Source organism: Sphingobium xenophagum (assembly GCF_031457465.1).
Lineage (GTDB): Bacteria > Pseudomonadota > Alphaproteobacteria > Sphingomonadales > Sphingomonadaceae > Sphingobium > Sphingobium xenophagum_A.
Genome location: NZ_JAVDWV010000010.1, coordinates 1 through 202985, shown reverse-complemented (window position 1 = coordinate 202985; position 202985 = coordinate 1). Strand labels below are relative to the sequence as shown.

The 202985-nt window shown below is 63.7% G+C and carries 182 protein-coding genes, 3 tRNA genes, 1 other RNA gene and 2 pseudogenes; 103 read left to right on the top strand and 85 right to left on the bottom strand.

The genetic code is table 11. The annotated features are described in order from the left end of the window. A pseudogene (locus tag J2W40_RS12440) lies at positions 1-134 on the bottom strand (UDP-glucose 6-dehydrogenase); the annotation flags it as partial. Positions 135-306: 172 nt separating this feature from the next. Between J2W40_RS12440 and J2W40_RS12435 the strand changes: the two are divergent. From J2W40_RS12435 to J2W40_RS12420, 4 genes are read left to right on the top strand one after another with little or no spacing between them, the layout of a single operon-like run. Next, positions 307-1410 (top strand): KpsE/RkpR family capsule polysaccharide export protein, encoded by a 1104-nt coding sequence (locus J2W40_RS12435; RefSeq protein WP_310225186.1) that lies wholly within the window; start codon positions 307-309, stop codon positions 1408-1410. An 8-nt stretch (positions 1411-1418) separates the two neighbouring features. Further along, positions 1419-2216, top strand: a complete 798-nt coding sequence (locus tag J2W40_RS12430) for an ABC transporter permease (protein ID WP_310225185.1) — start codon at positions 1419-1421, stop codon at positions 2214-2216. Next, positions 2213-2869 (top strand): ABC transporter ATP-binding protein, encoded by a 657-nt coding sequence (locus tag J2W40_RS12425; protein ID WP_310225183.1) that lies wholly within the window; start codon positions 2213-2215, stop codon positions 2867-2869. The genes J2W40_RS12430 and J2W40_RS12425 overlap by 4 nt, the downstream gene beginning before the upstream one ends. Continuing rightward, positions 2866-4092: a glycosyltransferase gene (locus J2W40_RS12420; RefSeq protein WP_310225181.1), complete on the top strand. Its 1227-nt coding sequence runs from the start codon at positions 2866-2868 to the stop codon at positions 4090-4092. Before J2W40_RS12425 ends, J2W40_RS12420 begins: the two co-directional genes overlap by 4 nt. Positions 4093-4111: 19 nt before the next feature. Here J2W40_RS12420 and rfbD read toward each other — a convergent pair whose 3' ends face one another. From rfbD to rfbA, 3 genes are read right to left on the bottom strand one after another with little or no spacing between them, the layout of a single operon-like run. Further along, positions 4112-4969 carry a dTDP-4-dehydrorhamnose reductase gene (gene rfbD, locus J2W40_RS12415; RefSeq protein WP_310225179.1) on the bottom strand — a complete coding sequence of 286 codons (858 nt, stop codon included), beginning with the start codon at positions 4967-4969 and terminating at the stop codon, positions 4112-4114. Further along, positions 4966-5511: a dTDP-4-dehydrorhamnose 3,5-epimerase gene (gene rfbC / locus J2W40_RS12410; RefSeq protein ID WP_310225177.1), complete on the bottom strand. Its 546-nt coding sequence runs from the start codon at positions 5509-5511 to the stop codon at positions 4966-4968. The genes rfbD and rfbC overlap by 4 nt, the downstream gene beginning before the upstream one ends. Further along, the gene (gene rfbA / locus J2W40_RS12405; RefSeq protein WP_310225175.1) at positions 5508-6392 is read right to left on the bottom strand and encodes a glucose-1-phosphate thymidylyltransferase RfbA; all 885 of its coding nucleotides are present in this window, start codon (positions 6390-6392) and stop codon (positions 5508-5510) included. The genes rfbC and rfbA overlap by 4 nt, the downstream gene beginning before the upstream one ends. A gap of 361 nt (positions 6393-6753) precedes the next feature. On the opposite strand from rfbA, the gene J2W40_RS12400 reads away from it, so the two are divergent. From J2W40_RS12400 to J2W40_RS12360, 9 genes are all read left to right on the top strand, one after another. Then, positions 6754-10812 (top strand): hypothetical protein, encoded by a 4059-nt coding sequence (locus tag J2W40_RS12400; protein ID WP_310225173.1) that lies wholly within the window; start codon positions 6754-6756, stop codon positions 10810-10812. Then, entirely contained in the window at positions 10805-11068 is a 264-nt protein-coding gene (locus J2W40_RS12395; protein WP_310225171.1) for a hypothetical protein, read from the top strand. Before J2W40_RS12400 ends, J2W40_RS12395 begins: the two co-directional genes overlap by 8 nt. Continuing rightward, on the top strand, positions 11061-14783 hold the full coding sequence (locus J2W40_RS12390) for a glycosyltransferase family protein (protein ID WP_310225169.1): 3723 nt from the start codon (positions 11061-11063) through the stop codon (positions 14781-14783). Before J2W40_RS12395 ends, J2W40_RS12390 begins: the two co-directional genes overlap by 8 nt. 22 nt (positions 14784-14805) lie before the next feature. Further along, positions 14806-15831 (top strand): CgeB family protein, encoded by a 1026-nt coding sequence (locus J2W40_RS20650; RefSeq protein WP_310225168.1) that lies wholly within the window; start codon positions 14806-14808, stop codon positions 15829-15831. 45 nt (positions 15832-15876) lie between these two features. Further along, positions 15877-16668, top strand: a complete 792-nt coding sequence (locus tag J2W40_RS12380) for a methyltransferase domain-containing protein (protein WP_310225166.1) — start codon at positions 15877-15879, stop codon at positions 16666-16668. Positions 16669-17014: 346 nt separating this feature from the next. Then, positions 17015-20350, top strand: coding sequence for a glycosyltransferase (locus tag J2W40_RS12375; RefSeq protein ID WP_310225164.1), 3336 nt, complete (start codon positions 17015-17017; stop codon positions 20348-20350). Between the two features lie 234 nt (positions 20351-20584). After that, entirely contained in the window at positions 20585-21406 is an 822-nt protein-coding gene (locus J2W40_RS12370; protein WP_310225163.1) for a glycosyltransferase family 2 protein, read from the top strand. Continuing rightward, entirely contained in the window at positions 21360-23699 is a 2340-nt protein-coding gene (locus J2W40_RS12365; RefSeq protein WP_310225161.1) for a hypothetical protein, read from the top strand. The genes J2W40_RS12370 and J2W40_RS12365 overlap by 47 nt, the downstream gene beginning before the upstream one ends. A 135-nt stretch (positions 23700-23834) precedes the next feature. Further along, positions 23835-24758, top strand: coding sequence for a hypothetical protein (locus tag J2W40_RS12360; protein WP_310225159.1), 924 nt, complete (start codon positions 23835-23837; stop codon positions 24756-24758). 154 nt (positions 24759-24912) lie between these two features. Here the strand turns inward: J2W40_RS12360 and rpoC are convergent, their stop codons facing one another. From rpoC to hflK, 12 genes are all read right to left on the bottom strand, one after another. Continuing rightward, a complete protein-coding gene (gene rpoC, locus J2W40_RS12355; RefSeq protein ID WP_310225157.1) occupies positions 24913-29169 on the bottom strand; it encodes a DNA-directed RNA polymerase subunit beta' in 4257 nt (1418 codons plus the stop codon). Beyond that, on the bottom strand, positions 29166-29363 hold the full coding sequence (locus J2W40_RS12350) for a hypothetical protein (protein WP_310225154.1): 198 nt from the start codon (positions 29361-29363) through the stop codon (positions 29166-29168). The genes rpoC and J2W40_RS12350 overlap by 4 nt, the downstream gene beginning before the upstream one ends. 7 nt (positions 29364-29370) lie before the next feature. Further along, the gene (gene rpoB, locus J2W40_RS12345; RefSeq protein ID WP_310225152.1) at positions 29371-33537 is read right to left on the bottom strand and encodes a DNA-directed RNA polymerase subunit beta; all 4167 of its coding nucleotides are present in this window, start codon (positions 33535-33537) and stop codon (positions 29371-29373) included. Between the two features lie 308 nt (positions 33538-33845). Next, the gene (locus J2W40_RS12340; protein WP_310225149.1) at positions 33846-35189 is read right to left on the bottom strand and encodes an aminotransferase class V-fold PLP-dependent enzyme; all 1344 of its coding nucleotides are present in this window, start codon (positions 35187-35189) and stop codon (positions 33846-33848) included. A gap of 67 nt (positions 35190-35256) precedes the next feature. Beyond that, positions 35257-36552, bottom strand: a complete 1296-nt coding sequence (locus J2W40_RS12335) for a cell wall hydrolase (protein ID WP_310225201.1) — start codon at positions 36550-36552, stop codon at positions 35257-35259. A gap of 51 nt (positions 36553-36603) precedes the next feature. Continuing rightward, entirely contained in the window at positions 36604-37533 is a 930-nt protein-coding gene (gene cysK / locus J2W40_RS12330) for a cysteine synthase A (protein WP_310225147.1), read from the bottom strand. Continuing rightward, positions 37530-38834 (bottom strand): MFS transporter, encoded by a 1305-nt coding sequence (locus J2W40_RS12325; protein WP_310225145.1) that lies wholly within the window; start codon positions 38832-38834, stop codon positions 37530-37532. Before J2W40_RS12325 ends, cysK begins: the two co-directional genes overlap by 4 nt. A gap of 99 nt (positions 38835-38933) precedes the next feature. Next, entirely contained in the window at positions 38934-39329 is a 396-nt protein-coding gene (locus J2W40_RS12320; RefSeq protein WP_310225143.1) for a hypothetical protein, read from the bottom strand. 32 nt (positions 39330-39361) lie between these two features. Continuing rightward, positions 39362-40960, bottom strand: a complete 1599-nt coding sequence (locus J2W40_RS12315; RefSeq protein WP_310225141.1) for a helicase HerA-like domain-containing protein — start codon at positions 40958-40960, stop codon at positions 39362-39364. 97 nt (positions 40961-41057) lie between these two features. Beyond that, positions 41058-42557: a Do family serine endopeptidase gene (locus tag J2W40_RS12310; RefSeq protein ID WP_310225139.1), complete on the bottom strand. Its 1500-nt coding sequence runs from the start codon at positions 42555-42557 to the stop codon at positions 41058-41060. Positions 42558-42681: 124 nt separating this feature from the next. Next, complete coding sequence (gene hflC, locus J2W40_RS12305; RefSeq protein WP_310225138.1) at positions 42682-43530, bottom strand: protease modulator HflC; 849 nt, start codon at positions 43528-43530, stop codon at positions 42682-42684. Continuing rightward, the gene (gene hflK, locus J2W40_RS12300) at positions 43530-44666 is read right to left on the bottom strand and encodes an FtsH protease activity modulator HflK (protein ID WP_310225135.1); all 1137 of its coding nucleotides are present in this window, start codon (positions 44664-44666) and stop codon (positions 43530-43532) included. The genes hflC and hflK overlap by 1 nt, the downstream gene beginning before the upstream one ends. A 74-nt stretch (positions 44667-44740) precedes the next feature. Between hflK and J2W40_RS12295 the strand changes: the two genes are divergently transcribed. The 10 genes from J2W40_RS12295 to J2W40_RS12250 all read left to right on the top strand — a co-directional run bounded on the left by J2W40_RS12295 (position 44741) and on the right by J2W40_RS12250 (position 55874). Beyond that, on the top strand, positions 44741-45706 hold the full coding sequence (locus tag J2W40_RS12295) for a P-loop NTPase (RefSeq protein ID WP_310225133.1): 966 nt from the start codon (positions 44741-44743) through the stop codon (positions 45704-45706). A 182-nt stretch (positions 45707-45888) separates the two neighbouring features. Then, complete coding sequence (locus J2W40_RS12290; RefSeq protein WP_310225131.1) at positions 45889-46323, top strand: CoA-binding protein; 435 nt, start codon at positions 45889-45891, stop codon at positions 46321-46323. Positions 46324-46361: 38 nt separating this feature from the next. Next, complete coding sequence (locus J2W40_RS12285; protein WP_310225129.1) at positions 46362-48629, top strand: molybdopterin cofactor-binding domain-containing protein; 2268 nt, start codon at positions 46362-46364, stop codon at positions 48627-48629. Beyond that, positions 48626-49636 (top strand): ferrochelatase, encoded by a 1011-nt coding sequence (gene hemH / locus J2W40_RS12280; RefSeq protein ID WP_310225127.1) that lies wholly within the window; start codon positions 48626-48628, stop codon positions 49634-49636. Before J2W40_RS12285 ends, hemH begins: the two co-directional genes overlap by 4 nt. Positions 49637-49655: 19 nt before the next feature. Next, positions 49656-50378: an acetoacetyl-CoA reductase gene (gene phbB, locus J2W40_RS12275; RefSeq protein WP_310225126.1), complete on the top strand. Its 723-nt coding sequence runs from the start codon at positions 49656-49658 to the stop codon at positions 50376-50378. Continuing rightward, positions 50378-50662, top strand: coding sequence for a ribbon-helix-helix domain-containing protein (locus J2W40_RS12270; protein ID WP_310225124.1), 285 nt, complete (start codon positions 50378-50380; stop codon positions 50660-50662). Before phbB ends, J2W40_RS12270 begins: the two co-directional genes overlap by 1 nt. Positions 50663-50733: 71 nt before the next feature. Continuing rightward, complete coding sequence (locus J2W40_RS12265; RefSeq protein ID WP_310225122.1) at positions 50734-53034, top strand: TonB-dependent receptor; 2301 nt, start codon at positions 50734-50736, stop codon at positions 53032-53034. Between the two features lie 172 nt (positions 53035-53206). Further along, complete coding sequence (locus tag J2W40_RS12260; RefSeq protein ID WP_310225120.1) at positions 53207-53968, top strand: TonB family protein; 762 nt, start codon at positions 53207-53209, stop codon at positions 53966-53968. Between the two features lie 14 nt (positions 53969-53982). Beyond that, positions 53983-54666: a Fe2+-dependent dioxygenase gene (locus tag J2W40_RS12255; RefSeq protein WP_310225119.1), complete on the top strand. Its 684-nt coding sequence runs from the start codon at positions 53983-53985 to the stop codon at positions 54664-54666. Between the two features lie 407 nt (positions 54667-55073). Then, positions 55074-55874 (top strand): hypothetical protein, encoded by an 801-nt coding sequence (locus tag J2W40_RS12250; RefSeq protein WP_310225117.1) that lies wholly within the window; start codon positions 55074-55076, stop codon positions 55872-55874. Between the two features lie 302 nt (positions 55875-56176). Here the strand turns inward: J2W40_RS12250 and J2W40_RS12245 are convergent, their stop codons facing one another. From J2W40_RS12245 to J2W40_RS12225, 5 genes are all read right to left on the bottom strand, one after another. Then, the gene (locus J2W40_RS12245) at positions 56177-56737 is read right to left on the bottom strand and encodes a CxxCxxCC domain-containing protein (RefSeq protein WP_310225115.1); all 561 of its coding nucleotides are present in this window, start codon (positions 56735-56737) and stop codon (positions 56177-56179) included. Between the two features lie 313 nt (positions 56738-57050). Next, complete coding sequence (locus tag J2W40_RS12240; protein WP_310225113.1) at positions 57051-57920, bottom strand: FAD:protein FMN transferase; 870 nt, start codon at positions 57918-57920, stop codon at positions 57051-57053. A 98-nt stretch (positions 57921-58018) separates the two neighbouring features. Then, entirely contained in the window at positions 58019-58900 is an 882-nt protein-coding gene (locus J2W40_RS12235) for a DUF4198 domain-containing protein (protein WP_310225111.1), read from the bottom strand. Between the two features lie 13 nt (positions 58901-58913). After that, the gene (locus J2W40_RS12230) at positions 58914-59447 is read right to left on the bottom strand and encodes a DUF2271 domain-containing protein (protein ID WP_310225109.1); all 534 of its coding nucleotides are present in this window, start codon (positions 59445-59447) and stop codon (positions 58914-58916) included. A gap of 12 nt (positions 59448-59459) precedes the next feature. After that, entirely contained in the window at positions 59460-60104 is a 645-nt protein-coding gene (locus J2W40_RS12225) for a PepSY-associated TM helix domain-containing protein (protein WP_310225107.1), read from the bottom strand. A 269-nt stretch (positions 60105-60373) separates the two neighbouring features. Between J2W40_RS12225 and J2W40_RS12220 the strand changes: the two genes are divergently transcribed. Next, on the top strand, positions 60374-61276 hold the full coding sequence (locus J2W40_RS12220; RefSeq protein WP_310225105.1) for an MlaA family lipoprotein: 903 nt from the start codon (positions 60374-60376) through the stop codon (positions 61274-61276). A 45-nt stretch (positions 61277-61321) separates the two neighbouring features. Here the strand turns inward: J2W40_RS12220 and J2W40_RS12215 are convergent, their stop codons facing one another. Next, positions 61322-65998 carry an NAD-glutamate dehydrogenase gene (locus J2W40_RS12215; protein WP_310225103.1) on the bottom strand — a complete coding sequence of 1559 codons (4677 nt, stop codon included), beginning with the start codon at positions 65996-65998 and terminating at the stop codon, positions 61322-61324. 322 nt (positions 65999-66320) lie between these two features. Beyond that, positions 66321-67628, bottom strand: coding sequence for a PAS domain-containing protein (locus J2W40_RS12210; protein WP_310225101.1), 1308 nt, complete (start codon positions 67626-67628; stop codon positions 66321-66323). Between the two features lie 153 nt (positions 67629-67781). Between J2W40_RS12210 and J2W40_RS12205 the strand changes: the two genes are divergently transcribed. Together J2W40_RS12205 and J2W40_RS12200 are read left to right on the top strand one after the other, a co-directional pair. Continuing rightward, positions 67782-67857: transfer RNA gene (locus tag J2W40_RS12205), tRNA-Thr, on the top strand. Between the two features lie 175 nt (positions 67858-68032). Further along, positions 68033-68356: a DUF6481 family protein gene (locus J2W40_RS12200; RefSeq protein WP_310225099.1), complete on the top strand. Its 324-nt coding sequence runs from the start codon at positions 68033-68035 to the stop codon at positions 68354-68356. A gap of 58 nt (positions 68357-68414) precedes the next feature. On the opposite strand, the gene J2W40_RS12195 is transcribed toward J2W40_RS12200, so the two are convergent. The 3 genes from J2W40_RS12195 to J2W40_RS12185 are packed head-to-tail and all read right to left on the bottom strand — an operon-like array spanning position 68415 to position 69518. Further along, positions 68415-68735 (bottom strand): HPF/RaiA family ribosome-associated protein, encoded by a 321-nt coding sequence (locus J2W40_RS12195; protein WP_310225097.1) that lies wholly within the window; start codon positions 68733-68735, stop codon positions 68415-68417. Next, a complete protein-coding gene (locus tag J2W40_RS12190; protein WP_310225095.1) occupies positions 68735-68911 on the bottom strand; it encodes a hypothetical protein in 177 nt (58 codons plus the stop codon). Before J2W40_RS12190 ends, J2W40_RS12195 begins: the two co-directional genes overlap by 1 nt. A 40-nt stretch (positions 68912-68951) precedes the next feature. Beyond that, positions 68952-69518 carry a DUF2062 domain-containing protein gene (locus tag J2W40_RS12185; protein ID WP_310225093.1) on the bottom strand — a complete coding sequence of 189 codons (567 nt, stop codon included), beginning with the start codon at positions 69516-69518 and terminating at the stop codon, positions 68952-68954. Between the two features lie 152 nt (positions 69519-69670). On the opposite strand from J2W40_RS12185, the gene ligA reads away from it, so the two are divergent. Continuing rightward, the gene (gene ligA / locus J2W40_RS12180) at positions 69671-71902 is read left to right on the top strand and encodes an NAD-dependent DNA ligase LigA (protein ID WP_310225091.1); all 2232 of its coding nucleotides are present in this window, start codon (positions 69671-69673) and stop codon (positions 71900-71902) included. Positions 71903-72213: 311 nt separating this feature from the next. Here ligA and J2W40_RS12175 read toward each other — a convergent pair whose 3' ends face one another. The 5 genes from J2W40_RS12175 to cobA all read right to left on the bottom strand — a co-directional run bounded on the left by J2W40_RS12175 (position 72214) and on the right by cobA (position 76247). Continuing rightward, positions 72214-72999 carry a phosphoadenylyl-sulfate reductase gene (locus tag J2W40_RS12175; RefSeq protein WP_310225089.1) on the bottom strand — a complete coding sequence of 262 codons (786 nt, stop codon included), beginning with the start codon at positions 72997-72999 and terminating at the stop codon, positions 72214-72216. Beyond that, positions 72992-73432 carry a DUF934 domain-containing protein gene (locus J2W40_RS12170; RefSeq protein WP_037476858.1) on the bottom strand — a complete coding sequence of 147 codons (441 nt, stop codon included), beginning with the start codon at positions 73430-73432 and terminating at the stop codon, positions 72992-72994. The genes J2W40_RS12175 and J2W40_RS12170 overlap by 8 nt, the downstream gene beginning before the upstream one ends. Positions 73433-73530: 98 nt before the next feature. Then, positions 73531-75162 (bottom strand): nitrite/sulfite reductase, encoded by a 1632-nt coding sequence (locus tag J2W40_RS12165; protein WP_310225086.1) that lies wholly within the window; start codon positions 75160-75162, stop codon positions 73531-73533. Positions 75163-75165: 3 nt separating this feature from the next. Continuing rightward, positions 75166-75462 (bottom strand): DUF2849 domain-containing protein, encoded by a 297-nt coding sequence (locus J2W40_RS12160; protein ID WP_310225084.1) that lies wholly within the window; start codon positions 75460-75462, stop codon positions 75166-75168. Continuing rightward, positions 75459-76247 carry a uroporphyrinogen-III C-methyltransferase gene (gene cobA, locus J2W40_RS12155; protein ID WP_310225082.1) on the bottom strand — a complete coding sequence of 263 codons (789 nt, stop codon included), beginning with the start codon at positions 76245-76247 and terminating at the stop codon, positions 75459-75461. Before cobA ends, J2W40_RS12160 begins: the two co-directional genes overlap by 4 nt. A gap of 140 nt (positions 76248-76387) precedes the next feature. Between cobA and J2W40_RS12150 the strand changes: the two genes are divergently transcribed. Continuing rightward, positions 76388-77149: an AAA family ATPase gene (locus J2W40_RS12150; protein ID WP_310225080.1), complete on the top strand. Its 762-nt coding sequence runs from the start codon at positions 76388-76390 to the stop codon at positions 77147-77149. Positions 77150-77162: 13 nt separating this feature from the next. Here J2W40_RS12150 and astD (J2W40_RS12145) read toward each other — a convergent pair whose 3' ends face one another. From astD (J2W40_RS12145) to map, 4 genes are all read right to left on the bottom strand, one after another. Next, positions 77163-78596, bottom strand: a complete 1434-nt coding sequence (gene astD / locus J2W40_RS12145) for a succinylglutamate-semialdehyde dehydrogenase (protein WP_310225078.1) — start codon at positions 78594-78596, stop codon at positions 77163-77165. A gap of 156 nt (positions 78597-78752) precedes the next feature. Then, entirely contained in the window at positions 78753-80165 is a 1413-nt protein-coding gene (glnA, locus tag J2W40_RS12140) for a type I glutamate--ammonia ligase (RefSeq protein WP_037476854.1), read from the bottom strand. A gap of 128 nt (positions 80166-80293) precedes the next feature. Further along, on the bottom strand, positions 80294-80632 hold the full coding sequence (locus tag J2W40_RS12135) for a P-II family nitrogen regulator (RefSeq protein WP_037476853.1): 339 nt from the start codon (positions 80630-80632) through the stop codon (positions 80294-80296). A 242-nt stretch (positions 80633-80874) separates the two neighbouring features. Next, positions 80875-81702, bottom strand: a complete 828-nt coding sequence (gene map / locus J2W40_RS12130) for a type I methionyl aminopeptidase (RefSeq protein ID WP_310225075.1) — start codon at positions 81700-81702, stop codon at positions 80875-80877. Positions 81703-81781: 79 nt separating this feature from the next. Here map and J2W40_RS12125 point away from each other — a divergent pair, with 79 nt between their 5' ends. Then, positions 81782-82543 (top strand): competence/damage-inducible protein A, encoded by a 762-nt coding sequence (locus tag J2W40_RS12125; protein WP_310225073.1) that lies wholly within the window; start codon positions 81782-81784, stop codon positions 82541-82543. 15 nt (positions 82544-82558) lie between these two features. Here J2W40_RS12125 and J2W40_RS12120 read toward each other — a convergent pair whose 3' ends face one another. From J2W40_RS12120 to rpiB, 4 genes are all read right to left on the bottom strand, one after another. Continuing rightward, on the bottom strand, positions 82559-83638 hold the full coding sequence (locus J2W40_RS12120) for a TrmH family RNA methyltransferase (protein WP_310225071.1): 1080 nt from the start codon (positions 83636-83638) through the stop codon (positions 82559-82561). Positions 83639-83718: 80 nt separating this feature from the next. Continuing rightward, positions 83719-84177, bottom strand: a complete 459-nt coding sequence (nrdR, locus tag J2W40_RS12115; protein WP_037477501.1) for a transcriptional regulator NrdR — start codon at positions 84175-84177, stop codon at positions 83719-83721. A gap of 127 nt (positions 84178-84304) precedes the next feature. Next, positions 84305-85606, bottom strand: coding sequence for a serine hydroxymethyltransferase (gene glyA, locus J2W40_RS12110; RefSeq protein ID WP_310225068.1), 1302 nt, complete (start codon positions 85604-85606; stop codon positions 84305-84307). A 12-nt stretch (positions 85607-85618) separates the two neighbouring features. After that, positions 85619-86056 (bottom strand): ribose 5-phosphate isomerase B, encoded by a 438-nt coding sequence (gene rpiB, locus J2W40_RS12105; RefSeq protein WP_310225066.1) that lies wholly within the window; start codon positions 86054-86056, stop codon positions 85619-85621. A gap of 102 nt (positions 86057-86158) precedes the next feature. On the opposite strand from rpiB, the gene J2W40_RS12100 reads away from it, so the two are divergent. Next, positions 86159-86350 carry a hypothetical protein gene (locus J2W40_RS12100; RefSeq protein WP_310225063.1) on the top strand — a complete coding sequence of 64 codons (192 nt, stop codon included), beginning with the start codon at positions 86159-86161 and terminating at the stop codon, positions 86348-86350. A 40-nt stretch (positions 86351-86390) separates the two neighbouring features. Here the strand turns inward: J2W40_RS12100 and J2W40_RS12095 are convergent, their stop codons facing one another. Beyond that, positions 86391-87047, bottom strand: a complete 657-nt coding sequence (locus J2W40_RS12095; RefSeq protein WP_017184627.1) for an alpha/beta hydrolase — start codon at positions 87045-87047, stop codon at positions 86391-86393. A gap of 149 nt (positions 87048-87196) precedes the next feature. Here J2W40_RS12095 and J2W40_RS12090 point away from each other — a divergent pair, with 149 nt between their 5' ends. The 13 genes from J2W40_RS12090 (at position 87197) to J2W40_RS12030 (ending at position 97774) form a co-directional block, all read left to right on the top strand. Then, entirely contained in the window at positions 87197-88300 is a 1104-nt protein-coding gene (locus tag J2W40_RS12090; RefSeq protein WP_310225054.1) for a cysteine desulfurase family protein, read from the top strand. Next, a complete protein-coding gene (locus J2W40_RS12085) occupies positions 88297-89385 on the top strand; it encodes a cysteine desulfurase family protein (protein WP_310225052.1) in 1089 nt (362 codons plus the stop codon). The genes J2W40_RS12090 and J2W40_RS12085 overlap by 4 nt, the downstream gene beginning before the upstream one ends. A 21-nt stretch (positions 89386-89406) precedes the next feature. Next, positions 89407-89742, top strand: coding sequence for a 2Fe-2S iron-sulfur cluster-binding protein (locus J2W40_RS12080; protein ID WP_043154143.1), 336 nt, complete (start codon positions 89407-89409; stop codon positions 89740-89742). A 5-nt stretch (positions 89743-89747) separates the two neighbouring features. Further along, on the top strand, positions 89748-90710 hold the full coding sequence (gene blaSGM, locus J2W40_RS12075; RefSeq protein WP_310225048.1) for an SGM family class A beta-lactamase: 963 nt from the start codon (positions 89748-89750) through the stop codon (positions 90708-90710). Positions 90711-90756: 46 nt separating this feature from the next. Continuing rightward, an RNA gene (gene ffs, locus J2W40_RS12070) (signal recognition particle sRNA small type) lies at positions 90757-90854 on the top strand. A gap of 51 nt (positions 90855-90905) precedes the next feature. Further along, entirely contained in the window at positions 90906-92516 is a 1611-nt protein-coding gene (locus tag J2W40_RS12065) for a DNA polymerase III subunit gamma/tau (RefSeq protein ID WP_310225047.1), read from the top strand. After that, positions 92513-92836, top strand: a complete 324-nt coding sequence (locus J2W40_RS12060; protein ID WP_037477519.1) for a YbaB/EbfC family nucleoid-associated protein — start codon at positions 92513-92515, stop codon at positions 92834-92836. Before J2W40_RS12065 ends, J2W40_RS12060 begins: the two co-directional genes overlap by 4 nt. A gap of 141 nt (positions 92837-92977) precedes the next feature. After that, complete coding sequence (gene lon / locus J2W40_RS12055; protein ID WP_310225045.1) at positions 92978-95374, top strand: endopeptidase La; 2397 nt, start codon at positions 92978-92980, stop codon at positions 95372-95374. A gap of 180 nt (positions 95375-95554) precedes the next feature. Further along, on the top strand, positions 95555-95827 hold the full coding sequence (locus tag J2W40_RS12050) for an HU family DNA-binding protein (RefSeq protein ID WP_037477523.1): 273 nt from the start codon (positions 95555-95557) through the stop codon (positions 95825-95827). 222 nt (positions 95828-96049) lie between these two features. Then, positions 96050-96613 (top strand): septal ring lytic transglycosylase RlpA family protein, encoded by a 564-nt coding sequence (locus tag J2W40_RS12045; RefSeq protein WP_310225199.1) that lies wholly within the window; start codon positions 96050-96052, stop codon positions 96611-96613. Between the two features lie 93 nt (positions 96614-96706). Continuing rightward, positions 96707-96783 (top strand) — tRNA-His (locus J2W40_RS12040). A 90-nt stretch (positions 96784-96873) separates the two neighbouring features. Beyond that, positions 96874-97236 carry a phosphoribosyl-AMP cyclohydrolase gene (hisI, locus tag J2W40_RS12035; protein ID WP_310225042.1) on the top strand — a complete coding sequence of 121 codons (363 nt, stop codon included), beginning with the start codon at positions 96874-96876 and terminating at the stop codon, positions 97234-97236. A gap of 7 nt (positions 97237-97243) precedes the next feature. Further along, complete coding sequence (locus J2W40_RS12030) at positions 97244-97774, top strand: hypothetical protein (protein WP_310225041.1); 531 nt, start codon at positions 97244-97246, stop codon at positions 97772-97774. Positions 97775-97788: 14 nt separating this feature from the next. Here the strand turns inward: J2W40_RS12030 and J2W40_RS12025 are convergent, their stop codons facing one another. From J2W40_RS12025 to J2W40_RS12000, 6 genes are all read right to left on the bottom strand, one after another. Then, entirely contained in the window at positions 97789-98409 is a 621-nt protein-coding gene (locus tag J2W40_RS12025) for a YitT family protein (protein ID WP_310225039.1), read from the bottom strand. Positions 98410-98497: 88 nt separating this feature from the next. Then, positions 98498-99637, bottom strand: a complete 1140-nt coding sequence (locus tag J2W40_RS12020; RefSeq protein ID WP_310225037.1) for an aspartyl/asparaginyl beta-hydroxylase domain-containing protein — start codon at positions 99635-99637, stop codon at positions 98498-98500. 40 nt (positions 99638-99677) lie between these two features. Continuing rightward, on the bottom strand, positions 99678-100874 hold the full coding sequence (locus J2W40_RS12015; RefSeq protein ID WP_310225035.1) for an MFS transporter: 1197 nt from the start codon (positions 100872-100874) through the stop codon (positions 99678-99680). Positions 100875-101026: 152 nt separating this feature from the next. Continuing rightward, positions 101027-101713, bottom strand: a complete 687-nt coding sequence (locus J2W40_RS12010; RefSeq protein WP_310225197.1) for a L,D-transpeptidase family protein — start codon at positions 101711-101713, stop codon at positions 101027-101029. Between the two features lie 163 nt (positions 101714-101876). Next, the gene (locus tag J2W40_RS12005) at positions 101877-104144 is read right to left on the bottom strand and encodes an NADP-dependent malic enzyme (RefSeq protein WP_310225033.1); all 2268 of its coding nucleotides are present in this window, start codon (positions 104142-104144) and stop codon (positions 101877-101879) included. A gap of 10 nt (positions 104145-104154) precedes the next feature. Continuing rightward, complete coding sequence (locus J2W40_RS12000; RefSeq protein WP_310225031.1) at positions 104155-105078, bottom strand: LysR family transcriptional regulator; 924 nt, start codon at positions 105076-105078, stop codon at positions 104155-104157. A gap of 106 nt (positions 105079-105184) precedes the next feature. Between J2W40_RS12000 and J2W40_RS11995 the strand changes: the two genes are divergently transcribed. From J2W40_RS11995 to J2W40_RS11985, 3 genes are all read left to right on the top strand, one after another. Beyond that, entirely contained in the window at positions 105185-107299 is a 2115-nt protein-coding gene (locus J2W40_RS11995) for a malate synthase G (protein ID WP_310225029.1), read from the top strand. A gap of 121 nt (positions 107300-107420) precedes the next feature. Next, positions 107421-108047, top strand: coding sequence for a glutathione S-transferase family protein (locus tag J2W40_RS11990; protein WP_310225027.1), 627 nt, complete (start codon positions 107421-107423; stop codon positions 108045-108047). After that, positions 108034-109290, top strand: coding sequence for a M24 family metallopeptidase (locus J2W40_RS11985; RefSeq protein ID WP_310225025.1), 1257 nt, complete (start codon positions 108034-108036; stop codon positions 109288-109290). Before J2W40_RS11990 ends, J2W40_RS11985 begins: the two co-directional genes overlap by 14 nt. Here J2W40_RS11985 and J2W40_RS11980 read toward each other — a convergent pair. Beyond that, a complete protein-coding gene (locus J2W40_RS11980) occupies positions 109287-110684 on the bottom strand; it encodes a protein adenylyltransferase SelO family protein (protein WP_310225023.1) in 1398 nt (465 codons plus the stop codon). The two genes, J2W40_RS11985 and J2W40_RS11980, sit on opposite strands and share 4 nt — an antisense overlap. A gap of 37 nt (positions 110685-110721) precedes the next feature. Between J2W40_RS11980 and J2W40_RS11975 the strand changes: the two genes are divergently transcribed. The 5 genes from J2W40_RS11975 (at position 110722) to J2W40_RS11955 (ending at position 115235) form a co-directional block, all read left to right on the top strand. Next, positions 110722-111591, top strand: a complete 870-nt coding sequence (locus tag J2W40_RS11975) for an alpha/beta fold hydrolase (protein WP_310225022.1) — start codon at positions 110722-110724, stop codon at positions 111589-111591. Next, positions 111584-112729, top strand: coding sequence for a glycosyltransferase (locus J2W40_RS11970; RefSeq protein WP_310225020.1), 1146 nt, complete (start codon positions 111584-111586; stop codon positions 112727-112729). Before J2W40_RS11975 ends, J2W40_RS11970 begins: the two co-directional genes overlap by 8 nt. A 93-nt stretch (positions 112730-112822) precedes the next feature. Next, the gene (locus J2W40_RS11965; protein ID WP_037477739.1) at positions 112823-114226 is read left to right on the top strand and encodes an NAD(P)H-dependent flavin oxidoreductase; all 1404 of its coding nucleotides are present in this window, start codon (positions 112823-112825) and stop codon (positions 114224-114226) included. After that, positions 114226-114438, top strand: a complete 213-nt coding sequence (locus J2W40_RS11960; RefSeq protein ID WP_310225017.1) for a DUF2093 domain-containing protein — start codon at positions 114226-114228, stop codon at positions 114436-114438. Before J2W40_RS11965 ends, J2W40_RS11960 begins: the two co-directional genes overlap by 1 nt. A 416-nt stretch (positions 114439-114854) precedes the next feature. Continuing rightward, positions 114855-115235, top strand: a complete 381-nt coding sequence (locus J2W40_RS11955) for a VOC family protein (protein WP_310225015.1) — start codon at positions 114855-114857, stop codon at positions 115233-115235. 24 nt (positions 115236-115259) lie between these two features. On the opposite strand, the gene astD (J2W40_RS11950) is transcribed toward J2W40_RS11955, so the two are convergent. Beyond that, the gene (astD, locus tag J2W40_RS11950) at positions 115260-116666 is read right to left on the bottom strand and encodes a succinylglutamate-semialdehyde dehydrogenase (protein WP_310225013.1); all 1407 of its coding nucleotides are present in this window, start codon (positions 116664-116666) and stop codon (positions 115260-115262) included. Beyond that, on the bottom strand, positions 116663-117679 hold the full coding sequence (locus tag J2W40_RS11945) for a 2-oxoadipate dioxygenase/decarboxylase family protein (RefSeq protein WP_310225011.1): 1017 nt from the start codon (positions 117677-117679) through the stop codon (positions 116663-116665). The genes astD (J2W40_RS11950) and J2W40_RS11945 overlap by 4 nt, the downstream gene beginning before the upstream one ends. A gap of 87 nt (positions 117680-117766) precedes the next feature. Here J2W40_RS11945 and gcvA point away from each other — a divergent pair, with 87 nt between their 5' ends. Continuing rightward, a complete protein-coding gene (gene gcvA / locus J2W40_RS11940; protein WP_310225009.1) occupies positions 117767-118660 on the top strand; it encodes a transcriptional regulator GcvA in 894 nt (297 codons plus the stop codon). Between the two features lie 145 nt (positions 118661-118805). Here gcvA and J2W40_RS11935 read toward each other — a convergent pair whose 3' ends face one another. Next, positions 118806-119828, bottom strand: coding sequence for an SPOR domain-containing protein (locus J2W40_RS11935; protein ID WP_310225007.1), 1023 nt, complete (start codon positions 119826-119828; stop codon positions 118806-118808). 201 nt (positions 119829-120029) lie between these two features. On the opposite strand from J2W40_RS11935, the gene J2W40_RS11930 reads away from it, so the two are divergent. The 4 genes from J2W40_RS11930 (at position 120030) to J2W40_RS11915 (ending at position 124049) form a co-directional block, all read left to right on the top strand. Then, positions 120030-120749, top strand: a complete 720-nt coding sequence (locus J2W40_RS11930) for a ParA family protein (protein ID WP_310225005.1) — start codon at positions 120030-120032, stop codon at positions 120747-120749. Positions 120750-120763: 14 nt separating this feature from the next. Further along, a complete protein-coding gene (locus J2W40_RS11925) occupies positions 120764-121291 on the top strand; it encodes a hypothetical protein (RefSeq protein ID WP_310225003.1) in 528 nt (175 codons plus the stop codon). Between the two features lie 14 nt (positions 121292-121305). Further along, entirely contained in the window at positions 121306-122649 is a 1344-nt protein-coding gene (locus tag J2W40_RS11920; protein ID WP_310225001.1) for an SPOR domain-containing protein, read from the top strand. A gap of 368 nt (positions 122650-123017) precedes the next feature. Further along, on the top strand, positions 123018-124049 hold the full coding sequence (locus J2W40_RS11915) for an NADP-dependent oxidoreductase (RefSeq protein WP_310224999.1): 1032 nt from the start codon (positions 123018-123020) through the stop codon (positions 124047-124049). A gap of 186 nt (positions 124050-124235) precedes the next feature. On the opposite strand, the gene J2W40_RS11910 is transcribed toward J2W40_RS11915, so the two are convergent. Further along, the gene (locus tag J2W40_RS11910) at positions 124236-125414 is read right to left on the bottom strand and encodes an aromatic ring-hydroxylating oxygenase subunit alpha (protein WP_310224997.1); all 1179 of its coding nucleotides are present in this window, start codon (positions 125412-125414) and stop codon (positions 124236-124238) included. Between the two features lie 193 nt (positions 125415-125607). Between J2W40_RS11910 and J2W40_RS11905 the strand changes: the two genes are divergently transcribed. After that, a complete protein-coding gene (locus tag J2W40_RS11905; RefSeq protein ID WP_409050368.1) occupies positions 125608-126375 on the top strand; it encodes an SDR family NAD(P)-dependent oxidoreductase in 768 nt (255 codons plus the stop codon). Positions 126376-126465: 90 nt separating this feature from the next. Continuing rightward, the gene (locus J2W40_RS11900; protein ID WP_310224995.1) at positions 126466-127884 is read left to right on the top strand and encodes an aromatic ring-hydroxylating oxygenase subunit alpha; all 1419 of its coding nucleotides are present in this window, start codon (positions 126466-126468) and stop codon (positions 127882-127884) included. 135 nt (positions 127885-128019) lie between these two features. Here J2W40_RS11900 and J2W40_RS11895 read toward each other — a convergent pair whose 3' ends face one another. Beyond that, positions 128020-130296 carry a TonB-dependent receptor gene (locus J2W40_RS11895; RefSeq protein WP_310224994.1) on the bottom strand — a complete coding sequence of 759 codons (2277 nt, stop codon included), beginning with the start codon at positions 130294-130296 and terminating at the stop codon, positions 128020-128022. Positions 130297-130507: 211 nt separating this feature from the next. Between J2W40_RS11895 and J2W40_RS11890 the strand changes: the two genes are divergently transcribed. The 5 genes from J2W40_RS11890 to J2W40_RS11870 are packed head-to-tail and all read left to right on the top strand — an operon-like array spanning position 130508 to position 135950. After that, positions 130508-131578 carry a phosphotransferase gene (locus tag J2W40_RS11890; protein WP_310224992.1) on the top strand — a complete coding sequence of 357 codons (1071 nt, stop codon included), beginning with the start codon at positions 130508-130510 and terminating at the stop codon, positions 131576-131578. Next, entirely contained in the window at positions 131578-132105 is a 528-nt protein-coding gene (locus J2W40_RS11885; protein WP_310225193.1) for a VOC family protein, read from the top strand. Before J2W40_RS11890 ends, J2W40_RS11885 begins: the two co-directional genes overlap by 1 nt. 18 nt (positions 132106-132123) lie before the next feature. After that, the gene (locus J2W40_RS11880; RefSeq protein ID WP_310224990.1) at positions 132124-133287 is read left to right on the top strand and encodes an acyl-CoA dehydrogenase family protein; all 1164 of its coding nucleotides are present in this window, start codon (positions 132124-132126) and stop codon (positions 133285-133287) included. Positions 133288-133311: 24 nt separating this feature from the next. Continuing rightward, on the top strand, positions 133312-134940 hold the full coding sequence (locus tag J2W40_RS11875) for a GMC family oxidoreductase (protein WP_310224988.1): 1629 nt from the start codon (positions 133312-133314) through the stop codon (positions 134938-134940). A gap of 2 nt (positions 134941-134942) precedes the next feature. After that, entirely contained in the window at positions 134943-135950 is a 1008-nt protein-coding gene (locus J2W40_RS11870) for an NADP-dependent oxidoreductase (RefSeq protein WP_310224986.1), read from the top strand. A 103-nt stretch (positions 135951-136053) separates the two neighbouring features. On the opposite strand, the gene J2W40_RS11865 is transcribed toward J2W40_RS11870, so the two are convergent. Genes J2W40_RS11865 through J2W40_RS11855 form a run of 3 tightly spaced genes read right to left on the bottom strand, consistent with a single transcriptional unit; the run spans position 136054 to position 138897 of the window. After that, positions 136054-137070, bottom strand: coding sequence for an NADP-dependent oxidoreductase (locus J2W40_RS11865; protein ID WP_310224984.1), 1017 nt, complete (start codon positions 137068-137070; stop codon positions 136054-136056). Then, the gene (locus J2W40_RS11860) at positions 137067-137591 is read right to left on the bottom strand and encodes a nuclear transport factor 2 family protein (protein ID WP_310224982.1); all 525 of its coding nucleotides are present in this window, start codon (positions 137589-137591) and stop codon (positions 137067-137069) included. Before J2W40_RS11860 ends, J2W40_RS11865 begins: the two co-directional genes overlap by 4 nt. Further along, positions 137584-138897, bottom strand: a complete 1314-nt coding sequence (locus J2W40_RS11855) for an aromatic ring-hydroxylating oxygenase subunit alpha (protein ID WP_310224980.1) — start codon at positions 138895-138897, stop codon at positions 137584-137586. The genes J2W40_RS11860 and J2W40_RS11855 overlap by 8 nt, the downstream gene beginning before the upstream one ends. Positions 138898-138986: 89 nt before the next feature. Here J2W40_RS11855 and J2W40_RS11850 point away from each other — a divergent pair, with 89 nt between their 5' ends. The 3 genes from J2W40_RS11850 to J2W40_RS11840 all read left to right on the top strand — a co-directional run bounded on the left by J2W40_RS11850 (position 138987) and on the right by J2W40_RS11840 (position 141379). After that, on the top strand, positions 138987-139712 hold the full coding sequence (locus J2W40_RS11850) for a TetR/AcrR family transcriptional regulator (RefSeq protein ID WP_310224978.1): 726 nt from the start codon (positions 138987-138989) through the stop codon (positions 139710-139712). A gap of 69 nt (positions 139713-139781) precedes the next feature. Beyond that, positions 139782-140585, top strand: a complete 804-nt coding sequence (locus tag J2W40_RS11845; RefSeq protein WP_310225190.1) for an SDR family NAD(P)-dependent oxidoreductase — start codon at positions 139782-139784, stop codon at positions 140583-140585. Further along, positions 140582-141379, top strand: coding sequence for a sugar phosphate isomerase/epimerase family protein (locus J2W40_RS11840; RefSeq protein WP_310224976.1), 798 nt, complete (start codon positions 140582-140584; stop codon positions 141377-141379). The genes J2W40_RS11845 and J2W40_RS11840 overlap by 4 nt, the downstream gene beginning before the upstream one ends. Before the next feature lie 111 nt (positions 141380-141490). Here J2W40_RS11840 and J2W40_RS11835 read toward each other — a convergent pair whose 3' ends face one another. The 7 genes from J2W40_RS11835 to J2W40_RS11805 form a co-directional block, all read right to left on the bottom strand. Continuing rightward, the gene (locus tag J2W40_RS11835; protein ID WP_310224974.1) at positions 141491-142942 is read right to left on the bottom strand and encodes a dihydrolipoamide acetyltransferase family protein; all 1452 of its coding nucleotides are present in this window, start codon (positions 142940-142942) and stop codon (positions 141491-141493) included. Positions 142943-142949: 7 nt separating this feature from the next. Further along, on the bottom strand, positions 142950-143966 hold the full coding sequence (locus J2W40_RS11830) for an alpha-ketoacid dehydrogenase subunit beta (protein ID WP_310224972.1): 1017 nt from the start codon (positions 143964-143966) through the stop codon (positions 142950-142952). An 18-nt stretch (positions 143967-143984) separates the two neighbouring features. After that, complete coding sequence (locus J2W40_RS11825; protein WP_310224970.1) at positions 143985-144947, bottom strand: thiamine pyrophosphate-dependent dehydrogenase E1 component subunit alpha; 963 nt, start codon at positions 144945-144947, stop codon at positions 143985-143987. A 34-nt stretch (positions 144948-144981) separates the two neighbouring features. Then, on the bottom strand, positions 144982-146190 hold the full coding sequence (locus tag J2W40_RS11820) for an acyl-CoA dehydrogenase family protein (RefSeq protein ID WP_310224968.1): 1209 nt from the start codon (positions 146188-146190) through the stop codon (positions 144982-144984). 1 nt (position 146191) lies between these two features. After that, on the bottom strand, positions 146192-147337 hold the full coding sequence (locus J2W40_RS11815) for a thiolase family protein (RefSeq protein ID WP_310224966.1): 1146 nt from the start codon (positions 147335-147337) through the stop codon (positions 146192-146194). Positions 147338-147340: 3 nt separating this feature from the next. Continuing rightward, a complete protein-coding gene (locus tag J2W40_RS11810; protein WP_310224964.1) occupies positions 147341-147745 on the bottom strand; it encodes a Zn-ribbon domain-containing OB-fold protein in 405 nt (134 codons plus the stop codon). A 162-nt stretch (positions 147746-147907) separates the two neighbouring features. Next, positions 147908-148801 carry a helix-turn-helix transcriptional regulator gene (locus tag J2W40_RS11805; RefSeq protein WP_310224962.1) on the bottom strand — a complete coding sequence of 298 codons (894 nt, stop codon included), beginning with the start codon at positions 148799-148801 and terminating at the stop codon, positions 147908-147910. Positions 148802-149012: 211 nt separating this feature from the next. Here J2W40_RS11805 and J2W40_RS11800 point away from each other — a divergent pair, with 211 nt between their 5' ends. Together J2W40_RS11800 and J2W40_RS11795 are read left to right on the top strand one after the other, a co-directional pair. After that, positions 149013-150125 carry an acyl-CoA dehydrogenase family protein gene (locus tag J2W40_RS11800; protein ID WP_310224960.1) on the top strand — a complete coding sequence of 371 codons (1113 nt, stop codon included), beginning with the start codon at positions 149013-149015 and terminating at the stop codon, positions 150123-150125. Then, positions 150122-150487: a Rieske (2Fe-2S) protein gene (locus J2W40_RS11795; RefSeq protein WP_310224959.1), complete on the top strand. Its 366-nt coding sequence runs from the start codon at positions 150122-150124 to the stop codon at positions 150485-150487. The genes J2W40_RS11800 and J2W40_RS11795 overlap by 4 nt, the downstream gene beginning before the upstream one ends. Positions 150488-150630: 143 nt before the next feature. Here the strand turns inward: J2W40_RS11795 and J2W40_RS11790 are convergent, their stop codons facing one another. Together J2W40_RS11790 and J2W40_RS11785 are read right to left on the bottom strand one after the other, a co-directional pair. After that, positions 150631-151380, bottom strand: a complete 750-nt coding sequence (locus tag J2W40_RS11790) for a ThuA domain-containing protein (RefSeq protein ID WP_310224957.1) — start codon at positions 151378-151380, stop codon at positions 150631-150633. A gap of 14 nt (positions 151381-151394) precedes the next feature. Then, positions 151395-152156, bottom strand: coding sequence for an SDR family NAD(P)-dependent oxidoreductase (locus J2W40_RS11785; RefSeq protein WP_310224956.1), 762 nt, complete (start codon positions 152154-152156; stop codon positions 151395-151397). A gap of 174 nt (positions 152157-152330) precedes the next feature. Between J2W40_RS11785 and J2W40_RS11780 the strand changes: the two genes are divergently transcribed. Together J2W40_RS11780 and J2W40_RS11775 are read left to right on the top strand one after the other, a co-directional pair. Then, complete coding sequence (locus J2W40_RS11780) at positions 152331-153863, top strand: long-chain-fatty-acid--CoA ligase (RefSeq protein ID WP_310224954.1); 1533 nt, start codon at positions 152331-152333, stop codon at positions 153861-153863. A 212-nt stretch (positions 153864-154075) separates the two neighbouring features. Beyond that, positions 154076-154498 carry a nuclear transport factor 2 family protein gene (locus J2W40_RS11775; protein WP_310224953.1) on the top strand — a complete coding sequence of 141 codons (423 nt, stop codon included), beginning with the start codon at positions 154076-154078 and terminating at the stop codon, positions 154496-154498. 251 nt (positions 154499-154749) lie between these two features. Here the strand turns inward: J2W40_RS11775 and J2W40_RS11770 are convergent, their stop codons facing one another. Together J2W40_RS11770 and J2W40_RS11765 are read right to left on the bottom strand one after the other, a co-directional pair. Continuing rightward, a complete protein-coding gene (locus J2W40_RS11770) occupies positions 154750-155532 on the bottom strand; it encodes an SDR family NAD(P)-dependent oxidoreductase (RefSeq protein WP_310224950.1) in 783 nt (260 codons plus the stop codon). A 16-nt stretch (positions 155533-155548) separates the two neighbouring features. Continuing rightward, positions 155549-156358, bottom strand: a complete 810-nt coding sequence (locus tag J2W40_RS11765; RefSeq protein ID WP_310224948.1) for an SDR family NAD(P)-dependent oxidoreductase — start codon at positions 156356-156358, stop codon at positions 155549-155551. Positions 156359-156558: 200 nt separating this feature from the next. Here J2W40_RS11765 and J2W40_RS11760 point away from each other — a divergent pair, with 200 nt between their 5' ends. The 3 genes from J2W40_RS11760 to J2W40_RS11750 are packed head-to-tail and all read left to right on the top strand — an operon-like array spanning position 156559 to position 160296. Beyond that, entirely contained in the window at positions 156559-159027 is a 2469-nt protein-coding gene (locus J2W40_RS11760; protein WP_310224946.1) for a TonB-dependent receptor, read from the top strand. A 53-nt stretch (positions 159028-159080) separates the two neighbouring features. After that, complete coding sequence (locus J2W40_RS11755) at positions 159081-159500, top strand: nuclear transport factor 2 family protein (RefSeq protein WP_310224944.1); 420 nt, start codon at positions 159081-159083, stop codon at positions 159498-159500. 16 nt (positions 159501-159516) lie between these two features. Beyond that, entirely contained in the window at positions 159517-160296 is a 780-nt protein-coding gene (locus J2W40_RS11750; protein WP_310224942.1) for an SDR family NAD(P)-dependent oxidoreductase, read from the top strand. A 2-nt stretch (positions 160297-160298) separates the two neighbouring features. Here the strand turns inward: J2W40_RS11750 and J2W40_RS11745 are convergent, their stop codons facing one another. Further along, complete coding sequence (locus J2W40_RS11745) at positions 160299-161207, bottom strand: LysR family transcriptional regulator (RefSeq protein ID WP_310224940.1); 909 nt, start codon at positions 161205-161207, stop codon at positions 160299-160301. 133 nt (positions 161208-161340) lie between these two features. Between J2W40_RS11745 and J2W40_RS11740 the strand changes: the two genes are divergently transcribed. From J2W40_RS11740 to J2W40_RS11730, 3 genes are all read left to right on the top strand, one after another. Beyond that, on the top strand, positions 161341-162243 hold the full coding sequence (locus tag J2W40_RS11740) for a VOC family protein (RefSeq protein ID WP_310224938.1): 903 nt from the start codon (positions 161341-161343) through the stop codon (positions 162241-162243). 3 nt (positions 162244-162246) lie between these two features. Further along, positions 162247-163407: an alpha/beta hydrolase family protein gene (locus J2W40_RS11735; RefSeq protein WP_310224936.1), complete on the top strand. Its 1161-nt coding sequence runs from the start codon at positions 162247-162249 to the stop codon at positions 163405-163407. An 82-nt stretch (positions 163408-163489) separates the two neighbouring features. Next, complete coding sequence (locus J2W40_RS11730; protein ID WP_310224935.1) at positions 163490-164440, top strand: fumarylacetoacetate hydrolase family protein; 951 nt, start codon at positions 163490-163492, stop codon at positions 164438-164440. A gap of 84 nt (positions 164441-164524) precedes the next feature. Here the strand turns inward: J2W40_RS11730 and J2W40_RS11725 are convergent. From J2W40_RS11725 to J2W40_RS11695, 7 genes and pseudogenes are all read right to left on the bottom strand, one after another. Then, a pseudogene (locus J2W40_RS11725) lies at positions 164525-165203 on the bottom strand (SDR family NAD(P)-dependent oxidoreductase); the annotation flags it as partial. Next, on the bottom strand, positions 165190-166083 hold the full coding sequence (locus J2W40_RS11720) for an NAD-dependent epimerase/dehydratase family protein (protein WP_310224933.1): 894 nt from the start codon (positions 166081-166083) through the stop codon (positions 165190-165192). The pseudogene J2W40_RS11725 and the gene J2W40_RS11720, both read right to left, overlap by 14 nt. Continuing rightward, on the bottom strand, positions 166083-166649 hold the full coding sequence (locus J2W40_RS11715; RefSeq protein WP_310224931.1) for a cupin domain-containing protein: 567 nt from the start codon (positions 166647-166649) through the stop codon (positions 166083-166085). Before J2W40_RS11715 ends, J2W40_RS11720 begins: the two co-directional genes overlap by 1 nt. Then, entirely contained in the window at positions 166646-167824 is a 1179-nt protein-coding gene (locus J2W40_RS11710; protein ID WP_310224929.1) for an MFS transporter, read from the bottom strand. The genes J2W40_RS11715 and J2W40_RS11710 overlap by 4 nt, the downstream gene beginning before the upstream one ends. A gap of 22 nt (positions 167825-167846) precedes the next feature. Next, positions 167847-168962 (bottom strand): FAD-dependent oxidoreductase, encoded by a 1116-nt coding sequence (locus J2W40_RS11705; RefSeq protein ID WP_310224927.1) that lies wholly within the window; start codon positions 168960-168962, stop codon positions 167847-167849. Positions 168963-168972: 10 nt separating this feature from the next. Further along, positions 168973-169944 carry an MBL fold metallo-hydrolase gene (locus J2W40_RS11700; protein WP_310224925.1) on the bottom strand — a complete coding sequence of 324 codons (972 nt, stop codon included), beginning with the start codon at positions 169942-169944 and terminating at the stop codon, positions 168973-168975. Beyond that, positions 169944-172256 (bottom strand): TonB-dependent receptor, encoded by a 2313-nt coding sequence (locus tag J2W40_RS11695; RefSeq protein ID WP_310224923.1) that lies wholly within the window; start codon positions 172254-172256, stop codon positions 169944-169946. The genes J2W40_RS11700 and J2W40_RS11695 overlap by 1 nt, the downstream gene beginning before the upstream one ends. A gap of 118 nt (positions 172257-172374) precedes the next feature. On the opposite strand from J2W40_RS11695, the gene J2W40_RS11690 reads away from it, so the two are divergent. Next, positions 172375-173298 (top strand): LysR family transcriptional regulator, encoded by a 924-nt coding sequence (locus tag J2W40_RS11690; protein ID WP_310224920.1) that lies wholly within the window; start codon positions 172375-172377, stop codon positions 173296-173298. 21 nt (positions 173299-173319) lie between these two features. Here the strand turns inward: J2W40_RS11690 and J2W40_RS11685 are convergent. From J2W40_RS11685 to moaA, 3 genes are all read right to left on the bottom strand, one after another. Beyond that, positions 173320-173394, bottom strand: a tRNA-Asn gene (locus tag J2W40_RS11685). Positions 173395-173484: 90 nt separating this feature from the next. After that, a complete protein-coding gene (locus J2W40_RS11680; RefSeq protein WP_037475318.1) occupies positions 173485-174261 on the bottom strand; it encodes an NAD kinase in 777 nt (258 codons plus the stop codon). Next, complete coding sequence (gene moaA, locus J2W40_RS11675; RefSeq protein WP_310225188.1) at positions 174258-175271, bottom strand: GTP 3',8-cyclase MoaA; 1014 nt, start codon at positions 175269-175271, stop codon at positions 174258-174260. Before moaA ends, J2W40_RS11680 begins: the two co-directional genes overlap by 4 nt. A gap of 119 nt (positions 175272-175390) precedes the next feature. On the opposite strand from moaA, the gene J2W40_RS11670 reads away from it, so the two are divergent. Then, positions 175391-177400, top strand: a complete 2010-nt coding sequence (locus tag J2W40_RS11670) for a putative bifunctional diguanylate cyclase/phosphodiesterase (protein WP_310224917.1) — start codon at positions 175391-175393, stop codon at positions 177398-177400. A gap of 191 nt (positions 177401-177591) precedes the next feature. Here the strand turns inward: J2W40_RS11670 and metK are convergent, their stop codons facing one another. The 3 genes from metK to J2W40_RS11655 are packed head-to-tail and all read right to left on the bottom strand — an operon-like array spanning position 177592 to position 181082. Then, on the bottom strand, positions 177592-178788 hold the full coding sequence (metK, locus tag J2W40_RS11665) for a methionine adenosyltransferase (protein ID WP_310224914.1): 1197 nt from the start codon (positions 178786-178788) through the stop codon (positions 177592-177594). A gap of 57 nt (positions 178789-178845) precedes the next feature. Then, positions 178846-180438, bottom strand: coding sequence for an apolipoprotein N-acyltransferase (lnt, locus tag J2W40_RS11660; RefSeq protein ID WP_310224912.1), 1593 nt, complete (start codon positions 180436-180438; stop codon positions 178846-178848). Between the two features lie 8 nt (positions 180439-180446). Continuing rightward, the gene (locus J2W40_RS11655; protein WP_310224910.1) at positions 180447-181082 is read right to left on the bottom strand and encodes a YqaA family protein; all 636 of its coding nucleotides are present in this window, start codon (positions 181080-181082) and stop codon (positions 180447-180449) included. A 425-nt stretch (positions 181083-181507) separates the two neighbouring features. Between J2W40_RS11655 and J2W40_RS11650 the strand changes: the two genes are divergently transcribed. Then, on the top strand, positions 181508-182269 hold the full coding sequence (locus J2W40_RS11650; protein WP_310224908.1) for a hypothetical protein: 762 nt from the start codon (positions 181508-181510) through the stop codon (positions 182267-182269). A 272-nt stretch (positions 182270-182541) separates the two neighbouring features. On the opposite strand, the gene J2W40_RS11645 is transcribed toward J2W40_RS11650, so the two are convergent. Next, positions 182542-182820 (bottom strand): hypothetical protein, encoded by a 279-nt coding sequence (locus tag J2W40_RS11645; RefSeq protein WP_310224906.1) that lies wholly within the window; start codon positions 182818-182820, stop codon positions 182542-182544. A 361-nt stretch (positions 182821-183181) separates the two neighbouring features. Here J2W40_RS11645 and J2W40_RS11640 point away from each other — a divergent pair, with 361 nt between their 5' ends. The 3 genes from J2W40_RS11640 (at position 183182) to J2W40_RS11630 (ending at position 185178) form a co-directional block, all read left to right on the top strand. Continuing rightward, positions 183182-183793, top strand: a complete 612-nt coding sequence (locus J2W40_RS11640) for a DJ-1/PfpI family protein (RefSeq protein WP_310224904.1) — start codon at positions 183182-183184, stop codon at positions 183791-183793. A gap of 66 nt (positions 183794-183859) precedes the next feature. Further along, complete coding sequence (locus J2W40_RS11635) at positions 183860-184507, top strand: glutathione S-transferase family protein (protein WP_310224902.1); 648 nt, start codon at positions 183860-183862, stop codon at positions 184505-184507. Positions 184508-184647: 140 nt separating this feature from the next. Next, positions 184648-185178, top strand: a complete 531-nt coding sequence (locus tag J2W40_RS11630; RefSeq protein ID WP_310224900.1) for a hypothetical protein — start codon at positions 184648-184650, stop codon at positions 185176-185178. Positions 185179-185200: 22 nt separating this feature from the next. On the opposite strand, the gene J2W40_RS11625 is transcribed toward J2W40_RS11630, so the two are convergent. Next, the gene (locus tag J2W40_RS11625; protein WP_310224898.1) at positions 185201-185446 is read right to left on the bottom strand and encodes an HP1242/YdcH family protein; all 246 of its coding nucleotides are present in this window, start codon (positions 185444-185446) and stop codon (positions 185201-185203) included. 261 nt (positions 185447-185707) lie between these two features. Here J2W40_RS11625 and J2W40_RS11620 point away from each other — a divergent pair, with 261 nt between their 5' ends. From J2W40_RS11620 to J2W40_RS11600, 5 genes are all read left to right on the top strand, one after another. Beyond that, positions 185708-186103 (top strand): endonuclease domain-containing protein, encoded by a 396-nt coding sequence (locus tag J2W40_RS11620; protein WP_310224896.1) that lies wholly within the window; start codon positions 185708-185710, stop codon positions 186101-186103. A 53-nt stretch (positions 186104-186156) separates the two neighbouring features. After that, positions 186157-187464 (top strand): M28 family peptidase, encoded by a 1308-nt coding sequence (locus J2W40_RS11615; protein ID WP_310224894.1) that lies wholly within the window; start codon positions 186157-186159, stop codon positions 187462-187464. Between the two features lie 33 nt (positions 187465-187497). After that, entirely contained in the window at positions 187498-188820 is a 1323-nt protein-coding gene (locus J2W40_RS11610; RefSeq protein ID WP_310224892.1) for a DNA-packaging protein, read from the top strand. Positions 188821-188889: 69 nt separating this feature from the next. Beyond that, positions 188890-189228, top strand: a complete 339-nt coding sequence (locus J2W40_RS11605) for a hypothetical protein (protein ID WP_310224890.1) — start codon at positions 188890-188892, stop codon at positions 189226-189228. A 286-nt stretch (positions 189229-189514) separates the two neighbouring features. Further along, entirely contained in the window at positions 189515-190636 is a 1122-nt protein-coding gene (locus J2W40_RS11600) for a phage portal protein (protein ID WP_310224888.1), read from the top strand. 33 nt (positions 190637-190669) lie between these two features. Here J2W40_RS11600 and J2W40_RS11595 read toward each other — a convergent pair whose 3' ends face one another. Next, positions 190670-190810, bottom strand: coding sequence for a hypothetical protein (locus J2W40_RS11595; protein WP_310224886.1), 141 nt, complete (start codon positions 190808-190810; stop codon positions 190670-190672). Between the two features lie 77 nt (positions 190811-190887). On the opposite strand from J2W40_RS11595, the gene J2W40_RS11590 reads away from it, so the two are divergent. Together J2W40_RS11590 and J2W40_RS11585 are read left to right on the top strand one after the other, a co-directional pair. Continuing rightward, entirely contained in the window at positions 190888-191208 is a 321-nt protein-coding gene (locus tag J2W40_RS11590; protein ID WP_310224885.1) for a DUF6127 family protein, read from the top strand. Between the two features lie 128 nt (positions 191209-191336). After that, positions 191337-191750: an HK97 family phage prohead protease gene (locus J2W40_RS11585; protein WP_310224883.1), complete on the top strand. Its 414-nt coding sequence runs from the start codon at positions 191337-191339 to the stop codon at positions 191748-191750. 91 nt (positions 191751-191841) lie between these two features. On the opposite strand, the gene J2W40_RS11580 is transcribed toward J2W40_RS11585, so the two are convergent. After that, positions 191842-192510 carry a phytanoyl-CoA dioxygenase family protein gene (locus J2W40_RS11580; protein WP_310224881.1) on the bottom strand — a complete coding sequence of 223 codons (669 nt, stop codon included), beginning with the start codon at positions 192508-192510 and terminating at the stop codon, positions 191842-191844. 178 nt (positions 192511-192688) lie between these two features. Here J2W40_RS11580 and J2W40_RS11575 point away from each other — a divergent pair, with 178 nt between their 5' ends. The 7 genes from J2W40_RS11575 (at position 192689) to gp17 (ending at position 197066) form a co-directional block, all read left to right on the top strand. After that, complete coding sequence (locus J2W40_RS11575) at positions 192689-193795, top strand: phage major capsid protein (RefSeq protein ID WP_310224879.1); 1107 nt, start codon at positions 192689-192691, stop codon at positions 193793-193795. 334 nt (positions 193796-194129) lie between these two features. Beyond that, positions 194130-195512 (top strand): tail fiber domain-containing protein, encoded by a 1383-nt coding sequence (locus J2W40_RS11570; protein ID WP_310224877.1) that lies wholly within the window; start codon positions 194130-194132, stop codon positions 195510-195512. Beyond that, positions 195499-195669, top strand: a complete 171-nt coding sequence (locus J2W40_RS11565) for a hypothetical protein (RefSeq protein ID WP_310224875.1) — start codon at positions 195499-195501, stop codon at positions 195667-195669. Before J2W40_RS11570 ends, J2W40_RS11565 begins: the two co-directional genes overlap by 14 nt. Then, on the top strand, positions 195666-195938 hold the full coding sequence (locus J2W40_RS11560; protein ID WP_310224873.1) for a phage fiber-tail adaptor protein: 273 nt from the start codon (positions 195666-195668) through the stop codon (positions 195936-195938). Before J2W40_RS11565 ends, J2W40_RS11560 begins: the two co-directional genes overlap by 4 nt. Continuing rightward, on the top strand, positions 195938-196474 hold the full coding sequence (locus J2W40_RS11555; RefSeq protein WP_310224871.1) for a head-tail connector protein: 537 nt from the start codon (positions 195938-195940) through the stop codon (positions 196472-196474). Before J2W40_RS11560 ends, J2W40_RS11555 begins: the two co-directional genes overlap by 1 nt. Beyond that, on the top strand, positions 196471-196662 hold the full coding sequence (locus J2W40_RS11550) for a hypothetical protein (RefSeq protein WP_310224870.1): 192 nt from the start codon (positions 196471-196473) through the stop codon (positions 196660-196662). The genes J2W40_RS11555 and J2W40_RS11550 overlap by 4 nt, the downstream gene beginning before the upstream one ends. After that, on the top strand, positions 196659-197066 hold the full coding sequence (gene gp17 / locus J2W40_RS11545) for a tail completion protein gp17 (protein WP_310224868.1): 408 nt from the start codon (positions 196659-196661) through the stop codon (positions 197064-197066). Before J2W40_RS11550 ends, gp17 begins: the two co-directional genes overlap by 4 nt. Positions 197067-197267: 201 nt before the next feature. Here the strand turns inward: gp17 and J2W40_RS11540 are convergent, their stop codons facing one another. Further along, a complete protein-coding gene (locus tag J2W40_RS11540) occupies positions 197268-197591 on the bottom strand; it encodes a hypothetical protein (protein ID WP_310224866.1) in 324 nt (107 codons plus the stop codon). A 54-nt stretch (positions 197592-197645) separates the two neighbouring features. Here J2W40_RS11540 and J2W40_RS11535 point away from each other — a divergent pair, with 54 nt between their 5' ends. The 7 genes from J2W40_RS11535 to J2W40_RS11505 all read left to right on the top strand — a co-directional run bounded on the left by J2W40_RS11535 (position 197646) and on the right by J2W40_RS11505 (position 202890). Then, positions 197646-198053: a phage tail tube protein gene (locus J2W40_RS11535; RefSeq protein ID WP_310224864.1), complete on the top strand. Its 408-nt coding sequence runs from the start codon at positions 197646-197648 to the stop codon at positions 198051-198053. Then, complete coding sequence (locus J2W40_RS11530) at positions 198050-198361, top strand: gene transfer agent family protein (protein WP_310224862.1); 312 nt, start codon at positions 198050-198052, stop codon at positions 198359-198361. The genes J2W40_RS11535 and J2W40_RS11530 overlap by 4 nt, the downstream gene beginning before the upstream one ends. After that, on the top strand, positions 198358-198555 hold the full coding sequence (locus tag J2W40_RS11525) for a phage tail assembly chaperone (RefSeq protein WP_310224859.1): 198 nt from the start codon (positions 198358-198360) through the stop codon (positions 198553-198555). The genes J2W40_RS11530 and J2W40_RS11525 overlap by 4 nt, the downstream gene beginning before the upstream one ends. A gap of 234 nt (positions 198556-198789) precedes the next feature. Further along, positions 198790-199344, top strand: a complete 555-nt coding sequence (locus tag J2W40_RS11520; RefSeq protein ID WP_310224857.1) for a tail tape measure protein — start codon at positions 198790-198792, stop codon at positions 199342-199344. Beyond that, positions 199344-201674 carry a phage distal tail protein, Rcc01695 family gene (locus tag J2W40_RS11515; protein ID WP_310224855.1) on the top strand — a complete coding sequence of 777 codons (2331 nt, stop codon included), beginning with the start codon at positions 199344-199346 and terminating at the stop codon, positions 201672-201674. The genes J2W40_RS11520 and J2W40_RS11515 overlap by 1 nt, the downstream gene beginning before the upstream one ends. After that, positions 201671-202486 (top strand): DUF2163 domain-containing protein, encoded by an 816-nt coding sequence (locus tag J2W40_RS11510; protein ID WP_310224852.1) that lies wholly within the window; start codon positions 201671-201673, stop codon positions 202484-202486. Before J2W40_RS11515 ends, J2W40_RS11510 begins: the two co-directional genes overlap by 4 nt. Further along, the gene (locus J2W40_RS11505; protein WP_310224849.1) at positions 202483-202890 is read left to right on the top strand and encodes an NlpC/P60 family protein; all 408 of its coding nucleotides are present in this window, start codon (positions 202483-202485) and stop codon (positions 202888-202890) included. The genes J2W40_RS11510 and J2W40_RS11505 overlap by 4 nt, the downstream gene beginning before the upstream one ends. Positions 202891-202985 lie beyond the last annotated feature (95 nt).

Genomic DNA, 202985 nt, shown 5'->3' with positions numbered 1-202985 from the left:
GGCATCCGCCCCGCTTCGATCGCCGCAATCTTGCCCGCATCCTTGTCAACGCAGACCACATCATGGCCGAAATCCGCAAAACAGGCCCCTGACACCAGGCCCACATAACCCGTGCCGATCATCGTGATTTTCATAGCCTTAGACGACCCCCGCAGTAAGATATTCGCTCGCCCTAGCATGGCGTTTTAAGATTATAAAGACACAGCTTTCCCGCACTACAGGTCGTCGCATGCGGATTTCAATCCACTGGACTTTGCCAAACGCACCCCCTAACACGAGCGCGAACAAAAGGCATGCCGGGTACCGATGATCAAAATTCCTGAACGTATCGGCAAATTGCCGATCCTCTTTGTCGTGACAGTAATTGTCCCGACCATGATTTCTGCTGTCTATTTTTCGCTGAGTTCCGATGTATACATCTCGGAATCACGCTTTGTTGTACGAAGCCCCGAAAAAAGCAGCGCCGGTGGTCTAGGGGCTTTGTTCAGAGCGGGCGGAATGTCCAATGATGCTAACGAAGGCTATGCGACGAAGGAATATATAACTTCTCGCGATGCGCTATCGACGCTGAACCGGGATGGCCTTGTTGCTAACGCTTATGGCAACGAAAATGTATCAATCCTCAACCGCTTTAATCCTTTCAACCGGGGTGGCGTGCGAGAAAAGCTATACAAATATTACACAGGCAAGGTGGAGGTTGCTCATGACGTGACCTCGTCGATTACAGCCCTGCGTGTGCGTGCATTCACGCCACAGGATGCGTTTGAGATTAACCGCCGCTTGCTGGTTCAGGCCGAGGCTCTGGTCAATGAACTAAACGGCCGCGCCCGTTCGGACCTCATCGACTATGCTAATAATGAGTTGAATGAAGCGAAGGCGGCGGCGCGCACGGCGGCTCTGGCCTTGTCCGATTACCGCAATCGCGAAGGCGTCGTGGATCCTGAAAAGCAGGCGACCGTCCAGTTGCAGATGATCTCGAAACTGCAGGACGAGATGATCGCGACGCAGACCCAGTTGATCCAGTTGCGGGCCTTCACACCGCAAAACCCGCAGATACCCGTGTTGCAGAACCGCGTGCAATCCCTCAATCGTGAGATTGACAAGCAGACGGGTCTGGTCGCGGGTAATCAGAAATCCCTGGCAGCGACGGCTGCGCAATTCCAGCGTCTGCAACTCGAAAGTCAGTTGGCGGATCGCCAGCTTGGCGCGGCGATCAGTTCGCTACAGGACGCGCGGAACGAAGCGCGCCGCAAGCGGGCCTATGTCGAACGAATCGTCGAACCCAACAACCCTGACTATCCCGCAGAGCCTAGGCGTCTGCGCGGTATATTGAGTACATTTGTGGTTGGACTGGTGATCTGGGCCGTGCTTTCGATGCTTGTGAGTGGTGTCAAGGAACATCGCGACTAATGACACAGATGCAGGAGCCACCTCCAATCAGCTTCCTGCGGTCCTGGGCGATCCAGCGGCGGGTGATTGGCGCATTGCTGATGCGGGAGGTCATTACCCGCTACGGCCGGCACAATATCGGTTTTCTCTGGTTGTTCGTGGAGCCGATGATTTTCACCATCGGCGTTACGCTGCTGTGGACCGCAACCAAAACGGTTCACGGGTCCGATCTGCCGATTTCCGCCTTTGCTCTGACGGGCTATTCAAGCGTGCTGGTATGGCGCAACATGCCATCGCGCCTCGTCGGTTCGATCGAGCCTAATTTGTCGTTAATGTATCATCGCAACGTCAAGGTCATCGACATATTCGCCGCCCGCCTGTTGCTCGAAGCTGTTGGCGTGGGCATTTCCTTTCTTATTTTGACGATGTTTTTTTCGGCCGTCGGCTGGATGAAGCTACCAGAGGATCCGCTCAAGGTCGTACTCGGATGGGTCATGCTGGTATGGTTTGGTTCGTCTCTGGGCATGTTCCTGGGGGCCTTGTCGAACCGATTTGAACTGATCGACAAATTCTGGCACCCGATGGCCTATCTATTGTTCCCGCTCTCAGGCGCGGCATTTCTCGTGGAATCGCTACCGGCCGAATTCCGGCAGTGGATTTTGTATTTGCCGATGGTGCATGGCGTTGAATGCGTTCGGGACGGCTTCTTCGGGTCCTATTTCACGCCCTATTATGATCTGAGCTATATGGCCCTATGCAATCTTGGCCTGTCACTCTTCGCTCTGTCGGAGATACGGCGCGCAAGCCGTAACCTGGTACCCGCATGATTCAGCTACAGAATGTGGGAAAGGCTTACGAGACTCGTCGTGGCCACCGCTGGGTGTTTCGCAATGTCGATCTCAGTATAAAACGCGGCGAGAAAATTGGCATCCTGGGCCGGAACGGAGCGGGTAAATCCACGCTGATTCGAATGATCAGCGGTATCGAACTTCCGACGCAAGGACGTATCGTCACTGATATGTCGATTAGTTGGCCGCTCGCCTTTTCTGGCGCATTTCAGCAATCGTTGACTGGCGCGGATAATGTGCGTTTCATCTCGCGCGTATACGGTAAAGACCCTGTCGAGATGATCGGTCTGGTTGATGAGTTTGCTGAATTGGGCCGCTATATGGACGAGCCCATAAAAAGCTATTCATCGGGCATGCGTGCGCGACTGGGTTTTGGCATTTCCTTGGCTGTAGATTTCGATTGTTTCCTGATCGACGAGATTGTGGCGGTTGGTGACGCTCGGTTCCAACAAAAATGTCGCGATGAGATGTTCATCAAGCGAAAAGATCGAGCGATGGTTATAGTATCGCATAATGATAACTATATCAGAGAACATTGCGATTCCGCCGGTGTATTGGCACAGGGGACTTTGACTGGTTTCGCGGACATGGATGAAGCCTACGCCTTTTATAAGGCGCATGAACGGGAATGAACTGGATTGCAGGACTGCTCGAACGGATAATTCCTTCGGCAGTCCGGCGGACGGACCCGCTTCCAGCCGCCCCTCGCCGCCTGCTGGTCGATCTGTCGACCATCGCCCAGCATGATGCCGGAACCGGCATTCAGCGGGTGGTGCGGGCCATTTGGCTCCACCTCGCCCGCGTGCAACTGGACGGCATCCTTGTTCTGCCGGTCGCTGCTACGGCAAAACGGGGATATGCTCTAGCCACGGTGGATGCGGCCAATGGCGGCCTGTCGCTGCCCTCCGCCGATGCGCCGCTCATCCACGCCGGGCCGGGGGACATCTTTCTGGGCCTTGATCTCGCCGCCCATCGTCTGTCGCGGCACCAGCGGCAGTTGGCGCGCTGGCGTCGCGCTGGTGCTTCCATCAACATTGTCATCTATGATTTGCTGCCACTCCAGCATCCGCACTGGTTTCCGCACAGTACCGGGCGCAATTTCAGGAAATGGATCGGCGTTGTCGGCCGCCTGAGCGATCGCACCATCTGCATTTCGCAACAGGTTGCCGCCGATTTTCACGCTTGGCTGGCGGCCAGCAAGGTCGCGCGCCGCGATGCCATCGCCGTGACGGTCATGCCGCTCAGCGGCGCGGTGGATGCGACCAACCCCAGCTGCGGCATCGGGGAGAAGGGGCGGGCAGCAATAGCCCGCGCCGAACGGGCGCGCACGATATTGATGGTCGGCACGATCGAGCCGCGCAAAGGCCATGATTGCGTGCTCGATGCCATGGAATATCTTTGGCAGACGCAGCCTGCCGAAGCGCCGCATGTCCTGATCGTCGGGCGGCCAGGCTGGCGTACCGAGGCGATGCAGGCCCGCCTCGCGGCGCTGGAAGCGCGGGCCGACCATCGACTGACTTGGCTTAGCCGGGCATCGGATGAACTGCTCGCCGCGCTCTATGCCCGCGCCGCCCTCGTCGTCATGCCCTCACGCGGTGAAGGCTTCGGCCTGCCGATCGTCGAAGCGCTGCGCCAGGGGCGCAAGGTTTTGGCACGCGACCTGCCGGTCTTCCGCGAACTGGCGCGACCGGGGCTTTTCTACTTCGATGACGACAGGCCAGCGGCGCTTGCCGACAGCATCCTCGCCACGTTGCTGGAAGCCGATCCACCGATTCCGGTCGGCGAGGACTGGGATGACAGCGTTGATAGCCTGTTGCGCGCGCTTGGTCTGGAGCAGAAAAAAGCCCCGGCCTGACCGACCGGGGCTTTTGCCTTCAACCTTGTTCCTTGATCTGCGCCATCATGACGCGCAGATTGTCGCGCCAATGCGGCGTCGGGCCACCCAGCGCTTCGAAAGTCGATGCCTTGTCCAGCACCGAATAATGCGGCCGCGTGGCGGGCGTCGGATAAGCGCTGGTCGGGATCGGAATGACCGTCGCCTTCTGCGTCAGCAGGCCGCTCGCCAGTGCTTCCTCCTGGATTGCGACGGCAAAGTCGTACCAGCTTGCCGCACCGGCATCCGTATAATGGTGCAGGCCGGTGACGCCAGCCGCGGCCATCGTCCACAACGCCGCGGCAAGGCCCGGCGCATAGGTCGGCGTTCCGATCTGGTCGGCGACCACACGCACTTCCGGGCGCTCGGCCATCAGTCGCAACATGGTACGAACGAAATTGCCGCCCGTCGGCGCATAAACCCACGCCGTCCGCACGATCAGCGCATCGGGGCCAGCCAATTGCTCGCCAACCAGCTTGGTGCGGCCATAGGCGCTCAGGGGCGCAGTCGGCGCGTCGGGCGCATAGGGCACGCCCGCCAGTCCATCGAACACGAAATCGGTCGAGACATGGACGAACCGCGCGCCAACGGCGCGTGCGGCATCGGCCAGCGTGCCGACGGCGGTGCCGTTGATCGCCAGCGCCAGATCCTCTTCCTGCTCCGCCTTGTCGACCGCCGTATAGGCCGCCGCGTTCAGCAGCAGGTCCGGCCTTTCCTGCGCCAGATAGGCCTGCACCGCATCAGCCTGGGTGATGTCGAGTTCATCAACATCGACGCAGCTTAGCACGGCCCCCGCCGGTGCAGTCGCCTGCAAACCGCGTCCCAACTGGCCCTTGGCCCCGACGATCACCGCCTTCATGCGAAAGCCTCGATCTCGGCCAGCGCCTGACCCTGCGCATCCTTGCCCGACAGGATCGGTTCGATCCCTTCGAGCGGCCATTCGATGCCCACCGCCGGATCGTTCCACATCAGCGAATGTTCGGCCGACGGGTCATAATTGGCGGTGCATTTGTAGAGAAATTCGGTGCCGTCCTCCAGGCTGATGAAGCCATGGGCAAAGCCCGGCGGCACCCAGAACATTTTCTTGTTCGCGGCGGACAGTTCAAGGCCGACCCATTTGCCGAAATGCGGGCTGGACTTGCGGATATCCACCGCCACGTCCCACACCCGCCCAGCGACCACGCGGACGAGCTTGCCCTGCGGATTGGGGTTCTGGAAATGCAGCCCGCGCAGCACGCCGCGCGCCGACTTGCTGTGATTATCCTGCACGAAATCCAGGTCCAGCCCCGCCGCCTTGAAGGCGTCCGCATTCCAGCTTTCGTAAAAGAAGCCGCGATCGTCGCCGAACACGCGCGGTTCGATGATCAACGGGCCGGGAATGGCGGTTTCGACGATGTTCATGCGATCGCACCCTTGCCTTTGAGAAGGTCCATCAGATAATTGCCATAGCCGCTTTTGCGCAGCGGCGATGCCACCGCTTCCAACTGGGCGTCATCAATGAAGCCCTGCCGCCAGGCGATTTCCTCCGGGCAGCAAATCTTCAATCCCTGCCGGTCTTCGGTCACCCGCACATAGAGCGCCGCGTCGAGCAGCGACCCATGCGTCCCGGTGTCCAGCCAGGCATAGCCGCGGCCCATAATCTCGACCGACAGCGAACCTTCTTCAAGATACAGGCGATTGAGATCGGTGATTTCCAGTTCGCCGCGTGGCGAGGGCGCCAGGTCGCGCGCCATGTCGACCGCCCGGCCATCATAGAAATACAGGCCAGTGACGGCGTAGTTTGACTTTGGATCTTCGGGCTTTTCCTCGATCGTCTCGGCCCGGCCGTCCGCATCGAAAGAGACGACGCCATAGGCCTTGGGATCACGGACATAATAGCCAAAGACCGTGGCCCCGCTCTCACGCTCGCTTGCGCGATTCAGCAGGTCGATTAGGCCGTGACCATAGAATATATTATCGCCCAGAACGAGTGTGGAAGGATCGCTGCCAACAAAATCGGCACCGATATGATAGGCCTGCGCCAACCCCTTGGGCTCTGGCTGCACGGCATAGGTCAGGTTGATGCCCAATTCCTTGCCATCGCCAAGCAAGGCCTGGAAAGACGGTGCATCATGGGGTGTCGTGATGATCATGATGTCGCGAATCCCCGACAACATCAGCGTCGAGAGCGGATAATAGATCATCGGCTTGTCATAAACCGGCATCAATTGCTTGGAGACGCCCTTGGTTAATGGATATAGTCTTGTGCCGGAACCACCCGCCAATATTATTCCCTTACGCACGTCTCACTCCCCATGAAAGGCGTTCGCGGGTCTAAATTGCGCTTGAGACGATTGCAAGATGATGTTGCGATGCCGCATGGGGCAAGAGATGCTGGATATTGATTGGAGGCATTTTGCCGCGCATCGGCCTGTTGGTGCCGTCAGCAAATCGTCACGCCCTTTGCGTAGGGCATCATGATCTAGCGAAGGGCGGGGGTTTGTCATTGACAGGAAGGGTCTGCCGGTCAGAGATGTGGCGACCAAGGCAAATAGGGGTAGGCTTTAGGTGAACGATACAGTTTCGACTAAGGATGCTAACGCGACGAACAAGCAACCGTCACGAGGACGCTCTGTCGCTGCGCCGCAACAGCAGGCCCAACCTATGAGCATGGATACGAAGCGGACCGCCGTGCTGGTGGTGGCCATGCATCGTTCCGGCACTAGCGCCCTCTCCCGCGCCCTGAACCTGCTTGGGTGTGATATGCCGCCCAAATTAATAGGGGCCGACCAATGGAATTCGCCCGGCTATTGGGAATCGAAGCCGATAAAAGACTTGAATGAAGAAATGCTCGTTTCGGGAGGCTCGGAATGGTGCGAATGGCAGGAATTTAATCCGGATTGGTTCCGCTCCTCTGCCATGCAGCGATTCCGCGATCGCGCCATTGATCTGATGCAAAGTGAATTCGGCGAGTCGCCACTTTTTGTGTTCAAGGACCCGCGTCTATGCGTCTTGATGCCTTTTTGGCGTACGATTTTTGAGCAATTGGATATTGAGCCGGTCGCGATTCATACATTGCGCAACCCCGTGGAGGTTGCTCGCTCGCTGGAACGGCGTAACAAATTTCTAATGTCGCGCGGCGTCTTCATGTGGCTGCGTTACATGCTCGACGGAGAACGCGCCACGCGCGGCATGCGCCGCTTTTTCACCAGCTATGACGAATTGCTGGAGGATACCAGCGGCTTTATCAATCGTTCGGAAGAAGCGCTTGGACTATATTGGCCGCGTAATTCTGATAAAGCACGACGTGAATTGGCGAATTTCTTGAATGATAATATGCGCCATCATAAAGATAGCGCAAAATCGCTTCGAGCGCTTAGCTATGGTGGGAAGTGGGCTGAAACTTGCTTCACTGTTTTTAGCGATTTTGCTGCTAATGGAGAAAATGAAGCGGGTCGGGCAATATTGGACTCGGTTCGGAGTGAATTTAATGTTGCCGGACATGCTTTTGCTTCCATAGCGAAAGACAATGACGAGCGTTTTGCGCGGGTCGCTGAGATTCAACAGGAACGCGATGAAATCAAATCGCGTCAGATCGAAATTGAGAAGCAGGCCGAGTCTTCGAAGGCCGAACTGGATGCCTTGCAGCGGGCGAAGGCCGAACTGGAACAGCGCGAACGGGCAACTCAGGGCGAACGCGATGCGCTGCTGGCCGAAAAACAGGCGTTGGCAGCCACGCTGGCCCAAACCAGTCAGGATTTTGACACGCTAAAGGCCAGCCATGCCGAGATTGAGGCGAAGGCGAAGGCTGCCGAGCAAAAAGCCCATGCTATTCAGCAAGCCAAAATCGCCTTGGAGGAGCGCCATCTCGCTACGCAAAAGGAGCGCAATGGCCTAAGGGAAGATCGCGCCAGACTGGAGGCTGAGCAGGCGGAGGCGGTCGCTCAGCAGAATGCACTGGCGGCTGAAAAGCAGGTGTTGGAAGCCACGTTGGCTGAAATCAGTGCGGACCGCGATGCGCTTAAGGCGCAGGGCGCAGACATCGAAGCCAAGGCGGCAGCCGCACTGGAACGGGCGGATTCGATCCAGCGGGCCAAAACCGCTTTGGAGGAACGCCACCTCGCCACGCAGAAGGAGCGCGATGCCTTAAGGGAGGTGCGCGTTCGGCTTGAATCCGAGCAGGCGGAGGCCGCCAAGCAACAGGCTGCGCTTGCCGCAGAGAAGCAAGCGCTGGCGGCTATGCTGGCCGAAACCAGCGAGGACCGCGATGCGCTGAAAGCGCTCCATGCCGAAGTTGAAGCCCAAGCAGCCGCCGCACTGGAACGGGCTGGAGCGATCCAGCGCGCAAAGACAGCTTTGGAAGAGCGCCATCTCGCCACGCAGAAAGAGCGGGACACCCTAAGAGAAGTCCGCGCCCGACTGGAATCAGAGCAAGCAGCGGCCGCCGAGCAGAATGAAGCGCTTGCCGCCGAAAAGCTGGCGCTGGAGCAAGCCGTTGCGGAGGTGCAAGACAAGCAGAATGCGTTGGTCACCAGCCAGAGCGAACTGGAAACCCAACTCGCCGCAGCCCGGCAACAGGCCGAATCGGTCCAGCGAGCCAAAACCGCTTTGGAGGAGCGCCATCTTGCCACGCAGAAAGAGCGGGACGCTTTAAGAGAAACGCGCGCGCGACTGGAAGCGGAGCAAGCCGCCGCCGTCGAGCAGAATGCCGCGCTTACCGCCGAAAAGCAGGCGCTGGAGCAGGCTGTCGCACAGGCGCATGAGAAGCAAAATGAACTGGCCGCCAGTCAGAGCGAACTCGAAGCTCAACTCGCTGCCGCGCGGCAACAGGCGGATTCGGTCCAGCGGGCTAAAACCGCTTTGGAGGAACGTCATCTTGCCACGCAGAAGGAGCGGGATGCCTTAAGAGAAGCGCGCGCGCGACTGGAAGCGGATCAGGCAGCGGCGGCTGAGCAGAATGCAGCGCTCGCGGCTGAAAAGCTCGCGCTCGAAGCCGCCGTTGCCGCGGCGCAAGATAAGCAGGCGGAACTGTTTTCCGCCCAGGCCGAACTCGAAACCCAACTCGCTGCTGCGCAACAGCAGGCTGAACAAGGTCGGGAAGAAGCGCGTGTCTTGGAAGAGCAGTATCTCGCCGCTCAGCAGGAGCGCGATTCGCTTCGCGAAGAGCGCGGCATGCTCGCGACCGAGAAGGCCGAGGCATTGCAGCATGTCGCTGCGCTGGAGGCGCAGGCGCTCGCCCTCGAACAGGCCATGGCCGATGCCCGGCAGCAGCGCGACGCGCTCAGCGCGGCGAACAGCGCGCTTGAAGCGGATGTGGGGACGCAGTCCCAGCGCGCTCAGGCTCTGGAACAGGCGCAGGCCGCACTGGAGCGAGATTTTCACGCCGCCCGGCAGGAACGGGATGCGGCACGGGCGGCGCTTGCCGAGCGCAACCAAATGGTTGACTCGCTGCATCGGGCGATGGCGGCAAAGGACGAGGCGATCGCAAGCCGCGATCAGGACTTGGCCAGTTTGACCCAAGCGCTGTCGGAGACGGAACAGGCCGTCGCCGACAGCCAGATGAAGGTGAACCAGACCGAGCAGGTCGCCCGTGAATGGGAAGATCGTTCGCACCAGTTGGACGAACAGCTCAAAACGCTGCGCGCCGCCAATGAAGCGGAAATCGCCGATTTGCAAAACCGCCTGGCGCAGACCGAGAGCGCTTTGCGTCAGCGTCAGCTTGAAACGGAGCAGGCGGCCGAAGCTCTGTTGGCTGCAAGCAAACAGGCGCATGAGGACAGATACGCGCATGCCGAAGCGTGCGCCCTTCTTGAACGGGAACTGACGGAGGTACGTCAGAAACTGAAAGGCCTGGAAAGGACGCACGCCGCATTGGAAGCGGATCTGGGGCAGCGTTTCGATGAGCTATCCATTTTGACGTCCGAGCTTGCTCAGCGCGAAATGGAATTGGAAGATGCCGTTAATTCAGGCGTTAAAACGCAGTCGGACCTCAATACGATAAAACGGATCGCCGGTGAACGGGAGGCCCGCATACGGCAACTTCAGAGCACGTTGGATGAACGCCAGAGAGAGGTGAACGAGCGCCAGGTCCGTGTGGTGCAATTGCAAAAGAGCATGGATGAACAGGCGCGACTTCTGGCCGATGGGCAAGCCCGTCATAGCGAAGCGCAGGACGTCATTGAGCAGCAGAAACGACTGATTGATGATACGCAGGCGGATGCTGCGCGCACGGCGGCTGAAGTCGACCGTCTGAGGAAAGCGCTGGACGAGGGCGCGGAGCGATTGGCGCATGCCACCAGCGACAGCGGCCAGGCACGCAGTGCGCTTCAAAAGGCTATGGAGGATATGCAACGGCAAAAAGAAATGTTGCGTGCTACCGTTATGGCCAACAAATCCGAACTTGCAGCGCGCGATGAGCGAGCCAACGCTCTTGGTCGGCGTCTTTATCAGCAGTTTATGGCAACATTGGAGGCGGCGGTTTCACAGGCGGTCTTGCCATTCCCGTCTCTCACCCGAAAAATGACCCTTGAACGCCAGCGGCGTATCATCATGGATCGTGCCGCCTTTGATGCGGAATGGTATCTGGCTGCCAACCCCGATGTCCAGCAGGCAAATATAGATCCGGTAGACCATTTCCTGACTTATGGCCTGTCGGAAGGACGGGCGCCCAATGCTGCCATTGAAGAACTGCGTCTTGCGGCGTCTGCTTCACCGAATGATTGATCCTGCCTATCTGAGCAACGGATCGCAGACAGGGATCAGGGATTTTTCGCGTTTGATCTGTTTATTCACTGGCTGGAGCAGCCCTGTGATCAAACGAGAGGTGCTGAAGACGCCGGTCGGGCATGTCGGGGTCGGCGGCGTGGTGCATGAGCTTCGCATGAAGCAGGCATATTCCCCTGCCTTGAAGGGCGAGGGGATGTATAGTCAAATAAGATATTTAGGAACGTTCGTCGAAAATGGAATTAATCATGAATGATAAAAATGTCATTGGAAGCATTGATTCCATAGAAGGCGGAATAATATCAGGCTGGGTAAAGCGTGAAAATCGGGATATTCCGTTTCTCATTGATGCTTTTATAAATGGCGAAGTGATTGCCACAGGGGTAGTCGCTGATAATTTCCGGGAAGATGTTAAGGCTGCTGGATTTGGTGATGGGGCTTATGGATTTGCCATACCCTTCGAATCGGACTCCGCTTCTGGGCCGGTGATGGTCGCCATTCGGGAATCGGGTTTTACAGAGGCTTTGATCAGCCGGACATTCTACATCCCCTATGCAGAAGCCGACGAGATCTTCCATAATGCTGTGCGATTTCGTCAAATATTGGAAAAAACAGGTCTGTGGCAGTCCGCGCCGCTAACGGATGCGGAACAGCAGGACGCTATCAGCGATCCTGCGCGCCTTTGTTTCGACCCCGTATTTTTTTCGTCCATCTGGCCAGGCTATCGCAGTTCGGATTCTGTTGAACAGGGTCTTGAAATCTTCCGGCAACTATCGACCACTGGCACGTTGCAGCCAAACCTGCTTTTTGCAGAGGCTTGGTACAGGCGGCAGAATAAAGCCGCTGCTCAAGCTTTAATCTGTGGGCATGACCGCAGCGGACTCGACCATTTCCTTCGGTCTGGCTTGCGATCCGGCTTCTCACCGACCGACCGGATATCATCTCCGATCGTGCCGACGCCGTCCATAAATGGCGACTTGCCCAATCTGGTCATGGACTGGCTGGATGGGCCAAGCGATGTGGTGCCGGCTCATCTGGAATTTCACCTTCCAGGCGCAGATCAGGTTTCCGACCGATCCCAACTGGCACAAGCGTTCAAGAATGCGGCCAGTATCACTCCACCAGTGAAGCCCGGCACTATCCTGTCGACGGCGCTTCAACGATGGTTGGATGGCAAAGACCTGGTGATCATCAATAGCAATACCCATACCAGGAATATCCATATAACGCGGGCCATTTTAAATGATGCCATAGATTTGATTGGGAAGGAGCATGTCCATCTCGCTTCTTATCATAATGTGGTAAAAATTTGCGCTAAACTCCAAAATCCCGTTCTAATTTGTATAGATGGCCAGAGGTTAAATTCTGACATTATAAAATTTGCTATAAGCTATTGTTCAAGTGCAATGCTATGGACATTTGACGATCCATATAATCTAAACCTGCATTTGAAGACGGCTGATCTGTTTGATCTCATCTGTACCAATGATCTCTTTTCGCTGCCTTCCTATGGCGAAAAGGGTTTTTATCTCCCGCTCGGCGCATCGACGGAACTGCTCAAAGCGCCCATGCCGGAAGATGAACAATTTGATATTTTCTTCTGTGGAACCGCATGGCCGAACCGGATTGTTCTGATCAACCGGCTGATGCGTGATCGGCCTAATCTCCGCTTCAAAATTGCACTCACATATAATCCTGCAGTGCCCCTGTTGCCATTGACGGGGTCGACCAGTTCCTATGTTCAATCTCTTTCCTTCGCGGATTTCATCGAATATGCGCGCCGCAGTCGCATAACGCTGTCCTTGCACCGCAACTTCTCCGGTACGGACGCATTTGGCGTATCGACAAATCCAGGTCCGCGGGTTTTTGAGATCGGGGCGGCGGGTGCCTATCAGATTTCGGAAAATGGCGGCGATGGCTTCCATGCCCTGTTCCCATCCGATCTCCTCTCCTATTATGACGATTATGATGAGCTTTTGCGCCTGATAGACGCGGCATTGGCCGACACGGCAGGGCGGCGTGAGGCGGCATTGCGACTGCGCAATCGCGTCGCCGAGTTGCATAGCTATCAGCATCGGCTCGTAACGATCTTGGAACAGTTGATGCGGATCGACGCGCAGCGCCCAGCACCAGTCGCGGTTCCACAGCCTGCCCGCCCCAAGCTACTCTATGTGGTGCATAATATTATCAGGAAGCCCGGCTTCGGTGGCTTGGAGGTGCATCAGGACATTCTCGCGCAGAATCTTCGGAATCATTACGATATCTATTTCTTTTATTGCGAATCCCTTGAAGGTGGGAGCCGCAGGGGCATTCTTACCGACAGCGAATATGAACCTATCGAAGTAAGTCGCGCTACTTTTGGGATAAGTCATAATAATCTGGAAAATCCAGAACTGGAAAAATTCTTCGGGTCCTGCTTGGCGCAATATGAGTTCAGCATGATCCACTTTTTCCATTTTATAAATCAAACGCCGTCATTGGCCTATATCGCGCAAAGCTATGGTGTCCCATACGGTATTTCATTCCATGATTTTTATACGATGTGCCGCCAACATATCCTGATAGATCATAAGGGAAATTATTGTAAAAATGATCGGATGAAGCTTTCTGATTGTGACATATGTTTGTTGAATTCCTATGAATTTCCTATTCTTAGTCAGCTAGCCCGGCGGGACTATTATGGCGATGTCATCGCCAACGCTGGTACTTTGATGTTCGTATCCGGTGCCGCCAAGGGCATTCACGAAGGGGTTTATCCGCAGACGGCGCTTGCCGGGAGCGCTAGGGTTCATGGCGCGCCGATCCCCAATTCCAAATGGACGTTGATGCGTCAGTCAAATCGGAACGTGCAGGACGCTGGCGATCGGCCGACGCGATTCATGATTTTGGGGAATTTCGATGATCATAAAGGCGCGAAATATCTGCTGGACGCTATCAACGCCTGTAAACCGATTGATGCTGAATTTCACTTCCACGGTGGCATAAACGAGAAGGTGCAGGAGCGTTTCGCTACCAAGCTGGGCGCGCGCGCTCATTTTCACGGACGCTATAGTCCCGGCGAGGTCGATATCGCGCAATATGACTTTTCGCTGCACCTTTCGGTCTGGCCCGAAACCTATTGCCAGACCTTGTCAGAGGCTTGGGCAGCGCGCGTGGTGCCGATCGTCACGGATATCGGGGCGCTTGGTCAACGGGTCGAACATGGGGTCAATGGGTATAAGGTCGACCCTGAACGACCCGCGACGCTGGGTGCGCTTCTGGTTTCGATCGCTGACGATCGGGCCTCCTATCTGGCCTTGCGCGATACAATTACAGACGCGCTTTTTCTCGATCAGGAACAGCATGCCACGCTCTATCATGAGGCATATCAGCAGGTTTTAAGCCGTTCCATCGCGCCGCGTCAAAACAAGCCGATGGATGTGCCAGCGGTTGGCGTAACCATGGACGTGCTCCAGCGGAGGCGGCGGACGCCCTTCTGGAACAAGGGCAAAGGCCCTCATTCAGCCAATCGTGAAGTCGTACCTAATGCAGCGTTGATATCGCAACTAGGCCGTTTGCGGCCTTTTCACGGAACGATTGAGGCGGCCGAAGGTGCGTTGGATCAGGTCGGCAAGACGCAGGTGGTCGACCTTCCCGAAGGTCCGATTGAAATCAAAAATGCGCAACCGTTGGAATTACATGGCTGGGTACGACGCCAATCCATGCCCAAGCAGCAACCTGTTGCCATATTGAAGACTCAACAGGGGATATTTCTCCATTCCCTTGCGGTCGAGGAGCGCGGCGATGTCGGTACGGCTTTTGCCGACTCCTATGCTCAATATTGGGGAATGGCCGGTGAGATCCGCCTTCTCACGCCTGACGCTATGATTACCGGCGTCGTGGACGTCAGCCTGGGCTGGCTCGATGCGGAAGCGGCTATTGTCAGGACAGGCGGCAACTCCGTTCAGGTCGTTGCCAAATTTGGCGGCTGAACAAAAATCTGTGGGAATATCAATGACAAAGCTACGGATAATTTTCAGCACATCGCTCTTTGAGAGTAAGCTGAACGAGCATATCTACAAGGAAATCGCGGCTGTTCTGCGTGAGACTTGCATCGTCGATGTCTTTCATCCTGATCGTCTGATCCAGCGGCCTGATTTCTCCGGTTATGACCTGCTTCTTTATCTTGGTTCATCCATCTCGGAGCATGTCCCCCTCAACACCATGGCTGCGATGGCGAAGATTGCGGGGATTCCGTCGGTTTTCTGGGCAACGGATGATCCTTATGAATTTGACGCGCGCTATCGCGCCAACGATTTCGACGTATATTTTTCGAATGATCGCAACGCGGCTGCTCATTTCCTTGAACGGAGCCATGTCTATCATTTGCCACTGGCGGCAGCAAAAAGCGATTTCCGGCCGGTCACGCCGCTTGATACGCGCCAGTTAGGAATGTTTTTCTGCGGCTATCCCTATAATAATCGCAAGAGGATCATATCCGATCTATTGTCCTATCCGCGTTTCAGTCGCAACGACTTGGTAGTGATGGGGCCAAGCTGGGATATTGTTGGCCTGCAAAATCTTGCTGGCGACAGCAGTCATGATCAGGTCATAGATTATTATTCGGCTGTGCAACTTGTACTTAATATTGGCCGGACCTATGATATTTCGAACGATTACCGCAAACTGGTTGCCACCACACCTGGACCACGCACTTTCGAATGCGCACTGGCCGGAACGCCGCAGATTTATTTCATCAATTCTTTGGAGATAGAGGATTACTACGTTCGTGACCGTGAAATGATTCTGGTGGAGAGCGTCGAGGAAGCCGTGGAGCGCTTTCGATGGATTCGCGATCATCCAGAGGCATGGTTGGATATGGCCCAGGCAGCGCAGGCGCGGACCCAACGGGACCATCTCTATGCGAACCGGATTCGCAGCATTTTCGACCGATTGTCCGACATCGGCATTCTCACGAAAGAAGAATCCGGCATCGGCGCGCAGCTCAGGCGGCGTCTCCATAATCTGACCGGCGCATGACGACGGCCGCACTCCCCTGCATCGCGCTCTTAAAAGGAGATCATTGTGCCATATAAGGACGAGGATGTTGCCTATTGGATGACGAAGGAGCCGACCGATCTGGCCCATCGTGTTGCAACGCTGCACAAGATGCGTCGCGCGCAAAGCGAAGAATTGCCGCGAATTAAGGTTGCAACCGTCCGCAAGGCTGTAGCCGACCTCTACGTCAAGGGATATGGTGTGGAAGTTGGGGCCGGCCCCAGACCCTTCCCGATCCCCGCACATGCACGTTGCGTCTATGGCGACATTCGCGATGGCGAGTCGTTAAAGGATTATTTCGCGCGAGATGCAGTACCTCTGCCTGAACATATTAATGCACAAGATTTTGCAGGTGTACCCGACAATAGATTCGACTTTGTAATTTCAGCCCACGTCATCGAACATCTGGAAGATCCGATCGGATCAATCTATCATGCGATGAGAGTATTGGTGCCGGGCGGTATCCATATCCTGTCAGTACCTGATCTACGCCATACATTCGATAGGAAGCGCTCCCCTACAACATTGGATCATTTAGTCGCCGATTGGCGTGATGGCGGAAAGTCCACGCGACTGGAGGGGTATGCCGAGTTCATAAGGGATGTCGCTGTTCCAGTATTTGGTCATAAATTCAAGGAAGAAGAGATATTACCAGAAGCGATCCGCTTATCTGAAAAGAATTTTGATATACATTTTCACGCTTGGACGGATGTTTCCTTTTTAGAAATGCTTTCACATGTGAAATATGATATCGGATTTGAAGTTTTGGGTTATACATCTATTGGTAATGAGAATATTTTCGTGCTTAGAAAGAGATAGTATTTTTGGTGCCATATGAGGGGGATATTTTCTGACTTATTTGCGCGCCTAGCCAAATTTATTTCCTTTTGAGCTGAGCAATCATTCCCGCTCATACACGCTGTCTGCCGCCGGGCATGGCCGATCCATAGGTGCTGCAATGCAGTTTAAAATTATTTTATTCTAATTGTAACACTGCGAGCGGCGAACCAATCTTGCGATTTTTGCACTTGCTTTGTTGCGCTTGCGTAGTCAGGCTCAAACTGCTGTGAAGCCGCTTCCTGCGAAAAGCGGGGTGGTCGGGCGCGTGACGGGAGAGGGGCCGAAGCGGCGGTTTCAAGTCTTACGGGGATGTGAGGGGACTTCGGTGCAGAATGTGAAACTGGCAAAAGCGGTGTCCGCTGAGGATGTCGCTCGGATCAAGCAGTCGGGTCTGTTCGATGAGGAATGGTATCTGCGTACCTATCCGGATGTCAGCATTTTGCAGATGGACCCGGTCGAACATTATCTTTGGCTTGGTGCGCGGCTGAAGCGCGATCCGTCGCCCCATTTCAGCACGACCGCCTATCTGGAGGTCAACCCCGACGTTCGTGATGCGGGCGCGAATCCGCTTACCCATTATGCCAAGAATGGACAGCGCGAAGGGCGCAAGATCGCCCCGCGTCGCCGTGCGGCTGATCCGGCCGCCTGGCGAGAGGGCGCGATCGAGGTCATCGACAGCGCGCCTTCGGTGCTGCTGTGCGCGCATGAGGTTAATCCGCAGATGTTCGGTGGCGAACGCAGCTTCATCGACATGCTCGACGCGCTCGCGCAGATGAAGCTCAACGTCTATGTGGCTGTCCCGCGCGAAGGCAATCCCGACTATATCGAGCTGTTGCGGCAGAAAAGCTGCGGCCTCTATTCCTTCCCTTATTTCCAGTGGACGAAGAATCGCGGGCCCGACGAAACCTCGATCGAGGATTTCATCCACATCATCGAACAGCGCAATATCAGCCTCGTCTATTGCAACACCATCGTCCTGGTCGACCCGCTGATCGCCGCGCGCCGCGCCGGTCGCTTGACCGCGATCCATGCGCGCGAACTGATCGACCATGACGAGCATCTGTGCGACCGCATGGGGATGGACGCGGCCGGGATCATCAAGCGCATCCTGCAACAGACCGACTATGTCATCGCCAATTCCGCCGCGACGCAAAAACTGTTCGCGCACAGCCGTCGCAGCTTCCACGTCCCCAATGTCGCCAAGGTCGACTCGCTCGACATGCCCAATGTCGTGGGCGAACATGTGGTGTTCGGCATCGTCAGCTCCAACATCCCCAAAAAGGGCATCGCCGATTTCGTGGAGGTCGCGCGTCGGGCGGAGGAATTGGTGCCCAACGCCCGCTTCCGCGTCATCGGCCCGGAAAATGCCTATGTCGAGGAACTGAAAGACGCCGGGCTGCCCGGCAATCTGGAATTTGCGGGCTATGCCGACAGCCCGGCCGAGGCGATGGCGCAGCTCAATGTCGTGATGGCGCTTTCCCACTTCGCCGAATCCTTCGGCCGTACCGTGGCCGAGGCGCAGGCCGCGCGCCGTCCGGTGATCGGCTATCGCTGGGGCGCGGTCCCCGAACTGATCGACGACGGCCAGACCGGCTTCCTGGTCGGTTACAAGGATGTCGAGGCGGTGGTCGCGCGCGTCAATACGTTGTGCAAGGACCCTGGCCTGATCGCGACCATGGGCGACGCCGGGCGTGAAAAGATCATCCGCCAATTCTCGCCAGTGGTGCTGCGCAACAATCTGCGCCACGCGCTGTCCGCGATCCTGGCGGAGGAAATCCCGCTGCGCGACGATGAGACGCGCCGCCTCACCATCATCGTGCCGGTCTATAATGCGCCCGAAGCGGTCGAGCGCTGCCTGACCTCGGTGTTGGCCAAGACCGATCTCACCCGCGACCGCGTGTTGATGATCAATGATGGCAGCAGCAACGAACTGGTGCAGCCCCTGCTGGATCGCTTCGCCCGTCATCCCGGCTTCCATCTGCTCGTGAACCCGCAGAATATGGGCTATACCCGCACCATCAATCGCGGCATCCGCTGGGCGGAGGGTGACGATATCCTGCTGCTCAACAGCGATACGATCGTCCATGACGGCTGGATCGAAGGCATGCGCAAGATTGCCTTCGGCACGCCGAAGGCGGGCACGGTCACGGCCATGGGCGACAATTCGGGCAGCTTTTCCTTCCCGGTCGCCAATATCGTCAACGCCAAGCCCGATGATATGAGCCATGACGACTGGGCCAAGCGGATCATTGCCTTCACCCAGGTCTCCGAGCCGATCGACGTGCCCACCGGCAATGGCTTCTGCCTCTATATCCGCCGCGACCTGATGGACCATATCGGCCTGTTCGACGAAGAGACGTTCCCGCGCGGCTATGGCGAGGAAAATGATTTCTGCATGCGGACGATGAAGGCCGGGTGGAAGAATTTCATCACCCCCCACGCCTATGTCTTCCATCAGCGTACCGCCAGCTTCGGCGGCGAAAAGGACGGCCTCATCAAGAGCGCCATGGAGATCGTCCATAAACGCTATCCCGACTATGCCCGCCGGGTCAATTCCGCCTTCGGGTCTGGCCGGATGAAGGCATTGCGGGCGCTGTCGGCCAAGGCGTTCGAAGGCGGCTCCGTGCCGACGCTGCCTGCCTGGCGTACCGCGCCGGTCGGCGAACCGATCGCGCATAAAGGCTATCGCGCTGGCCCGGAAAAGCGCTTCCTGTCGCTCAACCAGATGGTGATCGACTGGCACAGCGTTCGCGGTCAGGCGCCGCAGCGCGATCCCGACCTCGTCTCGATCATCGTGTGCGTTTTCAATCAATATTCGCTGACCAACAAATGCCTCAACGCGCTGGTCCGCCATTGCGGCCGGGTGAAGGTCGAGATCATCATGGTCAATAATGGCAGTGACGAGGAAACGTCGGGCCTGCTCGACAGTTGGGCGGAGCGGGACGGGCGGGTCACCGTCATCCATAATTTTGACAATCTCAACTTCTCGCTCGGCAACAATGTCGGCTTTGCCGCGTCGCAGGGCGCGCGGGTCGTCTTCCTCAATAATGATACCGAAGTGCAGGCCGGCTGGATGGAGCCGCTGCTCGCTCCGCTCGCCGACCCCGAAGTCAAGGGGACGCAGCCCAAATTGCTCTACCCTGACGGTCGCCTCCAGTGCATGGGCGTGGTCTTTTCCGGCAAGACGGCGCTTGGCTATCCCATCTATGTCGATGAAGCCGCCGATTCCCCGCTGGTAAAGGACAATCGCCGCTTCCGTGCCATCACCGGCGCCTGTTTCGCGATGCGCGCTACCGATTTCGCGGCGGTGGGCGGCTTCGATCCGGTCTTCATCAACGGGCAGGAAGATATCGACCTCTGCTATCGCGTCGGCCATGGGGCCAATGTGTTCGAATATGTGGCGGGTTCCACCGTCATCCATCATGAAGGCCGCACCAAGGGCCGCGGTCGCTTCATCACCCACAACCGCCACAGCTACGCCGCCCGCTGGGGCAACGCCTTTCCCGGCGACGATGTCGATCATTACACCAAGGACGGCTTCACCGTCGCCGAATATCAGATCGACCGCCCGGAACTAGATGAGACGGGCATTGCCTGCTGGCGGGCGAGGATTGAAGTTGCCGCGCCTGCTGACCAGGAAAACACCGTGCAGGCGGGCTAGCCGGGATTGCTCACATCGTGGGTTATGATCGGCTTGAAATGAAAAATGCCGCAGGGTATCGCGGTCGCAGATGAAACGAAATTCATGCGGCATGAGGCAACTTTCTTCTGGTCCATGATTTCAAGGATGGCACGGGATATCGCGGAGACATATCAGGCGGCAAATGCTGGCTGTTCAGCGACCATCCGAAGAATGAATATTTGAAAGGATTTGGCGGTGAAAGTTGCATGCCTGATGATGCAGAAGAATGAAGAAGATCTTCTTGGTCCATGGATACAATATCATAGCGAACTGTTTGGCGCTGAAAATTTATATGTCTACGATAATGGATCGACATCCCCGATCATATCGGAAATCCTGGCCGACGCCCAAGCCAAAGGGGTGAACGTCTATCTTGAATATTCCCAAAAATCGGATTTCGAAGGCAAGGGTGATATTCTGGCGGATAAAATCCAGCAGCTAGACAAGCTGAAATCATACGATTTTTTCTTTCCGCTCGATTGTGATGAATTTGTAGGTGTGATGGGGGATGATCGGAAGCCTTCGTTCCGCAAGCAGGATATTTTCGAGGAGTTGGAGGAATTGAAAGGGTCCAAGCGCGTCCTGTTCATCAGCATGGGCTTCGACAATCATCCCGAAAAGCACGGATTTTTTCGTCTATCGACTGATGTCAAGAAGACCTTCTTCGCCGCAAATAGCTGCAAGTCGCTGGATATCGGCTATCACGACGGGAAATCGGTGCATAGCAACGATCGTCGGCACACGCGGTTTGTTTATGCACATTATCACTCGAAACCTTTTGAGATCGTGCAGCGGCATACGAAGGAGAAGCTTGCGGGTCGGATCGAGAATTTTAGCGAGGATAGCCTGAAAAAATACAAGGAGGCGCGGGGTAAGGGGCACCACCTGGTACGCTTCCTTCTCTATCCCGATGCTCAGGCGTATCACGACTCGTTCAAGACCGAACTTTATACGGAGCTAAAGTCCTTCACAAAGGCGATGAAGGCTTATGGCATTCCGCTTCCATTTCAGGAGAAAAATTCTGTCGAAGTATGAGGACGCTGCTCCGGTGATTGATCTTTGGTTTGGCGATTATCCCCAGGGCTTCGGTCATCCAAACATCCGGGCTTCCACGAGATATGGCCCTGGAAAGGTGGCTGGCTGGGAGGGCAGTGGCAAGCGAAATAACCGCTTCCGGGACTATGGCGGCGTCCGGTATCCCGGCTTCGTTCTGTCGTTTACCCCCGCAACGCTCGTTGTAGACGTGCCTGCGGGCCAGTATAAATGCACCTTGGTCTGTGGTGATACGGATTTTGAAGATCATCGCACAGTCGTGCACGTCGAGGGTACAGACACTCCAATACCTTTGATCAAAGGCCGACGCTTTGAATTTACGGTAACGGAATTCGGGGCGGTTGCGGGTCAAAATGGTCTGCGATTGTCTTTTGATTCGCCAAATAATAACTGGATTATCAACCACTTGCGCGTCGAACCGGCGGTGGAAGAAGTTGCTGTCACTCAGTATATTTCCTATCCAGACGCTTGGCCGTCTTTCGATGAATCCACCCTCGAATTTTCCCGCCTTCACAAAATGGCGTTGGCCTGTGCGGAAAAGGATGCGCCTCTCAACCCCACCGGTCGATCGCGTGCCGATTATCTCGATGGTGTTCGCGGCATCGTTGGCTTTTTTGGGGCGTTGCAGGCCCCCGGTGGAGCCATAATAGATCCGAACAAGAAAGAAGAATTTCAATACTCTACCCCGGCCTATGCCTATTGCTCCAGCCTTTTGCTGGCGGAAGGGAATGATCCTGATATTAAGGGTTCGGCAATTCGGGCTATTGATTGGTCAATTTCCACCTTCTGTCAGGGGAAAGCTGCCACCAAACATGAAGATTTCTTTCCTTTCTTTCTCGGCCAGGCGTTGCGGCTCATTGAGCCATTTGTCGATGCCAGCCAGATGGAGGGGTGGAAGCAGCAATTGCGCGATACCAATCCTTTCCGCCTTTATCGCCACAAAATTGGTGGTCGCGATGGGCCGGGATCGAATTGGAACTGCAAGGCCTCGGCGGGAGAATATCTTTTCTACGCTGCAGGTATTCGCGACAATCTTGATTTCGTCGAGACCTCGCTATCCATGCAAGGCCGCTTCTTCAACAACCCCTTCGGCCTCTATACCGAAGGGCCGTCGGTCTACGACATCTTCCCGCGTTGCTGGTTGGGTGAGATGTTGTACCGGGGGTATGACGGTCCCTTCGCTAAAAAGCTGGAAACTGCGCTACGCCTGGGGCAACTGACCAGCCTCTTCCTCCAAATGCCAAATGGCGCACTTTATTCAGGTGGGCGCAGCTCGCATCATCTGTGGGGTGATGCGTTGCAAGCCTTATGCTTCGAAGCCGCATGTCGCCATATGGTGGATGATCCCGCACAACATGCACTGGCCGGTGTATTCAAACGTGCGGCCCGTCGCGCTTATGGGGCCGTCGATGCCTGTCGCTTGCCCAGCGGAGAGTTTTCCGTCGTGCGCAATCGCGCACCCTATTCCCAGCAGCATGGCTATGAACGCTACTCATCCCATTCCCAATATAATCTGCTTTTGGGGGCCATATTGGGATTGGCTTATGAGGCTGCGGCGACATCGGAAGGCTTACAGGAAAGAGCCACTCCAGCAGAGGCTGGCCGCTACGTGTTGGAACTCCCCCATCCTTTCAATAGGGTGATCGCCAATTGCGATGGCGCAGCCGTGAATATCGCCTTGGCGCGCGGACCGGGCCAATTCCCGGTCGGGCTTCAGGTTGCCGAAATGGCAGAGGTACCATTTGAGACCTGCTTGCTGGATGGCGCCTTGGCGGACGCAGCCTTTTTGGTGCCCGAAAAGCCTGCTGTTTCGCTTGGGACTGGCTTGAGTTGGCGTGAAGGGGAGAATTGGCTGTCCTTGGCCTCCGCGTCCCAACATATCTCCCACGGTGTTTTTCTGCAGCAGGTCGAAGAGGCAGATGCGATCGCCTTCGGTATCGCCTATCGTGATGTTGAAGACCAGACGGTCATCATTGAAAATTATGAAATTCGAGCTGGCGAAATTCGCATCGACTATTCTGACTCCCCGGTGATCAAAAGCCATGATGTGCGGCTCCAATGGAATCTGCTGGAGTCCGATGGTGCCAATCCTGTTACCGTGAAAATTGATCAGGGCATGGTTTGTTCGCTGAAAGGGGACAAGGGGCTTACCTTTCACTTGCCCCAGGCGGCAGAGATCAAATTGTCGGAGGAGCGCTTCGGTACTCGAAATGGATTTGCGCGAACAGTGATCGTAGAAACACCGTCTCCTTGGTTGCTCATCCAAGGGTACTGACCGTCGCTTCGTCCCTTAACCGCTTTTCTGGAAGCCAAGCGCTTTTGCTATCATCGCCACGGGATCATTTGCGCGTTCATGCGTTGATCAGGCGGCATGGAGCATCTCCTGCATTAAATTGTATAAGGAGGGCACATGGCCACACATATGCGGCGTTGTCTGATGGTAGCGGGCGTGGCGTGTTCTGTTCCCGCCATTGGATCTTCTGGACCCACGACCCGCCTCAAGGTTGATTTCGACCAAGGGCAGGCCATGCGGGCCAAGGGGTCGACCGTGATCGACGATGCGCGAAACGGCGTCGATTTTCGCGCGACCATGGATCAAGATACGCGCGCCGACACGCGCGGAACGAACCTGCCGCAAATCGTAGCGACCGGCTGCAAAAGTCCACCTTCCTGCCTAAGGGTGTCGCTCGATCCCAGCCGTAAGGGCGCGCAGAAGAATAAGATAATGTATAGTTTCTGGTCGCATTATCGTCCGCTCCCAGGCGGCGAGAATGGTCGCATGCGTGTCGGTGATGGTAAAACCACGAAAATCAGCTTCAACATGAAGCTCGGCCCAGAATATGACACGCCGCTATCGCAGATGCTTCACTTCCAAGTCTATCAATCCAACAAAATGGATGGAGGTGCCAAGCCTGGTGTGACCGAACCCGGTGGGCCGATCGTGTCGTTGAGGATTGTTCCTGCATCGCGCCGCCGCAATAAGTCGCCCGATGTTGAGGAGTTCATCGTTGCAGTCCGTAGCCCGGAGGCAGGGCGGCTCATTCATTTTGATGAGCGCGATAAAGGCGTCCTCTATCGCGGGGAGGTGCGCAAAGGGACTTGGAATAACTTTGCCTTGGTGCTTGAATCTGGGCGCTCCAACAAGCGCATAGGCGGCCGGGTGGGTTTTTGGCTTAATGGTCGAAAATGTTTCGATAAATCGGTGGCTTGGGGTTTCAACCCCGCCATTTACCCTTCCAATCCCAATCTCGGCGTCGAACTCGGCAGCTACCGCTCCGCCGATGCCAAGGGGCACCAGACCGTCTATTTCGACGATGTGACCATCGACCGCTGATCGGTCAGGGCAGGGGACTCCCATCCCTGCCACACCCCACGAAAAAGCCCGCCGAAGCGTCAAACGCTGCGGCGGGCTTTTTCGTAGGCGCTCAAGGCACCGTCAGCGCCGGAGCCACAGCCTGAACGGCATGTGGCCCCAACACCCTATCGGATCACTCCGCGTCCTGCGTGGTAAAGTCTTCACCCTGCACGGCACCCAGCGGATCGTCGCCGATCGCCGCTTCCGGTCCCTGGCGCAGTTCGGCGGCATGTTCGGCCGCCGCCGTCTTGGGCGCGATCAGGTCGATCTGGCTGGCGGCCCGCAGCGAGGCGCGCATCGCCGCGTCACGCGACGAAGCGGCAACCCGCATCCGGTTCATGCCAGCGCCCGTACCCGCCGGGATCAGGCGGCCGACGATGACATTTTCCTTCAGACCAATGAGCGTGTCCTTCTTCCCCTGAACCGCTGCCTCGGTGAGGACGCGGGTGGTTTCCTGGAACGACGCAGCCGAGATGAACGAACGGGTCTGCAGCGACGCCTTGGTGATGCCGAGCAGCACGGGCTTGCCGGCGGCAGGCAGGAAGCCCGGTGCCAGCTTGCTGTTGATCTCGTCCATTTCCTCGCGGTCGACCTGTTCGCCCACCAGCAAGGTGGTGTCGCCGGACTCGATGATCTCGACCTTCTGCAGCATCTGACGAACGATCGTCTCGATATGCTTGTCGTTGATCTTCACGCCCTGCAGACGATAGACTTCCTGGATTTCGGCGACCAGATATTCTGCCAGCGGCTCGATGCCGAGCACTTCGAGAATATCATGCGGATCGGGCGAACCGCCGATCAGATTGTCGCCGCGCTTGACGAAATCGCCTTCCTGGACGTCGATCACCTTGCTCTTGGGGATCAGATATTCGACCGGCTCGCCGCCATCCTCAGGATTGATGGCGATCTTGCGCTTCGCCTTGTAATCCTTGAGGAACTGGACGCGGCCCGACACCTTGGCGATGATGGCGTTGTCCTTGGGCTTGCGCGCTTCGAACAGCTCCGCCACGCGCGGCAGACCGCCCGTGATGTCGCGGGTCTTGGCGGCTTCGCGGCTGACACGCGCCAGCACGTCACCAGCCGACACGGTGGCACCATCCTCGACCGACAAGGTCGCACCGACCGCCAGCATATAGCGGGCCGCTTCCCCCGAACCATCGTCCAGCAGGGTCAGGCGCGGACGCAGATCCTCCTTGGTGCGCGCGGCACCACGATGCTCGGTGACGACGCGCTGGGCGATGCCCGTCGCTTCGTCGGTCTGTTCGGCCAGCGTCTTGCCGTCGATCAGGTCGACATACTTCACGATACCCGGACGCTCGGTGATCACCGGCATGGTGAACGGGTCCCACTCGGCAAAGCGATCGCCCTTCTTGATCGTGTCGCCATCTGCAAACAGGATGGTGGCACCATAAGGCAGGCGATGGGTTTCGCGTTCGCGCCCTTCGCTGTCGATGATCGCGATCTCGCCGTTGCGGGCGAGGCTCAGGCGACGGCCCTGCTTGTCGGTGATGGTCGGCATGTCACGCAGTTCGATCGTGCCGTCCGCCATCGATTCCAGGTTCGACGTTTCGTTAAAGTTCGCCGCGCCGCCGATGTGGAAGGTCCGCATGGTCAGCTGCGTACCCGGTTCGCCGATGGACTGCGCCGCAATGACGCCGACCGCTTCGCCGATATTGACCGGGGTGCCGCGGGCAAGGTCACGACCATAGCATTTGCCACAGACGCCCATCTTGCTCTCGCAGATCAGCGGGCTGCGGATCTTCACCGCCTGCGTGCCGATCGCTTCGATCTGCACGATCAGCGCTTCGTCGAGCAGCGTGCCGATCGGCACGATGACCGAACCATCCTTGGTGTCGATGATATCCTCGGCCGTGGTGCGGCCCAGGATACGCTCGCCAAGCGATGCGATGACCGAACCGCCCTGGACGATCGCCTTCATCTCCAGCGCCTTTTCGGTGCCGCAATCTTCCTCGACGATCGTGCAATCCTGGCTGACATCGACCAGACGGCGGGTCAGGTAACCTGAGTTCGCCGTCTTGAGCGCGGTGTCGGCCAGACCCTTGCGGGCGCCGTGGGTGGAGTTGAAATATTCAAGGACGGTCAGGCCTTCCTTGAAGTTCGAGATGATCGGCGTTTCGATGATCTCGCCCGACGGCTTGGCCATCAGGCCGCGCATACCGGCCAGCTGCTTCATCTGCGCCTGGCTACCACGCGCACCGGAGTGCGCCATCATGTAGATCGAGTTGATCTGTGCCAGACGGCCCGTCTTGGGGTCCTTGGGCTGGGCGCGGATCTCGTCCATCATGGCGTTCGCCACCTTGTCGCCGCACTGCGACCAGGCATCGATCACCTTGTTATACTTTTCCTGCTGGGTGATCAGGCCGTCCTGATATTGCTGCTCATAGTCGGCAACCAGCGCCTTGGTTTCGGCGACGGTGCCTTCCTTCGAGTCCGGAATGACCATGTCGTCCTTGCCGAACGAAATGCCCGCCTGGAACGCATGCTTGAAGCCCAGCGCCATGATGGCGTCGGCGAACAGCACCGTGTCCTTTTGGCCGGTGTGACGATAGACCTCGTCGATCACGTCGCCCACATCCTTCTTGGTGAGCAGGCGGTTGACGACGTCGAACGGCACCTTGTGCGCCTTGGGCAGACATTCGCCCAGCAACATGCGGCCCGGCGTCGTCTCATAGCGCTTGAGGTAGCTGTTGCCGGCCTCGTCGGTCTGCGGCACGCGGCTGATGATCTTGCTGTGCAGGGTCACGGCCTTGGCAAACAGCGCCTGATGCACTTCCTGCATGTCGGCGAGCAGCATGCCTTCGCCCGGCTCGCCTTCGCGTTCCATCGACAGATAATAGATGCCCAGCACCATGTCCTGCGACGGCACGATGATCGGCTTGCCGTTCGCTGGCGACAGGATGTTGTTGGTCGACATCATCAGCACGCGCGCTTCCAGCTGCGCTTCGAGCGACAGCGGAACGTGGACGGCCATCTGATCGCCATCAAAGTCGGCGTTGAAGGCCGAGCAGACCAGCGGGTGAAGCTGGATCGCCTTACCCTCGATCAGCACGGGTTCGAACGCCTGGATGCCCAGACGGTGAAGCGTCGGCGCGCGGTTCAGCATCACGGGATGCTCGCGGATCACCTCGTCCAGGATGTCCCAGACTTCCTTGCGCTCCTTTTCGACCCACTTCTTGGCCTGCTTCAGGGTCATGGAAAGACCCTTGGCATCCAGACGCGCGTAGATGAACGGCTTGAACAGTTCGAGCGCCATCTTCTTAGGGAGACCGCACTGATGCAGCTTCAGCTCAGGACCGGTCACGATGACCGAACGACCCGAATAGTCGACGCGCTTGCCGAGCAGGTTCTGACGGAAGCGGCCCTGCTTGCCCTTGAGCATGTCGGACAGCGACTTGAGCGGACGCTTGTTGGCGCCGGTGATGACGCGGCCGCGACGGCCATTGTCGAACAGGGCGTCGACCGCTTCCTGCAACATGCGCTTTTCGTTGCGGACGATGATGTCCGGCGCACGCAGCTCCATCAGGCGCTTCAAGCGGTTGTTGCGGTTGATCACGCGGCGATAGAGATCGTTGAGATCCGACGTCGCGAACCGGCCACCGTCCAGCGGCACCAGCGGGCGCAGCTCTGGCGGGATCACAGGAACGACGTCCAGAATCATCCATTCGGGACGGTTGCCCGATTCCAGGAAGCTCTCGACGACCTTCAGGCGCTTGATGATCTTCTTGGGCTTCAGCTCCGACTTGGTCGTCGCCAGCTCTTCGAGCAGGATCTTCTTCTCGCCCTCAAGGTCGAGATCCATCAGCATGATCTTGACCGCTTCCGCGCCGATCCCGGCGGTGAAGGCGTCCTCGCCATATTGGTCCTGGGCGTCGAGCAGTTCGTCTTCGTTCAGAAGCTGATATTTTTCCAGCGGGGTCAGGCCCGGCTCAGTGACGATATAGCTTTCGAAATAGAGGACGCGCTCCAGCTGCTTCAACTGCATGTCGAGCAGCAGGCCGATGCGCGAAGGCAGCGATTTCAGGAACCAGATATGCGCAACCGGCGCGGCCAGTTCGATATGGCCCATGCGCTCGCGGCGCACCTTGCTCACCGTGACTTCGACACCGCACTTTTCGCAGACGATGCCCTTATATTTCATGCGCTTATACTTGCCGCACAGGCATTCATAATCCTTGATCGGACCAAAGATGCGCGCGCAGAACAGGCCATCGCGTTCGGGCTTGAACGTGCGATAGTTGATGGTTTCGGGCTTCTTAATCTCGCCGAAGGACCAGGACCGGATGCGCTCTGGCGAGGCAAGGCCGATCTGGATCTGGTCGAACGTCTCGGTCTTGGCGACCGGATTGGCGAAGTTGGTCAGTTCATTCATTTCTTCGATCCCTTATAGGGTGAATTTCGTGTGCGGGTGCGATTGAAGATTGTGATGGCGATAATGAAGGGGATTGCAGCAAGCACATTGCCCCAGTCGAAATAGCCATCACCACCCAAATCACGCACCACGACAGTCAAAATACACAGGACAACCGCTACCAACCGTAACCCCCATCTCTGTGTATTCGTCATCCTTGTCCTACTCCGCCGCCGCCGCGAAGCCGTCGTCCTCGTCAGCGATCGCGTCCATCGTCGCGAGTTCGACGTTGAGGCCCAGCGAGCGCATTTCCTTGACCAGCACGTTGAAGCTTTCGGGAATACCGGCCTCGAACGTGTCGTCACCCTTGACGATCGCTTCATAGACCTTGGTGCGGCCGACCACGTCATCGGACTTCACCGTCAGCATTTCCTGCAGCGTATAGGCGGCACCATAGGCCTGGAGCGCCCAGACCTCCATTTCCCCGAAGCGCTGACCACCGAACTGCGCCTTACCACCCAGCGGCTGCTGCGTGACGAGCGAGTAAGGGCCGATCGAACGGGCATGGATCTTGTCGTCGACAAGGTGATGGAGCTTCAACATATAGATGATGCCCACCGTGACCTTACGGTCAAACTTGTCGCCGGTGCGGCCGTCATACAGGTCGCTCTGACCCGATGTGTTCAGCCCCGCCAGTTCCAGCATCGCCGACACGTCCGCTTCACGGGCGCCGTCGAACACCGGCGTCGCCATCGGCACGCCGCGCTGGAGATGTTCGGCCAGATCGACGATCTGCTCGGCCGTGCGGGCGTTGATCTCGTCGGCATATTGCGGACCATAAGCGGTCAGCAACCGATCCCGCACCGCGTCGGGCATGACGCCCGGCTCAGGGTTGGGATTGGCCTCGCGCCAGTCTTCCAGCGCGTGCTTGAGCTGCTGGCCGATGCCACGGGCAGCCCAGCCCAGATGCGTTTCGAAAATCTGACCGACATTCATGCGCGACGGCACGCCCAACGGGTTGAGCACGATGTCGACATGGGTGCCATCTTCCAGGAACGGCATGTCCTCGACCGGCAGGATGCGCGAAATCACACCCTTGTTACCGTGACGACCGGCCATCTTGTCGCCCGGCTGCAGCTTGCGCTTCACCGCCACGAACACCTTGACCATCTTCAGCACGCCCGGCGGCAGTTCGTCGCCACGCTGCAGCTTGTCGACGCGATCCTCGAACTTGTCGACGATCGACTTCACCGCTTCGTCATATTGCGCCTTGACCGCTTCGATACCGGCCTGACGGATGTCGTCCGCAACCGCGAACTTCCACCATTCATGCCGTTCGACTTCGCTCAGCAGGGCTTCGTCGATCTCGACGCCCTTCTTGACGCCCTTGGGCGCGGCCGTTGCCACCTGGCCCGTCAGCATTTCCTGCAGACGGTTGAAGGTTGCGCGGTTGAGGATGGCGCGTTCGTCCTCGCGATCCTTGGCGAGACGGTCGATTTCCTCCCGCTCGATCGCCATGGCGCGCTCGTCCTTGTCGATGCCGTGACGGTTGAACACGCGCACTTCGACGACCGTGCCCGCAACGCCCGGCGGCAGGCGCAGCGACGTGTCGCGCACGTCGCTCGCCTTTTCACCGAAGATCGCGCGCAGCAGCTTTTCTTCCGGCGTCATCGGCGATTCACCCTTGGGGGTGATCTTGCCGCATAGGATGTCGCCTGGCTCCACTTCGGCGCCGATATAGACGATGCCCGCTTCGTCGAGGTTGCGCAGCGCTTCCTCGCCGACATTCGGGATGTCGCGGGTGATGTCCTCTGGCCCCAGCTTCGTATCGCGCGCCATGACCTCAAACTCCTCGATATGGATCGAGGTGAAGACGTCATCCTTCACGATGCGCTCGGAAATGAGGATACTATCCTCATAGTTATAGCCGTTCCAGGGCATGAACGCGACGAGCGTGTTGCGGCCCAGTGCCAGCTCGCCGAACTCGGTCGACGGGCCATCGGCGATCACGTCGCCGCCTTCGATCAGGTCGCCGACATTCACCAGCGGGCGCTGGTTGATGCAGGTGTCCTGGTTCGACCGCTGGAACTTCTGCAGCGTGTAGATGTCGACGCCCGACTGGCCGGGCTCGATGTCGCCGGTCGCGCGGATGACGATACGGGTCGCATCGACCTGATCGACGATGCCGGGACGCTTGGCGGCGATGGCCGCGCCCGAATCGCGCGCAACCGTGCCTTCCATGCCGGTGCCCACGAACGGAGCCTCGGCGCTGACAAGCGGCACCGCCTGGCGCTGCATGTTCGATCCCATCAGAGCGCGGTTGGCGTCATCATTTTCCAGGAACGGAATGAGCGAGGCCGCAACCGACACCAGCTGCTTGGGACTGACGTCCATCAGCGTGATGTGATCCTTGGGCGCCATCAGGAACTCGCCCGCTTCACGCGCCGAGATCAGGTCTTCGGCCAGCGTGTTGTCAGGGTTCAACTCCGCGTTCGCCTGCGCGATCGTGTGCTTGGCCTCTTCCATCGCCGACAGATAGACGACGTCATCGGTCACGACGCCGTCGATCACCTTGCGGTAGGGCGTTTCGATGAAGCCATATTTGTTCACCCGGCTGAACGTGGCCAGTGAGTTGATCAGACCGATGTTCGGGCCTTCCGGCGTTTCAATCGGGCAGATACGGCCATAATGGGTCGGGTGAACGTCGCGGACTTCAAAGCCCGCACGCTCGCGCGTCAGACCGCCCGGCCCAAGCGCCGACACGCGGCGCTTGTGCGTCACTTCCGACAGCGGGTTGGTCTGATCCATGAACTGCGACAGCTGCGAGCTGCCGAAGAATTCACGCACGGCGGCCACGGCGGGCTTCGCGTTGATCAGGTCGTTCGGCATCACCGTCGACACGTCCACGCTCGACATACGCTCCTTGACGGCGCGCTCCATGCGCAGCAGCCCGACGCGATACTGGTTTTCCAGCAGCTCGCCGACCGACCGCACACGACGATTGCCGAGGTTGTCGATATCGTCGATGTCGCCCTTGCCGTCCTTGAGGTTCACCAGTTCCTTGACGACGGCGAGGATGTCCTCGACGCGCAGGGTGGTGACCGTGTCTTCGGCGTCCAGCTCAAGCCGCATGTTGAGCTTCACGCGGCCCACGGCCGACAGGTCGTAGCGTTCGGGATCGAAGAACAGGCCGGCGAACAGCGCTTCGGCGGTTTCCTTCGTCGGCGGCTCGCCGGGGCGCATGACGCGATAAATATCGCTCAGGGCCTGGTCGCGCTCTTCGGCCTTGTCGGCCTTCAGCGTATTGCGGATCCACGGACCCGTGGTGACATGATCGATGTCGAGCAGTTCGAGACGGTCGATGCCCGCCTGGTCCAGCTTTTCCAGATTTTCCGGGCTGATTTCGTCACCGGCCTCGACATAGATTTCGCCAGTCGCGTCATTGACCAGGTCATAGGCGCTGTAGCGGCCATAGACTTCCTCGGTCGGGATCAGCAACTGGGTCAGGCCGTCCTTCTCCGCCTTGTTGGCGGCGCGGGGCGAAATCTTGGTGCCCAGCGGGAAGATGACTTCGCCGGACTTGGCGTCCACGATGTCGAACGACGGCTTCTGCCCACGCCATGCTTCGGGCGTATAGGGAATCTGCCAACCGCCTTCGCCACGTACGAAGGTCACCTTGTTGTAGAAATGCCCCAGGATTTCTTCGGCATTCAGGCCAAGCGCGAACAGCAACGCCGTGACCGGCAGCTTGCGCTTGCGGTCGATACGGACGTTGACGATGTCCTTGGCGTCGAACTCGAAGTCCAGCCACGAACCGCGATAGGGAATGACGCGCGCGGCGAACAGATATTTGCCCGACGAATGGGTCTTGCCGCGGTCATGGTCGAACAGGACGCCCGGCGAACGGTGCATCTGGCTGACGATCACGCGCTCGGTGCCGTTGACGATGAAGGTGCCGTTGCCCGTCATCAGGGGCATGTCGCCCATATAGACGTCCTGCTCCTTGATATCGAGCACGGAACGGGTTTCGGTGTCCTGATCGACTTCAAACACGATGAGGCGAAGGGTAACGCGCATAGGCGCTGCATAGGTGATGCCGCGCTGACGACATTCCTCGACGTCATATTTCGGGTCTTCCAGCTCGTAATGGACGAAGTCCATTTCGGCGGTGCCCGCGAAATCACGGATCGGGAAGACGCTGCGCAGCGTCTTTTCCAGGCCCGACACATAACCGATCGAGTGGTCCGAACGGAGGAACTGTTCATAGCTCTCCCGCTGCACTTCGATCAGGTTCGGCATCTGCACCACTTCGTGGATGTCGCCGAACACCTTGCGGATGCGCTTCTTCGCGCCGGTGTTACTGATCGGGGGGAGAGCTTTGGTCGCCATGCTTGGTCCTTGCCTTCATTCGTCGCGTTTTTCCGCATCGCAGCGAAAATTCAGTCGAAGCGCGATGGAGAAAGGGGTGATTCGCACCGCTTCATTCCACGCAAAAAAGTGCGGGTCGGGACTGTCCGATCCGCACTGTCAGCACCTGATGACTCGCCGTTTTCGTCCAATACTGCCCTTGGCCACGCGCTAACCGGCCCCGGTCCCCGAACGATACGGGAGACGGCCGACCCACTGCCAAGACTGGCGACAGGACGACCGGATTGCCACCCATATAGTCTGCTTGTCCGGCTTTGGGAAGGGGGGTGTCAGGCAAACAGCCCGCGTTCCGCCCGGATCGCTGCCACCAGCCGGTCGAGTTCGGCACTCGTGTTGAACAGGGCCGGGGTCACGCGCAGCACCGGCCCCGACGCCAGCCCTGCCTTGGCCACCACCAGCAAGCCATATTTTTTGAGGAACAGCGCCGCCGCCTTCTTCGCATCGTCCGGCCCGCCCATGCCCGGCAAACGAAACGCCGCCACCGCGCCATGCCGCCCCGGCAGTTCGGGCAATAGGATCTGTACGCCCGGCACATCGCGTACCCGGTCGATCCAGTAATCGCGCAGCGCCAGCAGGTGGCGATGCTTCGCTGGCAAGCCGATCGCCTCGTGCACCGCGATCGCATAGGGCACCGTCAGCCGCGCCGCGAAATCGACCGTGCCGGTGGGAATGCGCGCACGAATATCATCGGCCCCATGGATGCGGTTGCCAAGCCATGGCGCTATGTCCTGCAACCGGTCCTTGCGGATATAGATGCCCCCGGTCCCCAACGGTGCAGCCAGCCATTTGTGCAGCGAAAAGCCGATAAAGTCCGCGCCCGTTTCTTCGACCGTGAAGGGCAGGTGGCCGACCGCCTGTGCACTGTCGAGGATCACATCGACGCCGCGCGCCTTGGCCATGGCGACGATCGCCTTGACCGGCGGCACCAGCCCGTTGCGGTTGGACAAATGTGTCAGCAACAGCAGCTTGGCGCGCGGCGTATCCTTCAACACCTTCTCATAGGCGGCCAGGATGTTCGCCTCCGTATGCGGTTCGGGCAGGTCGAAGCGGACGATCCGCGCGCCCCGGCTCTGCTCCAGATAGTCGCAGGCGAACTGCATCTCGTCATAATCGACATCGGCATAGATCACCGCATCACCCGCCTTGAGCCGCGCATAATTTGCGATCAAAGCGTACAGCGCCTCGGTCCCGCCGCCCGCCAACGCAATCTCCTCGACCGACGCGCCCAGCATCGTCGCGACCGCCGCGCGCGACTTATCGAGTTCGACATCGCGCGGATGACCCGGCGCGCCATTGCGCAGGAATAGCGCATGGTTGTGGTTGACCCAGTTGGACCGCGCCGCATAGGCCGCCTGTACGGGCAGGGTCATCGCCCCATAATAGGCCGCATCGAAGGTCGCGACATCGCGATTGACGGCATAGAGCTTGACCAGCGCAGCCTGCGCTGCGTCAAAATCCGCCATGTCGCCGGCAAAGCGAAACGGGGCTTCCGCAGGCCATTTCGTATCCGTAACGATCGTCTGCGCCTTCGCCGTTCCACCACCCAAGGCCAGCCCCATCGCCCCGCCAACCGCCAACCCGCCGCTGCCCAGAAACGTCCGCCGCGTCACCATATACTGCCCCTACATCATTATGTAACAGCATATCATAACGAATGAGCGTGGTCATGCCACTATGCGTTTAGTTTGTCCGGGTCGCTGTACTATTCGCTGACTCCACCGGCGCGATCTTCACCGTCTCGAACCGCTCCTTGCGCCGCACCCCCGCCAGCGCCGCATCGGCCGACGGGGCAGGGGCGGCAGTCGGCACCCGCTGGCGCATACATTCCGCCTTGTTGGCGCGCGGTGTCTGCGCGCAATTCCACAGCGCCCGCTGCAACCCGCTCGCGCTATTGTGGATATAGGCAAAGCTCATCGTTTCGAGCTGCCCATCGCTCAAGGGAATCTTTGTCGGCGCACCGCCCGCCCGCCATGCCATGATCCGGCATTCAGGCCGCCCCGCGCAAAATGTCCTGGCAAGGTCCGGCCATTGGTCGGGCGCGCCACCGCGCGGCAGTTCGACCAGGAAGCTCGTGCCATCCGGTCCCAGCACCGCCAGCCGCACACCCGCGATCGTCCGCCCCAGCATCGCCTCGCCGATCGCCTGCTTGGGCTGGGCGGCCAGCGCACTGGCGGCGATCGTTTCGACAGGCTGCGCTCCGCTCTCCGGCAGCACATCCTCGCCCCCCTGATGCGCCAGCGACAATTTGGCGATCCGCCCGATCAGCGGCTCGCCACCCGCGCTCCCGCGACGGAAGGCAGGCGGCGTGCCCCACCAGCCGCGCCAGCGAAAAAAGAGATGCGTGCCCACCGCCCCGATCTTGTCGAGGCTCCCGCTCCAATAGGGCACCACCCAATTGGTATGATAATGGGTCGCATGGCCGACCGGCGCGAACACCTTCCCCGCCAGCGCCGCCCGCGCAATCGCCCGCGCCCGTTCCCACGCCGCTGGCGAGGGCGTCCGCGCCAGCGCCCCATCGCAGGAGAAGGTGAACTGGCACCCGGTCCGCCGTTCCTGCCCCTGAAACACCACGCCGCACACCGTCTTGGGAAAGGCGGGATGGCGCGCGCGGTTCAGCACCACCTGCGCGACCGCCTGCTCGCCAACGGCATCGTCGCCCGCCTCATAGATTTCCGCCGCTGCCAGGCAATCGACCGCCCGCGCCAGATCCGTCTCCGATCCCGAAAACAGGAAAGGCCGCGCCGGGGGATTGGCAAGGCGCGAAAAAGGAATGGCGGCATTCAGTGCCCGCGCCCTGTCCGCATCCAGCGCATAGACCGCCACCGGCTCGACCGGCGGCGGCGGGCTGGGCGGCCGCACTGCGCGCCCTTCCGCCCGCGCCGCAAAGCCTGATGGATCAGCCCGCACGCTCTGCCGACTGTCCCAGCCAGCCACTCCCATGGGCAGGCCAACAAACATCAGCGCCCAGAAGGCCATCGCCAAGGGGTGAGGCGTATCGCTCTTCTTCACGAGTGTCGTAACGACCGCTTATTCCGGCAGGAAATCAGGAACCGACAAATAGCGCTCGCCGGTATCATAGTTGAAGCCCAGCACGCGGCTGCCTGCGGGCAGGTCCGGCAATTTCTGCGCGATCGCCGCCAACGTCGCGCCTGAAGAAATGCCGACCAGCATCCCTTCCTCGCGCGCCGCGCGCCGGGCATAGTCCTTGGCGTCGGCGGGATCGACCTGGATCACCCCGTCGAGCAACTGGGTATGCAAATTGGCCGGAATGAAGCCCGCACCAATGCCCTGAATCGGATGCGGACCCGGCTGGCCACCACTGATGACATGCGACAAAGTCGGCTCGACCGCATAGATTTTGATGCCGGGCCAGACCGCCTTCAACACCTCCGCCGTGCCGGTGATATGCCCGCCGGTGCCAACCCCGGTGATCAACGCATCGATCGGCGTCTCGGCGAAATCGGCCAATATTTCCTGCGCCGTGGTGCGGGCATGCACCGCGATATTGGCGGGGTTCTCGAACTGCTGCGGCATCCAGCTATTGGGCGTCTGCGCCACCAGCTCCAGCGCGCGCTCGATCGCGCCCTTCATCCCCTTTTCGCGCGGGGTCAGGTCGAAACTGGCGCCATAGGCCAACATCAGCCGCCGCCGTTCGATCGACATGCTTTCAGGCATGACCAGCACCAGCTTATAGCCTTTGACCGCCGCCACCATGGCGAGGCCCACGCCGGTATTGCCCGATGTCGGCTCGATGATCGTGCCGCCCGGCTGCAACTCGCCCGACGCCTCGGCCGCCTCGATCATGGCCAGCGCGATCCGGTCCTTGATCGACCCGCCGGGGTTGGACCGTTCCGACTTGATCCACACTTCGCTGCCTTCGGGCGCATCGCCAAACAGGCGCGCCATGCGGATATGCGGCGTGTTGCCAATGGTTTCGAGTATCGAAGCAGTCTTCATGGGGCCTTCTCCTGGCTATGGTCCGCCGCCCTTATGTCGGGTGGGTCGAAGGTGCGTGCAAGGCGCAATTCGGGAAAGAGCCGCGCCCAGAACAGGGTGATGACGATAGCACCAATGCCCCCGCCTATGACAGCGACAACCGGCCCGACCAGCGCGGCGAGAAAACCGGACTCCGCTTCGCCCAATTCGTTCGATGCCGATATGGTCAACTGCGACAGGCTCGACACCCGCCCGCGCATCGCATCGGGGGTATGGAGCTGGACCAGCGACTGGCGCACGAACACCGACACCATGTCGGCCGCGCCCAGCACCACCAGCGCGCCAAGCCCGACCTCCATCGCAATGCTGCGCGGCAGGAAGGCGGTGCAGCCAAAGACGATGGTGGCCAGGCCGAATATCATGACGGCGGCCAGCATCTTGAGGCCGACCTCGCGCTTCATCGGCCGGATCGAAAACCACAGCGCGACCAGCCCCGCGCCAATGCCGGGCGCAGCGGCCAGATGGCCAAGGCCCGTCGACCCGACCTGCAATATGTCGCGCGCATAGACCGGCAGCAGCGCGGTCGCGCCCGCCAGCAGCACGGCAAACAGGTCCAGCGTGATCGTCGCCAGCACCAGGCGATTGGTCCGCACATAATGCAGCCCGTCGATCATCTGGCGGATCGGGTGGCGGGTCCGGTCACGCGCCGGCTGCGGCACCGGGCCGATCATCATCATCGCCCCGAACGCCACGGCATAGAGCAGGGCGGCCAGTGCATAGGCGCCCCAGGGCGTCGCCGCATAGGCATAGCCGCCCAGCGCTGGCCCGACGATCGAACCGGCCTGCCACACCACCGCCGATATGGCGATCGCATTGGGCAGCACGGCGGGCGGCACCAGATTGGGCGCGAGCGCGCCATAGGCCGGGCCATTGAAGGCCCGCGCAATCCCCACGACCACGGCGATGCCGAAGATCAGCGGCAGGCTGACCCAGCCCTCAAAGGTCGCAAAGGCGAGCAAACCCGCCGCCAGCGCCAGTGCCGCCAATGTCGTGCGCGATATGATCCGTCGATCATAATGGTCGGCAACCCAGCCGGTAACCGGGGTCAGGAAAAAGAGCGGCAGAAATTGCGCCAGCCCGATCAGCCCCAACTGCGCCGCCGCGCCCGATGTCGTCATCGTCTCCCGCGCGATATTATAGGCTTGCCAGCCCAGCACGATCATCATGCCATATTGCGCCAGCACAGCGGCGCATCGCCCGACCAGATAGGCCCGGAAATTGGGATAATGCAGCGGATGCCGTGGTAGGGAGGGGGCGGTCATGCCCAGCGCTTTAGCCGCCCTCGCAAGGATTAGGCAATCGCGCGCGACGGGAAGGGGGAGAGCATATCTTTATCGCCCGATGACCGGGCTTCGCGCGCTTTACTGTCGCAGGATTATGCCAGTGACCGACCCGTTGCGTACCGAGCAGATGAACGGGATGCTCCCGCCATCGGGAAAGCCGATATTGCCCTCTACCTCCCATCCGGTCGACATGCTGCTCGCCACGGGACGCCCGACCAGCGCGGCGTTCGGCCCCGCCTGTTGCCGTGCCTTCGCGGCGCAGGCATCGCCCGCCGCTGCCGCCGACGCGATCGGACCATGTCCGGGCGTGGCATAGGGTTGACGCCTGGCCTCACGCTCCGCCTGTCTGTCCCTGGCGATGTCGCTGACAATGGCCGCGCCAATCACGTCGCGCGGTGGTGTAACTATCTGGGCATCAATGGGAGCCGCCAGTAAGAACCCCGCCATTATGATGAGTGTCACATTTGCTTTCACGTCCATCTCCTCCCTGTTGACGCCTTCATAGCTTATTTGAACAGCCCGCCCAATATCCCCCGCATCAGCTTGCCTGCTATCCCGCCGCCCGATGTCTTGCGTCGGCTGGACCCGAAAACGGCCTTGCCCAGTTCATTGGCGACCTGCCGGCCGACCGAGGACGCCGCCGATCGTGCTGCGGATTGAACCGCTTGGTCGATGGCGGACGGCTTGGCCGCTTCCCGCGCTGCCGCCTCGCGCTGTTTCGCCTCCAACTTGGCCTGAACGGCAGCGGCCTTGTCCGCTTCCGCCTGCGCCTTGCTTGCAGCGGCGGCGGCGGCCGCAGCCTCGCCTCGCGCCGCCAATATTTCTTCTGCCGACTCCCGATTGACGGCGGCGTCATATTTCCCGTCGCACGGCGAAATCGACTGGATGATCGCCCGTTCCTTCGCGCTCACCGGGCCAAGCCGCGACCGGGGCGGGGCGATCAGCGTGCGCTGCACGATGCCGGGCGACCCATCCGCTTGCAGCAGCGACACCAGCGCCTCGCCCACCTTCAACTCGGTGATCGCGGTTTCCACGTTCAGATCGGGATTGATACGGAACGTCTCCGCCGCCGCGCGGATCGCGCGCTGGTCGCGCGGCGTGAAAGCGCGCAGCGCATGCTGCACCCGGTTGCCCAACTGGCCTGCCACGTCCTGAGGAATGTCTATCGGGTTCTGGGTCACGAAATAGACGCCGACCCCCTTGGACCGGATCAGTCGCACCACCTGCTCGATCTTGTCAGTCAGCGCCTTTGGCGCATCATCGAACAGCAGATGCGCCTCGTCGAAGAAGAAGACCAGCACCGGCTTGTCCGGGTCGCCCACCTCAGGCAGCGTCTCGAACAGTTCGGACAACAGCCACAGCAGGAAGGTCGCATAGAGCTTCGGGCTTTGCATCAACCGGTCAGCGGCCAATATGTTGATATAGCCGCGCCCCTGCTCATCCACCCGCAGCATGTCGTTGATATCCAGCGCAGGCTCGCCGAAGAAATGGTCGCCGCCCTGGGCTTCGAGTTGCAGCAATTGCCGCTGGATCGCGCCGACGCTCGCCTTGGTCACATTGCCATAGCGCGCCGACAGCGTCCCGGCATTGTCCGCGCAATAGGCCAACATCGCCTGCAAATCGCCAAGGTCGAGCAGCAGCAAGCCTTCCTCGTCGGCATAACGGAAGGCGATGGTCAGCACGCCTTCCTGCGTCTCGTTCAGCCCCATCAGGCGCGCCAGCAGCAGCGGCCCCATCTCGCTGATAGTGGTGCGGACCGGATGGCCCTGTTCGCCATAAAGATCCCAGAAGATCGCCGGATTGTCGCTATAGCTATAGTCGGTCAGCCCGATCTCGGCCGCCCGCGCCACCAGCTTGTCGGCATTTTTGAACGTCGGCGAACCCGCCATGGCAATACCCGACAGATCGCCCTTCACGTCGGACAGGAAAACCGGCACGCCCAGCGCGGAAAAACTCTCGGCAATGCCCTGCAACGTCACCGTCTTGCCGGTCCCAGTCGCCCCCGCGATCAGGCCATGGCGGTTGGCGCGGCGCAGGTTGAGCAACTGGCGAACGCCGCCGTCTTTTTCCGGCGCGCCCAGCCCGATGAAAATGCCTTCGCCCATATCGCCCTGCGCCCCCCAAAAAAAACGTCACCCCCGCTTGCGCGGGGATGACGAAAATTACGCTCAGTCAGACCAGTTCCGCAAGCGCGGAAGCGGCTTACTTGTCCCGCAACCGCACGGGCAGGAAGATGGGCGACTGGCCACGACGCAAGACCTGCAACAGGATCGCGCTGCGGTTCTGTGCCGCAACGGCCTTCACCTGCGCGTCCAGGTCCGCCTGGCTGGCGACCGGACGGTTGTTCGCGGTGATGATCACGTCGCCGCGCCGCAACCCCTTGGCTCCCGCGTCGGTCGAACCATCCACGCCGGTAATGACCACGCCGCGCGTATCCGCCGCAATGCCCAACTGCCGGATGATACCCGGCGTCAACGGAATTGCGGAAATGCCGAGCGACTGTTGCGCGGCCTGACCCGGATTTTGCTGCTGCTGGCTGAAATCTTCATCCTGCTGCGGCGCGAAGTTGGTCAGTTCATCCTCGGACGGACGCTCGCCCACGACGGCATTGACCGTCTGGCGCTGGCCATTGCGGATCAGCACGATCGGCACGCGCGAACCGATCGGCTGCGATGCGACGATGGAGGAGAGATTCTGTTCGGGGCTGACTTCCTGGCCCGCGACGCTGACGATGACGTCACCCGCCTTGATGCCGGCCTTCTCGGCGCCCTTGCCTGGCTCGACACCCTGCACGAACTCGCCGCGATTCTTGGCCAGGCCCAGCGATTCGGCCAGATCCTCACCCAGCGGACTGATCTGCACGCCCAGATAGCCGCGTCTGACCGCCTCTCCTTTACGCAACGTCTCGACGATCGGCGCGGCCTGCTCCGAAGGAATCGCAAAGCCGATACCGACATTGCCGCCCGACGGCGACAATATCTGGCTGTTGATGCCGATCACATTGCCGCGCATATCAAACATCGGACCACCGGAGTTGCCCTGGTTGATCGACGCATCGGTCTGGATGAACTTCTCATAGCCGCCGCCGGTATTGCGATGGACAGCCGAAATGATCCCCGCCGTCACCGTACCCGAAAGGGCAAAGGGATTGCCGATCGCGACGACCCAGTCGCCGACCCGCGCCTTGGTGCTGTCGCCAAATTTGACGAAGGGCAGGGGCTTGGGCGAATCGATCTTCAACACCGCCAAGTCGGTCGCGGGATCGCGGCCCACCAGTTTGGCGGTATATTCCGTCTTGTTGGTCAGCGTGACGGTGATCGAGTCCACCGTGGCACCTTCCGCGCCAGCGGACACCACATGGTTGTTGGTAACGATATAGCCGTCAGCCGAAATCAGGAAGCCTGATCCCAGGGACTGGGCTTGCCGCGTCTGCGGCTGGCCGCCCCCCTGGCCGAACAACTGGCCAAAAGGCGTGCCCGCAAAGGGATTTTGCACCTGCACCCGCTGTTTGGTGGAAATGTTGACCACGGCGGGCTGCAACTTCTCAACCATGTCGGCCAGGCTTGCCGGAGCGCCCTGTGGCGCGGCAGCGGTCAGGCCTTCATTCTGTGCGGTCTGGGCGCCGACATTGGAGCTGGTGGTAACGGCAATGGCGGTGCCGCCCAGCAACAGGGCGCCGGTAATGGCATAAGCGTAACGCACTCGTGACGGTCCTCTCATGAACTGCGAAGGGATTGGAAGGCGGGACTTTGACGAAGGCTCAAAATGCGCTGTCCTCCCTTAACCCTCATTGAATGACGCTGGTTCCGTAATGATCTGCGGCAACTCACCGCCGCCCCTGAAATTGTTGCAGGAACTCATTGTTCGGCGACAGGATGATGTTGGTTTCACCGGGCCTGTCGGGCGAGAAAGTATAGCGGTAGCTCTGCATCGCACGATAGAAATCATAGAAGCTGGGATCTTTACCGTAGCTGGCGGCATAGATGCGCGCTGCATTTGCGTCTGCTTCCGCGCGGATGATCTGCGCCTGTTTGGCCCCTTGTGCCCGGATGGTCAGCGCTTCCTGCTCGCGCGCTGTCCGCATACGGGTGAAGGCGCTGTCAAGCGGCGTGCCATCGGGCAGGTCGGCGCGCTTGATCCGCACATCGACGATTTCCGCGCCATATTGGCGCGCGACCCGATCAAGGCCAGCCTCGATATTCTGCATCACCTGGCCCCGCTCCGGGCTGAGCAACGCGGCGAAGGGGCGCTTGCCCAGTTCGTTGCGCAGTGCGGAACCCAGGATCGGACGCAACGCTTCCGACACACGTTCCTCGCTACCGGCGGCGATATACATGCGCAATGGATTGACGATGCGATAGCGGGCAAAGGCATCCACCTGCAGGCGCAGTTGGTCGGTGGACAGCACCTGCTGGCGCTCCATTTCGACCGACAGCACGCGCTTGTCGATCCACACGATCTGATCCACGAAGGGCCAGCGCATGATGACACCAGCGCCCGTGTTGCCGAAGGTTTCGTCCTTGCGATAGCTGTTGATGATCGACTTGGGATCACCGAAGCGGACGATCACGCCCTGCTTGGTTTCAGGTACGATCGCAATGGTGCTGCCCAGGACGATCAGCAGCGCCAGGACGATCAGGGCGAGCGCGACAGGGTTGCGCAGGAATGCGGGCATCACTGGCCTCCCGTGCTGGGGGCGGCTGCCGCCGCCGCATCCGATGCAGCGCGCCGCTTGATTTCAGGCAGGGGCAGATAGGGCGTCACATTGCTTCCTTCGACGATGGTCTTGTCGACGTTCGCCAACACGCCCTCCATCGTTTCATAATACATGCGGCGGCGGGTCACGTCCGGGGCCAGGCGATATTGTTCATACACCTTGTCAAAGGATGCTGCCTCGCCCTGCGCCTTGGCCGTCACCTGCTGGGCGGCCGCACGCGCTTCGTTGAGATAGGTCTGCGCCGTCTGCTGCGCGGCCGACACGGCCTTGAACGCATCGTTGACCGCGGCTGGCGGATCGGCCTGCTTGATCGCGATACCCTGAATACGGATGCCCGACCGATAACCATCCAAAATCTCCTGCATCCGCTGCTCGACCTGCTGTTCGATCGCAGTACGACCCGCGCCCAATGCGTCGTCCAGACTGACGCTGGCCAGCACCGCGCGCATCGCGCTTTCAGCGACTTCGCGCACGGCGGCATCGGGATTGGAGAGCTGAAACAGATAAAGTTCCGGATTGCGGATGTTCCAACGCACCGAATAGGCGAGGTCGATGATGTTCTGGTCGCCGGTCAGCACCAGATTTTCATTTTCCGCCGTGGTCGATCCAACGTCGATGGTCCGAATCTCTTCGACATCGACGATCGTCACGGCTGCGAAAGGGGCAGGCAGGGTCAGGCTGATGCCCGGCGTCAAGGTGCGGCTGTAGCTGCCCAGGAACGTTACGACACCGCGTTCCTGCGGCCCGACACGGTGGAAACTGGTCAATACGAGCCACAAGATGACGAGGATGGCGATCCCGATTGGCCATAGCGCCTTACCATTGGGACTTTGGGGCAGGCCACCAAAACCGCCACCATTGCCGCCGCCCTGACCAAAGCTGTCCCGGCCCCGCCGCAACATTTCCTCGATCGCGGACGGACCCTTCTGCCCGGCCGGGCGTCCCGGTTGGGTCCAGGGATTGCGCGGGCCGCCACCGCCGCCCGCGCCCTTGCCGCCTGATCCGTCATTACTCTCCGGCCCGTCGCTTTTGCCGCCCCAGGGGCCTTGCGCCATGCTCACGATGCCGGGCATCCACCCGAATAATCTTTTCATGTCACCTTCTATAGGAAGGCTGGCCCGCGAAAAACAGTGCCCTTAGGAGCGATTATTTCCTACAGGGCGTCGTCATGACCGATATTGCCGATTTTACCGCCCGCCTGACCGCCCTGACCGATGGCCGCGCCAGCACGCCGCGCGTAAAGGACGGGATCATGACGATCGCCCTGGATGTTGGCGGCCTGTCGCCCGAACGGCGCGACGGCCTCGCCGCTGCGATCCGCGAAGGCGGCCTGACCGTGCCGGGCGTCACCGACGTCCGCATTGCCCAGACAGCGGAACGCAAGCCGCTGCGAATCATCGCCGTGGCGTCGGGCAAGGGTGGGGTGGGCAAATCCACCCTGTCGGCCAATCTTGCCATCGCGCTGCATCGCCTCGGCCACCGGGTCGGATTGGTTGATGCTGACATCTATGGCCCGTCGCAGGCGCGATTGATGGGCAGCGAGGATCAAAAGCCGCAGGCCCGCGAGAAGAAGATGATTCCGGTGGCCGGGACGCTGGGCATTCCGATGCTGTCGATGGCGCATCTGGTCGAACCGGGCAAGGCGCTGGCGTGGCGCGGGCCGATGGTCGGCAATGCCCTGTCGCAACTGATCGATGCGGACTGGGGCGAGACGCAATTGCTGGTGGTCGACATGCCGCCGGGCACCGGCGATATTCAGCTAACCATGGTGCAGAAACATAAGCCTGTCGGCGCGGTCATCGTGTCGACGCCGCAGGATCTGGCGCTGATCGACGCGACCCGCGCGGTCAGCCTGTTTAATCAGGCAGGCGTGCCGATGATCGGCCTGGTCGAGAATATGGCGGGCTATGCCTGCCCCCATTGCGGCGAAATCTCCGACCCGTTCGGCACCGGAGGCGCGGAGACGGCGGCAGGCGACATGGGGATGCCTTTCCTTGGCCGCATCCCGCTCGCCATCGACATTCGCCGCCAGTCCGACGCGGGCGATCCCCCGGCGGCGGGCGAGGGCATCCACGCCGACGCCTTCCGGGCCATCGCGCAGAAGGTGGCCGCGTGGCTCGATGGTGCGGTGTGACTGTCCTACAGCGGGGCAACAGGCTATGATCGGATGTCCGCGCACTATGACTTTGCGATAGGATCAGGGACGCGCAAGATTATGTCGAAATCAGCGGGAAATGTGCGAAGTTAAGCGATCCGTCTCCATCATCGGGAACGTCCCGGTCCTTGGCTCGTCCTAGCTGCATAAGGAGAATTTCCATGCCGCTGACCGCCCCGCAGGACATCGCTACCCTGCTTACCGAAACCCGCACCATCGCGCTGGTCGGCATCTCCGATCGGCCGGAACGGGCCAGCTATCGCGTCATGGCCTTCCTTCAGGACCATGGCTATCGCGTCCTGCCGGTCAATCCACAGATTGCGGGCGAACATGTCCATGGCGAATTTGTCTGGGGCCGCCTGTCCGACATCGGCGAACCGATCGACATGGTGGATATCTTCCGGCGCAGCGATGCCGCCGGTGAGGCGGTGGACGATGCCATCGCCGCCGGCGCAAAGGCCGTCTGGATGCAACTGGATGTTGTCGATGAGGCAGCGGCGGCGCGCGCCGAAGCGGCGGGCCTCAAGGTGGTGATGGACCGCTGCCCCGCAATCGAAATACCCCGTCTCGGCATCGCGCCGGTCAGCGCCGATTAACGCTTTCCACCCGGCCATCGCGCCCCTATCAGTCGCCCATGGCCCGCCCCCCGCGCACAATATCGGACAGCCGCAAGGGCATCGACCGACGCACGCTGCTGGTCGGCGGCGGCGCGGCGGCGGGGTTGCTCATCGCCTGGAGCGTCTGGCCGCGCGAGTACCCGCCCAACCTCAATGCCGGTCCCGGCGAAACGATCGTCAACGCCTTCCTCAAGATCGACCGAACAGGGCAGGTCATCGTCATCGTGCCGCAAGCCGAAACGGGCCAAGGGGTGACGACCGTCCTGCCGCAGATATTGGCCGATGAACTGGGCGCAGACTGGCGCACGGTCGCAGTCCAAAGCGCACCGATCAGCCCGCTCTACGCCAACACCCTGCTGGCGCGCGAATGGCTGGCGAGTGACTGGACGCGCTTGCTGGGCGACGCAGGCGATTGGGCGATCGGCCAATATGCGACGCGCAGCGGCCTGATGCTGACCGGCGGCGGCACATCCGTCCCGATGTTCCATGACGCCTATCGCGATGCCGGTGCGGCGGCGCGCATCCTGCTGTGCAAGGCGGCAGCGGCGCGCTGGTCGGTGCCGTGGGAAAGCTGCGACATTGTAGACGGCCTGGTCTCCGACGGCAGCGAGCGGCGGCTGAAGATCGGCGAGCTGGTCGAGGAAGCGGCACAGTTCGACCTCCCCGCTATCCTTCCGTTGCGGCAGGGGCAGGACGGGCGGCTGGCAGGGCAGGATGTCCCCCGGCTCGACACCCCCTCGAAGATCGACGGCAGCCATAATTTCGCCGCCGACATACGTCTGCCGGACATGGTCCATGCCTCGATCCGGCAAGGACCGATCGGCGACGCGACCCTCGCCGGGCTGGACGAGCGATCGGCAAGCAATGTCACGGGCTTCCTCAAACTCGTCCGCACCGAACGCTGGGTCGCCGCGGTCGCGACCAACTGGTGGGCGGCAAACAAGGCGCTGGACCTTGCCGATCCGGTCTTCACCCTGCGCGGCAAGCCGGTCGATAGCGCTGCAATCGACGCGGCGCTGGAAGCGGCCTTTTCCGGCTCGGCGGGCCGTCGCCTCTATGCACAGGGCGACCTGCTGCCGGTGTTCGAGGGCGCGACCCTCTTGGCCAGCGAATATCGGGTCGAAGCCGGGCTGCACTTGGCGCTCGAACCGCTCTGCGCCACCGCGCGGGTCGGGCCAGACGGCGCGGAAGTCTGGATGGCGACGCAGGCACCCGGCTTGGCGCGTGCCGCCATTGCCGATGCGCTGGGCTTGTCCGAAAGCGCCGTCACTCTTTACCCGCTGCACGCTGGCGGTTCCTTCGGGCGCAAGATGGACTGGGACGTCGGCGTGCAGGCCGCCCTGATCGCGCGCGATATAGGCCGCCCGGTGCAACTGCTCTGGTCGCGGCTGGAGGATGTCGTGCAGGACCGGCCATCTGCGCCGGCGCAAGCGCGCATGGCCGCGAAGATCGGGCGTAACGGCGCGATCGAGGGCTGGCTGGCCAAGGTCGCCGCCCCCTGCGCCATGACGCAGACCTGGGCACGGATCGCCGATGGCGCGCTGCCCCATGACGCAGCAGCACAGGCGGCGGACAAGGCGTCCCGGCTGGCGGTGGCGGGGATGGCCCCGCCTTATGCGATCCCCAACTGGGCGGTGGATCATTATCCTGCCGACGTCGGCCTGGCGCTTGGCTTCACGCGGGGTAACGCGCATCTGTATGGGGCGTTCTTCACCGAGAGTTTCGTCGATGAACTCGCGCACCTCGCGGGGATGGAGGCGATGTCCTTCCGTATCCAGATGCTGGGTGGCAATCCGCGCCTTGCCCATTGCCTGTCGACGGCGGCGGCGATGGGCGGCTGGCAGGGCGGCATAGCAGGCAGCGGGCAGGGGCTTGCCGCGCACGTCATGCAGGGGGGCTATGCCGCCGTGATGGTCGAAGCATCGATGCGCGGCGACCGGCTGAGCGTCAACCGCATGATCGCGGCGGTCGATGTCGGCGATCAGGTCCATCCCGACATTGCCCGGCAGCAGGTCGAAGGCGGCCTGATCTATGGCCTTGCCTTCGCGATGGGGGCGTCCGTGCCCTATGCGCGCGGCCTGCCGACCCGCGCGATCCTGGGCCGGATGAATTTGCCACGCCTCGCCGATATCGGCGAAGTCACGGTCGAACTGATCCGCAGCACAGCATCCCCGGTCGGCGTCAGCGATCTCGCCGCGCCGCTGGTCGCGCCCGCTATCGCCAATGCGTTGTACACATGGACAGGTCAGCGTTTGCGCAACCTTCCGCTATTGGCCACGACATGACCCTGCCCCCCAACCATCCCGCCATTCCGACCCCCAAAGTCGGCGTCCTCCTCATCAACCTCGGCACGCCCGATGCGCCCGACGCCGGATCGGTGCGGCGTTATCTTGGCGAATTCCTGTCCGACCGCCGCGTGGTCGAACTGCCGCCGATCCTGTGGCAGCCGATTCTGCGCGGCATCATCCTGACCACCCGACCCAAGAAATCCGCCCATGCCTATCAACAGGTGTGGACCGATCAGGGATCGCCGCTCGCCTTCCACACCCGCGATACGGCGCTGGCGCTTCAACAGGCGATGGGGCCGGGCGTCACCGTCGATTGGGCCATGCGCTACGGCAATCCGTCGATCGCCTCGCGCCTGTCGGCGATGAAGAAGGCGGGTTGCGACCGTATCCTGCTCGCGCCGCTCTATCCGCAATATAGCGGCGCGACCACAGCGACCGCCAATGATGCGGCCTTCGCGGCGCTCAAGGCGATGCGCTGGCAGCCCGCCATCCGCACCCTGCCGCCCTATCATGACGACTCGGCCTATATCGCCGCGCTCAAGACCGCGATCGACGCGCATGTCGCGGCGCTCGATTTTACCCCGGACGCCATTCTCGCCAGCTTCCATGGTATGCCAGAGCGCACCCTGCATCTGGGTGATCCCTATCATTGCCAGTCGGTCAAGACCGTCCGCCTGCTCCGCGAAGCACTGACGCTGCCGGTCCATATGAGTTTCCAGTCGCGCTTTGGACGGGCAAAATGGCTGGAGCCGGAGACCGAAGCAACCCTTGCCGAATTGGTGCGCGATGGTGTCCGTAATATTGCTGTCGTAACGCCCGGATTTTCGGCTGACTGTCTGGAGACATTGGAAGAAATCGCGTTGCGGGCAAAAGAGGCCTTTTTGTCTGCTGGCGGCGAAAAATTTGCCTATTTACCCTGTCTAAATGCGTCGCCCGACGCTATCACTTTGTATCAGAGGCTGATCGGCCGAGAGCTTTCGGGCTGGATCGACCAGCCCGCTTAGGTAAGAAGAGGATGCGCATATGGCGAGAGTAGCGATCGTGACCGGCGGTACGCGGGGCATTGGCGAGGCGATCAGCCTGGCGTTGCGGGATATGGGATATACCGTTGCGGCCAATTATGGCGGCAATGACGAAAAGGCGAAGGCCTTCACCGACCGCACCGGCATCGCCGCCTTCAAATGGGACGTGGGTGATCATCAGGCCTGCCTCGATGGTTGCGCCGCCGTTGCCGAACAGCTTGGCCCGATCGACATCGTCGTCAACAATGCGGGCATTACGCGTGATGGTGTGTTGGCCAAGATGAGCTTCGACGACTGGAACGAAGTCATGCGCATCAACCTCGGCGGCTGCTTCAACATGGCCAAGGCGACCTTTGGCGGTATGCGCGAGCGCGGCTGGGGCCGGATCGTCAATATCGGGTCGATCAACGGGCAAGCGGGCCAATATGGCCAGGTCAACTATGCCGCCGCCAAGTCGGGCATCCACGGCTTCACCAAGGCGCTGGCGCAGGAAGGGGCCAAGGCGGGCGTTACCGTCAATGCCGTTGCGCCGGGCTATATCGACACCGACATGGTCGCCGCCGTGCCCCCCGCCGTGCTGGAAAAGATCGTCGCCAAGATCCCGGTCGGCCGCCTGGGCCAGGCGAGTGAAATTGCGCGCGGCGTCGCCTTCTTGTGCAGCGAGGATGCGGGCTTCGTGACCGGCACGACCTTGTCGCTCAACGGCGGGCAGCATATGTATTGATGGATAAGGGCGACCCTGTCGAAGGCCCGGACGGGCCGATGGGGTCGCCCTTTGCTCCTCCGGTCAAACGGAGCGTGACGATCGCCGGCCATCAGACCGCGATCAGTTTGGAGCCCATATTCTGGGACGCTCTGCGCCTTGCCGCTCAGCGTGCCGAGCTACCGCTTAATGCCTTGATCGCGCAGATCGACGTGATGCGCATGGCCGCCGCCACCCCCCCCAATCTCGCCAGTGCGATACGTTGCTGGATTTTTGCCACACATTGCATTCAAGATAATAATTAGTCGCAATAGCGTTGACTCTGCGAAGCGTTCGCAATAATCGGTCCCCCAAGCAATAAGGGGGATTGATATCCATGTCGAATAAAGCATCTACGCCATCGTTTCTGGCGCTGTCCTGCGTAGGCGCGATAGCCTTCGCCACCTCGGCGCAAGCGCAGGATGGCGCGATCGGCCCACGGTTGGGCGGCGTGACCGTTACGGACACGGCGCTCGATGAGCCTGCAGTGAAGGTGGAAAAGGCGGAGTCGCCCAAATATGTGCGGCCGCTGCTCGACACGCCGCAGACCATCACCGTGATCGGCAACCAGACCATCCAGAAGCAGAACCTGCTGACGTTGCGCGATGTTTTGTCCACCATTCCGGGCATCACCTTCGGCGCGGGCGAAGGCGGCGGTGGTTATGGCGATAGCATCAATTTGCGCGGACAAAGCGCCAACACCGACATCAGCATCGACGGCGTGCGCGACAGCGCGCAATATAGCCGCACCGACCCGTTTAACATCGAACAGATTGAAGTCACCAACGGGGCCAACTCCGTCTTTGGTGGGTCGGGTGCGATCGGCGGTAACATCAACATCGTCACCAAACGGCCAAAGGGCTATGACGAGACGCTGGTGCAGGCGGGCATCGGCACGTCCGATTATTATCGTGCGACGATCGACAGCAATGTGCGCGTGTCGGACTTCGTCGCGGTGCGCCTCAACGCCATGTATCATGAAAATGACGTCGCGCGCCGCAGCGTCGATCGGTACGAGCGCTGGGGTGTGGCCCCGTCGGTCAAGTTCGGCGTGGACGGCCCGACATCGCTGACCTTGCTTTACACGCATCAGGAAGACGAGAACACGCCGCTCTATGGCGTGCCCTATTACAAGAATGCGCTCTATGACGGCCCGCTGCCGGGCGTCCCCTATAGCGGCTATTATGGCTATAAAAATCTCGATCGGCAGGACCAGGTGATCGACCAGGCCACCGCCATCTTCGATCATCGCTTCAGTGACCTGCTGGCGGTGCGCAACCTGTCGCGTTGGCAGCGGGTCAAACAGAATCTGATCGTCAATCCGCCGCAGGGCACCTATTGCCTCGCCAATGGCCAGACGCCGACGGGCGTGGCCTGTGCCGCTGGGCAGGTTGCAGGCACCTATTATCCCAGCGGTCCACGCGGCGGATATCGCAACTCGGTTAACGACACGCTCTACAACCAGTTGGACTTGAGTTTCACCATTCCCGGTGGCCATTCGCTGGTGCTGGGCACGTCGATGTTGCAGGAGGATTATGCGTTGGATAACGGCAATGTCCTGCGCAATGCGGGCGGCGCGCTGCCCAATCCGGTGCTTGATCCGATCAACATCAGCAATCCCAATGCTGTCTATACCGGGCCAGTCAATGCGATCCGGTCGGGGCATCAGGACGGCGACCTGTTCAACGTCGCGGCCTATGCTTTCGCGGCGGTCAAGATCGTCGAGCAACTGGAGATCAATGGCGGCGTCCGCTGGGAACATAATCGCGCGCGCTTCCGGTCCGACACGATCGCGACCCCGGCGGCGGGCGGTGCCTACACCACGGGCGTATCGCAAAATGCGACCGATGACCTGTTCTCCTACCGCATCGGGCTGGTCTACAAGCCGGTGGAGAATGCAAGTCTGTATGTCGCCTATGGCAACAGCAAGAACCCGACGGCAACGACCGTCAGGTCGGGCTGTGGGCTGGCGGCGACGGCAAATTTCAACAATGACCCCTGCGACGCGAAGCCCGAACAGGCCGTCAATTACGAGATTGGCGGCAAGATCGACCTGTTCGATGCCAAGCTGCAATTGACCGCGTCGCTGTTCCGTAACGAGCGGACCAATTATCGCGTTGCCAGCAACGATCCGCTGATCGGCACCCTGCCGGTCAATGATGGCCGCAACCGGGTGGATGGGGTCACGCTCGGCGCTACGGGCAATATCAGTGATGCCTGGACGATCTTTGCCAACTATACCTATCTGGATACTAAGGTGATCCAGAGCATTTCAGATTATCAGAAATCGCAGGGCATAGTTGATGGCCAGGCGGGCAATCCGATGCTTAACACGCCAAAACATTCGGGTAGCCTGTTCACCACCTATACGCTGCCGTTCGGGTTGGAGCTTGGTTATGGCCTGACCTATCAGGGCAGCTGGTATCTGAGCAATGTCACCGGCGCGCCGATGTACAAGACCGATGACTATCTGGTCCATCGCGCCATGCTGTCTTATCCGATCACGGAAAAGTTTAGCGCCCAGCTCAACGTCCAGAATTTCACCAACGAAAAATATTATACCAGCGTCCGCAACAATGGCTGGGCCAACCCTGGCGAAGGGCGGTCGTGGGTGCTGACGCTGGGTTACAAGCTGTAAGCCTATCCCCATACCCCGGCACGTCCCGGCCGGGGCAGGGCGGGCAGCGATCACTCCAACCTCCTCGGTTCGCTGTCCGCCCGCCTTTTCATCTCCGTATAAGCCGCAATTGATTCGCATTAGGCTTTACGGTATCGACACGTGAACCAAGGACGGGAAGGGAGGCGCTGTCATGTTGCATGCCGCAATTCGGCCGATGGACGATGATATCGTCATGCCTGACCCGCCGGGTGCGTCATGGGTTGCAGCCGTGGTGCCATCCACCCCCGCCATCGCACCGGACCGCTATGGTGCGCGGGCACGGCCGAATATCCTCGCCATCCTTGCCATTCTCTTTGTCCATATCCTGCTGATCGGGGCGCTGGTCCAGATGCGCAGTCATGTGTTGCGGGCGCAGGAAGCGAAATTGACGGTGGTGAACCTCTCTCCGCCACCGCCGCCACCCGCTGCGGAATCGCCACCCCCGCCACCTTCCGCGCCGCAAGTGGTCGCGCCGCCGCCGATCGTGCAGACTCCCGCGCCCATGCCGACGGTTCAGACAACGCCCGAACCAGTGCCCGTCTCGGTGCCCGCGCCCACCATGGCGGTGACGCCCGGCCCGGTCGCGCCTGTCGCCGCGCCGCCTGCGCCGCCCAGCATCGTCCAGGGTGGCGATCTGGGCGCGCAAATGGTGGCGGGCAAATCACCGCGCTACCCGATCGAAAGCCGTCGCAGGCGCGAGCAGGGCACGGTGCTGCTGACGCTGACGCTGGGCCTGGATGGGGCGGTCGAGACGGTTGCTGTCAGCCAGAGCAGCGGCTTTGCCCGGCTCGATGCCGCCGCGCGGGATGCGGTGAAGAACTGGCGCTGGAAACCGATGATCCGCGACGGGCAGCCGGTGCGGGTGCGCGGCGTCGTTGAAATTCCCTTCATCATCCGCACCGACGCTGCGTAACGGATTTTTCGCTTATGTTGATCGCTATTCCCGACCTGCTCGATGCGGCAGGCGTTGCCGCCATCCGGGCGCTGATCGACCCGACGGACTGGGTGGATGGCAATGTGACGTCGGGCCACCAATCGGCACTCGCCAAGCGCAACCTGCAATTGCCCGAAGACTCGCCCGCCGCGCAGCAGGCGGGGCAGGCCATCCTCGATGCGCTCGGCCGCTCGCCGCTGTTTATCGCCGCCGCCCTGCCGCTCAAGATTTTTCCGCCCTTGTTCAACAGCTATGCGGGCGGGCAGGCCTTTGGCGTGCATGTCGACAATGCGGTGCGGATTCAGGCGGGAACGGGTTTTCGTGTGCGATCCGACCTGTCGATGACGGTGTTTCTGGAAGCGCCCGACGCCTATGATGGCGGCGAATTGACGATCGAAACGCATTTCGGGGTGCAGCAGGTGAAGCTGCCTGCGGGCCATGCGGTGCTTTATCCCTCCTCCTCGCTGCATCGGGTCGAGCCGGTGACGCGGGGGCGGCGGGTGGCGAGCTTCTTCTGGCTGCAATCCATGATCCGCGACGATGCGGCGCGGCAGATGCTGTTCGACCTCGACCGCAGCGTGCAGGGCGTCGCGGCCGCGCTGGGCCAGGGCCATGACGAAGTGATCCGGCTGACGGGTGTCTATCACAATCTGCTGCGCCGCTGGGCCGACGCCTGAGGGGCGTTTCGGGCGGGCGGGACGCGCCAGGTGGGTCACAGCGCGAAGTTCACACCGTCGTCGGGCGATTGCACAGCGATTTGCGCCAATCGTATCGCCGAAGCGGTCGCGACGTACCGGGTGCGTACCATCGACGCGACAGTGACGCGGCACACATGCGCCACCTACGCGACGGTGACGCGGCGCGGATGGCGAGCGGATAGGAAGAATGTACGGGGCCGCGTGCGTCATCCCTCAGGATAGACCAGAGAAAATCCTACATTGGAAGGGGCGCTAGGTTTAGGCTGACGAAGGAGGAGTGGCAGGGAACGACCATTTACAGCCATCCGCGACCCTGGTTGCAGACGTTCATTGGAGATTGTTGGGTTCAACCTTCGTTCACCGGGTTCAGGCGCGCGGGAAACAGGTTGCTGCATTTCGGACAGGCTGCCATCAACCAAAAATTATGGGTGGGGGCACGAGTGAAAAAACTGTTAGCAATCATATGTCTTTGCCTCGCTGCCTGCACCCAACAGGGATGGATCGACAGTTTATCCACGCAACAGGAGCAGGCGTTCGTTCTTGATATCGCTGAAAGGCTTCGTGCTGGACAGATTGATCAAATTTCCCAAGGAGCAGAGCCGGAACTGCGACGGCAACTGCCGACCTACATAAAGCAGGTCATGCCAATGCTCGAGCCTGTTCGTGGTACTTTCGGATTGCAGACGGTCAATGTGTTTAACCCTAGCGGTGGTCCCACGACTAAAACCTTCATCCTCCAAGGCGGGTCAAACGATCACTGGGCGATAGTCAGCGTCGTGTTGCGGGGATCGGGCAAATCGATGCAACTCGCAGGGCTTAACGTCACGCCGTTTCGCAGTGATCCGTCTAAGTTGGACGATTTTGAAATCCGTAAGCGCGGTTTCATGGGCTATTTGTGGTTGGCGGCAATGCTAGCGAGCATCAGCATGTGCCTTTGGGCAACCATCCTCATATGGCGACGTCGGTGGCTGCGCCGCAGGTGGCTGTGGACCTTAGGCAGCCTTTTCGGTTTCGCTGGTTTCGGCCTGAATTGGTCGACAGGAGCATGGGCGATCCTTTTCGTGAATGTTTCTTTTCTCGGAGCGCAAGCGACCAAGATGGGGCCTTATGCACCTTGGATTCTGAGCTTTGGTATCCCTGTGGTGGCGTTGATTGTCATTGTACGGTGGTATCGCGGTGACCACTAAGCGGATGTTCGCAGTCCTAGCTGCCAATTAGCAAGCGCTCGGCAAGGGAATGTCCGCTAAACTCCTGTCTATTCCGCGAAGCAGTCCGTCGCCTAACTACCCTTACCGTCACCCCAGCGAAAGCTGGGGTCTCAGGAGATAGCGCGATGGCGTTGCGACCAGTGCGAAGCCCCATGGTTCCACGCCTCCGCCTGAGATGCCAGCGTTCGCTGGCATGACGGTTAATATGTGTACCCGCTTTTGCAGGACTATGTGCAGCTACCGACCGCTCGCCCCCACCCAAATGCGTAGATCACCTGCGACTACCCCTTGGTCGCGAACGCGCTGTATCGGTTACGCCAGGCGGCCACTTCTTCCTTCAAATGACCCGGCGCCGGGCCTGCTGACAGGACGAGGGCGGCAACTTCGTTGTCCGGGTGCATCAGCATCTTCTTCGACCCGTCGCTGAACCATACGGGTATCAGTTGGTCGCACAGGGCGTCGAGGATGGTGGCGGCCATGCCATTGGTGATCGCGTCGCTGCCCGGCTCCATGCGGACCATGATCGAGACGCCTTCGAAGCAGTTGCGCGGTTCGCGGACGAAATCGAGCGACACCAGGATGCCGGATCGGTCCGGGCGCGCCGCATCGGGGAGGCGCGCGACCCTGCGCCAGGCGCAAAACCAGGTCCGGCAGATGTGCGGGCGTTCGGCATGAACGCTGCACCCCTGCGCGCCCAAGTGGACGCAGGGGATGCCGGGCGGCTTCTGGAAATCAGGCGTGTCCACCGTGAGGATGGTGCAGCAGGCCGTGCAATCGCCGCAGGCGCGATTCGGCAGGACTGGCCCCAGCAGGGTGGTTTCCAGATCAGTCTCTGATTGCATCCGGGCCGGGGTGCCTCGGCTGTGCCGGGAATGCAAGCGGGATGCGTTCGTGTGACGCGACTTGCGGAGGTGATGAACCCCTCGCCCAGCTTCGACTACAGCCGGATGACTTGAAGCCGGATCGTCATTGCGAGCGCAGCGAAGCAATCCATCGGCACCACAATGGATTGCTTCGCTGCGCTCGCAATGACGAAAAGGGGTAGCCTCAAGTCATCCGGCTCTAGGCAGCAAGCTGCCAGTCTGCGCAGTCCTCTCCCCGCCGGGGAGAGGGGTAATTCATCAGCCCGCAAACCTTACCTAGCGCGGTGCGTGATCACTCCAGCATCGCGGCCAGTTTCGGCGTCATATATTCCTGCGCGCCGGTGTCGGTGCGTAGGACCAGGCGGGCGGGCAGGGCGTGGCGGGTGGCGAGCGCCATGCCCTTGGACGGGCCGAGGATGGTGATGGCGGTGGCCCAGGCGTCGGCGTGCATCGCGCTGTCGTGCAGGACGGTGACCGAGGCGACGCCGGTTGCGATGGGGGTGCCGCTGGCCGGGTCGATGCTGTGCGAGAGGCGGCGGCCATCTTCCAGGCGGTAGCGGCGATAGTCGCCAGATGTGGCGACCGACAGGCCGGACAGGGCGACGCGCAGGACCGGGATTGCGAGGTCCGGGGGCGATTCGACATCGACCCACCAGGGCTGGATGTCGGGCTTGATGCCTTCGCCGCGCAGTTCGCCGCCGATTTCGATGAGGAAGTTGGCGAGGCCCATGGCGCGCAGGCGGGCGGCGACGGCATCGACGGCGAAGCCCTTGGCGATGCCGGAGAAGTCGAGCGCTACGGGCGCGTGGCGACGGGCCTGTTCGCCGTCGATCTCGATTGCCTGCCAGCGCGGTGTGGATGGCGCGGCATCGGGGCGGGGGAGGATGGCGGGGCCGAAGCCCCATTGGTCGACCGGATGGCCGATGGCAGGATCGAACGCGCCGTCCGACAGCCGGGCCATCGCGAGGCCTGCGCGCAGGACGGTCAGCATGTCGGCGGGGAGCGGCATCCAGGTGCCGACGGGCGCGCGGTTGAAGCGGCTGATGACCGAGTCCGGCTCCCAATTGCTCATCTGCGCGATGATGCGGGCCAGCACGGCTTCGATCTCCGCCGTGCAGTCAGCGGGCGGATCGACGATATGGGCCGACCAACTGGTGCCCATGGTCGGGCCGCCGAGCGTCGTGACGCGGCCCGCCCGCTGTCGCCCGACGAACAGGTCGGGCGACAGGCCGGGCGGGATGGCGATGCGGATGCCGGTCGTCAGGGGGCCAGCACTTCCAGCGTCGAGACATAGGCGGCGCGGCGCTGCGGCGGGCCAGCGGGACGCGTCGGGGGGGTGGGCGCTGCGCCGGGGGCACCTGCGCCTGGGCCGCCCATGCCGCCGGGGCCGCCTTCGCGCCCGCCGCCGATGCTGGCGTTCACCCAGTACATGCCGGGTTCCGGCCAGGTGACGACGACCTTGCCATCCTTGTCGGCGGTCAGGTCCATCTGGCCCAGCGCGTCGCGATAGCGGATGCCGCCGGGGATGACGGTGACCTTGAGGTCGGCCGCAGGCTTGCCGTCGAGCAGGAACTGGAAGGTCGCCGCTTCGCCCGACACCAGATCATTGGGATGGGTGACGGGGACCATTTCGATGCCGGTGCCGGTGGGTTTGAAGATGGTCGTGGTCGGCGCGCCCAATGTCACGAAAATCTCATTGCGGTTCGACATTTCGGCGGTCTGCACATCGGTCGCGCCAGCCGGGATGACGCTGGCCAGCTTGTCCTTGGTCGTGCCGCGCGGCAGGCGTTCCTGTTTGCCGTTCAGCCTATAACTGCCCATCACGCCGGTCGAGACATTGGCGATGCGATAGGTGCCGGGCTTGGTCAGATGCACGTCGAAGGTCGAGCGATAGCGGCCCTTGGCCGCGTTTTCGATCTTGCCGGTGCTGCCGTCCGGTTCGGTCACGGCGATGCCGTCGGTCGGCATCGGGAAATGTTCGAAGTAGAAAACGTCATTGGAGATGGCGGCGTCCACCGTCACCCAGCTGTCGTCGCCCGACAGTGTTGTGGAGGATGGCAGCATCCATTGGCGATGGGCCTGCGCGGTTGCGGGCAGCATCAGGGCGGCAAGCGCGCCCGCGATCAGATATGTGGCTTTCATGGTCCAGTCCCCTTTATTTGCCGAAGGTGAGGGCGACGGCGCCCAGTTCAGTGCTGCCCTGCGCCTTGACGGTCGCGCCGGGCTTTGGCGGCCAGACGAAGGGCAGGCGGACGACTTCGCGGCCGCCGACTTCGCGCGCGGCTTCGATGAAGAGCGTGTAGTTGCCGGGACCAAGGCTCCCAAGCGGGCCTTTGCCTGCGGTGAAGCTGAGCTTATGGTCGCCGGGTGCCTTGGTCGCGCCGGTGACGCCATCGGCGGGGAGTTTGAGCGCGCGGCCGGAGGCGCGCCACCATTGGCGCACGTCGCGCAGCCATTTGGTGCCCTCGCCATTCTTCATGTCATAATCATACCAGACCGACAGGCTGCGCGGGGCCGCGCCCTCCTTTTCGATCCAGATGGCGACATAGGGGCGGTGATATTCGGCGACCGAGAGGCGCGGAATGGCGACCGACAGATTGAGCGTCTGTGCGGTGGCGGGTGCGGCGACCGTAGCCGCCGCGCCGAGGGCAGCCGTGCCGGTCAGGGCCAGGCGGTAGCGGATCTGCATGGATAGTCCCCCTTAATGAATGAAGATGATGGCGAGGATGGCGGGCAGGGCGAGGCCCGCGGCGACCAGCGGCCAGGTGGAAGGCCGCTTCTTGGCATGAAGCTGGAGCAGGACGAGGCCGGTCAGCGCGAACAGGAAGCAGGCGACCGAGAAAATGTCGATGAACCATTTCCACACGGTCCCGGCATTGCGGCCCTTGTGCAGGTCATTGAGGTAGCTGATCCAGCCACGGCTGGTCGCTTCGCTGGTGACGGTGCCGTCGGTGCGGTCGATCGAGACCCAGCCGTCGCCGCCGGGGCGGGGCAGGGCGAGGTAGATTTCATCGGCAGACCATTCCGCCTCGCCGGTGCCGCGCTGGCCCACGGCCTGCTCGATCCAGGCGGCGACGGGGGCGGGCAGGGGTTTCTTGGCGTCGGGCTGATCGTCGGGCGCGATCTGGGCGCGCAGGTTGGCGGGCAGGGTCGCCGCTTTTTCGACCGTCTGCGGCGATCCTTCGATATCGGCGGCGTGGTTGAGCGTGATGCCGGTGAAGGCGAAGAGCAGCAGGCCGATGAGGCTGATCGCCGAGCTGACCCAATGCCAGGTGTGCAATTGCTTGAGCCAGAACGCCTTGGCGCTCTTTTTCTTTTGCGAAGGGATGCGGGCGGTTCCGTGCATCGGGATGGGGACTGGTCCTGCTGAGATGAGGATGATCGCATATCGCGAACGACTCTCAATTGCAAACGAGTCGCAGGAAGAAAGTGTAACAAAGTGTGGCAGCAGCGCCGCAGGTCAGTCAGTTGCATATTGAGACTATTGACCTGTCGCTACGGCGCGCCTAGCTGCTTGACCGACGGCATACGGAAGAACGATCACCGAGACGTCGTGGTTTGGGGTCGGCTCCGCTCATGGGAGAGCGAGTAAGCGCCGTTATCAGGGAAAATATTATGCTGCTGTCGGGCGTCGCCGCAGGAATGATGATGATCGGGACGCAGGCCGGGGCCGCGCCGCAATTGCCGGTCGAGCCGGTGGTGGAAACGGTGCCGGCCGCGCCGCCTGCGCAGCCGGAGGATGAGGTCCAGGATATCGTCGTAACCGGCGACCGCACGCCGCCCAGGGGCGATCCGCTGGAACAGCTCAACGCCCAGAGCTTCGAGGCCGTGCAGTCGGTGGACAAGAATGTCGTCGGCCCGGTGGCCAAGGCCTATAATAAGGGCCTGCCGCGTCCGGCGCGCAAGGGATTGCGCAACTTCTTTTCCAATCTGCAAGAGCCGGTGGTGTTTGCGGCCTATCTGCTGCAACTCAAGCCCGGCAAGGCGGCGGAGACGGCGGGGCGGTTCGCGATCAATTCGACGCTGGGCTTTGTCGGCCTGTTCGACGTGGCCAAGCGCAAGCCCTTCCATCTGCCCTATCGGCCCAATGGCCTGGCCAATACGCTGGGTTTTTACGGGGTCGGGCCGGGGCCATATATGTATCTGCCGGTGATCGGGCCGACGACGCTGCGTGATCTCGTCGGCTATGGCGTCGATGGCATCGTGACGCCCTTCGTGCTGGGCAAGCCGTTCAACCAGGCGGCCTATGTCATTCCCGCCAACATCCTGCGCCAATTGGGTGAACGCGCCGCATTCGACGAACGGATCACCGATATCCGGGCGCAGGAAGACCCCTATGGCACCTATCGCGACCTGTATCTCAAGCAGCGCAAGGCGGAGATTGAGGCGCTGCACGGGCGCGTGAGCGATGAGCCGGTCGTGCCGATGTATGGGCCGGGCCTGGGCGTGCCGCGCAAGGCTAAGGATGCCAGTGGGGTGCCCGATAGCGCGCCGCTGCCGGAAACAGCCCCGGAATGATCGACGGGGTCATGTCCGCCTTGCGGCCATGACCCCGTCATCGGTTCAGCGTCCCAGCAGGCCGCGCGCCTGGCCCGCAATCTCCGCGAGCATCGCGACATTGGGGCTGGCGGCGGCCTTGGCACGCTGGACCAGGGTGCGGAACTGGCGGACGCGGTCGCCCTTCTTCTGCAGCCAGCTTTCGACATGGGCGGCAACGTCGCTGGCGTCGCAATTCGCCGTGCATTGCGCCAGGAAGTCGAGCCGGACCTGTTGCATGTCGCGGGCGACGCCGGAGATGAGCAGCCGTTCCCACGGATCGGTCGGTTCCATGCGGGCGGCGGCGGACTGGACCCAGTCGATGCCGACCGCTTCGCCCAGATGGGTGAAGGCGCGGGTCAAGGCGACTTCGCTCACCTCCATCCGCCGGGCGAGCGCGGCAATGCCGACGGCACCGTCAAGTTTGAACAGGCCAGCGGCGCGATGGACGAGGGTTTCCGGCGCGCCGAGGCCAAGCAGGCGATCGGTCACGGCCTGGGTGCGCCGTTGCGCCTCGCAGGTGAGCAGATCGTCGACCTGCGCAGCGAGGCTGTCAACGCCCGTGGACAGAAGATCGAGGCCAGCGGTTGGCAGCGTGCCCGAAGGCAGGCTGCGCAGAATATCGGCAATCTGCGCCCGCATACCGCCCGCAATGTCGCCGAACAGGGCGAGGCGGGCATCCTCCGACATATGCGCCGCGTCAATATCCGCCCAGAGCGTGCGGATATCGTAGAGCCGCTCTGCAATGAGGAAGGCGCTGGCGAGGTCGGCGAGCGAGCAGCCCTCTTCCTCGGCCAGTTCGAACGGATGGATGATGCCCAGGCGATTGACGATGCGGTTGGCGACCTTGGTCGCGATAATCTCCTTGCGCAGGGCATGGGCGGCGATCGCATCGGCTTCCTGATCCTGCATCGCCGGGGGGAAGGCCGCCATCAATTCGGTGTCCATGCCCGGATCGCTGGCGAGGTCGCCATGTTCGATCGCGTCCTGCAAGGCCAGCTTGGCGGTCGAGAGCAAAACGGCAAGTTCGGGACGGGTGAAGCCCTGGCCATCCTGTCCGCGCCGCAACAACTGATCATTGGCGGCCAGCCCCTCAACAGCGCGGTCGAGCCGCCCTGTTTCCTCGAATGTTTCGATCAGCCGCACATAGCTGGCGAGGTCGGCTGCACCGCCACTTTCCGCGATCGAGAGGCCAAGCGCCTGCAGCCGGTTATCCTCCAGCACCAGGTCGCCGACCGCGTTGGTCATGCTTTCCAGCAGGGCGTTGCGTGCTTCGAAGGACAGCCGCTCTTCGGCCATTTCCTTGTTCAGCGCGATCTTGATATTGACTTCATTATCCGAGCAATCGACGCCCGCGCTATTGTCGATGAAGTCGGTGTTGATGCGTCCGCCATTGAGGGAATAGGCAATGCGACCGGCCTGGGTGATGCCCAGATTAGCCCCTTCGCCCACCACCTTGACGCGCAATTGTTCGGCATTGACGCGCAGGCGGTCGTTGGCGGGATCGCCCACGTCGCTGTGGCTCTGGGCCGTCGCCTTGACATAGGTGCCGATGCCGCCGAACCACAGGAGGTCGGCGGGTGCCTTGAGAATGGCGGAGATGAGCGCGCCCGGCTCCATCTCGGTTTCGGTCACGCCAAGGATCTGCTGGATTTCCGGGGTCAGCGGGATACGCTTGAGCGCGCGGGAAAAGACGCCGCCGCCCTGCGAAATGAGCGCCTTGTCATAATCCTCCCAGCTCGACCGGGGCAGTTGGAACAGCCGGTTGCGCTCTTCCCAGCTTTTGGCGGGATCGGGCGCGGGGTCGAAGAAGATGTGGCGATGATCGAAGGCGGCGACCAGCTTGATGGCTTTCGACAGCAACATGCCATTGCCGAACACATCGCCCGACATGTCGCCGCAACCGACGACGGTGACGGACTCGCTTTGGACATCGACGCCCATCTCGGCGAAGTGGCGCTGGACCGAGAGCCATGCGCCGCGCGCGGTGATGCCCATCGCCTTATGGTCGTACCCATTGGAACCGCCGCTGGCGAAAGCGTCGCCCAGCCAGAATTTGCGGTCGAGCGCGATGGCGTTCGCGACATCGGAGAAGGTCGCCGTGCCCTTGTCGGCCGCAACGACGAAATAGGGATCGTCGCCATCGCGCACGACCACTTTGGTCGGGTGGCGGACATGGTCATTGACGATATTGTCGGTGACCGACAGCAGCGCGCGGATGAAGATGCGATAGCTTTCCGTGCCTTCGGCGAGCCAGGCGTCGCGATCGACCTGCGGGTTGGGCAGATGTTTGGGGTAGAAGCCGCCCTTCGCGCCCGTTGGCACGATGACGGCATTCTTGACGCGCTGCGCCTTCATCAGGCCCAATATCTCGGTGCGGAAATCGTCGCGTCGGTCGGACCAGCGCAGCCCGCCGCGCGCGACCGGACCCGCGCGCAGATGAATGCCCTCGACGCGCGGCGAATAGACCCAGATTTCGCGCCAGGGGAGCGGGGCGGGGAGGCCGGGAATCTGGGCGCTGTCGAGCTTGAATGCCAGCGCTTCGGTGGCGGCATCGCTGTAGAAATTGGTGCGCAGCGTCGCGGTGATGACGGCGCGCAGCAGGCGCAGCACGCGATCCTCGTCAATCGCGGTGACGGCTTCGAGACCGGCGTCGATTTCCGCCTGGGCAGCGGCGATCCGCTCTTCCGCGCCATCGCGGCCGACCGGGTCGTGCAAGGCCTGGAACAGATTGGCCAAGCTGGCGGTGACCCCCTGCGCGCGGCGCAGCGTGTCGGCAAAGGTGGCCATGCCATAAGCCATGCCGGTCTGGCGCAGATAGCGGAACAGCGCGCGGAACAGGACGACCGAGCGCGGGGCGAGCGCGGCGGTGACGATCAGTTCGTTGAACCGATCATTTTCCGCGCGCCCTTCCAGCACCTGGGCAATGGCTTCGGTGACAATGGTTGCGCGGTCCACGACGGCCTGCGCATCGCCGCCTGCGGGCAGTTCCAGCACGAAGCGCTGGACATTGCCCAGCTTGCCGCCATCCAGCGCCGTCGTCATTTCCTCGATCACGCGGAAGCCGAAATTCTCGAATGCCGGGACGACTTCGGACAGCGCAATGCCATGATGGCTGTAGAGTTTGAGCCGCAGCCGTTCGGCGCAATCTTCGGGATTGCGATAGATGCGGATCGACTTGTCACCCGGCCCCGACAGGCCGTGGATCAGGCGAATGTCGATCGCCGCTTCATCAGGCCCTGCGCCATTACGATAGACCATGGGGAATCCGCCCGCATAGCGTTGCGCCAGCGCGGCGGCGCGACCGGCATCCTCGGTCTTGGCCAGCGCTTCCTCGACGGCCGGTGCCCAGCCGCGCACCATCTGCTTGAGGTGGCGATCCAGCAGCGTGTCGTCGGGAATGATGCCGCCTTCGCGCAGGTCGAGCGTGATGCGCAGCAAAGCGAGGCCGCCTTCTTCCAGCGCGATCGACCAGCTCAGCACCGGCGCATTGGCGGCCATGGAAAGCATTTCCTGCACGGAAAAACGGCGCGCGGTCGAGACTTCGTCACGCGGCAGCCAGACGAAGGCGTAGAGATGGCGGGCGAGCGGGCTGCTCGCCAGCGCAAGCTTTGGCCGGGGGCGATCGGTCAGCGACATGAAGGTCAGCGCCAGCCGCTCCAGCGTGTCGCGATCGAAGCCGATGAGGATGTCGTGGGGCAGGGCGGTCAGGGCATGGACCAGCGTCTTGCCGGCATGACCCTGCGGGTCGAAATCGAACTTGTCCATCAGCGCGGACAGGGCAGAACGCAGCACCGGCACCTTGTCGGGCGTCGCCGACAGGCCCGAACTGGTCCACATGCCCGCATGAATGGACAGCGCCTTGACCTCCTTGCCCTCCCGCACGGGCACGATGACGAGATCGAGCAGCACCAGGCGATGCACGCGCGACAGGCGGTTGGACTTGATGATGAGCGGGTTGCGCTTGCCCTCCTCGAACCAGGTGAAGGCGGCTTCGAGCGAGGCGGGGGCGATCAGTGGCTTGTCATTGCGCGAGCAGATACCGCTTTGTGCGCTCCGGCTGCCGTCGCGGTGAATGACTTCGTGGCCGGTCAGGGTGAAATGGCGCGCGAGGAACCAGCGCAGCAGCGCCGCGCCTTCTTCATCGGGGACCGCGTCGGCATCGGCCTGCATCGCCGCCTGCATCGGTGCCCAGTCAGCGACGGCGGCGCGCACATCGGCCAGCGTTTCGGCCAGCGCCTTTTCGAGCGCGCGGCGGGCCTTCGCGTCGGCCCGGTCCGCCTCGATATAAATCATCGATTCGCGGCGGGCGCCAGGCGCATCATCGTCCAGGATCGCGGCGAGCGCGCCGTCGCCGTCGCGGGTGATGGACAGGATGGGATGGAGCAGCCGGTGGATGGTGATGTCGGCGGCGGCCAGCGCATTGGCGATCGAATCGACCAGGAAGGGCATGTCGTCATTGACGAGGGCGATCCGCATATAGCGGCCGGTCGCGCCTTCCCCCAATGTTTCGATGGCGATGACCGGCTGTCCCGGCTGGCGCGCATGGGCGGTGCGGCCGACGAACGTAGCGGCGGCGGTCAGCGCCGCTTCATCAAAGCCTTCCCGCTCGCCCGGCAGCGCGCCGCGCGCCAGCGCCGTTTCCAGCGCCTGACGGATACCCGTATCGACTTCCTTGGTCTTCGCGTCAGCCAGCGTCGTCATTCGCTACCTCTCACCAGCGGGTGCATTCCCGCTTTCATGGAACGGAGGAGAGGCTGGACGCCGCCATGCGACTCCCCGGCTTTAAGATCGCCTATATGCCTCCGCCTTGAAGGAGGCTCAACCCAGGCTATGGAATAAAGTTTCTGAAAATTGAAATAATATGATGATGTGTCATCCGGTCCGCCGCTTCATATCGACACGAGACTATCGGCCCGGCGCACTGGCATGTCGAGGCGGTTCCGCCATGGGGCGAAACTATTTTCGTGCGAGTTGAGGCGAGTAAGCGCGCGACTATGCCGTCTCGTCCGGTCGGGCTGCCAGATCAGCGCGCGGCGGCGACGATGACTTTCTGGCCGAGATCGGAATCCTGCGGCAGCGCCGCGACCAGGGCGAGTGAGCCGTCGGCTTCGCGCCGGGCGATGACGACGGCCAGGCCATCGGCATCCGTGGCGATGGCGTCGGCGGGCAATGCGCTCGCCGCCTGCATCGCGATGCGGGCCTTCTGGCGGCGGTCGGGGAGCGGCGGCGCTTCGGCGCGGCGCAGGGCGCGTTCATCGCGGACCAGGGCCTTGAGGCCGCCTGTATAATGGGAGAGATAGTCGGCAAGCGACCCGACCCCCAGGCCCGTCGCCCAGCCATGATCGAGCGCGGTCGCATATTCAGTGATCCGCGTCTTGTCGTAGCCTGCGCCAAAGACCAGCTTGATGATCGCGGTCATCGGGCTGCGCGCCTGCACCTTGAGGCCGTAATCCGCCAGCAGTGCGGCATAATCGTCCGGGCGGGCCTTTGCCACCAAGGCGAAATCATAGGCGAGGCCGATCGCGCGATAGAGGGCGGCATGGCTGCGCGCTTCGCTGACGCGAACCCGCTCCGCGCCATCACGGGCGAGCGCCAGCCAGTCGGCGAGCGGCGCTTCTTCGTCGGGCGCTTCCATGCCGGCCAGGTCGAGCGGTTCATCCTCCGCTTCTGCCTGCGTGGGCGCGCGCTCTGGCGTGGCATCAGCGGACGGGCCATCGGCCCAGATCGCCGTCGTCGGGCCAGCCAGTGGTGCCGCGCGCAATGCTGCGCTGACTTCCTCTTCCAGCGCGGCGCGCATCTGGCGGTTTGCCAGCTCTTTCCAGTTGATGACGCCAAAGACGAAATCAATCGTCTCGTCATCGGACGAAAAGGGCATTAATATGCCGCGATATAATATATCGGCGCCGCGCTGGTTGACGAATTCGGCCTCGAAGCCGATCGGCGCGGCATTGGCGATGATCTGGAGATAATGGTCGGTCAGCCGCGACACGAGCGAGCGGGCGGGGACATCGTCAATATAGGTGATCGCGCCTTCGATTTCGCACTCCTGCCGCAAGGCCGTGCCGAGATAGACGACGGACGGATTGTCCAGCCCCGTGCTGAAATCGAGCAGGATGCTGTAGGGTCCGAAATCGTCCAGTTCGTCAGGCGACAGATCCTCGATCGAGGGAAGCGCGCGATCGCCCAGCAGTGAGGCCCAATAATTATAGGCGCGCACCTGCATCCGCCGCTCGTCGGACACCACCGTCAGCGGCGCGTCAATGGCGGCATCGTCGCTATGGTTGACGTCGTCCCGGTCGTTGGCGACATCAAGCCCCCATAGAGTATCCATTCGGCCTGTCCCTAAAACAGATAAAAGCGCTTCATCTGGGACTCGACAGTGGCAGCGGATGGTAAATTTGGCGTGAAGATGTGGGCGGATATGCGCTTTCGATGAAAAGCCCGCTTGTCCTGCGCCCCAACCGCTGTTATCTGCCCGCCGCAAGCCGCTTTAGCTCAGTTGGTAGAGCATCGCATTCGTAATGCGGGGGTCACAGGTTCGAGTCCTGTAAGCGGCACCAGTCCTTTGGTCTTGATGGCCAGGATATTCCCTGTGGAAGCGCGTAGATATGGGCCCCGCGTGGATTTTTCCAGGCGGTCGCGCCTTGGGGCATGAGAGGTGCGGGACCGCAATCTCGGCTCGATTTTTGCCGGATGACGGGCGGCATCACGCTATTGACAGGATGAAGCGAATTTATGCGAGGATATAGGGAACCCGGTTTTCAGGACAGGGTCGCCGCCGCCAAGGACGCCAAGACCAAGGCGCTGGAAAAATTGCGTGCCAAGCCGCCAGTCGACGAGGCGGAGCAGGCCGAAAAGCTGGCCAAGCGTCTGGAGAAGGAAGCGGCTGCACGGGAGCGCCGCGAAGCCACCCTGCGCGCGCGACAGGAGGCCGATCTCGCCCGGAAAGCGGAACGCGAGCAGGCGGCCGTTGCGGCCAAGCCGGCCCCTGTCGCGAGCGAGGCCGAGCGTAAGGCAGCGCGGGACGCGCGCTACGCCGCACGCAAGGCGCGCAAATAAGACGGAATCAAAAAAGGCGGCGGGCTATGGATGGCCGCCGCCTTTTCTTGCGGACCTGTCAGCTACTGTGACGCTGCTTGCCGAATGTCGTGTCGAGACGCGACGTCACCTTTGACAGGGCGCCGGTAACGGCCTCTTCGACGCGGCGCGCACGATGCGACGCAGAAAGCGGCTGTTGACCCGCCGGACGCACTTCGATCATGGCTTCCAGGCCGTCTTCGGTCTGCGTGTCCGGTCCGTCATGATCGCGCAAATGCACTTCGACGCGCGTAAGGCGCGATGCGAAGCGGTCCAGGCGCTCACGCACCCTGGTTTCCGTGTCGCCGATCGCGTCAGCCCCGATCTTTACGGCATTATCGCTGTTAACCTGAACCTGCATCAACGTACCTTCCTGCTGCGTTCCAGAACGGGGCGATGGCCTTCTGCGTTGAAGGCACCATCGACCGGGGCGTTAGGGTTTACGCCGCGAATGGCACCTTCATTTGGCGTGTCGGTCTGGTGCCGCAGATATTCGCGCTGATCCTCCGGCGTGGGTTTATGCTTTTCGTCGGCCATTAGCGCTTCTCCTCATGATGGTACATGAAGAGCTAACGGGTCAGACCGAAGGTGGTTCCTGATGGATGGTTGGTCGCGTCACAGCCCGATCAGTGCCGCCGCGCCGCCGCCATCGCCAGATGAGCGAGACGCGCCATGCCAGATGCACGGCCGCGAAAGCCAGAATGCTCGACAGGGTCGCAAACACCAGCAGTCCGACGAAGGTGGAAAGCGACGTCGCGCTGAGCGATGTCCAGATGCCCGTGGGCTGCGCGGCCGCTATGGTCTGTGCCGCCCTGGCACCGCCGACAAGATCCAGCAGGAAAGTGCCGGTGCGATAGGCCGCATAATAAATGGGGGGGAAGGTCAGTGGGTTGGTGATCAGCGTTGCCGCGCTGGCGATCAATATATTGGCGCGGATGGACGCGGCGAACAGCACGGCCAGAATGATCTGGCCAATGGGAAGAATGAATCCCACGAACAGGCCCAAGGCCAGCCCGCGCGCGATGCTGCGCCGGTTGAATTGCCAGATCGTGGCCGGAGCCAGGCGGGATGCGACGGGCGCAAGCCAGCGGCTCTTTAGCAGCACGTCCCTGTCGGGCGCCCGTTCGATGAACCATTTCCGCATGTGACGTCCATATACTCTATCGCGGGAAAGCAACCAGCTTTTCATAGCAAGGCGGACCTTGCTCTTTGCTTAAATCTTCTGCCGTCGCCTTTGGCGATTGTGGACAAGCTTCACTCTTCCGCACGGGCTGCCAAGGCGGCTATGGAGGGGGCATGATCGACCTTGAGACCCTTTCCGACGCCGATGCCGCCAACCGCCTGATGCGCTTGGCGCGCGAGGTGGCGAAGCATAATCGGCTCTATCATGACGCGGATGCGCCGGAGATTAGCGATGCGGCCTATGATGCGCTGATTGCCGAGAATAACGCCCTTGAAGCGGCGTTTCCGCATCTGGTGCGGGCTGATTCGCCCAATGCCCAGGTCGGGGCTGCGCCAACGTCGACGCTCAAGAAAGTGGCGCATGCGCAGCGGATGATGAGCCTCGATAATGGCTTTGCGGATGCGGATATCGGCGAATTTATCGCGCGGGTGCGGCGCTTTCTGGCGTTGGCGGAGGATGCGCCGGTGGCGCTGACGGCCGAGCCGAAGATTGACGGCCTGTCCTGCTCGTTGCGGTACGAGAAGGGCGAACTGGTGCTGGCCGCGACGCGGGGCGATGGGACGACAGGCGAGGATGTGACCGCCAACGTCCGCACAATCCCTGATATTCCTCAAAAACTTTCACCCCTCCCCTTCAGGGGAGGGGCCGGGGGTGGGGGCTTGCCCCCCAAGCTTCTCCAGGAGGATGGCCCCCACCCCAACCCCTCCCCTAAAGGGGAGGGGCTTTATGCCGTGCCCGACCTGTTCGAGGTGCGAGGCGAGGTCTATATGGCCAAGGCGGATTTTACCGCGCTCAACGCCCGGCTGATGGCTGAGGCGGACGAGCCGGAGAAGGCGCGGCAGTTTGCCAATCCGCGCAATGCCGCGGCTGGGTCTCTGCGGCAGAAGGATGCGAGCGTGACCGCCAGCCGTCCCTTGCGTTTCCTCGCCCATGGCTGGGGCGCGCATAGCGATTTGCCCGCCGACACGCAGCTTGGCGTGATGCAGGCGATTGCGGCCTGGGGATTGCCGGTGTCTGACATGCTGGTGCGGGTCGAGACGCTTGAGGCGCTGCTGGCTCATTATCGCGGGATCGAGCGGGCGCGGGCGGACCTGCCGTTCGATATTGACGGGGTGGTGTATAAGGTCGACCGGCTCGATTGGCAGCAGCGGCTGGGCTTTGTGGCGAAAGCGCCGCGCTGGGCGATCGCCCATAAATTCCCGGCCGAACGGGCGCAGACGACGCTGGAGGCGATCGATATCCAGGTCGGGCGCACCGGCAAACTGACGCCGGTGGGGCGGCTGACCCCGGTGACGGTCGGCGGCGTGGTGGTGTCCAATGTGACGCTGCACAATGCCGACGAGATTGCGCGGCTGGGGGTGCGGCCGGGCGACCGGGTCGTGGTGCAGCGGGCGGGCGACGTCATCCCGCAGGTGGTCGAAAATCTGAGCCGCGACGAGGCGCGCGACCCCTATATCTTCCTGGCCCAATGTCCGATCTGCCAGAGCGAGGCGGTGCGCGAGGAGGGCGAGGTCGATTATCGCTGCACGGGCGGACTGATCTGCCCGGCGCAGCGGTTCGAGCGGTTGCGCCATTTCGTCAGTCGCGTGGCGCTGGACATCGAGGGGCTGGGCGAGAAGTCGATTCAGGAGTTTCTGGATCTGGGCTGGATCACCGAACCGGCCGATATTTTTCGCCTGAAACGCCATCGCGCCGAGCTGGTCGGCCGCGAGGGGTGGAAGGAAAAGTCGGTCGACAATCTGCTCGCCGCGATCGAGGCGAAGCGCGCGCCCGATGCTGCGCGGCTGCTGTTCGGGCTGGGCATCCGCCATGTTGGCGCGGTCACGGCGCGCGATTTGTTGAAGCGCTACACGACGCTGGAAGCGGTGCGCGCGCTGGCGCAGGAAATTATGGCGCTGCGCGCGGCGGCACCGGAAGGCGAGACGCAGGCCAAGCGCGACAAGGCGATTGCCGAACATATCGGGGTGGAAAATGTCGGCGCGGCGGTGGGCCATGCGCTCGCCGATTTCTTCCATGAACCGCATAATGTGACGGCTTGGGAGGATCTGCTGAGCGAAGTGTCGCCGCCGCCTTATGTGGTGGAAACCACCGCCAGCGCGGTGACGGGCAAGACGATCGTGTTCACCGGCAAGCTAGAGACGATGAGCCGCGACGAGGCCAAGGCGCAGGCCGAGCGACTGGGGGCCAAGGCGGCGGGATCGGTCAGTGCCAAGACGGACCTGGTGGTCGCGGGGCCGGGGGCGGGGAGCAAGCTCAAACAGGCGAGCGCGTTGGGGATCGAAGTGATCAGCGAGGAGGCCTGGGCGGAGATTGTCCGGGCGGCGGGTAATACCATCGCGCCATAAGGCTGACTTATGCGCGTTGTTCCCCGGCGAAGGCCGGGGTCCAGTTCTGACCGTGGGACTGGACCCCGGCCTTCGCCGGGGAACAACAAGCTATAAGTTCCCGTCAATGCACTTTGGTATCAGGCCGCCATCTTCCGGCGGGTGCTGATATGGTGGGCGAACGGCTGAGCGGTCATCTGGGGTTTGCTATTGTTCACGCGGAGGCGCGGAGACGCGGAGATTTTCTGTTCGGCCTTCGGCCGGTGTGAGGGCAACGGTTGCCTTTATCGCCCCTTTCTCCGCGTCATCGCGTCTCCGCGTGACTCAAAAGGTCAGAATACCGGCATGTTCGCCGGGTCTTCCGGGTCGACCACGGGGATGGGGGTGACGGGCGAGTGGATGCCGCATTCGACCTTATCCCAACCGCGCCAGCGGCCTGCGCGCGGGTCTTCGCCGGGCAGGACTTTGGACGTGCAGGGTTCGCAGCCGATCGAGAGATAGCCTTGCGCCTCCAGCGGGTGGCGGGGCAGGGCGTGGTCGGCGAAATAGGCCTCCAGATCATCCTTGGTCCAGTCGCCCAGCGGGTTGATCTTGAGCCGGCCGTCTTCGACCTCGAAACGGGGCAGGTTCTGCCGGGTGACCGACTGGAACGCCTTGCGCCCGGAAATCCAGGCATCAAGGCCGTCCTTGGCGCGCTTCAATGGTTCGACCTTGCGGATTTCGCAGCAGCCGTCGGGATCATAGGACCAGCGCAGGCCGGTTTCATCCTTCTTGGCGATCACTTCGGCGATCGGCGTCACGGTGCGGCTGTCGGTGAAGCCGAAGGCGTCCATCAGCGTGTCGCGATAGGTAAGCGTTTCGGCGAACATCTTGAGCGTGTCGACGAAGATCACTGGCACGGTCGGGTCGGCTTGCGCCACCAGATGCAGCAGCACGGCGCTTTCGGTGCCGAAGGAAGAGACGACCGCGACATTCCCGGCCAGCCCTTCGGCAAAGACGGTCTTGAGCATGTCCAGCGTGCCCACACCCTCGAACCGCGCGTTGAGTGCGTCCGCATCCGCCTGAACGAAGGCGGGGCGAGTGTCGATGATGTCGAGCGTGCGGGCGGCTTCAGCCATTTTGTGTCTCCGGGTGCCGCTTGGCCCAAATGGGCGCGCGACCGTCGATCGTCTTTTGATAGACGTCTGCATAGCGGGTGAGCGCACGATCGACGGCGGCATCGTCGAGCGCCTTGGCCGGGTGGAAGCTGTCGAAGCCGCAGCGGCGCATGGCGACGATCTGATCCACCAGCACGTCGCCCACGGCGCGCAATTCGCCCTGATAGCCCGCCTCGCGCAGGATGCGCGCCGCCGAATAGCCGCGCCCGTCGCCAAAGCCGGGGAAATTCACTTCGACCAGCGAGATGCGGTCGAGGTGCGGCAGCAATTCGCGGGCGTCTTCGCCCGGTTCAATGCGGACGGCGGTGGCGTTGGACTGGCCGGTGAAGGCTTCGACCGTCACGGCGGGTTCCTGCGTGGATTCGCCGTCGCGGAAGGAGAGAAATTCAACCACGACGAAAACCTCCGTTCGTTTCGAGCGCAGTCGAGAAACGAGAAGCGCGCCCTAGCCGTGTCTCGACTGCGCTCGACACGAACGGCTGTTGTGTATGATCAACCATAAATCGCCTCCTTGAAGGGCGTCATGCCGATGCGGCGATAGGTGTCGAGGAAGCGTTCGCCATCGGCGCGCTCGGCCAGATAGATGTCGGTGACCTTCTCGATCGCATCGACCACGCCATCTTCCGAGAAACCGGGGCCAGTGATCTGGCCGAGCGAGGCATCCTCCGCGCCGGAGCCGCCAAGCAGCAGCTGGAAATTCTCGACGCCGCGCCGGTCCACGCCCAATATGCCGATATGCCCGGCATGATGATGGCCGCAGGCGTTGATGCAGCCCGAAATTTTGAGCTTCAATTCGCCAAGGTCCGCCTGCCGCTCCGCATCCGCGAAGCGCGCCGCGATCTTCTGCGCCAGGGGAATGGAGCGGGCGTTGGCCAGCGCGCAATAATCCAGGCCAGGGCAGGCGATGATGTCGGTGATGAGGTCGAGATTGGCTTCGGCCAAGCCCGCCGCTGCCAGCTTCTGCCAGATGGCGTAAAGGTCCGCCTTCTGCACATGGGGCAGGACGAGGTTCTGCGCATGGGTGACGCGCAGTTCGTCGAAGGAATAGCTTTCGGCCAGGTCCGCCACCAGCGCCATCTGCTCGGCCGATGCGTCGCCGGGGATGCCGTCGATCGGTTTCAGGCTGATATTGACGATGGCATAGCCCGGTGCCTTGTGCGCCGCGACCTGCCGGTCGAGCCAGAGCGCGAACGCCCGGTCGCTACGGTCGATCGTGTCGGACAGGCCGCTTTCATAAGCAGGCGGCGCGAAAAAGGCGCGGATGCGGGCCAGTTCCTCGATCGGCGGGTTGAGGCCAAGGTTGCGCATATGGGCGAACTCTTCCTCGACCTGGCGCTTATACTCCTCGACGCCGATCTCATGGACCAGGATCTTGATCCGGGCCTTATACTTGTTGTCGCGGCGACCGTGGCGATTATAGACGCGAAGGCAGGCTTCGAGATAGGAGATGATCTCGTCCTCCGCCACGAAGTCGCGGATCAAGGGTGCGACCATCGGGGTGCGGCCCATACCGCCACCGGCATAGACTTCCGCGCCGACGACACCGTCACGCTCCACCAGCTTGAGGCCGATGTCGTGCAGGCGCATCGCCGCGCGATCATCGTCGGACGCGATCACCGCAATCTTGAACTTGCGCGGCAGATAGGTGAATTCGGGGTGGAAGCTCGACCATTGGCGCAGCAATTCGGCCCAGGGGCGGGGGTCCGCCACCTCGTCCGCGCTGACGCCTGCATATTGGTCGGAACTGATGTTGCGGATGCAATTGCCCGACGTCTGGATGGCGTGCATCTCGACCGTCGCCAGTTCGGCGAGGATGTCGGGCGCATCGGCCAGCTTGATCCAATTATATTGCAGGTTCTGGCGGGTCGTGAAATGGGCATAGCCCTTGTCATATTTGCCCGCAATCTCGCCCAGCTTGCGCAATTGCGTGCCCGACAGCGTGCCATAGGGGATGGCGACGCGCAGCATATAGGCGTGGAGTTGCAAGTAGAGGCCGTTCATCAGCCGCAGCGGCTTGAACTGGTCCTCGGTCAGCGCGCCAGCAAGGCGGCGCTCTGTCTGGTCACGAAATTCCTCGACGCGGGCATCGACGATCGACTGGTCATAGCTGTCATAACGATACATGGTTCAGATCACCCAGTTGCCGGCATCGGCATCGTTCGGTTTCAGGGTCAGGTCGGGGCGCACGGTCGGCCCCAGCGCGCGGATGCGGTCCTTGATATGGGCGGGGCGCACGCCATCGTCGGTGATGGTCGCATCGATGACATAGGCACCGACGACGCGCAGCGCCGCTTCCTCTGCACGGGCGAGATCGTCGCCCTGCGCGCCGACATCGGCGGCATCGCTGACCTGGCGCGACCAGCCATCGCCCGCCCACCAGATGACGTCGCCCGACGCCAGATCATTACCCGTCAAAATCTTCACGAACGCATCTCCGCCCCATTACTCTGTCTTTGTGCCCAGCCGACCAGCACGTCCTGTGCCAGCGCATGGGCTGTCACCTCGCCGACCACGATCAATGCCGGGCTGATCACGGCTTCGCGTTCCACCATATCGCCCAAGTCGGCAAGCAATGTGCGCAGCGTGCGCATGTCGGCGCGGGTGCCATTTTCCAGTACCGCGACCGGGAGGCCCGGCGATACACCATCGGCGATCAGTTTGTCGGCGATCTGCGCCGCGGTCGCCACGCCCATATAGATGACGAGCGTGCGGCCCTTGCCCGCGAGGCCCGACCAATCCTGATCGGTCAATCCTTTGCACTGGCCGGCGACGAAGGTGACGGCGCTCGACGCATCGCGGTGAGTCAGCGGCAATTGCGCCTGCGCGGCGGCACCGATGGCGGCGCTGATGCCGGGCACGACTTCGACCGGCACGCCCGCCGCGCGGCAGGCATCGACTTCCTCGCCGCCGCGACCGAAGATGAAGGGATCGCCGCCCTTTAGCCGCACCACCGCTTCGCCCGCCAGCGCGCAGCGCACCAGCAGCGCGTTGATCGCGTCCTGCGGCATCGAATGGCGGCTGCGCTGCTTGGCGACGGAGATGAGTTCGGCATCGGGGGAGGCGAGCGCGAGAATCTCGTCCGACACCAGCCCGTCATGCACGATCAACCGCGCGTCGCGGATCAGGCGCACGGCCTTGATCGTCAGCAGTTCCGGGTCGCCCGGACCCGCGCCCACCAGGTGGACGGTAGCAGGTAGCGTGTCAGCCATGCTTGCCATGTGGCCAATGCGCGGGGTGAGTTCAATTCAGAATGCTTATGGACGGGGGTAGGAAATGTTTTGGCGGGGGGACCGCTCAGTCGCCGCTTTGCCTTGTTCCGGTTCGCGATGCACCATATCGTCCGGCCATCATGGCCCGCAAGCAACGCCCCACATCCCTGCCGCCGCCTTTTCTAAAGCGGGTCTGGTTGCCTGAACAGCAGGATAAGAGCGGCCCGGAATGGGACGTCTATCCGCTGTCCATGCCCATCCTGCATGCGGGCGGATTCGACCTGTCGTTCGACAAGGCGGTGACGATCATCGTTGGCGAAAATGGATCGGGCAAATCGACATTGTTAGAGGCGATCGCGACCCTGGCCGGGTTCAGCGAACGCGGCGGTGCGCAGGGCATGCGCGCGGTCGAAGAGTCTTTCGCGTCTGGTGCGGATGCGGCGAGCCTTGGTCAATTGCTGCGCGCGGCCTGGCTGCCGCAGGTGAAGCAGGGATGGTTTTTCCGCGCGGAAACCTTCTTTTCAGTGGCGCGCTATCTGGATGACTCCGGGTCGCCGCGTGCGGATTATCTGTCGGCCTCCCATGGCGAGGGGTTCCTCCATTTCTTTGAGGAGCGGTTCAGCGGCCAGGGCATCTTCATCCTCGATGAACCCGAATCCGCCTTGTCGCCGCACAAGCAGTTCGAATTTCTGCGCGTGTTGCGTCAGATGCAGCGTGCCGAAAATTGCCAGGTCATCATGGCGACCCACTCGCCCATATTGATGGCCTTGCCCGACGCGGACCTGTGGCAGATCGAGCGCTATGGCATCGTGCCGACGACGCTTGAGGAAACCCCGCACTTCAAAATCTATAGTGAGTTCATGCGCTATCCGCACGAGACGGTCGAAGCGATGATCGATTGAAGCGAGTCGCCGGTCAGTCGCCCATCGCGCTGACGTCAATATCCTTGAGGCCTACGCCGATCGCGGCGCGGGGGGTTTCGATTTCCGCCGACACGACCGGATAGGCGCAATAGTCCGCCGCATAATAGGCTGTGGGCCGATGGTTGCCTGAAATGCCGACGCCGCCGAACGGGGCGGCGGAGGAGGCGCCGTTGGTCGGGCGGTTCCAGTTGATGACGCCCGCGCGGACATTGGCCCAGAACTGATTATACTGGTCCGGCGATCCGCCGATCAGCGAAGCGGACAGTCCATAGCGGCTGCTGTTGGCCTGGGCGATCGCATCGCTGAACTCGGTGACGCGAACGACTTGGAGCAGCGGGCCGAACAGCTCAACGTCGGGTCGTTCGGCCATTGCGGTCACGTCGATGATCGCGGGGCTTAGGAAGGGCAGGCCCTTTTTGGGGCGCACCATATGTTTGATCGGCTTGCCGCCATTGCTCATCAGCCAGAGGAAACTTTCGGTCAGCCCGTCCGCGGTCGCATTGTCGATGACCGGACCCATATAGGGCGTTGGGGTGGCATGGGGGTGATCGACGATCAGCCGGTCGGCCAGTTTCTTGACCTCCGCGATGAACCGGTCGGCGATGGCGTCCTTGACGATCAGGCGGCTGGCGGCGGTGCAGCGCTGGCCGCTGCTCAGGAAGGCGGATTGGACGACCAGCACGGCGGCGGCGTTGATTTCGGGCGTGTCCCACACGACGATGGGGTTGTTGCCGCCCATTTCCAGCGCCAGGATCTTGGACGGTTGGGCCGCGAACTGGCGGTTGATGGCGATGCCGGTCTGCGCCGACCCGGTGAACAATATGCCGCCGACATCAGGATGGGCGGCGAGCGCCTTGCCCGTGTCCGGCCCGCCGAGCAGCAGGCGCAGGGCATCGAACGGGACGCCCGCCTCATGATAGAGTTTGACCAGCATTTCGCCGACCGCAGGCGTCTTTTCTGACGGCTTGAAGACAACCGCATTGCCCGCCAGCAGGGCGGGGATGATATGGCCATTGGGCAGATGGGCGGGGAGGTTATAGGGGCCAAGCACCGCCATCACGCCATGCGGCTTGTGCCGGACCGACTGGCGCGCGCCCAGTGCCGCCTCCAGCCGCTTCTGCCCGGTTCGCTCCGAATAGGCGGCGACCGAGATATCGACCTTGGCCATCACGGCGGTCACTTCGGCATGGGCGTCCCATAACGGCTTGCCGGTTTCGCGCGCGATGAGGTCCGCCAGCGCATCCTCGTTCCGGCGCACGATATTGACGAAGCGGCGCAGGGTTTCGATGCGCACCGCGATGGGCTGCGCCGCCCAGCGCGGCCAGGCGGCACGGGCGCGCGCGACTTCCGCATCCACGTCCCCCGCCTCGCCCTGCCAGAGCAGGACGCCGGTGGCGGGTTCATGGGACGTGAGGGGCGTGGTCATGCTGCGCTGATATGGAGGAAAAAGGTTAAGGAAGGAAGGGTGGCCGCCAGCGCTTGCGACGGGTGGAGTGGGGCGGCTTGCGCCTTGTCCGCCAAAGCAAAAGGCCCGGTCGCTGCGAAGCGGCCGGGCCTTTTCTATCGAGCAGGACTGAGAAGATCAGCCGCTATAATACATGTCGAATTCGACCGGCGAGGGGGCCATTTCCCAGCGATACACTTCGGGCCACTTCAATTCCATATAGGCGTCGATCTGGTCCTTGGTGAACACGCCGCCCTTGAGCAGGAAGTCCTGATCCTTTTCCAGGCTTTCGAGCGCTTCGCGGAGCGAACCGCACACCGTCGGCACCTTGGCCAGCTCGACCGGCGGCAGGTCATAGAGGTTCTTGTCCATCGCCTCGCCGGGATGGATCTTGTTCTCGATGCCGTCGATGCCCGCCATCAGCAAAGCGGCGGTGGCGAGGTAGGAGTTGGCGAGCGGATCGGGGAAGCGGAATTCGACGCGCTTCGCCTTGGTACCAGCACCATAAGGGATGCGGCACGAGGCCGAACGGTTGCGCGCCGAATAGGCGAGCAGCACGGGTGCTTCGAAGCCGGGCACCAGACGCTTGTAGCTGTTGGTGGTCGGGTTGGTGAAGGCGTTCAAGGCCTTGGCATGCTTGATCACGCCGCCGATGAAGAACAGGCAGGTTTCCGAGAGGCCGGCATAGCCGTCACCGGCAAAGGTGTTCTGACCCTTGTTCCAGATCGAGATATGCGTGTGCATGCCCGACCCATTGTCCGCCTTGATCGGCTTGGGCATGAAAGTCGCGGTCTTGCCATAGGCCTGGGCGACCATCTTCACGACATATTTGTAGATCTGGATACGGTCGCAGGTTTCGACCAGCTTGCCAAAGGTCAGGCCCAGTTCGTGCTGGCTGCCAGCGACTTCATGATGATGCTTGTCCATGGGCAGGCCCATTTCCATCAGCGTGGTCACCATTTCGGCGCGGATGTCGGTGGTGACATCGACCGGGCCGACCGGGAAATAGCCGCCCTTGGCGCGCGGGCGGTGGCCCATATTGCCGCCGTCATAGCTGGTGCCGGTGTTGGTCGGCAGTTCGACATCGTCCAGCTTGTAGAAGGACGAGGCATAGGTGTTGTCGAATTCGACGCTGTCGAACATGAAGAATTCGGGTTCCGGGCCGATATATACGGTGTCGCCGAGGCCGGTCGACTGCAGGAACATTTCGGCGCGTTTGGCGGTCGAGCGGGGATCGCGCGAATAGAGCGAACCGTCGAGCGGTTCGACGATGTCGCACACCAGGATCATCATCGGCGTCGCGCTGAACGGATCGAAGAAAACCGCGTCCAGATCGGGCTTGAGGATCATGTCCGATTCGTTGATTTCCTTCCAGCCCTCGATCGAGGAGCCGTCGAACATCAGGCCGTCGGTCAGTTCATCTTCGCCAATGACGTTGGCGCACATGGTCAGGTGATGCCAGGTGCCCTTGGGATCGGTAAAGCGGACATCGACCCATTCGATCTCCTTTTCCGCGATCATCTTCAGGATGTCTTTTGGCGTATTGGCCATGTGCAGTTGCCCTTCTCTCAAGATACCCCCCCGAAGGGGTAAGGTGGATGCCCATCATGTTCCGGTCCGCGAAGACCGGGCAGAAACTTACATAGTGCCAGCCTGAAAATCGGGCTGGCGGAGAACCATCAGATCGCGTCGCTGTCCCGCTCGCCGGTGCGGATGCGAACGGCGCCCTCGATATTGGAGATGAAGATCTTGCCATCGCCGATGCGGCCGGTCTGCGCGGCGGCGCAGATCGCTTCGACCACGCGGTCGGCCAGCGCGTCGTCAACGACCACTTCCAGCTTCACCTTCGGCAGGAAGTCGACGACATATTCAGCGCCGCGATAGAGTTCGGTATGGCCCTTCTGGCGGCCAAAGCCCTTGGCTTCAGTCACGGTGATGCCCGACACGCCCACTTCGTGGAGTGCTTCCTTCACTTCGTCCAGCTTGAACGGCTTGATGATCGCTTCGATCTTTTTCATCACTCGTAATCCCAACCATGACGCCCGACGGGATACGGTCGATCCGCATCCCTCTCTCCCGTGCGAGAGACGAACATCATGCCCCCCTTGGCCTGCGTCGTCCCTCTATTTCTTCAATTACCGTGCCAAGTGGCGAATCGCCAGGATATGCTTTCGGCGATGCCGCAATCTTTGTCCATATTGCCCGGATTCAGGGCAATTTCCTGTGCCGCTGCCCGTTTTTTAAGCAGCAAAAAATTGGCTCACAGATAGGGCGGCGCGTCCAGGCCAGCGGGGCTTTTGGTAAAGATCTCGCAGCCGGTTTCGGTGATGCCGATACTATGTTCGAACTGGGCCGACAGGGTGCGGTCGCGCGTCACCGCCGTCCAGCCATCGTCCAGCATCTTCACGCCCGCCTTGCCGATATTGATCATCGGTTCGATGGTGAAGAACATGCCGGGTTTCAATTCGGGGCCAGTGCCGGGGCGGCCGACATGGACGACCTCCGGGCTGTCATGGAACACGCGGCCCAGGCCATGGCCGCAAAAGTCGCGGACCACGCCATAACGGTGCTTTTCGGCATGGCGCTGAATCACCGCGCCGATGTCGCCCAGATGATTGCCGGGCTTGGCCTGCTCGATCCCCAGCATCAGGCATTCATAGGTCACTTCGACCAGGCGGCGCGCCTTGATCGGCGCTTCGCCCGCGATGAACATGCGACTGGTGTCGCCATGCCAGCCATCGACCAGCGGGGTGACGTCGATATTGACGATATCGCCATCTTTCAGCCGATAGTCGCTGGGGATGCCGTGGCAGATGACATTGTTGATCGAGGTGCAGCAGCTATGGGTATAGCCACGATAGCCCAGGGTTGCGGGCACGCCGCCGCCATCCAACGTCATGCGCCGGACGATGTCGTCCAGCTCGCCGGTCGTGACGCCCGGCACGACATGCGGCACCAGCGCGTCGAGTATCTCGGCGGCGAGCCGTCCGGCCTTGCGCATGCCAGCAAAACCGGCTGCGTCATACAGTTTGATCGCAGTCGAGCGGGAGATCGGCGCGTCCGCCGTCATCGTCATATATTCGGTCATGGCATGACTATAGGGGCAGATGCGCGATAATGCGAGAGGGCGGCTAGGCAGCGCGACCCGTGCAGGCTATGCAGCGGCCATGGCCGATACCACCCGCATCTGGACCGCCGCGCTGATCGTCATCGGCGACGAGATATTGTCTGGCCGGACCCAGGACAAGAATGTGGCGCAGATCGCGCTATGGCTCAACGTCCAGGGCATTCGCCTGCGCGAAGTGCGGGTCGTCGCCGACGATCAGGACGCGATCGTCGAGGCGGTCAATATATTGCGCGCACGCAACGATTATCTCTTCACGACCGGCGGCATCGGCCCGACTCATGACGACATCACGGTCGATGCGATCGCGGCGGCGCTGGGCGTGGCGGTGGAAATCCATCCGCAGGCGCGGGCGATGCTGGCGGGCTATTATGAGACACGCGGCGGGCTGACCGACGCGCGGCTGCGGATGGCGCGGGTGCCGGCGGGTGCGAGCCTGATCGAAAATCGCATGTCGGGCGCGCCGGGCATCCGGCATGGCAATATCTTCATCATGGCGGGCGTGCCGCATATCACCGCCGGGATGCTCGACAAGCTGACGGGCACGCTGGAGGGCGGCGTGCCCGTGCAGTCCGCGACCGTCGGCTGCTGGGTCGCGGAAAGCGAGATTGCCGACCTGCTGGGCGCAACTGAGCGCGCGCATGAGGGATGCCAGATCGGCAGCTATCCCTTCTTTCGCGAGGGGCGCACGGGCGCGAATTTCGTGGTGCGATCGACTGATAGCGACAAGCTCGATGCGTGCGTCACGGCATTGTCAGAAGGCCTGGAAGCGGGCGGTTGGCCCGTGACGGCCGGGGGCATCTGACACCCCCGCCGCCGGTCAGCGTTCGCGCGGCCGGTTCAGGTGCGAGATCACGCCGCGCAGTGTCCGCACTTCCAGATGATTCCAGCCCGGCTTGGTCAGCAGGTTGCGCAGCGTCAGCTTGGTCGCGGGCGCGCGGTCTGGCGGGAAGAAATAGCCGACCTTTTCGAGCAGCGTGGTGAACTGGTCGATCATGCCCTCCAACTCCTCCTGCGGCGCGGGCACGCCAAGGTCGGTGATGGTGGGCTGGGCGAGATTCGCCTGTTTCGACCATTCATAGGCGCAGAGGATGACCGCTTGCGCGAGGTTCAGCGAGCCGAATTCCGGGTTGATCGGGACGGTCAATATCTTGCGGGCCAGCGCGACATCCTCGGTCTCCAGCCCGGAGCGTTCGGGGCCGAAAATATAGGCGCAGCGCCCTTGCGCGGCATGGATTTCGCGGGCGGCTTCTTCGGGCGTGACCACGGGCTTGGTGACGCCGCGCTTGCGGACAGTGGTGGCATAGACATGGGCGCAGTCGGCCACGGCGTCGGCCAGCGTTTCATAGACCTGGGCTTGATCGAGGATGAAATCCGCGCCCGCCGCCGATGGGCCTGCGTCGGGATTGGGCCAGCCATCGCGGGGCGTGACCAGCCGCATCTCGGTCAGCCCGAAATTAAGCATCGCGCGCGCGGCCTTGCCGATATTCTCGCCCAGTTGCGGGCGGACGAGGACGATGACGGGGGGTGGGGGCATGTAGGTTTCCGATTGGTCAGCAGGATCAGTCTCATCCTCCGTTCGCCCTGAGCGAAGTCGAAGGGCGTCACTGAGCGAAGGCGAAGTGTGGGAAACGGAAGCCTTTTTCAGCTTGTCCCAATTCTCCGCAATCAACGCTTCCTTCTTCTTGCGCGACCAGCCCTTGATTTGGAGTTCGCTGGCAAGAGCTTCCGCGCGCGTTTCAAATTCGGCAGACCAGACGAGTTCGACGGGGCGACGATCGAAGGTGTAGCCTTTGATGACGCCCGACTGATGCTGGGCAATCCGTGTTTCAAAATTATCCGTGTGGCCCGTATAATAAGAGCCGTCTGAACAGCGCAGCATATAGGCATGAAAAGTCATTGCTGATCAGGACCTCGCTGCGCTCGGTCGAGCCCTTCGACTTCGCTCAGGGCGAACGGCATAGAGTATTTTACTCCCACTCACCCGCCCACTTCCTTCACCGTTCCGGCAAAGTCCTCGAAATCCTTCGCATCCGTGAAGTCCTTATAGACGCTGGCGAAGCGGATATAGGCGACGCTGTCGAGGCGTTTGAGGCCTTCCATCACCATTTCACCGATCGCGCGGGCGGGGACTTCGGTGTCGCCGCTGGTTTCGAGCTGGCGTTGGATGCCGGAGATGAGCTTTTCGATGCGGCTTGGGTCGATCGGGCGCTTGCGGCAGGCGATGCCGATTGAGCGGGCCAGCTTATCGCGCTCGAACGCTTCCTTGCGGCCCTCGCTCTTGACCACCCAGATGTCGCGGAGTTGGATGCGCTCGAAGGTGGTGAAGCGGGCGGCGCACGCTTCGCACTGGCGGCGGCGGCGGATGGCGGCGCCATCCTCCGTCGGCCGGCTGTCCTTCACCTGGCTGTCTTCATGGGAACAGAAGGGGCAGCGCATGATCGTCTCCTTAAAATTCCCCCTCCCGCTCGCGGGAGGGGGCTAGGGGGTGGGCCTGCTCAAACGCTGCCGAAACTGGACAGGCCCCACCCCAACCCCTCCCCTAGAGGGGAGGGGCTTTTATCGTTTAGTAGATCGGGAACCGTCCGGTCAGTGCCAGCACCTTTTCGCGCACATGGGCTTCGACCTGGCCGTCGCCGTCATCGCCATTGCGCTTGAGGCCTTCAACGACCTCGGCAATCAACTCGCCGATTTCGCGGAATTCCGCTTCGCCAAAACCGCGCGTGGTGCCGGCCGGGGTGCCGAGGCGCACGCCCGACGTCACGAACGGGCTGGCGGTGTCGAACGGCACGTTATTCTTGTTGCAGGTGATGTAGGCGCGGTCGAGCGCCTTTTCGGCGGCCTTGCCAGTGGTGTTCTTGGCGCGCAGATCGACCAGCATCAGATGATTGTCCGTGCCGCCCGACACGATCGACAGGCCAGCATCGGCCAGCGTTGCGGCCAGCGTTTTGGCGTTGGCGACGATCTGGTGCGCGTAGGCCTTGAACTCAGGCGTCAATGCTTCCTTGAACGCCACGGCCTTGGCGGCGATGATGTGCATCAGCGGGCCACCCTGCAGGCCGGGGAAGATGGCGCTATTGAACTTCTTGGCCAGTGCCTCGTCATTGCACAGGATGATGCCCGAACGCGGGCCACGCAGCGACTTGTGGGTCGTGGTGGTGGTGACATGGGCGTGGGGGACGGGCGAGGGGTGTGCGCCGCCCGCGACCAGGCCGGAGAAATGCGACATGTCGGCGAGCAGATAGGCACCCACTTCGTCGGCGATCTCGCGGAAGCGTTCGAAATCCCAATGGCGCGAATAGGCGGTGCCGCCGCAGATGATGAGCTTGGGCTTGCTCTCCCGCGCGATGCGGGCGACTTCGTCCATGTCAATCATATGATCGTCGGCACGCACGCCATAGGCGACCGGGTTGAACCATTTGCCCGACATGTTGACCGGCGACCCGTGGGTCAGATGGCCGCCCGACGACAGGTCGAGGCCCATGAAAGTGTCGCCCGGTTGGAGCAGCGCCAGGAACACGGCCTGGTTCATCTGGCTGCCGCTATTGGGCTGGACGTTGGCGAATTTCGCGCCGAACAGTTCCTTTGCCCGTTCGATCGCCAGTGTTTCGACCACGTCGGCATATTCGCAGCCGCCATAATAGCGCTTGCCGGGATAGCCTTCGGCATATTTGTTGGTGAAGATCGAGCCTGCGGCTTCCAGCACGGCTTTCGACGCGATATTTTCGGACGCGATCAGTTCGATCTTGTCCTGCTGGCGCTTCAGCTCATTTTCGATCGCGCCGAAGATTTCGGGGTCCGCACTGCTGAGCGATTCGCTGAAAAAGCCGTCCTGACGGATGGCCGGGCTGAGGGTGTCGATGCTCATCGAAATATCCTTTCAGAGCGCAGGCTGGGAGAGTTTGTCGACGCGGCCGGCATGGCGGCCGCCGCCAAATTCAGTGGTAAGGAAGGCGATGACGCAGGCCTTGGCCATGTCCACGCCGGTCAGGCGCGCGCCCATGGCCAGCACATTGGCGTCATTATGTTCGCGTGAGAGCGCCGCCGACAGCGGTTCGCCGACCAGCGCGCAGCGGCAGGCCGGGTTGCGATTGACCGCGATCGAAATGCCGATGCCCGACCCGCACAGCGCAATGCCGCGATCCGCCGCGCCAGATGCAACCGCTGTCGCGAGTTTGTAACCATAATCGGGATAATCGACGCGGTCGTTCGAGGCCGGGCCGAGATCCGCGACCTCATGCCCTTCGTCGCGCAGCCATTGCGCCAGTTCCGCCTTCAATTCGATGGCGGCGTGGTCGGATGCGATGGCGATCTTCATCTGCGGTGCGTCCCTTCACCGATGGGGTGATTCGTTCCCGCGCCTCTTAGGGGCAGAAGCGGTAGATTGCCACCTTGCTCCGCCGCCCTTATGGGCAGAAGCATGACAGGCACGATCCTCTCCATCCTGATGCTGGCCGGGCTGCTGCTGACCGGCGGCGGCCTTTATGTGATGATCAAGTTGCGCGACCGCAAGCGTGGGGCGCTGATGATCATCGCAGGGCTGGTGATGTTCGGCAATGTCGCGATCACGGCGATACCGGGGCCGGACCTGCCAGGGCTGGAACGGCGCTGATCGAATAAGGGCCACCCTTGCGGATGGCCCTTGGCGATATTCAGCGGATCGGCGAATCCGGGGACAGGCGCATGTCGAGATAATTGTCGACCGACTTCATCAACTGGTCGAGTTCATGTTCGAAGAAGTGGTTGGCACCCCGGATTTCATCATGATGGATGGTGATGCCCTTTTGCGTGCGCAGCTTGTCGACCAGTTTCTGGACGGCGCTGGCGGTCACGACTTCGTCCGACGTGCCCTGCACGATGATGCCCGACGAGGGGCAGGGGGCGAGGAAGGAGAAGTCGTACATGTTGGCGGGCGGGGCGACCGAGATGAAGCCGCGAATTTCCGGGCGACGCATCAGCAATTGCATGCCGATCCACGCGCCGAAGGAAAAGCCCGCGATCCAGGTGGTCTGCGCTTCGGGGTGGAAGCTCTGGACCCAGTCGAGCGCCGCTGCGGCATCGGACAATTCGCCGATACCGTTGTCAAACGTCCCCTGGCTGCGGCCCACGCCCCGGAAGTTGAAGCGCAACACGGCAAAGCCGCGCTTCACGAAGGTCTTGTAGAGCGCCTGGGTGATGCGGTCGTTCATGGTGCCGCCGCCCTGCGGATGCGGGTGCAGGATCATGGCGACCGGCGCACGCGGGCGGGGCGGGGGGCTGAAACGGCCTTCGAGACGGCCTTCGGGTCCGGTAAAGATTACGTCTGGCATGGCACCTGTTATCGTTCTGGGCCACTCGGCCCGGATGGGCAGGGCGGCAAATGGAGTCGCGACGGGCGCGCCAAGGGATGTGCTGGCGCAGCGCGGCAGACCGCCTATATAGAAGCCGCCGCCATTTCCGCAATCAATGAGTAGCCCCCTTGGCCGCCGACCGTCTCTATCTCGATCATGCCGCGACGACACCGATGCTGGCGCAGGCGCAGGCGGCGATGGTTGCCGCCATGGGCCATTGGGCCAACCCGTCCAGTCCCCATGCCGACGGCCGCGCCGCGCGCGCCGCGCTGGAGGAGGCCCGCGCCCGGATCGCGGCGGCGCTGGGCTGGGACGGCCATGTGATTTTCACCTCAGGGGCGAGCGAGGCGATCGCGATCGGGCTGGGCCGGGCAAAGGCCGGGCGGGTCGTGACGTCGGCGGTGGAGCATGATGCGGTGCTGCGGGTGACGAAAGGGGCCGAGCGGTTGGCGGTTGATGGGGATGGCATAGTTAAAACACCCGTTCAGGCTGAGCCTGTCGAAGCCCCTCTCTTGTCTCAAGAAAAGCAGAACCCTTCGACAAGCTCAGGGCGAACGGATCACAAAACAGTGTTTGCCATCCAGCACGTCAACAATGAAACCGGCGTCATTCAGCCGCTCGATCAGATCGAGCGCCATGGCGCGATCCTGTTCGCGGATTGCGCTCAGAGCGCGGGCAAACTGCCGCTGCCCGCTGCCGACATGATCGCGATCAGTGGGCATAAATTCGGCGGTCCGCCCGGCACCGGCGCGCTGTTGATCCGCGATCTGGCGCTGGTCGAAGCGAGTGGCGGGCAGGAACAGGGTTATCGCGCGGGGACAGAGAATCTGCCTGCGATCCTGGCGATGGCGGCGGCGCTGGAGGCGCGTGCGGACTGGTTGCCGGGTGCCGCCATCCTGCGCGCACGGCTTGACGCGGGGATCGAGGCGGCGGGCGGGGTGATCGTCGCGCGCGATGCGCCGCGTATCCCGGCCATCGCCAGCTACCGGATGCCGGGCCTGTCGGCGCGCGCGCAACTGATTCAGTTTGATATGGCGGGCATTTCGGTTTCGGCGGGTAGTGCCTGTTCGTCGGGGTCGCTCAAAACCAGCCATGTGCTGCACGCGATGGGCTGGGACGAGGCGGTGGCGAGCGAGGTGGTGCGCGTGAGTTTCGGGCCGCAGACAAGCGAGGGCGATGTCGATCGTTTCCTCGCCGCCTGGACCGCGATGGCCGCGCGGGCGCGGCGATGATCTATCTCGATTATCAGGCGACGACGCCGCTGGCCCCTGAAGCGTTCGACGCGATGGTGCCGCTGCTGCGCGACCAGTTTGCCAACCCGCATAGCGCGCATCGGCCGGGCCGGGCGGCGGCGGCGCAGGTTGAGGTGGCGCGCGAGGCGGTCGGCGCATTGTTGCCGCCAGGCGGGCGGTTGCTGTTCACGTCGGGCGCGACCGAGGCGCTCAACATCGCCATTCAGGGCGCGCCCAAAGGCGATATCGTGACGATCGCGACCGAACATGCGGCGGTGCTGGATACGGTCGAGGCTTTGCGACGCGCGGGGCGGGCTGTGACGGTGCTGCCGGTCGGCGCGGACGGTGTCGTGGACTTGGATGCGGCCAGGCAGGCGATCCGGCCCGGCGTGGCGCTGGTGGCGGTGATGCTGGTCAATAATGAGATCGGCGTCATCCAGCCCGTCGAGGCGCTGGCGGCGTTGGCGCATCGGGCAGGCGCGCTGCTGCTGTGCGACGCGGTGCAGGGCTATGGCCGGGTGCCGATCCCCGACACATGCGACATGGTCGCGATCAGCGCGCACAAGATCCATGGCCCAAAGGGGGTTGGCGCCTTGTGGCTGCGCGACGGGGTCAGTCTCGCCCCGCTCATCCATGGCGGCGGGCAGGAGGGCGGGTTGCGTTCCGGCACGCTCTCGCCTGCGCTGTGCGCCGGATTCGGGGTTGCCGCGCGATTGATGCGCGAACGGGCGGAGACTGACCGCGCCCATATCGAATCGCTGGCCGACCTTGCCCGCACCCTGTTCGCCGACTGGACGATCAATGGCAGCATGACGGCGCGTTATCCGGGCAATCTCAACCTGCGCCGCGCCGGAATCGATGGCGCGCGATTGTTGTCGGATTGCCGCAATATCGCTTTTTCGCTCGGCAGCGCTTGCGCAAGCGGGTCCGGCAGGCCTAGCCATGTGCTGCGCGCACTGGGCCTGACAGACGCACAGGCGCGTGGATCGGTGCGGATCGGCTTTGGCCGCTATACGACACCGGCCGAACTGGAGAGCGCTGCGGAGGCATTGAACAGGGCGGCAGCCGCACAAGCGGCGCTGTAAAAAAGGGAGCGTCGCACCATCATGACCAGGGTTACCTTCATCAGCGCTGACGGGGAACGGCGACAGGAGGTCGATGCCCCGGCGGGATCGGTGCTGCTCGACATCGCACAGGCGGCGGGCCAGCCGCTGGAAGGCACATGCGAGGGGCAGATGGCCTGTTCGACCTGCCATGTCATCGTCGAAGCCGCCGATTTTCCGCGCCTGGGCCGCGCCAGCGAGGATGAGGAGGATATGCTCGACCTCGCTGCATCCGCCACCCGCACCAGCCGCCTGTCGTGCCAGATCATCCTGGCCGATGGGCTGGACCAGCTGACGGTGCGCATTCCGCCCGAATCCTATAATATGCAGGGTATGTGAAGCCGATGAAACGCCTGTCCGCGCTCGTCCTGCTGCTGCTCATCGCTGCGCCGTCCAGCGCCGCCGAGAAGCAGAAAAAGACCAAGGAGCCGGTGCCGACCGGGCAGCTTGATTCGCTGCTGCCGCCGGCGCCGCGTTATCTGGTGCCGCAATCGGCGCTGGCGCAGGTGCGCAATCCCAAGGAGATAGAGGAAGAAACGGGCGGGCGGCTGGGCGTCGCGCTGGTCGACAGCAATGGCGCGCTGCTGCTGGGGTTCAACCGTGACGAGCCGTTCGCCATGTGCTCGACGTTCAAAGGGCCATTGGCGGCGGCCGTGCTGATCGGCGCGGAAGGGGGCAAGTTCGGGCTGGATGGCGAAATATCCTTCAGCAAAGACGATCTTCTCGATTATGCGCCGGTGGTGAAGAAGAATTTGAAACGCGGCCGGATGAGCATGGCCGAACTGGCGCAGGCGGCGGTCGAGGTCAGCGATAACAGCGCCGCCAATTTGCTGTTGCCAATGCTGGGCGGGCCGCAGGGGCTGACCGCCTTCATGCGCGCCCATGGCGACAGCGTGACCCGGCTGGACCGCAACGAGCCGGAGTTGAACGAGAATGCCGAGGGCGACCCGCGCGATACGACCACGCCCGCCGCGATGGCCGGGCTGATGGGGCGGCTGTTGTTCCGCGACATGCAGGGGGAGAGCGCCGACCGGCTGCGCACCTGGCTCAACGCCAGCAGCACGGGCGACAAGCGGATCAAGGCGGGCCTGCCCGAAGGCTGGACGTCGGGTAGCAAGACCGGCACCTGCGGCACCGCCTATAATGACGTGGCGCTGGTCAAGTCGCCCGCGGGTGACGAATATATATTGGCGGTCTATCTCGACCGGCCGACGGTCGATGCGAAGAAGGCCGAGGCGGCGATTGCGGAAACGGCGCGGGCCGCGCTCAATTTCGTGGGGCAGGCGCAGAAGAGCGGGCTGGAATAGAAGCCGACTGCCCCTTGCCATCCCGTCACCCTTTCGCCATATGCGCCGCGGGAGTCGGGCGGACGTGATCGTCGCGAACCGGGTCAGGTCCTGACGGAAGCAGCCACAGTGATTTCGTCACGGGTCGTTCCGGCTCCCACCTTCCAGCCATCATCCCGCTTCGACAATGGCGGCCCGAACGGCTAGACCACACCAATGTCCGATTCCCCGCAGCCCTATCGCGTCCTCGCGCGCAAATATCGACCGCGCAGTTTTCATGAACTGATCGGGCAGGATGCGATGGTCCAGACGCTGGGCAATGCGATCCGGCGCGGGCGGCTGGCCCATGCCTTTTTGATGACGGGCGTGCGCGGGGTCGGCAAGACATCGACCGCGCGGCTGATCGCGAAGGCGCTCAACTGCATCGGTGCGGACGGGCAGGGCGGGCCGACGATCGACCCTTGCGGCGTGTGCGAACCCTGCACCGCGATTGCCGAGGGGCGGCATATCGACGTGGTCGAGATGGATGCGGCCAGCCATACCGGCGTGGATGACGTGCGCGAGATTATCGAGGCGGTGCGCTATGCCGCCGTCTCCGCGCGCTACAAAATCTACATCATCGACGAAGTGCATATGCTCTCCAAAAACGCCTTCAACGCGCTGTTGAAGACGCTGGAGGAGCCGCCCGCTCATGTGAAATTCCTGTTCGCGACGACCGAAGTGAACAAGGTGCCGGTCACCGTGCTGTCGCGTTGCCAGCGGTTCGACCTGCGGCGCATTCCGGCCGACCTGCTGGCCAGCCATTTCGCCCATGTGGTGGAGGCTGAACAGGTCGCGGCCGAACCGGATGCGCTATCGCTGATCGCGCAGGCGGCCGAAGGGTCGGCGCGCGATGGCCTCTCCATCCTCGATCAGGCGATCGCCCATGCGGAGATGGGGGAGGGCGAGCCGGTCGTGACGGCGGCGCAGGTGCGCGACATGCTGGGTCTGTCCGATCGCGGTGCGGTGCGTCGTTTGTTGGGACTGTTGCTGGCGGGCGATACCGCTGCGCTGCTGGTGGCGGTGCGCGATCAATATGCGCTGGGTGTCGAGCCGCTGGCGCTGATGCGCGGGCTGATGGAATTGGTCCATGCGGTGACGCTGGTGAAGGCAGGGCGTGATATTGCCAGCCCCGGCCAGTCCGCCGAAGAGCGCGACGCGCTGGCGGACTGGGCTTCTCAGATCGGCTTCGCCCCCTTGCATCGGCTGTGGCAATTGCTGGTCAAGGGCCATGACGAAGTGGCGAGCGCGGTGCTGCCGATCGAAAGCTGCGAAATGGCGCTGCTGCGGGTGATGCATGCCGCGACCATGCCCGATCCGGGCGAGATTGCGCGGATGCTGCGCGAGGGCGGGCCTCTCGCTGCGGCGGCACCGGGCGCGGTGGCCGCAACGACGGGCGCTGGCCCTGCCGCGCAATTGCCAGCCACCTTCCCCGATTTGATCGAGGCTTTCTGGCAGCGGGGCAAGGGGCAGTTGGCGCAGGAACTGCACGATAGCGTCGCGCTGGTACGTTACGCGCCGCCTGAAATCGACTATCGGGCGGCGCCCTCGCTATCGGCGGATTTCGCTGCGCGGATCGTGCCTGCGCTCAAGGAGGTGACGGGCGTCGCCTGGCGCGTCGCGCAGAGCGATGGCGAGGCGCAGCCGACCCTGTTGGCGCAGGAGCAGGCCGCGCAGGCCAATGCCCGCGCCACTATTCTCGAAACCCCGGTGGTGAAGGCGGCGATGGCGGCCTTTCCCGATGCGGAGCTGGACGACCGGCTCGAACAATGGAGTGTAGGACAATGAAGGATCTGAACGAAATCCTGGGCATGGCGAGCCGTGTGCAGGAAGAATTGCAGCGCGCGCAGGATAATCTCGACAAGCTGGAGGTTGAAGGCGCGGCTGGCGGTGGGCTGGTCAAGGTCAAGGCGTCGGCCAAGGGCCGCATCCTGGGCGTGTCGATCGACGACAGCCTGCTGGCCCCGTCGGAAAAGCAGATGCTCGAAGACCTGGTCACCGCCGCGTTCAACGACGCGCGCAAGAAGGCGGACGAGGTCAGCAATGCCGAAATGGGCAAGATGACGGCTGGCCTGCCCTTGCCTCCCGGCTTCAAACTGCCGTTCTGAGCGCGGATGTGCGCGAAGAGCCCTATAATAACCCTGGGTTCATCGTGACCGCATTATGACATCCCCTGATTGATTGACGCGATAGGCATCCCCATAAAGGCGATGAACCGTAGGACAGGCCCCATTTGGCCCGGAGTGTGAATGACTGTGCAATATCCCCTTCTGCCGCTGCGTGACATCGTCGTCTTTCCGCAGATGATCGTCCCGCTCTTCGTCGGTCGCGACAAGAGCGTCTCCGCGCTGGAAGCGGCGATGGAGGGCAATAAGGAAATCTTCCTGGTGTCGCAGCTCGACCCGGCCGAGGATGATCCGGGTCAGGATTCGCTCTATGATACGGGCGTCGTCGCGGTGGTGTTGCAATTGCTCAAGCTGCCCGATGGCACGGTCCGCGTGCTGGTAGAAGGCAAGCATCGTGCGCGGCTGACGCAGATGGCGGAGACGGGCACGCATCTGGTCGCCGATGTCGAAGCGATCGAGGATGTTGCCGCCGAAGGGCCGGAAGCCGCCGCGCTGATGCGCTCGGTCGCCGAACAGTTCGAGAATTACGCCAAGCTCAACAAGAAGCTGCCCGCCGAAACGCCGGTGCAGTTGCGCGAGATCGAGGATGCCGGGCGGTTGGCCGATGCCGTGTCCGCCAACATCAACGTCAAGGTATCCGACAAGCAATCGCTGCTGGTTGAGGCTGATCCGGTCAAGCGGCTGGAGATGGTGTTCGCTTTCATGGAAGGCGAACTGGGTGTCTTGCAGGTCGAAAAGAAGATCCGTGGCCGCGTGAAGCGCCAGATGGAAAAGACTCAGCGCGAATATTATCTCAACGAGCAGCTAAAGGCGATCCAGCGCGAGTTGGGCAATGGCGAAGGTGAGGAAGGCGACGAACTGGCCGAACTGGCCGAGAAGATCGCCAAGACTAAGCTCAGCAAGGAAGCGCGGGCGAAAGCCACCGCCGAGTTGAAGAAGCTTAAGGGCATGCAGCCCATGTCGGCCGAAGCGACCGTGGTGCGCAACTATCTCGACGTGCTGCTGGGCTTGCCCTGGGGCAAGAAGGGCAAGGTCAAGAACGACCTCAAACGCGCGCAGGATGTCCTCGACGAGGATCATTTCGCGCTCGACAAGGTCAAGGACCGGATCATCGAATATCTGGCGGTGCAGGCGCGCACCAACAAACTGAAAGGCCCGATCCTGTGCCTCGTCGGCCCGCCGGGCGTGGGCAAGACCTCGCTTGGCCGTTCGATCGCCAAGGCGACGGGGCGCGAGTTCGTGCGCCAGTCGCTGGGCGGCGTGCGCGACGAGGCGGAAATTCGTGGCCACCGCCGCACCTATATCGGCTCGCTGCCGGGCAAGATCGTCACGAATTTGAAGAAGGCGGGGACGATGAACCCGCTGTTCCTGCTCGACGAGATCGACAAGCTGGGCCAGGATTTCCGGGGCGATCCGGCATCCGCGCTGCTCGAAGTGCTGGACCCCGAACAGAATAGCAAGTTCCAGGACCATTATCTGGAGATCGACGTCGATCTTTCGGACATCATGTTCGTGACGACCGCTAACTCCTTGAATTTGCCGCAAGCCTTGCTTGACCGGATGGAGATCATCCGGCTGGAAGGCTATACCGAGGACGAGAAGGTCGAGATCGCCCAGCGACATTTGATCGCCAAGCAGATCGACGCCCACGGCCTGAAGGAAGGCGAGTTCGAGGTCACTGAGGCGGCCGTTCGCGACCTCATCCGCTACTATACCCGCGAGGCAGGGGTCCGCACGCTGGAGCGCGAAGTCGCGCGGCTGGCGCGCAAGGCGCTGCGCAAGATCCTTGAAGGCGTCTATGACAAGGTCGTCATCACGCCGGAGACGCTGGCCGACTATGCCGGGGTGCGCAAATTCCGCCATGGCGTGGGCGAGGAGGAGCATCAGATCGGCGCGGTCACGGGCCTCGCCTGGACCGAAGTCGGCGGCGAACTGCTGACGATCGAGGCGGTCACCGTGCCCGGCAAGGGCATGATCAAGACGACCGGCAAGCTCGGCGACGTGATGACCGAGTCGATTCAGGCCGCCTTCTCCTATGTGAAGGCGCGCTCGCCCGGTTACGGCATCAAGCCCAGCATCTTCAACCGCAAGGATATCCACATCCATCTGCCCGAAGGCGCAGTGCCCAAGGATGGGCCGTCGGCGGGCATCGGCATGGTCACCTGCATCGTGTCGACGCTGACCGGCATCCCGGTGCATAAGGATGTCGCGATGACGGGCGAAGTGACATTGCGTGGTCGCGTTCTGCCGATCGGCGGCTTGAAGGAAAAGCTGCTGGCGGCGCTGCGCGGTGGCATCAAGACGGTGCTGATCCCGCAGGAAAATGAGAAAGACCTGGCGGAAATTCCGGCCAATATCCGCGACGGGCTGGAGATCGTGCCCGTCAGTCATGTGGACGAAGTGCTGGCGCGCGCCTTGATGTCGGTGCCCGAAGCCATCGCCTGGACCGAAGAGGATGACCTGGCCGCGCAGCCGAGCAATGTTCCGGGGCGCGACGGGGACGCGACGCTGCGGCATTGATCGACTGGCCGGTAGGGCAAAAGCGACGGGTTTCCGGCCTTTTCATGCTGCATTGCGAAATTTCACGCAATCGGCTAACTTCGTCGCTTTCTCTTTGACAGCCGCTGAAAGCTGCGCCTTATTGCCGCCCCTACGCCGCGATTCCTATACTAACCAACAGCACCAGGGGGTTCCCAAGGCATGAACAAGCAGGATCTGATCAGCGCGGTTGCCGAGAGCAGCGGCCTTACGAAAAATGACGCGACCAAGGCTGTGGAAGGCGTGTTCGATGCCATCACCGGCGCGCTAAAAAAGGGCGACGAAGTGCGCCTGGTCGGCTTTGGCACTTTCTCTGTCACCCAGCGCAAGGCATCGACCGGCCGCAACCCGCGCACCGGCGAAACGATGACCATCAAGGCATCGACCCAACCCAAGTTCAAGGCCGGCAAGGGCCTCAAGGATTCGGTCAACTGACGGTCCGGGCATCTGCCTGTCGTGCAGGTGCCCGCGTCGAACGACCATGAAGGTGTCGCGGCCTGAAATGTCCAGATAAGTAAGCGACTGCGGGGATTGACCCGTGTGCGCTGAGTGGAAGGCAAAAGGGTGGACGCTGGTACAGCGCCCACCCTTCTTCTTTTGGCGCGGGGGCGATGCTCGACGGGATCTGCCGGACAGTTTAGGGAAGCGGGCATGTGGATGAGACGATATGCTGCGTCTTGCGGCGCGGGCGCGGCGGCGCTGTTGCTGTCGGCCTGTGGTGGTGGTCAATATCGCCCGGTAAGCGATGTGCCGGTCAGGATCGGCCCGCCCTATGTGGTGCGTGGCGTCACTTATACGCCTGCGGCTGATCCGGGCTATGACATGCTGGGCTATGCCAGCTGGTATGGGTCGGAATCGGGCAATCGCACCGCCAATGGCGAACGCTTCCGCGCGGGCTGGGTGACCGCCGCGCATACCAGCCTGCCGCTGCCCAGCTATGTCGAGGTGACGGCGCTGAACACCGGGCGCACCATCGTCGTGCGGGTCAATGATCGCGGGCCTTTTTCCGGGCGTGGGCGGGTGATCGACCTGTCGCGGGGCGCGGCGGAGCAATTGGGCGTCCGGGCGCAGGGGCATGTGCCGGTGCGGGTGCGGCGGGTCGATCCGCCCGAAAAGGATCGCGCCCGGCTGCGCAAGGGCAACGCGGCAGCGGCGCGCCCCTCCGTACCCGAAGCCACGCTGCGCAAATTGCGCGCCCAGTTGAACACGGCGGGGCTGTAAGCGGCGGAAAGCGCCGATCGCGGCATTTGCCTGCTTGACGGGGCGGGATGAGCCGCATATGTGCCCACATCTCGCGGGCCTTCTGGCCCCATGGCGATCGTAGCTCAGTTGGTTAGAGCGCCGGTTTGTGGTACCGGAGGTCGGGGGTTCAAGACCCCTCGATCGCCCCATTTTTCCTTCTCGTGCCTGTTCCCAGCATAATTGCCGGGCAGGCGGGAAGGGGCTTCGCAGCATCGCGATTGCGCCCTATAGCCCCCGGCATGACCGATGCGCGCGACAAGGGGCTGACCCTCAATCCCAAATATGACGACCATGGCCTGATTACGGCGGTGGTGACCGATGTGGACAGCGGCGAGGTGCTGATGGTCGCGCATATGAACGCGCAGGCGCTGGCCCTGACGGTCGAGACGGGCTTGGCCCATTTCTGGTCGCGCAGTCGGCAGGCGCTGTGGAAGAAGGGCGAAACGTCGGGCAATATGCTCGCGGTGCGCGACATCCGCATTGATTGCGATCAGGATGCTGTTTGGGTGAAGGCGGTCCCTGCCGGGCCGACCTGCCACACCGGCGCGCGCTCCTGCTTCTTCCGCCGGGTCGGGCGCGATGGCCTGAGCCTGGTCGATTAGGGCGTCGATGCGGCGATCCGGTCTTGCTCTGTGTCTGATGCTGGCGGCGTGCCAGCCTGCCGCCGTTTCCAACGACATGGCTGCCGAGGCGGGCGGCCTGCCAGCGTCCGGGCTGGAGCGCGCCGCAATCGAAAGTGGCGTCATCACCGATGCCGCCAAGATTTCCCCTGTCGGCCTGTTTCAGCGCCGCCACGAAGCCGGGCGCGATGCGCTGTGCATCATTCCTGCTGCCAACGGAACGCTGCGCTTCGGGTTGGAAGCGAATTTTGGCGAGCAACTGGCGTGCCGGGGCAATGGAACGGTCCGGCGCGCGGGGGAAAAACTGATCCTGCGCTTTGCAGGCGGCGATCGCTGCATCATCGTCGCCCAATATGATGGCGATCAGGTCGCCTTGCCGGGTGTCGTGGATCTGGCTTGCGGGCGGCTATGCGACGGACGCGGCACGCTGGAAGGGGTCAGCTTCCCCCGGATCGCGGGCGACGCAGCAACGGCCCTGCGCGCGCGCGGGCCGGGTGGCCAGCCGCTCTGCAAAAGCTGAACGCACCGGCAGGATCAATGGCCGATATAGCGGCCCGGCCGGTGATTGACGATCAGCACGGCATTGATCGCCGCCGCTGACAGGATCGACAGCGCAAAGCGATCGGCGCTCAGCAGCGGTAATGATGCGAGCAGGATGATGGCATCGCCGATCATCTGGGTACGGCCCGCATTCCATCCGCGTGTCTTTTGCAAAGTGAGCGCGATAACGCCCAACCCGCCGACACCCGCGCCGTGGCGGGCAATGGCGAGAATACCGAAACCGATGATCGACCCGCCGAACAGGGCGGCGAAGAGCGGGCTGACCCGCGCCAGTTCCAAGGCCAGCGGCATCATCGTGCCCAGCCCCATGATGGCGATATTGGCGAACAGCGTCTTGAGACCGAAGGCCGCGCCCATCGCCCGCCCGGCGAACAGGAAGAAGGGAATGTTGATCAGCAGGAACAGCGTCGCTGGCGACCAATGGATCAGATAGGAGAGCAGCAGCGCAATGCCCGCCATGCCGCCGGTCACCAGATTGGCCTGTTTCAGCAGCATCAGCCCCATGGCGATGAAGGCGCAGCCCAGCGCAATGGCATAGCCATCTTCGGCCAGATTATGCGGGCGGGGGGCAGGGAAGGCGTGCGTAGGAGTCATGGCATGTCCGTCAAGCGTTACGCCCCGGTCATCCTCTTGCCCTGCCGCTGCTCATACAGCGGACGCGCGCCACTGCAAGAGGGGGCGCCTATCCGCCGGTGTCGATCTGCGCCGGGCCGAACTGGTCGATCGCCTGGAACAGCAGCGTCAGCGCGGCGCGTTCCTCCACCGCGATCTCCGGCCGCCACACTTCGAACAACAGGATGACGCGGGTGTCGGCGCTGCGGTTCCAGGCTTCATGTTCGATACTGTCGTCGAAGATCAGCATCTCGCCCCGGTGCCACGCCCGCGTTTCCGCGCCGACGCGCAGCGCGCAATCAGGGGGCGTCAGCAGCGGCAGGTGGCAGATGAGCCGCGTGTTGAGCAGGCCATGATGGGGCGCAATATGGGTGCCGGGCTTGAGCAGCGACCATAGCGCCATCGGCGATCGCCCTTCGATCACCGGCATCGGCGTATGGTCGAGTGCGGCCATGACGGCCGGGCAACGCGCGGCATGGTCCGGCACCGGCGCGCCGCTCTGCCAGAAATAATAGGCACCCCAACTGGGGTCGTCGCGCAATTTGTTGTTGGGCGCGGGGCGCGCCTTCGATGTCTGGACATAGGGCGCGAAGTCGGGCGCGCCCGCACGTACCGCCGCCAGTTCAGCGACGATCGCGTCGGTCATCGCCTCCATCGGCGCGACCCAGTCGAACTCGCTGCGCTCGTAAAAGGCGCGCTGGGGCAGGCCGGGGAAATAGAACATGCTGGGCTGCTGCAGGAATATTGCGCGCTTGCCGAGCAACAGGTCGGTGGCGAGCGCGATGCGGGGCAGGGAAGGCAGGTCGCGAATCGCGGCGGTCAGATGATCCTCGAAACGCTGGCTCGATTGGGCGATGGCGTCTTGTGCCTGTTGCAGCAGCGGTTGCAGTTGCGGCGGCGCGCCATGGGCCGCCGCTTGCGCCAGCGCGGTGCGTCGCCAGCTGATCGCGCCGCGATCATCACCGCGCGCCTGCGCATTATGGCCCATGGCGAGTAGGGCGGGGAGGTTGCGCGGATCGCCCGCCAGGATCGAGCGCAGCGCCTCCGCCTCGCCATCCCGGTCGCCCAGCCGGTTGCAGACCTGCGCCAGCAGCATCGGCGGCGGGGCGGCCATCTGCGCCAGCGTCGCGCGCGCCTTGGCCGCATCGCCCCCGCGCAGCGCCGCCAATGCGGCCTGGGCCAGCGCCTCTTCTCTTGCCTGATCGCTCATGCGCCTGCCTTATCGGGGACAAGCGCTGCGGCAAAGCGGCTTATTCGGCCGGAACCGCGATCATCCGAGTGGTCCGCTGTTGCAGGGCGATCGACAGGAGGAAGACGGCGAGGCCACCGAGCGCCAGCGCGGCACCGATCCAGCCCGTCGAGGTCAGGCCATAGCCCGCCGCGATCGCCATGCCGCCAAGCCAGGGGCCAAGCGCATTGGCGACGTTGAAGGCGCTATGGTGCAGTGCCGCCGCGAGCGTCTGCGCATCGCCCGATACGTCCATCAACCGCGCCTGCAACGGCGTGCCAAGGCCACCGCCCGCGCCGATCAGGAAGATGATGAGGCTGAGCGTCCAGATATTGCCCGCCATCAGCGGGAATAGGGCGAGGGCGCCCGCGCTCCACAACAGCACGAGGATGACGGTGCGGTTGAGCGCCCGGTCGGCCATCCACGCAGCGACGAGGTTGCCGATCGTCATGCCGACGCCGAAGATCATCAGGATCACCGGCACCCAGACTTCGGACACCCCGGTCACTTCGATCATGGTGGAGGCGACATAGGTGTAGACCGCGAACAGCCCGCCAAAACCGATCGCGCCGGTCAGCAGCGTCAGCCAGACCTGTGGCTTGGCGAGCGCGGTCAGTTCGCGCGCGGCGCTCGCCTTGGGATCGCCCGCGTCGCGTGGGGCGTAGAGCGCCACCAGCGTCATCGTCGCGATGGCGAGCGCGGTGACCACGAAAAAGCCAGACCGCCAGCCCAGCGCCTGCCCCATCCAATTGGCGACGGGGACGCCCAGCACCGTGGCGATGGTCAGGCCCGACATGACCCTTGCGATCGCCTGGGTGCGCCTTTCGATCGGCACCAGCTTGGCCGCCACCAAAGCGGCGACGCCGAAATAGGCCCCATGCGGCACGCCGCTCAGAAAGCGGAAGGCGAGCATCCAGCCATAGCTTGGCGACAGCGCGGACAGGCCATTGCCGATCGCGAACAAGGCCATCAGGCCGATCAGCAAATGACGGCGCGGCAGGCGCGCGCCGAAGGCGGCGATCACCGGCGCGCCCGCAACGACGCCCAAAGCATAGGCACTGATCGCATGGCCAGCGGTCGGCACGTCGATGCCCAGGTCACGCGCGAAGAAGGGCAGCAGGCTCATCGCCGCAAATTCGGTGGTCCCGATCGCGAAAGCGCCAACGGCGAGCGCGAAAAGGACGAGCGCGGGTTGCGCCTGGTGGGGGCGGGTGCCCATGACATGGCTCCATGCTGCAATGCAAAATAGCGGAAGCGCAGCAGATGGGCGTCATGACAACGCTGGTCAAGATCGCGGGTGCGTGAGTTTATTGCAAGTGCTGCGGCGCGCTACGCAACATGCGCCATCGTCGCGGGATGATGTCGCGGCGTTTACGCCCCGACCTGCGCCTTGCTGACGTCGAGCCGCTTGCCGTTGGTGATGACCACCACATCGCCCAATTTCGTCACGCCGAACAATTTTTGCGCGAAGGCGACGGGGACGCCGATGCAGCCATGGGTTGCCTTGCCCCATTGGACGTCGCTGCCATGGATCGCCACGCCGTCGCTGGTCAGGCGCAGCATATAAGGCATCGGCGCATTGTCATAGAGGTTGGAATAATGGTCGGCGTCCTTCTGCGTGATCGGGAAGGCTCCCAGCGGGCTGGGCTTGTCGGTCGCGCCATAGAGGATGACAGCCGCGCCAATCTCATAACCGGCGCGGAACACCGATAGCGTTTGCGCCCGCAGATCGACGGTGATGATGACGGGGCCGGTCGTCGGCGCGCCGCTTTCATCCCAGGCATAGTCGCCATGGCGGAACGGGCCGTCAATCTTGAGGACGCGCTTGACCGTCAGCGCGCGCGGATCAATTTCCATCGGCTGATCGCTGCGCCGTTCGACGGGCTTTGCGGGGGCAGGCGCGGGTGGTGCCTTCGCTATGGGCGCAGGCGGGGCGGGTTCTTCCGCTGCGGGGCGGTCGATCCAGCCGGACACAAGCAGGCCAATGCCCGCCAGCCCCGCGCCGATCGCAATCTTCGGACCAGCGCTTTTCGCCAATGCTTTGAGCAGAGCTGCCATATCATCCTCGAACAAATTCCTCCCCTGTAAGGGGAGGGGGACCACGAAGTGGTGGAGGGGTGTCACCCTATCGAGAGGGGGACACCCCTCCGTCAGGCTTCGCCTGCCACCTCCCCTACAGGGGAGGATCACTATCGCCCGTCATAGCGGCAAAAGGTTAAGCTCAGCCTTCGCGGGCGACTTCCGCCGCCGCGATGGCGGTGAGGTTGAGGATGCCGCGCGAGGTGACGCCGGGGGTCAGGACATGAATGGGCTTGGTCAGGCCCATCAGCATCGGCCCGACGGTAGGCGAACTGGATGAGGCGGACAGCGCGGTGAGCGTGATGTTCGCCGCATCCAGATTGGGCATGACCAGCAGATTGGCCGGGCCTTCGAAGCGCGAATCGGGGATCAGTTTCTCGCGCAGCGCCTGGCTCAAAGCCGCATCGGCGTGCATTTCGCCATCGACCGCCAGATCGGGCGCGGCCTGCCGCACCAGTTTGAGCGCGGCGCGCATCTTGCGCGCGCTGTCGCTATGCGAGGCACCGAAATTGGAGTGGGACAGCAGGGCGACGCGCGGGACCAGGCCGAAATGCTCCAGCTCGGTCGCCGCCAGCAGCGTCATTTCCGCAATCTGTTCGGGCGTCGGATTGGGCACCATATGGGTGTCGGTGATGAACAGCGCGCCCGCGTCGAGGATCAGCCCCGACAGCGCATAGACGCGATTGCGGCCCGGCACCCGGTCGATGATGCGCAGCGCATGTTCGACCTGGCCCCAATATTCCGAATTGCCGCCGATCAGCGCGGCATCGACATGGCCGAGGCGCAGCAGCATGGCGGCGGTAACGCTGGGGCGGCGATAGACATGGCGCAGCACTTCGGCGGCGGGCACGCCCCGGCGCGAGGCGACTTCGCGATAGCCCTCGACCAGTTGCGCCATGATCTCATGATCGGTTTCGGGGTCGATCACCTCGATATCGCGGCCCAGTTCGAAACGCAGGCCAAGGTCGGGCAGCTTCTTGTTCAAGATGCGGCGGCGCGCGATGATGGTCGGGCGGACGATGCCTTCGTCCAGCGCGTCCTGAATGGCGCGCAGCACGCGCTCATCCTCGCCCTCGCCATAGACGATGCGGCGTGCGCCACCGCGCGCGGCTTCGAACACTGGCAGCATCAACTGGCCGGAACGGGTATTCTGCCGCGTCAGGCGGCGGCGATACTCGTCCAGGTCGATCGGGCGGCGGGCGACGCCGCTGTCCATTGCCGCGCGCGCCACGGCGACCGCGATCTCGCCGATCAGGCGCGGGTCGAAGGGGGTGGGGATGATATAGTCGGGACCAAAGACCAGCCTGCGCCCGCCATAGGCCTGCGCCACGCTGTCATGCGCGGGCATGCGGGCAAGGCTGGCGATCGCGTCCGCCGCCGCGACCTTCATCGCTTCGTTGATCTGGGTCGCGCCGACATCCAGCGCGCCCCGGAAGATATAGGGGAAGCACAGGACGTTGTTGACCTGATTGGGATAGTCCGAGCGGCCGGTGGCGATGATCGCGTCGGGGCGCACTTCGCGCGCGGCTTCGGGGCGGATTTCGGGTTCGGGGTTGGCGAGCGCGAAGATCAACGGGTTGGGGGCCATCAATGGCAACCATTCGGGCTTCAACACGCCGGGCGCGGAGAGGCCGAGGAACAGATTGGCGCCCGGCAGCACGTCGGGCAGGGTGCGCGCGTTGGTGACGCGGGCATAGCGCGCCATGTTCGGCAACATGCCCTCGCGCCCCGAATGGATGACGCCATCCTTGTCGGTCATGGTGACATTGTCGACCGGCAGGCCCATCGACACGAGCAGATCGACGCAGGCGAGCGCGGCCGCGCCCGCGCCCGACGTGACCAGCTTGGCATCAGCCAGCGTCTTGCCCTGAATCACCAGCGCGTTGCGCACGGCGGCGGCGACGACGATGGCGGTGCCATGCTGATCGTCATGAAAGACCGGAATATTCATCCGTTCCTTCAACCGCGCCTCGATCGCAAAACATTCGGGTGCCTTGATATCTTCCAGGTTGATGCCGCCGAAGGTCGGCTCCATCAGCGCGACGGCTTCGATGAATTTTTCGGGGTCGGTGGTGTCGAGTTCGATGTCGAACACGTCGATGTCGGCGAATTTCTTGAAGAGGACCGCCTTGCCCTCCATCACCGGCTTGGACGCGAGCGCGCCGATCGCGCCCAGGCCAAGGACGGCGGTGCCGTTGGAGATGACCGCGACCAGATTGCCGCGCGCGGTATAATCGAGCGCCTTGTCGGGATCGGCGGCGATCTCCATGCAGGGGGCGGCGACGCCGGGCGAATAGGCCAGCGCGAGATCGCGCTGGTTGACCATGCGTTTGGTCGGCTCGATCCGCAGCTTCCCCGGCTGGGGAAAGCGGTGATAGTCGAGGGCGGCGCGGCGGGTATTATCGTCCATGCGATGGGCCTTAAGGGCTGCGTTCCGCAAGGGCAATGGTGGAACGCGCCCAGGGGGGCGTTGGCGCATATAGTCCGACAAGAAAATCGACGAAGGCGGTGATGGCGGCGGGCGGATTATGCTGTGGCAGTTGCACCGCGAACAGGCCGACATCCGCCGACCCTTCATGGTCCGGCACGATCTGCCGAACATCGCCGCGCGCCAGCGCGTCGCTAATGTCCCAGAGCGAGCGCAGGGCGATGCCGCCGCCTGCCAGCGCCAGTTCGCGCACCACTTCGCTGCTGTTGGTGCGGACATGGCTGCGGCCCTCGACCATCACCGCGCCTTTCGGGCCGACGAGGCGCCAGGGCATCTGGCCATCGGCGGCGAGCAGGCGATGGCTTTTGAGGTCGGCGAGGGTGGCGGGCGTGCCATAGCGGTCGAGATAGGCGGGCGCGGCGCACAGGATGCGGCGGTTGGTCGCCAGGCGTTGCGCGGCGAGGCCCGGCCCCGGATCGGCGGTGATGCGGATGGCAAGGTCCGCGCGGGTGTCGATCAGGTCGGCGAAATCGTCGGACAAGTTGATGGCGAGGTCGACGCGGGGATGGGCGTCCATGAAGCGCGGCAGCCAGGGCGCGAGATGCATGCGGCCGAAGGAAGTGGGCGCGGTGATGCGCAGCGGCCCCGCGACGATCGCCGACGTGCCCGACACGCGCCGCTCGGCTTCGTCTAGCGCCGCCAATATCCCGCGCAGATCGGCATGGAGCCGCTCGCCCGCCGGGGTCAGCGCCAGCCGCCGCGTGGTGCGGTGAACGAGGCGCGTGCCCAGCCGCTCCTCCAGCCGCGCGAGCCGCTTGGACATCATGGCGGGCGAGATGTGGAGGCGGCGACCGGCTGCGGCGAGGCCGCCTTCGTCCACGATCGCGACGAACAGTTCATGGTCGGGGTCCATCATATTCGTTCACCATAGGAATGACTATGTTCGCATAATAGTGAATATACGACATAATGGGAATGGTATATTCCAGTGTTCAATCACGGAACATGAGAAGGAACAGGCCATGACCGACCGCATGATCGACAAATCCGGGCTGAAGGTCGCGGCATCGCTCGCCGACTTCATCGACAAGCAGGCGCTGCCCGGCACCGGCATCGAACCCGCCGCCTTCTGGGCAGGGGCCGCGGATGTCTTCGCGCGCTTCACCCCGGACAATATCGCGCTGCTGGAAACCCGCGATGCGATGCAGGCGCAGATCGATGACTGGCACGAACAGCGCGCGGGCCAGCCGCATGACCCGCAGGCCTATCAGGCTTTCCTGCGCGACATCGGCTATCTGGTCCCCGAACCCGCGCCCTTCACCATCGGCAGCGAGAATGTCGATGATGAGGTTGCGCGGCTGGCCGGGCCGCAACTGGTCGTCCCTATTCTCAACGCCCGCTTCCTGCTCAACGCCGCCAATGCGCGCTGGGGTAGCCTGTACGACTCGCTGTACGGCACTGACGCCATTCCCGGCACGGCGGCGGACAAGGGCTATGATGCGGCGCGCGGCGCGCAGGTCATCGCCTGGGCCAAGGCGTTTCTGGACGATGCCATCCCGCTCGCCAGCGGGCGTTGGGCCGACCTTGCGAGCGACGAGATAATCCTTGCCGATCCGACCCAATATCTGGGCCGCAGCGAGAAGGGCCGCCTGTTCCGCCACAATGGCCTGCATATCGAAGTCGTTTTCGATAGCAGCCATCCGATCGGTGCGACCGACCCGGCGGGCATCGCCGACGTCATCCTCGAATCCGCGCTGACCGCCATTTGCGACCTGGAGGATTCGGTCGCGGCGGTCGACGCGGCGGACAAGGTTGTCGCCTATGCCAATTGGCTGGGCCTGATGAAGGGCGACCTGACCGAGACGTTCGAGAAGGGCGGCACGATGATGACCCGCGCTCTGAACCCCGACCGCGCCTACACCGGACCTGACGGCAGTGCCTTTACGCTGCCCGGCCGCAGCCTGTTGTTCGTCCGCAATGTCGGCCATTTGATGACGACGCCCGCCATCCTTCTGCCCGATGGGACGCAAGCGCCCGAAGGCATTCTCGACGGCATCGTCACCAGCCTGATCGCGCTGCACGACGTGGCGCGCGAAGGTGGCAACAGCCGCGCGGGCAGCGTCTATATCGTCAAGCCCAAAATGCACGGGCCGGATGAAGCGGCCTTCACCAACTGCCTGTTCGACGGCATCGAGGACATGCTGGGCATGGCGCGTCACACGCTCAAGGTCGGCGTCATGGATGAGGAGCGCCGCACCTCGGCCAATCTCGCCGCCTGCATTCATGCCGTGCGCGACCGCATCGTCTTCATCAACACCGGCTTCCTCGACCGCACCGGGGACGAGATGCATACGTCGATGCAGGCCGGGCCGATGATCCGCAAGGGCGAGATGAAGAGCAGCGACTGGATCACCGCCTATGAGGATCGCAATGTCCAGATCGGCCTCGCCTGCGGCCTGTCGGGTCGCGCGCAGATCGGCAAGGGCATGTGGGCCGCGCCGGATCGCATGGCTGACATGCTGGAACAGAAGATCGGCCATCCCAAGAGCGGAGCCAACACCGCCTGGGTGCCATCGCCCACCGCCGCGACGCTGCACGCGACCCATTATCATCGGTTCGATGTCTTTGCGCGGCAGGCGGAGCGCGGGGCGGAGGGCATCGCCCCACTCGAAAAGCTGCTGACCATCCCCGTCGCTACGGGGCGCAACTGGTCGGAAGAGGACATCCGCCAAGAACTGGACAATAATGCGCAGGGCATATTGGGCTATGTCGTCCGCTGGATCGACCAGGGGGTCGGCTGCTCGAAGGTGCCTGACATTCACGACATCGGCCTGATGGAGGACCGCGCGACGCTGCGCATTTCCTCGCAGCATATGGCCAACTGGCTGCTGCATGGTGTCTGCACCGGCGAACAGGTCGATGCCGCGCTCCGGCGCATGGCGGCCAAGGTCGATGCGCAGAATGCGGGCGATCCGCTCTACCAACCGATGAGCGGGCGCGAGGCGGAGAGCCTGGCGTTCCAGGCCGCCCGTGCGTTGGTTTTCGAGGGTGTCGCCCAGCCCAATGGCTATACCGAACCGCTGCTCCATGCCTATCGCGCGAAGCAGAAGGCGGGGGCGGCGTTGGAAGCGGCCTAACCCACGCCCGTTCGTTTCGAGCGAAGTCGAGAAACGCTTCTCGACACGCTCGAAGCGAACGGATGTTGTAGCTGCCCCGATGCTGCGTTAGCCCTGACCGCCACGCAGCATCGGAGCCGTCATGACCATCATCGTCCATCACCTCAACAACAGCCGCTCGCAACGCATCCTGTGGATGCTGGAGGAACTGGGCGAGCCTTATGAGGTGCGCCGCTACGAACGCGACCGCAAGACCATGCGCGCGCCCGCGTCGCTGCGCGCCATTCATCCGCTCGGCCGGTCGCCGGTGGTGGAGGTGGATGGCCATCGCCTGATCGAAACCGGCGCGATCATGGACTATCTGGTCGGGCGCGCCGCCAATCGCTTCGGCCCGCCCACCGATGCGGACGGCGCGATCCGCTACCGCCAGTTTCTTCATTATGCCGAAGGATCGCTGATGCCGCCGCTGCTCGCGCTGCTCATCATCGGCAAGCTCGGCCTGCTGGGCCGCCCCGCGCGCCCCACGGTGCAGGGGATGCTGGACGATCATCTCGACTGGATCGAAGGCGAATTGGCGAGCCGCCCCTATTTTGCGGGCGATGCCTTTACGGCGGCCGACATGATGATGAGCTTTCCTCTGGAAGCCGCCTGCTCGCGCGGTGGCCTCAACGACAGCCGCCCCAATATTCTGCGCTGGCTCAGCGAGATGCACGCCCGTCCCGCCTATCAGGCCGCGTTGCAGGCCGGTGGCCCCTATGCTTACGCCTGACCGGCGCAGCCTGCTCGGCTATGCCGCCGCTGGCATAGCCGCCGCCGTCACCCCGCGCCTGTTCGCGCAGGAGCGGGCGACCGAGGCGCTGACTTCCTTGACCCAGGGCATCACGCCGATCGGCCGGGCCGAACGCGCCGATCGCCTGTCCCGCGCGCAGGCGATGATGCAGGCTCAGGGGATCGACGCGCTGCTGATCGAGCCGGGGGCGAGCCTCATCTACTATAGCGGCGTGCGCTGGTGGCGCAGCGAGCGGCTGACCGCGATGGTCATTCCGGCGTCCGGCACACCGCTCATCATCTGCCCCTTTTTCGAAAAACCCTCGATCGACGAATCGCTCGGCATCCCGGCGCAGGTGCGCGTCTGGCAGGAGCATGAAAGTCCGCACGCACTGGTTGCTGCCTTCCTGACGGAAAAGGGGCTGGCGAAGGGCCGTATCGGCATCGAGGAGACGGTGCGCTATTTCGCGGTCGATGGCCTCAAGGCGGCGCTGCCGCAGGCGCGGCTGACGACCGACCCTGTCACTCGCGCGCTGCGGATGCGCAAGACACCGGCCGAAATCGCGCTGATGCAGACCGCTGCTGACGTGACCATGGCCGCCTATCGCTGGACCTACCGCCAAGTGAAGGCAGGCATGACCCCGGCCGACATCGGCGCCCTGATGACTGCCGCGACCACGGCGCTGGGCGGCAAGACCGAGTTCAACCTCGTCCTATTGGGCGAGGCGGCGGCCTATCCGCATGGCTCCGGCAAGCCGCAGGCGGTGCGCGCTGGCGAGGTCGTGCTGATGGACTGCGGCTGCACCGTGGGCGATTATCAGTCTGACATCAGCCGCACCTTCGTTTACGGTGCCACGCCCACGGCCCAGCAGCGCACCGTCTGGAACGACGTGTCGCAGGGGCAGGCCATCGCCTTCGCCGCCGCTAAACTCGGCACGCCAGCCGGTTCGGTCGATGACGCCGTGCGGGCGCATTATGAAAGGCGCGGCTACGGCCCCGGCTATGCGCTTCCTGGCCTCTCGCATCGCACCGGCCATGGCATCGGCATGGAGGGGCATGAGCCGGTCAACCTGGTCCATGGCGAAACCACCAAGCTCGACATCGGCATGTGCTTCTCCAACGAACCGGGCCTGTACCTCCCCGGCACTATGGGCGTCCGAATGGAAGATTGCTTCCACATGACGGCGCAGGGGCCGGCGTGGTTCTCGAAGCCGCCGGTGTCGATCGAGGAACCCATCGGCTAGTCTTTTACAGGGCCTGCACCATGCGCGTCCCCGATGCGGCGGATCGCGGCGACCTTGGCATGGAGCGGCGCCCAATCGTCCTTTTCGGCGATGGCGGACCAGATCGCCTCGACTTCCTCAATGTGCATCGAGCAGGGTTGCGCGTCGGCCCAATAGGCGTGGTCCTTTGCGCCGGGCACCGCCTCGAAGCCACTGATGGCGGCGCGAAATTCGCCCCAGGCGGCGTCGCTATAATCGGTGCCGACCCGCGCCGTGCCGCCGCGCCAGTCGTGGAAGAAGCGGTCGATGGGGGTGGCGGTGGTAATCATGGCACGGACGGCGGACTGGATCATGGCGTCGCTGCCTTCGCCGGGGATGACGCCGAGGCGCCAGCAGAAGCGGCGCGCCATGGCCTGACCATAGAGGGCGGGGAAGCGCTCAAGCTGTGCGATCAGCGGTTCGGCCTCCACCAGCGCGCGGAGCGAGACGGCGAGTTGCGCGACGTCCCAGTGGATCGCTTCGGCCTGGCGGCCAAAGGCGTATAACCCCTGATGGTCGAAATAGGCGGCGGTGAAGCCTGCGTCCCACAAGGGGGTGAAACGCCACGGGCCATAGTCGAAACTCTCGCCGGTGACGTTGATATTGTCGCTGTTGAGGACGCCATGGACGAAGCCCGCGATCATATAGCTGGCAGCGAGATCGGCGGTGCGTTCGACCACGCGGCCAAGTAGTTGCGCGGGCGGATTGTCGCCGGGGGTTTCGCCATATAGCTGCGTCAGCGCATAGTCGGTCAGCCGCGTGAGCAGTTGCTGGTCTTCGTGGAAGGCGGCGCGCTGGAACGTGCCGATGCGGATATGCGAGTGGGACAGGCGCACCATCGCCGCGCCGCGCGTGGGCGAAGGTTCGTCGTTGCGCTCCAGCGCTTCGCCGGTTTCGATGATCGAGAAAGTGCGCGAGGTGGAGACGCCCAGCGCTTCCAGCATTTCGGTCGCCAAAATCTCGCGCACCCCGCCCTTGAGCGTCAACCGCCCGTCGCCCGACCGACTATGGGGCGTCCGCCCGGTGCCCTTGGTGCCAAGGTCCATCAGTCGGTCGGCCTCGTCGTGCATTTGCGCGAACAGGAAGCCGCGGCCATCGCCGATGTCGGGGTTGTAGTGGCGGAACTGGTGGCCGTGATAGCGCAGCGCCAGCGGGCGGGGGAGCGATCCGTCCAGCGGTTCAAAACGGCCGAAATGGGCGATCCATTGGTCGTCGGTCAGACCATCGAGGCCGACCGATGCGGAGGCCCGGTCATTACGGTAGCGCAGGATGGTCTGGGGGAAGTCCGCTGCTCCGACGGGATCGGCGATGTCGGGCATCAGCGTGTCGATTTGGCGCGCGGGGCGAAATTTGGCGGGTTGCGGCGTCTGGCTCATAAGGTGATATGGGGGTGGCAAGGCGGAAGGATCAAGTTTGAGCGTGTATAACGACGGATATTGGTGGTCCCCCGATGGCCTGCGGCTGCATTATCGCGATTATGCCGGGGGCGGCGATGGACGGCCGCCCTTGCTCTGTTTGCCAGGGTTAACCCGCAATGCGCGCGATTTCGAGCCGCTTGCCGCGCGGCTGGCGGGCGAATGGCGGCTCATCTGTCCCGACATGCGCGGGCGCGCCGAAAGCGCCTATGCCAAGGACGCGATGACCTATGTGCCGCTGACCTATATGCAGGATATCAGCCGATTGCTCGCCGACCTCGCCATCACCCGGTTCGTGGCGGTGGGCACCTCTCTGGGCGGCATCATCACCATGTTGATGGCCGCGACCCATCGCGAATGGCTGGCGGGCGCGCTGCTCAACGATGTCGGGCCAGCGCTGGAGGAAGAAGGGCTGGTACGCATCCGCACCTATGTCGGCGTCAACCAGTCGCATCCGACCTGGGTCCATGCCGCGCGCGCGCTGGCGGACGCCAATGGCGATGTCTATCCGGGCTATGACCTGCAAGCCTGGCTGGCGATGGCCAAGCGGCTCTATCGGCTCAACAGCGGCGGGCGGATAGTGCTGGATTATGACATGAAGGTCGCCGAGCCGATCCGCGCCATGGGCACCGAGGCGGGGGTGGATATGTGGCCGGTGATGAAGGCTTTTTCCGGTCTGCCGACGCTGTTGCTGCGCGGCGAGCGGTCGGATCTGCTGGGCGAGGCGACGGCCCAGCGAATGGCGGCGGAGATCGGGCCGGGCGCGGAATTGGTCACCGTGCCGGGCGTCGGCCATGCGCCGGTGCTGGACGAGCCGGAGAGCATCGCGGCGATCGACCGGCTGCTGGCGCGGGTGCTGCATGGCTGACAGCCCCGATCGAACACGCCCGCACATCCTGCATGTCCATGGCAGTTTCAATCTGGGCGGCAAGGAGGCGCGCGCCGTCCAATTGATGAACATTTGGGGCGACAAGGCGCGGCACAGTATCGTCAGCGCCGATCCCGAAGCGATGGGCGCACGGGCGGCGATCGACCCCGGCGTTGCGGTCGATTACCCCGATGGGCCATCCTTTGCGGGCAAGCCGGGGCTGGCGCGCTACAGGGTCATTACTGCTTTTCTCAAGCGGTTCGACCTGATCCTCACCTATAATTGGGGGTCGATGGATGCGGTGATGGCGCATCGGCTGGCCAGGACGTCGGCGGGCCTGCCGCCGCTGATCCACCATGAAGACGGCTTCAACGCGGACGAGGCCGTGCGCCTCAAGACCAAGCGCAACCTGTTCCGCCGCCTCGCGCTGCAGCGGGCGCAAGGGATGGTGGTGCCCTCGGTGCGGTTGGAGACGATCGCGCGCACGGTTTGGAAACAGCCCGCGCCTAAGGTGCATCTGATCCGCAACGGCATTGATGTCGCACGCTATGCGCCGCCGCCGGAGCCGGACGCGATCCCCGGTCTGCGTCGGTCGCCGGGCAAATTGCTGGTGGGAACGCTGGCTGGGTTGCGGCCGGTCAAGAACATCCCCCGGCTGGTGCGCGCCGTCGCCGCGCATAAGGACCGGCTGCAACTGGTGGTGGTGGGCGAAGGCCCGGAGCGTGACGCGATCCTGGCCGAAGCGGCGCGGCAGGGAATGGGTGACATCCACATGGCGGGCTTCATGGACCGGCCCTGGCGCTTTGTCGGGCTGTTCGACATTTTCGCTTTGTCGTCGGACAGCGAGCAATTCCCGATCTCGCTGGTGGAGGCGATGGCGGCGGGCGTGCCGGTCGCGTCGATGGATGTGGGCGACGTGGCCAATATGGTCGCGACCGCGAACCAGCCCTATGTCGTGGCCGACGAAGCCGGGCTGGCCGATGCACTGGGCGCGCTGGCGGCGGATGCCGATCTGCGCGCCACCCTTGGGGCGGCCAATCGCGAGCGGGCAACCCGCGACTATGCCGAAAAAACAATGGTTGCGGCCTATGGTGCATTATATGGAGAGGCTCTGGCCAGCCCCCGGATTTTGCTTTAAGGGCCGCGCCTATTCGTCAGGAGCCGTCAGGGCTGTGTTGGGATCGCATATTCCCGGTCGACCGGCCGGGCCTTTTTGTCGCAGGAGATTTTGGTGTTCAAGGGGTTGAAGCCTATCGTCTATGGTGGCCGCGAAGTCTGGCCGCTGGTCGAAGGCGGCAAGGGCGTTGCGGTGTCCAACCATGCGAGTTCCGGTGCCTGGGCGGCGGCTGGCGGCATCGGCACGGTGTCCGCCGTCAATGCCGACAGCTATGACAGTTTCGGCAATGTCATCCCCCAAATCTACCATGGCCGCACCCGCCGCGACCGCCATGAGGAACTGGTCGCCTATGCGATCGACGGCGCGGTCGAGCAGGTCAAGCGCGCCTATGAGATTGCCGATGGCCGCGGCGCGATCAACATCAATGTGTTGTGGGAAATGGGCGGGGCGCAGCGCATCCTGCATGGCGTGCTGGAAAAGACCAAGGGGATGGTCGCGGGCGTGACCTGCGGTGCGGGCATGCCCTATAAGCTGTCCGAAATCGCCGCGTCCTATGGCGTGAGCTATCTGCCGATCGTGTCGTCCGGCCGCGCGTTCCGCGCGCTGTGGAAGCGGTCATACTCCAAGGCGTCGGAATGGCTGGCGGCGGTGGTTTATGAAGATCCCTGGCTGGCGGGTGGGCATAATGGCCTGTCCAACGCCGAAGACCCCAAAGTGCCGCAAGACCCCTATCCCCGCGTCAAGGCGCTGCGCGATACGATGCGCGAGGGTGGCATTTCGGACGAGGTGCCGATCGTGATGGCCGGCGGCGTGTGGGCGCTCAAGGACTGGAACGACTGGATCGACAATCCCGAATTGGGGACGATCGCTTTCCAGTTTGGCACGCGCCCGCTGCTGACCCAGGAAAGCCCGATCCCGCAGGATTGGAAGGATCTCCTGACTCAGCTGAACCCCGGCGACATATTGCTGCACAAATTCTCGCCGACCGGCTTTTACAGTTCAGCGGTACGCAACCCATTCCTGCGCGAGTTGGAAGCCCGGTCGGAACGGCAAATCCCGTTCAGCACCGAACAGGCGGGCGACCATACCCATCAGTTGGACGTGGGCGTGAAGGGCAAGAATTTCTGGGTGACGCTGGGCGACCTTAATCGCGCGCGCGAATGGGTGGGGCAGGGCTTTACCGCCGCGCTCAAGACGCCAGACAATACGCTGGTGTTCGTCGGCGACACGGAAAAGTCGATGATCCGCAAAGATCAGACCGACTGCATGGGGTGCCTGAGCCATTGCTCCTTCTCGTCCTGGATGGACAGCGAGACCAATTCGACCGGGCGGCTGGCCGATCCGCGCAGCTTCTGCATTCAAAAAGCGCTGCAGGAAGCGGTGCATGGCGGCGACCTGGACAAGAATCTCGTCTTCGCCGGCCATGGCGCCTATAAGTTCAAGCAGGACCCCTTCTACTCCAATGGCTTCGTGCCGACCGTCAAGCAGTTGGTCGACCGTATCCTGACCGGCGATTGATGGCGGATATTCAGGGCCTGGCCGTGCTGCGTTACGACACGCCGCATTTCGACGTCGAACGGCCGGGCCAGTTCGTGGTCTGTGCCGTGTCGGGCGCGCGGATCGACCTGGACGAGCTGAAATATTGGAGCGCGGAGTTTCAGGAAGCCTATCGCGGCCCGGAGGAAGCGACTCGCGCTTTCCTGAAACATCGTTGGCCGGAATTCCGGTAGGTTTCCGCAGGCTGTTGGGTGCGGCCGGATGGGACCGCTACCAAATGGCGTCAAGAGGGGTGGAACGTTGGTTCACCCCGCCGATAGGGCGGCTGGCCGCAACTTTCCTGTTCCGATACAGTAAAAACTGATGTAATCTTTCCTCAGAGGCGACGCAGAGCGCCCGGCAAGTGGAAGGATGTGTTTCGATGTCTCGTATTGACGTCTTTGGTGATCGTATCTGTATCGTGTCCAGCCTGCTCATCATGGGCTGGTTCCTCTACAACACGATCTTCTGATCCGGCGGATCACCGCTTAATCGGTCACGTCCTGTTACCGATGCAGCGCGCCTGTGTCTGCCTGCCCTTTCGGGTAAGTCGGATCGAGAGCGTCGCGCGCCTATATAGTGTCAAACGCGCAATATGTCAGGAGACACAATGTTCAGCCACATCATGGTCGGTGCCAATGATATCGAGGTATCGAAAGCCTTTTACGATGCGACGATGGCAGCCCTGGGGGCAAAGCCCGGTTTTTTCGATGATAAGGGCCGAGTCATCTACATGCATGACGGCGCGTTGCTGATGCTGACTAAGCCGATCGACGGTGCCCCGGCCTGTGGAGCCAATGGCGGCACGATCGGTTTCACCATGGCCTCGCCCGAACAGACCGACGCCTGGCATGCAGCGGGCGTCGCGGCGGGTGGCACCGCCTGTGAAGATCCGCCGGGCGTGCGCGAAGGGGGCTTTGGCAAACTCTATCTCGCCTATCTGCGCGATCCCACCGGCAATAAATTATGCGGGCTGCACCGCGTCGGCTGATCGCGCCCGTGGTGTAGTGGCGGTTCAGGACAGGCCGGTGACTGGCACGGCCTGCACTGCCTCCGCCTCGAAACTGGCGATGGGATAGGCGCAATAATCGGCGGCATAATAGGCGCTGGGCCGGTGATTGCCCGATGCGCCGAGGCCGCCAAAGGGCATATTGCCGGCAGCACCGGTCGTCGGGCGGTTTCGGTTGAGGACGCCCGCCCGGCTTTCCTCCACCATCCGCTGCCATAGCTGGTCATCCTGCGCGATCAGACCCGCCGACAGGCCGAAACTGGTCGCGTTGGCAGCGGTAATGGCGGCGTCGAAATCGGGCACGCGCACGATCGACAGGACGGGTGCGAAAATCTCCGCATCGGGCGTATCCACGCCGGTCACGTCGAGCAAGGCGGGCGTGACGAAGGCGGCGCTGCGGCCATCGACCCCGCCGAAGGGACGGATGACCCGTGCGCCACGCGCGATCAGGTCGCTGACCGCGCGATGGGCACCGGCAGCGGCGGCGTCCGACACCAGCGGTCCCATGAAAGCGTCGCTTGCTTCGTTCCAGGCGGCGATAGGCAAGCGTGCGGCCATGGCATCGACCGCCTCGACGATCGCGTCGCCGGTCGCCCCTTCGGGCACGATCAGGCGGCGGGCGCAGGAGCAGCGCTGGCCCGTGGTGATGAAAGCGGAATTAACGATGATCGAGGCGGCGGCCTCCGGGCTGTCCCAGGCGATCAGCGGATTATTGCCGCCCAGTTCCAGCGCCATGATGACATGGAGCCGATCAACCAGCGCGCGGCGCAGGGCCGCGCCAGCGCCCGCCGATCCGGTAAAGAGCAGCCCGTCAATGTCGCCCGCGACCAACGCCTCGCCGGTGGCGCGCCCGCCCTGAACGACGGTCAGCAAGCCGTCCGGCAGACCCGCTGCGGTCCAGGCATCGGCCATCGCCGCGCCGGTGGCGGGCGTGATTTCCGATGGCTTGAACACGATGGCATTGCCCGCGATCAGGGCGGGGACGATATGGCCGTTGGGCAGATGGCCGGGGAAATTATAGGGGCCAAGCACCGCCATCACGCCATGGCCGCGATGGCGCAGCACCGCGCGACCGAAGGGCATGGTGGCGGCACGCTCGCCGGTGCGTTCGGCATGCGCGGCGATCGAGACATCGACCTTGGCGATCATCGATCCCACTTCGGCGTCGCTTTCCCACAACAGCTTGCCGGTTTCGCGCGAGATGAGTTCAGCCAGCGCAGCGCGCCGTTCGGCCAGAATGGCGGCATAGCGGCGCACCACGGCGATGCGATCCTCCACCGGCAGGGCGCGCCAAGCGGGCAGCGCGGCGCGGGCGGTGGCGATCGCGCGATGGCAGGCGGCGGCGTCGGCGACCGGGCCTTCCCAGACGAGCGCGCGGGAGGCGGGATCGAAGGATTGCAACATGGCGGTCATGCTCCTGCGCGCGTCATGGCGAAAATGCCGGTAGCGTTGCCGGTGTCGAAGGCGAGGTCGAGTTGACCTGTCGCCGGGTCGATGTCGCGGCTGATGAATTCGAAGAAGGAGCCGGGAACGCCGCGGACCTGCCCATCGGCAAAGCGACGTTCGACGCTGTCGGCGCGCAAGGCGGTCTGGCGCACGCGGCCGGTGGCGGAAATTTCCAGCCGGTCCTTGATCGGATGATCCTCCGCCCGCAGCCGGTCGGCAAGAGCAGCGACATCGGCGACCCGGTCGGTGGCGTGGTTGAAGGCATTGCCCTCGGTCGCGATCCAGGCGGCTTCGTTGGAGCGGGACAGCAGCAATTGATAGTCGGCAAAATCGGGCGCGTCATGCTGACGGTCGAAGGCCGAGAGGATGGTGGGCAGGGCGGCCAGTGCGTCGGCGAAGGACACGGTCCTGCCCGCCCCATAATCGTCCAGCACTGCCATCGCCTGCGCATCGAGTGGGTCGCGCGAAGTGCCGAACACGCGCGCGGCGGCGGCGGCGAATTCGGCATCGAAGCGATCGACATGCAGTTCGGACAGGAAGAATTGCGGGATGGCGTCGGGATGGTCGGCATGGGTATAGGCGCGGCCGGTCATCTTGAGCCGGTCGAGCGGATAGACAGTGGCCATGCGATAGCCCAGTGGCAAGAAGATGCGGGTGAAGGCGTCCTCGCCACCGGGCAGCGCGCCGTTGGGGCCTTCGGGCAGGCGGATAGTGCGCAGCGCGCCATGGTCGAAACTGATCCGGCCGCCCTGCGCCAGCGTGTCGGCGACATAGGCGGTGCCGCTCGGCACCCGGCGCAACAGATTGTCGAACAGCGAAACGTTCATAGCCATTGCGAAGGCAGCGCGCGACACGGTGGGGCCGCGCTCGGCCAGCAGGGCAGGGGCGATATGCAGCGCGTCGAGCGCCTTTTGGCCGTCCATATCACCCAGCACGGCTTTGGTCAGGACGGCGATGACAGGCATATTCTCATTTGACATGGATAGGTTCCCGGTGACAGGTGCAGTATCGCAGGATAGGATGGGTTATGCAAACGGGGAGCTTTCATCAGTTGATGCGATTTTGGAATGAGTGAAAGCCGCAAATGGCTGCCGCCGATGACCGCGCTCGCCAGTTTCGAGGCGGCGGCGCGGCATGAGAGCTTCTCGCGCGCAGGCGACGAGATCGGCCTGACGCAGAGCGCGGTCAGTCGGCAGATCGCCTTGCTGGAGGATTTGATCCAGCGACCGCTATTCGACCGGATTGGACGGCGGGTGCGGCTCAATGAAGCGGGGCGCGCCTATGCCGTACAACTCGCGCCCGCGCTCGACGCCATCCGCCGCGCGACCCGCGCGGCGGCGCAGCGGCGGGCGGGATCGGCCTTGCGGATCGCGACGCTGCCCAGTTTCGGGATGCGCTGGCTCGCGCCGCGCCTGCCGCATCTGAGCGCCCGCCATCCGCAACTGGTAGTGGATTTCGCGGCGCGCTCGGAACCGTTCGATTTTGCGCAGGAGGATTTCGACGCCGCGATCCATTTCGGCCTGCCGCAGGAGTGGCCCGGCGTTACGATGGATTTCCTGTTTCGCGAGGATGTCGTGCCGGTGTGCGCGCCGGGCTGGCTGGCGGCGCATCCGTTGCGCGCGCCCGTCGACCTGCTGGGCGCGCCGCTGCTCAGCCAAAGTTCGCGGCGCGATGCCTGGCCGCGCTGGTTCGCGGCGGCGGGGGTGGATGCGGACGCGCTGCAACCTGGCCCGACATTCGAACATTTCCTGATGCTGGCGCAGGCCGCCGCCGCGGGGGCCGGGGTGGCGCTGATCCCCCGCTTCCTGATCCAGCCGGAACTGGAAGCAGGCACGCTAGTCATACCCTTTGCCCGCCCCTTGTCGAGCGAGCGGGCCTATTATCTGGCCTATCCCGCCGATGCGCTGGCCAACCCCGCCGTCGCGCAGTTTCGGGCGTGGATGCTGGCGCAGGTCGAGTGAGGCGCGAGGTTATAGCAACGTGTGAAGATGATGACCCATGGATGCTGTTCCCCGGCGAAGGCCGGGGTCCAGTTCCACGCTTTGGACTGGACCCCGGCCTTCGCCGGGGAACAGGAGCTACAGCTTCCACCAACGCCGGATGGCCTTACATCTTCTTGGGCATGCAGTCCGCGCCGGCGGCCTTGATCTTCGCGCAAAGGTTCGCGGCGTCGCTGCTGCTGGCGACCGGACCGGCCTGGAGCCGGGTGACGGTGCCGGCCTTGACCAGATAGGGCTGATAGGCGGACAGGCCGCTGACCTTGCCGGTCATCTGGGTCCAGAGCGCGCGGGCGCGGCCTTCCTCGCCAAAGGCACCCAACTGCACCCGCCAACCGCCCGATGCCGGCGCTGGTGCCGTTGGTTGCGGCGCTGGTTTTGCCGCCGCGATTTGCGGGGCTGGCTTTGGCGTGGGGCGTGGTGCTGGCGGCGCGGCAACCGGCGTGGACGGTTGATTGATGGTGGACGGCGGCAGGTCCGTTGTCCGCACCGTCGAGGCGGCGGGCCGCACCGGCACCGGGGTCGGTTTTGCAGGAGCGGGGCTTGCGGCGGCGAACGCATCGGTCTTTTCCGACTTTTCCAGACTGGCGGCCAGCGCCAAACCCTGTTTGCGTTGATCCTCCGGGATATATTTGTCCATCTCGGTCAGGCTGGTCGTTGCCTGGGGCAGACCCGATGCCGACGCGCGGGTCATCAGGGCATAGGCGCGCACCCAGTCCTTGCCGATCAGGTCGCCGTTGAAGAGGGTGGTACCCACGATATATTGCGCGCGCGGTTCGCCGCGCATCGACGCGCGCTGAAGATAGGGCATGGCGTTCGCACGATCGCCCTGCTGGAACATCAGCAGGCCCAGATTATCCTCGGCGCGCAAATGGCCCTGGGCGCTGGCCTTGCGATACCAGTCGAGCGCGACCGTAAGGTCGGGCTGCACGCCGCGACCCAGCTTATAGGCCTGGCCCATGTTGAATTGCGCATCGGGATCGCCCGCGAGCGCCAGCGGCCGCCACTCACCGATCGCCTTGGCATAGTCGCCCTGCTGCCAGGCATCGACGCCTGTCTTGACGTCGGCCATCACCGGCGCGGCCAGCCCCATAAGGGCACCAAGCGCCATGCTTTTCCAAAGATACGTCATAGTCCCATGCTCCTGCGCGAACAGCTTTGCGGCGGTGATGCGCAAACAAGGTTAAATTCACGTTAGCACAAGATGTCGGCCATCGGTGCCAGCTTAGATATCGTCCCCCTTGGCGCAAGCAAAACAGGGTATCGGTTAACCAATTTTTAGGCGCAGTTGTGGCAATCCCGACCGGAACTGGATTTTCTGGGGGGATATTCGTTGCGGATTTTGGCATTGGCGTCGCAGAAAGGCGGATCGGGTAAGACCACCTTGTCGGGTCATCTGGCCGTGCAGGCGCAGATGGCAGGCGCTGGTCCCGTCGTGCTGATCGACATTGATCCGCAAGGTTCGCTCGCCGACTGGTGGAACGAACGGGAGGCTGAATTTCCTGCCTTCGCCCAGACCACGGTTGCCCGGCTGGCCGCAGACCTGGAGACATTGCGCCAGCAAGGGTTCAAGCTGGCGGTTATCGACACGCCGCCCGCCATCACCATGGCGATCCAGAGCGTGATTTCCGTCGCCGAGCTGATTGTGGTGCCGACCCGGCCCAGCCCGCATGACTTGCGCGCCGTGGGGGCCACTGTCGATCTGTGCGAGCGGGCGGGTAAGCCGCTGCTCTTTGTCGTCAATGCCGCGACGCCCAGGGCGCGCATCACATCCGAAGCTGCCGTTGCCCTGTCGCAGCATGGCACGGTCGCGCCGGTGACGTTGCACCACCGTACCGACTTTGCCGCGTCGATGATCGACGGCCGCACGGTGATGGAGGTCGACCCCAAGGGGCGCTCCGCCGCCGAGGTTGTCCAGCTCTGGTCCTATGTATCGGATCGGCTGGAAAAGAATTTCCGTCGCACGGTCTTTTCCGTGCCCCAGGGCAGCGTCGGCACCGTCGCGGCTCGCCCGACCGGCGGGGGCTTCGGCCGCCGCGTGATCGGCCAGTAAGGGAGGAAGGCGTCATGGCCGAACCCAAGCCGCTCGCCTCGCTGACGTCGGGCCTGCTCGCGCGCAAGGGTGCCGCGCAACCCGCGATGCGCCGCCCGATGATGGGCTTTGGCCGCACCGTCGGCAATGCGGTGCCGCAGGATGATTTGGGCTGGAACGATATGGGCTTCGATGTGGAGCCGGTACCGAGCCCGGTCGAGGAACCGCCGGTCGCGATCGGCCTGACGCCGATGACGACGCCCGTGGCTGTGCCGCCGGTTGTGCTGGCCCGCGAGGAATTGGCCGAGCGGATCAAAGTCGCGCCCGCGCCGCGCAAGAAAGCCGCGCCGACACCGGCACCCGCACTGGCACCGGGTCGCAAGGCCGCCTTCACGCTGCGGCTAGAGGCTGAACGCCATTTGAAACTGCGCCTTGCCTGCGCCGTCACAGGACGGTCGGCGCAACAGATTGTTACGCAGGCGCTCGATGACTTCATCGACACGTTGCCGGAAATCGACCGGCTGACTCAGCAGCTGCCGCAGATGCGCGGCGACATGGCATGAAAGTGGGTAGGCATATGAAGCGCACGACATTCGGCAAGGCGGCGATCGCATCGCTGCTCGTCGCCACCACGATGGTTGGCTGTACCGGGGCGGCATTCCGTCCCTCGGCCTCAGTCGGTTTGCCCAAGGGCGATCCCGCCAAGCAGGCGGCTATCGCGGAAAAGGCGCTGGCATCACGCGACGCGACCAAGGCGATTGCCGCCGCCGAAGCCGCCGTGCAACTCGCGCCCGACAATGGCGCCTATCGCCAGCTTTTGGGCCGCGCCTATGTGCAAGCCGGGCGCTTTGCCTCGGCGCAAGCGGCGCTGAGCGATGCGATGACGCTGGGCAATGGCGATGTCGGCACGATCGTCAGCCTGGCGCTGGTGCAGGTGGCGCAGGGGCGTTCCGATGATGCGCGCAGCCTGCTTGTGGCCCATGCCGAGCGCGTGCCAGCGGGCGACTATGGCCTTGCGATGGCGATGGCGGGCGATCCGCAGGAGGGCGTGCGGGTTCTGTCGCAGGCTATTCATGACCCGGCGGCAACCGCGCGCACGCGCCAGAATCTGGCCTATGCCTATGCGCTGGCCGGGCGCTGGAAGGATGCGCGGATGGTCGCGGGCATGGATATGGAACCGCTCGCCGCGAACAAGCGGATTTCCGACTGGGCGCAGATCGCCGAACCATCGCTGGCGCCGATGCGCGTCGCGGCGCTGATGGGCGTGACGATTGATCCCAATGATAGGGGGCAGCCGGTGGCGCTGGCTTTGTCGTCGCCGTCCGCTGCTGCTGCGCCGGTCGAGATGGCGCAAGCCGATCCGATGCCGGTCGTCGAGACCCCGGCCCCCGTGCAGGTGGCCGTGTCTGCGCCAGCACCCGTGGCCGAGGCCGCGCCGGTCATCAAGGCTGACCCCAAGCCGGTGCGCGTCGCCGCGCGCGACTTCATCATCGAGGATCGTTCGGGCAAGCCGGTTGCAGCGCCCAAGCCCGCAGTCAAGGCGCAGCCCGCCGCCGTCGCGCCTGCCGCGCGGATGCAGCAGGTGGCCTTCATCAAGCCGGTCGCGAGCGGCGCGAGCAACTGGGTGGTGCAATTGGGTGCCTATGACAGTGCGGGAATCGCCAAGGAAAAATGGATGCAGATGGCGGGCGGCAACGCCATGCTGTCGGCCTTTCCCGTGCTGACCAGCCAGGCGACCGTCAATGGCAAGATATTCCACCGCCTCGCGATCAGCGGCTTTGCCAGCCGAGCCGACGCCATGAGCGCCTGCCGCATCGTTCAGTCGCGCCGCGGCCAGTGCTTCGTGCGCGAAGCCGCGCCGGGCGCAACGCCCCAGCGCTGGGCCGTCGCCAGTAAAGGACGCCAATACGCTTCGCGCTGATCTCCCCCCTCTCATGGCGCGATTCCCTAGAGCGTGCGGAGCCATCCGGCTTCGCGCGCTTTCTTTTTCATGGCGTTTGCAATTTCGGCATGGGACGGTGCGGGGTCGATCAAAATCCTCCCCTGTAAGGTTAAACAGAGGCACGTGACTCTGTTGAAGGGGACCGCCCGCGTAGCGGGTGGTGGAGGGGTGTCACCCTCACGATAGGGCGACACCCCTCCGTCTGGCTACGCCAGCCACCTCCCCTGCCAGGGGAGGATTTCTTCTCAGCAGGGAAGCTGTGCATTTCGTCAGTGTCGCCTTTGAACGGGTAAGGGCATAGCCGGGTCAAAGACGCGCCCAACGCGCGCCCAAGCTGGAGAACTGCCTTGCTGAACCGCCAGATCGTCCTTGCCTCGCGCCCGCATGGCGTGCCCGTGCCGGAGAATTTTCGCCTTGTCGAAGGGCAAGTGCGCGAACTGGAAGAGGGAGAAATCCTGATCCAGAACGAAGTGTTCGCCATTGATCCGGCGGTGCGCGGGATGCTGGACGATCGCGACGACAGCTATCTGCCCGCGACGCCGATCGGCGGCATCATCCCGACCATGGTGCTGGGCCGGGTGATACAGTCGCGCAATCCGGGCTTCAAGGAGGGCGATTATGGCCGGGGCTTTGTCGGGTGGGAGGAATATTCGATCCTGAACCCCGGCAATTTCGCGATCGAAAATGTCCATGTCGACCCCAGCGTGCCGCTGACCGCTTATATGGGCGCGCTCGGCTGGTCGGGCATCACCGCCTATGTCGGATTGAAGCGGATCGGCGAGATGCAGGCGGGCGACACCGTCGTCATGAGCGCGGCGGCAGGAGCGGTCGGCAGCGTGGGGTGCCAGGTCGCCAAATTATCGGGCTGCCGGTCGGTCGGCATCGTCGGGTCGAAGGACAAGGCGGATCTGGTCACCGGCACCTTCGGCATCGACGCGGCGATCGACTATCGCGCCGAGCCGGACCTGGATGCTGCGATCAAGGCGGCCTGCCCGGACGGGGCGAACGTCTATTTCGACAATGTGGGCGGGCTGATCCTCGACACGATGCTGCCCAACATGGCGGCGTTCGGGCGGATCGTGACCTGCGGCATGATGGCCAATTATAATAATCATGACGAACCCTATCCCATCCGCAACCTGTGGCAGGTGCTGGTCAACCGGGTGACGATGCGCGGGTTCCTGGCCTATGAGCATCTCGACATGCTGGAAGAGGCCGAGGCGCAATTGGGCGAATGGATTCGGTCCGGCGCGCTGATCGCGCAGGAGAATGTCACCACCGGCATCGAAAATGCGCCGAGCGCCTTCATCAACCTGATGTCGGGCGTGACCACGGGCAAGACGGTGGTGCGGTTGAATGAGGGTGTGACGACGCTGTAGGGGCGGAAGCGCAAGGCCCGTTCGGACTTACCTCAAGTCCGTTCGGGCTGAGCTTGTCGAAGCCCTGCACTTCTCTTCAAGAAGAAGGCCCCCCTTCGACTGCCTGCCAAGGCAGGCGCTCAGGACAGGCTTCGACAGGCTCAGGGCGAACGGGGAGGGGATGCTGTCCTACCGCTCCCCGCCGCCTCACAATTCCGGCGGGCTTTCTTCCGGGTCGGCGCGCTGGAGATAGTCGACATAGTTGTGGAAATATTGGTTGCCGCGCTCGTTGCGGCCGAAGATGACCGATTTTATCGCGCCTGATTCCAGCCCCTTCTGCACTTGCAGGCCGACGCCATAATCCTCGTCGTTCACGACATCGCGCAGCCAGTCCATCATGCCTTCGATTGCGGCTGCGTCGGCGTCGTCCTTGGGCGGTTCACGGCGGATGAACATCAGGTTGGTGATGTTGCTGCCGGGCGTGTCGCCGGGGATGAGCTGAGCGACCTGGGTGATTTCGGGCGCGAAGAAGATGGAGATATTGGGGAAGATGGTGCGGACGAAGTCATAGCCTTCATTCTCATGCTCGCCCCAGTCAGCGCGCGGGATCGCGCCCAGCGCTTCCTTGATCCGCACCTGGGGATAGCCCACGCGCATATGCGGGCCGAAGGCGGTGAAGTGCATGATGTTGCTGAAGGTGCGCGGATGGATGGTGGTCGGGTGCGCCGCGGCGAAATGATAGCCCTCCAGATAGCCATCATAGGCGATCTTCCAATTGGGACCATAGATGCGGCGTGACCCGCAATAATGCCAGTCGCCAAGGCCATAGGCATTCAGATCATCGAGCATCCCGCCCAGATGCGCCGCAATGTCGAACTCCAGCCCCGGCGTCAGGCAGACCCAGATGATCCCGCCCGCTTCGGCCACGGGCAAGGCGGTGAGGTTGCGTTCCTCCTTGCAGATGGGGCCGAATTTCTGCGGTTCGGCGACGCCGATCAGCTTGCCGTCATTGCTGTAGGTCCAGGCATGATAGGGGCAGGAAAAGCGCTTGGCATTGCCATGGCCTTCGGGCTTCAGGATCATGCCGCGATGGGTGCAGACATTGAGCATCGCCGCGACCGTGCCGTCGCTCTTGCGGGTGATGAGGACGGGTTTGCCGAGCAGTTCCATCGCCTTGTAATCACCCGGATTGGGCATTTCGGCGGTCAGCGCGGCGAGCAGCGGGAGCTTCATGAAGATTTCCGCCTTCTCCCGCTCGAAATAGGCGGGGTCGGTATAGACGGCGGCGGGCACTTCCATCGTGTCGGTGGCGCTGTGGGTGGTGCCCGTCTCGACATATTCGAGCATCTTTTCGGCTTCCTGGCCGATAACGTCATGATAGCCCATTGCAAACCCTCTCTCATGGCATAGCCGATTGGCTTTGACGTGCAGCATAGCGCGTGCGCCGTCCTGCCGGAACTCGGTAAGGTGATAGGTAGGGCGGCCCGGCGCGGCGGGGACTCTGACTAGCGCTAGTTGCACGGTACGCCATAATGGCCAGTCTGCGCCCCAAACAGTTCGACAAGAGGATAGCTGGCGCATGATGATCGACCTTAACGGCAAAGTGGCATTGGTGACCGGGGCGGCATCCGCCAATGGCTTGGGCTTTGCAGCCGCGCTCAAGATGGCGGGCCAGGGGGCGAGCCTGTTCCTGACCGACCTGGATGGCGCGGCGGTTGATGCGCGGGCTGCGGAATTGCGGGCGCAGGGTTTTTCAGCGCAGGCGATGGCGCAGGACGTGACCGACGAAGCGGTCTGGACCAAGGTGATCGAGGCGGTGATTGCGGCCTTCGGCAAGATCGACATATTGGTCAATAATGCCGGCATCGCCGTGCTGCGGCCGATGAGCGAGATGACCTCGGCGGACTGGCACAAGCAGATTTCGGTCAATCTCGACAGCGTGTATCTCGGCACCAAGGTCGCCGTCGATCAGATGCGGGCGCAGGGGCATGGCGGGTCGATCGTCAACCTGTCTTCGATCGCAGGCCTGGTGGGGGTGCAGGGCACCGCCGCCTATGCCGCCAGCAAGGGTGGCGTGCGGCTATTTTCCAAGTCGGTCGCGCTGGAGACCGCGCGTGACAATATCCGCGTGAACACGGTGCATCCCGGCATGATCTGGACCGACATGCAGCAGGTGGCGATCGCCGATAATAAGGAGATATTCGACCAGATCGTCGCCACGATCCCGATGGGCCGCATGGGCGAACCCGCCGATATCGGCTCCATGGTCGCGTTCCTGGCGTCGGACGATGCGCGCTACATCACCGGATGCGAATTTGTCGTCGATGGGGGGATGGTCGCGCAGTGATCGCGTCGCTATATTTGAACAAGCGACCAAGGATTCGGCGCGCCGCCTGTGTGGCGCAGCCGGGCGGGCGAGAATTTAGGAGAGAGAGTGATGGCTGAAAGCGATCCCCGGATCAAAGGCGCGCCGCTGCCGCGCTGCCCCGGTACGAGCGTCCGCGACCTGATGCTGGCGGATACCAATCCGGTTCCCGAATTTCTTTACACCGACGAATATGAAAATCTGGGGTCGGAACCGATCCCGGCCAGCCGCTATACCAGCCCTGAATTTTTCGAGCTGGAAAAGCAGAAGATGTGGCCGCGCACCTGGCAGTTTGCGGCGCGGGAAGAGGAATTGCCGGAGCCGGGCGATCATGTCGTCTATGAGAATGTGGGCAAATCCTTCCTGCTGATCCGGCAGGAGGATGGTTCGGTTCGGGCCTTCGCCAATGTCTGCCTGCATCGTGGGCGCAAGCTCAAGACCGGCGATGGCTGGTCGGCCGAACTGCAATGCCCCTTCCATGGCTTTACCTGGAATAATGACGGGTCGATCAAGCAGATTCCGTGCCGCTGGGACTTCTCGCATCTGAAAGACGAGGAGATGTCCCTGCCGGAAATCAGCGTCGGCCGCTGGGCTGGCTATATCTTCATTCGTGAGGCCGCAGACGGGCCGACGCTCGACGAGTTTCTCGCGCCCATGCCGGAGCATTTTAAGCGCTGGCGGCAGGAGGAATGTGCGACGGCCATGTGGGTGGGCAAGGTCGTGCCTGCCAACTGGAAGGTGGTGATGGAGGCTTTCATGGAAAGCTGGCACACCGTCGTCACTCATCCGCAATTGCTGCCGTTCACCGGCGACGCCAATTCGATGTACAATATCTATGGCGACTATGTGAACCTGACGGTGACGCCGTTCGGCACCATGTCGCCCCATGTTGATCCGACCGACAAGGCGGAGCAGTGGATCGTCGACGAGTTCGTCAAATATAATGGCCGGTCGTCCGACAATTATGAGGATAAGGAAGCGGCGGCGGGCGGCTATAATGTCAAGGTGCCAGAGGGCGTCACGGCGCGCGCGGCCCTGGGCGCATCGCTGCGGGAAACCACCACCGCCATGTTCGGCCATGATGTCAGCTTTGCATCCGACGCGGAGATGATGGATGCGCTGCTTTATAATGTCTTTCCCAATTTCAGCCCCTGGGCCGGGTTCCAGCCCAATATCGTCTATCGCTGGCGGCCCTGGCACGATGTCGACCATTGTCTGATGGAAGTGCGTGTCCTGACCCGCGTTCCACCGGGTCAGGAGCATCCCAAGGCACCGCCGATGAAATTCCTGTCGGTCGACCAGAAATGGACCGAAGCGCCGGAACTGGGCATTTTGGGCGATGTGTTCGAGCAGGATATGGAAAATCTGCCGCACGTGCAGACGGGCCTGAAAGCCTCGCTGAACGACAAGGTGCAACTGGCCAATTATCAGGAAATCCAGATCCGTCAGTTCCAGAATACGATCATGAAATATATCAACGGCGATCTGTAACTCCCGATTGATCGGATGATGGGGCGTCGGGGCTATGGCTCCGACGCCCTTTTTTGTGCCTGAGGGCGGAGCGGCTACCAAAAGAAAGGCCGGGGATTGCGCCCCGGCCTTTGGCTTTTCAGACTGTGACAGGGATCAGAATTTGACGCCCAGCGTCGCGCCATAGGTGCGGGGTTCGCGGGCGGTGCCGAAGGACCACAGACCGCCCACCGTGAAGCCGTGGGTCGGGCCACGGTCATTGGCAAGGTTACGGCCAAAGACGGTCAGGCGGGCTTCGGTGCCACCCAGCGCAAATTTGGTCGTCAGGCTGGCATCGACCAGCCCCTGCTTGTCCGTCCGCACACGCGGGTCATTGCCATTGACGATGATCGGCCCGTTGGTCAGGTCGCCCGATAGCGGCCCAAGCGAGATCTGCTGGTCATAAGCGCCGATATAACGATAGCTCAAATTCGCGATGACTTCGCCAAAGCCGGTCGGAATGGTATAGTCGGCGGCCAGCGACGCGGTCATGTTCGGATTATAGATAAGGTCGTTGCGCGAATAGTCATAGGGAACGACCGCACCCGATACAGGCGAGAGGCCGCCGACGATGAAGCCCTTGAACTTGGAGTCGAGCAAGCCCATCGACCCCGTGATGGTAAGCTGCGTCGTGGGACGGGCGGTGAAGTCAAATTCCAGCCCCTTGATCTTCGCGGAACCGACGTTCGACGTGATCGTCTCGTTGCCGGTGGCGCAGGATGGGCAGCTCAACGTGTTGTTCTGGTGCAGATCCTTGTAGCTGGAATAGAAGGCCGCGACGTTGAATTGCAGCTTGCGGTCGAACAGGTCGAACTTGCCGCCGACTTCGAAGCTATCGACGACTTCGGGCTGATAGGCGATGCCGGCGCTGGCGGCCGTTCCGGCGCGGGGCGAGAAGCCGCCCGACCGATAGCCTTGCGACCAGCTACCATAGAACATCATGTCGCTGTTCGGGCGGAAATCGACACCGACCTTGGGCGTGAACTTCTTGAACGTGTCCGTGCCCCGACCGATTTCGATGCCGCCGAAACTATTGTCGAGCGACTTTTTGTCGCGGGTGAAGCGGCCGCCGAAGGACAGGCGCCATTGGTCGGCAAAGGCCCAGTTGAAATCGCCGAACGCGGCGATCGACTTCGTCTTTCCGTTGACCACCTGCGGATTGGTATCGAAAATCAGCGGATCGACGTCGGGCGCGAAGCCGAATACGCGGCTATACTGCGCCAGTTCATATTTGGAGCTGAAGTAGAACAGGCCGACGACATAGTCGAAACTGTCACTTAGCTTGCCCGCAGCCCGGATTTCCTGGCTCCATTGCTCATATTGCTGCTGGCGGCGGACATAATAGAGATCGGTCGAGGAACCGTCGAAATCCTGCGTCTGATTCTCGCGCGAATCGCGCCAGCCAGTGACGGAGGTGAGTTTGATGTCGCCAAGATCATAGTTCATTTCCAGCGTGGCGGCGGGCGCGGAATAGTTGGTGACGTTGGCTTGACCAAAGACGGTGTAGAGATCGCCGCGATTGTTCCGGTTACACTCGATCGCCGGGATCAGGCCGCAAAAGGCTTCGCCGGTCTGGGTCAGGTTGGATACGACCGGGTCCGACTTCTGAACCTGTTTTTCCAGCGTGAACAGGGCATCAAAGCCGCTGCCCTGCGGCGCGAACAGGAGCGAGCCGCCGAAATTCTCGTTATTGCTAAAGCCACGCCGTTCGCCGGTCTGCGCCTGGCGATACCAGCCATCGGTCTCGCTGTGGAAATAGAAGAATTTGGCCCCGACGCTGCCGTCGTTGGACAGCGGCACGTTGACGACCGCACGGGTCGCGAGCGAATCGAACTTGCCGTAGGAGACTTCCATCTTGGCACCGAACTCGCCGGTCGGGCGGGTGCGGCGGATGTTGATGACGCCGCCGATCGTGTTGCGGCCGAACAATGTGCCCTGCGGACCGCGCAGCACTTCGATCTGCTCAATGTCGAAAAAGTCGAAAAACTGCCCGGTGCTGGTGCCAATGAACACGCCATCGACCACGACGCCGACGGTCGGCTCCTGCGATTTTTCAACGTCGGCATAGGTGAGGCCGCGGATCGCGAGATTGGCGGCGGCGGCACCCGCATTCTGGTTAGTGATGAGCAGGTTCGGCGCAGCGCCGGTCAGGTCGCCGATATTCACCGCAGCTTTGTTTTCCAACATGGCGGCATTGACGGCGGTGATCGCGACCGGCGTATCCTGCAAACTTTCGTTGCGGCGGCGGGCGGTGACGATGATGGCATTGGGGTCGGCCTGCTGGGCGTCGGCCTGGGGCTGGGCGGTCTGGTCCTGCGCGGTGGCGGGCATGGCCCATAGCAGCGTGCTGCCAAGTGCCAGCATGACTGGACGGACCAAAAGATTCCTTTGCATATACTCTCCCCTATAGTGCGTTCTTTACGGCGCTTGACGAATGGCCTGCTTGGTGCGGCTTCGTTTCATTGTTCGGGATGCGCTATTTCCCGTGGCTTGCTAACTGCGATTTTCGAGAGGTGGGTGCGCACCTGAAACAAAGGACAGGGGACAAGCCCTGCCCGACGCCCCATGGCGTAATGGGACAGCCAGCGCAGGAGAGGATGAAGCCGTGAGTGAGGACCGGCAGGAGCGATTCGGAGGGACCGGCGCGGTGCGCGCGGGGCATGGGTTCGACGTCGCGGCGCTTGATGCGTGGATGCACGCGCATGTCGCTGGCTATGCCGGGCCATTGTCGGTCGAGCAATTCAAGGGCGGTCAGTCCAACCCCACCTATCGGCTGCTGACGCCGACCCGCGCCTATGTGCTGCGGCGCAAGCCCCCCGGCGCGCTGCTGCCCGGCGCCCATGCGGTGGAGCGAGAATATCGGGTGCTGGCGGCGCTGGGGCAGGCGGGCTTCCCGGTCGCGCCGGTCCATGGCCTGTGCGAAGATGCCGGAGTCATCGGCACGCCCTTCTATGTCATGGACATGGTGGAGGGGCGCATCTTCTGGGATTCGACCCTGCCTGCGCTGACCCCGCAGGAACGGCCTGCCTATTTCGACGCGATGAATGCGGCGATCGCGCAGTTGCACGGGATCGACCCTCAGGCGATCGGCTTGGGCGACTATGGCAAGCCGGGCAGCTATTTCGCGCGGCAGATTGCGCGCTGGTCGCGGCAATATCGCGACGATCAAGCGGCGGGGCGGAACGAGGATATGGACTGGCTGGCCGACTGGCTGCCGGGCCAGATTCCGGCAGGCGACGAGACGACCATCGTCCATGGCGATTTCCGCGCCGATAATATGATCTGGCATCCCACGGAACCGCGCATCCTGGCGGTGCTGGACTGGGAGCTGTCGACGCTCGGCCATCCGCTGGCGGATTTCACCTATCATCTGATGATGTATCACCTGCCGCCGCATATCATCGGCGGGTTCAAGGGCGCTGATCTGGCCGCGCTGAACATTCCGTCGCAGGCGGACTATGTCGCGGCCTATTGCGCGCGGACCGGGCGGGACGGGATCGACAATCTGCCCTTCTACCTCGCCTTCAACATGTTTCGGTTCGCGGCGATCATCCATGGCATCAAGGGGCGGATGGCGCGGGGCACCGCATCGTCGCCCGAAGCGCAGTCGCTGGTCGATACGCTGCCCGAACTGGCGGCGATCGGGCGGCGGACGGCGCAGGGACAAGGCCGTTGATGAACCGGCTGGCGATCCGGCAACTGGCCTATTTCGTGCCGGACGTGCGCCTTGCCGCATTGGCGCATCATCGGCTCCATGGGTCCGGCCCCTATTTTATCGCCGATCATATTCCGCTGCGGCGCTGCGTGCATCGCGGGGTGGAGCGGCCGCTCGACCATAGCTCCGCCTATGGCCAGTGGGGCGATATCATGATCGAATTCGTCCAGCAAAATGGGGATGGGCCATCCGCCTTTCGCGACATGTTCGCGCAGCCCGGCGCGCAGGGGCTGCACCATGTCGCGCTGTTCGTCGATGATGTGGATGTAGCGATCAAGGACTTCGCGGCGGCGGGCCATGACCTCGCCTGCCGCGCGGAGATGAATGACAGTTTCGTCTTCGCCTTTGTCGATACGGTCGCAACGCAGGGGCATATGACCGAACTCTATGCGCCGGTGCCGCAACTGACGGATTTTTACGCCATGGTGGCGCGGGCCGCGCAGGATTTCGACGGGACCGACCCGCTGCGCCCGATCCAGTTCAACTGATCCTAGAGGATAGAAACCATGTTCAGTACGCCGCGCGCGCAGGAAATCGCCGATCGGGTCGAGGCATTCGTCCGCACGGTTGTCGTGCCCTATGAAGGCGATCCGCGCTGCGGCTTTCACGGGCCGAGCGACGAGTTGGTGATGGAATTGCGCGAGAAGGCGCGGGCGGCAGGCGTGCTGACGCCCCATGTCCTGCCCGACGGATCGCACCTGACCCAGCGCGAGACGGCCACCGTGCTGATCAAGTCGGGCCTGTCGCCCTTGGGGCCGCTCGCCTGCAACACCATGGCCCCGGACGAGGGCAATATATATCTGCTGGGCAAGGTCGGCACGGCCGAGCAGAAGGCGCATTTCCTTAAGCCCCTGCTGGACGGACGCGGCCGTTCCGCCTTCTTCATGACCGAACCGGCGGCCGATGGCGGCGCGGGGTCGGACCCGTCGATGATGCAGACGACCTGCGTGCCCGATGGTAATCATTGGGTCATCAACGGGCGCAAGGCGTTCATCACCGGGGCGCAGGGGGCGATGGTCGGGATCGTCATGGCCAAGTCCGATGACGGCGCCTGCATGTTCCTGGTGGACCTGCCTGATCCCGCGATCCGCATCGAGCGGGTGCTGGACACGATCGACAGTTCGATGCCCGGCGGCCATGCGATCGTGACGATCGACAATCTGCGCGTGCCCGCCGACCAGATGCTGGGGCAGAGCGGCGAGGGGTTCAAATATGCGCAGATCCGCCTGTCGCCCGCGCGGCTGTCGCACTGTATGCGCTGGCTGGGCGGGTGCATCCGGGCGCAGGAGATTGCGGCGGACTATGCCTGCCGCCGGATGGCGTTCGGCAAGCCGCTGGTGGATCATGAGGGCGTCGGCTTCATGCTGGCGGAAAATTGGATCGACATCCAGCAAAGCGAATTGATGATCGACTGGTGCGCCAGCGTACTGGACGGCGGATCGCTCGGCACCGTCGAAAGCTCGATGGCGAAGGTTGCGGTGTCCGAGGCGCTGATGCGGATCGCCGACAAATGCGTGCAGGTGATGGGCGGCACGGGCGTCACCGGCGACACGATAGTCGAGCAAATATTCCGCGAGGTCCGCGCCTTCCGCATTTATGACGGGCCGACCGAAGTCCATAAATGGAGCCTGGCCAAGAAGATCAAGCGCGATCACCGCGACAAGGCCTGAACCCACAGCGCAGAGGAGCGACGCATGGCCGACCTGCCTGAACGGTTCGACTATATCATCATCGGCGCGGGATCGACCGGCTGCGTGCTGGCCGAACAATTGTCGGCCGATCCGCGTAACCGGGTACTGCTGGTCGAGGCGGGCGGGCCGGATCGGTCGCCGCTGATCGCCATGCCCAAGGGGATTGCCAAGCTGGTGTCCAACCCCGCGCATATCTGGGCCTATCCGGTCGCCCAGCCGCGCCGCCCGGACGAACCGGCGCAAGAGATGTGGATCAGGGGCAAGGGGCTGGGCGGATCGTCAGCGATCAACGGCATGATCTGGAGCCGGGGCGAGCCGCAGGATTATGACGATTGGGAAGCGGCAGGCGCGACCGGATGGAATGCCGGGTCGATGATCGCGGCCTTTCGCGCCATCGAGGATCATGGGCTGGGCGGCAGCGCATTGCGTGGGGAAGGTGGCCCGGTGCATGTGACGCCGCGCACCTATCGCTATCCGCTCGCCGAGCGGCTGATCGCGGCGGGCGAGCAGATGGGCCTGCCGCGCACCGATGATCTCAACAGCGTGGTCGGGGGGCGGGTTGGCTATTATTGCCATAATATCCGCAACGGACGGCGCGAGAGCGGGGCCAAGATATTCCTGCGTCCGGCGATGCAACGCGCCAACTTCACGGTGATGACCGACACGCTGCTGCGCCATGTGCGGCTGTCCAATGGCCGCGCGGTCGGGGTCGAACTGCTCCATGGCGAACGCGGGCCGTTCAGCGTGGATTGCGATGGCGAGGTGATCGTCTGCGCCGGGACGATCGAAAGCCCGCAGATATTGCAACGGTCGGGGATCGGCGATGGCGATGCGCTGGCCGCCAGCGGGATCGCGGTGCGCCATCATAACCGCCATGTCGGGCGGCATATGCTGGAACATCTGTCCTACTCCATGCCGTTCCGCTTGCGGCGGAACAGCGGCATCCAGCATCATTACCAAGGGCTGGGGCTGATGGCGTCGGTCGCGCGCTATTATCTGCGGCGGGACGGGCCGATGGCGACCGGGCCGTTCGAGGTTGGCGCGTTCCTCTCCACCGGAGTCACGGGACCGCGCACCGACCTACAGCTTTACCTGAGCGGCTATATGTTCGCGCTGGGCGATGCGAATGATGCGGTACCGCTCGGCAATATCGACAAGCGGCCCGGCCTGACCGTGTCGGGCAGCCTGTTGCGGCAGAGCAGCGAGGGGGAGGTGCAGGCGCGGGGGCGCGAACCGGGGGACGGTGTGGCGATCACGCCCAACTGGCTGGACAGCGAAGCGGACAAGGGTTCGGCGATTGCGGCGATCCGGCTGATGCGCGCCTATGTGGGGCAGGCGGCGCTGGCGGGCGATGTCGGCGAGGAACTGATCCCCGGCGCGGCGGTGCAGGATGACGATGCGCTGCTGGAGAGTTTCCGGTCGCTGTCGACCAGTGGATTGCATGGCGTAGGGACATGCCGGATGGGCGCGGCGGACGATGCGGTGGTCGATCCGGCGCTGCGGGTCCATGGGGTCGAGGGGCTGCGCGTTGCCGATTGTTCAGTGATGCCGCGTCTCATTAGCGGTAACACCAATGCGCCCGCAATGGCGCTGGGCTGGCGCGCGGCGCAGATCATCTTGGGCAAGGCGTGACGATGGAGCGGGAATCGATGATGCGGCAATGGCAATTGGCGGACCGACCGATAGGGCGCGCGCTGGCCGATGGCGACTTTCGCCTGGCCGACGTGCCGATGCCGGTGGCGGGCGCGGGCGAGATGCTGCTGGCGGTGCGCTGGCTGGGGTTTGAACCCGCGCAAAAAGGGTGGATGGAAAATTTCGGCGGCTATGTCGCCCCCATTGAGCTTGGCGATGTGATGCGTGGCATGGGCGTCGCGGAGGTGGTCGAGAGCCGGGATGGTCGCTGGCCGGTCGGCACGATGGTTGCGGGGATGACCGGCTGGACCGAATATCTGGTGAGCGATGGCGAGGGCTTCGATGTCTGCCACCCCGACCTGCCGCCCCATGCGATGCTGGGGGTGCTGGGGATACCGGGCCTGACCGCCTGGCACGGCTTTCACGCGATCGGCCGCCCGGTGGCGGGCGATGTCGTGGTCGTGTCCGGCGCGGCCGGGGCGACGGGGTCGGTCGCGGGGCAATTGGCCAAGGTCGCGGGCTGCCATGTCATCGGCATTGCGGGTGGCGCGGAAAAATGCGCCTGGCTGACGCAGGAGGCCGGGTTCGACGCGGCGATCGACTATCGCGAGGGCAAGGTGGCGGCGCAGTTGAAGGCGCTGGCCCCCAAGGGATGCGATATCGTCTATGACAATGTTGGCGGTGTGGTGCTGGACGCGATGCTGGCGCGGCTGGCGATCGGCGCGCGGGTGGTGCTGTGCGGCGGGATCAGCCGCTATGAACAGGGTGGCGAGATTGCCGGGCCGGGCAATTATTTCAACCTGATCCTGCGCCGCGCGCGGATGGAAGGGTTCATCATCTTGGACGAACAGCCGCGCTGGGGCGCGATGCGCGACCGGCTGGCGGCGCTGGTGCTGGCGGGACGGCTGCAATGGCAGGTCGATGAACAGCAGGGGTTCGAAGCGGCCCCGGCGGCGCTGGCGCGGCTGTTTACCGGGGCGAATAGGGGGAAGCAGATCGTGCGGGTGTGAGGGGAGGGGTATCGCGCCCTTGATAGGGTGACACCCCTCCACCACTTCGTGGTCCTCGAACGGAGGCACGTGACTCCGTTCGACCCCTGCAAGGGGAGGAATTTCAGACCAGTTTCAGGATCATCTTGCCGTCGTTGGTGCCGTCGAAGAGGCGCATGAAGGCGGGGTAGGCGTTGTCGATGCCCTGTTCGATATGTTCGTCGAACACGAGCTTGCCCTCGCCGATCAGCGCGGCGATGGCCTGGCTGCCTTCGGGGAAGCGGTCCGCATAGCGGGCGATGAGGAAGCCGCGCATGGTGGCGGTCTTGACGATCAATTGCCAGATGTTGCGCGCGCCGTGGGGATCGCCATTATATTCGGAGATAAGGCCGCACAGGAGGATCTGCGCGTCCTGGTTGATGTGGCGCAAGGCCGCGTCGAGGCAGACACCGCCGACATTTTCAAAGACATGGTCGATGCCGTCCGGGCAGGCCGTGGCTATGGCCTCGGCGAGCGCCGCTTCATCCTTGCCGCGATAGTCGATCGCTGCGTCGAAGCCATAGCGATCGGTCAGGCGCGCGCATTTGGTCGCGCCACCCGCAATGCCGACCACCCGCGCGCCGCGCAATTTGGCGAGTTGCCCGACCATCGAGCCGACCGCGCCCGCCGCGCCGCTGACCAGCACGGTCTGGCCGGGGTGCGGCTGCATCGCGTCGCTGACGCCGAACCAGGCGGTGAGGCCGACCGCGCCCATGGCGGACAGGTAGCTGGTGACAGACGGGGCCGCCGACACGTCGATCGGGTGCATGAAGTCATTGGGGGTGACGAGGCTATATGCCTCGATCGCGTTCAGGCCCATGACCCAGTCGCCGGGCTTGAACCGATCGACGCCGCTCGCCTCGACCGTGCCGATGGTGGAGGCGCGCACCGGATCGCCGATGGCGATCGGCGGCAGGTAGCTTGGTGCATCGTCAAGCCAGCCGCGGATGGCGGGGTCGAGCGAGGCATAATGGTTGCGGATGAGGATTTCGCCGGGGCCGGGCGTGGGGACGGGGCTGTCCTCCAGCCGGAAGTCGCTTTCGCGCGGCGAGCCTTCGGGGCGGGAGACGAGGAGGAAACGACGATTGACGGAGGCGGTCATGATGCGGTGTTTCCCCAGAGGCTATGGACGGGATCGGTCGGTCCCTGCGCGCCGCGCAGGAAACCGGCATAAAGGTCTTCGCCGCCACCGGCGGGCTGGCGGACGACCCAGTCGCACACGAAGCGCCGTTCGATGAACTGCCATGTGCCGTTGGTGCGGACGAAGCGGTCGAGATAGCGGCCGCCGGTCAGCATGTGGACGGGGTCGCCCTCTTGCCCGCGCGGGGTGGCGACGGCGGTGACATAGGTTTCGCCCTTCGCGCTGTCGCCATCGACCTCCACCCATTGATGCGCGTTGGCGTGGCTGGTCTGCGTAAAGACGGTGCGGACGATGGCGCAGATTTCGCGGGCGAAATCCTGACCGCTGCCGTTGAAGGGGCCGCTTTCGACATGGCTGTCGGGATGAAAGAGCGAACCCAGCAACGCCGCGTCAGCGCGATCGACGCCCCGGCAATAGGCAGCCGTCAGGTCGGCGATCTGCTGTCGGGCGACGAGGGTGTCGATCAGCGCGGGATCAGTCATGGATGCCGCAGACGTCATTCAGCTTTTCATGGAAAAGCTGCACCCGCTTTTCCTGATTGGGCAGGATGCCGCCGGTAAAGCCGCGCGAATGCAGGCCAAGCTGCTGGCCGATCGCGACGCTCAAATCCTGATCCGCGACATCGCCCAGCGACTTGGTGCCAAATTCGATCTTTTCGCGCTCAACATGCTGGAAGGGGGTTGGCCCCATCGGTCCCATCACGACATCGCTGCCGGGCATTTCATGCGCCATGAACCAATGGTCGAAAATGCAGCGTTCCGGGTCGGTCGGGTGCGGTTCGGACCGCAACAGCTGGAACCCGTCGGGCCACATGGTGAAGGTGATGTTGGGGAAGAGCGTATAATGGTGATAATCCACGATCTCGCTGTCGCCCATGGTCGCATAATGGGCATAGCCCTTGTCTGCGCCGAGCTTGCGCTTTTGCGCGAGGATGGCGTCGCGGGCCTGGCTGGCGCGGCCTTCGAAATCCTTGGGGTCCAGTTCCCAATATTCCAGCGCCTGGGCCAGCGGCATTTCGAGAATGTCGGAAGTCGGATAGCGGCCCGATGGCTTGAGGCCGCGCATGATCATGCAATTATGGCCTTCGGGGTTCATCTCGAAGATGGTGCCTTCCAGCGCGTCGTCGATCGACCCGGCGATCTGCGGGTGGAGATTGGGGAGGTGATAGCTTTCGTTGAAATTATCGCGGATGATCTTCCAGTTGCAGGGCACGTCGGAACTGAGCGCCAGCACGCGGGTCATCTTGCCCATCTGCCATTGTTCGAGCTGTTCGCCCGCTGCGCCGAGCCATGTCTTCAGCGGCGCGGCGTCGCGATCCATGGTGAACCAGACGAAGCCGCCCCAGACGGTGCAGGGAATTTCCTCCAGCTTCACCTTGCCGCAGGGCGAGCCGCCGGGAAAATCATCCGGGTCTTGCACATGGGCGAGCGTGCCGTCGGGCGCATATTTCCAGCCATGATAGCCGCAGGTGAGGAAGGGCGAGCCGCCGACTTCGGTCCAGGCGAGGCGATAGCCGCGATGCTTGCAGGCATTGTAGAAGGCTTTGACCGATCCATCCTCCTGGCAGAGCATGACCACCGATTCCCGGCCGATATTATGGGTCAGGAAATCGCCTGCATCTTCAAGGTCGGCGGCCATGCCGCCGATATGCCAAGCCTTGGTCCAGACATGCGCCCATTCAGCGTCGGCCCAGCGTTTTTCATGATAGCGTTCGCCCGTGATACGGTCACCGCGCACGGGCGGATCATAGGCGGCAATCGCGCGGCCCAGGAAAGACTCGATGGTCATGATACCCTCTCGCTATTTTTTAGTTGAACGATCGACTAAATTTACCCCGATCGGTTGCTGCCTGTCAATATCTTCGCCATAGCTGTCCGATGGGCAGGAAAGCGTTGAAACTAGCGGAAACGACAGGTGGGCCGGAGGGGGCGGCGGCGCCGAAACTTGATCGCCGACGCGCGCCCGATACGGCGGCCAGGATATTGGACGCGGCGGAGTCGCTCTTTTCGATCCGGGGCTATCATGGCGTGTCGTTGCGCGACATCGCGACGCAGGCCGGGGTGCAGGTCGCGCTGACCCATTATCATTTCGGGTCGAAGGAAGATTTGTTCGGCGCGGTGATCGACCGGCGGGCCGACGCGCATGTGGCGGGCATGGCGGACGCACTGGTGCAGGCGCGGCAGGTCGCGGGCGATCAGTCGACACGTCGCCGCGCGATCATCCGCGCCTTCATCACGCCGATCGTCGACCGATCAATGCGCGGCGGGGCGGGCTGGAAAAACTACATCCGGTTGATGGCGCTGGTGGCGAACATGCCGCAGCAGGAAGCGTTCATATCGCCGTTTCGCCAGCATTTCGACGATGTGATCGCCGCCTATGTCGAGGCGTTGCGCGCGCTGCATCCGGAGATGGACGAGGGCGATGTGCAGTGGGGCTTCTTCTTCTTTCAGGCCATGATCACGCATATATTGGCCGAAAGCGGCATGCTGGATCGCCAGTCGGGCGGGCGGTTCAGTTCCAGCGAGCTGGACGCGATGGTCGAGCGAATGGTGGATTTTGTCGGCGCTGGCTTCACCGGGCTGGGCGCGGGCGGCCTAGCATAAAGCCGAGTTTGGCGCGTCGCCCCGGCCCGCTACCTTGGCGCGCAAAATAGATGCGCGAAGGATGAGATGATGGGCAGGTTGAACGGCAAATTGGCGCTGATCGTCGGTGCGGCGGGCAAGGATAATATGGCGCAGGTGATCGCCCGCCGCCTGACCGCCGAAGGGGCGCGGGTTGCGGTGGCGGGGCGCAAGGCCGACGCGCTATCCGCCTTTGCCGACGAGATTGGCGGGGTGGCCGTCGCCTGCGACATGACCGATCAGCAGAGCATAAGGGCGGCGGTGGCCGATACCGAGGCGGCGTTGGGCGGGGTTGATATTGCGATCAACGCGACCGGCTGGGGGTTGCTCAAGCCGTTTCTGGAGACGACGCAAGAGGATCTGGACGCCATGTATGCACTGCAACTGCGCGGGCCGTTCCAGTTTTTCCAGGCGCTGATCCCGGCGATGGAGCGGCGCGGCGGCGGGTCGATCATCCAGATCAGTTCAGCGACCGCGACGATCATGTTCCACGACCATGCCGCCTATATGGCGACCAAGGCAGGCACGGATCATCTGGTTCGCACCGTCGCCAATGAATTCGGAACCATGGGCATCCGCGCCAACAGCGTGTCGCCCGGCATCACCGAAACGCCGATGACGGCGGATGCCGCGGCGGTGCCCGGATTGATGGATGCGTTTCGCAAGGGCTATCCGCTGGGCCGTTATGGCACGTCGGAGGATGTGGCCGAGGCGTGCGTGTTCCTGGCGAGTGACGGCTGTTTCATGACGGGGCAGAATTTGCAGGTGAATGGCGGGCTGACGCTGCGCGCCAATCCGACCAAGGCGGATATTGAGGCGTCGGTCGCCGCCGCGATGGCTGCCGCCGGGGCGTGACGCGCCCGCTGCCACCGCTCTGCATGGCGTCGGGCATCATGCCCGAAGCGACGCCGCTGCAATTGGTGGAGGCGGCGGCGCGGGCCGGGTTCGACTATGGCGGCATGTGGTTCGAGGCGGCGGAGTGGACGGATGCGACGACGCGGCAGGTGAAGGCGGCGTTGCGCGACACGGGCCTGCCGCTGATCGACATCGAAGTGGTGTGGATCAAGCCGGGGCCGCCTGATCCCGATCATCTGCGGCTGGTCGATGTGGGGATGGAACTGGGCGCGCGGAACGTGCTGTGCGTCAGTAGCGATCCCGACATGGCGGCGACGCGCGACAAGCTGGCGATCTTGGCCGAACGGGCGGGCGATGCGATCCGCATCAATCTGGAATTCGGCATTTTTACCGAGGTTAAGACGATCGCGCAGGCGAGCGCGATTTTGCGCGCGATCGATCATCCGGCTATGGGCCTGTTGATCGACGCGCTGCATTGGCGGCGATCGGGCGGGACGCTGGCGGATGTCGCGGCGGTGCCGCCTGCGTGGCTCAGCTATGTGCAATTATGCGACGCGCCCGACCCCGGCGCGGACCCGGCCGACGCGGACGCGATCCTGACCGAGGCGATTGACGGACGGGTGGCGCTGGGCGCGGGGGGATTGCCGATCGGGGCGCTGCTGGGTGCGATGCCACAGGGGCTGCCGGTGGCGGTCGAGGAACGGTCGATCGCGTTGCGGGAGGGGTGGCCGGACTTCAACGAACGGGCGGCGCAAATGCTGGCGACGACACAGGCTTGGGTTGCGGGGCGGTAGCGAACCGGGCTGGCTTCCCGGTCCGTTCGCCCTGAGCCTGTCGAAGGGCTCCACTTCTTGAAGAAAGTAGAGGGCTTCGACAGGCTCAGCCCGAACGGTGTTTTTTTGCAGCTATCCCACCAGCAGCGTCGGCTCCTCGATCAAGCCCTTGAGCGTGCGCATGAAGTCTGCGCCCACTGCGCCGTCGATCGCGCGGTGGTCGCAGGAGAGGGAGAGCTGGACGATGGTGGCGAAGGCCAGCGCGTTGCCGATTTCGATCGGCTGGCGGCTCCCCGCGCCCACCGCCAGGATCGCGCCCTGCGGCGGATTGATGATCGCATCGAACTGATCGATGCCGAACATGCCGAGGTTGCTGATCGAGAAGCTGCCGCCCTGAAACTCGTGTGGTTGCAGCTTGCCGGTGCGGGCCTTGTCCGCCAGCGCCTTCACCGTGCGCGAGATGGCGGCGACGGAGAGGGTATCGGCGCCTTTCACGATCGGGGTGATGAGGCCCTTGTCGGTCGCGACGGCGACGGCGATGTCGGCGCTGGCGAAGCGGTGGATTTCATCGCCATGGACCTGCACATTGACATCGGGATGGCGCGCGAGCGCGAGGGCGCAGGCGCGCACGAGATAGTCGTTGATGCTGGGCGCTTCGCCGGTCGCTGCCTTGGCCTGTGCGCGCAGGCCCAGGATCGCGTCGATCCTGACGGCCGAGCGCAGGTAGAAATGCGGGATGGTCGATTTGCTGTGGCTCAGCGCCTTGGCAATCGCCTTGCGCATCGGCGACATTTTGACGATTTCCGTGCTGCCAGCCGCCGGGCGGGCGAAGTCGATCGCTGCCGGGGCCGGGGCCGGAGCGGCGGGCGCTTCCGCGGGCTTGACCTTGGCCAGCACGTCCGCCTTGCCGATCCGGCCCTTGGGGCCGGTGCCGGTCAGGCCATTGAGGTCCACGCCATGCTGCACCGCCAGGCGCTTGGCGAGCGGGCTGGCGAAAACCTCGCCTAAGGCGTTGCCGATCGGGGTCAGGTCCACTGCCGCGCCGCCACCGACCGCGACCGGAGGCAGGCTGGCCTGCTGCACATCCTGGAAGGTGATGCGGCCCTTGGGACCGGAGCCGGTAAGGGTCGAGATATCCACGCCATGCTCTTGCGCGAAGGCGCGGGCGGCGGGGCTGATATTCGCGTCGTCGGCAATGGCGACCTTTGGTGCCGGCGCTGCTGGTGGCGCGGACTCGGCGGGCGGCGGCGGGGTCGCGCCAGCCTTGGATGCGACCTTGGTGTCGGCGGGCTTGAACCCGGCAACAAAGGCATCGACTTCATCGGCGCTGACCTTGTCGTCCGGCCCGGCCAGCACGGCAATCAGTTCGCCCACGGCATAGGTGCTGCCCTGCTGGGCGATGAGGCGCGGGAACATCCCGTCGGCCTCGGCCTCGATCTCATTGGTGATCTTGTCGGTTTCGATGAGGGCAAGCAAGTCGCCCTTCTTGAACGGCACGCCTTCGGCGACCATCCATTCGGCAACGACGCCCTCGGTCATTTCTATGCCCCATTTGGGCATCGCATATGCGCGTAGAGTGGCCATGATATGCTTATCCCCGCCGATAGGATAGGAGCTTCACCGCCGTCGCCACGATCTTGTCGGGCGAGGGCAGATAGGCGGATTCCAGTTCCCGCGCGAAGGGCACGGGGCTGTGCGGCGGCGTCACCATTTCGATCGGCGCTTTGAGCGAGGCGAACGCCTTTTGCGCCACCAGCGCCGACAGGTCGGTCGCAAAGGAGCAGCGCGGCGGGGCTTCGTCGACGATCAGCAGGCGGCCGGTGCGCTCGACACTGTCGAGGATTGCCTCGACATCCAGCGGGCTGGTGGTGCGCAGGTCGAGCAGGTCGCAGCCGATGCCGTCCTGGGCCAACTGCGCCGCCGCCTTTTCGGCAAAGCCGACCATCATGCCAGTGGCGAGGATGGTGAGATCGTCGCCCTGCGTCACATGCCGGGCGTGACCGAAGGGGATGACATAATCGCCATCGGGCACTTCCCCCTTCACGCCATAAAGCGCCTTATGCTCAAGGAAGATCACCGGATCATCGTCGCGGATCGCCTGGGTCAACAGCCCCTTGGTATCGGCGGGCGTGGAGGGCATGACGACCTTCAGCCCCGGCATGGCGGTGACGAACTGATGGATCACCTGGCTATGCTGGGGCGCGGCGTTGAAGCCCGCGCCATAGGGCATGCGGATGACCAGCGGGCATTTGGATTTGCCGCCGAACATATAGCGGAACTTGGCCGCCTGATTCCAGATCTGGTCCATGCACACGCCGATAAAGTCGGCGAACATGATCTCGGCGATGGCGCGCTTGCCGGTCAGCGCCGCGCCCGACGCCGCGCCGATGATGGCGCTTTCCGAAATGGGGGTGTCGATCACGCGGTCAGCGCCATATTTGGCCCATAGCCCGCCCGATGTGCCCCATATGCCGCCAATCGCTTCGGGGCCGCCGGGTGCGCCATTACCGCCGACGATATCCTCGCCCAGCATGATGACGCTGTCGTCCCGTTCCATTTCCGCATCAATCGTGTCACGAATGACGTCGCGGATCATCTTGATAGCCATGTGTCGATCCCTCTGGCGTCAGTAGCTGATATAGACGTCTTCCAGGACGTCGGCAGCGGTGGGGCGGGCGGCGGTCTGCGCTTCGGCGACAGCGCGGTTGATGAGGTCGGTGACTTCGGCATCGACCGCGTCAAGCTCGGCCCCGTCGAGCAGCTTGGCTTCGGTGACCCGCGTGCGGAAGGTTTTGAGGCAGTCGCGCTCCTCGCGGATGCGGTCGAGTTCGCCGGGGCCGCGATAACGCTGCGGATCGCCCTCGAAATGGCCGTAGAAACGCTCGCAATCCAGCTCGATCGAGGCGGGGCCATTGCCTGCCTTGCAATAGTCGATCAGCTCGCGCATCGCGTCATAGACGCTGAAGAAGTCGATGCCGTTGGCCTTGATCGCCTTCATGCCGAAGGCGGCGGAGCGGACGGTCATGCTTTCCGCGCCGACGGCATAGGCTTCGCCGGTATGTTCGGAATAATGGTTGTTTTCGAACACGAATATGACCGGCAGTTTCAGCACCACCGCCATGTTCATCGCTTCAAATGTCGTGCCCTGGTTGCAGGCACCGTCGCCGGAGAAGGCGATGGACACGGTGCCATTGCTCTTGGCGGTGATGCCAGCGCCGACCGCGATCGGCGCGCCCGCGCCGACGATGCCGTTCGCGCCGAGCATGCCGACGCCGATGTCGGCAATGTGCATGGAGCCGCCCTTGCCCTTGCACAGGCCATCGCGCGATCCATAGATTTCCTTCATCATCGCCATGACGTCGCAGCCCTTGGCGATGCAATGGCCATGGCCGCGATGGGTGGAGATAATATAGTCGGTCGGTCCCAGATGTTCGCACACGCCCACGGCGCAGGCCTCCTGGCCCGCATAGAGATGGGTGAAGCCGGCGATTTCGCCCAGCGCGATCTCGTCGTGCAAGCGTTCCTCGAACAGGCGGATCGTCTTCATCTGACGATAGGCCCGGATCAGTGCCTCGCGGCTCAATTGCATCTATTCTCTCCTGGTCGATCGACTCTGGTGGCGGTCACAGCCCCAGCACCGTTTTGGCTATGATATTGCGTTGAACCTCATTGGTCCCGCCAAAGATGGTCCAGGCGCGCGAATTAAGATAGCGCGGCGCGGCAAGTTGCGCGGGCTTGCCATGGAGCGCGGGCGGTGCCTGATTGCCGTAGAGCGGCCGCTGTTCCTCCAGCGCAATGCCGGCATAGCCGTAAAGCTGGACCGCGAGGCCATCGACCTGCTGGCGCAGGGTGGAGGCGACCAGCTTGGACAGCGAGGTTTGCGGACCCGGCGGCAAGCCCTTGGCCATTTCGGCAAGGACGCGCATCTCGGTCATTTCAAGCGCCTGCGCCTCCAGTTCGGCGCGCGCGAGGCGCGCCATATAATGGGGGTCGTCGGCCATGCAGCCGCCCTTGCCATCGGGTTCCGTCAGGGCTGCGGTTCGCAGCTTGGCTATGTCCGACAGCAATTTGGGCGCGTGACAGGCGCCGCCGCGCTCATTTTCGAGCAGGAATTTGGCGATGGTCCAGCCTTGCCCTTCTTCCCCCACCAGATGGTCGAGCGGGGTGGTGGCGTCGTCGAGATAAACTTCGTTCACCTCATGATCGCCCGCCAGCCCCATGATCGGCCGCACTTCGATGCCGGGCTGGGCCATGTCGATCAGCAGGAAGCTGATCGCACGCTGCGGCTTGGCGGTGGGGTCGGTCTTGGCGAGGCAGAAGATGTGCGAGGCGTGATGGGCGTGGGTGGTCCACAGCTTGCGGCCATTGACGACATAGCGGTCATCCTTACGCTCGGCGCGCGTCTTGAGGCTGGCGAGGTCGGAGCCGGAGCCGGGCTCGGAAAAGCCCTGGCACCAGAAATCCGTGCCATCCAGGATGCGAGGCAGGAAATAGGCTTTCTGTTCGTCGGTGCCGAAATGGCAGATGACCGGGCCGAGCAGTTTGAGGCTCAGCACCGGCAGGCTGGGCGCATCGGCAAGCGCACATTCCTTTTCGAAGATGTAGCGCTGGATCGGTGTCCAGCCGGTGCCGCCGCAATCGGTCGGCCAATTATAGGCAAGCCAGCCCTTGGCGCGCAGGATCGCCTGCCACTCGCCGCCAATGTCGGGTTCCACGAACACGCCTGGCGTCGCCCGCATGCCTTCGCGCAGATGCTGAGGCAGATTATCGTCGAGGAAGCGGCGGACTTCGGCGCGGAACGCCTGATCCTGAGGGGAGAAATCAAGGTCCATCTTATCGTTCCAAAATGGTCACGCCGGAAATGCCGGGCGCGCCGTAGACATGGGAATAGGCCGTGCGCGGATCGCCGGGCACTTGCCGCCCGCCGCCAAGCCCGCGCAGTTGAAGCGCATTTTCATAAACCTGGCGCAGGCCCGACGCGCCGATCGGCTCGCCACAGGCGAGGCACCCGCCATCGGTGTTGACGGGCAGGCGGCCGTCGATATTGGTCCAGCCATTGGCCAGCCATTCTTCCTGATCGCCATCGGCGCAAAAGCCGTTTTCGGCCATGTGCATGATTTCCGCGCCGGATTCGGTGTCCTGCAACTGGGCGAGGTCGATATCCTCCGGGCCGATCCCCGCCATCTCATAAGCGGCCTTGCTGGCGAGCAGCGTCGGTGCGCCGCCGCGTTCGATGTCCATCGACGGGGCGAAGACCTCGAACGATCCGGGCGGGCGGGTGCGGATGACCGCCGCCTTGATCCGCACCTGATCACGGCCGAGTTCACGCGCTTTCTTGGCGCTGGCCAGCACCAGCGCGACGCCGCCTTCGGCCGGCGAGCAGAACATATATTTGGTCAGCGGGTCGCTGATCATCGGGGCGTTGAGGATGGTGTCGAGATCGACCGGCGACCGTCGCCAGGCGTGGGGCGCATGGACGGCGTTGCGAAACGCCTTTTCCGCGACCCGGCCAAGCGACGTCGGACTGATGCCGTGCAGCGCCATATAGCGTTGCAGCTTCATCGCGAAGAATTGCGTCGTGACCATGAAGCCCGCCTCGCCATACCATTCGGGCAGGCTATATTCGGCGGGCATGGCGTTGAATGCGCCGCGCGGATGCTTGTCGAAACCGATGGCGATGCCGACATCATGCGCGCCCGACGCGATCGCCTGCCAGGAACCGATCAGCGCCGATCCGCCCGTGGCGCAGCCATTTTTGACATTGATGAAGGGCAGCCCGGTCAGGCCCAACTCGTTGACGATGGTGTCCGCATTGCCCGCCGAATCCGATCCGCCGAACCCGAACTGCATATCGGGCCACTCAAGCCCTGCGTCGGCCATGGCGGCGCGGGCGGCGTTGGCCCCCTGTTGCAGGCCGCTCAAGCCTTCGGTGCGGCCAAAGGGGTGGATGCCGATCCCGACGATATAGACGTCCTGCATGGCTCAGGCCTCCGTGGCGGGCGTAAAGGCGTAGAGGCGGATCGCATCGCCATTGGCGGCAGTGGCGAAGTCGGTCGTGACCAGCGCCATCGCCATGCCGATCGTCAGGCTTTCGAAGTCCGCGCCGACGATCTGTGTTTCCACGATCGTCGCACCAGGCAGCTCGACATAGCCGATGGCGAAGGGGGCGAAATCTTCCGGCCCGATATAGGGCGGCGATTTGGGGCGAAAGCGCTGGACCGTCCAGGACCAGAGCGTGCCCCGGCGTGGCAGGTCGACCGGCTCCCACCGCGCGGCATCGTCCGGGCAGGGAAAGACGATCCGCCCCGTATCCCGGTTGCGGCCGCCGATCAGGGTCGGTTCGGGTGTTTCCCGAAACAGTCCCTGCGCTATCGCTGATGCGCCCAACGTCTAAGCCCTCTCATTCTTGTGTGGGGCCACTATGGGAAGCGGATCGGGCGAAGGCTTCTGTAAGAAAGCATAGGTTGGCAGTGTCGTTGGACGCGCGGGCACAAAAAAAGGGCCAGCCGGTCGCCCGGCTGGCCTCACACTTTCTCAGGGGGAGAAATATTATTTCGCGGCCGCCGACGCCTGCGTTTCGTGCGGCGGATGCGGGACCATGACGGCGGCGACATTGCCGAGATAGCCAAGCTGCGTCGCCTTGAACACGGTCTGGCTGCGGTTGACCGCCTCCAGCTTGATCGCGGCATTATGGATGTGGAAGCGCACGGTGGCGCAACTGCGGCTGAGGATCATCGCGATTTCAGCGTCGGTCTTGCCCACTGCCGCCCAGCGCAGACATTCCACTTCGCGCTTGGAGAGGCGGCAATTTTTGGGAATCCACGGGCGCTGACTGCTGACGCGGGTATAGCCGTTGACGAAGCGCCGGGCATGATATTCGAGCTGGTCACTATAGAGATCGAACTCGCGCGACAGGTCGTCGCGCTTGTCGTTGATGGGCGAAAAGCTGATCGCGGCGATCTGGCCGAAGGACATATGCACCGGCACGACGATCACGGCCTTGGCATTCACTTCGCCTTCAAAGAGGCTGAGGTCGATCTGGTCGAGCAGCGGATTGGGCGCGCGGGTGTGGATGCCATGGGCGTTGGCCCAAAAGGGTTCATTTTCATAGCGGCAGGCGAAGGGCAGGGGCGAACTGAGCGCGAGCAGCGGCTTTTGCCACCATTGTTCCTTGGTCGAGGGCCAGCCGAACACGGCGCTGGCCAGCACTTCGCCTTCCGCATCGGTCATCGGTGATCGCGACGCGATGTTGGCGCAGGCCGCGACGCGGAAATTGCCCAGGTCGCGGGCAATATCGCGCAACGCCTCCGCCGCCGGCCTTATATCGGCGGGCGCGAAAATAGCGGTTGGAACCTGCCTGCCCGAACGGAAATCGGTCGCCACTTTTGCGGCTTGTCCGGTGTCCTTGCGGGCGGCGACGAGCGTGTCACCTGATCTCTCCATGGGCCTGATGCTATTATGGGCAGGGGGTGCGGGCAAGCGACAAAAACCTATGACTAGCGCTAGGTTTTGAGTGGCAGAGCGCCGCGCGCTGAAACTAGCGGAATATCCAGTCCACGCCCTGCCCGCCGCCCGTGCATAAATGAGTCATGGAACAGCAACAGCCGGGCAGCGTCGTGCGCGACCCAGTCATGACAAATCGGGGGATGGTGGCTTGAATTTCGACCTGAGCGATGAGCAGGCCATGCTTCGCGACCTGGTGCAGCGGTTCGGCGCGGACCGCTATGACGCCGCCAAGCGGCTGGCCTATCTGCGCGAGCCGCGCGGCTTTGCCGATGCCAATTGGGCGATGCTCGCGGAAACCGGCCTCCTTGCGTTTGCCCTGCCCGAAGAGGCGGGCGGCTTTGGCGGTTCGCCGGTGGACATCATCACGGTGATGGAGGCGCTGGGGCGCTTCGTCGCGGTCGAGCCAGTGCTGCCCGCGCTCATCATGGGCGCAGGGCTGGTGGCGAAGGCGGGGACACAGGCGCAGAGGGATGCACTGCTGCCCGCCATTGTCGGTGGCGAGGCGATCGTCGCGCTGGCGCTGTTCGAAAAGCAGGCGCGCTTTGGCCTCGATCAGGTGCGGACGCGGGTCACGGGTGGCCGCATCAGCGGTGCCAAGCAGATGGTGCTGGGCGGCGGCCATGCCAACGCATTCATCGTGGCCGCGCGCGCGGACGAAGGCGCGCCGCTGACGCTGCATCTGGTCGAGGCCGGAGCGCCGGGGGTGAGCATCGAGCCCTATCGCCTGGTCGACGGCTCGCATGCCGCCGATGTCCGCTTTGCCGACACGCCCGCAGAGCCGATGGCGGGCGGCGAGGCGGAACTGGCAGGCGTGATGGATCAGGCACGGCTGGCGGTCAGCGCGGAATTGCTTGGCCTGATGGAAATGATGTTCGCCGCGACGCTCGACTATCTCAAGACGCGGCAGCAATTCGGCCAGCCGCTCGGCAGTTTTCAGGCGTTGCAGCACCGCATGGCCGATTGCTATGCGCGGCTCGAACTCAGCCGGTCGCAACTCTATCGCGCGGCGGGCGCTGGCGCGGACGGGCGCGCGGCGGCGATTGTCGGGGCCAAGGCTTATATCGCCCAGAGCGCGGTGCATATCGGCGAGGAATCGGTGCAATTGCATGGCGGCATCGGCACGACGGAGGAATTGCTAGTCGGGCAGGCCTTCAAGCGGGTCATGGCGCTGGTTACGCTATTGGGCGATGGCGATCATGATCTGGATGCCTATATAGCGATGACAACAAAGGCGGCACGAGAGGATCAGGCGCGGGCATGACGGAAAGCTATCATCGGGTGGTCGAAGCCGACGCGGTCGAAGAGCGGGCCATGATGCCGTTCATCGTCAATGGCTGGCCCGTATTGATCTGCAAGGAGGAGGGGCAATTTCACGCCCTCATCAACCGATGCACCCATGCCGCCGCGCAACTGGCACCGGGCGGCCGGGTGCGGCGCGGCGCGGTAATGTGTCCGCTGCATGGCGCGCGGTTCAAGCTGGACAATGGCGAATGCCTGGGCGGGGCGGGCTACAAGCCGCTCAAACTCTACCCCTGGCGCGAGAGCGCGGACGGGTGGATCGAGGTGGCGGTGCCGGACGAGGCACCGGGGGCCGAGCATCTGCCGGTCGCGCCGCTGGGGTGAAGTAGGGGTAAATCCTCCCCCATAGGGGGAGGGGGACCGCCGCGTAGCGGTGGTGGAGGGGTGTCACCCTCACGATAGGGGAACACCCCTCCGTCAGGGCTGCCCCCTGCCACCTCCCCTGCCAGGGGAGGATTTTAGGTAGTTCACTCCCCCTTGCACCACGCAATACCCCGCCGCAGCAGGTCGTAGAATACCGGCAGGTCCCAGGCGCAACGGTCGATGGTGGGCCACCAGTCGAGGAAGGGCTGCATGTCATAATGGCTGCGGCAATGGCCGAGCGTGTTGTAGAGGACCGCGCCTTCGCCCTGCGCCTTGATATACATCACCGGATGCCGGTCCTGCGCCCACGCATGCTCGTCGAAGCCGGTCGCTTCGCCCGCAAATTCGGTGTCGAGCAGGACATGAAGATCGCCATGCCGTTCCAGCAGATACAGCTCGTCGGTCGTTTCGAACGGTTCGATGCCGCGGGTCAGCGGATGATCGGGGTCGGCGACATCGACCCGATAGGGGGCGATCGGCGGGTGGGCGATGAACTGGCTGCCCAGAGTTTCCATCATCAGCGGTGCCCAGCGCGGGCTGCCATAAAGGCCATTGTCGAACAGGCGCAGCACCGAATTGGTGCCGTGCAGCGCATACCAGCGGCCACCATCGCGCACCCATTGGCGCAACGCTTCCTGCGCGGGGAGGGGCGGCACCACGTCGCAGGTATAGGTGATGAGCATGTCGGCGGCGAGGATGGCGTCGAGATGACCATAATCCTCGAACACGCGAGTCCGCACGCGCGGGTCTTCGCCCAGCAGCTTCAACAGCTCCAGCCGGGCAAAGTCCATGTCGTGATAAAGGCCGCCGACGATCAGCACGCAATTGATGCGGGCGGGCTGTGTCTCGCTCATGCTATCGTCCCCGCTTAATATTGCACGCCCTTGGTGATGCCGCCGTCGATCAGGATGTTAGCCCCGGTCATGTAGCGGCAGGCGGGCGACGCGATGAAGGCGATCGCCTTGGCCAGTTCCTCGCCCGTGCCCATGCGGCCGAAGGGGATCTGCTGGAGGATGCCGTCATGGAAATCGGTCATATTCTTCTTGATATAGGCCCATGGGCCATCGTCGGTGTAGATGGGGCCGGGCGAGACGCAGTTAACGCGCAATCCCTGCGGCGCATGTTTTTGCGCCAGCGCGGCGCTGTAATTGATGACCGCGGCCTTCAGCGCATTATAGGGCTGCGGCCCCATAAACTCCTCCAGCGCGCCGGTGGACGAGATGGTGACGATCGACCCGGCATCGGATTGTTCGAGCGCAGGCAGCGCCGCGTGGATGCCGCGCACCAGCGGCAGGATGTCGCCGTTCAGCACCGTGGTCCAGGCTTCGGGCGTGTCTACCCCCGGATTGACCGAGACGAAGGAAATGAAGATGTCGCAGCCGCCCAATTCCTGCGCGGCGCTGCTGACCCAATTGGGAAACGCCTCTGCATCGGTCACGTCCACCGACGCGCCGATGCCGCGCACGCCGAGCGCCTGCACTTCGGCCACGACGGCGTCGACCTTGTCCTGCGTCCGGCCGCACAGCGCAACGTCGCAGCCTTCGGCGGCCAGAATCTTGGCGACGGCCCGGCCGATGCTGGCGTTGGCGCCTGCGAGAATGGCTTTGCGCCCTTTCAGACCAATGTCCATGACGGCATCCTTTCCTGTTCACACTGCATTTGCCCGCCTGTTTATCGGCAAAGGGGCGGCGCTGCACTGGCAAAAGCGTCAGGGGCGTTCGCGCCCAAGATATGACCCTTAGCGATTGTGAGAGGGGGACGGCGCGGCTTTTGCCGCTATGCTGCGGCCCGCAATGGAGGGTATATGGGGACGGATGCGATCAGAGTAGCGGACCATGTCAGGGCGCATGCCGCCGCGACGCCCGACGCCGTCGCCCTCATCTTCGAAGGGCGCGAAACCAGCTATGGGGCGCTCGATGCGCAGGCGAGCCGGGTGGCCAATGGCCTGATCGCGGCGGGCTATGGCGTGGGTGATCGGATCGCCTATCTCGGCAAGAATCGCGACGACTATTTCGGACTGTGGCTGGGCGCGGTGAAGGCGGGGCTGGTGATGGCGCCGGTCAACTGGCGGCTCGCCCCGCCGGAGGTCGCCTATATCCTCGCCGATGCAAGGCCGCGCCTGATCGTCGTGGAGCCGGAGTTTCTCGACCGGGTGACGGACAGCGCGGCGACGATCCTGCTCGCCGACCAGGGCGCGGGGCATCCGCTCTTTGCTGACTGGCGCGATGCACAGGATGCCGCCGATCCGCGCCGCGATGTCGGCTATGATGACGCAGTGCTGATGCTCTACACATCGGGCACCACCGGCAACCCCAAGGGCGCAATGCTGTCCAACCGCAGCCTGCTTGGCCTGCGCGCATCGGTGCCGTCGGCGGAACTGCCCGAATGGTATCGCTGGACGGCGCAGGATGTGTCGCTGATCGCGATGCCGATCTTCCATATCAGCGGGTCTGGATGGGGGCTATGGACCTTGCAGCATGGCGCGACCGGCGTGGTGGTGCGCGAGTTCGACCCGACACGGGTGTTGGACCTGCTCGTCACCTTCCGCATTACCAAGATCATGCTGGTGCCCACGGCGCTGCGCATCCTGTGCGATCATCCCCAGGCGGCCGACACGGATTTCAGCTTCCTCAAGACCATCTGCTATGGTGGCTCCGCGATCCCGCTCGACCTGTTGCGGCAGGCGATCGCGGTCATCGGCTGCGGCTTTGCGCAAATGTATGGGATGACCGAGACGGCGGGGACGATCATCGGCCTGCCGCCGCAGGACCATGACCCGCAGGGCAGCGAGCGGATGCGCGGCATCGGCGTGCCACTGCCCGGCGTGCGGGTGCGGATCGCGAACGAGGCGGGCGAAACGCTGCCGGCGGGTGAGATTGGCGAGATCATGGTGGCGTCGCAGGCGTGCATGATCGGCTATTTCGACCGGCCCGACGATACGGCGCAGGCATTGGATGCCGAAGGCTGGTTGCGGACCGGGGACGCAGGCCGGATGGACGCCGATGGCTATCTGTATCTTGCCGACCGGATCAAGGACATGATCATCACCGGCGGCGAAAATGTCTATCCGGCTGAAGTCGAAAACGCGCTCTACAGCCATCCCGCCGTCGCCGATGTCGCGGTGATCGGCGTGCCGGACGCGAAATGGGGCGAGGCGGTCAAGGCGATCGTCGTGCCGGTGGAGGGGGAAACGCCCGATCCCGCCGCGCTCATCGCCTGGGCGCGCGAGCGGATTGCGGCCTACAAAGCCCCCAAGACGGTGGAGTTCCGCAGCGACCTGCCGCGCAACCCGTCGGGCAAGATATTGCGCCGATTGCTGCGCGATGATTACCGTTAGAATATGATGACTTCGGCTTGAAATCCTCCACCTCCGTTCGTTTCGAGCGAAGTCGAGAAACGCCGCTCGACGTTTCTCGACTTCGCTCGAAACGAACGGGTCAGGTGAAGTCATCGCGCTGAACGATTTGCCGCTAAACCTGCGATTTCCGGCAGGTTCCGGTTGGGCGGTCACCGCCTATCCTCTCACAAAACAGGATGAGGAGAGATGTTTTGACCGTCAATTTCACCGGGCCGATCGAGGACCGGATTGCGATCCGCGAATTGCTGGAAACCTATGCCGATGCGGTCAATCGCGTCGATCAGGATTTGTGGGCATCGCTCTGGGTCGAGGACAGCCATTGGGATCTGTCCCATTATCCGGAGCTTGGCGTCGTGTCGGGCAAGGAAGCGATCGTCGCCCTGTGGGCAGGCGCAATGCCGCATTATCCGCAGCTCAGTTTCCTCGTAAATCCGGGGATGATCCGCGTCGATGGCGATAGCGCGGAGGCGCGGGCCTATTTCTCCGAAGTTTATGCCGAACCGGAGACAGGCAAGGATAAGCGGGCGCGCGCCTGTTATAACGACAGGCTGGTGAAGCGCGACGGGCAATGGTTCTTTCAGAGCCGGTCCTTCACCATCATCCACCAGACCTGACAACAGGCGCTATTCCCGCCCGCTCGCTCTCCATGAGAGGGTGGGAATTGACCCGGCCGCTTGAGGGCGACCGGGTCTTTTTTCGTGGAGGAATGGCGGTCAAAAAATCCTCCCCTGGCAGGGGAGGTGGCTGCGCGAAGCGCAGACGGAGGGGTGTCGCCCTATCGATAGGGTGATACCCCTCCACCACTTCGTGGTCCTCGAACGGAGGCACGTGACTCCGTTCGACCCCTTACAGGGGAGGAGCTATGTCAATGCGCAGTCATGCCGCCGTCGATGACCAGTTCGGAGCCAGTCATGAAGCTGGCGGCGGGCGCGGCGAGATAGACGATGCCGTCGGCGATTTCCTGCGGCGTGCCCATGCGGCCGAGCGCATGGCCCGCCGAAACGGTGGCGCGGGCGGTTTCTTCGTCGGGGAAGGCGCCGGTTTCGACATAGCGGGCGTAGATGGTGTCCATCATATTGGTGTCGATGCCGCCGGGATGGACGCTGTTCACGCGGATCGGCTGCTTGAGCGCGGCATATTCGAGCGCGGCGCATTTGGTGAAGAGGCGCACCGCTCCCTTGGACGCGCAATAGGCCGACATGAAGGGCGCGCCTGCCAGTCCGCCGACCGACGACAGGTTGATGATCGACGATCCGCCGCGCCGGTCCGCTCCGCTTTTGGCAAGCAGGTCCGCCATGGCGCGGGTGCCGAGGAAAATCCCTTCGACATTGATCTGCATACAGCGGCGGAAGGTGGCGAGGCTGGTGTCGGCGATAGCGTCCGTGACGGAAATGCCCGCATTATTCACCAATATGTCGAGCCGCCCATAGGTGGCATCGACATAGGCGGCTAGGGCGGCCCAGCCATCCTCGTCCGTGACGTCGAGCGGGCGATATTCCGTAGCGCCAGCGACCGTTGCCGTCTGCGCCATGTCGGTGGCGATCACGCGCGCGCCTGCATCGGCGAGCGCCTGGACGGTGGCACCGCCGATGCCGCCGCTGGCTCCGGTGACGAGGGCTACCGTGCCGGTCAAATCGAAATTGCTCATGGGTTATTCCTTCAGGTTAGCGCGCAGTCCAGCCGCCATCGACCACGACTTCGCTGCCGGTCATGTAGCTGGCGTCGTCGCTCGCGAGGAAGGCGACGACCTTGCCAATCTCCATCGGCTGGGCGAGGCGCTTGACCGGGGTGGTTTCGGCCATCTGTTCGATCAATTCCTGCGCGGTCACCGTGCCATCGCGTTCGGCCCAACGCTCCATGCCCTTGCGCAGCAGAGGGGTGTCGACGAAGCCGGGATGAACGGAGTTGACGCGGATCGGCACGCCCGCATCGGCAAATTCCAGCGCATTGGATTTGGTGAAGAGCCGCACCGCGCCCTTGGACGCATTATAGGCCGATACCTCGCCCATGCCGACCAGCCCCATGATCGAGCTGATATTGACGATGCTGGAGCCATAGGGTGTGGTCGCGCCGGTGCGGGCGAGCATCGGCTGGAAGGTCTTGGTGCCAAGAAACACCGTATCCATGTTGAGCGTCATCAGCCGCCGCCAGGACGCCAGTTCGATATCCTGCACCTTGCCGGTCAGGTCCGCGCCGACATTGTTGACGAGGATGTCGAGTCGGCCATGATCGGCTTCGATCGTATCGCGTGCGGCCTGCCACGCCGCTTCCTCGGTCGCGTCGAGGCGGAGGTAACGGGCGTTCGGCATCGCCGCGAGAATGTCGGTGACGGTCTGGCTGTCGGGCGCATCCAGATCGGTGATGATGGTGGTCGCGCCATCGGCCACCAGGCATTGCGCAATGGCATGGCCGATCCCCCTGAGCGCGCCCGATACCAGCGCGACACGTCCGTCCAATCTTCCTGCCACAGCCATTCCCTTCCCGTTCCGCCCTCACATGGGCGCGTCTTTTCCACCCCTGCTTGTCCGCCCTGCGCGCCTTTGCTTCACCTGCCGTTTTTTGCAGGTTCGCTCCTGGGACGATGCGCGCATTGAGGGCCGACGGGCAGGCGTGCCGTTACGGCGTGCCACATCCCGATGCGATTTCGAGAATATAATCAGGTGAGGGTTTAACGATGACCAGGATTTTCGCGCAACGATCCGCCTATGCCATGGCGACCAGCGCCATGGCGCTGTCGATGGGCCTTGCCCAGCCGCTGTTCGCGCAGGATGTTGCCCCGCAGGCAGCGACGCAGGCGACGCAGGAAGGCGGTCTGACCGACATCGTCGTCACCGCGCGCAAGCGTGAGGAAAGCGTACAGGATGTGCCGGTCGCCGTCACGGCCATTTCCGCCGAACTGATCCAGCGCCAGGATCTGACCTCGATCGAGAAGATCGCCGCGCGCACGCCCAACCTCAATGTCGGGCGCGCCTCCAACGGGTCGGGCGCGCAATTGACGCTGCGCGGCATCGGTTCTTCCTCCACGTCGATCGGCATCGAACAGTCGGTCGCGGTAGTGGTCGACGGGGTCTATTATGGCCAGGGCCGGATCATCAACGAAGGCTTTTTCGACCTTGGCGGCGTGGAAATCCTCAAGGGGCCGCAGGCCTTGTTCTTCGGCAAGAATGCGACGGCAGGCGTCATCTCGCTGACCACCGCCGATCCGACATCGACGCCGGAGTTCAAGGCGCGCGCCGGTTACGAGTTCAAGGCGCAGCAGGCGCAGGCCGAATTTGTCGGGTCCGGCCCGCTGACCGACACGCTGGGCGTGCGCGTCGCGGTACGCGCGTCGAAAATGTATGGCGGCTATTATCGCAACGTCTCGACGCCGATCCAATATCCGACGCTCGACATCGCGACGGGCGCGACGGGCTTTTCGGTCGCCAACCCCGCGCCGGAGGAACAGCCCGGCGAGAAGGAACTGCTCGGCCGCGTCACGCTGAAATGGGAGCCGACCGACCGGCTGACCGCGACGCTCAAGGCGTCGGGTTCCTACAACAAGACCAACAATAATAGTTGGAACTATGTCGCCTATAATTGCCCCAGCGGCGAGAGCCAGCTCAACGGCTATGCCTGCGCTCGCGATTTCGTGACACATCAGAACAAGCTGCCTGCCGAGTTCGCGGCGCAGATCCCTTATGCCAAGTCGGACGGCAGCCTCTATAATCGCTACAAAAGCTGGGCGGTCACCGCGAACATCAATTATGAGCTGGATGATGTTACGCTGACGTCGGTGACCAATTATAATTGGAACAACAACCGCTGGGCCTGCGCCTGCGATTTCCAGTCGAGCGTGGCGTCCAACTGGGCGACGGAAAATTCGACCTTCGACGCTTTTTCGACCGAGTTCCGGGCGCTCACCAGCTTCGACGGCCCGGTCAACCTGATGGTCGGTGGGCTGTATCAAAAGACCAAGCGGACTTTCGACCAATATATCGTGCTGGGCGGCCTGACCAACAGCGCCGCCGCGCCGGAGGATGAATATCTCGCGACGCGCAAGACCAGCTTCACCGATGGCGAGACGGTTGCTTTGTTCGGGCAGGCGACGTGGAAGATCGTGCCGACGCTCGAACTGGCGGTGGGTGCGCGCTACACCCATGAGACCAAGGACAGCTATTTCACCCAGCCCTATAATAATGCCGGGGTGGCGGCGATCTTCCGCGATCAGAATGACCCCGATGGCCTGGGCGTCATCACCGCCGACCAGACGTTCAACAACTGGTCGCCCGAAGCGTCGCTGACCTGGAAGCCGGTCAACGGCGTGCTGGTCTATGGTGCCTACAAGACCGCCTATAAGTCCGGCGGCTTTTCCAACGGCGGCATCAATTCAAAGCTGTCGGCCGATCCGGTCGCCGATCTGACCTTCGATCCCGAACGGGCGCGCGGCTTCGAGGGCGGGGTGAAGACGACGCTGGCCGACAATCAGTTGCGCCTGAACCTGAGCGTCTACAGCTATGCCTATAAGGATTTGCAGGTCGACTTCTTCAACTCGCCCATCTTCGCCTTCCAGACTCTGACCGCCGATGCGCGGACCAAGGGTGTCGAGGTCGATTTCGAATATGCGCCGCGCGCAGTGGCGGGGCTGAATGTTCATGGGTCGATCAACTATAATCGCGCCCGCTATACCAGCTTCCCGCAAGCGCCCTGCTATGCCGGGCAGAGCATCGGCGAAGGCTGCAACATCGTGCTGGCCGACGGCGGCGTAAGGCAGGATCTAAGCGGCCAGCCCTTGTCGGTCGCGCCGCAATGGACCGGGACGTTCGGCGCATCCTATGACACGCCGATGGGCAATGGGCTGATGCTCGGTATGAATGCGGATGTGCGCTACAGCGGTGCCTATCTGCCCTCTGGCTTTGGCAACCCCGATTCGCGCCAGAGCAAATATGCGACGCTGGACGCCGGCATTCGCGTCGGGGCAGAGGATGACCGCTGGCAAGTGGCGCTGATCGGCAAGAACCTGACCAACCGCTTCTATGTGACCGGCGTGGTCGATGGTCCCTCGACCGGCGGGGCGTCGGGCGGGGCGATCCCGGCCCATGCCGACCAGTTGGGCTTTGGCACATTGCCGCGCACGGTTATGGTGCAACTGAGTACCAGATTCTGATAGGTTGCGCCCCCGGCCGATGGTCGGGGGCAGCTTTGTTTTGGGAGAGAGATATGGACCCGCAACGCTATGCCGCCGTCAAGGCGATGGTCGAACAGATTTATGCGCTCACCGGCTCCGGCCAATGGGACGCGGCCGAGGCGATGATGACGGACGATTTCCGCATCGTCGAGGCCGACAGCCTGCCCTTTGGCGGGGAATATCTGGGCAAGTCGGCGTTGCGCGAACTCTATACCAAGGTGTTCAACTTCTGGGACGATGCGGCGCTGGAAACCGGGGACATAACCATATCGGACGATCATGCGATCGTGATGGTGACGATCAAGGCGACCTCGCGGCATAATGGCGAGCGGATGACGCTGCCGCTGTGCGAGGTATTTCACCTGCGCGGCGACAAATTTTGCGGCATCACCCCCTATTATTTCGACACGGCACTGATCGCGCGGGCGTCCGGCACGCTGATGGCCGATTGAAGGACAAGGAAACGACATGGCTGATCTAACGGGCAAGGTGGCGCTGGTCACGGGCGGAACGTCGGGCATCGGACGCGCGACGGTGCAGCGGCTGGTGCGCGATGGCGCGCAGGTAGTGTTCACCGGATCGAAGGAGGATGCCGCCGCTAGCCTGTGCGCGGAAACGGGCGCGCGTTTCGTCAAGGCGCGGGTGCAGGAGGAAGCGGACTGGGCGCGGGTCGCGGACCTGATCGCCACCGAGTTCGGCCGGCTGGATATCGTCTTCGCCAATGCCGGGACGGAAAGTCAGGACGGCAGTGTCGAATCCATCTCGATGGACGGGTGGAACGGCATCATCGGGGTCAACCAGACCGGCGTGATGCTGACCGCGCGCACGGCGCTCGGCCTGATGCGGGGCAATCCGGGCGGGCCATGCGGGTCGATCATCATCAACTCGTCCATGTCGGCGCATAAGGTGATGGGCAATTATATGGCCTATTCGGTGACGAAGGCCGCCGTGCTGGCGATGGCCAAGTCGATCGCGATCCATTGCGCCACGGAAAAGCTGCCGATCCGCTGCAACGCCATTTTGCCGGGCGTGGTGGAGACGGAGATGATCAGCGCGATCATCGCCAAGTCGCCATCGCCCGATGCCGCGCGCGCCGCTTATGAAGGCATGTCACCGATCGGGCGGATGGGCCGGGTCGAGGAAATCGCTGCGCTCGTGGCGTTTCTGGGGTCCGACGAAGCGGCCTTCATCTCCGGCAGCGAATATGCGATCGACGGGGCATCCACCGCAGGCATGACCGGGGTATAGCGTCAGTCGGTCTCTGCGGCCTGCGCGCGGATCGTGTCGATCAGCCAGCGCAGGCCGGGGTCATTGCTGCGCGTGACATGATATTGCGCCATTTCGATGAGCGGCGGGATCGGCACCGGCGGCGGGACGATGGCAATGGCGAAATTGCGCTGCATCAGATGGGCGAGCCGCCCCTGCATCAGCGTCAGCCAGTCAGTTTCCTGCAACAGCCAGGGTAGCATGGCGAAATTCGGCGCGGTGGTCGCCACCCGGCGCTGAATGCCGATCCGGTCGAGATAGGCATCGCCGAAACTGGGCAAGCGTTCCTCGCCGATCGCCACCAGAACATGCTCATAGGCCAGCATCGTTTCCAGCGTAATGCCCTCCACCAGGGCGGGATGATCGACCCGCCCAGCCAGCCAATAACGGTCCTCCAGCAGGAAATCGGACGGCAGTTCTGGCGTGAGATAGGCCTCCAACGTAATCAACAGGTCGATATTGCCGTTGTCGAGCAGTTCGATCCGCCGCTGGCTCGGCAGCAGCAGTTCGATCCGCACGCCGGGCGCGACCGGGGCGAGGCGGGTGATGATCGGAAAGAGCAGCGCCGTTGCGATATAGTCCGACGTCATCACGCGGAAGGTGCGGCTGGAGGTTGTGGGATCGAAATGGCGGGAGGTGGCGACGACGCTTTCCATCGTCGCGAGCGCGGCCTGCACCTGCGGAATGAGCGTTTCGGCAAAAGGCGTTGGGTACATGCGCTTATTATGCGCGATCAAAAGGTCATCGCCGAAATAGGCGCGCAGACGTGCAAGCGCGTTGCTCATCGCGGGCTGGCTTAAATTTACGCGGTCTGCCGCGCGCGACACGCTGCGATCGGCCATCAGCGCATCGAAGGCCACCAGCAGGTTGAGGTCCAGACCCTTGAAACGCACATGGCTCTCCATTCACGACATGAATTGAATTGCATCAAAACAATCCTTTTATCAATCGCCGATAACCACCCTATATGCTTGGGACGAGGTCGTCGGTGGACGAACCGACCCACAATATTGGAGCAGGATCATTATGAGCCGCGTCACTGAAATTCGCTTTGTCGGCTATGCCGTCACTGATCTGGAAGCCGAGCAGAGCTTCTACCGCGATGTTTGGGGGCTGAAGGATGTCGGCATGCAGGATGGTATGCTGCACTTCGCCGCAGAGGGGAATGACGAACATCATGTCGTCCGCCTGCGTAAGGCCGAGGACAAGCGCGTCGATGTCATCGCCCTGGCGGCCGACAGCCGCGCCGATGTCGATGCCCTTCATCAAAAGGTGACGGAAGCCGGATGCCAGATCATCTTCGCGCCGCGCGACCTGACCACGCTGGGCGGCGGCTATGGCTTCCGCTTCTTCTCGCCCGATGGTCTGCCGTTCGAGATTTCAAGCGATGTCGCGCGCGGCACCGCGCGCGAAATGCACCGCTGGGACGGCGTGCCGCAGAAGATCAGCCACATCGTTCTCCATTCGCCCGATCATAAGGCGCTGGTGCAATTCTTCGTCGATGTGCTGGGCATGCGGGTCAGCGACTGGCTGGGCGACTTCATGTGCTTCCTGCGCTGCAACAGCGCGCATCACCGGCTTGCGGTGCTGCCAGGGCCGGCCTGCCTCAACCATGTCGCCTATGACATGCTGACGGTGGACGACATGATGCGCGGTATCAGCCGCCTGCGCAAAAAGGGCACCGATATTTTGTGGGGTCCAGGGCGTCATACCGCCGGGAACAACACGTTCAGCTATTTCACGACGCCCAACGGCTTTGCGGTCGAATATACGTCGGAACTGGAAGAGGTGGATTTCGAGCATCATGTCGATCAGGTCCATGTGCCTGGACCGACGGTGATGGACCAGTGGAGCGTTGGCGTCGGCGGACCGCAGACCATGCCCCATCCAGAGGCCGACAAGGGCCTGTTTCAGCCGGTAGAGGTATAAGCCATGGCTTTGTTTGAATATTTCCCCAACTATATCTGGAACCTGTCGGTTTCGATCGCGCTGGAAAGCGGCGGCAAGATCGGCGAAATCGTCGATATGTGCCAGCCGATCCGCGATGCGGCGGCCTCCGGCGCGGATGCGGGCACGCCCCAGTTCATGGCCCAGTGGGTCGCGATGGCCGAGCGGCTGATCGGCCTCGCTGATGAAGACATCGCCGCCGGGCGCGCTTTCTCCGCCTCCGACAAGATGGAGCGTGCCGCGCTTTATCTGTTCGTGGCCGAGCGGATGCAGGGCCATGGCGCTCCGGGCCGCGAAGAAACCTATGCCAAGGCGCGCGACATCTTTGATCGCTCGACGGCGCTGGGCAAGATCAACCGCGAGCGGGTGGAAATCCCGCTGGCGCAGGGCACGATGCCCGCGCTCTATACCCGTGCGGCGGGACCAGGGCCGCATCCGGTCGTGGTCTATTGCAACGGCCTCGATAGCTGTAAGGAACTGCTCTATTGGTCGAACTTGCCCGAAGCGCTGGCACGGCGCGGCATTTCGACGCTGAGCGTCGATCAGCCGGGCAGCGGCGAGGCGTTGCGCTTGCAGCAGCTGCCAGTCGATCCGCATAGCGAAAATTGGGCGAGCAAGGCGGTCGATTGGCTGGAAACCCAGCCCGACGCTGATCCCAAGCGGATCGGCATGACCGGCATTTCGCTGGGCGGCCATTTCGCGCCGCGCGCTGTCGCTTATGAACCGCGCTTCGCCAGCGGCGCCTGCTGGGGTGCCAACCATAATTGGGCTGAGGTGCAGCAGAAGCGCCTGAACCGCGAAGGCGAAAATCCCGTCCCCCATTACTGGGCGCATGTCATGTGGGCCTTCGGCGCCGACACCATGGAGGACTTCCTGGAAAAGGCGAAGGACATGAACCTGAACGGCGGCCATATGGACGGCGTGAAGGTGCCTTTCCTCGTGACCCATGGCGCGAAGGACCGGCAGATCAGCGTCGATTATGCGCAGGATTGCTATGACCAACTCGTCAATTCGCCACGCCGCGAACTCAAACTGTTCACCGAGCGCGAAGGCGGGGTCGAGCATGTCGGGGCCGACAATATGAGCTATGGCTGCGACTATATCGCCGACTGGTTCGCCGACACGCTGGGCGGCCACGCTGGGTAAGCGGGCGGACTATCACAATACTATAAATGCGACGGCGGGCCATGATCCCGCCGTCGTTGATTTTTTTGCAGGGGAGTGAACAATGCGTCTGGCAACATTGAAGCGCGGCGGCCGTGACGGCACGCTGGTAGCCGTCAGCGACGATGGCGCGCGGGTCGCGCCGGTCGCAGGCTATGCGACGCTACAGGCGGCGCTGGACGATTGGGACGCGGCGCAGGATGCGCTGGCTAATGCGGCGCGGGCAGCGCAATCGGGTGAAGCCGTGTCGCCGCAGGATTTCGCCGCGCCCTTGCCGCGCGCCTGGCAGTGGCTGGACGGATCGGCCTTCGCCAATCACGCCAAATTGATGGAAACGGCGTTCAACATGCCGCCGATCGAAACCGACCTGCCGCTCATGTATCAGGGGATGAGCCACCAGTTCATCGCGCCGACCGATGATGTGCCCTTCCCCAGAGAAGCGGATGGTATTGATTTTGAAGGAGAATTTGGCGTAATCACGGGTGACGTGCCGATGGGCTGTTGCGCGGCCGATGCGCTCGACCATGTCCGGTTCGTTGTCCTGATCAACGACTGGTCGCTGCGCGCGATCGCGCCGGTCGAGATGAAGACGGGCTTTGGCTGGGTGCAGGCCAAGCCCGCCTGCAGCGTCGCGCCGTTCGCAGTGACGCCTGACGTTCTGGGCGATGCCTGGCGCGACGGTCGCGTCTGCCTGCCGCTGACGGTCGAGGTGGATGGGGAATGGTTCGGCCATCCCAATGGCGCGGCGATGGCCTATGGCTTCCACGAACTGATCGCCCACGCTGCCCGCTCGCGCTCGCTGCCTGCCGGCACGATCATCGGCTCCGGCACCGTATCCAATGCGGAACATGAAACGGTCGGCTCCACCTGCCTGTCCGAACGCCGCGCGATCGAAATGATCGCCCATGGTGCCCCCAAAACATCTTTCCTGCCGTTCGGCAGCCGCGTGACGATGCGCGCGGGCGAGGGAGATTCGCCCTTTGGCGTGATCGATCAGCGGGTGGCGGCGGGGTAATTGGCTGCCGTCGGAGATGAGCGTGCCACCATCGACCACGATCGTCTGGCCGGTGGTGAAGCCACCGGCGTCACTCGCCAGGTAGAGCGCGGTGGCGGCAATCTCATCGGGCGAGCCTGCACGGCGGAGCGGGGTGAGGCCGAGGCGGCGTTCGGCGCGGTCCGGGCTGGACAGGATCGCGCCCGCCCATTCGGTTTCGATGAGGCCGGGCGCGATGGCGTTGGTGCGGACGCCGGACGGACCCCATTCCACCGCGAGATTGCGGGCTAACTGCGCCAGGGCAGCCTTGGTCATGCCATAATGGCCGAGCATGGCGTTGCCGCGCAGGCCCGCGATGGACGATGCTGCCGCGTCCGCGCGCGGCCATGCGGGGCGCGATCAGCCCGGTGAGGCGGAGCGGGTGGAGCAGGTTGACCGTATAGAGCGTGTCGCGGTCGGAATCCGCCATGGCGTGCATCGGTGCGGCCGATCCGGCGATGCCTGCATTGCACACCAAAATGTCGATGCCACCGGTCTGGGCTTCGGCCTGGTCCGCGAGATGCGCGAGCGCGGCGGCGTCGCTGACATCAGTGGGCAGCGATATCGCGCCGAGCGTAGCGGCGAGCGCGTCGCAGGCCGGGGCGTCGATATCGGCCAGTACCAGCCGGGCACCCGCGCCAGCGAATAGGCGGGCGATGGCGAGGCCTATGCCGCGCGTCGGGCCGGTGATGAGCGCTGTCTTGCCCTCCAGTCGGAAGGCTGCGAGCGGGTCAGAGGTCTGCAAGCACGGTCTCCACCAATTGGGTCAAGCTGCCGTCATGGCGAAAGCCGAGATCGTCGGCGCGGCGGGTCGTCAGCGGGGGGTAGCTGCCAAAGGTGCGGCGGGTGGTGGCGTCCTCTTTGAAGGACAGGGCGCCAACGTCGCCGAACCGGGCGAGCGTATCGACCAGATCGCCGATCCTGACCTGCAAGGCCGGGATGGTGACGGCTTGTTGCGCGGTCGCGTCGCTCAAGGCGGCGGCGACCAGATTGGCGGCGCAGCTGCGGGCGGACAGGAGCCAACTGGTGGCATCGGGGGCGACGGGGATGGCATAGGGCGTGCCCGCTTTTGCGGCGTGGAAGATGTCGCTCAAAAACGCCGAGCCGAAGCCGCCAGCGGCTGCCGGGCGGGCGACGATGCCGGGGAGGCGTAGCGCCATGCCCCGGATCGCACCGCGCCGGACGGCGTCGGTGAAGGCGATTTCGACCATATATTTGTGTACGCCATAGACGCTGGCCGGGGCGGGCGGGGTGCTATCGTCAACCTGTGTCGGCAATGTGCCGCCGAACACGGCGATCGACCCGGCGAGAATGACGCGGCGTCCCGCCATCGCTTCGATGAGGGCCAGGGGCACATCCAGATTGATCGCCCGCGACGCCTGCGGATCGCGTTCGGCTGCGCCGCCGGGGAGGGCGGCGAGATGCAGCAGGACGTCGGTTTCCGGGGCGCATAGCGCGCGGACGATCGCCGGGTCGGTCAGGTCGCCGACGAGCGTCGGATAGGCGGACGGGCCGGTGAAGGCCCGATCCGCCAGCAGCAGATCCACATCGGGGCGGCTCTGGCGCAACTGGCGGACGACCGCCTGGCCGACGAACCCGGCCGCCCCGGTGATGGCGATCCGCATTATTGCTGCAGTTCAGGCTCGAACGTGCCGTCGATCAGGATGAAGGCGATGCGGCAATTGCTGTCCGAGCGGTTGGACCAGCCATGGTTGGTCCCGCGCTGGATGACGATGTCGCCGGCGCGGACGGTGGTTTCGCCTTCGTCCACGATCAGCACCAGTTCGCCTTCCAACACGATGCCATAGTCGATGGTTTCGGTGCGGTGCATCAGTGCGTGGCGGGTGGTTTCGCCGCTATGGGCGGAGGCGTCGCTGGCACCGACTTCGGCGAAATGGGCGCGCGCCTCTTCGGGTGACATGGTGCGGATGGTGTCGCCTTCGGGCGGGATGTCGAGCACGCGGATGCGGGTGCCGCCCTTGGGCGGTGCGAGTTTGATGCCGTCTTCGGCGGGTTCGCCCGATGCGGCGTCGATCGGCGCGGGGGTCGCCTGGGTATTCCAGATTTCGTGGAACATCGGCCCGGCGGGGCCGCCAATCTGCTGGACGCGGGGCGCGGGGCCGTCTTCCTGAATGATGGCATGGCCTTGGGCGTTATGGCCCGTCACGACGCGGCGGATGGGGGTGGTCATGATGTTACTCCTTGAAGATTTGGCTGGGCATGGCGGTAGCGCAGAAGGGCGATGCCTGCACCGATCGCCGCCGCCGCGCTGAAGAAAAGGAAGGTGCCCGCCATCCCGCCGAGCAGGCTGGACAAGGCCGTCGCGACGATCGGCGCGACGAACTGGGCCAGGAAGAAGGCGCCGGTCCAGACGCCGGTGCCGCGACCGCGCGTGGCGGGCGGCAGTCGGCGCAATACCCAGGCCAGCATGGTCGGCAGCATCAGCCCGTTGCCGATGCAGATGACGACGGCGGACGCGACCGTCAGGGCGAAATCCGTGGAGAGGGCGACGCCGACATAGCCGAGCGCGACGAGCGGCAGGCCCCAGGCGAGCAGATGCGGCGCAGGCCGCGCCTTGACCCGGCCAAATAGCAGCGAGCCGAGCATGACACCGACATTGGCGGCGGCCCCAGCGACGCCGATCAGCGCGGGCGACGTTACGCCGGTCGCTTCGATCACCGGGCCGAGTTGCACGACGATCGTGTAGAAGAGCAGGCCGATGCCGAAAGTGATCGCGACAAGGCCACCGATACTCCGCAGCACCGATGGGTCGGGCAGTCCAGACCGTGCCTTGGTTACCTTATGCGGTTCGAACAGGATGAAGGCGGCGGCGGCGGCCACCGGCAGCGCCAGCAGATACATCCAGAACGGCCCACGCGATCCGAAGATTTCGCCCAGTGCGCCGCCCATGGCGATCAGGGCGATGGCGCTGACGCTGGCGGTCGCGATCTGGATCGACACCCAGCGTTCGCGCCGTTCGCCTTCGAAATAATCGCCCACCATCGCGGTCGCGACGGTCATGATCACCGCCTCGGCCAATCCCAGTGCAACGCGCACGGCGAAGATGGCATAGAGGCTGTCGAGCAGGAGCGGGAGCAGGCCAAAGCCCGCATAGCCGAGCAATGCGCCGATCAGCAGGCGCTTGCGCCCCAGCCGATCAGACAGCCAGCCCGCAAGTGGCGAGAACAGCGCCACGCACAGGGCGGGCACGGTCAGCGCCATCGGCACCAGCACCGCGGCGCCCGGCACGTCGGCAAACTCGCGCAGCAGCAGGGGCAGGACGGGGACCAGCGCGATGATCGCCATGGTCGGCATCACCGCCGCGAGCATGAGGATCACCCCATGGCGGGTTGTCGCGTGTCGCATCGCCCTTGCTCCTGTTCGTTAATCAGATCGGTTGCGCGACGACGTCGAACATTTCCTGGGTCGCCTTGGCATTATCGACCGGTGGGCCTTTGCCGATCTGGCCCATGCAGATGGCGACGCTGGAGCGGACGATATAGGCGCAGCGTTCCAGGCGACGATCATGATAGGCTGTGAGCGCGGTTTCGATATCGTCATGGGTGGCGAGTTCCTCGGCCAGCACCAGGCTGTCCTCGATCGCCATGCCTGCGCCTTGGCCCAGATGCGGGGTGGTGGCGTGGACGGCGTCGCCCAGCAGCGCGATCCGGCCCTTGTGCCAGGGACCGTCGATCATCATCGCTTCGAGCGGGCGATAGACGACACCTGCATCATCGACGATTTGTTCGGCCAGTTCCTGAATGAAGGGCGCGCAGCCGGTCATCTTCGAGCGCATCAACGCGGCCTGGCCCTCGCGCGGGTAGCGCGGGTTGCCGGGTTCCGGGGTGGTGACATAGATATACATCAGATCATCGGAGATGGGCACCAGCCCGACGCCGGTGGGACCGTTATAGACGTGCAAGGCGTCAAAATCGGCCGGGCGGGGCAGGTTGTAGCGCCATACCGCCTGTCCGGTAAATTCCGGGCGCGGCGCGTCGGGGAAGAGCATCGCGCGGGTCTGCGAATAGACGCCGTCGGCGCCAATCACCAGATCATAGCGTTCCGACAAGCCGTTCGAGAAGCGGACGTCCACCCCTTCGCCATCGTCATTCAGTTCCATGGCGGTGACGCCGAGCAGCACATGCGCGCCGCTGGCGATGGTGCGGTCGCCCAGCATCTTGTGCAAGGCGGGGCGGCCAATGCCCATATTGGCGGGATAGCCGTCGACCAGTCGGGGGGTGGGCACGCGCGCGACGCGGACGCCGGTGGGGGTGTAGATTTCGACCGCGTCGAAGCCGACGCCTGCGGAGACATATTCGTCGATCAGGCCGAGCTGTGCCATCGCCCGGATGACATTCGACTGCTGGATGATGCCCACGCCATAGACCGACCAGTCGGGATCGCGCTCGATCACCGTGACGGCGAAGCCGCGGGCGCGCAGGGCGATGGCGGCGGTCAGGCCACCGATGCCGCCACCGATGACGAGAATGTTACAGGCTTGCATGAGGTGCCTTTCAGAAACGGTCGAGATCATTGGCGATGGCGATCGGCCCGCGAAAATGCGCGCGGATCTGGGTGACATAGCTGCGGGTGCGCGCCGGATCGGGCGTGCCTGCGGCGAAATGGGTGACCACCAGCGACTTGACGCCTGCGCCGGCGGCGAGCCGCCCGACCGCGTCGGGGGGCAGATGATGGGTGGACAGATGCTGTTCGAGCTGTTGCTTGGCGGGGGCTGGCATGTTCGGCGAATTGCGCGCGACATTGGCCATGGTGCCGTCCATGTCGATCATCTCGCTGACCAGCAGGTCCGCGCCCTTGGCCAGCTTTTCGACCGCCGTGCTGGGGCCGGTGTCGCCGGTATAGACGATCGACCGGCCGGGCAGATCGAAACGCAGCGCGAGCGATTTGTAATTGCGGTCCTCGACGCTGCCGGGGGCGAAGTCATAATGGGTATTCTGCGCGGCAGTGACGGTCATGCCGTCGACCTTGATGCTCTCGCCATCGGCCAGTTCGATCACGTCCACGGTTTGGGCCGGGGGCAGCCAGGGCTTGTCGGGAATGCCATAGCCGACACGGGCGGCAGGCTGCATCGAAGCGACCATGCCCGCGACCAGTTCGCGCGTGCCGGGGGGGCCATAGACAATCAGGCGATCGGCAAGGTTGGTCTGGTTGCGCAGGCCAAGCACCGCCGACAGGCCGCCGGTATGATCGACATGCAGGTGGCTGAGGAACACCGCCTTGACCGCGGGCAGGAGGATGCCCGCCCGCGCCAGTTGCTGCACCGTGCCGTCACCTGCATCGACCAGATAGACGCGCCCGCCATGGGTCAGCGCATTGGCGGGCTGCGACCGGTCCCGGCTGGGCACCGGGCCGCCCATCGTGCCGAGCGTGACGAAAGCATCTCCCCCGGCAGGCCCCGGCTGCGCGAAGGCGGGAGAGGTCGCCATCAGTGCCGCAAGGGCCAGCCGGGAGAGACGCGCGCGCATCAGAAGTCGAACCCGATGCGGACGCCATAGGTGCGCGGCGGGCGCAAGGTGCCGACCGGGAAGTCAAGGATCGGTCGGGTGCCGGCACGGGCCAACACTTCCTTGTCGGTGATGTTGTTGATGAAGCCGGTGATGTTCCAGCCACCCCGGCTGTCGAGCGTCAGGAAGGCGTCCGCCATGACGAAGCCGTCCTGCTTTTCTTCCGGCCGGAAGTTGCTGTTCATAAAGCGGCTGGTTTCGATATTGGCGCGGGCACCCGCGACCAGCGACAGGTCATCCGACAGGGGGAAGGTCCGTTCATAGCCAACATTGATCGCCCAATGGGGCGAATTGACCGTGGGCTTGCCCGAACAGTCAATGTCGTAGAAGCGCGCCGCGTTGACGCCGGGATTGGCGAGGCGGCTGCCCAGCGTGGTGCATCCCGTCGTCACCGGCGCGCCGGTGGGCGAGAAGTTGGCGGTGACCAACTCGTCATATTTGCCTTTAAGGAACTGGACATTGAGGTTGAACAGATCGTTGCGGCTGGGCGCGAAGCGGGCTTCGAATTCGGCGCCGTAGATTTTCGACTTGCCCGCATTGACGGTGGTCGAACCCTGCGCAAACAGGCCATTGCCGGTGGGCACGCCGCCAACGAAGGTGATCTGCTGGTCCTTATAATCCCAGTAGAAAGCTTCGAAGTTCAACTGGAGCTTGTTGTTGAAGAAGCGGTTCTTGGCCCCGACCGTGTAGGCGGTCAGCGTTTCGGGCGCGAAGGTGTTGTTTGGCGGCTGGGCGACGAAGAAGCCCCCCGATTTGAAGCCGGTCGCGACATTGGCATAGAGGAGCGAGGCCGGGCCTGCATCAAATTCGATACCTGCCTTCCAGGTGAATTTCTCGAACGTCAGATCCCCGGTGAAGGGCGCGCTGAGCGGCGGGCTGATCGGGCCGGGGAGGCCGCCCGCAGCGGTCGAGGTTAGCTGCTTCTTGTCTTCGCGCGTGTAGCGTCCACCCGCAACCAGACGCAGGGCGTCGGTCACGTCAAAGGTCAACTGCCCGAAGGCGGCGACGCTTTCCGTCTCCAGCCGGGGGGTGAAGCGGGTGGTCGAGATATTGCCTTGGCGGAAGAAGTTTTCGGTCGTCTGGTTTTCGCCGAAATAGAAGGCGCCCAGCACATAACGTAGACGCTGGTCTTCCTTCGACGACAGTCGCACTTCGAGCGACGCCTGTTCGGCAAGGTCCGTGAAATCGCCTGCAAAACCGGGCAGATAGGTACGGAACTTCACATCCGACTTACGATAAGCGGGAATGACGGTCAGCGTGCCAAAGCCCATGTCGCCAACGATCGTGGCGCTGAGGCCATAGAATTTATTGTCGAGGAAGCCATCGGTGCCCGCCTGGGACACGCAACCGCTGCGGATGAAGCCGCCAAAGCCACCGCAGAAGGGCGGGGCGAAGATGGTGGCGGCATAGCCCGCAATGGCGGCCTGGGCGCGCGGGTCGGAGATGCTGACGCGATCATTGAGGTCCGGCACGGCGAAGGCGGAACTGGGTAGCAGAACGGCACCGGCACCCTTGCCATGCTGGCGATAATAGTCGGCGACTAGCGTCATCGACCACATGTCGGACGGTTGGATCAGCAGGGAGGCGCGGACCGCTTCGCCCTTGTCGTCGTCATAGCCGTCCGAGATATAGCCGTCGCGATCGACCACCTGGCCAGCGACGCGCAGGGCGACGGTGTCGCCGATCGGCACGTTGAGCGCGAGAAAGCCCTTTTTGCTGTCATAATTGCCATATTCGAACAGGCCTTCGGCCCCGAATTTGCCGAGTTCGGGCTTTTTGGGCAGCACGTTGATGGCGCCGCCGGTGGCGTTGCGGCCATAAAGCGTGCCCTGCGGTCCCTTGACCACTTCGACCCGTTCCAGATCGTAGAAGACGCCGGCAGGCGCGGTCGGGCGGCCGACATAGACGCCGTTGAAATTGAACGCGATGGCGTTTTCGGAAAAGCTGTTCTGCGAATTGGTGCCGACGCCGCGCAGGAAGAAGCTGGTGGTGCCGCCGGTCGGCTGAACGACCAGCGAGGGGACCAGCTTGCCCAGATTGGCGGTTTCGGTGATGCCCGACTTGGCGAGATCGTCACCGGTCACGGCCGATACGGCGAGCGCGGCGCGCTGCAATGATTCCGTGCGGCGCTGGGCGGTAACGACGATGTCGGCCAGGCCTTCATTGCCCGGTTCGACCATGTCCTGCGCCGCCGCGCCAGCCTCCTGCGCCGATGCGCTCTGCGTGCCCAGTGTCAGCAATATGGCGGTTCCCGCCAGAAGCAGTTTTTTCATGCTATCCTCCCAATGCGGCGCTTCGTGTGGGGCAGCGCCTTCGCATTGACCTTTCGCAATTTCCGTAAGATTATCATAACGATTTGTTTCAATACAGTTCCACAAATAGGATTGATGGATGCGGCTCGACCAATTTGACCTGAATTTGCTGATCGCCTTCGACGTGCTGATTCAGGAGCGCGGCGTGACGCGGGCGGCTGAACGGCTGAACCTGACGCAATCAGCGATGAGCGCGGCGTTGAAGCGGCTGCGCGAGGCTTTTTCCGACGATATATTGGTGCAGCATGGTAAGCGGATGGTGCCGACGCCCGGCGCGCTGTCGCTGGCCCCCCATGTCGCGGCGGCGGTGCTGAATTTGCGCGGTATCTTGGCGAGTGGGATGCATTTCGATCCGGCGCAGTCGCGGCGGCGGTTTCGGATCGTTGCGTCGGACTATATCACGACCGTCCTGCTCGGCCCGGCGTTGCGATCATTGCAGGCGCAAGCGCCGGGGGTGCAGATCGAGATCACGCTGCCGCGATCGGATATATTGGAGCGGCTGGACGATGGCGACATCGACCTGATCATCTCGCCGGAAAAATATCTCAGCCCCGATCATCCGCGCGAGCTGGTGTTCGAGGAACGGCATGTGGTGGTGGGCTGCGCCAATAATCCGGTGCTGCACAAGCCACTGGATGCCGACACTTTCTATGATAGCGGGCATATCGTGGTTAGCGTGTCACGGGACGGGACGTTCATCGACGATGTGATGCGCGATCACGGGCGGCAACGGCGGATCGAGATCATCTGCGCCGCCTTTACCCAGGTGCCCTGGATGTTGCCGGGGACGACACGGCTGGCGTTGATGCATGAGCGGCTGGCGCGCGAACTGGCCCCGCAATTATCGCTGATATTGTGCGAGCCGCCCTTTGCGCTGCCGCTGATGCGAGAAATGATGCAGTTTCACAGCGCGCGTGCGGCTGATCGCGGGTTGACCTGGCTAAGGGAGAGGTTGATTGCGACGTCGGGGGGTGATGCTGGCCAGATCGTTGGTGCTGGCTGATCCTTCGCAAGAGAAGGATGTTGGCTCCCTGAGTAGGATTCGAACCTACGGCCATTCGATTAACAGTCGAATGCTCTACCGCTGAGCTATCAGGGAGCAGCCCGGCTCTCACCGGGCAGAGCGCGCCTATAGCAGCGGGTTTTGCGGAATGGCAAGCGTTAATCTGATGATTTTTTTGGCTTGCGATCAGGCGATGAACTGCTCGGCGGCGATGCGGTCGTCCAGCGTATGTTCGGGGTCGAACAGCAGGGTCAAAGGCGTCGCGCGGTCGATGCGGACCTCTACTTGCGCGACATCGCGCACTTCGCGCTGGTCGGCGACGGCGCTGACCGGGCGCTTGACCGGATCAAGCACGGTGAAGCGGATGACGGTGTTTTCGGGCAGGATCGCGCCGCGCCAGCGGCGGGGGCGGAAGGGGCTGATCGGGGTCAGCGCAACCAGGCCCGACCCCAGCGGCAGGATCGGGCCATGGGCGGAGAGATTATAGGCGGTAGAACCGGCCGGGGTGGCGACCAGCACGCCATCGCACACCAGTTCGGGCAGGACGGCGCGGCCATTGACCTGCACTTCGAGCTTGGCGGTCTGGCGGGTTTCGCGCAGCAGCGAGACTTCGTTGATGGCGGGGATGGAAAATTGTTCGCCATCGACGGTGTCGACGACCATGCGCAGCGGGTGGACCTTGAAGCTCTTGGCCTTTTCCAGCCGCTGGTCGAGCCGTTCGAGCCGCCATTCGTTCATCAGGAAGCCGACGGTGCCTAAGTTCATGCCGAAGACGGGGACGATCCGCCGCGCTTCCAGCATGGCGTGGAGGGTTTGCAGCATATAGCCGTCGCCGCCGAGCGCGATGACCATGTCGGCCTGTTCGATCGGCACGAAGTCATAGGCGGCGCGAAGCCGCTCTTCGGCGGCTCTGGCGGCGTGGGTGGGGGACGCGACGAGCGCGCGCCGCGGCTCGTCGATCATCCGCCGGTAACGCTCATGTGGCGACGGGTGGCGGGGGCGGTTTCGCCCGCGCCGATGCGGAAGTCATGGCGGGCGGGCTTCAGGCGGAGCGCGCGGTCGATCAGCGGTTCGACCGCGTCCAGGCCGCCGTCACGCAGGGCGGCCTTGAAATCCACATGATCCTCATGCCCCAGGCACATGAAGATCTTGCCCTCGCAGGTCATGCGGATGCGGTTGCAATCAGCGCAGAAATTCTGGGTGAGCGGGGTGATGAGGCCGAGCCGGGCGCGCAGGCCATCGACGCGATGATAGCGGGCCGGGCCGCCGGTACGGTCGGACACGGGCGTCAGCGGGTGCGCGGCGTCGATCGCGGCGGCGACCTGCGTCAGCGGTAGATAGTGGTCGGTGCGATCCTCGCCGGTGTCGCCCAAGGGCATGGTTTCGATGAGGGTGAGGTCCAGCCCTTCGGCATCGCACCAGCGTAGCATGGGGAGGATTTCATCCTCATTGACGCCCTTGAGCGCGACCATGTTGATCTTGATCGCAAGGCCTGCGTCGCGGGCCGTCCTGATGCCGTGCAGGACGGTGGCGATGTCGCCGCCGCGCGTCACATGGGCGAAGCGGGCGGGGTCGCGGCTGTCGAGGCTGACATTGATGCGGCGGACGCCGGCATCGACCAGCGTCGCGGCATGATCGACGAGGCGGGTGCCGTTGGTGGTGAGGGTGAGTTCGTCCAGCCCATTGCCCAGATGTCGCCCGATCCGCCGCACCAGATCGCCAATGTCGCGGCGGACCAGCGGCTCGCCCCCGGTCAGGCGGATGCGGGTTATGCCACGCGCGATGAACAGGTCAGCCAGCAGGGCGATTTCTTCGAGGGTGAGCACCTGGTTCTTGGGCAGGAACTGCATCCGTTCCGCCATGCAATAGCGGCAGCGCAGATCGCAGCGATCCGTTACCGAAATGCGCAGATAGCTGATCCGGCGACCAAGGCCGTCGGTCAGCGGCGTGCGCGGGGGAGGAGCCGGAAGCATGGGGGATAGGTAGGCGATGGGCAGGAGCGGCGCAAGCGCCCCGGTTGCAGCGCGGGCAAGAGGTCGGTAACGCATTGCTGTTAAGGCGTTTCGATGCGCGGTGCCGGGGGACGAATATAGTGAGCGGAGAAAGTGCCGCAGAGGGCCAGCGCAGCCTGTTCATCCTGTCACCGGGCGACCGCGACGGGCTGTGCCATGCGGCGCGGCTGGCGGGATGGCGCGCGATCGGTGCGCGGCGGCCGGGCGATGCGCCGCAGCGCTTTCTACGCAGCGAGGCGCAGGTGGCGCTGGTCGATATGCGCCAAGGCGGCGACGCCGCTCGGTTGATGGCGCCCTTGGTCCCGGCGATGGAGGCGGGTGGCGGCGCGCTGATCGTGCTGATCGACGGGAGTGACGAGGCGCGGGTGCCCGCGCTGATGGAAGCGGGGGCGACGCATTTCCTGCTGGCCCCCTTTGGCGATGCGGGATTGCGCGCGGTGCTGGCGTCGGCGCATCGGCTGGTCGAACGGCTGGGCGGTGGGGCCAAGCATAGCCAGCGGGCGCAGCGTATTCGCCGGGGTGATGCGCTTTACTGGCAATTGGAGCGCGACGGGCGACTGCGGCTGAGCGCCGGGCTGATGGCGCATCTGGGTTTTGCGCAAGCGCTGGTCACACCGGCGGCGTTGATACGACGCTTGCCGCGCGGGGAGCGGCGCGCGGTGCTGGCGGCGGTGCGGGCGATGCTGCGCAGCGGGACGCCCGACGCGCTGGCGCATGGCCTACCCGATCGGCCGGGGGATCGGCTGGTCCATCATCTGCGGGTCGAGGAAGGGATGGTCGCGGCCGATGTCGAATGGCTGTCGGAGGGCCATGAGCGGGAAAGTGCGTCGCGCGATTATCTGACCGGGGTGCGATCACGGCAGGCGGCGCTGGCGTGGCTGGAGCAGCGGCAGGGTTTGCCGACCACGGTGCTGCTGCTGTCGATCAGCCAGTTCGAGCGGATGAACGCCGCCTATGGCCAGGTGGTGGGCGACGCGCTGCTGGGGCGGATCGCGCGGCGGATCGAGCGGCTGGTCGATGATGTCGCGCCGGGCGCGATGGTGGCGCGGATTGCGGGCACGGAATTTCTGGTCGGGCTGACCGGCGAGGCGGCGGGCGGCGACCGGGCGACCTTCCTGGCGCGGCAGTTGATCGGGGCGATCGGGCGGCCGTTCAGCGCGGGCGATCATCTCATCCGCCTGATTGCGCGGTGCGGCATCGCACAGGCGCGGAGCGACGATGACGCGACGCTGATGCTGCGCCGGGCGGGCACGGCGCTGGCTGATGCGCGGCAGGCGGGCGGCGAGGGCATCCGCATCCTGTCGGCCGACAAACAGAGCCGCCAGGTCGATGCCGACCGGCTGGAGACGGACCTTCGGCTGGCGCTGGACCGGGGCGAGATCGGCATCGTGTTCCAGCCGCAATATCCGGTCCATTCGGCGCAGATCAGCGGAGTCGAGGCGCTGGCGCGGTGGAACCACCCCCATTATGGGCCGCTGGGCGCGGGCATATTGTTCGCTACCGCCGAGCGATCCGACTATATGCTGCCCTTGTCGGCGCATATTCAGGCCGAAGCGTTGCGGCAGGCGGCGGGCTGGCCACGGGCGCTGTCGGCGCTGCGGCTGTCGATCAATGTGACGGCGGCGGATATCGCCCAACCCAGTTTCATGAGCGAATTGTTGCGGATGGTCGATGGCAGCGGCTTCCCGCGATCGCGTCTGACGGTGGAAATTACCGAGAGCGGGCTGATCGAGGATATCGGCGCGGCGTCGGCGCTGCTGCGGGCGCTGCGGGCCGAGGGGCTGGCGGTGGCGATCGACGATTTCGGGACGGGCTATTCGAGCCTGGCCTATTTGAAGAGCCTGCCGCTCGATTATTTGAAGATCGACAGCGGGCTGGCGCAGGATATTGCGGGCACGGCACGCGACCGGATCATCGTGCGCGGGGTCATCCATATGGCCAAGTCGCTGGGGCTGAAGGTCATCGCCGAAGGGGTGGAGACCGAGCAGCAGCTCGACCTGCTGGCGCGCGAGGGATGCGACTTTTATCAGGGGTTTTTGCGGTCGGCGGGGATTTCGTCGGCCGATCTGGTGAGTTTGTTTTTGAGTTGACTCGTGCGGGCCGTGATCGGCGGCTACAGGTTGTGTTCCCCGACGAAGGTCGGGGTCCAGTTCAGAGCGTGGGACTGGACCCCGACCTTCGTCGGGGAACAGCGTTCATAGGAATCCGCGTAGCCTTTTGAGCTGAAATGCAAAAGGGCGCGGGGTTTGGCCCCGCGCCCTTTTTTCCTGTGGCCGGTTGCTTAGAGCGCGGCTTTCAGGGCGTCGACCAGGTCGGTCTTTTCCCAGGGGAAGAAGTCGCCTTCGGGCGTGCGGCCGAAATGGCCGTAGGCGGCGGTCTTCTGGTAGATCGGCTTGTTGAGGCCGAGATGCGTGCGGATGCCCTTGGGGGTCAGGCGCACGAGGGTCGGCAGGACGGCTTCAATTGCGGCGGCTTCGACGGTGCCGGTGCCGTGCAGGTCGACATAGAGCGAGAGCGGTTCGGCGACGCCGATGGCGTAGCTCAATTGAATCGTGCAGCGGCGGGCGAGGCCGGCGGCGACGATGTTCTTCGCCAGATAGCGGGTGATATAGGCCGCCGAGCGATCGACCTTGGTGGGGTCTTTGCCCGAAAACGCGCCGCCGCCATGGGGCGATGCGCCGCCATAGGTGTCGACGATGATCTTGCGGCCGGTCAGGCCAGCGTCGCCGTCGGGACCGCCGATTTCGAACAGGCCGGTCGGGTTGACATAGATGCTGGCGTCGTCGGGCATCCAGCCTTCGGGCAGGATTTCGGTCATCACGCCCTTGACATAGGCGCGCAGCTTGGCGCGGCTGTCGTCATTGTCCATGCCCTGGGCATGTTGGGTCGAGACGACCAGCGCAGTGGCGCGGACCGGCTTTTCGTCGATATATTCGAGCGTCACCTGGCTCTTGGCGTCGGGCTCCAAGAAGTCGACCACCTTGTTGTGGCGATCATGGGCCAGGCGTTCGAGGATCTTGTGGCTGTAATAGAGGGTGGCGGGCATGAGGTCGGGGGTTTCGTCCGACGCATAGCCGAACATGATGCCCTGATCGCCAGCGCCTTCGTCCTTGTTGCCGCTTTCATCGACGCCCTGGGCGATGTGGGCGGACTGGCCGTGGAGGTTGTTTTCGAAGCGGAAGGTTTCCCAGTGGAAGCCGTCCTGCTCGTACCCGATGCGCTTGACCGTCGCGCGGACGGCGGCTTCGATCTCTTCCTTGGCCCCCGGCGCCCATGCGCCATCTTCATAGACGCCCTTGCAGCGGATTTCGCCGGCGAGGACGACGAGCTGGGTCGTGGTCAGCGTTTCGCAGGCGATGCGGGCTTCGGGGTCTTTCGACAGGAAGAGATCGACGATGGCGTCGGAAATCTGGTCGGCGACCTTGTCGGGATGGCCTTCGGACACGGATTCCGAGGTGAAGAGGAATTGGTTGCGCATGGGACTCCCGTATAATGCTGGGCCGAAAAACGATATAAAGAATAGTTTATGTGCCTATTAGCTTTTGCTGGGGCGAATGGCAATGGCGAGGGCAAAGAGCGCCAGCATGAGGACAAAGGGCGCCCAGTTGCCGACCCGTGCGAAGAGCGTGGGCGGGAGCGGCAGGGGCAGGCCGGAGTCGAGGAAACCGGCGCGGTTGAGGCCCAACGCATGGGCGACGCGACCGCGGGCGTCGATGATCGCCGAGACGCCGGTGGGGGTCGAGCGGATGATCGGCAGGCCTTCTTCCAGCGCGCGCAGGCGGGCTTGGGCGAGATGCTGGACCGGACCCCAGGGACCGAACCAGGCGTCGTTGGAGGGATTGAAGAGGAAGGCGGGGCGGTTGGCGCGATCGACCACTTGCCCTGAGAAAACGATTTCGTAGCAGATTTGTACGCCCATATTGAGGGCGGGGCGGCCGGTGGTGGCGGGCAGGGTCAGGCTTTGCGGGCCGGGGCCGGGCCAGAAGTCGGCATCGCCGGGGACGAGGCGGGAGAGGCCGATCGGTTCGAGGACGGAGCGTAGCGGCAGATATTCGCCGAAGGGGACGAGATGCGCCTTGCTGTAGCGGGCGGCGATCGTGGCTTGGGGCGTGACGATCCAGACGCTGTTATTGGCACCCGCCAGCTTGTTGACGAGGATGCCGTCCTGCTCGACCGGCTTGAAATAGACTTTGTCAGCGCCGGTCAGCAGCAGGTCACCGGGGCCGAGCAGACTGGCGAGGCGGGCGCGCCAGTCGGGTTCCATATCGAGATAGGCGGGGATGGCGGCTTCGGGCCAGAAGATGAGGCGCGGGGCGGGGCGCGGCTGGCCGGTGAGGGCGGTCAGCTTGCGGAAATTGGCGAATTCGCGCTCGACCGAATATTTTTCGTCCTGGCCGATATTGGGCTGGACGACGCGGATGCGCGGCGCGCCGGGCGGGGTGGCGGGCGCGGGCGAGAGCCAGCCCCACAGGGCGGCGAGGAGGAGTGGGGCGAGGAGGGCGGCGGGGGCCGCGACCTGTCGGCGGGCGATCAGGAGGAGTGCGGCGCTGGCGAGGATGACGAGGGCGCCGAGGCCGTAGGTGCCGACGAGGGTGGCGGCGATGGCCGCGCCGCTGGGCAGCAGGATGATGCCGATCGGGTTCCAGGCGAAGCCGGTGAAGAGAGTGGCGCGCAGATATTCGGTGGCGATCCAGAGCGCGGCGAGGAGGAGGGGGAAGGTGAGGTCGCTGGCCGCGCTGGGCGCGGCACCCACCCCCGACCCCTCCCTTTGAAGGGAGGGGAGTTTTCTTTGCAGCCACCACGCCCCTAACGTTGCGAGCGCGGGGAAGAGGGCGAGGTAGAGGGAGAGGAGGAGGACGCCGCCATAGCCGAGCCAGTGGGGCATGGCGTCCTGAAAGGTGAAGGCGTGGGCGATCCAGTGGAGGGCCAAGGTGAACTGGCCGACGCCGAATAGCCAGCCATAGGTGAAGGCGGCGCGACGGTCTGGGGCACTTTGGGTCAGGTGAATCAGCAGCGCGAGGGCGAGCAGCGTGACTGGCCAGAGCGACAGCGGCGCAAAGCCGATCGCCGAGGCGAGGCCTGCCAGCAGCGCGGCGAGGCGGGGGTGGCGGTCGAGCAGGGCGCGCATGGGGGCGGTCAGCCGATGGTCGCCATGGTGGCCTGGCTGCAGATGTCGCTCTTGTCGCCGCCGCCGCTCAGCATGGATGCAGCGATGAAGCCGCCGACGATCAGCACCAGGAACAGGGCGGAAAGCCAGGCGAGATATTTTTCGATGAAGGCTTTGATGGGCCGTCCGAATTTCCAGAACAGGAAGCCGACCAACATGAACTGGAAGGCGCGGCTGACGACGCTGGCCCACAGGAAGGTGAAGAGCGGCAGGCCGATGAAACCAGCGGTGATGGTGATCAGCTTGAACGGGATCGGGGTCGCGCCTTTGATCAGGATGATCTCCGCGCCATATTCGCGCAGATAGCAGGCGGCGACGGGGAATTTGTCGGCGAGGCCGAGCGCGTTCAGCAATTGCTGTCCGACCGTCTCGTAGAGGAAGAAGCCGATCGCATAGCCCAGCATCCCGCCCAGCACCGAGGCGATGGTGCAGATGAGGCCGAAGCGGATCGCCCGTTCGGGGCGGGCCAGGCACATGAGGCCGAGCAGCGGATGCGGCGGAATGGGGAAGAAGCTCGATTCCAGGAAGGAAATGACGAACAGCCAGCGTTCGGCATGGGCATGGGCGGCCTTGGCCAGCGTCCATTGATAGAGCCTGTTGAGCATGGGCGGCGACCTAGCCGAGATCGGAGCGGGTCGCCAGCGATTTTGGCGGGGTGAAACGGTCAGCGAGGCGGACAGTGGTGGCGGGGTTTTGGGGTGGGGGGAGGTTGTACGCTTTGGAGGGGAGTGGCAAACACCGCGTCCGTTCGGGCTGAGCTTGTCGAAGCCCTCGCCTGAACGCAGTGAAGGCACTTCGCCTTCGGCTCAGTGGAGCCCCCTTCGACTGCCTGCCAAGGCAGGCGCTCAGGACAGGCTTCGACAGGCTCAGGGCGAACGGGAAGAGGGGGTGTGCCGTTGTGCGCCGGCCAGCCAAGCGCCGACCCTATGTACGATAAGGCACCGCCCGTCGCGAATTGGTGCGACGGCGTTGACGGGGCGGCACCGTCTGGGCAAGACCCCTTTTCCCCTGTCCTGTTCGGTTCGCACGTTTGACATTTTCTTCCATTCCCTGGGCCAAGCTGCGGCAGCGTGCGGGCGGCATGGCGTTCGCATTGGTGCTGAACGGCATCTTGCTGCTGGCGCTGTTCACCCTGTCGCCCTCGTTCGAGCCGAAGAAGGTCGAGGACCGGCTGCCGGTGACGTTCGATGTCGAGACGGGGACCAAGACTGAGGAGGAACAAAAGCGCGCGCCAAAGGCGGAGAAGCGCGAGCAGGACGAGGCCAGCCCGCCCAAACAGGCCGAGGCGGTGGTGCGCCCGCCCCGGCCGACGGAGCAGCCGATCGAGGAACCGCCGCCGCCCTTCCCCTTCCTGACGATGAGCCGCGACCAGATGGCGGCGGCGGATATCGGCAATATGCCCAAGGCGGCGCAGGGCGCGGCGGCGGGACAGGGCGACAGTTCGGCGGTGGCCGGGCCGGGCGAGGGGCCGGGTGGGGTGCAATTGTTCAACGCCGAATGGTATCGAGAGCCCACCATTTCCGAAATTGCACCTTATCTACCCAACAATATACCCTCAGAGGGCTGGGCTCTGATCGCGTGTAAAACGATTGATCATTACCATGTGGAAAATTGCCAGGTTTTGGGCGAATCACCAAGGGGATCGGGCTTTGGGCGGGCATTGCGGTTGGCGGCTTGGCAATTTTTGATCCGTCCGCCACGCATCAACGGCAAGCCGATGGTCGGCGAGATGGTCGTGATTTGCTATGACTATGGGCGCAAAGGCGTTGAAACGCGCGCTCAATGTCGATGAAAATATGAGTGGGGCGGATGGGCGTTCCCCGGCGGAGGCCGGGGTCCAGTCCCACGGCCTGAACTGGACCCCGGCCTGCGCCGGGGAACGGCATTTGGCGTGGGTGACGCCTCGTTTTTTGTAAAACCGTTCGTGCTGAGTAGGGGCTGAGCGAAGTCGAAGTTGAACAGGTCGGACCATCCCCCGGATGGTCCTGAACATGCCGGGGGCATGTTCACCTGTTCAAGTATCGAAGCATTTTGCGCGGCGATTATGTACTTTGCAAACTCGGCCTAATTTGCCTGCGTACACCGATACTCTCGCGCGTAATTAACGCTTTTCAGCCCCGCTATGGCGTTCATGCATTCTCCATAATCGTCAGTATAGCCGAAGATCAGCCCCGTTCGTTCCCACTCTCCGGATATATTCTTCATCTCAATCCAATAGTCTGCGCCGTTACCGATCCTTGCTCCACTGACTTGCTGCAAAAGGGCATCGTGACCAGTGACGCGATCATCGTTACACGCTGCAAGAATGAGCGGCAGTGCGAGTGTAATGGCCGCAAACTTCAAGATTTTTCTCCAACTTATGCTTCATATCAGCTTCTATGTACTGCGTATATATGACCGGGTATAGGTTGATGAGGTCGACATTTATGATGTTGGCAAGCGTATGATAATCTTTCCTTTATGTTTGGTTGGATCAAAACCGGCAAAGGAAAAGGCTTCGACAGGCTCAGCCCGAACGGGGTTGTGGTGATGCTCCAGCGTTGAGCCCCCTCTTCCAACTTCGCCTAATCCCGGACTTCGCCGGGATAAGGCTTCGTATCCTTCTCCCCGTGGGGGAGAAGGTTTTGCGGGCCAATGTCTGGGGATCGGATCGGGCGGGGTGGTTGGCGATGGGGTAGGGGCATCGGATCGACAGGAGGATCTGATGCGGGTTGCGGTTTTGACGTTTGACGGGTTCAATGAGCTGGACAGTTTCGTGGCGCTGGCGTTGTTGAACCGGGTGAAGGGGTGGCGGGCGGAGATGTGTGCGCCGGATGCCACGGTCACGTCGTTGAACGGGGTTGAGGTACGGACGCAGCAGCCGCTGGAATGGGCGGCGCAGGCGGATGTGGTGCTGGTGGGCAGCGGGGCGCGGCGGTTGGAGGTGGCCAATGATGCTGCGTTGATGGCGCGCATAAGGCTGGACCCCGCGCGGCAGTTGATCGGGTCGCAATGTTCGGGCGCTTTGATTTTAGGCGCACTGGGGCTGGTCGGTGACATGCCGGTCTGCACCGACCGGACGAGCCAGCCGATGGCGATCGCGGCGGGGCTGCGCGTGCTGGAGGCGCCGTTCGTGGCGCGGGGCAATGTGGCGAGCGCGGGCGGGTGTATGGCGGCGCATTATCTGGCGGCCTGGGCGATCGCGCGCGGCGCGGGGGTCGAGGCGGCGCGCAGCGTGATCGACTATGTCGCGCCGGTGGGCGAGAAGGCGGAGACGGTGGCGCGGGTGATGGCGGTGATCGCGCCGTTCGTGGCGGACGTTGGCCAAGCGGCATGATGGTTGCGATTTGCTACTGATCTGTCATGGTTCGGCGCAGTGAGTCGAACCAAAGGAGCCGTTTACATGATTATCCACGGGTCGCGGCCGTCGCCCTTCGTGCGCAAGGTGATCGCCTTTGCCGCCGAGAAGGGCATTGCGGTCGAGGTGCAGGCGGCCGGGTTCGGGCGCGGTGGCGAGGGGTATCTGAAGGGGTCGCCGTTCGGCAAGATACCGGCGCTGGAGGATGGCGACTTTCTGCTGTGCGATTCGACCGCGATCATAACCTATATGGATGCGTTGCGCCCCGGCACGGAAATGATTCCGGCCGAACCCAAGGCGCGGGCGCGGACGATATGGTATGAGGAATTTGGCGATACGGTGGTGCAGCCGGTGGGTGGCAAGATGTTCTTCAACCGGGCGGTGGCGAAGTTGGTGAAGCGCGAGCCGGACCTGGCAGCGGCGGACAAGGCGGAGGCCGAGGAGTTGCCGGGCCTCTATGATTATCTGGAGGGGGTGTTGCCGGAAAGTGGTTGGCTGGTGGAGGATCGTTTCACGCTGGCGGACCTGGCGGCGGGCTGTCCGTTGATCAATATCGGCTATGTGTCCGACGCGCTGGATGCGGCGCGCTGGCCCAAGGTGGCGGCGTGGCTGGACCGGGTGAAGGCGCGGCCGAGTGTGGCGGCGGCGATGGCACTGGAAGCGCCGACGATCCAGGCGATGCTAGAGAAATAACCTATCTGGAACATTATGCTTGACATCGTCACGCTGTTCTGGCACATATCGACATAGTGGAAAAATGTGAGTCGCGGATGACGCGGCGAACCAAGGGCTGATCCGGGCGGGTCGGCCCTTTTTGCGTTGCGGGGGCTGGGATGGCGGACGGTGCGGGGGTGGAACTGCGGCCGGGGCGGCAGGCGGTGGCGGACGGCACGCGCGCGCAACAGCGCAGGCCGCGCAAGGATAGTTGGACCAGGGCGCAGGAGGTGGAGTTTCTGGAGGTGCTGTCCACCACCTGCAACGTCAGCGAGGCGGCGCGGGTGGCGGGTGTGCGGCGCGCGGGCGCCTATGAACGGCGACAGCGCGATGCGCGCTTTGCCGCCGACTGGGACCGGGCGATCGACATCGGCTATGCCGAGATCGAGGCGATGCTGATGCGCGAAGTGCTGTTCGGCAGCGAAAGCGAGGAGATCGTGCTGGACGGCGAGGGGGCGGTGAAGAGCCGCAAGGTCAAGCGCGGGCGCGACCTGAAACTGGCGCTGCAATTGCTGATCCGGCATCGCGACAAGGTAGCGGCCTATCGCGCGGCGGCGGGGGCTGGGCGGCCCGACAGCCCCGACGCGGTGGCGCGCCTGCGCCGCGCGATGGACGAGATTGCGCGCAAGCGGGCGGCGACGGGGACGTGAGGGGCGTGCCTGCCGGGTTGTGTCAGGCGGGTTCGGCGGCGATCAGCGCGCCGATCTGGTCGAGCAGGGCGAGGCGCTGTTTCTTCAATTCCTCCAGCCGTTCGTCCGAGGCGGGGGCGGTGCCATCCTCGATCGGCGTGATTTCGCCGAGCAAGGCGTGATAGCGATCCGCCAGCGTGCGGAAATGCGCGTCGTTGAGCTTGAGGTCGTGCAGCCGGTCGGTGGCTTGCGGGAAGAGGCTGTGCAGATCCTGGCCATGTTCGCTCATGCGTCGTCTCCTGATGGGGATGGTTGACGCGATTATGGGCCGGGGCGGCGGGGCGGTCGTTAGGTAGTTGTCCGGGGGTGCTTTCAGAAGAAAGAAGAAAGGAAGACCCTCACCCAACCCTCTCCCGCGAAAAGCGGGAGAGGGCTTCAAGGGGAAGGGGGTTAGCGGGGCTTTATTTCGAGGGTCTGACCACGTTTTAGCCCTCTCCCGCCTGCGGGAGAGGGTTGGGTGAGGGTCTTTCTTACTGTATGGCGGTGAACGATGCATCCGGTTCGTCGCCAGATAAGCCCGCATGCGAGCCGCCTTCGCCGCGACATGACCGATGTCGAGCGCGCGATCTGGGCCGCCTTGCGCAACCGTCAACTTGAAGGCTTTAAATTTCGCCGACAGGCGACCGTTGGGCCGTTTGTCGTGGATTTTCTGTGCGTTGAAGCGGCGCTGGTCATCGAACTCGATGGTGGTCAGCATAGCGAAGAGGCTGATCGGGGGCGGACCGAATTTCTCGAAGGGCGCGGGTTGAGCGTCATGCGGTTTTGGAACAGCGACGTGGTGGACAATTTGGATGGCGTGAGTGAGGCCATTCGTATGGCGCTTTTGCAGAAGAGGGAGAAGAAGACCCTCACCCAACCCTCTCCCGCAAGCGGGAGAGGGCTTTAGGGGAAAGGGTAGGATGGCTTTACAGGCGTGTAGCAGGCGATAGGGTGGCTTTCATGAAAATCCTGTCTTTGCTCGTTGCTGCTTCGGCGCTTTCCACTCCTGTACTCGCCCAGACCCAGGCGCCTGATCCGGCGCGGCTCAAGGCTACCGTTGAGAAACTGGTGAGTTTCGGGACGCGGCATACTTTGTCGTCGGCAACGGACCCCAAGCGGGGGATTGGGGCGGCGCGGGGTTGGGCGGCGGCGGAGTTTGCGCGCATATCCAAAACCTGTGGTGGGTGTTTGAAGGTCGAGAGTGTGTCGGAGCGCTTTACCGGGCCGCGGGTGCCCGATGGCGCGGATGTGGTGGATGTGCTGGCGATCCAGACCGGGACGGGTGATCCGAACCAGGTGGTGATTATCGCCGCGCATATCGACAGCCGGGTCAGCGATGTGATGGATTTCACCAGCGATGCGCCGGGCGCGAATGATAATGGGTCGGGCAGCGCGCTGGTGATGGAAGCGGCGCGGGTGCTGGCGGGCGAAAAGTTTGACGGGACGATCGTTTACGCCTTGTTGTCGGGCGAGGAGCAGGGCTTGCTGGGCGGCAAGCTGCTGGCCCACATCGCCAAGGCGCGCGGCTGGCAGGTGCGGGCGATGCTGAACAACGATATTGTCGGCAACACGACCGGGCAGAATGGCCGGATCGTCGCTGACCGGGTGCGGGTGTTTTCCGAAGGGATACGGTCGGCCGAGGACGCCAAGGCGGGGATGACGCGGCGCGGGATCGGCGGCGAGGATGACGGGCCGTCGCGGGCGCTGGCCAAGGCGATCGACGACATTGCCGAGGCCAATCCGCAGATCGGGCTGGACGTGTTCGCGGTGCGGCGGCCCGATCGTTTCGGGCGGGGTGGCGATCATACGCCATTGCTGGAGGCGGGCTATCCGGCGGTGCGCTTTTCGGTGGGGATCGAGAATTATGACCGGCAGCATCAGGATCTGCGCGTCGAGCAGGGCCGGGACTATGGCGATACCGTCAAGGGGATGGACTTTCCCTATCTGGCGAAGGTGACGGCGCTCAATGTCGCGGCGTTGCGGACGCTGGCGAGCGCGCCGGCTGCGCCTGCGGTCGTGTCGCTCGATGGCGCGCTGTCGATGGATACGCGGGTGTTTTGGGACGCGGTGCCGGGGGCGGCGGCTTACAAGGTGTTTTGGCGGCGGGCCGATGCGCAGGATTGGGCGGACAGCCGGGTCGTGACCGGCGCGACCGAGACGGTGCTGCGCGATGTGGTGGTCGACGATCATTTCATCGGCGTGGCGGCGATCGGCAAGGATGGCGCGGCGAGCATCGTGACGTTCGGGGGCATGGCGCCGCGCAAATAGGGGCGGTGTCGCCGTCCCGACGAGGGGAGGGCGATGCAGAGTTCGCATATCGAATGGCTGGCCGAGCGGCCGGGCGAGCGCGACCGGCTGTTGCGGTCGCTGGGGCCGGTGGCGAGCGAGGCGCTGGCGCATGACTGGGGCGCGGTGGCGCGGCCGGGGCAGGTGGCGCCGCCGGGCGACTGGCGCATCTGGCTGATGATGGCCGGGCGCGGCTTTGGCAAGACGCGGGCCGGGGCGGAATGGGTGCGCGGGATTGCCGAGGCTGATCCCGGCGCGCGGATCGCGCTGGTCGGCGCGACGCTGGGCGAGGCGCGGCGGGTGATGGTGGAAGGGGCGTCGGGGCTGCTGGCGATTGCGCCCTGGTGGTGTCGCCCGGTCTTTGCGCCGGCGCTGCGCAAGCTGATGTGGCCCAATGGCGCGGTGGCGACCCTGTTCGGGGCGGCGGAGCCGGAGAGTTTGCGTGGGCCGCAATTCAGCCATGGCTGGGCCGACGAGATCGCCAAATGGCCTTTTGCGGAAAGCGCCTGGGATAATTTCATGATGACGATGCGGCTGGGCAGTGCGCCGCGGGTGATGGCGACGACGACGCCGCGGCCGGTGGCGCTGGTGCGGCGGTTGGTGGCGGATGGCGATGTCGTCGTGACGCGCGGGCGGACGGTGGAGAATAAAGCGAACCTGGCCGATGGCTTCATCGCGGCGATGACGCGCAGCTATGGCGGCACGCGGCTGGGGCGGCAGGAACTGGACGGCGAATTGATCGAGGAGGTGGCGGGGGCTTTGTGGAGTCGCGACCTGATCGAGCGGTGCCGGGTGGCGCATGTGCCGGGCGGCGCGGGCGACGCGGCGCTGCTGACGCGGGTGGTGGTGGCGGTCGATCCGCCCGCGTCCGCGCATGGCGATGCGTGCGGGATCGTGGTGGTGGGGCTGGGCCGCGACGGGCGCGGCTATGTGATCGCGGATGCGAGTGTCGAGGGCTGTTCGCCCGAAGTCTGGGCGCGGGCGGTCGCGGCGGCGGCGCTGGTGCATGGCGCGGACAAGGTGGTGGCCGAGGCGAATAATGGCGGCGCGATGGTGGACAGCGTGCTGCGCGCGGCGGCGCAGACGCTGCCGGTGCGGCTGGTCCATGCGAGCCGGGGCAAGGTGGCGCGGGCCGAGCCGGTGGCGGCTTTGTATGAAGCCGGGCGGGTCGCGCATCGCGGGGCTTTCCCGGAGCTGGAGGACCAGATGTGCGGGTTGGTGCTGGGCGGCGGCTATGAGGGGCCGGGGCGATCGCCGGATCGGGCCGATGCGCTGGTGTGGGCGCTGAGCGAGTTGATGTTGGGGCGGCAGGGCGTGGCGCAGGTGCGGGGGTTGTGAGGCGCGGAACTTGGCGTGGCATCCGATCGTTTCGGTTGCATCATATCAAGGATTTACGGAGTGACGCGCATGAAGACGGTCAAGATTTTGGGTGCCCTGGTGGGCGTGACATTGGTGGCGTCCCCGGTGCTGGCGGCGTCGCTGAGCAGCAAGGAGCGGGCGCGGGTGGCGCGGGCTGCGCCGCGCGATCGCGACGATGTGCGCTATTGCCTGTTGCAGGGCAAGAAGGGCCGCGACAAGGGCACGGTGATCGGCGCGGCCGGTGGTGCCGGCGTCGGGCTGATCGCGGGCGGCGGGGTTGGCGAGACGCTGCTGGGCGCGGGCGCGGGTGCGCTCGCCGGGCGGGTGATCGGCAAGAGCGAGGGGACGAATTCGACCTGTGACCGGGTGTTGGCGCGGAATAGGTGAGGGTGGTGCGGCTGATGCGCTCCTCCCCTCGCAGGGGAGGTGGCAGGGCGTAGCCCTGAGGGAGGGGTGTTGCCGTCTCGATAGGGCGACACCCCTCCACCGGCTTCGCCGGTCCCCTTCAACAGAGTCACATGCCTCTGTTGAACCTTACAGGGGAGGATTTTTGGGTTTCAGATGATGGGGGCGTTGAGCCCCCTCTCCCAGTTTCGGTAGGCGGCGAGGCCGCCAACCTTCACTAGCCCTCTCCCCGCTGGGGAGAGGGTTTTTGCGTTCTGGAGAATGGCGCATGAAATGGTTCGGGACGAAAGCCGTGCAGGGCGATGCGCGGCCGGTGTTGGCGCGTGCCTGGGGGACCGGGGCGGTGGCTTTGGGGGAGTGGCCTGCGAGCTATGAGGTGCAGGTGCGCAGCGGCGTGATGGGCAATGCGGTGGCGCAGCGGGCGATGCGGCTGGTGTCCGAGGGGGCGGGGGCGTGTGCGCTGAAGGTTGGCGGGGTTGAGGATGGGGCGCGGGTGATGGCGCTGGTGGGCCGGGCGTCGGCGGGGCAGGGGTTGGTGGAGACGTTGGCCTGCCATCTGCTGCTGCATGGCAATGCCTATGTCCAGCTGATGACCGGGGCGGACGGGATGCCCGCCGAGCTGTTCGCGCTGCGGCCCGAACGGGTGTCGGTGGAGGCGGATGCGCGGGGGTGGCCTGCGGCCTATCTCTATCGGGTCGGGGAAAGCGTGACGCGGCTGTCGAGCGAAGATGGCGCGGGGCGGACGAACCTGCTGCACTTGAAGGCGCTGCATCCGCTCGACGATCATTATGGTCTGGGTTGCGTCGGCGCGGCGGCGGGGCCGGTGGCGATCCACAATGCGGCGAGCGTCTGGAACAAGGCGCTGCTCGACAATGCGGCGCGGCCGAGTGGGGCGATGGTCTATGAGCCGGGCGACGGATCAGTGCTGTCGCCTGACCAGTTTGAGCGGGTCAAGCGCGAGATGGAGGTCGCCTTTGCGGGTGCGGCCAATGCCGGGCGGCCGATGCTGCTGGAGGGGGGCTTGCGCTGGCAGGCGATGAGCCTGACGCCCGCCGAGATGGATTTTGTGGGGCTGAAGGCCGCGGCGGCGCGGGAGATCGCGCTGGCCTTCGGCGTGCCGCCGATGCTGATGGGGCTGCCCGGCGACAATAGTTACGCCAATTATCGCGAGGCGAACAAGGCGCTGTGGCGGCAGACGATTTTGCCGCTGGTCGCGAAGATCGGCGCGGGGTTGGGGCAGGGGCTGGCCGGATGGTGGCCGGGGCTGCGGATCGAGGCGGACCTGGATGGCGTGGCGGCGCTGAGCGATGAGCGCGCGGCGCTGTGGGACCGGGTGGTGGCGGCGGATTTTCTGACGGGGGAGGAGAAGAAGGCTTTGTTAGGGTTGTAATGATTCACGCGGAGACGCGGAGATTTTTGAAACTTAGCGTTCGCAGGTTGGTGTCGATGCGGCCCAGCGGCCACCGCTGTCGAGGCAGGTGTCGATGGCGAGTGAATCCGAGCGCCAGAGCCATGCGGCGACCGCTGCGATGATGAGGACAGGCAGGATGAACAGGCGGCGCATAGGGCACCATAGCATCGTGCAAAGACAAAGTGCAGGGCTTCGACAGGCTCAGCCCGAACGGAACAGGGAGTGAGGCCATGAAACAGGATGGCGAGATGCTGGCGCGGTTGGTGGCGCAGGCGCAGGGGGTGCCGGGGGCGGTGGACATGGTGATGATCCGCGCGCTGGTGGAGGAGGCGAACGAGCTGGGCGCGGGGCGGGCGCTGGAGCGGCTGGGGCTGGCCGATCGGCGGGCCGAGGGCGATGTGCGCGAATTGCGCGAGCTGCTGCGCGCCTGGCGCGACGCGAAAAAGGCGGCGCGCGGGGCGGTGATCGGCTGGGCGGTGCGGATCGGGCTGGCGCTTCTGTTGCTGGGGATGGCGGTGAAGATGGGGTTGTTGGGGTTGGTGCGAGCGTGATGGGAGGAGCAGACACCTCTCGCCCGTTCGGGCTGAGCCTGTCGAAGCCTTCCACTGAGCGCAGCGAAGTGCCTTCACTTCGTTCAGGCGAGCCCTTCGACAGGCTCAGGGCGAACGGAGATCATGGAATGCAGGACGTGCGCTTTGCGGGCTATGCGGCGATTTTCGATCGGGTGGACCGGGGCGGCGATGTCGTGCGGGCAGGCGCGTTTGGCGGCGCGGTGGCTGCTGGCGTGCCGTTGTTGTGGCAGCATGGGCCGGGCTGCGTGATCGGGACGGTCGAGCGGCTGGCGGAGGATGCGCGCGGGCTGCGCGTGATCGGGCGGGTGTCGGTGCGCACGGCGGCGGGGCGCGAGGCGGCGGCGGCGCTGCGGGCGCGCGCGATTGACGGGCTGTCGTTTGGATATCGGGTGAAGGCGGCGCGGGGCGGTGGAGCAGGTTTGGGGCCGCGCGAGTTGCTGGCGCTGGATCTGGTGGAGGTGAGTTTGGTGAGCCATCCGATGCAGGATGGGGCGCGGGTGATTAGGGTGGAGGGGGGCTGAAACGTCGATCCCCCTCATCCAACTGCGCCTAACCGGCTGCGCCGGTAAGGCTTCGTATCCTTCTCCCCGCTGGGGAGAAGGTTTGAGGGTGTCATATCCCCAGCCATTCCAGCGCGCCGGGTAGGTCGTCGGCGCTATAGTCGAGTTGCAGGACGCGGCGATGGCGGGGAGTGCGGGCGGCGTCGGAGGCGTGGAGGATCGGGGTGGCGTAGAGCCAGATGTCGCCGCGATCCGCGAGGCAGGCATAGCTGCCGTGCCGTTCGACATGGGCGGCGATGGCGGCTTCGGCGATGCGGCCATGGCGGTGCGATCCGGGGGCGATGAGCAGCGGGGCATTGTCGGCATCGACGGGATCGAGATGGATGCGCAGGGTGAGCATCCGGTCGAGCAGCGATTGCGGCGGGGCGACATGCTGGATGCCCGCCTTGATCGTCCAGGGACCAAAGCCCGGCGTGTCGATCCGCTGACGCACCGCGATGGTGCGGTCCTGATGCCAGCCCAGCGCCCAGTTGGTGGCAGCGCTCTTGTCGAACAGGATGGCGCGGACGGGTTTTGCGGCGGGGCCGAGAGAGGCGGCGGCGAGGCGGCCGATGATGCCGGTGGGGGCGAGCAGCGGGGCGATGGCGGTGAGGTGCGTCAGGCGCTGGCCGGGGCGGTCGGCGGGGAGCGATGCGAGCGCAGTTTCGAGGGTGGTGAGAGTCTGGGCGTCGAGGGCGGCGGGGATGTGATGCGCGCCGTCGGTGGCGAGGGTGAGGGGCATGCGCTGTTATGGGCTGTCGGGGTGCGGTAGGCAAGCGCGGTTCCCCCTCTTCCAACTTCGCCTAACCAGCAAGCTGGCAAGGCTTTGTATCCTTCTCCCCGCCGGGGAGAAGGTTTGTTTTTTCAGGGCGGTCCCATCCGGGGCCGCCCTTTTTTGTGTTTTCTAGCGGGAGAATGACATGACGGATGCTTTGGAGAGCAGCTTTGATGCGGTGGTGCAGGGGGAGCGGATTGCGGCTTTGGAGGCGGATTTGGGGGCTTTGCGGGTGGCGATGCAGCGGCCGGCGTTGGATGGGGTGAAGGGCGGGGCTGTCGATCCGGCGCGCAGTGCTTTTGTCGATCGCTATGTCCGGCGGGGGCTGGAAGCGGGGGTGGAGCTGAAGAGCTTTTCCGGCGCTACTGGTGCGGCGGGGGGCTATGCGGTGCCGCGCGAGATTGATCAGTTGATTGGGACGACGCTCAAGTCGTTGTCGCCGATCCGCGCCATCGCCAATGTCGTGCGGACGGGGACGGCGGGCTATCGCAAGCTGGTGAGCGCGGGCGGCATCGTATCGGGCTGGGCGAGCGAAACGGGGGCGCGGGCCGAGACGGGGACGCCGGTCTTCAACGAGATCGTGCCGCCGTCGGGTGAATTATTCGCCAATCCGGCGGCAAGCCAGGCGATGCTGGACGATGCGCAGTTCGATGTCGAGGGCTGGTTAGCGAGCGAGATTGCGCGGGAATTTGCGGTGGCGGAAGGGGCGGCCTTCGTCACCGGCAATGGGACGAACAAGCCCAAGGGGTTTCTGACCTATACGACCACGAACGAGGCGGACGCGGTGCGTGCGTTCGGGTCGCTGCAATATGTGGCGTCGGGGGCGGCGGGGGCTTTTGCCGCATCCAGCCCGCAGGATCGGCTGATCGACCTGGTGCAGAGTTTGCGCGCGCCCTATCGGCAGGGGGCGTGTTTCGTGATGAACTCGGCGACGCTGGCGGTGATCCGCAAGATGAAGACGAGCGACGGGGCGTTCATCTGGCAGCCGGGGTTGAGTGCGGGGCAGCCCGCGACGTTGCTGGGTTATCCGGTGGTCGAGGCGGAGGATATGCCCGACATCGCCGCCAACAGCCTGTCGATCGCCTTTGGCAATTTCCAGGCGGGCTATGTCGTGGCCGAGCGCAATGAGACGAGCATCCTGCGCGATCCGTTCAGCAACAAGCCGTTCGTGCATTTCTATGCGGTCAAGCGGATCGGCGGGGGTGTGGCGAATAGCGAGGCGATCAAGCTGATGCGGTTTGCGGCTTCCTAAGACGGGAGGTGGGGCACGCCCCCACCCCAACCCCTCCCCTGAAGGGGAGGGGCTTTTTGGGGCGGCAGTTCATCCTCCCCTGGCAGGGGAGGTGGCTGGCGCAGCCAGACGGAGGGGTGTCACCCTATCGTGAGGGTGACACCCCTCCACCGGCTTCGCCGGTCCCCTTCAACAGAGTCACGTGCCTCTGTTGAACCTTGCAGGGGAGGATTTTGCTGGGGGCCATAGGTCGAGCCCCCTCATCCAACTTCGCCTAGGCGGCTGCGCCGCTGAGGCTGCGTATCCTTCTCCCCGCTGGGGAGAAGGTTTTTTTGGTCTTTTTCTGGGGGGTGGGATGGGGATCGTTGATCTGGGGCTGGCCGATCTGGTGCGGGAGGTTTGCCATGATGGGGGGACGGGGCCGTTGCTGCTGGGGGGCGCGATGGCGGGGTTTCGGAGTTTTGATGCGGCGGTGGGGGAGGGGGTGGCCTTTCCTTATGTGATCATGAGCCTGGTCGATCCTGCGCAATGGGAAGCGGGGACCGGGACGCTGGATGGCGACGGGCGGTTGGTGCGGACGCCGGTGGCGTCTTCGGCGGGCGGGGCGGCGGTGGATTTTGCGGTGGGCGAGAAGTCCGTGGCGCTGACCATCCATGCGGCCTGGTTGGAGGCGGTGAACCTCCATGGCCATGGGATCGCGGAGATCGCGGGCCTTGGCGATGCGCTGGCGGGGCGGCAGGCGGCGAGCGGGGAATTGGACGCCATTGCGGCGGTGAGCGGGACGGCGTTCGGGCGGGCACTGCTGGGGCAGGCGGACGGCGCGGCGGTGCGCGGGCATGTGGGCGCGTTGGGCATGAGTGGCGTGCAGCGGATGCGCGGGGCGGAACTGCATATCAATGCGTTGACCAGCGAGGATTATCCGTGGGAACCGGGGATCGGCAAGGTATCGGTGCTGACCCAGGCGATGTCCGTGTTCATGGACGGGGGGCAGGCGAGCTTTCGCGTTCTGGCCTTCGGTGGCCTGGCCAATAACCGGCTCTACCGCGCCAATGGAACATTCGGCGCACGGACCGATGTGGGGCCGAACGATGTGATCGGCGATTATAATGCCTGGGGTTTGCTGGGCGGGACATTCACGGAATTGTCGCGCATCCGTACGACGCTGACGGCCGCTGCGCCGGGGCCGACCAATTTGGCGTCGCGGATGAGTTTCCATGTCGGGCGCAACGGGTCGGCGGCGATGCAGGAGGCGTTGCGGCTGGAGCATCAGGCGCTGACCGCGTTTGGATCGGTCGCGCCGTCCAATGATAATGGCTTTGCGCTGGGGAGCGCGGCGGCGCGCTGGTCGGTGGTCTATGCCGCGAGCGGGGCGATCAACACGTCCGACGCGCGGGTGAAAGGCGATGTGGCGGCGGTCGGCGACGATCTGCTCGATGCCTGGGGGGCGGTCGCGTGGCGGCAGTTTCGCTTTGCCGATGCGGTGGCGGAGAAGGGCGCGGGCGCGCGCTGGCATATCGGGCTGGTGGCGCAGCAGGTGCGCGACGCGATCGACGCGCTGTTGGGCGATGGCGCGGCGGTGCGGCTGGGGCTGCTGTGCCATGATGTGTGGGACGAGGGCGATCGCTGGGGGCTGCGCTATGACGAGTGTCTGGCGCTGGAGGCGGCGTGGCAGCGGCGGCGGATCGAGCGGATCGAGGCGCGGCTGGCGCTGCTGGAGGTGCAGGATGTTGCAGGGTGAGGCGCTGGGTGCCGCCGCGATCGGCGACTTGCGCGGCGGAGATGCGCCCTGGGGTGGCGCGTGGCGCGGCGGGGTGCGGCCGGGGCAGGGGATGCGGGTCGCGGTGCGGCCTGCGCCTGATCGGCCGGAAGCGTTACGGGGGAGGATGATCCGATGAGCCTGATTGCCAAAGATCCGCAGGCGCGGATCGACCATGCGATCGACTGGTCCGCCTATCTGGCGGGACAGAGCGTGATTGCGAGTGTGTGGAGCGTCCATCCGGCGGACGGCCTGACGGTGGAGGATGCGGCGTTCGAGCCGGGGCGGACCAGCGTGCGGGTGAGCGGCGGGGCGGTGGGGCAGCTCTATCGGCTGACCAACCGCGTCACCTTGTCGGATGGGCAGGTCGATGAGCGGTCAGTGACGGTCAGGGTGGAGGAACGCTGATGCTGGCGCAGGAGGAGAGCGGGGCGCTGGCGGCGTCGCTGGATGAACTCAAGGCCTATTTGCGGATCGAGACGGACGGCGAGGATGCGGTGCTGGCCGGGTTGCTGCGCAGCGCGGCGGCGCTGTGCGAGCAATTTGTCGGCCAGTGGCTGATCGTGCGGAGTGCGCGCGAGACGGTGGCGGCGAGTCAGGGCTGGCAGCGGCTGGGCGCGGGGCCGGTCATGACGATCGAGACGGTCGAGGCGGTGGATAGCGAGGGCGTGGCGCAGCCGCTGCCGGTCGATGCCTATGCGATCGACATCGATGCGGCGGGCGACGGATGGGTGCGATCGACGCGGGCGGACGAGCGGCGACGGCTGGCGGTGCGCTATCGCGCGGGGATGGCGGCGGAGATGAACGGCCTGCCAGAAGCGTTGCGGCAGGGGATTGTCCGGCTGGCGGCGGAGCATTTCATGGCGCGCGGGAATGAGGGCGGTGCGCCGCCCGCGGTGGTGAGCGCGCTGTGGCGGCCGTTCCGGCGGATGCGGCTGGCATGAGGGCGGCGTTGATGCGGCGGGTCGAGGCGCGGGCGGCGCGCAGGCGGGCGGCGATTGCGGCGGCGCTGGCAGAGGCGGGGATTGATGTGGCGATCGACGGCGAGGTTGTGCGGGTGACGGCGCGAGGTTTGCGGGCGCGCTGGTGGCGCGACCTCGCGCTGCGCGGGGCGGGGAGGACGGGGTCATGAGCGCGGAACTGGCGGTGCGTAGCGCGGTGATCGCGGCGTTGCGGGCGGATGGCGCGCTGATGGCGGGGCTGAACGCGCTTTATGATGGCGAGCCGGTGCGGGCGAGTGCGCCCTATGGCCATGTCGGCGAATGTATCGGCACCGAATGGGGCGGCAAGCAGGTCGAGGGGCGCGAAGTGCGGCTGACCATCGGCCTGCAGGATGCGGGCGAGACGCCGGGTCGGCTGGCGGGGTTGATCGGGCGGATCGACCCGGCGATCGGTGCGGTGCAGGCCTATTCGGGATGGCGGATCGTCACCGCGCGGCTGGTGCGATCGCGGGTGATGCGCAGTGGCGGGCGGCCGCCGAGCGGGTGGCAGGCGGTGATCGACTATCGGCTAAGGGCGGTCTGGGAGGGGGGCTAGGCGTCGCTTGTGGCTGGCGTCGTGCCCCCTCTCAACTGCGGCTAGGCAGCAAGCTGCCGAGCCTTCGTATCTCTCCCCGCTGGGGAGAGAGGTGCGCCACCGTGTCCGTTCGCCCTGAGCTTGTCGAAGGGGGCCGTCCTTTTTGAAGGGAAGGACAGGGCTTCGACAGGCTCAGCCCGAACGGGGTGGCGTGGTGGACCGTTAGCTTGGGCGGCTATAGTCTTCATATTCGGCGGTGATCTTGTCGACATATTCGGCGACCTGATCGTCGGCGTCGGCCTGGGCGGCTTTTTCCGACATGCCGTCGGCCTTGTCGGCGGCGAGGATCGCGGCGCGGAAGGTGGCTTCCTTGTCGGCGCAGGTCTTTTTCATCTGCGACTGAAACTCGCCGACTGGCAATTGCTTGTCGAGGCCGGGCTTTATCTGGGCGGACAGGCATTGCGAAAAGGCCTTGCGGCCCAGGCCCACGGCGTCGGCCGAAGGGGCTGCGGCGAGCATCGTGACCAGCGACATAATCAGAAACATCGGGACTCTCCTGAACCTGCGTTTTGCACGCTTTGACTGATGAAAGGATGCGCCATGGGCGTCGAAAAGGGAAGTGCGTTTCTGTTGAAGGTGGGTGATGGCAACATCCCCGCAACATATGCGACCGTGGCAGGCATGCGGACTACGCAATTGACCGTAAATGGCGAGGCGGTGAATATTACCTCCAAGGATTCCGGCGGCTGGCGCGAATTGCTGTCGGGGGCGGGGGTGCGATCGGTCAGCGTGTCGGCGGCCGGGCTGTTCACGGGATCGGCGGCGGAGGTGCGGATTCGCAACCATGCGCTGTCGGGCACGATCGAGGATTATGAGCTGAGTTTCGAGAGCGGCGAGCGGATGCGCGGGCGCTTTCTGGTGACGCGGCTGGACTATGCCGGGGATTATAATGGCGAGCGCAATTATGCGCTGAGCCTGGAAAGCTCCGGCGCTGTGGTGTCGGAATGAGCGGCGGCGCGAACGCGGAGCGGGGCGAGGCGGCGCTGGAGATTGGTGGCGACGTGCTGGCGTTGCGGCCAAGTTTCGGGGCGCTGGTGGCGGCGGAGGCCGAGCTGGGGCCGTTGTTCGATCTGGTCGAGCGCGCGGCGGACGGGAAATTGTCGCTGGGCGATATGGCGGCCTTGTTCTGGCATTGCCTGGTCGATCGCGAGCGGATCGACCGGGAGACGCTGGGCGAGGCGATCGTCGCGGTGGGGCTGGCGAAGGTGACGCCAGTGCTGAAGGCGATTTTGCAGCAGATATTGGCGGGAAAATGACGGGCTTTGCCGAAGGGGCGCGGCGGCTGGCGGGGGTGGCCGGGTGGCTGCTTGGCTGGCGGCCGGAGGAGTTTTGGCGCGCGACGCCGGCGGAACTGGCGGCGGTGTTGGGCGCGGCGTTGGGGGAGGATGCGGTCGAGGCTGGGGTTGATGGGGGTGAGCTGGCGCGGTTGATGGGGGTGATGCCGGATTGAGGGCCTCTTCGCTGCCATAGGTTTGATGGTCATTTGCGGGGAGGAGGGAATTTATTCGCCGCCTCTGTTCGTGGTGATGAGGTGGGAGATGGGTTCCCGCCTTCGCGGGAATGACGTGGTTCTATGGGTTGGGCGTGGAGCCCCCTCTTCCAACTGCGCCTAGCCAGCACGCTGGCAAGGCTTCGTATCCTTCTCCCCGCCGGGGAGAAGGTATTTTTTATCGGGAGGCGCGCCGTGGACGAGGAAATCGAGACGCTGGTGGTGCGGGTTCGGGCGGATACGCAGGGGTTGAGCCGCGATGTCGAGGCGATGCGGGCGGGGCTGGAGGGGCCGTTGGGCGAGGGGGCCGAGCGGGCCGGGCGGCGGATCGAGCAGGGGCTGATGCGGGCGGTAAGGACCGGCAAGTTCGGGTTCGAGGATTTGCGGCGGATCGCGCTGTCGATGCTGGACGAGATTGCGGCGGGCGCGGTGCGCGGGGCGGTCGGCGGCGGCGGTAGCAGCGGCGGCGGGCTGGTGAGTCTGGGCGCGTCGCTGCTGACGGCGGCGCTGGGGCTGCCGGGGCGGGCGACGGGCGGGCCGGTGGCGCCGGGGCGGGCCTATATGGTGGGCGAGCGCGGGCCGGAGATGTTCGTGCCGACGAGCAGTGGCCAGGTGGTCGCGGGCGGCGGCGGCGCGCGTGACGTGCGGGTGAGCATTGCGGTCAATGGGCGCGGCCAGGAGAGCGAGCCGCGCTTGCTGGCGCGGAGCGCGCGGCAGGTGGCGCGGGCGGTGAAGGGGGCGCTGGGCTGATGGCGGGGCTTGATTATTGGCTGGCGGACGCGCGGCGGGGGCAGGAGACGCGCTTCCTCAAGCGGTTTGCGCCGACGCACTGGACCGTCAATTTCCCGCGCCCGATGATGGCGAGCGTGGTCACGACCGGCCCGGATTCCCTGCGGGTGGATGCGGTCTTTTATGGGTCGGGCGATCTGGCGGGGCTGATCTGGGACGCGGTGGATGGGTGGAGCCATCCGTTGCTTGCCTATGAGACGGCACGGGATTTTCGCGACTGTGTGTTGCGGTTTCGGTGGCGCAGCGGGGGTGTGCGCAAGCTGGACGAGACGCATGGGCCGACGCTGACGATCGAGGGGCGGGATGCAAGCGGGGTGGCGCGGGCCTGGTATGTGCGCTTGTGGAATTATGCGAGCGGCGGGCCGGAAGATGCGGAGATACTGCTGGATTTTGCGGGACTGGAGGGCGGCTATCTGTTGCCTGACGAAAGCGATCCGGTTTGGGCAGGCGACATTGACCGGATGTTCATCTCGCTGGTGCCGCCCGCTTATGATGCGGGCGCGACGCCCTTTGCCGTCGCGCAGGAGGGCTGGGCCGAGCTGACCGAGATGCGGTGCGACGGGGCGGGATCGGTGCTTGTCGTGGGCGATGTCATGCTGCCGGAGCATGGGCTGGGAATCGCGACGGGCTATGATGATTGTTTCAACCAGACGCCGCAGCGGGTGGTCGAGGCGATCCATGCGCTGGGCTATCGCGGGGCGATCAACCATTATGTCGGGATGAGCCATTATTTCCGGCTCGAACGCGTGGGCGACGGGCTATATGTCAGCCTGACCGGGGGCGCGCTGAATGCGCCCTGCGCGGCGTGGCACCGGGACTTTGCGGCGCAGGCCAGGCGGCTGGGTTTCGATGTCATCTGGTCGCTATCCTATGAATTGTTCGACGCGCATTGCTGGAACGACTGGAAGCAGCGGGCGGGCAATGGCGATCCGGCGCTGACCGGGTGGGTGCCGCCATCGACATTGCTGTCGCCCGCGCATGGCGGGGCGATGGGCTATTTGCAGGCGGTGGCACTAGCCTTTGTTTCCATAGGGTTGGCGGCGGAACTGCCGATCCGGTTTCAGGTTGGTGAGCCATGGTGGTGGGTGATGCCCGCCGATGGCCGCATATGCCTGTATGACGACGCCGCGCGGGCGGCCTTTGGCGGCAGTCCGGTAGCGATCCCCGATGTGCGGGGGGAATTGGATGCGGCGCAATGTGCGCTGCTGGATCAGGCAGGCGCGCTGCTGGCGGCGTCGACGGCGGCTTTGTGCGCGGCGGTGAAGGCAGCGGTGCCGGGGGCGGTGACGCATTTGCTGGCCTATCTGCCAACGATCCTCGACCCGCAGGCACCGGAGGCCAAGCGGGCGAACATGCCGCTGGGCTGGGCAGCGCCCGCGTTCGATGTGCTGCAACTGGAAGATTATGACTGGGTGACGGAAGGGCGGCCCGCGCGGACGGCGCAGGGGGTGGCACTGGCGACGACGCGGCTCGGCTATCCGGTGGCGCAGCAGCATTATCTGTCGGGCTTCGTGCTGTTGGGGAGCCAAGCGGCGCAGTGGCGGGAGATCGTGGCGGCGGCGCAAGCGTCGGTGGCGCGGGGGACGGCGGCGACTTTCCTCTGGGCGCTGCCGCAGGTGTGCCGCGATGGCCTTACGCTTTTCAGGCGGGATGGGGAGGATGCGATGCAAGCCTTTGACGATGTGGTCTTTCCTTTGGGGATAGGGCGGGAGGCGAGTGTGTCGCCGGCCTTTTCGACGCAGATCGTGGAAAGCCCGTCCGGGCATGAGCGGCGTAGCAGCGATTGGGCGGATGCGCGGCTGTCGTTCGACGCGGGGCCGGGGGTGCGGAGCGAGGCGGATATCGCCACGCTGATCGCTTTCTTTCGCGCGCGGCGGGGGGCGGCGCGGGGGTTCCGCTTTGCCGATCCCTATGATGATCGCAGCGGGGCACCGGGGAGTGTGCCGGGGCCGCTGGATCAAAGGCTGGGTATGGGTGACGGGGTGCGGACCAGCTTCCAGTTGATGCGCCATTATGGCGTGGGCGCCGAGGCGCAGGGGCGGATCATCACGCGGCCGGTGGCGGGGACGATCCGGGTGGCGGCTGATGGGGGCGAGATGAGCAGCGGATGGCGCCATGCCGGGTTGGGGGTGATCGCGTTCGACGAGGCTCCGGCAGACGGCGTGCTGCTGACCGCCGGGTTTCGCTTCGACGTGCCAGTGCGCTTTGCCGAGGACCGGATCGACATCAACCGCGCGACCTTTGCAGCCGGGGAAGCGCCGTCGGTGCCGTTGGTGGAGATACGCGAATGAGCGTGGGGGAGATGTTGGGCCAGCCGCTTTGCACTTTGGCCTTTTGCTGGCGGATCGAACGGCGCGACGGGGTGACGATCGGGCTGACCAGCCATGATCGCGACCTGATGATCGGCGGGCTGCTGTATCGCGCCGCGCCGGGGATGACGCCTTCGGCGATCCGCAGCGGCATCGGGCTGGACGGCGAGGATAGCGATGTCGGCGGGGCGCTGACGAGCGAGGCGATCAGCGAGGCGGACCTGATGGCGGGGCGCTGGGACGGGGCGGCGCTGGAATTGCGGCTGACGCAATGGGAGGCGCCGGGCGAACTGTGGCTGTTGCTGGCATCGGGCGAGATGGGCGCGGTGGCGCGTAAAGGGGCGGCCTTTACCGCCGAGCTGGTCGGGGCGGCGGCGGTGCTGGGCGCGGCGGTGGTGCCATCGACCGCGCCCGATTGCCGCGCGCGGCTGGGCGACCGGGCGTGCCGAGTCGATATGGCCGGGCGGCGGCGGGTAGTGAGGGTGACGAGCGTGGTGGATGCGGTGGTGGCGATCGGCGGGCTGGTGCCGGGGGACTATGCGTTTGGCACGCTGCGCTGGCTGGGCGGGGCCAATGCGGGGCTGACGCAGGGGGTTGTGGACAATGATGCGGATGGTGTGACGCTGACCGATCCGCCTGTCTTTGGCGTAGAGCCTGGGACGCTGGCGCTGCTGACGCAGGGGTGCGACCGGCAGTTGGCGACCTGTGCGGAGCGCTTTGGCAATGCGGTCAATTTTCGTGGTGAGCCCTATCTGCCTGGGATGGACCTGTTGACGCGCTATCCCGGCGCATGAGCGGGGCGACACGGATCGTCGCGGCGGCGCGGGCGATGGTGGGGGTGCCGTTCCGGCTGCATGGGCGGAGCGAAGCGGGCGTGGATTGTGTCGGGCTGGCGGTCGTGGCGCTGGGGCGGGCGGGACAGAGTGGGATTGGGCCGGTCGCTTATGGGTTGCGGAGCGGGGATGTCGGGCTGGCGGAGCGCTGGCTGGGCAACGCGGGGCTGGTCCGGGTGGATCAGGGCGCGCCGGGCGACCTGGCGCTGGTGCGGCCGGGGCCGTTGCAACTGCATCTGATGATTTTGGTGCCGGGCGGTTTCGTCCATGCCCATGCGGGGTTGCGGCGGGTGGTGGAGATGCCGGGGGCTTCGCCCTGGCCGGTGATAGGCTGGTGGCGGGCGGAATGGGGCGCGCAACGATAGGGGACTGTCAGGATTTCCGTGTGCGGCCGGGCGGTTGATCATCAGGCCGCCATGGCTCTGATGAAACGTTCGCCGAAGATCACGGCAAATTGCGC

Bases quoted from the DNA above. Each gene is read 5' to 3' on its own strand.
- J2W40_RS12435 (WP_310225186.1), top strand. From the start codon at position 307: ATGATCAAAATTCCTGAACGTATCGGCAAATTGCCGATCCTCTTTGTC.
- J2W40_RS12430 (WP_310225185.1), top strand. From the start codon at position 1,419: ATGCAGGAGCCACCTCCAATCAGCTTCCTGCGGTCCTGGGCGATCCAG.
- J2W40_RS12425 (WP_310225183.1), top strand. From the start codon at position 2,213: ATGATTCAGCTACAGAATGTGGGAAAGGCTTACGAGACTCGTCGTGGC.
- J2W40_RS12420 (WP_310225181.1), top strand. From the start codon at position 2,866: ATGAACTGGATTGCAGGACTGCTCGAACGGATAATTCCTTCGGCAGTC.
- rfbD (WP_310225179.1), bottom strand. From the start codon at position 4,969: ATGAAGGCGGTGATCGTCGGGGCCAAGGGCCAGTTGGGACGCGGTTTG.
- rfbC (WP_310225177.1), bottom strand. From the start codon at position 5,511: ATGAACATCGTCGAAACCGCCATTCCCGGCCCGTTGATCATCGAACCG.
- J2W40_RS12400 (WP_310225173.1), top strand. From the start codon at position 6,754: ATGAGCATGGATACGAAGCGGACCGCCGTGCTGGTGGTGGCCATGCAT.
- J2W40_RS12395 (WP_310225171.1), top strand. From the start codon at position 10,805: ATGATTGATCCTGCCTATCTGAGCAACGGATCGCAGACAGGGATCAGG.
- J2W40_RS12390 (WP_310225169.1), top strand. From the start codon at position 11,061: ATGAATGATAAAAATGTCATTGGAAGCATTGATTCCATAGAAGGCGGA.
- J2W40_RS20650 (WP_310225168.1), top strand. From the start codon at position 14,806: ATGACAAAGCTACGGATAATTTTCAGCACATCGCTCTTTGAGAGTAAG.
- J2W40_RS12370 (WP_310225163.1), top strand. From the start codon at position 20,585: ATGATGCAGAAGAATGAAGAAGATCTTCTTGGTCCATGGATACAATAT.
- J2W40_RS12365 (WP_310225161.1), top strand. From the start codon at position 21,360: ATGGCATTCCGCTTCCATTTCAGGAGAAAAATTCTGTCGAAGTATGAG.
- J2W40_RS12360 (WP_310225159.1), top strand. From the start codon at position 23,835: ATGGCCACACATATGCGGCGTTGTCTGATGGTAGCGGGCGTGGCGTGT.
- rpoC (WP_310225157.1), bottom strand. From the start codon at position 29,169: ATGAATGAACTGACCAACTTCGCCAATCCGGTCGCCAAGACCGAGACG.
- J2W40_RS12350 (WP_310225154.1), bottom strand. From the start codon at position 29,363: ATGACGAATACACAGAGATGGGGGTTACGGTTGGTAGCGGTTGTCCTG.
- rpoB (WP_310225152.1), bottom strand. From the start codon at position 33,537: ATGGCGACCAAAGCTCTCCCCCCGATCAGTAACACCGGCGCGAAGAAG.
- J2W40_RS12340 (WP_310225149.1), bottom strand. From the start codon at position 35,189: ATGGTGACGCGGCGGACGTTTCTGGGCAGCGGCGGGTTGGCGGTTGGC.
- J2W40_RS12335 (WP_310225201.1), bottom strand. From the start codon at position 36,552: ATGGCCTTCTGGGCGCTGATGTTTGTTGGCCTGCCCATGGGAGTGGCT.
- cysK (WP_310225147.1), bottom strand. From the start codon at position 37,533: ATGAAGACTGCTTCGATACTCGAAACCATTGGCAACACGCCGCATATC.
- J2W40_RS12325 (WP_310225145.1), bottom strand. From the start codon at position 38,834: ATGACCGCCCCCTCCCTACCACGGCATCCGCTGCATTATCCCAATTTC.
- J2W40_RS12315 (WP_310225141.1), bottom strand. From the start codon at position 40,960: ATGGGCGAAGGCATTTTCATCGGGCTGGGCGCGCCGGAAAAAGACGGC.
- hflC (WP_310225138.1), bottom strand. From the start codon at position 43,530: ATGCCCGCATTCCTGCGCAACCCTGTCGCGCTCGCCCTGATCGTCCTG.
- hflK (WP_310225135.1), bottom strand. From the start codon at position 44,666: ATGAAAAGATTATTCGGGTGGATGCCCGGCATCGTGAGCATGGCGCAA.
- J2W40_RS12295 (WP_310225133.1), top strand. From the start codon at position 44,741: ATGACCGATATTGCCGATTTTACCGCCCGCCTGACCGCCCTGACCGAT.
- J2W40_RS12290 (WP_310225131.1), top strand. From the start codon at position 45,889: ATGCCGCTGACCGCCCCGCAGGACATCGCTACCCTGCTTACCGAAACC.
- J2W40_RS12285 (WP_310225129.1), top strand. From the start codon at position 46,362: ATGGCCCGCCCCCCGCGCACAATATCGGACAGCCGCAAGGGCATCGAC.
- hemH (WP_310225127.1), top strand. From the start codon at position 48,626: ATGACCCTGCCCCCCAACCATCCCGCCATTCCGACCCCCAAAGTCGGC.
- phbB (WP_310225126.1), top strand. From the start codon at position 49,656: ATGGCGAGAGTAGCGATCGTGACCGGCGGTACGCGGGGCATTGGCGAG.
- J2W40_RS12270 (WP_310225124.1), top strand. From the start codon at position 50,378: ATGGATAAGGGCGACCCTGTCGAAGGCCCGGACGGGCCGATGGGGTCG.
- J2W40_RS12265 (WP_310225122.1), top strand. From the start codon at position 50,734: ATGTCGAATAAAGCATCTACGCCATCGTTTCTGGCGCTGTCCTGCGTA.
- J2W40_RS12260 (WP_310225120.1), top strand. From the start codon at position 53,207: ATGTTGCATGCCGCAATTCGGCCGATGGACGATGATATCGTCATGCCT.
- J2W40_RS12255 (WP_310225119.1), top strand. From the start codon at position 53,983: ATGTTGATCGCTATTCCCGACCTGCTCGATGCGGCAGGCGTTGCCGCC.
- J2W40_RS12245 (WP_310225115.1), bottom strand. From the start codon at position 56,737: ATGCAATCAGAGACTGATCTGGAAACCACCCTGCTGGGGCCAGTCCTG.
- J2W40_RS12240 (WP_310225113.1), bottom strand. From the start codon at position 57,920: ATGGGCACCAGTTGGTCGGCCCATATCGTCGATCCGCCCGCTGACTGC.
- J2W40_RS12235 (WP_310225111.1), bottom strand. From the start codon at position 58,900: ATGAAAGCCACATATCTGATCGCGGGCGCGCTTGCCGCCCTGATGCTG.
- J2W40_RS12230 (WP_310225109.1), bottom strand. From the start codon at position 59,447: ATGCAGATCCGCTACCGCCTGGCCCTGACCGGCACGGCTGCCCTCGGC.
- J2W40_RS12225 (WP_310225107.1), bottom strand. From the start codon at position 60,104: ATGCACGGAACCGCCCGCATCCCTTCGCAAAAGAAAAAGAGCGCCAAG.
- J2W40_RS12220 (WP_310225105.1), top strand. From the start codon at position 60,374: ATGCTGCTGTCGGGCGTCGCCGCAGGAATGATGATGATCGGGACGCAG.
- J2W40_RS12215 (WP_310225103.1), bottom strand. From the start codon at position 65,998: ATGACGACGCTGGCTGACGCGAAGACCAAGGAAGTCGATACGGGTATC.
- J2W40_RS12210 (WP_310225101.1), bottom strand. From the start codon at position 67,628: ATGGATACTCTATGGGGGCTTGATGTCGCCAACGACCGGGACGACGTC.
- J2W40_RS12200 (WP_310225099.1), top strand. From the start codon at position 68,033: ATGCGAGGATATAGGGAACCCGGTTTTCAGGACAGGGTCGCCGCCGCC.
- J2W40_RS12195 (WP_310225097.1), bottom strand. From the start codon at position 68,735: ATGCAGGTTCAGGTTAACAGCGATAATGCCGTAAAGATCGGGGCTGAC.
- J2W40_RS12190 (WP_310225095.1), bottom strand. From the start codon at position 68,911: ATGGCCGACGAAAAGCATAAACCCACGCCGGAGGATCAGCGCGAATAT.
- J2W40_RS12185 (WP_310225093.1), bottom strand. From the start codon at position 69,518: ATGCGGAAATGGTTCATCGAACGGGCGCCCGACAGGGACGTGCTGCTA.
- ligA (WP_310225091.1), top strand. From the start codon at position 69,671: ATGATCGACCTTGAGACCCTTTCCGACGCCGATGCCGCCAACCGCCTG.
- J2W40_RS12175 (WP_310225089.1), bottom strand. From the start codon at position 72,999: ATGGCTGAAGCCGCCCGCACGCTCGACATCATCGACACTCGCCCCGCC.
- J2W40_RS12165 (WP_310225086.1), bottom strand. From the start codon at position 75,162: ATGTATCGTTATGACAGCTATGACCAGTCGATCGTCGATGCCCGCGTC.
- cobA (WP_310225082.1), bottom strand. From the start codon at position 76,247: ATGGCTGACACGCTACCTGCTACCGTCCACCTGGTGGGCGCGGGTCCG.
- J2W40_RS12150 (WP_310225080.1), top strand. From the start codon at position 76,388: ATGGCCCGCAAGCAACGCCCCACATCCCTGCCGCCGCCTTTTCTAAAG.
- astD (WP_310225078.1), bottom strand. From the start codon at position 78,596: ATGACCACGCCCCTCACGTCCCATGAACCCGCCACCGGCGTCCTGCTC.
- glnA (WP_037476854.1), bottom strand. From the start codon at position 80,165: ATGGCCAATACGCCAAAAGACATCCTGAAGATGATCGCGGAAAAGGAG.
- J2W40_RS12135 (WP_037476853.1), bottom strand. From the start codon at position 80,632: ATGAAAAAGATCGAAGCGATCATCAAGCCGTTCAAGCTGGACGAAGTG.
- map (WP_310225075.1), bottom strand. From the start codon at position 81,702: ATGACCGAATATATGACGATGACGGCGGACGCGCCGATCTCCCGCTCG.
- J2W40_RS12125 (WP_310225073.1), top strand. From the start codon at position 81,782: ATGGCCGATACCACCCGCATCTGGACCGCCGCGCTGATCGTCATCGGC.
- J2W40_RS12120 (WP_310225071.1), bottom strand. From the start codon at position 83,638: ATGACTTTTCATGCCTATATGCTGCGCTGTTCAGACGGCTCTTATTAT.
- nrdR (WP_037477501.1), bottom strand. From the start codon at position 84,177: ATGCGCTGCCCCTTCTGTTCCCATGAAGACAGCCAGGTGAAGGACAGC.
- glyA (WP_310225068.1), bottom strand. From the start codon at position 85,606: ATGAGCATCGACACCCTCAGCCCGGCCATCCGTCAGGACGGCTTTTTC.
- rpiB (WP_310225066.1), bottom strand. From the start codon at position 86,056: ATGAAGATCGCCATCGCATCCGACCACGCCGCCATCGAATTGAAGGCG.
- J2W40_RS12100 (WP_310225063.1), top strand. From the start codon at position 86,159: ATGACAGGCACGATCCTCTCCATCCTGATGCTGGCCGGGCTGCTGCTG.
- J2W40_RS12095 (WP_017184627.1), bottom strand. From the start codon at position 87,047: ATGCCAGACGTAATCTTTACCGGACCCGAAGGCCGTCTCGAAGGCCGT.
- J2W40_RS12085 (WP_310225052.1), top strand. From the start codon at position 88,297: ATGATCTATCTCGATTATCAGGCGACGACGCCGCTGGCCCCTGAAGCG.
- J2W40_RS12080 (WP_043154143.1), top strand. From the start codon at position 89,407: ATGACCAGGGTTACCTTCATCAGCGCTGACGGGGAACGGCGACAGGAG.
- blaSGM (WP_310225048.1), top strand. From the start codon at position 89,748: ATGAAACGCCTGTCCGCGCTCGTCCTGCTGCTGCTCATCGCTGCGCCG.
- J2W40_RS12065 (WP_310225047.1), top strand. From the start codon at position 90,906: ATGTCCGATTCCCCGCAGCCCTATCGCGTCCTCGCGCGCAAATATCGA.
- J2W40_RS12060 (WP_037477519.1), top strand. From the start codon at position 92,513: ATGAAGGATCTGAACGAAATCCTGGGCATGGCGAGCCGTGTGCAGGAA.
- lon (WP_310225045.1), top strand. From the start codon at position 92,978: ATGACTGTGCAATATCCCCTTCTGCCGCTGCGTGACATCGTCGTCTTT.
- J2W40_RS12050 (WP_037477523.1), top strand. From the start codon at position 95,555: ATGAACAAGCAGGATCTGATCAGCGCGGTTGCCGAGAGCAGCGGCCTT.
- J2W40_RS12045 (WP_310225199.1), top strand. From the start codon at position 96,050: ATGAGACGATATGCTGCGTCTTGCGGCGCGGGCGCGGCGGCGCTGTTG.
- hisI (WP_310225042.1), top strand. From the start codon at position 96,874: ATGACCGATGCGCGCGACAAGGGGCTGACCCTCAATCCCAAATATGAC.
- J2W40_RS12030 (WP_310225041.1), top strand. From the start codon at position 97,244: ATGCGGCGATCCGGTCTTGCTCTGTGTCTGATGCTGGCGGCGTGCCAG.
- J2W40_RS12025 (WP_310225039.1), bottom strand. From the start codon at position 98,409: ATGACTCCTACGCACGCCTTCCCTGCCCCCCGCCCGCATAATCTGGCC.
- J2W40_RS12020 (WP_310225037.1), bottom strand. From the start codon at position 99,637: ATGAGCGATCAGGCAAGAGAAGAGGCGCTGGCCCAGGCCGCATTGGCG.
- J2W40_RS12015 (WP_310225035.1), bottom strand. From the start codon at position 100,874: ATGGGCACCCGCCCCCACCAGGCGCAACCCGCGCTCGTCCTTTTCGCG.
- J2W40_RS12010 (WP_310225197.1), bottom strand. From the start codon at position 101,713: ATGGCAGCTCTGCTCAAAGCATTGGCGAAAAGCGCTGGTCCGAAGATT.
- J2W40_RS12005 (WP_310225033.1), bottom strand. From the start codon at position 104,144: ATGGACGATAATACCCGCCGCGCCGCCCTCGACTATCACCGCTTTCCC.
- J2W40_RS12000 (WP_310225031.1), bottom strand. From the start codon at position 105,078: ATGATGGACCCCGACCATGAACTGTTCGTCGCGATCGTGGACGAAGGC.
- J2W40_RS11995 (WP_310225029.1), top strand. From the start codon at position 105,185: ATGACCGACCGCATGATCGACAAATCCGGGCTGAAGGTCGCGGCATCG.
- J2W40_RS11990 (WP_310225027.1), top strand. From the start codon at position 107,421: ATGACCATCATCGTCCATCACCTCAACAACAGCCGCTCGCAACGCATC.
- J2W40_RS11985 (WP_310225025.1), top strand. From the start codon at position 108,034: ATGCTTACGCCTGACCGGCGCAGCCTGCTCGGCTATGCCGCCGCTGGC.
- J2W40_RS11980 (WP_310225023.1), bottom strand. From the start codon at position 110,684: ATGAGCCAGACGCCGCAACCCGCCAAATTTCGCCCCGCGCGCCAAATC.
- J2W40_RS11970 (WP_310225020.1), top strand. From the start codon at position 111,584: ATGGCTGACAGCCCCGATCGAACACGCCCGCACATCCTGCATGTCCAT.
- J2W40_RS11960 (WP_310225017.1), top strand. From the start codon at position 114,226: ATGGCGGATATTCAGGGCCTGGCCGTGCTGCGTTACGACACGCCGCAT.
- J2W40_RS11955 (WP_310225015.1), top strand. From the start codon at position 114,855: ATGTTCAGCCACATCATGGTCGGTGCCAATGATATCGAGGTATCGAAA.
- astD (WP_310225013.1), bottom strand. From the start codon at position 116,666: ATGACCGCCATGTTGCAATCCTTCGATCCCGCCTCCCGCGCGCTCGTC.
- J2W40_RS11945 (WP_310225011.1), bottom strand. From the start codon at position 117,679: ATGTCAAATGAGAATATGCCTGTCATCGCCGTCCTGACCAAAGCCGTG.
- gcvA (WP_310225009.1), top strand. From the start codon at position 117,767: ATGAGTGAAAGCCGCAAATGGCTGCCGCCGATGACCGCGCTCGCCAGT.
- J2W40_RS11935 (WP_310225007.1), bottom strand. From the start codon at position 119,828: ATGACGTATCTTTGGAAAAGCATGGCGCTTGGTGCCCTTATGGGGCTG.
- J2W40_RS11925 (WP_310225003.1), top strand. From the start codon at position 120,764: ATGGCCGAACCCAAGCCGCTCGCCTCGCTGACGTCGGGCCTGCTCGCG.
- J2W40_RS11920 (WP_310225001.1), top strand. From the start codon at position 121,306: ATGAAGCGCACGACATTCGGCAAGGCGGCGATCGCATCGCTGCTCGTC.
- J2W40_RS11910 (WP_310224997.1), bottom strand. From the start codon at position 125,414: ATGGGCTATCATGACGTTATCGGCCAGGAAGCCGAAAAGATGCTCGAA.
- J2W40_RS11905 (WP_409050368.1), top strand. From the start codon at position 125,608: ATGATGATCGACCTTAACGGCAAAGTGGCATTGGTGACCGGGGCGGCA.
- J2W40_RS11900 (WP_310224995.1), top strand. From the start codon at position 126,466: ATGGCTGAAAGCGATCCCCGGATCAAAGGCGCGCCGCTGCCGCGCTGC.
- J2W40_RS11895 (WP_310224994.1), bottom strand. From the start codon at position 130,296: ATGCAAAGGAATCTTTTGGTCCGTCCAGTCATGCTGGCACTTGGCAGC.
- J2W40_RS11885 (WP_310225193.1), top strand. From the start codon at position 131,578: ATGAACCGGCTGGCGATCCGGCAACTGGCCTATTTCGTGCCGGACGTG.
- J2W40_RS11880 (WP_310224990.1), top strand. From the start codon at position 132,124: ATGTTCAGTACGCCGCGCGCGCAGGAAATCGCCGATCGGGTCGAGGCA.
- J2W40_RS11875 (WP_310224988.1), top strand. From the start codon at position 133,312: ATGGCCGACCTGCCTGAACGGTTCGACTATATCATCATCGGCGCGGGA.
- J2W40_RS11870 (WP_310224986.1), top strand. From the start codon at position 134,943: ATGGAGCGGGAATCGATGATGCGGCAATGGCAATTGGCGGACCGACCG.
- J2W40_RS11865 (WP_310224984.1), bottom strand. From the start codon at position 137,070: ATGACCGCCTCCGTCAATCGTCGTTTCCTCCTCGTCTCCCGCCCCGAA.
- J2W40_RS11860 (WP_310224982.1), bottom strand. From the start codon at position 137,591: ATGACTGATCCCGCGCTGATCGACACCCTCGTCGCCCGACAGCAGATC.
- J2W40_RS11855 (WP_310224980.1), bottom strand. From the start codon at position 138,897: ATGACCATCGAGTCTTTCCTGGGCCGCGCGATTGCCGCCTATGATCCG.
- J2W40_RS11850 (WP_310224978.1), top strand. From the start codon at position 138,987: ATGGGCAGGAAAGCGTTGAAACTAGCGGAAACGACAGGTGGGCCGGAG.
- J2W40_RS11845 (WP_310225190.1), top strand. From the start codon at position 139,782: ATGGGCAGGTTGAACGGCAAATTGGCGCTGATCGTCGGTGCGGCGGGC.
- J2W40_RS11835 (WP_310224974.1), bottom strand. From the start codon at position 142,942: ATGGCCACTCTACGCGCATATGCGATGCCCAAATGGGGCATAGAAATG.
- J2W40_RS11830 (WP_310224972.1), bottom strand. From the start codon at position 143,966: ATGGCTATCAAGATGATCCGCGACGTCATTCGTGACACGATTGATGCG.
- J2W40_RS11825 (WP_310224970.1), bottom strand. From the start codon at position 144,947: ATGCAATTGAGCCGCGAGGCACTGATCCGGGCCTATCGTCAGATGAAG.
- J2W40_RS11820 (WP_310224968.1), bottom strand. From the start codon at position 146,190: ATGGACCTTGATTTCTCCCCTCAGGATCAGGCGTTCCGCGCCGAAGTC.
- J2W40_RS11815 (WP_310224966.1), bottom strand. From the start codon at position 147,337: ATGCAGGACGTCTATATCGTCGGGATCGGCATCCACCCCTTTGGCCGC.
- J2W40_RS11805 (WP_310224962.1), bottom strand. From the start codon at position 148,801: ATGGAGAGATCAGGTGACACGCTCGTCGCCGCCCGCAAGGACACCGGA.
- J2W40_RS11795 (WP_310224959.1), top strand. From the start codon at position 150,122: ATGACGGAAAGCTATCATCGGGTGGTCGAAGCCGACGCGGTCGAAGAG.
- J2W40_RS11790 (WP_310224957.1), bottom strand. From the start codon at position 151,380: ATGAGCGAGACACAGCCCGCCCGCATCAATTGCGTGCTGATCGTCGGC.
- J2W40_RS11785 (WP_310224956.1), bottom strand. From the start codon at position 152,156: ATGGACATTGGTCTGAAAGGGCGCAAAGCCATTCTCGCAGGCGCCAAC.
- J2W40_RS11780 (WP_310224954.1), top strand. From the start codon at position 152,331: ATGGGGACGGATGCGATCAGAGTAGCGGACCATGTCAGGGCGCATGCC.
- J2W40_RS11770 (WP_310224950.1), bottom strand. From the start codon at position 155,532: ATGAGCAATTTCGATTTGACCGGCACGGTAGCCCTCGTCACCGGAGCC.
- J2W40_RS11765 (WP_310224948.1), bottom strand. From the start codon at position 156,358: ATGGCTGTGGCAGGAAGATTGGACGGACGTGTCGCGCTGGTATCGGGC.
- J2W40_RS11760 (WP_310224946.1), top strand. From the start codon at position 156,559: ATGACCAGGATTTTCGCGCAACGATCCGCCTATGCCATGGCGACCAGC.
- J2W40_RS11755 (WP_310224944.1), top strand. From the start codon at position 159,081: ATGGACCCGCAACGCTATGCCGCCGTCAAGGCGATGGTCGAACAGATT.
- J2W40_RS11750 (WP_310224942.1), top strand. From the start codon at position 159,517: ATGGCTGATCTAACGGGCAAGGTGGCGCTGGTCACGGGCGGAACGTCG.
- J2W40_RS11740 (WP_310224938.1), top strand. From the start codon at position 161,341: ATGAGCCGCGTCACTGAAATTCGCTTTGTCGGCTATGCCGTCACTGAT.
- J2W40_RS11735 (WP_310224936.1), top strand. From the start codon at position 162,247: ATGGCTTTGTTTGAATATTTCCCCAACTATATCTGGAACCTGTCGGTT.
- J2W40_RS11730 (WP_310224935.1), top strand. From the start codon at position 163,490: ATGCGTCTGGCAACATTGAAGCGCGGCGGCCGTGACGGCACGCTGGTA.
- J2W40_RS11720 (WP_310224933.1), bottom strand. From the start codon at position 166,083: ATGCGGATCGCCATCACCGGGGCGGCCGGGTTCGTCGGCCAGGCGGTC.
- J2W40_RS11715 (WP_310224931.1), bottom strand. From the start codon at position 166,649: ATGACCACCCCCATCCGCCGCGTCGTGACGGGCCATAACGCCCAAGGC.
- J2W40_RS11710 (WP_310224929.1), bottom strand. From the start codon at position 167,824: ATGCGACACGCGACAACCCGCCATGGGGTGATCCTCATGCTCGCGGCG.
- J2W40_RS11705 (WP_310224927.1), bottom strand. From the start codon at position 168,962: ATGCAAGCCTGTAACATTCTCGTCATCGGTGGCGGCATCGGTGGCCTG.
- J2W40_RS11700 (WP_310224925.1), bottom strand. From the start codon at position 169,944: ATGCGCGCGCGTCTCTCCCGGCTGGCCCTTGCGGCACTGATGGCGACC.
- J2W40_RS11695 (WP_310224923.1), bottom strand. From the start codon at position 172,256: ATGAAAAAACTGCTTCTGGCGGGAACCGCCATATTGCTGACACTGGGC.
- J2W40_RS11690 (WP_310224920.1), top strand. From the start codon at position 172,375: ATGCGGCTCGACCAATTTGACCTGAATTTGCTGATCGCCTTCGACGTG.
- J2W40_RS11680 (WP_037475318.1), bottom strand. From the start codon at position 174,261: ATGATCGACGAGCCGCGGCGCGCGCTCGTCGCGTCCCCCACCCACGCC.
- moaA (WP_310225188.1), bottom strand. From the start codon at position 175,271: ATGCTTCCGGCTCCTCCCCCGCGCACGCCGCTGACCGACGGCCTTGGT.
- metK (WP_310224914.1), bottom strand. From the start codon at position 178,788: ATGCGCAACCAATTCCTCTTCACCTCGGAATCCGTGTCCGAAGGCCAT.
- lnt (WP_310224912.1), bottom strand. From the start codon at position 180,438: ATGCGCGCCCTGCTCGACCGCCACCCCCGCCTCGCCGCGCTGCTGGCA.
- J2W40_RS11655 (WP_310224910.1), bottom strand. From the start codon at position 181,082: ATGCTCAACAGGCTCTATCAATGGACGCTGGCCAAGGCCGCCCATGCC.
- J2W40_RS11640 (WP_310224904.1), top strand. From the start codon at position 183,182: ATGCGGGTTGCGGTTTTGACGTTTGACGGGTTCAATGAGCTGGACAGT.
- J2W40_RS11635 (WP_310224902.1), top strand. From the start codon at position 183,860: ATGATTATCCACGGGTCGCGGCCGTCGCCCTTCGTGCGCAAGGTGATC.
- J2W40_RS11630 (WP_310224900.1), top strand. From the start codon at position 184,648: ATGGCGGACGGTGCGGGGGTGGAACTGCGGCCGGGGCGGCAGGCGGTG.
- J2W40_RS11625 (WP_310224898.1), bottom strand. From the start codon at position 185,446: ATGAGCGAACATGGCCAGGATCTGCACAGCCTCTTCCCGCAAGCCACC.
- J2W40_RS11620 (WP_310224896.1), top strand. From the start codon at position 185,708: ATGCATCCGGTTCGTCGCCAGATAAGCCCGCATGCGAGCCGCCTTCGC.
- J2W40_RS11615 (WP_310224894.1), top strand. From the start codon at position 186,157: ATGAAAATCCTGTCTTTGCTCGTTGCTGCTTCGGCGCTTTCCACTCCT.
- J2W40_RS11610 (WP_310224892.1), top strand. From the start codon at position 187,498: ATGCAGAGTTCGCATATCGAATGGCTGGCCGAGCGGCCGGGCGAGCGC.
- J2W40_RS11605 (WP_310224890.1), top strand. From the start codon at position 188,890: ATGAAGACGGTCAAGATTTTGGGTGCCCTGGTGGGCGTGACATTGGTG.
- J2W40_RS11600 (WP_310224888.1), top strand. From the start codon at position 189,515: ATGAAATGGTTCGGGACGAAAGCCGTGCAGGGCGATGCGCGGCCGGTG.
- J2W40_RS11595 (WP_310224886.1), bottom strand. From the start codon at position 190,810: ATGCGCCGCCTGTTCATCCTGCCTGTCCTCATCATCGCAGCGGTCGCC.
- J2W40_RS11590 (WP_310224885.1), top strand. From the start codon at position 190,888: ATGAAACAGGATGGCGAGATGCTGGCGCGGTTGGTGGCGCAGGCGCAG.
- J2W40_RS11585 (WP_310224883.1), top strand. From the start codon at position 191,337: ATGCAGGACGTGCGCTTTGCGGGCTATGCGGCGATTTTCGATCGGGTG.
- J2W40_RS11580 (WP_310224881.1), bottom strand. From the start codon at position 192,510: ATGCCCCTCACCCTCGCCACCGACGGCGCGCATCACATCCCCGCCGCC.
- J2W40_RS11575 (WP_310224879.1), top strand. From the start codon at position 192,689: ATGACGGATGCTTTGGAGAGCAGCTTTGATGCGGTGGTGCAGGGGGAG.
- J2W40_RS11570 (WP_310224877.1), top strand. From the start codon at position 194,130: ATGGGGATCGTTGATCTGGGGCTGGCCGATCTGGTGCGGGAGGTTTGC.
- J2W40_RS11565 (WP_310224875.1), top strand. From the start codon at position 195,499: ATGTTGCAGGGTGAGGCGCTGGGTGCCGCCGCGATCGGCGACTTGCGC.
- J2W40_RS11560 (WP_310224873.1), top strand. From the start codon at position 195,666: ATGAGCCTGATTGCCAAAGATCCGCAGGCGCGGATCGACCATGCGATC.
- J2W40_RS11555 (WP_310224871.1), top strand. From the start codon at position 195,938: ATGCTGGCGCAGGAGGAGAGCGGGGCGCTGGCGGCGTCGCTGGATGAA.
- J2W40_RS11550 (WP_310224870.1), top strand. From the start codon at position 196,471: ATGAGGGCGGCGTTGATGCGGCGGGTCGAGGCGCGGGCGGCGCGCAGG.
- gp17 (WP_310224868.1), top strand. From the start codon at position 196,659: ATGAGCGCGGAACTGGCGGTGCGTAGCGCGGTGATCGCGGCGTTGCGG.
- J2W40_RS11540 (WP_310224866.1), bottom strand. From the start codon at position 197,591: ATGTTTCTGATTATGTCGCTGGTCACGATGCTCGCCGCAGCCCCTTCG.
- J2W40_RS11535 (WP_310224864.1), top strand. From the start codon at position 197,646: ATGGGCGTCGAAAAGGGAAGTGCGTTTCTGTTGAAGGTGGGTGATGGC.
- J2W40_RS11530 (WP_310224862.1), top strand. From the start codon at position 198,050: ATGAGCGGCGGCGCGAACGCGGAGCGGGGCGAGGCGGCGCTGGAGATT.
- J2W40_RS11525 (WP_310224859.1), top strand. From the start codon at position 198,358: ATGACGGGCTTTGCCGAAGGGGCGCGGCGGCTGGCGGGGGTGGCCGGG.
- J2W40_RS11515 (WP_310224855.1), top strand. From the start codon at position 199,344: ATGGCGGGGCTTGATTATTGGCTGGCGGACGCGCGGCGGGGGCAGGAG.
- J2W40_RS11510 (WP_310224852.1), top strand. From the start codon at position 201,671: ATGAGCGTGGGGGAGATGTTGGGCCAGCCGCTTTGCACTTTGGCCTTT.
- J2W40_RS11505 (WP_310224849.1), top strand. From the start codon at position 202,483: ATGAGCGGGGCGACACGGATCGTCGCGGCGGCGCGGGCGATGGTGGGG.